Source organism: Thermococcus sp. MV11, assembly GCF_012027285.1.
Classification (GTDB): Archaea; Methanobacteriota_B; Thermococci; order Thermococcales; family Thermococcaceae; genus Thermococcus; species Thermococcus cleftensis.
Genome location: NZ_SNUD01000001.1, coordinates 326,998 through 546,782, shown reverse-complemented (window position 1 = coordinate 546,782; position 219,785 = coordinate 326,998). Strand labels below are relative to the sequence as shown.

Annotated in this window: 237 protein-coding genes, 4 tRNA genes, 1 pseudogene, 3 CRISPR repeat arrays and 1 riboswitch (2 of these 246 only partly in view); of the genes and pseudogenes, 105 read left to right on the top strand and 137 right to left on the bottom strand. The window is 56.9% G+C overall.

Features of this window, described 5'->3' with window-relative positions; all coding sequences use genetic code 11:
- Positions 1–412, top strand: partial view of a DEAD/DEAH box helicase gene (locus tag E3E27_RS02990; RefSeq protein ID WP_167773726.1) — the end only. 983 nt of this gene lie to the left of the window's left edge; the window shows 412 of its 1,395 coding nt (coding positions 984–1,395); its start codon lies beyond the left edge, outside the window; it ends in the stop codon at positions 410–412.
- On the opposite strand, the gene truA is transcribed toward E3E27_RS02990, so the two are convergent.
- The 6 genes from truA to tdh form a co-directional block, all read right to left on the bottom strand.
- On the bottom strand, positions 359–1,162 hold the full coding sequence (gene truA / locus E3E27_RS02985; RefSeq protein ID WP_167773390.1) for a tRNA pseudouridine(38-40) synthase TruA: 804 nt from the start codon (positions 1,160–1,162) through the stop codon (positions 359–361). The two genes, E3E27_RS02990 and truA, sit on opposite strands and share 54 nt — an antisense overlap.
- Before the next feature lie 240 nt (positions 1,163–1,402).
- Positions 1,403–3,109, bottom strand: a complete 1,707-nt coding sequence (pheT, locus tag E3E27_RS02980) for a phenylalanine--tRNA ligase subunit beta (protein WP_167773389.1) — start codon at positions 3,107–3,109, stop codon at positions 1,403–1,405.
- Between the two features lie 4 nt (positions 3,110–3,113).
- Positions 3,114–3,557 (bottom strand): PIN domain-containing protein, encoded by a 444-nt coding sequence (locus E3E27_RS02975; protein ID WP_167773388.1) that lies wholly within the window; start codon positions 3,555–3,557, stop codon positions 3,114–3,116.
- Complete coding sequence (locus tag E3E27_RS02970) at positions 3,521–3,733, bottom strand: hypothetical protein (protein WP_014788193.1); 213 nt, start codon at positions 3,731–3,733, stop codon at positions 3,521–3,523. Before E3E27_RS02970 ends, E3E27_RS02975 begins: the two co-directional genes overlap by 37 nt.
- 6 nt (positions 3,734–3,739) lie before the next feature.
- The gene (locus E3E27_RS02965) at positions 3,740–5,242 is read right to left on the bottom strand and encodes a phenylalanine--tRNA ligase subunit alpha (RefSeq protein ID WP_167773387.1); all 1,503 of its coding nucleotides are present in this window, start codon (positions 5,240–5,242) and stop codon (positions 3,740–3,742) included.
- Between the two features lie 69 nt (positions 5,243–5,311).
- Entirely contained in the window at positions 5,312–6,364 is a 1,053-nt protein-coding gene (gene tdh / locus E3E27_RS02960) for an L-threonine 3-dehydrogenase (protein ID WP_014788195.1), read from the bottom strand.
- A gap of 141 nt (positions 6,365–6,505) precedes the next feature.
- On the opposite strand from tdh, the gene E3E27_RS02955 reads away from it, so the two are divergent.
- Together E3E27_RS02955 and hmgA are read left to right on the top strand one after the other, a co-directional pair.
- Positions 6,506–7,249: a MinD/ParA family protein gene (locus tag E3E27_RS02955; RefSeq protein ID WP_014788196.1), complete on the top strand. Its 744-nt coding sequence runs from the start codon at positions 6,506–6,508 to the stop codon at positions 7,247–7,249.
- A 16-nt stretch (positions 7,250–7,265) separates the two neighbouring features.
- The gene (gene hmgA / locus E3E27_RS02950) at positions 7,266–8,486 is read left to right on the top strand and encodes a hydroxymethylglutaryl-CoA reductase (NADPH) (RefSeq protein WP_167773386.1); all 1,221 of its coding nucleotides are present in this window, start codon (positions 7,266–7,268) and stop codon (positions 8,484–8,486) included.
- Positions 8,487–8,943: 457 nt separating this feature from the next.
- On the opposite strand, the gene E3E27_RS02945 is transcribed toward hmgA, so the two are convergent.
- Positions 8,944–9,336 (bottom strand): 30S ribosomal protein S8e, encoded by a 393-nt coding sequence (locus E3E27_RS02945; protein ID WP_014788199.1) that lies wholly within the window; start codon positions 9,334–9,336, stop codon positions 8,944–8,946.
- Between the two features lie 122 nt (positions 9,337–9,458).
- On the opposite strand from E3E27_RS02945, the gene E3E27_RS02940 reads away from it, so the two are divergent.
- Positions 9,459–10,352, top strand: coding sequence for a hypothetical protein (locus E3E27_RS02940; protein ID WP_240910643.1), 894 nt, complete (start codon positions 9,459–9,461; stop codon positions 10,350–10,352).
- On the opposite strand, the gene pyrG is transcribed toward E3E27_RS02940, so the two are convergent.
- The 4 genes from pyrG to E3E27_RS02920 form a co-directional block, all read right to left on the bottom strand.
- On the bottom strand, positions 10,349–11,950 hold the full coding sequence (gene pyrG, locus E3E27_RS02935) for a glutamine hydrolyzing CTP synthase (RefSeq protein ID WP_167773385.1): 1,602 nt from the start codon (positions 11,948–11,950) through the stop codon (positions 10,349–10,351). The genes E3E27_RS02940 and pyrG overlap by 4 nt on opposite strands.
- A gap of 249 nt (positions 11,951–12,199) precedes the next feature.
- A complete protein-coding gene (locus E3E27_RS02930) occupies positions 12,200–12,580 on the bottom strand; it encodes a DUF555 domain-containing protein (RefSeq protein WP_014788202.1) in 381 nt (126 codons plus the stop codon).
- 10 nt (positions 12,581–12,590) lie between these two features.
- Entirely contained in the window at positions 12,591–12,878 is a 288-nt protein-coding gene (locus E3E27_RS02925) for a DUF357 domain-containing protein (protein WP_014788203.1), read from the bottom strand.
- A gap of 312 nt (positions 12,879–13,190) precedes the next feature.
- Positions 13,191–13,267, bottom strand: a tRNA-Val gene (locus E3E27_RS02920).
- Between the two features lie 62 nt (positions 13,268–13,329).
- On the opposite strand from E3E27_RS02920, the gene E3E27_RS02915 reads away from it, so the two are divergent.
- Entirely contained in the window at positions 13,330–14,079 is a 750-nt protein-coding gene (locus E3E27_RS02915; protein WP_167773384.1) for a hypothetical protein, read from the top strand.
- Here E3E27_RS02915 and tgtA read toward each other — a convergent pair.
- The 6 genes from tgtA to E3E27_RS02885 all read right to left on the bottom strand — a co-directional run bounded on the left by tgtA (position 14,076) and on the right by E3E27_RS02885 (position 20,982).
- A complete protein-coding gene (gene tgtA / locus E3E27_RS02910) occupies positions 14,076–15,815 on the bottom strand; it encodes a tRNA guanosine(15) transglycosylase TgtA (protein WP_167773383.1) in 1,740 nt (579 codons plus the stop codon). The genes E3E27_RS02915 and tgtA overlap by 4 nt on opposite strands.
- Before the next feature lie 41 nt (positions 15,816–15,856).
- Positions 15,857–16,765: an inorganic phosphate transporter gene (locus E3E27_RS02905; protein WP_167773724.1), complete on the bottom strand. Its 909-nt coding sequence runs from the start codon at positions 16,763–16,765 to the stop codon at positions 15,857–15,859.
- A 92-nt stretch (positions 16,766–16,857) separates the two neighbouring features.
- Positions 16,858–17,907, bottom strand: coding sequence for a glycosyltransferase family 2 protein (locus tag E3E27_RS02900; RefSeq protein ID WP_167773382.1), 1,050 nt, complete (start codon positions 17,905–17,907; stop codon positions 16,858–16,860).
- A 23-nt stretch (positions 17,908–17,930) separates the two neighbouring features.
- A complete protein-coding gene (locus tag E3E27_RS02895) occupies positions 17,931–18,239 on the bottom strand; it encodes a hypothetical protein (RefSeq protein ID WP_167773381.1) in 309 nt (102 codons plus the stop codon).
- Positions 18,240–18,322: 83 nt separating this feature from the next.
- Complete coding sequence (locus E3E27_RS02890; RefSeq protein ID WP_167773380.1) at positions 18,323–19,027, bottom strand: ATPase domain-containing protein; 705 nt, start codon at positions 19,025–19,027, stop codon at positions 18,323–18,325.
- Positions 19,028–19,131: 104 nt separating this feature from the next.
- On the bottom strand, positions 19,132–20,982 hold the full coding sequence (locus E3E27_RS02885) for a prolyl oligopeptidase family serine peptidase (RefSeq protein ID WP_167773723.1): 1,851 nt from the start codon (positions 20,980–20,982) through the stop codon (positions 19,132–19,134).
- Positions 20,983–21,080: 98 nt separating this feature from the next.
- On the opposite strand from E3E27_RS02885, the pseudogene ribD reads away from it, so the two are divergent.
- From ribD to ribH, 4 genes and pseudogenes are all read left to right on the top strand, one after another.
- A pseudogene (ribD, locus tag E3E27_RS02880) lies at positions 21,081–22,162 on the top strand (bifunctional diaminohydroxyphosphoribosylaminopyrimidine deaminase/5-amino-6-(5-phosphoribosylamino)uracil reductase RibD).
- Positions 22,143–22,700 (top strand): riboflavin synthase, encoded by a 558-nt coding sequence (locus E3E27_RS02875; RefSeq protein WP_167773722.1) that lies wholly within the window; start codon positions 22,143–22,145, stop codon positions 22,698–22,700. The pseudogene ribD and the gene E3E27_RS02875 overlap by 20 nt, the downstream one beginning before the upstream one ends.
- Positions 22,697–23,857, top strand: coding sequence for a bifunctional 3,4-dihydroxy-2-butanone-4-phosphate synthase/GTP cyclohydrolase II (locus tag E3E27_RS02870; RefSeq protein WP_167773379.1), 1,161 nt, complete (start codon positions 22,697–22,699; stop codon positions 23,855–23,857). The genes E3E27_RS02875 and E3E27_RS02870 overlap by 4 nt, the downstream gene beginning before the upstream one ends.
- Positions 23,858–23,868: 11 nt before the next feature.
- Positions 23,869–24,330: a 6,7-dimethyl-8-ribityllumazine synthase gene (ribH, locus tag E3E27_RS02865; protein WP_167773378.1), complete on the top strand. Its 462-nt coding sequence runs from the start codon at positions 23,869–23,871 to the stop codon at positions 24,328–24,330.
- On the opposite strand, the gene E3E27_RS02860 is transcribed toward ribH, so the two are convergent.
- From E3E27_RS02860 to thiC, 4 genes are read right to left on the bottom strand one after another with little or no spacing between them, the layout of a single operon-like run.
- Complete coding sequence (locus tag E3E27_RS02860) at positions 24,320–24,910, bottom strand: IMP cyclohydrolase (RefSeq protein WP_167773377.1); 591 nt, start codon at positions 24,908–24,910, stop codon at positions 24,320–24,322. The genes ribH and E3E27_RS02860 overlap by 11 nt on opposite strands.
- Positions 24,907–25,839: a formate--phosphoribosylaminoimidazolecarboxamide ligase gene (locus E3E27_RS02855; RefSeq protein ID WP_167773376.1), complete on the bottom strand. Its 933-nt coding sequence runs from the start codon at positions 25,837–25,839 to the stop codon at positions 24,907–24,909. Before E3E27_RS02855 ends, E3E27_RS02860 begins: the two co-directional genes overlap by 4 nt.
- Positions 25,836–26,495, bottom strand: a complete 660-nt coding sequence (locus E3E27_RS02850; RefSeq protein WP_167773375.1) for a phosphoribosylaminoimidazolesuccinocarboxamide synthase — start codon at positions 26,493–26,495, stop codon at positions 25,836–25,838. The genes E3E27_RS02855 and E3E27_RS02850 overlap by 4 nt, the downstream gene beginning before the upstream one ends.
- 4 nt (positions 26,496–26,499) lie before the next feature.
- Positions 26,500–27,780, bottom strand: a complete 1,281-nt coding sequence (gene thiC / locus E3E27_RS02845) for a phosphomethylpyrimidine synthase ThiC (protein WP_167773721.1) — start codon at positions 27,778–27,780, stop codon at positions 26,500–26,502.
- A 144-nt stretch (positions 27,781–27,924) separates the two neighbouring features.
- On the opposite strand from thiC, the gene E3E27_RS02840 reads away from it, so the two are divergent.
- The 3 genes from E3E27_RS02840 (at position 27,925) to thiD (ending at position 31,669) form a co-directional block, all read left to right on the top strand.
- Positions 27,925–29,505 (top strand): hypothetical protein, encoded by a 1,581-nt coding sequence (locus tag E3E27_RS02840; protein WP_167773374.1) that lies wholly within the window; start codon positions 27,925–27,927, stop codon positions 29,503–29,505.
- 114 nt (positions 29,506–29,619) lie between these two features.
- The gene (locus tag E3E27_RS02835) at positions 29,620–30,369 is read left to right on the top strand and encodes a sulfide-dependent adenosine diphosphate thiazole synthase (RefSeq protein WP_167773373.1); all 750 of its coding nucleotides are present in this window, start codon (positions 29,620–29,622) and stop codon (positions 30,367–30,369) included.
- A gap of 4 nt (positions 30,370–30,373) precedes the next feature.
- Positions 30,374–31,669 carry a bifunctional hydroxymethylpyrimidine kinase/phosphomethylpyrimidine kinase gene (gene thiD / locus E3E27_RS02830; protein ID WP_167773372.1) on the top strand — a complete coding sequence of 432 codons (1,296 nt, stop codon included), beginning with the start codon at positions 30,374–30,376 and terminating at the stop codon, positions 31,667–31,669.
- Here thiD and E3E27_RS02825 read toward each other — a convergent pair.
- Genes E3E27_RS02825 through E3E27_RS02805 form a run of 5 tightly spaced genes read right to left on the bottom strand, consistent with a single transcriptional unit; the run spans position 31,638 to position 35,881 of the window.
- Entirely contained in the window at positions 31,638–32,771 is a 1,134-nt protein-coding gene (locus E3E27_RS02825) for a hypothetical protein (protein WP_167773371.1), read from the bottom strand. The two genes, thiD and E3E27_RS02825, sit on opposite strands and share 32 nt — an antisense overlap.
- Positions 32,761–33,363 (bottom strand): hypothetical protein, encoded by a 603-nt coding sequence (locus tag E3E27_RS02820; RefSeq protein WP_167773370.1) that lies wholly within the window; start codon positions 33,361–33,363, stop codon positions 32,761–32,763. The genes E3E27_RS02825 and E3E27_RS02820 overlap by 11 nt, the downstream gene beginning before the upstream one ends.
- A gap of 38 nt (positions 33,364–33,401) precedes the next feature.
- On the bottom strand, positions 33,402–34,154 hold the full coding sequence (locus E3E27_RS02815) for a heparan-alpha-glucosaminide N-acetyltransferase (RefSeq protein ID WP_167773369.1): 753 nt from the start codon (positions 34,152–34,154) through the stop codon (positions 33,402–33,404).
- Between the two features lie 38 nt (positions 34,155–34,192).
- Positions 34,193–34,795 (bottom strand): CPBP family archaeomyxosortase MrtA, encoded by a 603-nt coding sequence (gene mrtA, locus E3E27_RS02810; protein WP_167773368.1) that lies wholly within the window; start codon positions 34,793–34,795, stop codon positions 34,193–34,195.
- Between the two features lie 33 nt (positions 34,796–34,828).
- A complete protein-coding gene (locus tag E3E27_RS02805; protein ID WP_167773367.1) occupies positions 34,829–35,881 on the bottom strand; it encodes a peptidylprolyl isomerase in 1,053 nt (350 codons plus the stop codon).
- 153 nt (positions 35,882–36,034) lie between these two features.
- On the opposite strand from E3E27_RS02805, the gene cysS reads away from it, so the two are divergent.
- From cysS to E3E27_RS02790, 3 genes are all read left to right on the top strand, one after another.
- Positions 36,035–37,465: a cysteine--tRNA ligase gene (cysS, locus tag E3E27_RS02800; RefSeq protein ID WP_167773366.1), complete on the top strand. Its 1,431-nt coding sequence runs from the start codon at positions 36,035–36,037 to the stop codon at positions 37,463–37,465.
- 849 nt (positions 37,466–38,314) lie between these two features.
- On the top strand, positions 38,315–38,962 hold the full coding sequence (locus tag E3E27_RS02795; RefSeq protein ID WP_167773365.1) for a phosphoribosyltransferase: 648 nt from the start codon (positions 38,315–38,317) through the stop codon (positions 38,960–38,962).
- A 12-nt stretch (positions 38,963–38,974) separates the two neighbouring features.
- Positions 38,975–39,286 (top strand): hypothetical protein, encoded by a 312-nt coding sequence (locus tag E3E27_RS02790; RefSeq protein ID WP_167773364.1) that lies wholly within the window; start codon positions 38,975–38,977, stop codon positions 39,284–39,286.
- Here E3E27_RS02790 and E3E27_RS02785 read toward each other — a convergent pair.
- The gene (locus E3E27_RS02785; protein ID WP_167773363.1) at positions 39,265–41,055 is read right to left on the bottom strand and encodes a DUF4932 domain-containing protein; all 1,791 of its coding nucleotides are present in this window, start codon (positions 41,053–41,055) and stop codon (positions 39,265–39,267) included. The two genes, E3E27_RS02790 and E3E27_RS02785, sit on opposite strands and share 22 nt — an antisense overlap.
- Before the next feature lie 91 nt (positions 41,056–41,146).
- On the opposite strand from E3E27_RS02785, the gene E3E27_RS02780 reads away from it, so the two are divergent.
- A complete protein-coding gene (locus tag E3E27_RS02780; RefSeq protein WP_167773362.1) occupies positions 41,147–42,142 on the top strand; it encodes a metal ABC transporter solute-binding protein, Zn/Mn family in 996 nt (331 codons plus the stop codon).
- Positions 42,143–42,187: 45 nt separating this feature from the next.
- Here the strand turns inward: E3E27_RS02780 and E3E27_RS02775 are convergent, their stop codons facing one another.
- Genes E3E27_RS02775 through E3E27_RS02760 form a run of 4 tightly spaced genes read right to left on the bottom strand, consistent with a single transcriptional unit; the run spans position 42,188 to position 46,919 of the window.
- A complete protein-coding gene (locus E3E27_RS02775; RefSeq protein WP_167773361.1) occupies positions 42,188–43,081 on the bottom strand; it encodes an ABC transporter permease in 894 nt (297 codons plus the stop codon).
- Positions 43,078–44,130 (bottom strand): ABC transporter permease, encoded by a 1,053-nt coding sequence (locus E3E27_RS02770; protein WP_014787879.1) that lies wholly within the window; start codon positions 44,128–44,130, stop codon positions 43,078–43,080. The genes E3E27_RS02775 and E3E27_RS02770 overlap by 4 nt, the downstream gene beginning before the upstream one ends.
- Entirely contained in the window at positions 44,111–45,649 is a 1,539-nt protein-coding gene (locus E3E27_RS02765; RefSeq protein WP_014787878.1) for an ABC transporter ATP-binding protein, read from the bottom strand. Before E3E27_RS02765 ends, E3E27_RS02770 begins: the two co-directional genes overlap by 20 nt.
- Before the next feature lie 40 nt (positions 45,650–45,689).
- Entirely contained in the window at positions 45,690–46,919 is a 1,230-nt protein-coding gene (locus tag E3E27_RS02760; RefSeq protein ID WP_167773360.1) for a BMP family protein, read from the bottom strand.
- A gap of 122 nt (positions 46,920–47,041) precedes the next feature.
- On the opposite strand from E3E27_RS02760, the gene E3E27_RS02755 reads away from it, so the two are divergent.
- Positions 47,042–47,491: a hypothetical protein gene (locus E3E27_RS02755; RefSeq protein ID WP_167773720.1), complete on the top strand. Its 450-nt coding sequence runs from the start codon at positions 47,042–47,044 to the stop codon at positions 47,489–47,491.
- Between the two features lie 137 nt (positions 47,492–47,628).
- Positions 47,629–48,534 carry a signal recognition particle-docking protein FtsY gene (gene ftsY / locus E3E27_RS02750; protein WP_014787875.1) on the top strand — a complete coding sequence of 302 codons (906 nt, stop codon included), beginning with the start codon at positions 47,629–47,631 and terminating at the stop codon, positions 48,532–48,534.
- Positions 48,535–48,662: 128 nt separating this feature from the next.
- On the opposite strand, the gene E3E27_RS02745 is transcribed toward ftsY, so the two are convergent.
- The 4 genes from E3E27_RS02745 to E3E27_RS02730 form a co-directional block, all read right to left on the bottom strand.
- Positions 48,663–49,130, bottom strand: coding sequence for a hypothetical protein (locus E3E27_RS02745; protein WP_167773359.1), 468 nt, complete (start codon positions 49,128–49,130; stop codon positions 48,663–48,665).
- Between the two features lie 238 nt (positions 49,131–49,368).
- Complete coding sequence (gene surE / locus E3E27_RS02740) at positions 49,369–50,142, bottom strand: 5'/3'-nucleotidase SurE (protein WP_167773358.1); 774 nt, start codon at positions 50,140–50,142, stop codon at positions 49,369–49,371.
- Between the two features lie 4 nt (positions 50,143–50,146).
- On the bottom strand, positions 50,147–50,608 hold the full coding sequence (locus E3E27_RS02735) for a type II toxin-antitoxin system VapC family toxin (RefSeq protein ID WP_167773357.1): 462 nt from the start codon (positions 50,606–50,608) through the stop codon (positions 50,147–50,149).
- Positions 50,589–50,783, bottom strand: coding sequence for a hypothetical protein (locus E3E27_RS02730; protein ID WP_167773356.1), 195 nt, complete (start codon positions 50,781–50,783; stop codon positions 50,589–50,591). The genes E3E27_RS02735 and E3E27_RS02730 overlap by 20 nt, the downstream gene beginning before the upstream one ends.
- Positions 50,784–50,873: 90 nt before the next feature.
- On the opposite strand from E3E27_RS02730, the gene E3E27_RS02725 reads away from it, so the two are divergent.
- From E3E27_RS02725 to E3E27_RS02685, 9 genes are all read left to right on the top strand, one after another.
- Positions 50,874–51,848, top strand: coding sequence for an archaeosine biosynthesis radical SAM protein RaSEA (locus tag E3E27_RS02725; RefSeq protein WP_167773355.1), 975 nt, complete (start codon positions 50,874–50,876; stop codon positions 51,846–51,848).
- Positions 51,849–51,997: 149 nt separating this feature from the next.
- On the top strand, positions 51,998–52,270 hold the full coding sequence (locus E3E27_RS02720; protein WP_014787869.1) for a 2-oxoglutarate ferredoxin oxidoreductase subunit delta: 273 nt from the start codon (positions 51,998–52,000) through the stop codon (positions 52,268–52,270).
- Positions 52,271–52,272: 2 nt separating this feature from the next.
- Positions 52,273–53,463, top strand: a complete 1,191-nt coding sequence (locus E3E27_RS02715; protein ID WP_167773719.1) for a 2-oxoacid:acceptor oxidoreductase subunit alpha — start codon at positions 52,273–52,275, stop codon at positions 53,461–53,463.
- Entirely contained in the window at positions 53,463–54,314 is an 852-nt protein-coding gene (locus E3E27_RS02710) for a 2-oxoacid:ferredoxin oxidoreductase subunit beta (RefSeq protein ID WP_167773354.1), read from the top strand. Before E3E27_RS02715 ends, E3E27_RS02710 begins: the two co-directional genes overlap by 1 nt.
- Positions 54,315–54,317: 3 nt before the next feature.
- A complete protein-coding gene (locus tag E3E27_RS02705) occupies positions 54,318–54,830 on the top strand; it encodes a 2-oxoacid:ferredoxin oxidoreductase subunit gamma (protein ID WP_014787866.1) in 513 nt (170 codons plus the stop codon).
- Entirely contained in the window at positions 54,827–55,975 is a 1,149-nt protein-coding gene (locus E3E27_RS02700; RefSeq protein WP_014787865.1) for a 2-oxoacid:acceptor oxidoreductase subunit alpha, read from the top strand. The genes E3E27_RS02705 and E3E27_RS02700 overlap by 4 nt, the downstream gene beginning before the upstream one ends.
- Complete coding sequence (locus E3E27_RS02695) at positions 55,976–56,821, top strand: 2-oxoacid:ferredoxin oxidoreductase subunit beta (protein WP_167773353.1); 846 nt, start codon at positions 55,976–55,978, stop codon at positions 56,819–56,821.
- On the top strand, positions 56,818–57,378 hold the full coding sequence (locus tag E3E27_RS02690) for a 2-oxoacid:ferredoxin oxidoreductase subunit gamma (protein ID WP_167773352.1): 561 nt from the start codon (positions 56,818–56,820) through the stop codon (positions 57,376–57,378). The genes E3E27_RS02695 and E3E27_RS02690 overlap by 4 nt, the downstream gene beginning before the upstream one ends.
- A gap of 49 nt (positions 57,379–57,427) precedes the next feature.
- Positions 57,428–57,901 (top strand): DUF192 domain-containing protein, encoded by a 474-nt coding sequence (locus E3E27_RS02685; protein ID WP_167773351.1) that lies wholly within the window; start codon positions 57,428–57,430, stop codon positions 57,899–57,901.
- 37 nt (positions 57,902–57,938) lie between these two features.
- Here E3E27_RS02685 and E3E27_RS02680 read toward each other — a convergent pair whose 3' ends face one another.
- Both E3E27_RS02680 and E3E27_RS02675 read right to left on the bottom strand, forming a co-directional pair.
- Entirely contained in the window at positions 57,939–58,286 is a 348-nt protein-coding gene (locus tag E3E27_RS02680; protein WP_014787858.1) for a 6-carboxytetrahydropterin synthase, read from the bottom strand.
- A gap of 137 nt (positions 58,287–58,423) precedes the next feature.
- Positions 58,424–59,192: direct repeats of the CRISPR family, unit length 30 nt; unit sequence GTTTCAATTCTCCCAGAGTCTTATTGCAAC.
- A gap of 474 nt (positions 59,193–59,666) precedes the next feature.
- Entirely contained in the window at positions 59,667–60,470 is an 804-nt protein-coding gene (locus tag E3E27_RS02675) for a diadenylate cyclase (protein ID WP_014789863.1), read from the bottom strand.
- Positions 60,471–60,598: 128 nt separating this feature from the next.
- On the opposite strand from E3E27_RS02675, the gene E3E27_RS02670 reads away from it, so the two are divergent.
- The 5 genes from E3E27_RS02670 (at position 60,599) to E3E27_RS02650 (ending at position 63,588) form a co-directional block, all read left to right on the top strand.
- On the top strand, positions 60,599–61,132 hold the full coding sequence (locus E3E27_RS02670) for a UbiX family flavin prenyltransferase (RefSeq protein WP_014789862.1): 534 nt from the start codon (positions 60,599–60,601) through the stop codon (positions 61,130–61,132).
- A 1-nt stretch (position 61,133) separates the two neighbouring features.
- Positions 61,134–61,616, top strand: a complete 483-nt coding sequence (locus E3E27_RS02665; protein WP_167773350.1) for an Lrp/AsnC family transcriptional regulator — start codon at positions 61,134–61,136, stop codon at positions 61,614–61,616.
- Positions 61,616–62,131 carry a class IV adenylate cyclase gene (gene cyaB / locus E3E27_RS02660; protein ID WP_167773349.1) on the top strand — a complete coding sequence of 172 codons (516 nt, stop codon included), beginning with the start codon at positions 61,616–61,618 and terminating at the stop codon, positions 62,129–62,131. The genes E3E27_RS02665 and cyaB overlap by 1 nt, the downstream gene beginning before the upstream one ends.
- A gap of 63 nt (positions 62,132–62,194) precedes the next feature.
- Positions 62,195–62,638, top strand: a complete 444-nt coding sequence (locus tag E3E27_RS10700; protein ID WP_240910642.1) for a class III signal peptide-containing protein — start codon at positions 62,195–62,197, stop codon at positions 62,636–62,638.
- Positions 62,635–63,588: an endo alpha-1,4 polygalactosaminidase gene (locus tag E3E27_RS02650; protein WP_371731547.1), complete on the top strand. Its 954-nt coding sequence runs from the start codon at positions 62,635–62,637 to the stop codon at positions 63,586–63,588. The genes E3E27_RS10700 and E3E27_RS02650 overlap by 4 nt, the downstream gene beginning before the upstream one ends.
- Here the strand turns inward: E3E27_RS02650 and E3E27_RS02645 are convergent.
- Entirely contained in the window at positions 63,575–64,768 is a 1,194-nt protein-coding gene (locus E3E27_RS02645; RefSeq protein ID WP_167773718.1) for a redox-regulated ATPase YchF, read from the bottom strand. The genes E3E27_RS02650 and E3E27_RS02645 overlap by 14 nt on opposite strands.
- 92 nt (positions 64,769–64,860) lie before the next feature.
- On the opposite strand from E3E27_RS02645, the gene E3E27_RS02640 reads away from it, so the two are divergent.
- Positions 64,861–64,989, top strand: a complete 129-nt coding sequence (locus E3E27_RS02640) for a hypothetical protein (RefSeq protein WP_305793604.1) — start codon at positions 64,861–64,863, stop codon at positions 64,987–64,989.
- Positions 64,990–65,054: 65 nt separating this feature from the next.
- On the opposite strand, the gene E3E27_RS02635 is transcribed toward E3E27_RS02640, so the two are convergent.
- The 4 genes from E3E27_RS02635 to E3E27_RS02620 all read right to left on the bottom strand — a co-directional run bounded on the left by E3E27_RS02635 (position 65,055) and on the right by E3E27_RS02620 (position 67,156).
- Positions 65,055–65,762, bottom strand: a complete 708-nt coding sequence (locus E3E27_RS02635; protein ID WP_167773347.1) for an aspartate racemase — start codon at positions 65,760–65,762, stop codon at positions 65,055–65,057.
- A gap of 2 nt (positions 65,763–65,764) precedes the next feature.
- Entirely contained in the window at positions 65,765–66,109 is a 345-nt protein-coding gene (locus tag E3E27_RS02630; protein WP_167773346.1) for a cupin domain-containing protein, read from the bottom strand.
- A gap of 120 nt (positions 66,110–66,229) precedes the next feature.
- Positions 66,230–66,457, bottom strand: a complete 228-nt coding sequence (locus E3E27_RS02625; RefSeq protein WP_167773345.1) for a hypothetical protein — start codon at positions 66,455–66,457, stop codon at positions 66,230–66,232.
- Between the two features lie 12 nt (positions 66,458–66,469).
- Positions 66,470–67,156: a hypothetical protein gene (locus E3E27_RS02620; protein ID WP_167773344.1), complete on the bottom strand. Its 687-nt coding sequence runs from the start codon at positions 67,154–67,156 to the stop codon at positions 66,470–66,472.
- A 214-nt stretch (positions 67,157–67,370) separates the two neighbouring features.
- Between E3E27_RS02620 and E3E27_RS02615 the strand changes: the two genes are divergently transcribed.
- Both E3E27_RS02615 and E3E27_RS02610 read left to right on the top strand, forming a co-directional pair.
- Positions 67,371–68,738, top strand: a complete 1,368-nt coding sequence (locus tag E3E27_RS02615; protein WP_167773343.1) for a TldD/PmbA family protein — start codon at positions 67,371–67,373, stop codon at positions 68,736–68,738.
- A gap of 10 nt (positions 68,739–68,748) precedes the next feature.
- The gene (locus E3E27_RS02610) at positions 68,749–70,074 is read left to right on the top strand and encodes a TldD/PmbA family protein (RefSeq protein WP_167773717.1); all 1,326 of its coding nucleotides are present in this window, start codon (positions 68,749–68,751) and stop codon (positions 70,072–70,074) included.
- 74 nt (positions 70,075–70,148) lie between these two features.
- Here the strand turns inward: E3E27_RS02610 and E3E27_RS02605 are convergent, their stop codons facing one another.
- Together E3E27_RS02605 and E3E27_RS02600 are read right to left on the bottom strand one after the other, a co-directional pair.
- Positions 70,149–71,144 (bottom strand): class I SAM-dependent methyltransferase family protein, encoded by a 996-nt coding sequence (locus tag E3E27_RS02605; protein WP_167773342.1) that lies wholly within the window; start codon positions 71,142–71,144, stop codon positions 70,149–70,151.
- Positions 71,145–71,516: 372 nt separating this feature from the next.
- Positions 71,517–71,594: transfer RNA gene (locus E3E27_RS02600), tRNA-Glu, on the bottom strand.
- Positions 71,595–71,687: 93 nt separating this feature from the next.
- Between E3E27_RS02600 and trm10 the strand changes: the two genes are divergently transcribed.
- Positions 71,688–72,800, top strand: coding sequence for a tRNA (guanine(9)-/adenine(9)-N1)-methyltransferase (gene trm10 / locus E3E27_RS02595; RefSeq protein WP_167773716.1), 1,113 nt, complete (start codon positions 71,688–71,690; stop codon positions 72,798–72,800).
- Positions 72,801–72,856: 56 nt separating this feature from the next.
- On the opposite strand, the gene E3E27_RS02590 is transcribed toward trm10, so the two are convergent.
- From E3E27_RS02590 to E3E27_RS02570, 5 genes are all read right to left on the bottom strand, one after another.
- Entirely contained in the window at positions 72,857–75,523 is a 2,667-nt protein-coding gene (locus E3E27_RS02590; RefSeq protein WP_167773715.1) for a valine--tRNA ligase, read from the bottom strand.
- 198 nt (positions 75,524–75,721) lie between these two features.
- Positions 75,722–76,468: a class I SAM-dependent methyltransferase gene (locus E3E27_RS02585; protein WP_167773341.1), complete on the bottom strand. Its 747-nt coding sequence runs from the start codon at positions 76,466–76,468 to the stop codon at positions 75,722–75,724.
- 31 nt (positions 76,469–76,499) lie between these two features.
- A complete protein-coding gene (locus tag E3E27_RS02580) occupies positions 76,500–77,468 on the bottom strand; it encodes an aminotransferase class I/II-fold pyridoxal phosphate-dependent enzyme (RefSeq protein ID WP_167773340.1) in 969 nt (322 codons plus the stop codon).
- Entirely contained in the window at positions 77,453–78,337 is an 885-nt protein-coding gene (cbiB, locus tag E3E27_RS02575; protein WP_167773339.1) for an adenosylcobinamide-phosphate synthase CbiB, read from the bottom strand. Before cbiB ends, E3E27_RS02580 begins: the two co-directional genes overlap by 16 nt.
- A complete protein-coding gene (locus E3E27_RS02570; RefSeq protein ID WP_167773338.1) occupies positions 78,325–79,071 on the bottom strand; it encodes a uracil-DNA glycosylase family protein in 747 nt (248 codons plus the stop codon). Before E3E27_RS02570 ends, cbiB begins: the two co-directional genes overlap by 13 nt.
- A 48-nt stretch (positions 79,072–79,119) precedes the next feature.
- Between E3E27_RS02570 and E3E27_RS02565 the strand changes: the two genes are divergently transcribed.
- The 5 genes from E3E27_RS02565 (at position 79,120) to E3E27_RS10695 (ending at position 81,473) form a co-directional block, all read left to right on the top strand.
- Positions 79,120–79,761 carry a diphthine--ammonia ligase gene (locus E3E27_RS02565; RefSeq protein WP_167773337.1) on the top strand — a complete coding sequence of 214 codons (642 nt, stop codon included), beginning with the start codon at positions 79,120–79,122 and terminating at the stop codon, positions 79,759–79,761.
- On the top strand, positions 79,758–80,168 hold the full coding sequence (gene cobZ, locus E3E27_RS02560; protein WP_167773336.1) for an alpha-ribazole phosphatase CobZ: 411 nt from the start codon (positions 79,758–79,760) through the stop codon (positions 80,166–80,168). Before E3E27_RS02565 ends, cobZ begins: the two co-directional genes overlap by 4 nt.
- Positions 80,169–80,170: 2 nt before the next feature.
- Positions 80,171–80,866 (top strand): adenosylcobinamide-GDP ribazoletransferase, encoded by a 696-nt coding sequence (cobS, locus tag E3E27_RS02555; RefSeq protein ID WP_167773335.1) that lies wholly within the window; start codon positions 80,171–80,173, stop codon positions 80,864–80,866.
- 31 nt (positions 80,867–80,897) lie between these two features.
- A complete protein-coding gene (locus E3E27_RS02550) occupies positions 80,898–81,107 on the top strand; it encodes a DUF2281 domain-containing protein (RefSeq protein WP_167773334.1) in 210 nt (69 codons plus the stop codon).
- Between the two features lie 153 nt (positions 81,108–81,260).
- Positions 81,261–81,473, top strand: a complete 213-nt coding sequence (locus tag E3E27_RS10695) for a PIN domain-containing protein (RefSeq protein WP_240910661.1) — start codon at positions 81,261–81,263, stop codon at positions 81,471–81,473.
- Here E3E27_RS10695 and E3E27_RS02540 read toward each other — a convergent pair.
- On the bottom strand, positions 81,460–82,314 hold the full coding sequence (locus E3E27_RS02540; RefSeq protein ID WP_240910660.1) for an MJ1477/TM1410 family putative glycoside hydrolase: 855 nt from the start codon (positions 82,312–82,314) through the stop codon (positions 81,460–81,462). The genes E3E27_RS10695 and E3E27_RS02540 overlap by 14 nt on opposite strands.
- 82 nt (positions 82,315–82,396) lie before the next feature.
- Here E3E27_RS02540 and E3E27_RS10690 point away from each other — a divergent pair, with 82 nt between their 5' ends.
- From E3E27_RS10690 to E3E27_RS02530, 3 genes are read left to right on the top strand one after another with little or no spacing between them, the layout of a single operon-like run.
- Positions 82,397–82,621, top strand: a complete 225-nt coding sequence (locus E3E27_RS10690) for a hypothetical protein (RefSeq protein WP_240910673.1) — start codon at positions 82,397–82,399, stop codon at positions 82,619–82,621.
- Entirely contained in the window at positions 82,618–83,193 is a 576-nt protein-coding gene (locus E3E27_RS02535; RefSeq protein ID WP_167773332.1) for an NTP transferase domain-containing protein, read from the top strand. Before E3E27_RS10690 ends, E3E27_RS02535 begins: the two co-directional genes overlap by 4 nt.
- Positions 83,194–83,412 carry a hypothetical protein gene (locus tag E3E27_RS02530; RefSeq protein WP_167773331.1) on the top strand — a complete coding sequence of 73 codons (219 nt, stop codon included), beginning with the start codon at positions 83,194–83,196 and terminating at the stop codon, positions 83,410–83,412.
- Here the strand turns inward: E3E27_RS02530 and E3E27_RS02525 are convergent.
- Positions 83,409–84,860 carry a cobyric acid synthase gene (locus E3E27_RS02525; RefSeq protein ID WP_167773330.1) on the bottom strand — a complete coding sequence of 484 codons (1,452 nt, stop codon included), beginning with the start codon at positions 84,858–84,860 and terminating at the stop codon, positions 83,409–83,411. The genes E3E27_RS02530 and E3E27_RS02525 overlap by 4 nt on opposite strands.
- Positions 84,861–84,928: 68 nt before the next feature.
- Here E3E27_RS02525 and cobT point away from each other — a divergent pair, with 68 nt between their 5' ends.
- On the top strand, positions 84,929–85,939 hold the full coding sequence (gene cobT, locus E3E27_RS02520) for a nicotinate mononucleotide-dependent phosphoribosyltransferase CobT (protein WP_167773714.1): 1,011 nt from the start codon (positions 84,929–84,931) through the stop codon (positions 85,937–85,939).
- Here the strand turns inward: cobT and E3E27_RS02515 are convergent.
- Genes E3E27_RS02515 through E3E27_RS02505 form a run of 3 tightly spaced genes read right to left on the bottom strand, consistent with a single transcriptional unit; the run spans position 85,914 to position 87,204 of the window.
- Entirely contained in the window at positions 85,914–86,384 is a 471-nt protein-coding gene (locus E3E27_RS02515; RefSeq protein ID WP_167773329.1) for a type II toxin-antitoxin system VapC family toxin, read from the bottom strand. The genes cobT and E3E27_RS02515 overlap by 26 nt on opposite strands.
- Positions 86,368–86,580 (bottom strand): hypothetical protein, encoded by a 213-nt coding sequence (locus tag E3E27_RS02510; RefSeq protein ID WP_167773328.1) that lies wholly within the window; start codon positions 86,578–86,580, stop codon positions 86,368–86,370. Before E3E27_RS02510 ends, E3E27_RS02515 begins: the two co-directional genes overlap by 17 nt.
- A 30-nt stretch (positions 86,581–86,610) precedes the next feature.
- Positions 86,611–87,204 carry an adenosylcobinamide amidohydrolase gene (locus E3E27_RS02505; protein ID WP_167773327.1) on the bottom strand — a complete coding sequence of 198 codons (594 nt, stop codon included), beginning with the start codon at positions 87,202–87,204 and terminating at the stop codon, positions 86,611–86,613.
- A gap of 99 nt (positions 87,205–87,303) precedes the next feature.
- Between E3E27_RS02505 and E3E27_RS02500 the strand changes: the two genes are divergently transcribed.
- From E3E27_RS02500 to glp, 4 genes are read left to right on the top strand one after another with little or no spacing between them, the layout of a single operon-like run.
- On the top strand, positions 87,304–87,819 hold the full coding sequence (locus E3E27_RS02500; protein ID WP_167773326.1) for a molybdenum cofactor biosynthesis protein B: 516 nt from the start codon (positions 87,304–87,306) through the stop codon (positions 87,817–87,819).
- A 30-nt stretch (positions 87,820–87,849) separates the two neighbouring features.
- Positions 87,850–88,002 carry a hypothetical protein gene (locus tag E3E27_RS02495; RefSeq protein ID WP_167773325.1) on the top strand — a complete coding sequence of 51 codons (153 nt, stop codon included), beginning with the start codon at positions 87,850–87,852 and terminating at the stop codon, positions 88,000–88,002.
- A 5-nt stretch (positions 88,003–88,007) separates the two neighbouring features.
- On the top strand, positions 88,008–88,457 hold the full coding sequence (locus tag E3E27_RS02490; protein ID WP_371731555.1) for a PIN domain-containing protein: 450 nt from the start codon (positions 88,008–88,010) through the stop codon (positions 88,455–88,457).
- Between the two features lie 2 nt (positions 88,458–88,459).
- A complete protein-coding gene (glp, locus tag E3E27_RS02485) occupies positions 88,460–89,650 on the top strand; it encodes a gephyrin-like molybdotransferase Glp (RefSeq protein WP_167773323.1) in 1,191 nt (396 codons plus the stop codon).
- Here glp and E3E27_RS02480 read toward each other — a convergent pair.
- The 3 genes from E3E27_RS02480 to E3E27_RS02470 all read right to left on the bottom strand — a co-directional run bounded on the left by E3E27_RS02480 (position 89,615) and on the right by E3E27_RS02470 (position 92,355).
- Positions 89,615–89,860 (bottom strand): hypothetical protein, encoded by a 246-nt coding sequence (locus E3E27_RS02480; protein WP_167773322.1) that lies wholly within the window; start codon positions 89,858–89,860, stop codon positions 89,615–89,617. The two genes, glp and E3E27_RS02480, sit on opposite strands and share 36 nt — an antisense overlap.
- Before the next feature lie 336 nt (positions 89,861–90,196).
- On the bottom strand, positions 90,197–91,300 hold the full coding sequence (locus tag E3E27_RS02475) for a DUF835 domain-containing protein (RefSeq protein WP_371731546.1): 1,104 nt from the start codon (positions 91,298–91,300) through the stop codon (positions 90,197–90,199).
- Complete coding sequence (locus E3E27_RS02470) at positions 91,297–92,355, bottom strand: hypothetical protein (protein WP_240910641.1); 1,059 nt, start codon at positions 92,353–92,355, stop codon at positions 91,297–91,299. Before E3E27_RS02470 ends, E3E27_RS02475 begins: the two co-directional genes overlap by 4 nt.
- 133 nt (positions 92,356–92,488) lie before the next feature.
- Between E3E27_RS02470 and E3E27_RS02465 the strand changes: the two genes are divergently transcribed.
- Both E3E27_RS02465 and E3E27_RS02460 read left to right on the top strand, forming a co-directional pair.
- Positions 92,489–93,772, top strand: a complete 1,284-nt coding sequence (locus tag E3E27_RS02465; RefSeq protein ID WP_167773321.1) for an AMP-binding protein — start codon at positions 92,489–92,491, stop codon at positions 93,770–93,772.
- A 92-nt stretch (positions 93,773–93,864) separates the two neighbouring features.
- Entirely contained in the window at positions 93,865–95,115 is a 1,251-nt protein-coding gene (locus E3E27_RS02460) for an HD domain-containing protein (protein WP_167773712.1), read from the top strand.
- Here the strand turns inward: E3E27_RS02460 and E3E27_RS02455 are convergent.
- Positions 95,108–96,064: a transcriptional regulator gene (locus E3E27_RS02455; protein ID WP_048152481.1), complete on the bottom strand. Its 957-nt coding sequence runs from the start codon at positions 96,062–96,064 to the stop codon at positions 95,108–95,110. The two genes, E3E27_RS02460 and E3E27_RS02455, sit on opposite strands and share 8 nt — an antisense overlap.
- A gap of 45 nt (positions 96,065–96,109) precedes the next feature.
- Between E3E27_RS02455 and E3E27_RS02450 the strand changes: the two genes are divergently transcribed.
- On the top strand, positions 96,110–96,640 hold the full coding sequence (locus E3E27_RS02450) for a GNAT family N-acetyltransferase (RefSeq protein ID WP_167773320.1): 531 nt from the start codon (positions 96,110–96,112) through the stop codon (positions 96,638–96,640).
- A gap of 44 nt (positions 96,641–96,684) precedes the next feature.
- Complete coding sequence (tiaS, locus tag E3E27_RS02445; protein ID WP_167773319.1) at positions 96,685–97,959, top strand: tRNA(Ile2) 2-agmatinylcytidine synthetase TiaS; 1,275 nt, start codon at positions 96,685–96,687, stop codon at positions 97,957–97,959.
- A gap of 105 nt (positions 97,960–98,064) precedes the next feature.
- Here tiaS and E3E27_RS02440 read toward each other — a convergent pair whose 3' ends face one another.
- Positions 98,065–99,072, bottom strand: coding sequence for a deoxyhypusine synthase (locus tag E3E27_RS02440; RefSeq protein WP_167773318.1), 1,008 nt, complete (start codon positions 99,070–99,072; stop codon positions 98,065–98,067).
- A gap of 71 nt (positions 99,073–99,143) precedes the next feature.
- Here E3E27_RS02440 and E3E27_RS02435 point away from each other — a divergent pair, with 71 nt between their 5' ends.
- The 6 genes from E3E27_RS02435 to E3E27_RS02410 are packed head-to-tail and all read left to right on the top strand — an operon-like array spanning position 99,144 to position 103,169.
- On the top strand, positions 99,144–99,950 hold the full coding sequence (locus E3E27_RS02435) for an SDR family oxidoreductase (RefSeq protein WP_167773317.1): 807 nt from the start codon (positions 99,144–99,146) through the stop codon (positions 99,948–99,950).
- A 23-nt stretch (positions 99,951–99,973) separates the two neighbouring features.
- The gene (locus E3E27_RS02430; RefSeq protein ID WP_167773316.1) at positions 99,974–100,606 is read left to right on the top strand and encodes an isochorismatase family protein; all 633 of its coding nucleotides are present in this window, start codon (positions 99,974–99,976) and stop codon (positions 100,604–100,606) included.
- The gene (locus E3E27_RS02425; protein ID WP_167773315.1) at positions 100,588–101,412 is read left to right on the top strand and encodes an NAD(P)/FAD-dependent oxidoreductase; all 825 of its coding nucleotides are present in this window, start codon (positions 100,588–100,590) and stop codon (positions 101,410–101,412) included. Before E3E27_RS02430 ends, E3E27_RS02425 begins: the two co-directional genes overlap by 19 nt.
- The gene (locus E3E27_RS02420; protein WP_167773314.1) at positions 101,396–102,343 is read left to right on the top strand and encodes a radical SAM protein; all 948 of its coding nucleotides are present in this window, start codon (positions 101,396–101,398) and stop codon (positions 102,341–102,343) included. Before E3E27_RS02425 ends, E3E27_RS02420 begins: the two co-directional genes overlap by 17 nt.
- 45 nt (positions 102,344–102,388) lie before the next feature.
- Entirely contained in the window at positions 102,389–102,802 is a 414-nt protein-coding gene (locus E3E27_RS02415) for a nucleotidyltransferase domain-containing protein (RefSeq protein ID WP_167773313.1), read from the top strand.
- The gene (locus E3E27_RS02410; RefSeq protein ID WP_167773312.1) at positions 102,771–103,169 is read left to right on the top strand and encodes a DUF86 domain-containing protein; all 399 of its coding nucleotides are present in this window, start codon (positions 102,771–102,773) and stop codon (positions 103,167–103,169) included. Before E3E27_RS02415 ends, E3E27_RS02410 begins: the two co-directional genes overlap by 32 nt.
- Here E3E27_RS02410 and E3E27_RS02405 read toward each other — a convergent pair.
- From E3E27_RS02405 to thsB, 4 genes are all read right to left on the bottom strand, one after another.
- Positions 103,166–104,308 carry an amidohydrolase gene (locus tag E3E27_RS02405; RefSeq protein WP_167773711.1) on the bottom strand — a complete coding sequence of 381 codons (1,143 nt, stop codon included), beginning with the start codon at positions 104,306–104,308 and terminating at the stop codon, positions 103,166–103,168. The two genes, E3E27_RS02410 and E3E27_RS02405, sit on opposite strands and share 4 nt — an antisense overlap.
- A 111-nt stretch (positions 104,309–104,419) precedes the next feature.
- Positions 104,420–105,325 (bottom strand): M48 family metalloprotease, encoded by a 906-nt coding sequence (locus tag E3E27_RS02400; protein WP_167773311.1) that lies wholly within the window; start codon positions 105,323–105,325, stop codon positions 104,420–104,422.
- Positions 105,326–105,400: 75 nt separating this feature from the next.
- Entirely contained in the window at positions 105,401–106,273 is an 873-nt protein-coding gene (locus tag E3E27_RS02395; RefSeq protein ID WP_167773310.1) for a zinc metalloprotease HtpX, read from the bottom strand.
- Between the two features lie 80 nt (positions 106,274–106,353).
- On the bottom strand, positions 106,354–108,015 hold the full coding sequence (gene thsB / locus E3E27_RS02390) for a thermosome subunit beta (RefSeq protein WP_167773309.1): 1,662 nt from the start codon (positions 108,013–108,015) through the stop codon (positions 106,354–106,356).
- A 177-nt stretch (positions 108,016–108,192) separates the two neighbouring features.
- Between thsB and E3E27_RS02385 the strand changes: the two genes are divergently transcribed.
- Both E3E27_RS02385 and E3E27_RS02380 read left to right on the top strand, forming a co-directional pair.
- Entirely contained in the window at positions 108,193–108,504 is a 312-nt protein-coding gene (locus tag E3E27_RS02385) for a hypothetical protein (RefSeq protein ID WP_167773710.1), read from the top strand.
- A 4-nt stretch (positions 108,505–108,508) separates the two neighbouring features.
- Positions 108,509–109,177, top strand: a complete 669-nt coding sequence (locus E3E27_RS02380; protein ID WP_167773308.1) for a Kae1-associated kinase Bud32 — start codon at positions 108,509–108,511, stop codon at positions 109,175–109,177.
- A 2-nt stretch (positions 109,178–109,179) separates the two neighbouring features.
- Here the strand turns inward: E3E27_RS02380 and E3E27_RS02375 are convergent, their stop codons facing one another.
- Both E3E27_RS02375 and E3E27_RS02370 read right to left on the bottom strand, forming a co-directional pair.
- Positions 109,180–110,355 carry an ATP-binding protein gene (locus E3E27_RS02375; RefSeq protein ID WP_014789811.1) on the bottom strand — a complete coding sequence of 392 codons (1,176 nt, stop codon included), beginning with the start codon at positions 110,353–110,355 and terminating at the stop codon, positions 109,180–109,182.
- Between the two features lie 93 nt (positions 110,356–110,448).
- Complete coding sequence (locus E3E27_RS02370; protein WP_167773307.1) at positions 110,449–112,179, bottom strand: endonuclease MutS2; 1,731 nt, start codon at positions 112,177–112,179, stop codon at positions 110,449–110,451.
- A gap of 91 nt (positions 112,180–112,270) precedes the next feature.
- Between E3E27_RS02370 and E3E27_RS02365 the strand changes: the two genes are divergently transcribed.
- Positions 112,271–112,777 carry a hypothetical protein gene (locus tag E3E27_RS02365; protein WP_167773306.1) on the top strand — a complete coding sequence of 169 codons (507 nt, stop codon included), beginning with the start codon at positions 112,271–112,273 and terminating at the stop codon, positions 112,775–112,777.
- Here E3E27_RS02365 and moaC read toward each other — a convergent pair.
- Positions 112,762–113,238 carry a cyclic pyranopterin monophosphate synthase MoaC gene (gene moaC / locus E3E27_RS02360; RefSeq protein WP_167773305.1) on the bottom strand — a complete coding sequence of 159 codons (477 nt, stop codon included), beginning with the start codon at positions 113,236–113,238 and terminating at the stop codon, positions 112,762–112,764. The two genes, E3E27_RS02365 and moaC, sit on opposite strands and share 16 nt — an antisense overlap.
- A 100-nt stretch (positions 113,239–113,338) precedes the next feature.
- Here moaC and E3E27_RS02355 point away from each other — a divergent pair, with 100 nt between their 5' ends.
- The 3 genes from E3E27_RS02355 to E3E27_RS02345 are packed head-to-tail and all read left to right on the top strand — an operon-like array spanning position 113,339 to position 117,314.
- Positions 113,339–114,268, top strand: a complete 930-nt coding sequence (locus E3E27_RS02355; protein WP_167773304.1) for an ABC transporter ATP-binding protein — start codon at positions 113,339–113,341, stop codon at positions 114,266–114,268.
- Positions 114,265–116,391 carry an NEW3 domain-containing protein gene (locus E3E27_RS02350; protein ID WP_167773303.1) on the top strand — a complete coding sequence of 709 codons (2,127 nt, stop codon included), beginning with the start codon at positions 114,265–114,267 and terminating at the stop codon, positions 116,389–116,391. The genes E3E27_RS02355 and E3E27_RS02350 overlap by 4 nt, the downstream gene beginning before the upstream one ends.
- Positions 116,388–117,314: an ABC transporter permease gene (locus E3E27_RS02345; RefSeq protein WP_167773302.1), complete on the top strand. Its 927-nt coding sequence runs from the start codon at positions 116,388–116,390 to the stop codon at positions 117,312–117,314. Before E3E27_RS02350 ends, E3E27_RS02345 begins: the two co-directional genes overlap by 4 nt.
- A 43-nt stretch (positions 117,315–117,357) precedes the next feature.
- Here E3E27_RS02345 and E3E27_RS02340 read toward each other — a convergent pair whose 3' ends face one another.
- The 6 genes from E3E27_RS02340 to E3E27_RS02315 all read right to left on the bottom strand — a co-directional run bounded on the left by E3E27_RS02340 (position 117,358) and on the right by E3E27_RS02315 (position 122,811).
- Positions 117,358–120,240 carry an intein-containing RctB family protein gene (locus tag E3E27_RS02340; protein WP_167773301.1) on the bottom strand — a complete coding sequence of 961 codons (2,883 nt, stop codon included), beginning with the start codon at positions 120,238–120,240 and terminating at the stop codon, positions 117,358–117,360.
- Between the two features lie 61 nt (positions 120,241–120,301).
- The gene (locus E3E27_RS02335; protein ID WP_167773300.1) at positions 120,302–120,748 is read right to left on the bottom strand and encodes a hypothetical protein; all 447 of its coding nucleotides are present in this window, start codon (positions 120,746–120,748) and stop codon (positions 120,302–120,304) included.
- The gene (locus E3E27_RS02330; protein WP_167773299.1) at positions 120,745–121,680 is read right to left on the bottom strand and encodes a tRNA (cytosine(49)-C(5))-methyltransferase; all 936 of its coding nucleotides are present in this window, start codon (positions 121,678–121,680) and stop codon (positions 120,745–120,747) included. Before E3E27_RS02330 ends, E3E27_RS02335 begins: the two co-directional genes overlap by 4 nt.
- 9 nt (positions 121,681–121,689) lie before the next feature.
- Positions 121,690–122,118 (bottom strand): archease, encoded by a 429-nt coding sequence (locus E3E27_RS02325; RefSeq protein WP_167773298.1) that lies wholly within the window; start codon positions 122,116–122,118, stop codon positions 121,690–121,692.
- A 5-nt stretch (positions 122,119–122,123) separates the two neighbouring features.
- On the bottom strand, positions 122,124–122,582 hold the full coding sequence (locus E3E27_RS02320; protein ID WP_167773297.1) for a type II toxin-antitoxin system VapC family toxin: 459 nt from the start codon (positions 122,580–122,582) through the stop codon (positions 122,124–122,126).
- Positions 122,551–122,811 carry a ribbon-helix-helix protein, CopG family gene (locus tag E3E27_RS02315; protein WP_167773296.1) on the bottom strand — a complete coding sequence of 87 codons (261 nt, stop codon included), beginning with the start codon at positions 122,809–122,811 and terminating at the stop codon, positions 122,551–122,553. Before E3E27_RS02315 ends, E3E27_RS02320 begins: the two co-directional genes overlap by 32 nt.
- A 91-nt stretch (positions 122,812–122,902) precedes the next feature.
- Between E3E27_RS02315 and panB the strand changes: the two genes are divergently transcribed.
- Both panB and E3E27_RS02305 read left to right on the top strand, forming a co-directional pair.
- Entirely contained in the window at positions 122,903–123,760 is an 858-nt protein-coding gene (gene panB / locus E3E27_RS02310; protein WP_014789797.1) for a 3-methyl-2-oxobutanoate hydroxymethyltransferase, read from the top strand.
- Complete coding sequence (locus E3E27_RS02305) at positions 123,761–124,429, top strand: glycosyltransferase family 2 protein (protein WP_167773295.1); 669 nt, start codon at positions 123,761–123,763, stop codon at positions 124,427–124,429.
- Here E3E27_RS02305 and E3E27_RS02300 read toward each other — a convergent pair.
- Positions 124,404–125,258, bottom strand: a complete 855-nt coding sequence (locus E3E27_RS02300; RefSeq protein ID WP_167773294.1) for a DMT family transporter — start codon at positions 125,256–125,258, stop codon at positions 124,404–124,406. The genes E3E27_RS02305 and E3E27_RS02300 overlap by 26 nt on opposite strands.
- Before the next feature lie 223 nt (positions 125,259–125,481).
- Between E3E27_RS02300 and E3E27_RS02295 the strand changes: the two genes are divergently transcribed.
- Positions 125,482–125,913 carry a hypothetical protein gene (locus E3E27_RS02295; protein WP_167773293.1) on the top strand — a complete coding sequence of 144 codons (432 nt, stop codon included), beginning with the start codon at positions 125,482–125,484 and terminating at the stop codon, positions 125,911–125,913.
- 8 nt (positions 125,914–125,921) lie between these two features.
- Here the strand turns inward: E3E27_RS02295 and E3E27_RS02290 are convergent, their stop codons facing one another.
- The 3 genes from E3E27_RS02290 to E3E27_RS02280 form a co-directional block, all read right to left on the bottom strand.
- Positions 125,922–126,323 carry a hypothetical protein gene (locus E3E27_RS02290; RefSeq protein ID WP_167773292.1) on the bottom strand — a complete coding sequence of 134 codons (402 nt, stop codon included), beginning with the start codon at positions 126,321–126,323 and terminating at the stop codon, positions 125,922–125,924.
- A gap of 143 nt (positions 126,324–126,466) precedes the next feature.
- A tRNA-Thr gene (locus tag E3E27_RS02285) sits at positions 126,467–126,543 on the bottom strand.
- 39 nt (positions 126,544–126,582) lie between these two features.
- On the bottom strand, positions 126,583–127,395 hold the full coding sequence (locus E3E27_RS02280; protein ID WP_167773291.1) for a phosphatase PAP2 family protein: 813 nt from the start codon (positions 127,393–127,395) through the stop codon (positions 126,583–126,585).
- Positions 127,396–127,502: 107 nt separating this feature from the next.
- On the opposite strand from E3E27_RS02280, the gene E3E27_RS02275 reads away from it, so the two are divergent.
- From E3E27_RS02275 to E3E27_RS02265, 3 genes are all read left to right on the top strand, one after another.
- Complete coding sequence (locus E3E27_RS02275; protein ID WP_167773709.1) at positions 127,503–127,949, top strand: HAD family hydrolase; 447 nt, start codon at positions 127,503–127,505, stop codon at positions 127,947–127,949.
- Between the two features lie 3 nt (positions 127,950–127,952).
- Positions 127,953–128,582, top strand: coding sequence for a YigZ family protein (locus tag E3E27_RS02270; protein WP_167773290.1), 630 nt, complete (start codon positions 127,953–127,955; stop codon positions 128,580–128,582).
- Positions 128,583–128,656: 74 nt separating this feature from the next.
- Positions 128,657–129,751 carry an ATP-binding protein gene (locus tag E3E27_RS02265; RefSeq protein WP_240910640.1) on the top strand — a complete coding sequence of 365 codons (1,095 nt, stop codon included), beginning with the start codon at positions 128,657–128,659 and terminating at the stop codon, positions 129,749–129,751.
- A 97-nt stretch (positions 129,752–129,848) separates the two neighbouring features.
- Here the strand turns inward: E3E27_RS02265 and E3E27_RS02260 are convergent, their stop codons facing one another.
- From E3E27_RS02260 to cas10, 11 genes are all read right to left on the bottom strand, one after another.
- On the bottom strand, positions 129,849–130,109 hold the full coding sequence (locus E3E27_RS02260; protein ID WP_167773288.1) for a hypothetical protein: 261 nt from the start codon (positions 130,107–130,109) through the stop codon (positions 129,849–129,851).
- A complete protein-coding gene (locus E3E27_RS02255) occupies positions 130,097–130,369 on the bottom strand; it encodes a hypothetical protein (protein ID WP_167773287.1) in 273 nt (90 codons plus the stop codon). Before E3E27_RS02255 ends, E3E27_RS02260 begins: the two co-directional genes overlap by 13 nt.
- 119 nt (positions 130,370–130,488) lie before the next feature.
- Positions 130,489–130,836 (bottom strand): CRISPR-associated endonuclease Cas1, encoded by a 348-nt coding sequence (cas1, locus tag E3E27_RS02250; RefSeq protein WP_371731544.1) that lies wholly within the window; start codon positions 130,834–130,836, stop codon positions 130,489–130,491.
- 47 nt (positions 130,837–130,883) lie between these two features.
- A CRISPR array of direct repeats spans positions 130,884–131,284; the repeat unit is 25 nt; unit sequence TCCAAACATTATGTGGTTCTGAAAC.
- Between the two features lie 726 nt (positions 131,285–132,010).
- Entirely contained in the window at positions 132,011–132,280 is a 270-nt protein-coding gene (gene cas2 / locus E3E27_RS02245) for a CRISPR-associated endonuclease Cas2 (RefSeq protein ID WP_014789785.1), read from the bottom strand.
- A gap of 18 nt (positions 132,281–132,298) precedes the next feature.
- Positions 132,299–132,604, bottom strand: coding sequence for a CRISPR-associated ring nuclease Crn3/Csx3 (gene crn3, locus E3E27_RS02240; RefSeq protein WP_167773286.1), 306 nt, complete (start codon positions 132,602–132,604; stop codon positions 132,299–132,301).
- Positions 132,598–133,587, bottom strand: a complete 990-nt coding sequence (locus E3E27_RS02235) for a hypothetical protein (protein ID WP_167773285.1) — start codon at positions 133,585–133,587, stop codon at positions 132,598–132,600. The genes crn3 and E3E27_RS02235 overlap by 7 nt, the downstream gene beginning before the upstream one ends.
- 21 nt (positions 133,588–133,608) lie before the next feature.
- Entirely contained in the window at positions 133,609–134,718 is a 1,110-nt protein-coding gene (gene csm5, locus E3E27_RS02230; protein ID WP_167773284.1) for a type III-A CRISPR-associated RAMP protein Csm5, read from the bottom strand.
- Between the two features lie 3 nt (positions 134,719–134,721).
- Positions 134,722–135,654 (bottom strand): type III-A CRISPR-associated RAMP protein Csm4, encoded by a 933-nt coding sequence (gene csm4, locus E3E27_RS02225; RefSeq protein WP_167773283.1) that lies wholly within the window; start codon positions 135,652–135,654, stop codon positions 134,722–134,724.
- The gene (csm3, locus tag E3E27_RS02220; protein WP_240910659.1) at positions 135,651–136,526 is read right to left on the bottom strand and encodes a type III-A CRISPR-associated RAMP protein Csm3; all 876 of its coding nucleotides are present in this window, start codon (positions 136,524–136,526) and stop codon (positions 135,651–135,653) included. Before csm3 ends, csm4 begins: the two co-directional genes overlap by 4 nt.
- Positions 136,527–136,531: 5 nt before the next feature.
- Positions 136,532–137,137 (bottom strand): type III-A CRISPR-associated protein Csm2, encoded by a 606-nt coding sequence (gene csm2 / locus E3E27_RS02215; protein ID WP_167773281.1) that lies wholly within the window; start codon positions 137,135–137,137, stop codon positions 136,532–136,534.
- 4 nt (positions 137,138–137,141) lie between these two features.
- Complete coding sequence (gene cas10 / locus E3E27_RS02210) at positions 137,142–139,556, bottom strand: type III-A CRISPR-associated protein Cas10/Csm1 (protein WP_167773280.1); 2,415 nt, start codon at positions 139,554–139,556, stop codon at positions 137,142–137,144.
- A 415-nt stretch (positions 139,557–139,971) separates the two neighbouring features.
- Positions 139,972–140,388: direct repeats of the CRISPR family, unit length 28 nt; unit sequence GTTTCCAAACATCATGTGGTTCTGAAAC.
- A 776-nt stretch (positions 140,389–141,164) separates the two neighbouring features.
- Between cas10 and cas6 the strand changes: the two genes are divergently transcribed.
- The 3 genes from cas6 to E3E27_RS02195 are packed head-to-tail and all read left to right on the top strand — an operon-like array spanning position 141,165 to position 144,597.
- Positions 141,165–141,911: a CRISPR-associated endoribonuclease Cas6 gene (cas6, locus tag E3E27_RS02205; RefSeq protein ID WP_371731543.1), complete on the top strand. Its 747-nt coding sequence runs from the start codon at positions 141,165–141,167 to the stop codon at positions 141,909–141,911.
- Between the two features lie 9 nt (positions 141,912–141,920).
- Positions 141,921–143,135, top strand: coding sequence for a hypothetical protein (locus E3E27_RS02200; protein ID WP_167773279.1), 1,215 nt, complete (start codon positions 141,921–141,923; stop codon positions 143,133–143,135).
- 4 nt (positions 143,136–143,139) lie between these two features.
- Positions 143,140–144,597, top strand: coding sequence for a hypothetical protein (locus E3E27_RS02195; RefSeq protein ID WP_167773278.1), 1,458 nt, complete (start codon positions 143,140–143,142; stop codon positions 144,595–144,597).
- Here the strand turns inward: E3E27_RS02195 and E3E27_RS02190 are convergent.
- Positions 144,594–145,841 carry a hypothetical protein gene (locus E3E27_RS02190; protein WP_167773277.1) on the bottom strand — a complete coding sequence of 416 codons (1,248 nt, stop codon included), beginning with the start codon at positions 145,839–145,841 and terminating at the stop codon, positions 144,594–144,596. The genes E3E27_RS02195 and E3E27_RS02190 overlap by 4 nt on opposite strands.
- Before the next feature lie 59 nt (positions 145,842–145,900).
- Between E3E27_RS02190 and E3E27_RS02185 the strand changes: the two genes are divergently transcribed.
- The 3 genes from E3E27_RS02185 (at position 145,901) to E3E27_RS02175 (ending at position 150,156) form a co-directional block, all read left to right on the top strand.
- Positions 145,901–147,676 (top strand): ribosome biogenesis/translation initiation ATPase RLI, encoded by a 1,776-nt coding sequence (locus tag E3E27_RS02185; RefSeq protein ID WP_167773707.1) that lies wholly within the window; start codon positions 145,901–145,903, stop codon positions 147,674–147,676.
- 217 nt (positions 147,677–147,893) lie between these two features.
- On the top strand, positions 147,894–149,072 hold the full coding sequence (locus E3E27_RS02180) for a cell wall-binding repeat-containing protein (RefSeq protein WP_167773276.1): 1,179 nt from the start codon (positions 147,894–147,896) through the stop codon (positions 149,070–149,072).
- A 91-nt stretch (positions 149,073–149,163) separates the two neighbouring features.
- Complete coding sequence (locus tag E3E27_RS02175) at positions 149,164–150,156, top strand: AIR synthase family protein (protein ID WP_167773275.1); 993 nt, start codon at positions 149,164–149,166, stop codon at positions 150,154–150,156.
- Here E3E27_RS02175 and E3E27_RS02170 read toward each other — a convergent pair.
- Positions 150,153–151,025, bottom strand: coding sequence for a type I restriction enzyme HsdR N-terminal domain-containing protein (locus E3E27_RS02170; RefSeq protein WP_167773706.1), 873 nt, complete (start codon positions 151,023–151,025; stop codon positions 150,153–150,155). The two genes, E3E27_RS02175 and E3E27_RS02170, sit on opposite strands and share 4 nt — an antisense overlap.
- A gap of 63 nt (positions 151,026–151,088) precedes the next feature.
- On the opposite strand from E3E27_RS02170, the gene E3E27_RS02165 reads away from it, so the two are divergent.
- The 3 genes from E3E27_RS02165 to E3E27_RS02155 are packed head-to-tail and all read left to right on the top strand — an operon-like array spanning position 151,089 to position 153,879.
- A complete protein-coding gene (locus E3E27_RS02165) occupies positions 151,089–151,898 on the top strand; it encodes a class II glutamine amidotransferase (RefSeq protein ID WP_167773274.1) in 810 nt (269 codons plus the stop codon).
- Positions 151,899–151,939: 41 nt separating this feature from the next.
- A complete protein-coding gene (locus E3E27_RS02160) occupies positions 151,940–152,347 on the top strand; it encodes a cyclic nucleotide-binding/CBS domain-containing protein (RefSeq protein WP_014789768.1) in 408 nt (135 codons plus the stop codon).
- Positions 152,348–152,352: 5 nt separating this feature from the next.
- Positions 152,353–153,879 carry a metallophosphoesterase gene (locus E3E27_RS02155; protein ID WP_206204797.1) on the top strand — a complete coding sequence of 509 codons (1,527 nt, stop codon included), beginning with the start codon at positions 152,353–152,355 and terminating at the stop codon, positions 153,877–153,879.
- On the opposite strand, the gene E3E27_RS02150 is transcribed toward E3E27_RS02155, so the two are convergent.
- Both E3E27_RS02150 and E3E27_RS02145 read right to left on the bottom strand, forming a co-directional pair.
- Complete coding sequence (locus E3E27_RS02150) at positions 153,854–154,735, bottom strand: 2-phosphoglycerate kinase (RefSeq protein WP_014789766.1); 882 nt, start codon at positions 154,733–154,735, stop codon at positions 153,854–153,856. The genes E3E27_RS02155 and E3E27_RS02150 overlap by 26 nt on opposite strands.
- On the bottom strand, positions 154,732–156,036 hold the full coding sequence (locus tag E3E27_RS02145; RefSeq protein WP_167773273.1) for a 2,3-diphosphoglycerate synthetase: 1,305 nt from the start codon (positions 156,034–156,036) through the stop codon (positions 154,732–154,734). Before E3E27_RS02145 ends, E3E27_RS02150 begins: the two co-directional genes overlap by 4 nt.
- Positions 156,037–156,176: 140 nt before the next feature.
- Between E3E27_RS02145 and E3E27_RS02140 the strand changes: the two genes are divergently transcribed.
- Positions 156,177–156,356: a hypothetical protein gene (locus E3E27_RS02140; protein ID WP_014789764.1), complete on the top strand. Its 180-nt coding sequence runs from the start codon at positions 156,177–156,179 to the stop codon at positions 156,354–156,356.
- A 71-nt stretch (positions 156,357–156,427) separates the two neighbouring features.
- Positions 156,428–157,303, top strand: a complete 876-nt coding sequence (locus tag E3E27_RS02135) for an MBL fold metallo-hydrolase (RefSeq protein ID WP_167773272.1) — start codon at positions 156,428–156,430, stop codon at positions 157,301–157,303.
- A 4-nt stretch (positions 157,304–157,307) separates the two neighbouring features.
- On the opposite strand, the gene cas4 is transcribed toward E3E27_RS02135, so the two are convergent.
- Positions 157,308–157,949 carry a CRISPR-associated protein Cas4 gene (cas4, locus tag E3E27_RS02130; RefSeq protein WP_014789762.1) on the bottom strand — a complete coding sequence of 214 codons (642 nt, stop codon included), beginning with the start codon at positions 157,947–157,949 and terminating at the stop codon, positions 157,308–157,310.
- 162 nt (positions 157,950–158,111) lie between these two features.
- Positions 158,112–158,447 (bottom strand): hypothetical protein, encoded by a 336-nt coding sequence (locus E3E27_RS02125; RefSeq protein ID WP_167773704.1) that lies wholly within the window; start codon positions 158,445–158,447, stop codon positions 158,112–158,114.
- Between the two features lie 127 nt (positions 158,448–158,574).
- Between E3E27_RS02125 and E3E27_RS02120 the strand changes: the two genes are divergently transcribed.
- On the top strand, positions 158,575–159,414 hold the full coding sequence (locus E3E27_RS02120) for a class I SAM-dependent methyltransferase family protein (protein WP_014789760.1): 840 nt from the start codon (positions 158,575–158,577) through the stop codon (positions 159,412–159,414).
- 21 nt (positions 159,415–159,435) lie between these two features.
- On the opposite strand, the gene E3E27_RS02115 is transcribed toward E3E27_RS02120, so the two are convergent.
- Complete coding sequence (locus E3E27_RS02115) at positions 159,436–159,612, bottom strand: hypothetical protein (RefSeq protein WP_167773019.1); 177 nt, start codon at positions 159,610–159,612, stop codon at positions 159,436–159,438.
- 163 nt (positions 159,613–159,775) lie between these two features.
- Here E3E27_RS02115 and E3E27_RS02110 point away from each other — a divergent pair, with 163 nt between their 5' ends.
- Positions 159,776–161,677, top strand: a complete 1,902-nt coding sequence (locus E3E27_RS02110) for an aldehyde ferredoxin oxidoreductase family protein (protein ID WP_167773271.1) — start codon at positions 159,776–159,778, stop codon at positions 161,675–161,677.
- 224 nt (positions 161,678–161,901) lie between these two features.
- Here the strand turns inward: E3E27_RS02110 and E3E27_RS02105 are convergent.
- From E3E27_RS02105 to eif1A, 21 genes are all read right to left on the bottom strand, one after another.
- Positions 161,902–161,988, bottom strand: a tRNA-Ser gene (locus tag E3E27_RS02105).
- 16 nt (positions 161,989–162,004) lie between these two features.
- On the bottom strand, positions 162,005–162,313 hold the full coding sequence (rpsJ, locus tag E3E27_RS02100) for a 30S ribosomal protein S10 (RefSeq protein ID WP_012571711.1): 309 nt from the start codon (positions 162,311–162,313) through the stop codon (positions 162,005–162,007).
- A 49-nt stretch (positions 162,314–162,362) separates the two neighbouring features.
- Positions 162,363–163,649 (bottom strand): translation elongation factor EF-1 subunit alpha, encoded by a 1,287-nt coding sequence (tuf, locus tag E3E27_RS02095; RefSeq protein ID WP_014789757.1) that lies wholly within the window; start codon positions 163,647–163,649, stop codon positions 162,363–162,365.
- A gap of 185 nt (positions 163,650–163,834) precedes the next feature.
- On the bottom strand, positions 163,835–164,356 hold the full coding sequence (locus tag E3E27_RS02090; protein ID WP_167773270.1) for a hypothetical protein: 522 nt from the start codon (positions 164,354–164,356) through the stop codon (positions 163,835–163,837).
- Positions 164,357–164,471: 115 nt separating this feature from the next.
- Positions 164,472–166,670 (bottom strand): elongation factor EF-2, encoded by a 2,199-nt coding sequence (locus E3E27_RS02085; protein WP_014789755.1) that lies wholly within the window; start codon positions 166,668–166,670, stop codon positions 164,472–164,474.
- Between the two features lie 121 nt (positions 166,671–166,791).
- Positions 166,792–167,868, bottom strand: coding sequence for an HD domain-containing protein (locus E3E27_RS02080; RefSeq protein ID WP_167773703.1), 1,077 nt, complete (start codon positions 167,866–167,868; stop codon positions 166,792–166,794).
- A 52-nt stretch (positions 167,869–167,920) separates the two neighbouring features.
- The gene (locus E3E27_RS02075; RefSeq protein ID WP_167773702.1) at positions 167,921–168,670 is read right to left on the bottom strand and encodes an ABC transporter ATP-binding protein; all 750 of its coding nucleotides are present in this window, start codon (positions 168,668–168,670) and stop codon (positions 167,921–167,923) included.
- Positions 168,670–169,131, bottom strand: coding sequence for a hypothetical protein (locus E3E27_RS02070; protein WP_167773269.1), 462 nt, complete (start codon positions 169,129–169,131; stop codon positions 168,670–168,672). The genes E3E27_RS02075 and E3E27_RS02070 overlap by 1 nt, the downstream gene beginning before the upstream one ends.
- The gene (locus E3E27_RS02065; RefSeq protein ID WP_167773268.1) at positions 169,128–169,895 is read right to left on the bottom strand and encodes a hypothetical protein; all 768 of its coding nucleotides are present in this window, start codon (positions 169,893–169,895) and stop codon (positions 169,128–169,130) included. Before E3E27_RS02065 ends, E3E27_RS02070 begins: the two co-directional genes overlap by 4 nt.
- Before the next feature lie 4 nt (positions 169,896–169,899).
- Complete coding sequence (locus tag E3E27_RS02060) at positions 169,900–170,985, bottom strand: hypothetical protein (protein WP_167773267.1); 1,086 nt, start codon at positions 170,983–170,985, stop codon at positions 169,900–169,902.
- Between the two features lie 51 nt (positions 170,986–171,036).
- Positions 171,037–171,360: a hypothetical protein gene (locus E3E27_RS02055; RefSeq protein WP_167773266.1), complete on the bottom strand. Its 324-nt coding sequence runs from the start codon at positions 171,358–171,360 to the stop codon at positions 171,037–171,039.
- A 231-nt stretch (positions 171,361–171,591) separates the two neighbouring features.
- Positions 171,592–172,395: a GTP cyclohydrolase IV gene (locus E3E27_RS02050; RefSeq protein ID WP_167773701.1), complete on the bottom strand. Its 804-nt coding sequence runs from the start codon at positions 172,393–172,395 to the stop codon at positions 171,592–171,594.
- Between the two features lie 152 nt (positions 172,396–172,547).
- Complete coding sequence (locus E3E27_RS02045; protein ID WP_167773265.1) at positions 172,548–173,939, bottom strand: restriction endonuclease; 1,392 nt, start codon at positions 173,937–173,939, stop codon at positions 172,548–172,550.
- Complete coding sequence (locus tag E3E27_RS02040; RefSeq protein ID WP_167773700.1) at positions 173,936–176,047, bottom strand: McrB family protein; 2,112 nt, start codon at positions 176,045–176,047, stop codon at positions 173,936–173,938. Before E3E27_RS02040 ends, E3E27_RS02045 begins: the two co-directional genes overlap by 4 nt.
- A gap of 72 nt (positions 176,048–176,119) precedes the next feature.
- Positions 176,120–176,536, bottom strand: a complete 417-nt coding sequence (locus E3E27_RS02035; protein WP_167773264.1) for a DUF1699 family protein — start codon at positions 176,534–176,536, stop codon at positions 176,120–176,122.
- 4 nt (positions 176,537–176,540) lie between these two features.
- Complete coding sequence (locus E3E27_RS02030) at positions 176,541–177,788, bottom strand: DUF530 family protein (protein ID WP_014789744.1); 1,248 nt, start codon at positions 177,786–177,788, stop codon at positions 176,541–176,543.
- A complete protein-coding gene (locus E3E27_RS02025; RefSeq protein WP_014789743.1) occupies positions 177,785–178,945 on the bottom strand; it encodes a DNA topoisomerase IV subunit A in 1,161 nt (386 codons plus the stop codon). Before E3E27_RS02025 ends, E3E27_RS02030 begins: the two co-directional genes overlap by 4 nt.
- Complete coding sequence (top6B, locus tag E3E27_RS02020) at positions 178,938–180,626, bottom strand: DNA topoisomerase VI subunit B (protein WP_167773699.1); 1,689 nt, start codon at positions 180,624–180,626, stop codon at positions 178,938–178,940. The genes E3E27_RS02025 and top6B overlap by 8 nt, the downstream gene beginning before the upstream one ends.
- A gap of 2 nt (positions 180,627–180,628) precedes the next feature.
- Entirely contained in the window at positions 180,629–181,345 is a 717-nt protein-coding gene (locus tag E3E27_RS02015; protein WP_014789741.1) for a KH domain-containing protein, read from the bottom strand.
- 11 nt (positions 181,346–181,356) lie between these two features.
- Complete coding sequence (locus tag E3E27_RS02010; protein ID WP_014789740.1) at positions 181,357–182,130, bottom strand: serine protein kinase RIO; 774 nt, start codon at positions 182,128–182,130, stop codon at positions 181,357–181,359.
- A gap of 37 nt (positions 182,131–182,167) precedes the next feature.
- Positions 182,168–182,530 (bottom strand): translation initiation factor eIF-1A, encoded by a 363-nt coding sequence (eif1A, locus tag E3E27_RS02005; RefSeq protein WP_014789739.1) that lies wholly within the window; start codon positions 182,528–182,530, stop codon positions 182,168–182,170.
- A gap of 205 nt (positions 182,531–182,735) precedes the next feature.
- Here eif1A and E3E27_RS02000 point away from each other — a divergent pair, with 205 nt between their 5' ends.
- From E3E27_RS02000 to rnhB, 3 genes are read left to right on the top strand one after another with little or no spacing between them, the layout of a single operon-like run.
- A complete protein-coding gene (locus E3E27_RS02000) occupies positions 182,736–183,530 on the top strand; it encodes a metal ABC transporter ATP-binding protein (protein ID WP_167773698.1) in 795 nt (264 codons plus the stop codon).
- A complete protein-coding gene (locus E3E27_RS01995; RefSeq protein WP_014789737.1) occupies positions 183,527–184,348 on the top strand; it encodes a metal ABC transporter permease in 822 nt (273 codons plus the stop codon). The genes E3E27_RS02000 and E3E27_RS01995 overlap by 4 nt, the downstream gene beginning before the upstream one ends.
- The gene (gene rnhB / locus E3E27_RS01990) at positions 184,323–185,051 is read left to right on the top strand and encodes a ribonuclease HII (protein ID WP_167773263.1); all 729 of its coding nucleotides are present in this window, start codon (positions 184,323–184,325) and stop codon (positions 185,049–185,051) included. The genes E3E27_RS01995 and rnhB overlap by 26 nt, the downstream gene beginning before the upstream one ends.
- Here the strand turns inward: rnhB and E3E27_RS01985 are convergent.
- Positions 185,026–186,405: an ATP-binding protein gene (locus tag E3E27_RS01985; protein ID WP_167773262.1), complete on the bottom strand. Its 1,380-nt coding sequence runs from the start codon at positions 186,403–186,405 to the stop codon at positions 185,026–185,028. The genes rnhB and E3E27_RS01985 overlap by 26 nt on opposite strands.
- Before the next feature lie 42 nt (positions 186,406–186,447).
- On the bottom strand, positions 186,448–187,836 hold the full coding sequence (locus tag E3E27_RS01980; protein ID WP_167773261.1) for a dolichyl-phosphate-mannose--protein mannosyltransferase: 1,389 nt from the start codon (positions 187,834–187,836) through the stop codon (positions 186,448–186,450).
- 59 nt (positions 187,837–187,895) lie between these two features.
- Between E3E27_RS01980 and E3E27_RS01975 the strand changes: the two genes are divergently transcribed.
- Positions 187,896–189,044 carry a methyltransferase domain-containing protein gene (locus tag E3E27_RS01975; protein WP_167773260.1) on the top strand — a complete coding sequence of 383 codons (1,149 nt, stop codon included), beginning with the start codon at positions 187,896–187,898 and terminating at the stop codon, positions 189,042–189,044.
- A 49-nt stretch (positions 189,045–189,093) separates the two neighbouring features.
- Here E3E27_RS01975 and E3E27_RS01970 read toward each other — a convergent pair whose 3' ends face one another.
- Positions 189,094–189,285, bottom strand: coding sequence for a PCNA-inhibitor (locus tag E3E27_RS01970; protein WP_014789732.1), 192 nt, complete (start codon positions 189,283–189,285; stop codon positions 189,094–189,096).
- Between the two features lie 154 nt (positions 189,286–189,439).
- Between E3E27_RS01970 and glmS the strand changes: the two genes are divergently transcribed.
- Positions 189,440–191,248 carry a glutamine--fructose-6-phosphate transaminase (isomerizing) gene (gene glmS, locus E3E27_RS01965; RefSeq protein ID WP_167773259.1) on the top strand — a complete coding sequence of 603 codons (1,809 nt, stop codon included), beginning with the start codon at positions 189,440–189,442 and terminating at the stop codon, positions 191,246–191,248.
- A gap of 10 nt (positions 191,249–191,258) precedes the next feature.
- Positions 191,259–194,126, top strand: a complete 2,868-nt coding sequence (locus E3E27_RS01960) for a peptide transporter (protein ID WP_167773258.1) — start codon at positions 191,259–191,261, stop codon at positions 194,124–194,126.
- Here the strand turns inward: E3E27_RS01960 and E3E27_RS01955 are convergent.
- Genes E3E27_RS01955 through E3E27_RS01945 form a run of 3 tightly spaced genes read right to left on the bottom strand, consistent with a single transcriptional unit; the run spans position 194,110 to position 195,364 of the window.
- Complete coding sequence (locus E3E27_RS01955) at positions 194,110–194,802, bottom strand: class I SAM-dependent methyltransferase (protein ID WP_167773257.1); 693 nt, start codon at positions 194,800–194,802, stop codon at positions 194,110–194,112. The genes E3E27_RS01960 and E3E27_RS01955 overlap by 17 nt on opposite strands.
- Complete coding sequence (locus tag E3E27_RS01950; protein ID WP_167773256.1) at positions 194,802–195,083, bottom strand: MTH1187 family thiamine-binding protein; 282 nt, start codon at positions 195,081–195,083, stop codon at positions 194,802–194,804. Before E3E27_RS01950 ends, E3E27_RS01955 begins: the two co-directional genes overlap by 1 nt.
- Entirely contained in the window at positions 195,083–195,364 is a 282-nt protein-coding gene (locus E3E27_RS01945) for a ubiquitin-like small modifier protein 1 (protein ID WP_014789727.1), read from the bottom strand. The genes E3E27_RS01950 and E3E27_RS01945 overlap by 1 nt, the downstream gene beginning before the upstream one ends.
- A gap of 71 nt (positions 195,365–195,435) precedes the next feature.
- On the opposite strand from E3E27_RS01945, the gene E3E27_RS01940 reads away from it, so the two are divergent.
- A complete protein-coding gene (locus tag E3E27_RS01940; protein ID WP_167773255.1) occupies positions 195,436–196,182 on the top strand; it encodes a hypothetical protein in 747 nt (248 codons plus the stop codon).
- Here the strand turns inward: E3E27_RS01940 and E3E27_RS01935 are convergent.
- From E3E27_RS01935 to pyk, 4 genes are all read right to left on the bottom strand, one after another.
- Complete coding sequence (locus E3E27_RS01935) at positions 196,148–196,819, bottom strand: adenylate kinase (RefSeq protein WP_014789725.1); 672 nt, start codon at positions 196,817–196,819, stop codon at positions 196,148–196,150. The two genes, E3E27_RS01940 and E3E27_RS01935, sit on opposite strands and share 35 nt — an antisense overlap.
- Positions 196,820–196,898: 79 nt before the next feature.
- Positions 196,899–199,130 carry an amino acid permease gene (locus E3E27_RS01930; RefSeq protein ID WP_167773254.1) on the bottom strand — a complete coding sequence of 744 codons (2,232 nt, stop codon included), beginning with the start codon at positions 199,128–199,130 and terminating at the stop codon, positions 196,899–196,901.
- A gap of 2 nt (positions 199,131–199,132) precedes the next feature.
- Positions 199,133–199,327 (bottom strand): hypothetical protein, encoded by a 195-nt coding sequence (locus tag E3E27_RS01925; protein WP_167773253.1) that lies wholly within the window; start codon positions 199,325–199,327, stop codon positions 199,133–199,135.
- Between the two features lie 31 nt (positions 199,328–199,358).
- Positions 199,359–200,795, bottom strand: coding sequence for a pyruvate kinase (gene pyk / locus E3E27_RS01920; protein WP_167773252.1), 1,437 nt, complete (start codon positions 200,793–200,795; stop codon positions 199,359–199,361).
- A 93-nt stretch (positions 200,796–200,888) separates the two neighbouring features.
- On the opposite strand from pyk, the gene E3E27_RS01915 reads away from it, so the two are divergent.
- Positions 200,889–201,350: a peroxiredoxin gene (locus E3E27_RS01915; protein ID WP_167773251.1), complete on the top strand. Its 462-nt coding sequence runs from the start codon at positions 200,889–200,891 to the stop codon at positions 201,348–201,350.
- Between the two features lie 46 nt (positions 201,351–201,396).
- Here the strand turns inward: E3E27_RS01915 and E3E27_RS01910 are convergent, their stop codons facing one another.
- Together E3E27_RS01910 and E3E27_RS01905 are read right to left on the bottom strand one after the other, a co-directional pair.
- Complete coding sequence (locus E3E27_RS01910) at positions 201,397–201,858, bottom strand: hypothetical protein (protein ID WP_167773250.1); 462 nt, start codon at positions 201,856–201,858, stop codon at positions 201,397–201,399.
- Positions 201,859–202,009: 151 nt separating this feature from the next.
- A complete protein-coding gene (locus tag E3E27_RS01905; RefSeq protein ID WP_167773249.1) occupies positions 202,010–202,714 on the bottom strand; it encodes a peptidase M54 in 705 nt (234 codons plus the stop codon).
- Between the two features lie 95 nt (positions 202,715–202,809).
- Positions 202,810–202,883, top strand: a riboswitch (Fluoride riboswitch).
- Positions 202,884–202,906: 23 nt separating this feature from the next.
- Here E3E27_RS01905 and E3E27_RS01900 point away from each other — a divergent pair.
- Genes E3E27_RS01900 through E3E27_RS01885 form a run of 4 tightly spaced genes read left to right on the top strand, consistent with a single transcriptional unit; the run spans position 202,907 to position 205,205 of the window.
- On the top strand, positions 202,907–203,773 hold the full coding sequence (locus E3E27_RS01900) for a hypothetical protein (RefSeq protein WP_167773248.1): 867 nt from the start codon (positions 202,907–202,909) through the stop codon (positions 203,771–203,773).
- Between the two features lie 9 nt (positions 203,774–203,782).
- Positions 203,783–204,472, top strand: a complete 690-nt coding sequence (locus E3E27_RS01895) for a DUF6062 family protein (RefSeq protein ID WP_167773247.1) — start codon at positions 203,783–203,785, stop codon at positions 204,470–204,472.
- A complete protein-coding gene (locus tag E3E27_RS01890; RefSeq protein WP_167773246.1) occupies positions 204,463–204,765 on the top strand; it encodes a hypothetical protein in 303 nt (100 codons plus the stop codon). Before E3E27_RS01895 ends, E3E27_RS01890 begins: the two co-directional genes overlap by 10 nt.
- A complete protein-coding gene (locus E3E27_RS01885; protein ID WP_167773245.1) occupies positions 204,762–205,205 on the top strand; it encodes a hypothetical protein in 444 nt (147 codons plus the stop codon). Before E3E27_RS01890 ends, E3E27_RS01885 begins: the two co-directional genes overlap by 4 nt.
- Here E3E27_RS01885 and E3E27_RS01880 read toward each other — a convergent pair.
- Positions 205,183–206,463, bottom strand: a complete 1,281-nt coding sequence (locus E3E27_RS01880) for a sodium:proton antiporter (RefSeq protein ID WP_167773697.1) — start codon at positions 206,461–206,463, stop codon at positions 205,183–205,185. The two genes, E3E27_RS01885 and E3E27_RS01880, sit on opposite strands and share 23 nt — an antisense overlap.
- Positions 206,464–206,571: 108 nt before the next feature.
- Between E3E27_RS01880 and crcB the strand changes: the two genes are divergently transcribed.
- The 6 genes from crcB to E3E27_RS01850 all read left to right on the top strand — a co-directional run bounded on the left by crcB (position 206,572) and on the right by E3E27_RS01850 (position 210,585).
- Positions 206,572–206,931 (top strand): fluoride efflux transporter CrcB, encoded by a 360-nt coding sequence (crcB, locus tag E3E27_RS01875; RefSeq protein WP_206204794.1) that lies wholly within the window; start codon positions 206,572–206,574, stop codon positions 206,929–206,931.
- A gap of 4 nt (positions 206,932–206,935) precedes the next feature.
- Positions 206,936–207,316 carry a DUF190 domain-containing protein gene (locus E3E27_RS01870; protein WP_167773243.1) on the top strand — a complete coding sequence of 127 codons (381 nt, stop codon included), beginning with the start codon at positions 206,936–206,938 and terminating at the stop codon, positions 207,314–207,316.
- 64 nt (positions 207,317–207,380) lie between these two features.
- The gene (coaBC, locus tag E3E27_RS01865; protein WP_167773242.1) at positions 207,381–208,595 is read left to right on the top strand and encodes a bifunctional phosphopantothenoylcysteine decarboxylase/phosphopantothenate--cysteine ligase CoaBC; all 1,215 of its coding nucleotides are present in this window, start codon (positions 207,381–207,383) and stop codon (positions 208,593–208,595) included.
- A gap of 57 nt (positions 208,596–208,652) precedes the next feature.
- Entirely contained in the window at positions 208,653–209,459 is an 807-nt protein-coding gene (locus E3E27_RS01860; RefSeq protein WP_167773241.1) for a mechanosensitive ion channel family protein, read from the top strand.
- A gap of 114 nt (positions 209,460–209,573) precedes the next feature.
- Positions 209,574–210,254 carry an aspartate/glutamate racemase family protein gene (locus E3E27_RS01855; RefSeq protein ID WP_167773696.1) on the top strand — a complete coding sequence of 227 codons (681 nt, stop codon included), beginning with the start codon at positions 209,574–209,576 and terminating at the stop codon, positions 210,252–210,254.
- A gap of 40 nt (positions 210,255–210,294) precedes the next feature.
- Complete coding sequence (locus E3E27_RS01850; RefSeq protein WP_048152258.1) at positions 210,295–210,585, top strand: MazG nucleotide pyrophosphohydrolase domain-containing protein; 291 nt, start codon at positions 210,295–210,297, stop codon at positions 210,583–210,585.
- 1 nt (position 210,586) lies between these two features.
- Here the strand turns inward: E3E27_RS01850 and E3E27_RS01845 are convergent, their stop codons facing one another.
- Together E3E27_RS01845 and E3E27_RS01840 are read right to left on the bottom strand one after the other, a co-directional pair.
- On the bottom strand, positions 210,587–210,853 hold the full coding sequence (locus E3E27_RS01845; RefSeq protein ID WP_014789707.1) for a type II toxin-antitoxin system RelE/ParE family toxin: 267 nt from the start codon (positions 210,851–210,853) through the stop codon (positions 210,587–210,589).
- Between the two features lie 10 nt (positions 210,854–210,863).
- The gene (locus tag E3E27_RS01840) at positions 210,864–211,082 is read right to left on the bottom strand and encodes a hypothetical protein (RefSeq protein WP_167715034.1); all 219 of its coding nucleotides are present in this window, start codon (positions 211,080–211,082) and stop codon (positions 210,864–210,866) included.
- A gap of 126 nt (positions 211,083–211,208) precedes the next feature.
- Between E3E27_RS01840 and E3E27_RS01835 the strand changes: the two genes are divergently transcribed.
- Together E3E27_RS01835 and E3E27_RS01830 are read left to right on the top strand one after the other, a co-directional pair.
- A complete protein-coding gene (locus tag E3E27_RS01835) occupies positions 211,209–212,627 on the top strand; it encodes a TldD/PmbA family protein (RefSeq protein ID WP_167773695.1) in 1,419 nt (472 codons plus the stop codon).
- Positions 212,628–212,637: 10 nt separating this feature from the next.
- On the top strand, positions 212,638–213,960 hold the full coding sequence (locus tag E3E27_RS01830; RefSeq protein WP_167773694.1) for a TldD/PmbA family protein: 1,323 nt from the start codon (positions 212,638–212,640) through the stop codon (positions 213,958–213,960).
- A gap of 41 nt (positions 213,961–214,001) precedes the next feature.
- Here the strand turns inward: E3E27_RS01830 and E3E27_RS01825 are convergent, their stop codons facing one another.
- A complete protein-coding gene (locus tag E3E27_RS01825) occupies positions 214,002–215,192 on the bottom strand; it encodes an MFS transporter (protein WP_167773240.1) in 1,191 nt (396 codons plus the stop codon).
- Between the two features lie 206 nt (positions 215,193–215,398).
- Between E3E27_RS01825 and E3E27_RS01820 the strand changes: the two genes are divergently transcribed.
- A complete protein-coding gene (locus E3E27_RS01820; RefSeq protein ID WP_167773239.1) occupies positions 215,399–216,679 on the top strand; it encodes an MFS transporter in 1,281 nt (426 codons plus the stop codon).
- 8 nt (positions 216,680–216,687) lie between these two features.
- On the opposite strand, the gene E3E27_RS01815 is transcribed toward E3E27_RS01820, so the two are convergent.
- The 6 genes in view from E3E27_RS01815 to cobB are tightly spaced (at most 48 nt apart) and all read right to left on the bottom strand, a layout consistent with a single transcriptional unit that may run on beyond the window.
- Positions 216,688–217,149: a COG2426 family protein gene (locus E3E27_RS01815; RefSeq protein ID WP_167773238.1), complete on the bottom strand. Its 462-nt coding sequence runs from the start codon at positions 217,147–217,149 to the stop codon at positions 216,688–216,690.
- The gene (locus tag E3E27_RS01810) at positions 217,146–217,721 is read right to left on the bottom strand and encodes a phosphatase PAP2 family protein (RefSeq protein ID WP_014789701.1); all 576 of its coding nucleotides are present in this window, start codon (positions 217,719–217,721) and stop codon (positions 217,146–217,148) included. Before E3E27_RS01810 ends, E3E27_RS01815 begins: the two co-directional genes overlap by 4 nt.
- Positions 217,722–217,769: 48 nt before the next feature.
- Entirely contained in the window at positions 217,770–218,351 is a 582-nt protein-coding gene (locus tag E3E27_RS01805) for an ASCH domain-containing protein (protein WP_014789700.1), read from the bottom strand.
- Positions 218,308–219,036, bottom strand: coding sequence for a TIGR02253 family HAD-type hydrolase (locus E3E27_RS01800; protein ID WP_014789699.1), 729 nt, complete (start codon positions 219,034–219,036; stop codon positions 218,308–218,310). The genes E3E27_RS01805 and E3E27_RS01800 overlap by 44 nt, the downstream gene beginning before the upstream one ends.
- Positions 219,037–219,070: 34 nt before the next feature.
- Positions 219,071–219,481, bottom strand: coding sequence for a DUF3783 domain-containing protein (locus tag E3E27_RS01795; RefSeq protein WP_167773237.1), 411 nt, complete (start codon positions 219,479–219,481; stop codon positions 219,071–219,073).
- Positions 219,478–219,785: the final stretch of an NAD-dependent protein deacetylase gene (gene cobB / locus E3E27_RS01790; RefSeq protein ID WP_167773236.1), read on the bottom strand. The gene runs 448 nt beyond the window's last position; only the last 308 of its 756 coding nucleotides appear in the window; its start codon lies beyond the right edge, outside the window; it ends in the stop codon at positions 219,478–219,480. The genes E3E27_RS01795 and cobB overlap by 4 nt, the downstream gene beginning before the upstream one ends.

Here is a 219,785-nt window from a genome sequence, read left to right as displayed (position 1 = left end):
GATACTGAAGAAGATGCTGGAAGAGAGGGGAATAAGGGCTGAGTTCCTCAGCTCAAAGAGTCAGAACCGCTGGGAAGTCCTGGAAGCCTTCAAGAACGGCGAAATCCCTGTCCTGATTTCGACGCTCCTCAAGGAAGGGGTGGACATACCTGAAATTTCGGCAATAATCCTCGCGGGCGGCGGAAAGAGTGACATAATGACGATTCAGACGATAGGCCGTGCTCTGAGGCCCAAGAGCGGAATGAAGGCAGTCATAGTCGATGTTCAGGACGACGATCCGCTGCTCTTCACCCACTTCATCGAGAGGCAGAAGGCGCTGAAGCAGTACTACGGCAGGTACTACGACAGGGAGATGGCCTCAAAGCTCGAGCAGAGCGTCGCCAAAAAGCGCCGCCCTCGTCAGAGCTCTTGAGTAGCGCTCGAAGAGATCCCTCCGCGCTTTTTTAATTCCCCTCCCATCTCCCGTGAACTCAATGCCAGGATAGTCTATATGCCACAGGACCAGACCTTCAGCCGGGGCGGGCGGGATTTTTTTCGTGTAGATTCCCTCCAGCATGCTCTTAACTTCTCCTACCTCAAGCAACCCCAAACCGCAGAAGCGGAGGGCGTTCACGATTCTACGCACCATCTCCCAGAGGAAGCTCTCGCCCGAGATTTCAACCACGTAATAACCCCCTCTCTGGGTCATGACGATTGAGCTTATCGTCCTTACAGGGTCCCTGCCGGGTTCGAGCTTCGCGAAGGCCGAGAAGTCGTGAGTCCCTTCGAACAGCTTGGCACACTCGAGCATCGTCTCCAGGTCAAAGCCCTCGTCCACCAGATAGTATCGGTACGTCTTTTCCTTCGCCCAGAAACGCGGGTGAAACTCATCTGGAACCTCCGCAACGCCGAGAACCCAGACGTCCCTCAAGTGGTGGTTGAGGATTTCAGGTCGGGCCAGGTCGCCCCGCTCACCGGGGACGAAAGAGATGACGTTGAAGAAGGCTGAGACACCCCTGTCCGTCCGCGAGGCACCCTTGAAGTCGTTCTCCTCGGGATTTTCAATTATCCGGAGCTTGGTCAAAGCCCTTATCAGCTCCCCCTCTACCGTTCTCACTCCCGGTTGCCTCTGAAAGCCGTAGAAAGCCGTCCCGTCGTAGGCTACCCTGAGGGCGAGCTTCATGGTTGCAATTTTGGCGGGGGGTATAAAAAGCCTTGCTCCTGAAAATCCTCCAATTTTCTTTACATTTGCAAGCCAAAAATTTGGAAGGAATACGAAAAAAAGTCCACAAGATTGATAAAGGGGCAAAGAGAACTGGAACCGAGGTGAGTATATGGAGAAAGTCTTTGACGTTGAGGTTATAATGAGTGTGATAAACTTCGAGCTGATGTTCATCGGGCTGGAGAAAAGGGCAAAAGAGGATTAAAGGTACGGCTCCGTGTAGAGGGGCCCCAGGAACAGCTCAAAGCCCGCCACCGGCATCTCGATTCCCCATTTTTCGAGGACCGCGGGGTGCACTTCGCCTATGACGCCGATGGTTTCTCCGTTGACGATTATCTTCCCGACCCTGCCAGGAATAAAGCTCGGGTGCTCGGCCTTTTCGAGCTCGTAGGCAAACCCAAGGTGGCGCATCACGCTGTCCAGGATCTCCTTCGCATCGGTGAAGGTCACCCTCGGCTGGGCCATAACAACGGCCAGCTTGCTCTCGCTGACGGTTTTGGTTTCTCTGCTCTCATCAATTAGCGTCGCCTTCCCGACCTCGAAGAGCCTCTGCGGGTACTCCTCGTGGGTGTTCTGGCTCAGGAAGTCGAGGAGGCTCGGCAGGAGCCAGTTCCTGAGGGCTGACCACTTGGGGCTTATCGGGTTCTCAATCTCCACAAGCTCCGCCGGCGGGTTGCTGAAGTAGTCCCTGCCGTATTCCAGGTTCATTTTGTCATACTGGGCCTCCCTGCTGGTCAGGTTGAAGGTCATGACCTCCTGCAGGCCGAAGCCGACCATCAGCTCCCTGACCGCGTCCTCGAACTCGACGAACTTGTCTCCCCTGCCCTGAACGGCCAGCTTTGGTTCCTCCGGCTCTATCTCGTTGTAGCCGTAGGCGATGAGGACATCTTCAAGAACGTCGCGAGCGTGCATTATGTCGTCGCGGAAGGCAGGATAGAGGAGCTTTGCCCTGCCGTCTTCAAGCTCCACCGAGTACATCATTCTCTCGAGGAGTTCCTTGATCTCCCCGTCGCTCAGCTCTATTCCGGTCAGCTTCCTTATGTAGTCCAGCTCGACCTCGAAAGGCTTGGGAGTCAAGTCAGGCGTCTCGATTTCAAAGTCCGGATAGACCACCTTCACGCTCTTTATCTTTCCTCCGCGCTCGGCCAAAGCTGTAACGACGACGTTGAGAGCCAGCATGACCTTGTTCAGGTTCCAGCCGGTAACGTCGACGAAGACGTTTCTGGTTTCGGTCGTCACCCTTCCGGTGGTTTCCGAGTTGATGATCGGCGGCATCGAGAGGACTTTTCCCTCGCTGTCCACGAGGAGCGGGTAGTAGGGCTTGTCCCTGATGAGGTGACCGTACTCTCTGCCTTTCTCGTGCTTTTCGAGGATTTCCTCAAGCGTAAGCTCTTCGTCGAAGCCAAGGGGGACGAACTTCTCTGTTCTCTCAGCGGCGCGGTAGTAGATAGGAGGTTTGACCTTGTCGAAGTCGAAGATGCCTATTGCCACTTCCCTCCTTCTCCTCCCGAAGGTGAGGGCGACCTTCTCTTGGAGGTTGATCATCTGCTTCAGCGCCTCCTCATCGAGGTGCAGGCCCTCAACTATTGCATAGACACCGTAGGGGCGGATATCCTTCAGTTTCTCGTCAACGTAAACGGTGACACCGCTTTTCCCGACTTCATATCTCGGCAGGCCTTTTTCAAGGCCGAGAGCCCAGCGTATCTGCCTCGCTATCCCCTCGGCGCTCCACAGGTCGGGCCTGTTGGTGTCCTTTGAGTCGGCCTTGAAGTAAACCTCACCGCCCTCCTCCCAGACGTCGTCCAGCTCGCATTTCGCGTAGAGGAATAGGTCCTCCCACTCCTCGACGGTGAAGCTCTTTCCGATGAGCCTCTCCAAATCCCGCTTTGACACGTCGAACTTCGGCATGCTATCACCTCAACAGGTCTTCAATTGGCAGGGCCTCGTATTGCCCCCTGTTATCGAGTATTCCACCATCGTTCGTCACAATTGGAAGTGACAGGGCCAGGGCGAGTGCAACGAACGGCGTGTCCTTTTCATCGAATCCTCTGCAGATCTCGTAGGCCCGTTTCAGGAAGGGTCGGTACTCGCTTAGGGGGTGAAAAATGATGCGTGATAGTATCTCCTCCCTGAAATGGGCCAGCTCGGCGCTGCTAACGCCCCTTTTCACGGCCTTCTTTTCGATTACCGGCCAGTACTTTTTAAGCTCCACTAGCAGGTAGTCGGGGGCATGGAGCGGAATCTCGGTCGTGAGCAGGAACTCCCTCAAACGGGAGCTCCTGGGTAGCAACGCCGATATGATCACGTTCGTATCAACGATTATCCCAGTCCCAGCTCTCTCTTGAATTCCCGCCATGCCTCTTCCCTCAGTGCCTCGATTTCCTCGAGGTCTTCCTCATCGAGGTTAAGCCTCTTTGCAACGTCTTCCACGAAGGCGAGCCTCGCAACCTCGGCCTCAATGGCCCTCCTAACCTGAAGCTCTATGAAGTCCCTCCTCACCCCAGGGGGGATTTCTATAACGACCTTTGGCATTTTGCATCACCACACCAGCTTAGCCTCCCTGAGCCACTTGAGGTCGTAGCTGAAGAGGTAGCGGATGTCGTCTATTCCGAGCTTGAACATCGCCAGCCTGTCTATTCCTATTCCCCACGCTATGACTGGAACGTCAACTCCTAGGGCCTTCGTCATCTCCTCGCGGAAGATTCCGGCGCCGCCAAACTCGACCCAGCCGAGCTGGGGGTGGTAGGCGCTCATCTGGACGCTCGGCTCGGTGAACGGATAGTAGTCGGGCAGGAACTTGACTTTTTTCGCTCCCGCTATCTCCACCGCAAAGCGCTTGAGGATCCCGAGAAGGTGCCTGAAGTTCAGCTCCTCGCCGACGACGAAGCCGTCTATCTGGTTGAACTCTATGAGGTGCGTCCTGTCGAGGACGTCCGGACGGAAAACGCGCTGGATCGTGAAGTACTTCCCGGGAATCTCGACGCCCTTTGCCAGCTGTCTCGCGTCCAGGGCAGTTCCATGAGCTCTCGGCATCAGGAGCATCGCCCTCTCTGGCGACCAGACGTAGCCCCAGCCACGCGAACCGGCCAAACCGCGCTCGTGGGCCGTCTTGACCATTTCGACGAGCTCTTTCTCAGGAAGGCTTCCGCTCTTCGGGTACCTTAGCTGGTAGGTGTCGGTCCACTCTCTAGCTGGGTGGTTCTGGGGCTGGAAAAGCGCATCGAAGTTCCAGAACTGGGTTTCTATGAGGCTCTCGACCGTCATCTCGATGAAGCCCATCTCGATGAGCCTTCTCCGGATCTTGTCGAGGAAGGCCCTGTAGGGCTGCTTCTTGCCGGGGTAGATCCTCCTGACAGGGGCCTTTATGTCGAACTTCCTGAACTCGACTTCCTTCCACTTGCCGGACTTGATGAGCTCGGGCGTTAGAACGGAAACTTCCCTCTTCAGCTCGATGCCCTTCTTCACGAGCTCCTCTCCAGCAGGAGTTATCTCGACTTCCCTCTCGGTAACCGTCTCCTCCTCGCCTATCTTCCGCCTCTTCAGCTCCTTAACCGAGACTAGCTTCTCAATCTCCTTAACTGGGAGGGCCTCTTTCTCAGCCAAGAGCTTCAATGCCCTGTCTATGGGCCTTTCCTCTGCATTAAGGCCTTTCTCCGTGATCTCGAGGACGAGCTTTCCGTCCTCTTTCCTAACGCTCGCCCAGCCCTCCTTCCTGAGGAGGCCGACTATAGGTTTGAGCTCGTCCTCGCTGAGGACTTCTTTAAGGTCGTCGAGCGTAACCTTTCCCCTCTCGCGGAGAATCCCCAACGCCCTCCACTCGGGAAGGCCTATCTTCCCGTATCTCCTTCCGGTCTCGGTAAGCCTAACGACCCTCTCGCTCCTCTCGTGGAGCTTTGCAAGGCCCTTCGCCTGCAGGCCGAGGACTGCCCTCATAACCGCTACCTGCTCGATGTTGGCTGCCTTGACGAGCTCCTCGAATCTGGTCTTTTTGAGTTCACCGAGCTTGATGAGCGTGAGCTTCTCCTGGTAGCTTAGCTCCATGGTGCCACCTCCCTGGTTGAGTCTGGGGCGAGTTACTTAAGAATTGCGGTGAAAATGGGAGAAGGGGAATCAGCCCTTGTGCGGGAAGAAGACGACCTTGCCGGTCTTTCCGGCACGCATCAGCTCGAAGGCTTCCTCGAACTTGTCGAAGCCCTTGTACTTGTGGGTGATTATCGGGTCGAGGTTGAGCTTTCCGCTCTGAATCAGGCTCGAAACGGTGTACCAGGTCTCCCAGAGGTGCCTTCCAGTTATGCCGTGTATTTCAAGGGCCTTGAAGATCATGAGGTTGTTGAAGTCGAGGGAGACGTCGCGCGGGAAGAGGCCGAGCAGTGAGACCCTTCCTCCGGGAGTTGTGGCTTTGAGGCCCTGCTCGAGGGCCTTCGGTGCCCCGCTGAACTCGAGGAAAACCTCAACACCGGCGCCGTCGGTTATGTCCATGACCGCCTTGACCGGGTCCTCCTCGAAGGGGTTGATGACGTAGTCCGCTCCAACCTTCTTCGCGAGCTTCCTCCTGAACTCGCTCGGCTCAGAGACTATGACCGGATAAGCGCCAGAGGCCTTGGCGACGGTGATTCCAAGGAGTCCGAGTGGGCCTGCACCGGTTATAAGCGTGCTCCTTCCGGCTATCGGGCCAGCTAAGACGGTATCGACTGCATTGCCGAGAGGCTCCTGGAGGGCCGCGTACTCCGGCGGCATGTCTTTCGGGTTCTTCCAGGCGTTCTGGGCAGGAACTATGGCGTACTCTGCGAAGACACCGTCCATGTCAACGCCGAAGATCTTGGTGTTCTGGCAGACGTGGTAGCGGTTGTGCTTGCAGGCGTAGCACTTGCCGCAGACGATGTGGGTCTCGACACTTATGTAGTCGCCCTCCTCCAGTGTATCGACGCCGGGGCCGACCTCGACCACCTCTCCCGCGACCTCGTGACCCATAATCTGGGGCGGCTTGATCCTGCTCTGCGCCCACTCGTTCCATTCGTAGATGTGCAAATCGGTTCCGCATATGCTCGTCGCGAGAACCTTGATGAGAACCTCGCCAGGACCGGGCTTGGGTACATCGACCTCAACGAGCTCGGCGCCGTAAGCGGGCTTGGTTTTCATGATGGCCGGCATCTTCTCGGTCATGGCAATCATCTCCTTAACTTTACAATGGATATCTGAACGGGGACGATATAAACCTTTTGCGGGGTTTCTGGGGTTTGGTTTTCCCCTTCACAATCGGAAACCTTATATCTTCCTTTGAGTATGTCTCTTGGGGGTCTGAAGATGGCGCTCGTGGTCGTAACGGGCAGGGGAGGCGCGGGGAAGACCACTACCACCGCGAACCTGAGCACCTTTCTTGCCATGCGGGAATACCGTGTTCTGGCCGTTGATGGTGATCTGTACCTCCCCAACCTCGGCTTTCACTTTGCCCTTGACACCGTCAAGTACACGCTTCACTCCCTCCTCAAAAACCCCGACCTGGACCCCGAGTGGGCGATTTACAGGCACCCGCAGACTGGCGTTCACGTGATGCCCGGGAGCACTCAGCTTCAGGACGTTCTTGGCATCTCCCCCCGAAAGCTCGTGGACATACTGGAGAGGGTTAAGTACAAGTTCGGGGTCGTTTTCGTGGATTCGCCCACGGGGATACCTTTTGACACCTTGCCGACGTTTGAAGTGGCGAACTATCAGATAATAGTCGTCGAGATTGAGCGCTCACCGATTTACTCCTTCGAGACTATGGTTAAGAACGAGATTGAAAAGCTTAAGGCACTGGGAGAGAGGTACAATCTCAACATCGGGGTTATTCTCAACAAGGTCCGCGAGTCCTCGGACGTGGTGGACAAAATCATCGAGGCTGTTGAGGAGGACCTTGATGTTCCCGTCCTTGGCTGGATCCCCTTCGACTACAACGTTCCCGAGTCCATCAACGTTGGAATTCCCGTCGTCAAGTACGCCCCCCGCAGCGATGCCGCCATAGCCTTTCAGGAGACGGGGGAGGTTATCGAGGAGTGGCTGTTCGGCTGATTTTGGAGGTGTTAAAATGGACGCGGAAAAGCTCGTTGAAAAAGTTGCAAGTGGGGAGATAAAGCTCCACCAGGTTGAGAAGTACACCGACAAGAGAACCGCAACGGAGGTAAGGAGGAAGGCCCTAGAGAAGAAGCTCGGCATTAAGCTGGAGCACATTGGACACTACAGCATAGACCCCGAGCAGGTTATAGGAAGGAACATCGAGAACATGATAGGCGTCGTCCAGATACCGATGGGGGTTGCCGGGCCGCTTAAAATCGACGGTGAGTACGCGAAGGGCGAGTTTTACATTCCCCTCGCCACCACCGAGGGGGCCCTCGTCGCGAGCGTGAACCGCGGCTGCTCCGCCTTGACAGAGGCGGGTGGGGTGAAGACAACCATAATCGACGACAAGATGACCCGTGCGCCGCTCCTCAAGTGCCCGGACGCGAGGAGGGCGAGGGAAGTTGCAGAGTGGGTTAAGTCCAACATCGACTACCTCCAGGAGAAGGCCGTCAGCAAGGTAACGAGGCACGGAAAGCTTAGGGACGTTAAACCCTTCATAGTCGGCAACAACCTCTACCTCCGCTTCGAGTTCGAGACCGGCGATGCGATGGGAATGAACATGGTGACCATCTCCAGCGAGGAGATAATGAAGGTTATCGAGGAGGAGTTCCCCGATGTTAAGTACCTCGCCCTCTCCGGAAACCTCTGCGTGGACAAGAAGCCCAACGCAATGAACTTCATCAACGGGCGCGGGAAGACGGTGATAGCCGAGGCGATAATCCCGCGCGAGATAGTCGAGAAGAAGCTGAAGACCACCCCGGAGCTCATTGCCGAGGTGAACTACCGCAAGAACCTCGTCGGCTCCGCCCAGGCAGGTTCCTACGGCTTCAACGCCCACTTCGCCAACATAGTCGGTGCCATCTTCCTCGCCACAGGTCAGGACGAGGCGCAGATTACAGAGGGCTCGCACGGCATAACCCTTGCTGAGGTGACTCCCGAGGGGAACCTTTACATAAGCATCACCATGCCGAGCCTTGAGATTGGAACGGTTGGCGGGGGAACGCGCGTCCCGACCCAGAGGGAGGCGCTAAGCATAATGGGCGTCGCCGGTGGTGGCGAACCGGCAGGAACGAACGCCAAAAAGTTCGCCGAGATCGTTGCGGGAGCCGTCCTGGCCGGGGAACTCTCGCTCCTTGCGGCTATAGCTGCCAAGCACCTCGCCAAGGCCCACAAGGAGCTGGGGCGCTAGAGGGAAGCCCTCCCCACGAACCCTTTCTTTTCCGATGCCCTTATCGTTTTCTCCACGAACTTTTCCTCGAGCTCCGCTATCGCCCCCTTCCCCGCTTTGGGCCGAGGAGGTACTCAACAGGTGCAAAGATCGCACCGAGGAGAAGGGACCCCAAAGGCCGAGATTGAAGTAGTCGCTTATTGAAACTACCGCAAAGGTGGCACCCCGCTGACCTCCTCCCCGCCGTGAGGGACGAGGATTCGACTTAACCCCTCGCTAAGGACGGGAAGGTTTGAGGGTTTCTCATCAGGATAACCCTTGAAACGGGTTCCTCGAACCCGCCCTTCATGGGGCTTCCGCAGACAGGCAAGTTTGAGACTTCAAAGTTCGTAAAGCTTCTCGACAGATCGGTATCTGCCCCCAAAGTCACCATTCAGAAAAGACGCCAGGAATCAAGTAAAGTTTAAGGGAAAAGAGTTCAGGCACTCTCCTCCTTGATAAGGACGGCGTTTACAACTCCGTCCTGGCCGGGCCTGCTGGTGACGATGGCCTTTCCTGCCTCGGTCTCGATGATGGCACCCTTGGTGATGATATTCCTCCTGACGTACTGCCTGTTGGCCGGGTTCTCGACGACGTTGAGTATCTTGACCTTCTTGCCCTTACCACCGTCGAAGACGTTGGCGTAGAGGGCCTCGATGAGGCGAACCTTCCTGTTTCCGCCGTAGGTCCTGATTATCTTCTTCTTTTCCCTGTCCTCGCCGACCTTGGTAAAGGCCGGCTCCCTTCCGAGCTCCCTCTTCCTCTTCTTCCTAGCGAGGATAATCCTTCCACCTGAAGGCTTCTTGAGTGACCTTCCCTGCCAGATAGCCATTCTTCTCACCTCATGAGATTGATATTCTCGTTTACAACCTATCGCCACTTTCGGAGGTTCGTTTATAAGCTTTTCTGGCTCGCGGGCTCAAAAAATTTAAAAGGCCTCCACCCATTACTCCAATGGGTGGTGGAATGGGGGCAATAGACGCGTTCGTAAGGACCTTTTCGCTCATGGTGGAGGCCAAGAAACTCTACATTCCCGCGCTGGTATTCTCACTCCTCCTGGCACCGGTGGCGGCTTACCTGCTGCCGAGTGAGCCGTCCTTTGAAATCACCCCGAACCAGACCACCAGCGGGGACGTGATAATAGAGCAGTACGGCGGGGACATGGAGGGGGAGATAATCGACTTCCTTGTCCAGCTTGGTAAAGCCCTCGCGATACTTATGGCCATCAGCGCCGTCCTCGGTTCGATCGTCCAGTACGCCATCACGAAGGGTGCCCTCCTCCACGAGTCTGGGGAGGAGTACGGCATCGGCGAGCTTCTCCTCGACGGCCTCAAGCACCTTCCGGGGGTAATTGTAATAGAACTCATATTCATGGCCGTGGCCATTGCACTCGCCTCGGTCGCGCTTATCCCGGCAGTTCTGGGGGTGCTCTTCCTTCCGTGGGGCGCGGTGCTGATACTAATCGGGGTTCTGCTCCTCCTGGCGATTCTGGCCATCACCACGAGCATGACGGCAATAGCCATACCCCTCTACGCCGACAAAAGAAGAATAGGCGCGGCATTCAGCGCCTTTGGAATGGTCTTCGGAAACGTCCTCTCGAGCATCGCCTTCGGCGTGCTCCTCTGGGTGGGGGTTATAGGAGTGAGCATGATCGCCGGTTCTGTGGGCTTTGCCGTGGATCTTGTGTTTCCAGAGGGGATTGCAAGTTACGCCTCCCAGCTCCTCCAGGCACCCTTCAACGCCCTGATGATGGAATTTCTAACTGTCGGAGGCGTGGCCTTTTACAGGGAGCTTCAGAAAATGGAAGAGCTGAAAAAGGTGGACGAGGAGCTCCTGGGTCTGGCTTAGCCCCCGTACTTTCTCCTCTTCGCAGCTTCCACGAGTCCATTGAAGACCGGGGCGGGCCTCATCGGCCTCGACTTGAACTCCGGGTGGAACTGGGTGGCTATGAAGTAGCCGTGGTCCGGTAGCTCGAGTATCTCCATTCTCCTCTCGTCGTCCCCGGCGATGCCGCTGAAGACGAGGCCGGCCTTCTCAAACTTCTCTATGTAGTCAGGATTGACCTCCCAGCGGTGGCGGTGGCGCTCGTAGACTATCTCCCTGCCGTAGAGCTTCCTGGCAAGAGTATTGGGCTTGATGTGGACTGGATATGCCCCGAGCCTCATCGTTCCGCCGAGCCTGTCCAGGTCCCTCTGCTCCGGCATCAAATCGACGACGGGGTAAGGTGTCTGCGGGTCTATCTCGGTTGAGTGGGCGCCTTCCAGGCCGAGGACGTTCCTGGCGAACTCCACAACGGTCAGCTGGAAGCCGAAGCAGATTCCCAGGAACGGGATATCGTTCTCCCTGGCGTAGCGTATTGCCATCATCTTGCCCTCGGTTCCCCTCGCGCCGAACCCACCAGGCACGATTATGCCGTCCACGCCCTCGAGGAGTTTAACCCCCTTCTTCTCGACGTCCTCCGCCTCAACCCACCTGATTTTCACCTTGACGTCGTTTGCCACGCTCGAGTGCTTCAGGGCTTCCTTTATGCTGAGGTAGGAGTCAGCCAGTTTAACGTACTTACCGACGATGGCTATCTCCACCGTGTCGGTCAGGGCCTTGTACTTCTCGACTATCCCACGCCACTCGTCGAGCTCCGGCTCTCTCTCCGGAAGGCCGAGCCTCCTAGTTAGATACCTCGCGAGGCCCTCCTTCTCGAGCATCAGCGGAACCTCGTAGGTGTCCTCGACGTCGTAGGCGCTGATTACAGCCTCGTCGGGGACGTTGGTGAAGAGGCTTATCTTCCTCCTCGCGCTCTCCTCGAGCGGTTCCTCCGAGCGGGCAACTATGGCATCTGGCTGGATCCCGAGGGAGCGCAGCTCCTTGACGCTGTGCTGGGTCGGCTTCGTCTTCTGCTCGCCGACAACGCGGAGCTTCGGCACATAGGTGACGTGAACGAAGGCGACGTTCTCCCTGCCCTCCTCGATCTGCATCTGCCTCGCCGCCTCGAGGAAGGGCATGCTCTCGATGTCTCCCACCGTTCCTCCTATCTCCACGACCACGACATCGTAGTCCCTCGCTATTCTCCTTATGCGCTCTTTTATCTCGTTGGTTATGTGGGGGATAACCTGGACGGTGGCGCCGAGGTATTCCCCCTTCCTCTCCTTCTCGATGACGGCGGAGTAAACTTTGCCCGTCGTTATGTTGTGGTCAAAGCTGAGGCTCGTGTTGAGGAACCGCTCGTAGTTGCCGAGGTCGAGGTCCACCTCTCCGCCGTCGTCGAGGACAAACACCTCTCCGTGCTGGTAGGGGTTCATCGTTCCCGCGTCGTAGTTTAGATAGGGGTCGATTTTGATGTTCGTCGTTCTGAAGCCCCTGGCCTTCATCAGCATTCCCAGTGAGGCGCTGGTTATGCCCTTCCCGAGACCGCTCACCACACCACCGGTGACGAATATGAACTTTGCCATGGCAAAACCTCCACGGGTTATGTTGCTGGTTGATTGATGAGTGCTTAAAAGCTTTGTCGAGGCTGAAAGGAATACTAGATAGGACCCACACACCACTTAATGATTAACTACGGGTAACCTGCATAAAGATGGATAGAACACCCTGGCCAAAACCTTGGAAGGCGCTGACACCAACCTCAATAGAACAGCTGGGCGCACTGTTGGTGTACCGGAGACTTTTCAAGAAGAAGAAACCGGAGGAGAATCTGATCACTCCTCCAGCTCCAGACCGTCCCCCTCTTCCTCCTCGGTCAGCTCGCGAATCTCGTAGACCTTGAGGGGAACCTTCTTGAGGGCCTTTCCGATGACGGCCTTGGCTATCCTCTCGGCGTGCTCGATGGTCTGGGCGTTGTAGACCTTGATAGTAAGGTACATTCCGACCAGGCCGACAGAGCCTATGACAAAGGCGCTCTCGAAGTGGGCGCCGCAGACGGGACACTGGGAGTAGCCTATCTCAACCCTCACGAAGTCGAGCTTCTCCTTATTGAGTGCCTTGGCGACCTTGCTCACCGCGACGTTTATCGCGTCCTCGCTCGTCTCAACGTCCCTCACGATTATCGGCGCTTCCAAAACGACAACGTAGTCTCCCATGGCTCCCACCTCAGCCGAAGGCAAAAAGCCTGTCGTCCTCTCCCTTGAAGACTCCAAGCCTCACACCAGCGTCTATGAAGCCGTGAGCGTAGTTCAAAGCGGCGAAGGCGGTAACGTAGTCACCTTTCTCGTAGTAGTATCGGGCATCGTTGAAATAGCTCCTCGCCATCGTCAGAAAATCCTCTGCAACGCTCCTCAGAAGACTCTTCTCGTGAACGGCTATTTCAAGGACCTTCAAGGCCTCTTCGGTGATTCTAAAGTACTTCTGGAGCTTTTCCTCCGTTATCTCCCGCCCCACCGGTCTCGCCTCAGCCATCGTTGGAGGGGTCGCTTATAAACCTTACCTCGGAAGCTTTTGGGAAAGCTTCACTGAGAAACTTTTCAAAGCAACGCTTTATCAGAGCTTGTGATTCTTCCCCATAATGTGCGGTTGATATGGCTTACCCTACCAGACTGCCGTTCCACAAGCCCTAAAACACGGTTCGAACTCTTAAAGCACTCCAATGGAGCAGTAGAGAAGCAAACCCCCTCGCTAAAAATCACCTGGAATTTAGCTGTGCAGGAAGAAGCTACAAACTTTGATGAATCTTTCCGCGAGAAAAGTTTCTTATGGTGGGCCCGCGGGGATTCGAACCCCGGACCTCCACCTTGTAAGGGTGGCGTCATAACCGTCTAGACCACGGGCCCGCCCACCTTCGGGAACGCTGGAAAATTTATAACGTTTTCGCATTATTATCTGGGGGATTGGCATGGATAGGATTAAACTCCTCGCGGGTCTCTCGGCGGTTCTCATTTTAATTGCAACGGGAGCAACTTGGGCCATCACGAGAGACATCAACACGACCATTGTAATCCTCACGCTTGCATCGACCCTCGCCACGGTGATGATGGCGGTGACAATCTACGAGCTTGACATAGCGCTGAAGGAACTTAACTTCGAAGCAGTCAGCGAGGTTTACGAAATGATGGACGAGAACCTCAAGGAAAACATAAGTAAAATCAAACGATGGCACGCGGAGGACCTCCAAGCGGGACGGATTTCTGGCGGAGTGCTTGTTGGTCCTGCAAGGGGCGATTTCCTAAAAGATGAAGAAAGGGTAAAAGCAGTAAGCGATGCAAGCAGAGTTCTCAACCGCGTCGGTTACTTCATCTACCGCGACTTCGTTGGAGATTGGTTCATTCAGGAGCAGTACGCGGGTTTAATCCTGGAATCCTTCTTAGCAATGAGACCGTATCTCAAGGCTCTACGGGACAGCAGGGAGTGCGAAGGCAACGAGGAGTGTGAAAACGGCCCCTGGTTCCTGAGGCGTTTTTATCTCCTTCTCGTCGTGATTAGCTACCAATACTTGTGCAAGAACTTCAATAAAAACTGTGAGAAGGTCTTTGAGAAGTACAAGGAGTCCGTAGGGAAACCAGTTCCTTCAAAATGGCTCGCCGATGACGTCAAAAGCTGGCTGAAAAAGAAAGGATACAAAGAGTATCTGAAGGAAAATGCTTAACCGACCCCCCTCCTAACCTTCACCGCCAAACCGCTCTGGAACACCTTCAGCTCCTCACCGTTCAGGAGCGTCTGTCCCGTCGCCAGGAGTTCGTCTTTTTCGTTCACCACGAGAACCTCGTCGTAGGGCCTGATTGAGGGGTCTGCATCGACCACGAACTTGGCGAAGACGTTCTTTCCGCGCCTCGCGAAGGGCTCTGCATCTGAGTTCACAACCACCCTCATTCTCGGGAACGGCAGAACCTCGTGGAGCCTTTTTGCTCCCTCGATGCCGAGGGTCAGCAAACCGTCCTCCGCTCTGAAAGTTGCGAGGTGCTTGCCCTTCGCCTTAATCTGCCTCGGCATGCCCGTCTTCCTTGAAAGCTCGACGAAGGCATCTTTGAAAGCCTCGCCGGCCCCTTCGCCGAACTGGTACTCCGCTATGGCCATGACGTACTTCCTCGCTTCACTTTTCCTCGGCTTCTCTATTGTGAAGTCCTCCTCGCCCTCGCTCTGGGCGAAGGGGTAGCTCAGGCTCAGATACCTGGGAATCTCGCCGAAGATAGGGTGGCTAACTTTCTCGGGAAACTTTCTGGCAACCCTTTCAGCCCTCTCTTTGGCGCGCTGGACTATCGGCCAGCCCATAGCTTCCTCACTCACCTTGAAGAAGGCGCTCGCCTTGGTCACCGGTTCGTTCTTTTCAAGATAATCTCTGTACTCCAGCAGCCGCTTGTAGGCCGCGAACATCTTCGGGTGGGAGCGAGCTCTCTCATCGACGAGCTCCCAGAGCGTTCCCTCCTTTATCGCCTGTTTCACCCGGTTCAGCTCCTCGCGGATTACCCAGAGGTTGTGAAGGGCCAAAAGCCTCGTTCTCTCTTCCTTCGGCATCTTGCGGAGCTCCTGGGGCGTGTAGCGAGAACAAACCGGACAGGAGCAGGGGAAGTACTCCAGCTCTTCAAGCCTCTTGGTGCCCTCTGGTGTTAAATAGCGGTCGTCCTTGGCGTAGAGGGCGTAGCTCGCTGAGTCGAAAAGGTCAACCCCCATCGCCACGGCTAGGGCAAAAATCATCGGGTGGCCGGCACCGAAAAGGTGAACCGGCCTGTCGGGCCTTAAACCGAGCTTTGAAGCTATCACCACGTCCACCAGGTCTCTGTATCGGTAGCTCTCCATCAGAGGGACGACGGCTCCCACCGGGTGAATCTCGAAGTTCATCTCGCTGAGCTTTTTAGCGGCGTAGGTTCTCAGGTCCGGATAGGTGGAGCCCTGCACGGCCGCGTTCATGGCAATGTTTTTAACCTCCTCAGCCTCCTTCGCCCTCTCAAGGGTTATCCTCAGGTCCTCCTCGGCCTTCTCCCTCGGTGCGTCGGGCGGGGTCGGAATGTCGAGGAACGTGCCTATGTCGACGCCTATCCTCTCCTGGAACTCGATTATCTCCCTGTTTGTAACGTCCACGCCGCCGTAGCGCATGAGCTGGAAGGAGCCGGAATCGACCTCGATGATGCCGTCGTAGTCGAGCAATCGGTGGATTCCAACTTCAAGCGCCTTCTCCCTAAGCTCGGGCGTCTTGTAGATGATGTATGAGTTCGTGATGACCATGCCGAAACCCATCTCTTTCAGTTCCTTCGGCGTCACTATGAGCTGTTTCGGATTGATGACCGGCATTATGGTGGGGGTCTCCACGGTTTTCCCGTTAACGGTCAGCTTCCCTATCCTTCCCGCGGCGTCTCTCACCTTTACCTCAAACTTAAACTCGACCATCTCGCAACACCTCAAGAACCTTCGGCGGTCGGTTTAAAAGCCTAAGCCAGAAGGGTGATGAGGACATAGGAGAAAGCGCCGGCAAAAACCGGGGCTACCACCCAGCCCTTCACGATTCCGGCGATGAGTTTGAGGTTTACGCGCTCCCCCTTGTAGATGCCGAGGCCGCTGATGGCCCCAACTATGGCCTGACCGGAGCTGACCGGTAAACCTATCAGATTTGCCGCGCTCACCGCCAGAGATGCACCGAACTGGCTTGAAAAGGCCGACGTCGGACCGAGGGGCGAGATATCCCTCCCGACGGTCATCATGACCTCGTAGCTGAAGGTTAGCGCCCCCAGGGCGAGGGTAATGGCCAGAACCAGTTTGAAGGGGCCGTTGATTCCCAGGCCCTCCATCAGTCCGGCGACGTTCGAAAGCTCGTTGGCACCGAGGTTGAAGGCGGAAAAAGCCGCCGCCGTGAAGACAAGCCACTTCTGGGTCAGTTCAAGGTTCCGCAGACACTTTATCCTTCTCAGCAGGGGCTTGTAGAGCCTGTAGACCGCCACCGCAAAGAGCGCGGCGACGATTGGTGAGAGGACCCACGCCGATGCTATCCTTCCAACCGTCCACCAGTCAACCGGCAGCCCGAGGGCGAGGGAAGCCCCCACGAGACCGCCTATTATGGACTGGGTCGTTGAGATAGGCCTTCCCCAGAGGCTCGCGAGGGTTACGGCAGAGGCCGCGCTGAAGAGGACGAGACCGACCTCGCCCGCGGACATACCCTCGGCGAGCCCAGAAACCGTTCCGGAAACGCCAGAACCTCCAAGAAAAACGCCCAGAGTTGTGAATACCCCTATGAGGAGCACGGCTCTTTTGAAGCCGAGCACGCCCGAGCCAACGGCGGTTCCAACGGCCTTCGCGCTGTCATTGGCCCCTATCGCCCACGCCATGAAGAGCGCCGTTATCATCGTCATCACTATATTCTATTTGTTGGCCCATAATCTATATAGTCTATGTAGCACGGAAGTGAGCATTTAAAAGTGTTTCGCCCCGTATTGCATCATGCCCTCTGCAGGAGCACCGAGAGATAGCCGTAGAGGTGGAGAGTCAGGTAAAATACCGCCCAGAACCAGACAATGAGCGGAAAGAGGAGTGCGTTTATCAATCTGCCGCCTTCGAAGAGGGTGGGTAAAAGCATCGTGAAGGTTTCGAAGAACCACCAGAGGGCGAAGAGCGCAAAGTTCCCGGTGATGAGGAGAAACGGCGGCACAATTACATCGAGGAGGGCCACGGCGTCCGAGGCGAGCAGAAAAGCCAGGTCCTTGGTGAACCCTCCGCCGAGATTCTTTAGGTCTCCAAGGAACCAGCGCTTCCTCTGGCGCCAGAGGGCGGATAGGCTCTTCGGCATTTTTGTCCATACCCTCGCGCGAGGGGCGTAGACTACTTTTCCAAACTCTTTAACGGCCTTCGTCGTTGCGTAGTCCTCAACGATGTCCTCGACGAAGCCGCCGATCCTCTCAAGGGCCTCCCTGCGGAAGGCGGCTATCGGACCCGGGGCGAGGCTCAGGTCGTCGAGCTCTTTGGCCCTGCGGAACATCGCTATCCTGAGGTGCTCCGTGTCCTGCGCCCTTTCTAGGAACGAATCCCCCATTACCCTGACCTGTCCGCCAACTCCCAAAACCTCGTCGGAATAAAAGCGCCTCACCAGCTCCCTCACCGCCTCCCGTTCGAGGTAGCTGTCGGCGTCGGTCGTGATTATTACCTCCCCTGAAGCCTTCAAGAGGCCGAAGTTCAGGGCCTTCGCCTTTCCGCCGTGTTCCTTCCGATATACCTTCAGCACGGGACTCTTGACCGAGGAGGCAACCTCAAAGGTGTTATCCTCGCTTCCATCGTCGATTACAATAACCTCGATGTCAGGGTAATCCTGCCCAAGCGCCGAGTTGATGGCCCGTAGAACCCGCTCCCCCTCGTTGTAGGCCGGGATTATTATGGAAACCTTCGGCTCCCACTCCCGAATTCTGTAATTGCGGAAAAGGCTAATTATGTAATTAAGGAAGAAGTATCCGTCCCAGAGGAAGATGAGCGCGAGTGCTACGGTTAGGGGGTTCATGGACAAAGATCTGGGGGAAGGTTTTAATCCTTACCGACGATGTCAAGGACTGGTTTCCCGCCGATCCGGTACTTCACCACGTAGCGGCCGTGCTCGAAGTCGTCCTCCTCAGCTTCCAAAACCTCGACGGGCTCGATTTCCAGGCCGAAGTCCATCGCCTCCCACCTGATGTCGTCGAAGTAGTCGTACAGCCCGCAGGTGGCGCAGAATGAGCCCTCGAACTCGATGATAACCTCGTCACCCTTCATCTCAACTATTCTCGCCCTCGCCTCCGCCCCGTGGAGCCTGTTGAACTCCCCGAGAACCCTCTCAAGCTTCTCGACTCCTTCCATTCTCCCACCGGATTCGGTTCATCATCGGCACTTAAAAAGTTTGCTAAAAGAACCTTTCGCGTTGGGTTTTTGAAAATCGTGAATCAGGGGAGGGTAAGGACCCTATCCTTATGAACCACTATGCCCCTTTCCGTTATCTCGTAGGGTCTTATGGCGTCGTCGAAGGCACTGCCGCGGAACTTCGTTATGCGTATCCCCCTCGAGAGCCGCCCATTCATGCTGAAGGTCTTCAGCTCAATGACCCCGTTCACGAGGTACTCCTCTATGTCGGTCCTTTCCATCTCGGAGGTGAGGAGAACGGTGGTTCTCAGGCGCATCATGGTCTTGATGAAGCTTAGAAAAGCCCTGCGGTAGTCCATCTCCTTCGTTGCCGTCAGCTTGAGCATCGTAATGGGGTCGATGACTATCCTGGTGTACCTCCTCTCCTGGAACTGTCTCTTGATCGCGTCGGCCATCTTCTCGATGTTCGAGGCGAACTCCTCAAAGAAATCGCTTATCAGAACGTAGCGCTCCGCGGTTGGAGTTGCGTCGATGAGCGTAAAATGCGGGTCGTTGAGATCAAAACCAAGGAGCCTCATATCCGTTTTCAGGTTCTCGGCCGGCTCCTCAAGGGTCACGTAGAGGGCGTTCTCACCGTTGGCGACGCCCGCCATGGCGAAGTGCACGGCGAGGGTCGTTTTCCCTGTTCCAGGCGCCCCCTTGACGAGATACACCCTACCTGGTATGAGGCCTCCTTTGAGCATAGCGTCGAGCCCCGGAATTCCGGTGGGGATCCGCGAGATGTCCATGACACTCCCCTAGTATAGAATAATCCGCCAACAAATATAAGAACCTTTCGAGACGCTGAAGTCCTGGCAGTGAGCCAATTGGAACTACAAAAAGGTGGAAAGAATCAGGTATGGAGAGTCTTGAGCACGAAGGCTAGCAAATCTGTCAGCTCCTTAGCCCTCGTCTCCGGCGATGCCCCCATGTGCCCGCTCTTGGTCTCGACGCGGAGGTAAACCGGCGCTCCGAGCTCCCTCAGCTTCATGAAGAACTTGAGCGCATGCGCTGGATGAACGCGGTCGTCGTGTAAACCCGTGTAGATGAGCGTCGGCGGGTAGTTCGCCGGCCTGACGTTGTGGTATGGGGAGTATTTAAGAAGGAACTCCCGGTCTTTCGGGTCGTCGGGGTTGCCGTACTCAGGGATCCAGACGCTCCCGATGTAAAGCTTGTGGAAGCGGAGCATGTCGATGACGGGGTAGCCTATCAGCGCCGCGTCCATCACGTCCGGCCTCTGGACGAGCGTAGCGGAAACCAGAAGCCCGCCGTTACTCCTTCCCCAGGCGGCAACGCGATAGCCCTCACCCTTGAGCTTTTCGAGCACGGCTATGAAGTCGTTGAAGACGTTCTGTTTATTCTCCCTCATTCCTGCCCTGTGCCACCCCTCACCGTACTCGCTCCCACCGCGCAGATTGGCCATTCCAAAGGTCCCACCGCGTCTGAGGAACGGAATTACCTGCGGGAAGAACCTCGGAGTCAGCGAGATGTTGAAGCCGCCGTAGCCGAAGACCCACGCTTTCCTCCCGTCCCCCTCGCCCTTCACGAGGAAGTAGTGAACCCTCGTCCCGTCCTTCGAGGTGGCAAAATCCTCCTCGACCCTGAAGTTCCCGTTGATTCCCTGCCCCTCTACAAGCTTAAGCCCACCGCTGAACTCGTAGAGCCTGTAGGGAACGGTGAAGCTCTCATACCTTATGAGCGCCCTCTTCCCATCGGTGTCGAGCGGGTAAACGCTCCCCGGGAGGTCGAAGGTTATCTCGTCGAGCTTCTCCCCGTCGGGCGAGTAAACCTCAACCCTGTGGCTCGCGTGGACGAGCCTGCCGGCGAGGATTTTGCCGTCAACCAGAACTGCCCACTCGAGCGGGAAGTCACCCTCGGGGATTACTTCTTCGACTTCGCCGTCCTTTATGGCTATAACCTTTCCAAGACCCTTCCCCTCCCTCGTGAGGAGGTAGAGCCTTCCGTTGATCACGTCGATTGGCTCGACCGGAACGTCCGCCGAGTAGACCTTCTTCCACTCCCCGGGCTTCTCAATCGGTCCGACGTAGATCTCGGCGCTGTTCCAGCCGAAGGTCACCGTGACCATCGCCGTCTTCCCGTCGGTGCCCTTCCTCAGCGAGATGAAGTAGCCAGAGCCAAGGCCCTTACCGAAGACGAGCCTCTCCCCATCTTCCCCCTTCCAGAAGAGCCTCACCGCTGGGGCTTTAACGCCGTCCGGGGTTTCGCCGTGCCTGTAGAAGCGGGAGAAGTAGTAGCCGTTTTCCAGGAAGGTAACGTTCCAGACGGAGGGCCTGAACTCGTCGATTACTTCCTTCGTTTCGAGGTCGATTACCCTCGTTATCCCCTCGTCCGCCCCGCCGATGGAGAAGCTGTAGGTGAGGAGCTTCCCCCTTTCATCGGCGGTGAAGCCCTGGAGGAGAACCTCGTCGCGAAGCTCCTCCTCAAGCTCCTTTGAATCAACTATGGCCTCTCCTCCGAGCCACCTGATGACCTGCCTGTCGCTCTCGCGGTACATCGCTATTACTCCCTTCTCTGTCAGCCTCGCGCTGGTCAGGACCGGAATCGAGTAGTACTCCCAGACCTCGGGGAAGAGCTCGTCGCTGAGGCTTCCTATGAACTCCCTAAAGCGAGCGTTCTCCTCCTCAACGAGACTGAGAACGCGCTTGTCCTTCAGGTTCTCCGCCCAGATGTAGGGATCCCCCATGAAAACCACCATCTTAACGTTCGGCAAAGGGCATAAAAAGGTTTTGTTGTTCCAAACAAGGAACAAAAAATTTAAAATTTTGGAACAAAGTCCCGACCATGAGCATGGAAGACGAGAGGTTCATGCGGCTCGCGCTCGAGCTCGCGAGGAAAGGCGAGGGCTGGGTCAATCCTAACCCGATGGTCGGGGCCGTCATCGTTAAGGACGGAAAGATAATCGGCCTCGGCTGGCATCAACGCTTCGGCGGGAAGCACGCGGAAGTGAACGCCATAGAAGACGCCAAGAGGAAGGGCCACGACGTCAGGGGCGCCACTATGTACGTAACGCTCGAACCCTGCTCCCACTGGGGGAAGCAGCCGCCGTGCGCCGACAGGATAATAGAGGAGGGATTCAAGCGGGTCGTCGTTGCCATGGAAGACCCCAACCCCCCGTGGCCGGCAGGGGAACCGAGAAGATGAGGAAGGCGGGCATAGAGGTCGAGGTAGGCCTTCTGGAGGAGGAGGCTAGGAAGCTCAACGAGATTTTCATCAAGTACATAACCACCGGAACCCCCTTCGTCTCGATAAAGCTCGCCCTGACCTTAGACGGCTTCATAGCAACCGAGAACGGTTCCTCGCAGTGGATTACCGGAGAAAAGGCGAGGCTGAAGGTCCAGGAGCTCAGGAGGAGGCACATGGCCGTAATGGTCGGCTCCGGGACGGTTCTAGCAGACAACCCGAGGCTCAACTGCCGGCTTGATAACTGCCCGGAGAAGATGAAGGTAGTCCTCGACCGCTCCGGAAGGGTTGCGGAGGCGATTAAGGCGGGGAGAAGGTTCAGACTCTTTGAGGACGGGAGGGTGATATTCTTCACCGAGAGGCCGGAGCTCTTCGAGGGCATAGCCGAGGCATACCCGATAACCGAGCCAGAGAAAATCCTGAGGAAGCTCGGCGAGCTCGGCATTGACAGCGTTCTGATAGAGGGCGGAAGGATTGCCTGCGAGTTCCTGGCTTTTGCGGACAAGTTCTACCTCTTCTACGGGCCGAAGCTCTTCGGCAACGGAATCAAGCCCTTCGAGTGCCTGAAGGTCGAAACGGCCAGCGACGCCCCAGTTCTTGAGATAGAATCGCTGGAGAGGCTCGGTGAGAGCTTCCTCGTGACGGCTTACCCCGGTGGTGGAGATGTTCAGCGGGATCGTTGAGGGAACGGGAAGAGCCCACTACTCCGCTGGAAGGCTCCACGTCGAGTTGCCCTTTGAGGTCAAACCCGGGGACAGCGTCGCCGTTAACGGGGCCTGCCTAACGGTGGTCGAGTTCGACGGGAGGATAGCGGCCTTCGACGTCGGCGAGGAGACGCTGAGGAGGACGAACCTGAGGGGGGCGAAGGTGGTGAACCTCGAAAGGGCCCTGAAGCTCGGCGAAAGGCTCGACGGGCACATAGTTACAGGCCACGTGGACGGGACGGTTCGCTTTCTGACGGCAAGGAGCTCAAGGAACACTACCTTGATGGCCTTCGAGATGCCGGCCGAGAGGTGGGGCGTTGCCGAGAAGGGCTCCATAGCCCTGAACGGCGTCTCCCTGACTGTTGCGAGGGTGGAATCAAACCGCTTTTGGGTCCAGGTAATCCCCTATACCCTCGAAAAGACCAACCTCGGCCTTCTGAGGCCCGGGAAGAAGGTGAACTACGAAATCGACGTTTTGGCCAGATACGTGAAGCGCATCATGGAGGCGGGAACATGAACTGGGGGGAGATCAGGAAAGCTGTGCTCGATGGGAAGCCGGTCGTTCTGATAGACGAGGGGAGGGAGTTCGAGGCCGATCTGGTTTACCCTGCCGAAATTGCCTCGCCCGAGGTCGTCAACTTCATGCTCTCGGCCAAAGGACTTCTCTGCCTCACGATGGACATGGACGAGGCTCTAAAGCGGGGCTTCTTTCCGCTCCCGAGCAAGGAAGGTGAGACGAACTTTCTGGTTCCAGTTGATTACAGCGAAACCTTCACCGGGATAACAGCGGAGGAGAGGGCCCTAACCGCCCGAAAAATCGCCGAGGGGCTGAGTGTTAAGGCCTTCCGCTACCCGGGCCATCTGCACCTCCTTGGAGGGGTGGGCCTCAACAGGCGGAGGGGGCACACCGAGAGCTCGCTGGAGCTTATGGAGTTCCTTGGTTTCAAACGCTACGCCCTGATAGTGGAGATCCTCGACGAGGAAGGCGACTCCCACAACAGGGACTACGCGCTCAACTTCGCGAGGGAGCACGGTTTGCCAGTCCTCACAACCGACGACGTCTGGAAGGAGTTCGTGAGGAGGAAGCAACTGATAAGGGTTTACGCCAACGCAAGGCTACCGACACGCTACGGCGAGTTCAGAATCATAGCCTTCGACAACGAGCTGGACTTCAGGGAGCACGTGGCGATAGTGAAGGAGCCCTACGGTGAGGTTCCGCTGGTAAGGATCCACTCGAAATGCCTGACCGGGGACACCCTGGCCTCTCTCAAGTGCGACTGCGGCAGTCAGCTGGCCCATGCCCTAATGATGATAGCCCAGGAGGGGGGCATACTCCTCTACATGGACCAGGAGGGCAGGGGAATAGGCCTGAAGGAGAAGATAAAGGCCTACGAGCTCCAGGATAAGGGCCTTGACACGGTTGAGGCAAACGATGCGCTCGGCCATAAGGCCGACGAGAGAACCTACGAAGCTGCGTTCCAGATGCTCCGCGCTTTGGGAGTCTCCAAGGTCAAGCTAATCACCAACAACCCGGCAAAAGCCAAAGCCCTCGAGGAGTTCGGAATCGAGGTCGTTGAGATCATTCCAGCTCCGGGCGAGGTTACGGAGCACAACAGACCTTACCTCAGGGTGAAGGCTGAGAAGCTCGGCCACAGGCTGCCCTTCGAGGTTTAGGAGGTGGTTTGATGGAGGTAAAAACAATCGAAGGGGCCTTTATAGGAAAGGGCCTGAGGATTGGCATCGTCGTTGCCCGCTTCAACGACCTCCTCACCGAAGAGCTCCTTAAGGGAGCACTCGACTGCTTCGAGAGGCATGGCGTGGAGAGGGTAGACGTCGTGAAGGTCCCGGGTTCCTTTGAGATACCGCTCGCCGCCAAAAAGCTCGCCGAAAGGGGCTACGACGCGGTTCTGGCCCTCGGTGCTGTTGTTAGAGGTGAAACCAAGCACTTCGATCTGGTTGCCAATGAGGTTGCCAAGGGCGTTGCCAAGGTTTCGCTCGACACGGGCGTTCCTGTTATCTTCGGCGTGATAACCGTGGAAGACGAGCTCCAGGGCTTCAACAGGGCAGGGGTGAAGAGCAACAAGGGCTTCGAGTACGCTATGGCAACGCTGGAGATGGCGAACCTCATGAAAAAACTCAGGGACTGAGCCAAGCCAGCCCCCACCCCTTCCTTTCTTTCACTATCCCGATTGCGAGCACCTTCTTCTCGAAGGGCAACTCCATAGCCTTCTTGGCAAGCTCCCCAGAGCTCTCAAAGGCCGGGAAATCCAGCTCGGTGAAGCCCAGGTTGTAGGTCGCTGTAACAAAGGCCTTCCCCTCCTTCAGCCCCAGCCTCTTCACCCAGAACTCGTCCCTGCCCGCGAAGCCGAGCCAGCCCTTCCCGCCGGTCCCGATTATTCCGGCTATCCTCGGCGTGCTGTAATCGTCCCTCTCGTAATCGAGGGCGTCCAAAACGTGAACCAGGGCCTTCTTGGGGCTCTCCCACTCGAGGGCCTGGGCAATGAAGTCCGTCTGGAGACCGTTGGTGACGACGGCGTACTCATCGAGGAGCCTCACGACGGGGTAGCTGACGTATGGGTTGTCGGTCTCGGTTAGGTTCTCGATGTAAACTGCCCTCCCTTTAACGATTGCCTTCCTCCTAGGGAAGGAGCGGGAGCAGAGGAGGTAGAAGGCGAAGGGCTTGCCTTCCATCAGACCGATCCCAAGGGTCCTTCCCGTGTAGGTCAAGTTACCACCTCCTCAAGCCTCTCCTCCCCGAGGGCGAGCCTTATCTCCCGCGCTATCCTCCTGCCCACGCTCATCGGCTCGTCCCAGTAGAGCCGTCCGTACCAGTGGAGCGCGTTGGAACCGCCGTCTATCCGCGAGGCGAAGCCTATCGCCTTGAAGTTTCCATCGTAGGCGAAGTGGAGGGCGAAGGGACCGATTACCCCAGGTGGCTCCAGCTTTTTCATCGCCTCAACGAAGGCCAGGCCGTAGTCGTAGAGCCTCGGCAGGAGCGACTCCCTCAAAGCGACGCCGACGTTCCCCGCTATGGTGTAGGGGAGCGGTTTTACCGGCCAGCGGGCGTTTCCATCGGCTATAAGCACTCGCTCATCGACTCCGAGGAGCTCAAGCCTTTCCAAAATCGGCGAGTAGAAGAAGTGGACGTAGAGGTAAACGCCAGGTATGAACTCCTCGATTCTGAACTTGGCCTCGATGTTCCCCAGTCTCTCCTCAAGCTCCCCGCCCTTGGCCAGAAAGTGCCCGCTCCCTCCCCTCGGGCCTTCGATGCGGACGAAGTAGAGCCTATCCTGCCTGACCTCCTCTGGTTCGATAACCTCAACCCTAGGAATTCCGGCCGCGTCCAGGGCCCTGTCCTGCAGTTCAAAGGTCGTCTCCCACTTCAGAAAGCGTTTGTTGCCGAAGAACCTTGCTTTAGCCTTCTCTATCCCCTCAAGCCCGAGGTAGGCGACGAAGGAGCCGTGGGGGATCACTATCCCATCGTCCTCAAGGATCGCGCCCATGTCTTCCGTGACGATGAGCTCGTCCGCGAGCCTCGTGGAGGCGTAGAAGGCCCTCCTTTCGGGCCTCACGTAGAGCCTCGTCCTAAACCCTTCGTCTTTGGCCCCAAGGAGAATCTGGAGGGAGGAATGAGAGGCTATCGTCGAGATAATCATTCAATCACCTCCGAGAGCTCCTCCCGAGTCAGAACCATTTCCTTTTTCGCGACGCGCATCGTGTCCCCGCTCAGCTCGTCTATAACGGTCAGCCGGCCATCGAGCCTGCCGAACTCGAGCTTGAAGTCAACGAGCTGGAGGCCCTTTGAGGAAAAGAACTCCCTCAAGATTCTTGCCACCTTCCTCGTCGTTTCCTTCATCTCCCCGACTTCTTCTTCGCTCGCGATTCCAAGGGCGACCACTGCCTCCTCGGCTATGGGCGGGTCATCGAGGGAGTCGTCCTTCAGGGTGAACTCAACTACCCCGAGCCTCTGGAATGGCTTTGCCCAGCCTTTATAGCGCCTCAGAAAGCTCCCGTAGGCGAGTTCCCGATAAATGACCTCCAGCGGAATCCTCTCCGCCTTCAGAAAGCGCGCCTTTCTCTCGTCAATCCGCCCGACGAAGTGTGTTCTTATCCCGTTCCTCTCAAGGAGGCGGAAGAAGAACTCCGTCTGCTCCAAAACGAGGCTCCCCTTTCCCGCCATCTCACCGATTACCTCGTTGCCCCCGCTGTCCTCCCGGCCGTTCCTGCCAAGGACGGTGTCCTTGAAGTGGAAGATTAGGTACGGGCCGTCCTCGTAGACGTCCTTCGTCTTGCCAGAGTAGACGAGCTCCAAGCTCTCACCCCTTCCGGAGCATCTCTTGAATGAGCTTTATCGCGCAGAGGTCGCCGCACATCGAGCAGGCCTCTGTTTTAGTCGGCCTTTCCTTCCTTATCTCGACGAACCTCTCCCTGTCCCCGCTCAGCTCGAACTGCTTCGCCCAGTCGAGCCTGCCCCTCGCGGCGCTCATGAGGTAGTCCTTCCTGAAGTCCGCCTCGAAGCGGGTCAGGTTTACGGCGTGGGCCGCTATTCTGGCAGCTATGACCCCCTCGCGGACATGCTCAACCGTCGGAAGTCCGAGGTGCTCAGCGGGCGTTACGTAGCAGAGGAAGTCAGCCCCGTTTAGAGCGGCTATCGCCCCGCCTATGGCCGCGGTAATGTGGTCGTAGCCCGGGAAGATGTCCGTGACTATTGGCCCAAGAACGTAGAAGGGCGCGTTGTCCGTGGCAACTTTCGCGAGCTTCACCTGCGCCGGTATCTGGTCTATGGGCACGTGGCCCGGCCCCTCGACCATTGTCTGAACGCCGGCTTCTCTGGCTTTTTTAACGAGCCTCCCGAGGGTGTAGAGTTCCGCCATCTGAAGCTCGTCGCCGGCATCGGGAAGTCCACCCGGCCTAAGCCCGTCGCCGAGGCTCAGGACGACGTCGTACTCCCTAGCGAGCTCTAGGAGGTAGTCGTAGTCCCTGTAAAACGGGTTCTCCTCGCCCCAGTGGAGTATCCACGCCGCCAGAAAAGTCCCGCCGCGCGAGACCATGCCGACGATCCTCTTAGTTCTCTTCATCTTCTCGACGACTTCCTTAGTAACGCCAACGTGTATCGTCGTGTAGTCAACGCCGTCCCGGAAGTGCTTCTCAACGGCCCTCCACATGTCGTCCTCGCTCATCTCGATGATCGCCTTTCCTTTAGCCAGCATCTCCTCGGCGGCCTGGTAGATTGGAACCGTCCCAATTGGAACATCAACGGCGTGCATTATGGCCTTCCTTATGGAGTCGAGGTCACCGCCAGTGGAGAGGTCCATTATCGTGTCGGCGCCGTACTTGACGGCGACCTTGGCCTTCTCTATCTCGGCCCTGACATCGACGATGTCGCGGGAGGTGCCTATGTTTGCGTTCACCTTGACGCGGACAACGCTTCCAACGGCGACCGGCTTCACCCAGTCGTGGCGGACGTTGCGAAAGATGACGGTGTGTCCTTTCGCCACGCTCCTCCTGAGCTTTTCGGGGCTTATCCCCTCCCTCTCGGCGATGAACTTCATCTCCTCCGTGATTACCCCGCGTTTGGCCTCCTCAAGCTGGGTCATTCCCATCACCCGGTTTTAAAACCCCTTTATAACAAAGTTTTTAAATTTCAAAACCTAGTTTTGAACGGGCCTTAAAAGGTTTTTGGATCGCTCGATCGAAAACTTTTTGAAGTTGTAAATAAAACAAACTACCGGGGTGACCAAGTGGGAAGAGTTCTGGCAGTCCTTCTCCTAATACTAACCATAGTATTGGGGGCGGTCTTTGCCGCCTCTCAGATTCCAGTGGAGTCCGCCGAGTACTATGGTGCACAGGTGGACTACTACAGGAGCTTTATCTTCGAGCCGTCTTTCGAGGTCAAACTCCCGACGGACGATTACGCATCGGTCTCCGTCTCGGCCCTCATGCCCAACGGCTCTCTGAAGTACCTGGGCACCTACTCCGGAAGGGGCAAAATTCAGATAGAGTACAGGACGATACTCGGCGTCATGCGCGATTGGAACCGCTATCTGGTCGCCAACAACCTCAGCCCCGACAGCGTGAAGCCATCCCTCCTTCTCCTCGGAACCGTTCAGGACGAGGAGGGCAACCTGGACTACTTCATGACGACCGTTCCAATAGGTGTTGAAAATCTGCTGAAAAACCTGTGGGTCAGGATTGACATCGACGAGGACGTCGTGGGGAGGCTCTACGGGAAAGACAGAGTCAAAGAGCTCCTAAAAGAGCCGGGAGAAGCTGGGACCTCAGCGGAGATAGAACCTAACACACCGCTGCCGGAGATTGGAAAACCGCAGTGTTCACCTGAGTTCTGGGTAGGCGGTGACCGCTCCAGGTACTGCTTCGAGTGGCTTCCCGAAAAAACCCTCGGAAGGGCAAGCATCATTCCCGTGGCGGCGTTCCAGGTAACCGGGGACACGAGCAAGATAAACGACATTGCCATCTCCCTAGATTACAGTGCGGTAACGACAAACCGGGCCGAGCTAGCGTTCTCGGCGGTGGGAGCGGTTGAAACCGAAAACGCCGGCGGTTCCGTGGAGGGAAGGATACTCGGTTACTCGTACACGATAAACAAAAACTCGCTCAGGATTCCTAAGTCTGAAGTGAGGATATGGGGACCCGAACTCGTATCGCCCTCCGTCATCGGGGCTGGGATTAAGGGCAGCGTAACGTTCGCCAAGTACCGGCTTTACAGGGTTGATTACATAAACGGAAGGCCCGAGCACTACCGTCCCTTTGACATTTACGCGTACGTTGTCCTCGGAAAGCCCGACGAGAAAAATATGGAACTAAGGAAATACGTCGAACCCGGCTGGCCCGACAGGGAGGGTGGACCGATGAGCAGGACAATGTGGTTCGTTCACCGGTACTGGAGAGAAGCGATAGAAAATAGTGGTCACGGTGGTCTCAGCATTTCCACGTTCACGGTTAGGCAAGAAGTCAGCACCCTACCATTGTTTTCCGCCTCGGCACCCGTGCTCGGTGTCATCGGAAAGGGCGATGTGAAAGTCTCACCATTTACCCTCGCCGTTGCCATTGGACTTACTAAAGAGACGAGCGTGTCATCACTCGTCAATGTGGACGTTGGCTTGAAGTATGAGCACCGTAATGACACGGTGAAGGTGAGTATCTACGCCAGCAAAGTGCTGTTCGACTACAGGGGTAACAAGTACCCCCTAACAGGAATGTTCGGAGACATCTTCATTCCTGGAAATTCTGGCTACAACCCGCCCTGCGACCCGCGTACAGGTTACTGCCCGGAAAACATCTCTCCAGATCATGAACACTGATTTCTCTTTTTTCACCACCCGTGTTTCCCGCGGTTTTAAAACCCCTTTATAACAAAGTTTTTAAATTTCAAAACTCAGTTTTTACCGCGGCTTAAAAGGTTTTGGGTGGTGGCGATGAAGGAGATGGAGATAAGCAGGGCGATAATCGAGGCCTACACGGCCGAGCTTCTCGAAAGCCTGAGCCTCGACGTCGCTATTGTGGGCGCGGGTCCTTCAGGAATGGTCGCCGGCTACTACCTCGCCAAAGGCGGTGCAAAGGTGGCAATCTTCGAGAAGAAGCTCTCCATCGGCGGCGGAATCTGGGGCGGCGCGATGGGCTTCAACAGGATAGTCGTCCAGGAGGAAGCCAGAGAAATCCTCGACGAGTTCGGGATAACTTACAGGCCCTTCAGGAACGGCCTCTACGTTGCCGATGCCATTGAGACGGCAACGACGATAGCGAGCAAGGCCGTAAAGGCAGGAGTAAAGTTCTTCAACATGATAGAGGTCGAGGATCTCGTCCTGAAAGAAAACCGCGTGGCGGGGATAGTCATCAACTGGACGCCGGTTCTCATGACGGGCCTCCACGTGGACCCGCTCACCGTCGAGGCGAAGTTCGTAATCGACTCAACCGGTCACGGGGCGCAGATAAGCCAGCACCTCGTTAAGAGGGGCCTGCTCAAGGTTCCTGGAGAGGGCCCGATGTGGGCCGAGAGGGGCGAGGAGCTCACGGTCAAGCACACAGGGGAAATCTTCCCCGGCCTCTACGTCACCGGAATGGCCGCGAACGCGATAAGCGGTGCCCCGAGAATGGGCCCGATATTCGGCGGAATGTTCCTCAGCGGGAGGAAAGCGGCCCTCGAAATCCTCGAAAAGCTGGGGTGATGGAATGGCCGTTTTGATTGTAGCCGGCCTCGACACCGGCGGGGGAGCGGGCCTTAAAGCGGACATCGAGACGGTCTCGGCTCTGGGTGAGCACCCGCTCCCGATTCTCACAGCGGTCACCTACCAGAACCCCGAGAGGGTTTCCGGCTATTTTTCCATACCAGTGGAGGCCTTGAGTGACCAGATACGGGCCGTTAGGGGGCACTTCGATATCAAGGCAGTCAAAGTGGGCATGCTCGGGAGCGGGGGAATAGCAAGGGTCGTTGCCAAGGAGACGGAGGACCTAACGAGGGTCTTCGACCCGGTGATGGCTTCGAGCACCGGTGAGAGGCTCATCGACGACCTCGGGTCGCTCAAGGTTCTCGTGAAGGGCTCAATAGTTACCCCAAATGTCCCGGAGGCCGAAGCTCTAAGCGGTATTGAAATCCGCTCGATCGAGGACATGAGGGAATCGGCGAGGGTCATAGCCCAAACTCTGAAGGCGGAGGCGGTAATCGTCAAAGGCGGCCACCTGAACCTAACCGACGTCCTCTACTGGAACGGGGAGTTCTTCGAGTTTCCTGGGGAAAGGGTTGATGGCTTCACCCACGGGACGGGCTGTGCCTTCTCGTCAGCCTTGGTCGCTTTTCTGGCGAAGGGGTTTGAGCCTCCCGAGGCAGTGGAAAGGGCCAAGCGCTTCGTTGAAGGTACGATAAGGTTCTCAAAGGCCGAAGCAAAGGCCGTCAATCCCCTCTGGAAGCTCCAGAGAGATGCCTACCGCTGGAGGGCCAGGGAAGAGCTTGAAAGGGCAGTTCAAGAACTCGTGAAGTTCGGCGAAAAACTCAACCCCCACGTTCCGGAGGTGGGCACTAACTTCGCGCTGGCGACTGCCCTTGGAGAGGTCTTCGCGGTGAAGGGCAGAATCGTCCGCTACGGGAAAACGGTTAAGCCCGTGGGCCCGATTGAGCTGAACGCCAGCGACCATCTGAGGAGGGCTTTGCTCAAGATGCGCGAGTTCTACCCCGAGGTAAGGGCCGTCCTGAACCTGCGCTACTCCAGGAAGCTGGTGGAGAGGGCTGAACGGCTTGGCTTTGTCGTTTCATTCTACGACAGAAGGGAGGAGCCCGAGGAGGTTAAGAGGGCCGAGAGGGGGACGATGGAATGGGGAATTGAGAGGGCAGTGAAGAGAGCAGGAAAAAGGCCAGACGTAATCTACCACCTCGGGGACTGGGGCAAGGAGCCGATGATCCTGATCTTCGGGCGGGACGCGCGGGAGGTGGTGGAGAGGGTCAGGGTTCTCCTTTCTCTCTCTCCTCGATGAAGACCCTCACGTGCTCCGGCGCTCTCTCCTTTATCTCCTCAGCCAGCTCCCGCCGGTCAAGATAGGTTCTGAGAAGGATTTTCCCCCTAAGCCAGGGGTTTTTGATTCTCTCCGCGGCCCTTAGGGCATCTCCGTAACTCCCGGTGTTCAAAAATCCAAGGGCGAGGTTCCACCAAGCGGCATCGCTCCCGACCTCGGCGGCTATTGCCTCTCCTCTCCCAGGCCTTCCATCGACGGCATATAGGTAGGCCAGATGAGACAACATCTCGGGGCGGTACGGCTTTTCAAGGAGGCGGTAGAGACTTTCAAGCCTCCCAGGTTTGTCGTGGATTCTGAAAAGGGCCTGCCTGTAGTGGTTGGGGTTTTCGAGCGAGTCGAGGACACACTTTGCCCCCTCCACACTCCCCCGGAACAGGAAGTTCGAGGCCGTTCTCAGGACTTCCTCCACCTCCCAGGGGGCGTAGGCTGGCGGAAGGGCGTCAATATCAATCGGGTGGGCGTCGAGGAGTCCCCTCAAAAGGGTCCTGTATCGCCCAATTTTTCGGGGAGCGTTCACGAGGCCGTACCTGAGGAGCGTCTCCCGCATTTTCTCGAAGTCCCTGACTATCATCGCGAAGAGTCTCACGGTTGAGTCGAGCCACTCCTCCATGGGAACCTCGAAGTAGAGCTCTTGGTGTGGCCCATACCACTCGAGGGAGAGAACCTTCAGGGTTTTCCCGTTCCTCACCAGGTGCAGGTCTATCCAGGGGTCGTAGGAGCCGAGGCTCACCACGGGGTGCTCCTCAAGGAACGCATCGAAGTTCTTCCCCGCGAGGGCCTTTCTGTACGGGTCGTCCTCGAGCTTTCCTCTCCTCAGCTCGCCGAGGTCGAGGGGCGGCTTGACTTCGAGAAGGTGGAAGTTCAGCAACGCAAGCTCCTCCAGCGCGCTCCCAAGAAAGACGTCCGCCCCGAAGACGAGGAGGTCGCCCCGCCAGAGGCTTAAAATTCCGTAGTCGTCCCACTCAAGGCGGAGGTACTCAAGGAAGTCCCCGGTCTTCGCCAGCTCCGCGAGACTCTCAAAGAGAATTTCCCTCGTGGACCCAACACTCCATTCAACCTCCATAAGCTACCACCTTCAGGAGAAGCCTCACCGGCCGGGTGTTCTCAAGGAACGCCCGCTCAAGCCCGTGCTTTGAGCAGACCTCAAAGAGCTCTTCGAGGTCAAAGGCGAGGGAGCTTAGGAAGCACTCCTCGGCGCTGAGAAAATCTCCAAGGGGAACCCGTACGGCCGAATCTTCCGTCGAGAAGGTTACCCCTCCAGGGGAAAGCCCCACCACGCCGTAGAAGCCCGCGAACGACAGTCGCATTCCTTCATCAACAGGGTCCGCCAGTAGGCGCGTTCCGGTCAGCTCCGCCAGCTGGAGGGCCCTCCCGAACCTGCCCCTTGCGAGGGCGCCGATGCTTAAAATTCCTTCCGCGAATTTCAGGTAGTCCTCCTCGCCCCGGGCGATGAAGAAACCCCCGGCCGAGAACTCGACACTCGCCCTTGGTCGGGTGCATTCCTTAAAACGCTCCCAGGGTCCTGGGTGGAAAAGTGCACTCGTGAAGCTCCCGGGAACGCGGACCGTCTCGTCCACGAGGGCCTCCAGTGCGGCCTTCTTTATGCACTCCTTTGGGTTGTTATCCTCCGGCACGGCTCTGATTTCCACCCTCATACGATCTGAAGTTGGAATAAGCCTTTTAAATTTTCCGGTTATATTGGAAGCCCCGGAATCGGGCCGTGGATAAGTCTAAGCAGGGCCACGAGAACAGGCTGATGGAGGAGGTAGATCGCCAAGGTGTGTCTCCCGGCGAAGGTTACGAGATGAACCAGCGGATTCTCCGGCGTGGGCAGGCGGACCTTCCTCTCGCCGGTGGGATAGAAAACGCTCCCCGCGGTCATTCCCAGGAGGTACACCCCGAACCAGGGGAAGATCGGGAAGTAGTCGGGAGCGAAGTAGTCCTCGGGCGTGATGCCCAGGGGAAGGAGGAACAGGCCGTCGTGGAGGTTCCTTACCAGGGAATAGCTAAGGAGGAAAAAGAAGGCCCAGAAAAGGTTCTTTCTCCCGAACCGGTGAAATGGGATAGCCAGGAGCGTCGCCACGCCGAGGAAGTGGAGGATTCCAAAGTGAATCGTCATTCTGCCCGGGAGGAGTGAGGTGATCAGGGTTATGAGCATGCCAAGGCCGAAGAGCTTGATAAAGCGCCGGAAATACTTCCTGTATGGTTGGGGGTTTCTCTTTATCGCTCGGGAATAGCTTATCCAGAATGAGAGACCCGATGTAAAGACGAATATCGAGGCGGTGGTGACTGCGAAGGCGAACCAGAACGTACGGTGCCCGGAGTAGTTGAGGAAGAGCCAGAGGTCTGTGACAAAGTTTGAGACCACCATCATCGTTATTCCGATACCGCGCAGGAGATCAACCTCCCAGTACCGGCCCTTCAGGTACACTTCGGCGCCGAGCATAAGGTCTCTTGGGACTGATCCCTAATATCCATTTCGCCTTATAGGAGGACACATAGGACGTCGAAGAGCACCGCCCCGAGCCAGTGGAGGAGAAAGCTGGGGAGAAAGCTCCCGGCCCGAAGGTCGAGTTTGGCGAAGACTATTCCCGCCACGAACGAATAGGGAACCTCTATGCCCGGCTTTCCGATGTGGACGAGGGCGTACGGGACGTCCTGGGCGAGTATGCCGAGCCACTCGTTTCTCCTGGCGAGAGGGAACAGAAGTATCCCCCTGTAAAATGCCTCGTGGGCGAACATTATCGCCCCTACCGCCAGCTCCTTGAGCAGGAAGTCCAGGGGGCCGGAGAAGTCGAATATCGGGTAGTAGGCTTTCATCTCCGGCAGCGTTGCCCCGTAAATGCTCAGGGGCAGGGAGGTGATGAAGAGGAGCAGGGCCCAGCGGTACTCTTTAAGGGCCCCCACTCGAACCCCCAGCTCCCCCCGTTCGAAGCCTAGGGCATACGCCAAGACTAGGGGAAGGGCGAAGTAGAAGAGGGCGTTGTAAACCGCCCAGCTAAAAAGGTCACCGCCGCTGTACCTGACGGCGAGGATAAAGGGGAGCGAGAGGAGGTAGAGAGCGTAGGGGTTGTTCTTAAGCCGCATGGAGAAAAGTTTGGGAAGGAGGATAAAAGCCTTTCACTCCTCCTTGGACTCCTTCTCCTCGGCCGCCTTGGTCTTCTTCTTGCTGGTGGTCTTCTTGGTGGTGGTTCTCCTGGTCTTCCTGCCCTTGGTGCTCTTTCTGGTGGTTTTCTTGGTCTTCTTGGGCTTTTCCTCGGCCTTCTCCTTGGACTCCTCTGGCTCCTCTGACTTCTCAGCCTTCTCCTCCTGCTCTTCAGCTTTCTCCTCGACCTCTATTTTATCCTCCTTGACTTCCTCGGTCTTCTCTTCGGTCTCTTCCTTCTCCTCGGCCTTCTCGACGAGCGGCTCGCTGACTTCCTCCTCGAGCTCTATGACCTCAGTTTCCTCCTCTGAGGTCTCCTCCGGCGGCTTGAGAAGCTCCTCAACGGAGGGCTTGAAGGTTACCTCCTCGTAGCCTATGAACTTGAGGTCGCTCTCGAGGAGTATCTCGCCGAGGACGAGGGTGTTCTTGTCCAGATCGGCGTTGCTGAAATCGACGGTGACGTCCTTCTCGCCGACCTCGATGACCACCTTCTCTGGGTCGACCATCGGCATGCGGAGCTCTATGAGGGCCTTCACCTTCTCTATCGGATCCTCAATCTTTTCAACGACCTCGACCTCGTAAACCAGGTGCTTGCCCGCGTAGGGGTGGTTGAAATCGACCCTAACCCTGCCCCCGCTGACCGTCAGAACCTTCCCCTTGAGCTTCCTGCCGCCCTCGGTTTCTATTTCAATCGGCATTCCCGGGAAGGGAAGTATGCCCTGCCTCCTGAACTGTCCGAGGGTGAAGGTCTTGATGAGCTTGGGGTCGCGCTTTCCGAAGCCCTTCTCGGGCGGGACGATTATCTCGTACTTCTTGCCCACCTCAAGGCCTTCCAGCTGCTCGTCGAGGCCCTTGAGGACGTGGCCAGCTCCGACGGCTATCGGAACCGGACCGTAGATGCCCTTCTCGCTGTATATCCCGGCCTCCTTGGCGACCTCCTCGTGAGTGGTGTCGAATATCTCACCGGTCTCCTTGACCCTTCCGGTGTAGTGAAGCCTTATGACGTCTCCCTTCTGAACCTTCATCATCGTAACCTCCCTTTACTGCTCTACCCCGGATTGAGGGGGTTGCTTTTTAAGCTTTTGCTGGCTGGGGGAACCCTCCAAGCCACGCAAACCTGGCCAAAGGGAGGGCGATAACCTAATAAAAGAACCCTCCAAAGTTCCTCCGGTGGTGAGAAGATGGCCATAAGAGTGTACAACACCCTCACGAGGCAGAAGGAGGAGTTCAAGCCGCTCCGCGAGGGCGAGGTCAGGATGTACGTCTGCGGGCCTACGGTTTACGATTACACCCACCTCGGCCACGCGAGGACCTACGTCGCCTTCGACGTCATCAGGCGCTATCTCGAGCACAGGGGCTACACCGTTCTCATGGTGATGAACTTCACGGACATAGACGACAAGATCATCAAGCGCGCGAATGAGACCGGCGAGGACCCGAAGGAGCTGGCCGAGAGGTTCCTGCGCTACTTCCTCGAGGACATGAGGGCTTTAAAGGTCAAGCCGGCCGACATATACCCGCGCGTCACCGAGCACATGGAGGACATCATAGAGTTCGTCAGGAAGCTCCAGGAGAAGGGCTACGCCTACGAGGGCTCTGACGGCGTTTACTTCGAGGTCAGGAAGTTCAAGGACTACGGCAAGCTGAGCAAGATAAAGCTGGAGGATCTCGTGAAGGGCGCACGCGTCGAACCCGGGGAGGGCAAGAGGAACCCCGAGGACTTTGCCCTCTGGAAGAAGGCAAAGCCCGGCGAGCCGAAGTGGTCCTCACCGTGGGGCGAGGGGAGGCCCGGCTGGCACATCGAGTGCTCCACGATGAGCACCAAGTACCTCGGCGAGAGCTTCGACATTCACGGCGGCGGCAACGACCTCATCTTCCCGCACCACGAGAACGAGATAGCCCAGAGCGAGGCCTGCACCGGCCACGAGTGGGTTCGCTACTGGCTCCACACGGGATTCCTGATGGTGAACGGCGAGAAGATGAGCAAGAGCCTCGGTAACTTCGTGACTATTAGAGAAATGCTCGAGCGCTACGACCCCGAGGTGATAAGGCTTTTCATTCTCCAGAGGCACTACCGCTCACCCCTCGACTACACGGAGGAGGGCATGGAGCACGCGAAGAACAACCTCGAGAGGCTCTACAACACCCTCGAGAACATTCGCGTGGCGATGGAGAGGGCAGAGATTTCCTTCCGCTGGGAAAAGCTGGAGTTCGAGGCCTACGAGGCCATAAGGGACGCGAGGAGGAAGTTCTACGAGGCGATGGACGACGATTTCAACACGGCCGAAGCTTTAAAGGCCGTCTTCGAGGCGAGCAACGCGGTGAACCGCTACCTCACAGAGGTCGAGACCCCGAAGGAGAGCGTGCTGAGGAAGGCATGGGAGTTCTTCAGAATCGTTAGCGAGGTCTTCGGCATCTTCGAGGACTACTTCAGGGAGCAGAGGGCGGGCGAGGAGGAAGAGCTGATAAGGCTCCTCATAGATGTCCGCGCCCAGCTGAGGAAGGAGAGGAACTTCGCCCTGGCGGACAGAATCAGGGACGAACTCAGGAACCTCGGAATCCAACTCGAGGACACACCACAGGGGACTGTCTGGAAGAGGATCCGGGTTTGATCTCTTTCCCTCTTTGGCCGGGCTTAGTTTACTCCCCTGGTTTTTTGAGCCACGACCGGTCACCACACTTTCGAGAGCGTATTAATCCCAGAAAATATTCTGTTCCGATTCTCCCAGGATCTTATTGCAACTCAAGGCGATCTTTATACTCTTGGAAGGCATCGTGACGTTTCAATTCTCCCAGAGTCTTATTGCAACTCAGAAGGGCCTTATGAGAAGATTGTCCACGTTCCGGGTTCAATTCTCCCAGAGTCTTATTGCAACAGGGCGGGGATTCCGCCCGTTCGCCTGGTAAAGCCCTATGCAGTCTCGAATATGTAGGCCTTTCCGGAAACCTAACCGAAACCGGCCGATAGAAAAGCCCGAATCCACGGACCGGTACGAGAGCTTAACCCCCAAACTCGCCTTTAACAGCCCAATTTTCCCAATGCACAAAAACACACACCCAATTTCCGTGGCTGTTAAAAGGGCTAAAAGAGCCAAAAAACCAAGAAAACCGATTAAATCTGGAAAGAAACAATCGCCACAAGGCAGCGTCAGCTTTCTGCCGTCTCCCTGCTCCTCCAGATCTCTGGGGAAAATCCGTTATAGAATTTCAGCCAAACTGTAACATAACGTAACGATTTCAAAACCTTCGAAACCAATTTCCCAGGGCTTCGGAGAGTAGATTTCCGGGATATCCGGGACGACAGCGCCCCCTATCCCTAGCGCGGGTGTCCGAGCGTGATGCTGGCGGGACGGGCTAATTAAGACGGGCCAATCACCCCCGTCTTTTGCCACTTTTACGTCAAAGTTCCTGCCGCAACGCTTAAATATAACCTTCCCCCTGCTCCGTTAAGGGAAATCCAAATGAAGAAGTTTCCGGCGTATCTCGCTTCTTGGGAGGACATAGAAAGATGGGCCAAGGAAGGTGCCTGGAAGGTTCTAGAGGACGGCTGGAGGCCAGACGTCATAGTGGGCCTCGCCCGCGGCGGCTGGGTTCCGGCGAGGCTCTACTGCGACTACCTCGGCGTCAAGGACCTGGTTAGCCTCAAGGTCGAGCACTGGGGGGTCACGGCTACCCCTGACGGCAAGGCAAAGCTCAGGTACGGCACCAGCTACGACCTTAGCGGCAAGAAGGTCCTCATCGTCGACGACATCAGTGACACGGGCGAGAGCCTGACGCTCGCCAAGAACTACATCGAGGGCAAGGGGCCCGCTGAGATAAGGGTCGCCACGCTCCTCACGATCAAGGGCTCCCGCTTCAAGCCGGACTACTACGGCGAGGAGATCGACTGGGCGTGGATAGTCTTCCCGTGGAACTTCGTCGAGGACATGATCAACCTCGTTGGCAACCTCCTTGAGGAGAAGGAAGCTTTGACCACTGATGAAATCATCGAACTGTTCAGGGAGCTTCATGGCATAGAGGTGCCGAAGGGCAGGCTGGAGGAAGCCCTCCGCATGGCGGAGCGCAGGAAGGTTTTTAAGTTCAGGGAAGGCAAGTGGCGCAAAGCCTGAGGAAGTGGTACCTTGGACCGGGAGAAGAAGGTTCGGGAGATCAAGAACCACAGCGTCTACGCAAGGGAGATCTACGAGATGCACAGCGAGAGCATCGACGAGGTCATAGACAACTACGAGAGCCTGAAGGAGAACTACCTGAACGACCACTCAAGGGCAAGGATCGTAAGGATAGTATTCAACGAGGACAACGGCCTCCCCCTGGCGATAGAGTTCAACAGGAAGGACGATTCCTTCAAGGGCTTCACAATAGCTATCGGCAAGCCCCACATAAGGAGCGACTCGGAAGAAAGGGAAGAAACTCAGGAAGCACAGGGAGACTGAACGTAGAATCCCATCTCTATTCCCTTTTCACTCCATATTTCGTAGCTGCTCAGGTAGTACGTCGGGTTCTGGAAAAGCGCTGTCAGGTTCCTGTTCTCCCCTGCCACCCAGACGATGTAGTTCGCCCGGTTGTAGGGGTTCCTCACGGCCATTATCACGGCGGTTCCCGTGATGCTGCCGAGATCCCCCGTGATAACGGGGTCTTCCTCGTCCCCAGTCAGGACGTAGGAGTGGACCTCCCAGTCAGGGCTCTTCTCCAGCACCCAGCGGTCGCTCCCGACAGGGACGAAGCGCAGCGGGAAGCGCTCGTCCAGCTCATCGACGAGCGAGTTTGAGTAAGGCCCTCCGACCAGCACCATGTTCGATCCCAGGTCATCGCCGGTGACGTTCACGTCAGCCTTGATCGAAACCTCCACCGTCCCGTCCCACTGGGAGTAAAAGACCCTGAGGTTCTCGGCTATGGCCTCGGCCGTCTCCCTGTCCCTCTCCACTCCAGAGGGATCCGGATTCTGGGTTCCGTAAACGACTATGACCTCTCCCTCAACCGCGCCCCTGTCGAAGGCCCTCAGCGGTGTAACCGGGACGCGCTCGCTGTAAAGCTCCCACGCCTTATCTGGAGGAATCATGGTTCTCAGGTCCACGAGCATCTCGTCCACGTACTCCCCCAGAGGGACGGAGTTCTGGACGCTCATTGCCGTGTACTTCCTGTAAAGCTGAAGCACCTCGTCTATCCAGAACTCGCCCCAGGCCCTCTGGAGCCACACTGCTAAAGCCGCGTAGTCGGGGTCCACGTTGGAGAGCGCGAAGTCCAGCCAGCCGTCGGCAAAGCCCTCGTATATCATTCCCGTCCTGTCCCAGAAGTGAATGTCGTAGCGCGCGAGGTAGGGCATGTCCTCCTCTATGGTGTCCTCCAGGTAGGCCAGCGAGTAGGTGTCGCCGTAGCTGGCGTAGAGACCCGGCAGGGTAATGTCGTGGCCAAGCTCGTGGTAGACGAAGCCCAGGTAGATAAGCTCGTCAAGGCCCGTGTTGTTCACGTAGTCCCTGTTGAGGGGCAGGCCGAACATCGTGTCCCTCGCCGTCTTGTAGCTCCAGGCAGTCCTCTGGGGGTCGCGTCTCACGAGCGGCACCATTCCCCCGGCCCCGTATATCTGGACGCCGTCCCTGACGGGGTTGAAGCTGTGGCCGTGTATCGCCACCAGGAACGGGTGCAGGAACTCGAAGCGAACGTTGGAAACGTCGGTGTAGCGGCCCATGAACCCGTCTGGTGGCAGGAGCGAGAGCGCGTTCGTGTATATCCCGAGGTCTTCCCAGTAGTAATCCTGGTGGGTTCTGTAAAAGGTCATGAAGTCGCTCTCCCTGGCGAAGTCCCTCAGGGCCTCGATGAAGTCAAGCGTCCAGGGGTCGTTGATGTTTCCCCAGGGCTGGAGCTCGGGCGGTTCCGTGCAGAGAAGGAGGTAGTATTCGGTGTAGAACAGCCTAAGGTCCCTCTCCGAGATGGAAGAGGTGTTTTCAAGGTGCTCCCGCAGCATCTGAACCGCGCGGTGGTTCCTGTAGGGGGCGAAGTAACGATCAACCTCATCGAGGTAGCCCCCGCGATCTATGACGAAGGGGTCGCTCCGGCCAAAGGCGAGGTAGTAAACGACGCTCAGCAGCTCCGAGTTGGGGCTTATCTCAACGCTCACCTTTCCGGGCACGTTGTAGCCAGCTGCCTGCGGTGCGGTGGTTGCAATGAGGAGTGCAAGGATTATTAAAACCCACAGTCGCTTCATCACGACACCCGGTGGTATTTTGGACGACGGGTATTTAAAGCTTCCGACAGCTTTTAAAGCACGTGAGCGAACCGGATTCGGGTGACCGAAAATGAGGGCGGGAAGGATTGCAGTGGTTATTCTCACCGCGATGATGCTGGTGGGCGCGCTCGTCCCCCTGTCCCGGGCATCACCCGAAAGGCCCCTGGTGGTGACGAGCATAGCCCCCCTCGCCGCGATAGTCGGGGACGCCTTCGGAGACTCCGTTGAGGTCGTCTACCTCATTCCTCCCGGGGCGGATCCGCACGAGTACCAGCTGACCGCGGGCCAGATAGAGCTCCTCGGAAAGGCCAGTGTTATAGTGACGACCGGCGGCCACCTGCCCGTGGAGAAGAAGATAGCCGAACTGATTGATGAGGGAACAATAACCGGGGAGGCGCTTTTCCTCGACGACTACAGGCGCGAGGGCTTCCGCTATCTTCCCGAATACTGGTATAACAACAAGGACAATCCCCACGGGGTCTGGCTTGACCCCACCAACGCGCTGGCCATAGCGCGGGCAACCGAGAAGGCGCTCGAGAAGGCTAACCCCTCCGGAGCCGAGCTTTACAGGGCAAGGTACCGGGACTTCGAGAGCAGGGTTAGGGCGATAGTGGAAGCCTACAGGGCGCTGGTTGAGGGCAACAAAACCGCGGTCATTCAGATGCCCCCTGACCAGTACGCCATCGAGTGGCTTGGAATAAAGGCAACCGCCGCCATAAAGCCCGAGGAGGAGGTTCCGGCGATAGGTGTGGACGACCTCGTGCCAGCGGCCGAGGGAGCGGATCTCATAGTCTACGCCAGGGACAGCCCGGACCAGATGAAGGACGCGGCGAGGGAGCTGGCGGCAAAGAGCGGGAAGCCACTGGCAGAGATAACGGTCTTCTGGAGCGACAGGCCCTACACGGAGGTGCTGGTTGAGAACAGCGCGGCTGTTCTTAAGGCGCTGGGCGGAGAAAAGCCCGAAACGGGGCCCGTCCAGAGGGAGGACGTTGGACGGTACGTGCTGGTCTCCATCGTGGTGGGGCTCGTCCTCGGGACGGCCCTGGGAGTGGTTCTGAAGAAGTGACTTCATTTTTTGTTTTCCTGGCCGGAAAAATGAAAAATGGAATAATCACTCGCGCTTGTAGGGCCTTCCGTCCCACTTCGGCGGCCTGGCCCTGCCTATAATCCCCGCCACTATGATGAGGGTCATTATGTAGGGCAGCATCAGGATAAACTGCCCTGGGATTATGTGCTTCGGTGCCAGCCAAGCCGCCAGCGCCTCGAAGAACCCAAAGAGCCAGCCACCGATGAGCGAGATGAGGGGGTTCCAGCCGCTGAAGACCATGTTGGCGAGGGCTATGAAACCTCTGCCGCCCGACATCGTCTTGTGCACCAGCCCGAGCCAGTCCACGCTCATAAAGGCCCCGCCGAGGCCAGCCAAAGCGTGTCCATAGACCGTGGACCAGAAGCGGTACCTTTCGACGTTTATTCCGAGAGCGTCCGCTGCCTCCGGGTTCTCACCCACCGCCCTGACACGCAGTCCGAGGGGGGTCTTGAAAAGCACCCACCAGGTCACCACGGCTATTACTATGGTCACCAGGACCATCGGGCTGAGCTCCCCATAGGGGGTCGCCAGGTGCCACATCGTGGCGTCCTCTGGGAGCTGGTGCTGACCGGCGGTTCCCCAGTAGGCGAGGATTCCGAAGGGGACTATACCAAGCGAGAGGAGGTTGATGCCTATGCCCGGTATGACGTGGTCGCCCTTGAGGTAAACCGTGAGTGCCCCGTGGAGCATTCCGAGGAGGATTCCCACTATGACGCCGCCGATGAGACCGACCACCGCGCTTCCGGCTAGCTCGGCAAAGATGGCCCCAAAGAACGCGCTTATGAGCAAGACGCCCTCGTAGCCTATGCTGACCACTCCAGCCCTTTCGCTCCATGCGGCGCCAACGCTCGTGAGCACTATCGGCACCATGGCCATCAGGGAGGTGAACAGTATGGTGAGGACATCACCTGCGCTCATTGGGCAGCCCCCCTGTGGAAGGCCTTCTTAACGAGATCATAAAGGCTCGGCACGGCGACGGTTATGACGATTATTCCCTGTATGACCTTGATTATCTCGAGCGGAACCTGGGCCTCGGCCTGCATCAGTGCCGTTCCCGCGCGGAGCATTCCGAAGAACAGCGCCGCGAGGATTATGCCAAGCGGGTGGTTCCTGCCGACGAGAGAAACGCCTATTCCGTCAAAGCCGAAGCCGTAGATGTTCGCTCCTCCCTGACTTATGGCGTAGGTCGGGCCCTCGCCCATTATCTTCATCGCGCCGCCGAGTCCACTGAGCAGACCGCCGATGAGGAAGGACCACATGACAGCTCTCTTGGGGTTCATTCCGGCATAGCGCGCTGCTCTCTCGTTCATTCCGCTGGCGCGCATTCCAAAGCCCGTTGTGGTGTGCCAGAGCAGGAAGTACGTCAGCACAGAGGCTAGGACCGCGAAGATTATGGCTATTGAAAGGCCGTAGCCTATTTCAGGCATTCTGGCCTCGACTGGAATCCTTATCGTCTTGTTGGGGTCATTGGGGTTAGCGTAGGGTCCGACTATGAGCCAGAGCACGAAGAACCAGCCGATCCAGTTGAGCATTATCGTGGATATGACCTCGTGAACTCCGCGGTAAACCTTGAGAACCGCTGCAGGAAGTGCCCAGAGCGCTCCGAGAAGCATTCCCATTGCCAGCCCGAACCACATGTTGGGCCAGATGTTGGTGAATATCACCGCCGCTATTGCGCCGAAGTAGAAGGAGCCCTCAGCACCGATGTTGAATATTCCCGTCCTGGTGCCTATGGCAAAGGTCAGCGCGGTGAGCATTATGGGCGTGGCGTACTTAAGGGTGGAGGCTATGCCCCTCGTCGAGCCGAGAGCACCCTGGAAGAGCCAGTAGTAGGCCTCGAAGGGGTTGTAGCCGAAGGCTAGGAGGACGATTCCTCCGATGAGGAAGCCGACGAATATCGCTATGAGGCTTTCGACGAAGGGACGGAGGTTTATCGACCCGATGAGCTCACTTCCTGATTTCCTCATAGCGGATACCTCCCATCATCATTCCTATCTCCTCAGTGGTAACCTCTTCGGGCTTCACGATTCCCATGAACTCACCCTCGTAGATGATCCCCATTCTGTCGCTGAGCTGGAGGATCTCATCAAGGTCAGCTGAGACGAGCAGAACGGCCTTGCCCTCGTTCCTCAGCCTGATTAGATAGTTCCTTATGTACTCGGTCGATGCGACATCTACTCCCCTAGTGGGCTGAGCGGCGATGATAAACACCGGTTCCTTGCTGACCTCCCTCGCGACGATCAGCTTCTGCTGGTTTCCGCCGCTCAGGCTCTTCACCGGCGCCTCCGTCCCGGGGGCCGAGATGTCGAACTGCTCTATCAGCGCCCTCGCGTGTTCCCTGACCTTGCCCCAGTGGATAACTCCCCTGAAGCGCTGGAACTTCTTCCTCCAGTGGAGCCCCAGAACCGAGTTCTCCGTGACGGTCATGTCGAGGATAAGGCCCATGTGCGTCCTGTCCTCGGGTATGTGGGCCATTCCAAGGTCGTAAAGCTCCTTCGGACCCTTGCCCGTGACGTCATTGCCCTGGAGATAGACCTTCCCCCCCTCGACCTTTCTGAGTCCGGAGATGGCCTCAATGAGCTCCGTCTGTCCGTTGCCCTCAACACCGGCTATGCCGAATATCTCCCCCGCACGAACCTCAAAGGACAGCCCCTTGACTGCCTCTTCTCCCCTGTCGCCCTTGACCCTAAGGTTCTCGACGCGGAGTATCGGCTCTCCCGGTTCTTTGGGGGGCTTCTCTATCCTGAGAACCACGTCTCTTCCGACCATCATCTTGGCCAAGAGCTGGGGGGTTGCATCTTTGGTTTCAACGGTACCTATGACCTCGCCCTTTCTTATGACGGTAACGCGATCCGTCAGCTCGATGACCTCGTTGAGCTTGTGGCTGATGAAGATTATCGTCTTGCCCTCCTCCTTGAGCTGTCTCAGAACCCTGAAGAGCTCCTCGACCTCTATCGGGGTGAGAACAGCGGTGGGCTCGTCCAGGATAAGGACATCGACGTCGCGGTAAAGCATCTTGAGTATCTCTATCCTCTGCTGGACTCCAACGGGAAGGTCCTCAACGGGGACGTCGAGGGGGACCTGGAAGTTAAGGTCGTCCATCAGGCGCTGGAGCTTCTGCCGGGCCTTATCTACATCTATCTTGGAAAACAGTCCGTGACCCTCCATTCCGAGGATTATGTTATGAAGCGCGTCGAAAACCTCAACGAGCGTGAAGTGCTGGTGAACCATACCAATGCCGTGGGCGATGGCATCGGAGGGGCTTCTGAAGCGAACCTCCTCGCCGTTGATAAGGATTTTACCAGAGGTGGGGTGGAGCATTCCAAAGAGGATCTTCATAAGGGTGGTCTTTCCGGCACCGTTCTCGCCGAGGAGACCCAGAATCTCGCCCTTGTAAACGGTCAAATCAACCCCCTTGAGGGCCTTCGTGCCGTCGGGATATACCTTGACGATTCCCTTCATCTCGATTATCGGTGTCCGTTCCATTGCCGCACCTCCCTAAAGGTGAGAAAAGAAAGGGGAAAACTCAGCTGGCTAGCTCCATCATTTCCTGCCAGGTCTTGGCTTCTCTGACCTTCTGGATGCCCTCCTGGTCCATCGGGGCGGGCACTTTAATGACGCCGGCGACTATCTTGTCCTGGAGCTCCTTGACGGCGTCCCATACCCAGTCGGGAACCTGGGCCCTGGTCTGCTCGAGGTACTGCTTGAGCTCGTCCCTGCTGTTGAAGCCGAGATCCTTGAGCTTCTGCTGCTGGGTGTCCTCAGGCAGGGAGTCGAACATCGCCATGACGTCATCGACGGTGCTTATCCCAACGCCGCCCTCCTTGAGGCCAAGCTCGACTATGCCACCCTTGAAGTTGCCCTCGACGGCGTCCTTGACGGCGGTGTAAACACCGACATCAACGCGCTTCATCATGCTGGCTATGATGACGCCCGGCTTTATCCAGTCCTGGGCGGAGTCAACGCCTATCGCGAAGGGCGGTCCCATCTTCTTGCCCTGCGAGTCGAGGACCTCCGCAACCGCATCGAAGACGCCGAGGCCGGTGCCTCCAGCCACCTGGTAGATGACCCAGGCACCCTGGGCGAGCTGGGCCCTGGCAGCGGCTTTACCCTTGGCGGCGTCGTTGAAGGTTCCGGTGTACTGGTAAAGGACGTCTATGGCAACGTCCTTGCCCTCCTTCTGCTTGTAGTAGTCCTCGGCCCACTTAACGCCGAAGCGGTAGCCAGCCTCGAACTTGTAGAGAACCGGTATCTCCATTCCGAGAACGATTCCCACCTTGTCCTTGCCGTCGTTGGCCGCTATGAGACCAGCGAGAGCACCGACGAGGGCGGAACCCTCGTTCTCCTTAAAGAGAATGCTCATAACGTTGTCCTTGTCGGGAATGTAGCCGTCGATGATTGCAAACTTCTGGTCGGGGTACTCGTCGGCGACCTGCTTGACAGCGTCGGTCATCATGAAGCCGACCGCGATTATGACGAGGTACTTCTTCTGGGCGGCGAGGGTCTCGAGGTTCTTCACGTAGTCGTCCTCGCTGTTGCTCTGCATCTCAACCAGGTCAAGGTTGAACTCCTCGGCCGCCCTCTTGGCACCGAGATAGGCCATGTCGTTGAAGCTCAGGTCACCCCTGCCACCGACGTCATAGACGATGGCGATGGCGCCCTTGGTGGATTCTTCTCCACTGGGGGAAATGCAGCCGCTGGCCACGACGCTTATGGCCAGAAGGCCGATTAAAAACAGACTCAACCACCTTTTCATGGTAACACCCCGCGAGTTTTCAAAGGTATAACTCCGTACGGAATATATAGTTTGCGGTCACGTAAAAACCGAAAATTCGAGAAAGAATTTTAACCATTGAGTAAAAGTTTTTTGTGATGACAATGCTGAAGAGAATAGCCGAACTGGACTCGGGAGCCGTTTTAATAACTGGAGACGGGAAGAGACTTGCGAGGATATACATCAATGCATGGGGCAGGTCAGGAAGGCGCGTGCTGGCGGAGTATCTTCCGTTCCAGGTGGGGGGTGATGCTTACATAGGCAGCCCCTTCGAGAGCGACGACTTCGACGTCTACCTCATGGTGGACCCTCTATCGCGGCCCAAGGCGGAGCGCGAGAGGCTCAATGAGTGGCTGGCGAAGCACCGGGACAAGCTGGTGCTCCTCTACGAGCACAAGTACGTGAAGGACTCGATAACGCGCTATGAAATCCGGAACCACATCGACTACCTCATCGCCTACAAGCGCGAAACGGTGGGCTTCGAGAGGGTCGATGTGATGAGGCTCGAAAACGGCAGGGTGGTGGAGAGCAAGACCTACGTGAGGAGGTACTAGCGCGCGGTTTATTAAGAGATATGGCATGAACAGTGGAGCGCCCGATGACGAGTGGCTTCGGGTCTGAGCGGTGATGACACCAGCTATCGCCGAGGGCTTTATATACCGCCTCCCCCTCTCCTCTCCCGGTGGGAGCAATGTTCGGAAAGCTGAAAGAGAAGTTAGGCTCATTCGTGGAGAAGGTTTCCCAGACCGAGATAAGCGAGAAGGACGTCGAGAACGCCCTCTGGGACCTGGAGATAGAGCTCCTCGAGGCGGACGTTGCACTTGAGACCGTCGAGGAACTGAAGGAGAGAATAAAGGAAAAGCTCGTCGGCCAGAAGGTCAAGATAGGAACCAACAAGAAGGCCATAGTGGAGGAGGCCGTCCGCGAGGCCGTCCTGGAGGTTCTCACGCCTGAAAAAAGGATTGACCTCCTGGAGATGATACGCTCCAAGGAGGAGAAGCCCTTCGTCATAGCCTTCGTCGGCTTCAACGGGAGCGGGAAAACAACAACCATAGCCAAGCTCGCCCACTGGCTCAAGAAGAACGGTCTGAGCGTCGTCATAGCGGCGAGCGACACCTTCCGTGCCGGGGCGATAGAGCAGGTCGAGGAGCATGCAAAGCGCGTCGGGGTGAAGGTCATAAAGCACTCCTACGGCGCCGACCCGGCGGCGGTGGCCTACGACGCGATCCAGCACGCGAAGGCCAGGGGTGTTGATGTCGTCCTCATAGACACCGCCGGGAGGAACGAGCTGAACAGGAACCTCATGGACGAGATGAAGAAGATAGTCCGCGTTACCAAACCGGACCTTGTCATCTTCGTGGGCGACAGTTTGGCGGGCAACGCGGTGGTGGAGCAGGCCAAGCAGTTCAACGAAGCCGTTAAGATAGACGGGGTGATCCTCACCAAGCTCGATGCGGACGCGAGGGGCGGTGCGGCGCTGAGCATAAGCCACGCGATAGGCGCGCCCATACTCTTCGTCGGCGTCGGCCAGGGCTACGACGACTTAAAGCCCTTCGACGAGAAGTGGTTCGTGGAGAGGATTTTTGGAGAGGGGTGAATCATATACTCACTGCTAGACCCATGTGCACCACAATCGAGACGGCGATGAAGCTCGGGACGGCTGGGACCGCCCAGAGGGCTTTATCCGTTCTCCTCGCCTGTATTTTCAAAACCCTCTCCCCTCCATCAGCAGCTGACCGCAAGCCCGCTGAGTATTATCGTAATCACAACAAAACCTGGCAAAAGGCCCTCGATAGCGAGCAACGCCTTCTCTCCTTTTTCTTCCCCGAGCACAGCACCAACGCCGACGGAGATGACGGGCAGGGTCAAGAGAGAACTATCGGGGTTTATGAGGGAGACGAGAACCACCAGCAGAACGGGCACTCCAATCGCGAGACCCGATTTCTTCAGGGGGGCTTTCTTGAAGAGGAGATACATGACGAGCAAGACGAGAGCGGGGAGGAGAACGAGAATGACAAAAGTTAATGATGGTGAGTACTCCCTCCAGCATTTGATGACTCCACTGCTCAGATGAATCATTCCGCCTTTGATGTAGTAGTCGTCCAGCAGGGGTGCGTTGTATGCGAGGAAAAGCTCCCACGCCGTTGCTGAGGCAAGGACAAAAATGTGAAGAAGGAATTCTCTAAGTTTCACTGGCTCACCTCCTCTTTGGGACTATCCTGACAAGGTGAGTCCCGGAGCCCCAGTTGCCCCATGCAAGATAGTGTTCGCGCATGTCCCGTCCATCATGAACCACCACTTCTTCAGGGGGAACACCATTGGACATATCCTCCAATCCCAAAATAAACCTTTTGTTTAACGAAGATGTTTAAAACGAAGCTGAGTCCTGTTCCCCACTTTGTGTAACACGGTGTGATATCAGAACGTAAATTCACAGGCTCAGAAGCCTTTGAAGGTTCTCAAAGTCAACCCTCGCAGTCATGTCGATGTTTATGGGCGTGACGCTGACCTTTCTCTCGACTTTCAGAGCGTAGGCGTCCGTGCCCGGCTCGAACTCCTGGACGAGCCTGCCGACGATCCAGTAGTAGGGGTTGCCCTTGGGGTCTATCCGCTCCTCTATCGTCGGAGAATAGCGCTTCCTCGCGAGGCGCGTTATCGCTATGCCTGTTTCCTCGCTGGCGTCGCTCGGGACGTTCACGTTGAGCATGTCCACTCCTTCAGGCAGGCCCTTCTCGAGGACAGCCGTCGCTATCCTCCTCAGGAAATAAGCCGATACCGAGAAGTCAATACCCTCCCCCTCGCCGAGGGTCTTCTTCCACTCGACCTCGAGGCTTATAGCTACACTTGGAATCCCGTGGGTGGAAGCCTCTATCGCCGCCGAGGCCGTTCCGGAGACGGTTATCTCCGTGCTGAGGTTCTCGCCGAGGTTTATCCCGCTGACCGCCAGATCAAAGTCGCCGAAGCGGGCGATGGCAAAAATCACGCAGTCGGTCGGCGTTCCGTCTATGCCATACGCTATCTTCGCGCCGGGGACGTCCACGCGTTTGGCCCTTATCGGCCTGTGGAGGGTCATCGCCCGACCGCTCGCGCTCCTCTGGAAGAGCGGGGCAACGACGTAGACCTCTCCCAGCTCGCTCAGGGCCTTCACCGCCGCGCGGAGGCCGTTGGAGTAGATGCCGTCGTCGTTGGTGAGGAGGATTCTCATGGAATCACCTCAGGTCATCAGCTCTTGAAATCGCCGAGAGGCCCTCGCGTGGTGCGACCTTGAGCAGATCGGAATCGAGGGTTACTATGCCATCGAGTCCATAGTATTTTGCAGTTGCAAGGATTAAAGCGTCGCTTGGGAGAAGGCCGTGGGTTGTTACAATCGTAAGTGCCTCCACAATTATTTCGTTCGTTGTGTCTAGAAACTTAGGAAACGCAAGAAGAGGCAATATGGAGTCCACGAATTCGTTACCTGCCTTTTTAACCAGCTCTAGGTGCTTTTTTAGATCCCAGTAGCTCTTGCCAGTTTTGTGTTTAAGGTACATAAACAGCACTTCGTTGTAAACAACGTCGTTTATGAAAAGGGAGTATCTCCCCGTAAACAGTTTCTCAACGAGTTGCTCCGCCCCTTGGTTCCCACGAAAGTACTCAACAAACACGTTGCTGTCAAGGAACAAGCTCATCATACATTTCCGCCTCCAGCTCCTGCCAGGGTTTTGCTCCCTTCATGGTTCCTCTGGCGCGTTTAAGTGCCTCCTCAACGTTCAACCTCCCCTGAAGCATCGCCAGTTCAATCTTGAGCCTCTCGGCGTTTTTCTGAGAAGTTTTAATCACAACGTGGACCTCCGTAACTTCCTCCATCTTCTCACCAAGATGGAACTCAACCTGGACCGATTTAAACCTTCCCTCACCTTTAAAAACCCTATTCACCACCCGCTCTTAGGTGGGAGAATGACCTACTGGACGAGCGAGGACAACGTCGCTGGAAAGCCGGGAACGGCGCTCTTCATAATCCTTCCGACCATCGGCTGCTACCGCTTCAGGATTAACCAGGCCTGCTACATGTGCGCATATCCAACGGCCGCTCCCAAGGTTAGGTGGAGCCAGGACGCGATAGTGGACTACGTTAAGGAGGCTTTGAAGAAAATCGAGGGCAAAAAGGGCCCCTTCGCCGTGAGAATGTTCACCTCGGGTTCATTCCTTGACAACGGCGAGCTGAAGCCCGAGACGAGGAGGAGAATCTTTGAAATCCTGGCGAAGATGGACAACGTCGAGGAGATAGTCATAGAGAGCAGGAGTGAGCTGGTTCGCTACGATGCAGTCAAGGAGCTGGCCGAGATAGTCCCCGACAAGCACTTTGAGGTCGCTATCGGCCTCGAAACGGCCAACAATGATATAGCAGACGTCTCCATCAACAAGGGCAACACCTTCGAGGACTTCGTTAGGGCGGCGGAGATAACACACGAGGCAGGGGCGAAGGTCAAAACCTACCTCCTCCTCAAGCCCATCTTCCTGAGCGAGAGAGACGGTATAGAGGACGTCAGGGAGAGCATAATCAAAGCCGAGCCATACACGGACACCTTCTCGATAAACATAACGGACATTCAGAAGGGGACCCTCTACGAGAGGCTCTGGGAAAAAGGTGAATACCGCCCGCCCTGGCTCTGGAGTGCGGTCGAGGTCATTATCTGGGCTAAGAAGCGCTTCCCGAACAAGAGGATCCTCAGCGACCCCGTTGGGGCCGGTTCCAAAAGGGGCCCCCACAACTGCCTGACCGACTACGATAGGGCCATAGGCAGGGCCATAAAGAAGTTCTCGGCGACGCAGGACATCAGCTACATCGAGAACCTCAAGCCCGAGTGTCGCGAAAAGTGGAGCTACATCGTCGAGAACGGACTCTTGGACTGGCAACTGATAACCTGGTGAAGCCGTTTCGTTTTTTGAGCCTTTAACCGTTCTCTTTTCGGCTCGTTTATAACGTCCCCCGTGACTCCCTGATGTACGTTCCTGTACGCCCACGAAACCTTTAAATTTTGACAAACGTAAACGGGGTTAGCAAATCGCGGGTGATGATTATGGCAGATGTCGAAGGAAAGACCGTGGTCGTGAAGGAAAACTACCTCGTTACCGGGAAGGCGGAAGGGGTTGTTGAAATCGACGTGGACACTTTTCTCTGCAAGGGCTGTGGAATCTGCGTCGAGATGTGCCCGAGGAAGGTCTTCGAGTGGAGCAAGGAGCTGAGCGAGAAGGGCGTCCACTACCCAGTTCCCGTTCACGCCGAGAAGTGCGTCAAGTGCAAGCTCTGCGAGCTCCTCTGCCCGGACTTCGCCATCGCGGTAAGGTGGTGAGCATGATAATCCGCGGTGACGAGCCGGAGCAGGTCAGGCTCCTTAGAAAGCTCTACAAGCCCGGCAACTACTTCATGCAGGGCAACGAGGCGGTCGCTTACGGCGCGCTCTTCGCCGGCTGTCGCTTCTACGCAGGCTACCCAATAACTCCGTCGAGCGAGATAGCGGAGACGATGGCAAGAGAGTTGCCCAAGCTCCACGGCTACTACCTCCAGATGGAGGACGAGATAGCGAGCATAGCCGCTATGATAGGCGCCTCCTGGACCGGATTCAAGGTCATGACGGCAACGGCCGGACCAGGGTTTAGCCTGATGCAGGAAAACCTTGGCTACGCTGTGATGACGGAGACGCCGCTCGTTCTCGTTGATGTCCAGAGGAGCGGACCGAGCACGGGACAGGCGACGAAGGGAGCCCAGGGCGACTTCTTCCAGGCCAGGTGGGGAACCCACGGCGACCACCCGATAGTCGCGCTCTCGCCGACCAGCGGACAGGACGCCTTCTGGGAGGCGATAAGGGCCTTCAACATCGCCGAAAGGCTTAGGACGCCTGTTGTGGTCCTCTTCGACGGGATTTTAGCTCACACGCGCGAGCTCGTCAAGATTCCCGACGTTGATGATGTGGAGATAACCTACCGGAAGCTTCCCGCCAACGAGGAGGAGGCTAAGCTTCCCTTCGGAGATCCCCACGGGGACGGCGTTCCCCCAATGCCCCTCTTCGGTCACGGCTACTTCACCCACGTCACCGGCTCAACCCACAAGGAGAACGGACTGAGGGACGTCTACACGCCAGAGGTCCACGACAGGCTCGTGAGGAGAATCCACCGGAAGATAGAGAAGAACCGCGAAGTTTACGAGAAGTACGAGGAGCACTTCACGGACGACGCCGAGATACTCGTCGTCAGCTGGGGAGTCACCGCAAGACCGGCCCTCGGAGCCGTTCTCAGGGCGAGGGAGGAAGGGATAAAGGCCGGCCTCTTCGTGCCGAAGACCGTCCACCCGTTCCCAGGTGAGAGAATGAGGGAACTCGGAAAGCGCGCCAGGGCAATTCTCGTCCCGGAGATGAACCTCGGCCAGATGATTCTCGAGGTCGAGCGCTACGTCAACGACGACGTCCTGCTGAGGGGGGTCAACAAGATCGGCGGTGTGCCCTTAACAGTTGAAGAGATTCTGCGCGAGATAAGGGGTGTTGCCTGATGCCTGAGATTTACTCCCGCTACCCGATGGTTAAATACCTCAGGAAGGAGGCCCTTCCCACCGCTCTTTGTCCCGGTTGCGGTGGTGGAACCGTTCTCAACGCCTTTGCAAACGCGATAGACCAGCTCAAGCTCGACCCAAGGGACCTGGTCGTCGTCAGCGGCATAGGCTGCTCCGCCTGGATAGCCTCGCCCTACTTCCTCGCTGATACCCTCCACACGACCCACGGGAGGGCGATAGCCTTCGCGACCGGCGTCAAGGTTGGCCTTCCTGACAAAAAGGTCGTCGTCATAAGCGGCGACGGCGATCTGGCGAGCATAGGCGGGAACCACCTCCTCCACGCGGCGAGGAGGAACATAGACATAACGGTAATCCTCGTCAACAACTTCATCTACGGAATGACCGGCGGACAGGTCGCGCCGACAACTCCCTTCGGTGCCAGAACCACCACCAGTCCATACCGCAACATCGAGCACCCGCTGAGGATTTCGGAGACGATAGCGGCAGCCGGGGCCAGCTACGTCGCCAGATGGACCACAGCCCACGTCTACCAGCTCATCGAGAGCATAAAGAAGGCTCTAACGGTTAAGGGCTTCTCGCTCGTCGAGGTCATCTCTCAGTGCCCCGTCCAGTTCGGAAGGAGGAACAAGATGAAAGAGCCAGCCGAGATGCTCCGCTGGTTCCTGAAGAACTCGGTTCCAGTTAGCAAGGCCAGAAACATGAGCGAAGAGGAGCTGGAGGGCAAGTTCATCATAGGAGAGCTAGTGAACAGAAAGAGGCCCGAGTTCACGGAGGAGCTCAACAAGCTGATAGACGAGGTGCAGGAGCACTTCGGGCTCAAGGAGGTGTGAGGCATGCAGATTAGGTTCGCTGGCATAGGAGGCCAGGGTGTTGTGCTCGCCGGCGTCATACTCGGTGAAGCTGCTGCGATAGAGGGCCTCAATGTCCTCCAGACCCAGGACTACAGCTCGGCCTCGCGCGGCGGCCACTCAATTGCCGACGTCATAATCTCGAAGGAGCCTATCTACGACGTCATGGTAACGAGGGCCGACGTCTTGGTTGCCCTCCACCAGCTCGGCTATGACACGGTTAAGGACTCTCTCAGGAAGGACGGCCTCCTGATCATCGAAACCGACCTCGTCAGGCCGGATAGGGACTACGTAGGTGCACCTTTCACGAGGCTCGCCGAGGAAACGACCGGGCTGGCCCTGACGGTCAACATGGTTGCCCTCGGCTACCTCGTTGCGAAAACAGGCGTCGTGAAGAAAGAGAGCGTTGAGGAAGCTATTAAGAGGCGCGTTCCGAAGGGGACGGAAGAGATAAACATCAAGGCCTTCAGGGTTGGTTATGAGGAGGGATCGAAATGAGATACCCGTTTCCTGTCGGTAAGAGCGATTTCATTCAGGGCGACGAGGCCATAGCCAGGGCGGCGATTCTTGCTGGTTGCCGCTTCTACGCAGGCTACCCGATTACACCCGCCAGCGAGATTTTCGAGGCGATGGCCCTCTACATGCCGCTGGTGGACGGCGTGAGCATACAGATGGAGGACGAGATAGCGAGCATAGCCGCGATAATAGGCGCCTCCTGGGCAGGGGCGAAGGCGATGACGGCAACGAGTGGCCCGGGGTTCTCGCTGATGCAGGAGAACATTGGCTACGCGGTAATGACCGAAACCCCGATAGTTGTAGTCGATGTCCAGCGCGGGGGGCCAAGCACGGGCCAGCCAACGCTTGCAGCCCAGGGAGACATAATGCAGGCCATATGGGGAACGCACGGCGACCACTCGCTCATCGTTCTGAGCCCATCGACCGTTCAGGAGGCCTTTGACCTAACGATAAGGGCCTTCAACCTGGCGGAGAAGTACAGAACGCCGGTCGTTCTGCTCACAGATGCGGAGATAGCCCACATGCGCGAGCGCGTTTACATCCCAAGACCGGAGGAGATAGAGCTGGTGGAGAGAAAGCTCCCCGCCAACGAGGAGGAGGCGAAGTTCCCGTTCGGTGACCTCCACGGCGATGGCGTTCCGCCTATGCCCATATTCGGGAAGGGTTACAAGACCTACGTCACCGGCTTGACCCACGACGAGCGCGGAAGGCCTAGGACTGTTGAGGCGGAGGTCCACGAGAGGCTCATAAGGAGGATCATCGGAAAGATAGAGAACAACAAGCACGATATCATAACCTACAACACTTTCGAGCTGGACGATGCAGAGATAGCGATAATAAGCACGGGCATCGTTTCCCGGTCCGGCGTGAGGGCGGTTAAGATTCTCCGCGAGAAGGGAATCAAGGCGGGCCTGCTGAAGCTCAACACGATATGGCCCTTCGACTTCGACATGATAGAGGAGCTTGCCGAGCGCGTGAGGAAGATATACGTCCCGGAGATGAACCTCGGACAGCTCTACCACCTCGTCAAAGAGGGCGCCAACGGGAAGGCGGAGGTTGAGCTCATACCCAAGATAGGCGGCGAGGTTCACACTCCGATGGAGATAGTCGAGAGGGTGGTGGGCTGAATGTACCTGAAATCCGCTTACGATATTCGAGACAAGTACCTGAGGAAGGACATGCTTCCTACAATATTCTGTCCGGGCTGTGGAATAGGCTCGGCACTCCAGTACACGCTCCGTGCGATAGACGACCTCGGCCTCAACCCGGACGAGATAGTCTGGGTCAGTGGAATCGGCTGTTCCTCCCGCGTGCCTGGATTCGTCAACTTCGACGGCCTCCACACGACACACGGGAGGGCTTTGGCCTTCGCGACCGGCATAAAGCTTGCCAATCCTGACCTCAAAATAATCGCCTTCATGGGCGACGGCGATGCCGCGGCAATAGGCGGGAACCACTTCATCCACTCAATCAGGAGGAACCTCGACGTCACGGTGATACTCATCAACAACTTCACCTACGGAATGACCGGCGGCCAGGTCGCGCCGACCGCCCTTAAGGGCCTGCGCGGCACAACAGCCCCCTACGGCCAGTTCGAGAACCCCTTCGACATAGCTGACCTCGCGGTTTCGGCTGGAGCCAACTACGTGGCAAGGTGGAGCGTCTTCAACTACCTCCAGGGAATCAACAGCATAAAGAAGGCCCTGAGCAAGGAGGGCTTCACGCTGGTAGAGTTCCTCTCTCCGTGCCCGATAAGCTTCGGAAGGAGGAACAGAATGAAGACCGCTCCGGAACTGCTCCGCTGGTACCAGAAGATAACCGTCCCGCTGGCGAAGGCGAAGAAGATGCCGCCGGAGGAACTTGAGGGCAAGATAGTCATCGGCGAGTTTGCCGACAGGGACAGGCCCGGTCTCGTGAGGGAGTACGAGGCGTACAAGAGGCGCGCCAAGAAGATGATGGGGTGGGAGGAATGAGGAAGGAGATACTCTTCAGCGGCTTCGGCGGCCAGGGAGTTATCCTGGCGAGCGTTATCCTCGGAAGGGCCGCGGCCGTCTACGAGAACCTCTACGCGGTGCAGACCCAGGCTTACGGCCCTGAGTCCAGGGGTGGAGCGAGCAAGGCGGAGGTCGTCATAAGCGACGAGCCCATAGACTACCCCAAGACCCTCAAGCCGGACTGTGCGGTTTTCTTCTCCCAGGAGGCCTACAACAAGTACCTTCACACCGTCAGGGAGGGGGCGAGAATCATTGTGGAGGAAGAGCTCGTCCCGCACCGCGATCTGGAGTTCGAGAAGAAGCTCAACGTCATAGCGCTTCCGCTCACCAAAATAGCCGAGGAAACGACCGGGCTGAGCCTCACGATGAACATCTTGACCCTCGGAATCCTAACCGCCTGGACAGGGGTCGTGAGCAGGGAGGCGATAGAGAAGGCCGTTCTCGACGCCGTTCCAAAGGGTACCGAGGAGATAAACTTAAGGGCGCTCCGCAAGGGCTTTGAACTGGGTGAGAAGGCCAGGAACGGAGAGCTCTGACCCCTTTCTTTTCCCAAAAACTTATCAACCCGCACCCCCATTCTTTAACATGCTCATCAACGAGACCAAAGGAAGGGCCTGGCATGGGAGGGTTAAGCTGGCAGACACGTTCTTCCGGAGGTTCAGGGGGTTAATGCTGGTAAGGGACATCAATTATGCCCTCGTTTTTGTTCTCCCAGCTGAAACAAAGGCCAACGCCTCGATCCACATGTTCTTCATGCTGAGCGATATAGACGTCATCTGGCTCGACTCCTCCAGGCGGGTGGTTGATTTCAAAACTGCCAAGAAGTGGCGCGTCTACACCCCGAAGAAAGCGGCCAGGTACGTGATAGAGGGGCCGGTTGGAGTTATCAAGGCCCTGGACGTTGGGGAAGGAGACCTGATAAGCTGGACCCCCAGTGACGAGGGCAGGAAGAGCGTGCCCGTGAAGGTGCCGCTTCCAGGCAAGATATCCTTCGATAAGGGGCCCAACGGAATGGCTCTGACGGAGGGCGTAAGGGAGATAGAGGTTAGGAGGAATTAATTTTCGACAGCCTCACCAATAGTTTATTAGAGAGTCCTCAGAACTCAAACTCCACCCCGTTCTCGTCGCCCTCCCAGAGGACTATGCGTTTTAGCCTTACGCCATTGGAAAGGCGCTTCTCAACCTCCCCGGCTATCCATAGCGCAACGTTCTCGGTTGTAGGATTCTCGAAGATGCCGTTGAGGTTCCGGTGGTCCAGCTCCTCAAGGATTTCCTCGACGAGCTTTCTCAGCTCCAGGAAGTCCATGACGTAGCCGTTCCTTAGCGGCCCCTCAACCGCGACCTCGAGCCTGAAGGTATGGCCGTGAAGCTCCTCGGGCTTTCCATCTATGACCACGGCGTGAGCCGCTTCAAATTTAAAGCGCTCGACGATTCTGGCCCTCATGCAACCACCAAAAAAAGTTCCGGCGGTTTGATAAAAGATTTCCGTACCTCAAAGGGGCTGGCTTTAAGCGGGGAATGCTTTGATTCTAGCCGGTCCTATTATAGCGCACATTGCCCGCAATAGTTGGCAGGGGAAGGCTTTCTCTTCTCCCAGAGTCTTATTGCAACAGTATCTCAAAGACTTGCTCGACTTTGCAAGAGAAAGCTTTCAATTCTCCCAGAGTCTTATTGCAACGCAAGGCCATTTAGGACCGCATCAACCAGGCTCTCATAGTTTCAATTCTCCCAGAGTCTTATTGCAACCGTCCCAACCTGCAAAGCTAACGTTAAAGTGTCCACGTTTCAATTCTCCCAGAGTCTTATTGCAACGTTTTAGCCCCTCACCCTCTGTTTCCCCTATTTCAGTGTTTCAATTCTCCCAGAGTCTTATTGCAACTCAACCCCTCCCCCCTTCATCGTCCCCACGACGCCCGTTTCAATTCTCCCAGAGTCTTATTGCAACAGGCTGAGGATATGCTCGAGGCGCAAGAGAAAGCTAGGGTTTCAATTCTCCCAGAGTCTTATTGCAACTGACCTTGTACACCTTGCCGTCAATGTATACACGCGTGTTTCAATTCTCCCAGAGTCTTATTGCAACAGAGAGTAGCGGAATGGAATGCCGAGACCTACACCCTGTTTCAATTCTCCCAGAGTCTTATTGCAACAGGAGCACGCGCCAGCCCGAGGTCAGGGGCTCAATGAGTTTCAATTCTCCCAGAGTCTTATTGCAACTTGTTCAGGTAGTGCGTCGCTCCCACGCGCTCGCTCGCGGTTTCAATTCTCCCAGAGTCTTATTGCAACAAACATCTCCACAGAAAATTATCCAGAAATCATAGTCGTTTCAATTCTCCCAGAGTCTTATTGCAACAGGGCGGGAATTCCGGCCGTTCACCCAGTAAAGGCCTATGCAGTCTCGAATATTTAAGCCTTTCTGAAAACCACCGGAAAAAGGGGCCTCAAACGTCCTGAATTCAAGGGGCTTGTGAACACGTTTGGACCAAAACACCGCTCCCCGGCCGTTTTCTTCCCAATGAACAGAAACCTTCACGGGATCTCCCATTAGTTCACAGCGTTTCAAAACGCCGGAAACTCTCTCGCAGGGCAGGAAGACAAAAATGAACCGGTTTGTGCACGGAAGGAGTGTATCCCGACAGCGTCCTTCCCCTGTTCAGAACTTCGAAGAAAATTCGTTACCAAGTGCTGACTAGAATGCAACAGAAAGTTACAGTCTGAAAGATGCTAAAATCGGTTTCCTAAGGCCGCTGAGAACTTTGTTTCGGCAGAAAACTGTGATTAAAGGTGGAGTGCTTAAAAGGGGGCGGAAAAACGTGATGGCACCCGATCAGTACCTTATTCTCGGGTTGTACTCGAGGAGCATGAGACCGTTCTTGAATATCCTTATCGTCCCGCTCTCGGAGAGGCTTATGGCCATTGCCTTTGTCAGCTTGGTTATTCCGGCCGCCGCGATGTGCCTGCTTCCAAGTCCAGGCGGGAGCATCAGGTCGATGACCTTCGGCTCTATCTCCAGATACCTCCCGGCTGCCACTATCCTGCCGTCCTCCCTGACGAGGAACGCACCGTCGAGCTGGGCGAACTCCTTTATTATCTCCTTGCTGTTCCTGTCGAGGACGTTCACCTTATGGCCTTTGAAGGGGTTGGGAATCAGCTGGTGTGAGTGCCTGAGGACCCTCCTGGTATCTCCGATGACGAATATCGTCCCGACGGGGGTTCCTTCCCTACCCTCAACGCTCAGCTCGATGGCTATTTCAAGGAGCCTCTGAAGAACGTTCTGGTTCTGGGCGAAGAAGCCCTTCATCGCCGAGATGCTCTTCTTGACGGTCTTTATCCCTATGATTCCACTGGTCACGTAGACGAAGGAGTCTCCTTCCCCGAGAATGTCGTGCTCTATGAGGAAGGCCGATATCAGGTTTAGAATGTTGTTTAGATCCAGGTTCTGCGGTATCGAGACCCTCTTCACCCTCTCGTCCTCGACGTCGAAGGAGGAGCCGACTATGACTATCGTGACGTTGGCGTCAAGGAGCTTCTCAGGCTCTATTTCTTCAAGAACGACGAGGGCCTTGCCTCCCAGTTCCTTGACGATATGAACTGCGCTCCTCAGTAGCACATCGGGAATCTTCTGTTCCATACCCATCAGCCACTATTGTGTACTTCACGCGATATAAAAACTTACCTTTCATTCTGGCAGGAAACGTCAGTGACGTGGTGCCCAGAAAACGTTAAAACTGGCCGGGCGTAGTTCGGGTGGTGTGAGGAATGAAAGTTGTGGTGGCAATAACCGGGGCCAGCGGGTCTATCTATGGTCTAAGGCTCGTTGAAATCCTAAGGGAGATGGACCACGAGGTCGTCACAGTCGCATCGAAGACTGGCCTGGCGGTGCTGAAGCACGAGACGGGCATCGATTTCAAGCCCGACTATCAAGAGGACGATCTCTTCGCCCCCATAGCTTCCGGTTCTCACCCCTTCGACGCGGTGGTTATAGCTCCCTGCTCAATGAAAACGCTGTCGGCCATAGCGAACGGCTATGCGGACAACCTCATCGCTAGGGTCGCGGACGTTGCCCTCAAGGAGAGGAGAAGGCTTATCCTTCTCATCAGGGAGACGCCTCTCAACTTGATACATCTCCAAAACATGATGAAAGTTACTCAAGCTGGCGGGATAATTATGCCAGCTTCCCCAGGATTTTACACGAAGCCCAAAACTTTGGACGATATGGTAAACTTTATAATTGGAAAAATCTTAGATCTTCTTGGTATCGAGAACAACGTATACCCCCGGTGGAGGAGTTAGCATGGTCCAGCTCGATGACCTTGACAGGGCAATCCTCCGCATTCTAAAGGAAGATGCCCGACTCACCATCTCGGAGATAGCGGAGAGACTTAACCGCCCTGAATCCACGATACACTTCAGGATCAAAAAGCTCCAGGAGAAGGGAATAATTGACCGGTACACAATAGTCCTTGGAAAGGATCTCCAGCCGAAAGCCCTGGCCGTGGTGTACATACAGGCCGAGACGCCCATAATCGAGGACTTCCTCGAGAGATACATACTTCACATAATGAAGACCCTGTCCCTCCTTCCGAACGTTTTGGCCGTTGCGAGAAGTGGCAGAGATGGTGTTATCGCGCTTATAGGTGAGGAATCTCAGGAAAAGCTCAACCGCTTCGTTGATGAGACCATCAAGGTTCTCCCCACTCTCAAGCGGGTTGAGGTTCTGCCGATAACCGATATCACTAAGGGCAATGGCATCGTGGGCTTTCTGGTGGGCGTCTGATGGAGATCGAGGTCAAGTTCCGCGTCGCGTTCGAGCAAGCAAGGGAGGCGATAGAGTCTCTTGGGGCCGAGCTTGCTGGGGAAGAACTCCAGGAAGACGTCTATTTTTCAATCTCCTTGCCCGAACTCCTCCGGGTGAGGAAGGTGGAGAACATCGGGAGGGCTTTTCTGACCTACAAGCGCATAGCCGATCCAGGCAGGAACGAGGAGTTCGACGAGATCGAGGTCGAGGTTTCCGACTTCGAAAGAACCGTTGAGATTCTCAGGCGGCTCGGCTTCCAGGAGGATATCGTGGTGAGAAAAAGGCGTCTTGTTTATCGTCTCGGCGAGGTTACCTTTGAGCTGAGCGACGTCGAGGGGCTTGGAGCCTTCCTCGACATAGAGGTCATCTCCGATGACGTGGATGAGGCGAAGCGCAAAATCTGGAAGGTTGCTAGAAGGCTTGGACTGGGCGAGGAGGACGTTGAGCCAAGGCTCTACCAGGAGCTTATCCGTGAGGGGCAATACAGGTCGTAACGTAAAGTGTAAATATTTTGGATTCTAAAATATTAGGAGGCTAATTATAAGGAGGGGGCGGCTATGAAGCGCTGGAACTACAGGGCCCAAGGCTCTCTGGAGTATCTTTTCATGATAGCCGTGGCCCTTGTTATCGTCCTAATAGTTTTCCGTGTGGCAACTGGGTTGTCCACACCACATACGATAATGCTAAATGTAGACCCCCAAGGCATGACGCATCCAGTCGATGACTCGGGAAAGTTCAAAGTTGAAGCATGGCTTGAGGACAATGGAGACGGTACGTATAAAGTTGAGTACCGCATATGGGCCCTAAAAGAACGTCTTAACGGTGCGAAAGTTGAGTTGGTGTGCTTTGGAGATCCGCAACACGTTGCTGGTCTTGGCCTAATTGAACACGAAGGTGTCCTTGAGCCGGTAAATTACTGGGCGAACTACTGGACACCGGTTCCGAGGGAAGCGTTTCCATGCCAGGTGCAGTTTATTGTCTGGACGGAGGGACTGGGGTGAAGTGGGCCAAGTTTTTCGTTTTGCTGGTTTTAATCTGCTTTTCGATCTTTACAACACGCGTCTCAGCAAGCTTCGCGGTCTACTACGGCCAGATAGGCCCCTCAGAGTTCCCTGAGCTTGATAGCTTCGACATAATAATCCTCTCACCTACCGTAAACTCGACCTACGTTTCGGAGCTATCGGCTAACCACACCGTTGTCGGCTACGTCAGCCTCGCGACAATCGGTGGCTGGGAACCATGGGCAAAGAACCTCCCGGAAGGCCTGCTAATAGGAGAAAACCAGAACTGGGATGAAGGAGTAGTGGACTTTTCGTCACCTGAATGGGAGCGCATAATTTTGGAAGAGGCGGTTCCATATATCCTTTCCCAGGGCTTTGACGGAGTTTTTCTTGACAACCTCGATTACGTGGACCTATATCCCGAGAAAAAGGACGCAATGGTCAATCTCGTGAGGGCCATTAGGGAGCGCTATCCCGACATCACAATAATCGCCAACAGAGGCTTCTCGATAGCCGAGGAAATAGCGCCCTACGTTGATTATGTCCTTCTTGAGGACTTCGTGACGTACTACAACTTCTCAATCGACCGCTACGAGGTTTTTGATGACAGCGAACTTCAATGGGAGTTCGACCAGATTCAAAAGCTTAAGTCCCTCAACATCTCAATACTCGCCCTGAGCTACGCTGACCTAACCAACGAATCGCAGGTGAGGGAGTTCTCCGCATTAATCTGCATGTACGCGGAAGAATACAATATCTCCGAGGTCTATCTCGCCGACCTGAGCCTCCAGAGGATAGGTTTTGACCCGTGTGAGCGTCAGAGGGTGGGCACAAGGACTATCCAAGAAGGCACACCTCAAGAAACGTCCAGTGAAGAAAATGAAGAGGCCGTCTGCGGGCCAGTGATTTTCCTCCCGCTGATTCTTCTCGGCCGCTTCATCTTGCGGTAGCGACAATCTTGATGATGTCGTTGAACTCCAGCTCGTAGTCCTCTCCAACACGCCTGTGGGTTCTGGCGTTGACGGCGTAGAGGAAGGTCTTTCCGAGGTCTGTGTGGACTTTGTAAGCCAAATCCCTCGGCGTCGAGCCCTTCGGAAGCAGGTGAACGTGGGGCAGGACGTTACCGAACCCGTCGGTCAGCTTGTGCTCGTCCTCCACGGGATAAACCGGGACGAGGTTGAGCAGCTCGAAGGTTGCCCTGTTTATGACCTCCTGCACGCCGGTGGAGCCAAACCTATCGAGAACTTTCTCCTTAATGAGCTGGAGAGCCTTTTCCTGCTTGGCGCTCATTGGCTTCAGGATCTTGAAGTCGCTCGAGCCGGGAACGTAGTCTATGAAGCCAGCCTTTGCGGCTTTTCTGAGGGTGAGCTCTGCCGCGGCACTCGTGGGAACGACTATGTAGCCCCTGCTCTTCCCCTTTCGTATCAGGCGCTCTATCTGGGCATCGGCGGCCGCGTCGGCCTTGTTGGCGGCTATGATTATCGGCTTGTTTACCTTCCTCAGCTCCCGGACGAAGGCCAGCAGGTCTTCATCGCTCCACTTTGTCGGGTCGCTGTCCAAGCCGAGCTTGTGGATGGCCTCGAAGGCGTCCTCCTCCGTAACCCCAATTCCCGTCAGCTGGTCCGCTATTGCCTGGGCGAGCTTGAGGTGCTGGAGCTTTATCCTCTTGGCGAACTTCTCCCAGTTCTTCCTGAGGATGCCGTATATCCAGTAGTCTATCTCCTTCTCAAGGAACTCTATGTCCTCGACCGGGTCGTGATGCTCCGTGGGCTGGCCCTCGGCGTCGGTCTTGCCGGTGGCGTCAACGACGTGGATTAGGGCAGAGGCCATCCTCAGGTCGTCGAGGAACTTGTTGCCCAGGCCACGTCCCTCGTGCGCCCCCGGAACGAGGCCGGCCACGTCTATCATCTTTATCGGAATGAGCGCGAGGCCATCTTTATACTCGTAGTTCTGGGGGTTCGGATTACAGCCGAGCTCCCTGCAGGGGTGCTCCGCTATCGCGTACGTTACACCAACGTTCGCATCGATGGTAGTGAAGGGATAATTGGCTATCTGAACGTCAACGAGAGTAGCCGCCGAGAAAAAGGTCGATTTCCCAACGTTTGGCTTTCCAACGACACCTATCTCCATGCTCACCACCGGGCTAACTTCGCGGGAGGGTTTTAAGGGGTTTCGGCCGAAAACTATAACTCCACCTTTCCCCAATTCCCCCGGTGAAACCCATGCTAATACACGTCCTCCTCGAGGACTATTCTGGCTACGAAAGCCCCTATCTTGCACAGCACGGGGTGAGTTTTCTTGTGGAAAAGGGCGGAAAGAGAATCCTCTTCGACACCGGTCAGAGCACCTGATTGAGGCTGGTATAGCCTTTCTGAAGACCTGCCGCGGGCGCTTCCACAAGCCCACTCCGGAATGGTCATCGAGCTCTGAGTTCCTCCAGGCCAAGGGCAAGCTTCACTACCCTCTCCGCTATCACGTCGAGCGGATCGATGAGAGGAACTTTGAGGTCTTCAGGCTTCAGGGCAACGCTGACCTCCGTGCAGCCGGCTATTATCCCGTCGACCCTGCGCTCGAGCCTTCTGGCCACGTCCAGGAGGAGTTTCCTCCCCAGCTCAACGTTCCCGGCCTTGACACCCTCGTAGATTCCCCTCATAACGAGCCCCTGGTCCTTCCTGTTAGGAACCGCCACCTGAATGCCCCTCCTGAGAAGTGCCCTGTGGTAGACGAGGCCCTTTATCGTGCCGTCCGTCGCGAGGAGACCGACCTTCCTGAGGCCCATTCTCTTGACCGCTTCCGCCGTCTCTTCAACCATGCTTACGAGCGGGATTCTTATCGCCCTCTGAATCGTCTCGGCGAAGAAATGGGCGGTGTTGCAGGGCATTATGATGAAGTCCGCGCCCCAGCTTTCGAGCTTTCGCGCGCTGTCTATGAGCTCGGGCCTCGGGTCCTCACCCTTCCCCAGTATGAAGGCCGTCCTGTCCGGTATCTTCGGGTTGTTGTAGATGATTATCCTCGGGTGCTCCTGGTCGCGCTTTGCAGGGGTCTTCTCGACTATTCTCCTGAAGAGCTCGGCCGTTGCGAGTGGCCCCATGCCCCCGAGGATTCCGATGACCTTCTCGGCCATCGTTACTCCTCCAGCCACACCGAGTCGTCGCCCCTGTAGTTCAGCTTCACCACGAAGAGCCTGAAGGGCTCGTCCCGCTCGTTGATAACCCAGTGGACGGTTCTCGGCTTGACGAGAAAGATGTCGCCGGGCTTTGCAGTGTATTCCGTTTCACCTATCCCCAGCTTGGCCTCACCGCTCATGATGTAAAACAGCTCGTACTGGTGGAGGTGGTAGTGCCTCCTAACCGTCTGCCCCGGCTTGACTTCAACTATCTGGGCATAGCTTCCCTCGGGCAGTTCTCCTTCAAAGAGCGGGAGCTTCCTGTAAGTCCCGCGGTCTATGAGGTTCTTGATCTCGGCCTTCATGGTTGTGGGTTTGTGGGGGGGAATAAAAATGTTACCTACTACTAATTGTGAACCAGTATTGTTTTTGGCAGACCTACATTTACTGTCGCACTTAGCCGTTCCTTACGATCATCAAATATTTCATAGTTTTAGGCCAAGGAGATTCAAACTCAACACAACGATACCTGCCACCACAATGGGAACAACTTTAACATTCCAGCCAAACTTCCACAGTATCAACGTAACAAGAATGTATGTTGCAAGGGCAATAGTACTGGCCTTTGTTTTGTCTTTAAAGATTTTGGCACCCACTATGTACCCCAAAAATGAAAATACAAAGAGCAGTGCCACGCCGGACCAGTCGTTCATGGGATCTCCTCCTCAAGGTGCAAGATCCATACACCAAGAGCCATATTCCACACATTCGTTGCAACCCTCATAACACCATGGGCAGATAGTAAGGACGCAGACAAACACACGTGCTGGATCTCCTGCAAATCCACAGGCCCCACAACATGAAATCATGCATGGTATATTATAGCTTCTCCTGCAACAGTATTGCATGCACATAAAACCACAGTCAGCATCACTGGAGCATTCATGAGTGCAATCTGACAGAGGTTTAATATCTCCATTTACACCAATGGCCCTCACAAATATTGTCTCATTGTGTACTAGGAATTCTTTTGAGGTAACTTTCACTCCCTGCACCGGCTTTGAGAACTCGTAAATTGCTATTACGTGCTTCTTGTCCTTCAGTGGAATTCCCATAGCGAGCATGGTTATCCTCTCACCATCGTACTCGATGGTATGCTTGACGATCTTAACGTGAGAGTAGTCAACGTCCCAGGGCTTTGCGAGCTTCCAGAAGTCCCGTGTAGTTGCGAGCTTGAAGAACATGTGCGCTTTAGACCAGTTCTCCTGAACCCTGCTAACGGGCTTTGTGATGGCGAAGGGGTTGACGCACCCTTTAACTTCAGGGTACTTGGGGTAGCTGACCACGTACGCTCCGTACGCCCCAACCAGCAGCAGGGCCACAAACACGGCCAGCAATGCACGCCTCCGCATCGACCCCCCCCAACGGGTTCTTGCATTAAGTTGTTTTCACTCATCATATATAACACTTTCGTTAGGAACAAATGTCTACAACCGATGTTGTTTGGCTTCTGTTCTATAACCGGGTAATAACCTGTATTCTCTTTCGACCTTCATCGAAAGGCTCAAAAGGCTTTTATATGAGACCCTCGATACCATAACTGGACAAACATCTACGGTGGTGACCATGGAGGCACTCGAAAGGGCCCTTAAGTGGGCTGAGGAGAATCTGAAGGCCGAGTACATAGAGCTCCGCTACGAGGATTTGAAGAAGACCACCCTTGGCCTCAAGGACGGCGTCTTCACCAGTTTTACAGGGAAGTTCCACAGGGGGGTCGCCATCAGAGTTCTGGCGGATGGAGCGTGGGGCTTCGCCTCGACCAGCGAGCTGGACAACCTTGAGAAGAAAATCGAAGAGGCCTACAAGTTAGCCAAAGCCGCGGCCCAGACGAAGAGGGAGAAAATCCAGCTGGCCGAGATTGAGCCGGTGCAGGACTTCGTGAAGAGCAGGATGAAGGTCAAACCGAGGGAAGTGGACATAGAGGAGAAAGTTGCCCACCTGAGGGAGCTGGAAAAGCTCCTCAAGGAAGACAGCGCCGTCAAGAGCGTCCAGGTTCGCTACGAGGACGGCGGCGGGCAAAAAATACTCCTCACCAGCGAGGGGACGAGGATAGAGTGGGATTATAACTACCTCTACCAGGGAACCTACGTCACCGGAAAGGCAGAGGGTAAGCTCGCTATGGCGAGGGACAGCATTGGAGCGGTGGACTACGGCTGGGAGCTCATGACCGAGATAGAGCCGAACGAAAAGGTTACCGAGAGGCTCCTCAGGAAGATGCACAGCCAGCTGAAAGGAGTAGCTCCTAAGCGCGGCGAGTGGCCGATCGTTGCTGGGCCAATCGTCGTTGGAATCATCGCCCACGAGGCTTTGGGCCACCTCGCGGAGGCGGACTTAACGATAAACTCGCCCTTCAAGGACCTCATAGGCAAGCAGATTGCTCCTGAATACGTCACGATGAGCGAGCGCTACGTTGAGGGCGGCTTCGGAAACGACAGGTACGACGACGAGGGAGTTCCGGTCAGGGACATACACATCATCGAGAACGGAATTCTCAAGGAGATAATGCTCAACCGCGAGTACGCCCACAAGTGGGGCATGGAACCCAACGGCCACGCGAGGGCTGAGAGCTACCGCTACCCGCCGATAATCAGGATGCGCAACACCGTCTTCGAGCCCGGTGATTACTCCTTCGAGGAGCTCATCGAGGACATCAAGTTCGGCTACTACGTGGTTGACTTCCGTGGCGGTCAGGCCCAGCTGAACAGCGCCTTCCAGGTAGGAATCCAGGAGGGCTACGTCATAAGGAACGGCGAGATAGCCGAGCCGATAAGGGACACCTCCATCACCGGCGTCGCCATCGAGGCGCTGAAGAAGATAAGTGCCGTTGGTAAGGACTTCGGCCTCGAGGTTGGCTTCTGCGGCAAGGGACAGACGGCCTTTGTAAGCTCGGGTGGACCGCACATGCGCTTCGACGGGGGAATACTAATCGGGTGAGGTGGTGGAGATGGAGAACCTCATACGCTACGCCGAGAAGTTTTTCGACGAGGTTGAGATCGCCCTTTACCGCTCCCGTGATGTCAGCGCGAACGTCGAGCTGAACGAGATTTCGATGGCCTCAACCAGGAGCGGTGCGGTAACGATAATCCGCGGAATCAAGGACAAGCGCCTCGGCCTGGCCATAGTGGACAGCGACGAGGAGAGCAGGGTTAAAGAGGCAATCGAGCAGGCCGTGAAGATGGCGAAGCTCAACAGCCCCGATGAGAAGTGGGTTTCCCTCCCGGAGCCTGGGAAGTACAGGGAGAGGCCAAAGCCCAACTACGAGCTGAAGGAGGCCTCGCCGGATAAGCTGGTGGAGATGCTCGGTAAAGCAATAAAGCTCGCCCGCGAGAAGGACGAGCACGTCGTCGTTGCGGGCGGTGAAGGAGGTGTTAGCTGGGAGGAGAGGCACATCATCAATTCCCACGGGATTGACGTCTTCCAGGAGGGCGGTGCCGCGTTCTTCTTCGTCGAGCTCGTTGGAAGGAAGGGCGACGTTGTAACGCCCGGAATCTTCGACTTCGACGCGAGGAGGGACTTAAACCTCGACGTCGAGGGTGTCGTCGAGAGGGCCGTCAGAAAGGTCAGCTGGGCCTACAGCGTCAAAGCCAGCAAAAACGAGGAAGTACCGGTTATCCTCGGCCCCTGGGCGATTGCCGGGCTATTCAGCTACGCCCTCCTGCCGGCCTTCAGCGGTGAGAGGCTCGTTAAGGAGACCACTCCCTTAGCGGGAAAGGTCGGGGAGAGGATAGCGAGCGACGTCATAACGCTCTACGACGACCCGTTCCACGAGCTGGCCATCGAGCAGACCATAGCGGACGGCGAGGGCGTTCCGACGAGGAAGAACGTCCTCATCGAGGAAGGAACCTTCAGGGGCTTCGTCTGGGACAACTACTGGGCGAAGGTTTACGGAACCGAGAGCACCGGGAACGGGAAGCGCGACCTGAGGAGCGGCGGGGTAAACATAGGCTTCCACAACGTTGTCATAGAGAGGGGCAAGCGCTCGCTTGAGGACATGATAGCCGAAATCGAGCGCGGCTACTTCGTGGACGGCTTCCAGGGTGCCCATTCAAGCAACCCCGACAACGGAAACTTTGCAGTTACCGCAAATCCAGCATTCCTCATCGAGGACGGCGAGGTAGTTGGCTCAAGCGTGTTCCTCATCGCTGGAAACGTCTACGAGCTTCTCAAGCAGGCGAGCGAAGTCTCAAGGGAGCAGACGGTCATGCCCTTCATGAACACGATGATAACGCCCTTCATAAAGTTCGAGAACGTAAAGATAGCGGGGAAGTGATCTCTTTTTCTAACTTTTTGGGTGTTTTATCCGGGAAACAACCCACTTTTAAAAGGCGTTCTCCATACAAAACATCACTTCAAAACCCTGAAGTCAATCGCTATGTTGAACTGCCGCGGCGCGTAGGGACGAACCTTTCTTTCCTCCAGAAACTCAACGGTAAAGCCGAGCTCCCGCGCAACAGCTTTAATCTTCGCTTCATGCTCGGAGTAGAGGTCCTCCTCCGGCCCGAAGCCGTAGTAGTGGATTACTCCACCGTCTTTAACGCTCAGCATCGCCTCCCTCAGAAAGCGGTCGGCGAACTTGGGGAGGTTCATTATCACGCGGTCGGCCTTGACTTTGCCCGCGACCTTCCTCACATCGCCGAGGATCGGAACCACGTTTCGGGCTTTATTCAGCCGTACGTTCTCCTCAAGGTACTTTATCGCCCAGGGGTTCAAATCAACGGCGAAGACGAGCTTCGCCTTTTTAGCCAGAAGTACCGCGTAGGGCCCGACTCCGGCGAACATGTCAAAGACGACCTCCCCCAGTTGGGTCTTCTCAAAGACCCTCATTCTCTCGGTGGCGAGGCGCGGGGAGAAGTAGACTTTAGCCACGTCGAGCCTGAGCCGTATTCCATTCTCGCGGTGGAGTGTCTCAGTTCTGTTCTCACCGGCAAGATGAATCAGCTCCCTCACGCGGTATTCTCCCTCAACTTTGCTCCCCTTGGCAAAGACGGCCTTTATGTGCCTATGGACTTTGAGAATAGCCTCGCCAATTGCCCTGCCGTAATCCATCAGCTCCTCGGGGAGCTCGATTATCGCTATGTCCCCGATTATGTCAAAGGAACTCGGGAGAAGCGGTTTAACCTCCTCGGGAACCTCAACGACCTCACGGTAGCTGTGGGGTCTTCTCTCAAGCTTCTTGAATTCAGCTTCGACGAGCTCGAAGCCCTCCACTGGCTCCGTGACTGGGAAGAGTATGAACTCCCCCTCCCGCTTGACGGCGTATCCTTTAGCCAGAACGCCGAGTTCTATGAGCCTTCTCCTAACTTTTTCCGCTTCCCGCTTGGGGACTCTAACGGCGAGCATCGGGTTCACCATGCGGATTCTATTATGGGCACAACGTAAACCTCAAAAACTTTCCGTCACCAACCGTAGAGATGACCGAATGAAAAGTTTGTTGCTCCTTGAAAACGGTGGGTAAACTGTGTTTTTATGACCTCCCCATTTGCCTGGGAGAATCGCTTCAGGAATACTTTTTCGGGAGTTTGATTTGAAAAACACCCGGAGGGTGTTGAAGAACAGAAAACCCCTACTAAAGTCGCGTTGAAGGGTATTTTCGTTGCAGAACGGCAATTGCGTATGAAAAACACTTAGCTTGGTGGTTTATAGAACAGAGCCACAAACTTTGATGAAACTTTTGCTTGGCAAAAGTTTCTTATGGTGCGCAAAAGTTTCTTATGGTGCCCCGGCCGGGATTTGAACCCGGGGCGCGGGCTCGAAAGGCCCGCATGTTTGACCGGGCTACACCACCGGGGCTCGATATTAGGGAAGGGGGAGCGTTTAAAAATCTTTCGTCCCGAAATAACAGGCAAACTTTTTAAACCCCCGCCCGAGCCCCAACCGATGGCCATGAAAACGCTCGCCGACGTTCTCAGGGAGGCATTGAAAGAGAAGGGAATCGAGAGCATAGGCGTCCTCTCAAAGCGCTTCAGGAAGTCAAGGAACAAGCTCCAGGACATCGCGGTGGAGATAGTCAACGGAAAGGGAGCAATATTCCGCGTCCCGGAGAAAACCGCAGTGGCCTGGGACCTGAACGGCAACCGTGTCGAGGGCTCGCATTACGCCTACGCCCCGCTGTGCATGGCGGACAAGTTCGAGATGGTTCTATCTCCCGAGAAACTCCGCTCAAAATTGCCCGAGTGGCCGTACTTCGTCATTGACCTCTACCACTGGGACAGGCACACCCAGAAGGAGAAGGGCAAGATATGCCTCCAGGTAAGCCAGAGCTACGGCCTGCTGAGGGACTACTTCACGGGGAGAGAGCTGGCCGTCACCTGGGCCAACGATGAGTTTAAATCAATGTTTCACGGCCCCCTCGGAAGGATAACGACCTACGATGGCCCAACAGCGGAATTTTTGAGGGAGAACGGCATAGACGAGGTCGTCCTCCTCGATCCGTGGGCCGAGAAGGTTCTGAGCGAGGAGGACTTCAGCGTTAAGGCATTCATAATCGGCGGCATCGTCGATACCGGAGGGAACAAAAAGAAAACTACCCCTAAAATCGGAGAGGAGCTTGAAGGGGCAGGAATAAAGGTCCGCCGGAGGAAGATAGTCCTAAGGGGCGACGTCATAGGCGTCCCCGACAGGATAAACCGCATTCTCGGCATAATCCTCAAGATGATGGTGGAAGGAAAGTCCATGGACGAGGCAGTTTACGAGTTCCAGGAGCCCCTCCATGCCCGCTGGCGCCTGAGGAAAGAACTTCCGAAGAGGGCCACCCGCTACATGGTGGACGGAAGGGTCTACAGGGTCGTTGAGAAGGAGCTCTTTGATGAGTACTCCAAGTGGCTCAAAATCCGCTGGGAGGACTTCGTGAAGGTCCTGAGGGAGCTCGACCTGATAGCGCTCGAGCGGAAGAGGATACACCACCTCAACAAGATATCCAATGCGAGGATAATAAACGGAAAGCTCTACCGCGTGATCCTGCTCAAAAAGGCGGCTATGGTGTGCTACAACTGTTGAAACTTTTTATCTGCGGCTTAGAAACCGGAAAGGGAAAGAAAGACTCAGAGAAAGACTCAGAAGAATACGACAACCGCGTCCCCAACGACGGCAGTCTCTACCTCTTCGCCCTCACTGAAGACCGCCTTCCTGAGCACTATGTCGTCCTTGCCGAGCTCGACCTTCTGGCCCTCAACCTCGAACTCGACCTTTCCAGTCTCTTTGAGTGCCTTGGCAACCTCCTCCGCGTTCTCCTTGAGGTAGGCGGTTATCTTCGGAACGAGCTTGCCATATTTGGGTCCGACGGTCCTGAAGTTGGGCTTTATCTCAACAATGCGCTCCTCCAGCTCTGGCTCGCCTCTGATTATCTCCAGCCTCTCGATGTTCATCGTTCCCGCGATGTCCCTCTCGATGGCCTTCAGCATGTCGTAGCTGTCCGTGGCGTAGATGACCACGTGCTTGAGCTTGGCGTTCAGAGCGAGGCCGTGGCTGTTCTTGTAGCGCCTCATGGCACCGACTATCTCCCTCGCGAGCTCTCCGAGCTTTTCGGCTTCCGTGTCAATCCTCTCGGGCTTGAACTTCGGCCACTCGAGGAGATGCACGCTCTTGGCTCCAACATGCCCCTTGAACATCTCCTGGTAAAGCTCCTCGGTTATGTGCGGCGCGAACGGGGCGAGGAGGAGCATTATGTTGTAGAGCAGCTCGTAGAGCGCCTTCTTAGCTTTCAGCTTGCTCTCCTCGTCGTCGCCGTAGAGGCGGTACTTGATCATCTCGATGTAGTCGTCGGCGACCTCGTGCCAGATGAAGGTCATGAGCTCCCTCGTGAGCAGGTTGAAGCGGTAGCGCTCCATCTCCTCGGTGGCGAACTTGATGAGCCTGTGGAGCCTGCTGAGGATCCAGCGGTCGAGGGGCTCGAGCTCCTCCGGAGCGCTGGCTGGGTCGAAGTCGGCGAGGTGCCTCTCGGCGAAGCGGTAGATGTTCCATACCTTCTGGAGGAAGCGGTAGTTGTAGTCGACGGTCTCCCACTTGAAGGGGTGGTCCTCTCCGGGCGGAGCGAGGGCGGTCCAGAGGCGGAGCGCGTCAGCGCCGTACTTAGGTATAACCTCGTCGGGAGCGACGACGTTGCCGTAGCTCTTGCTCATCTTCCTGCCGTCCGGGCCGGCAACCATTCCGTTGATGAGGACGTCGTCCCAGGGCTTCTTTCCTGTTAGCACGTACGTCCTGAATATCGTGTAGAAGGCCCACGTCCTTATGATGTCCGTTCCCTGCGGCCTTAGTGCGGTCGGGAAGTTGTGCTCGAACCAGCGCTTGGCCTCTTCGTCGCCCTTGATGGCCTCGTGCCACCTGCTTATGATGAGCGGGGTTATGCTGGAATCGACCCAGCAGTCGAGGACGTCGGTAACGGGCTTCGGCTCGCTTCCATCGGAGCACTTCCTCGGGGGTTTGTCAAAGCGCGGATCGACCGGCAGATCCTCCTCGTTTGGCAGGATAACCTCACCGCTGTCGCAGACCCAGAAGGGAATCGGCGTTCCGAAAACGCGCTGCCTGCTTATGACCCAGTCCCAGTCCATGCTCTCGGCCCAGTCCTTCAGGCGGAGGAACATGTCGCTCGGGTACCAGTTTATCTCCTCCGCCACCTTGACTATCTCGTCCGTGAAGTCCTTGACCTTGATGAACCACTGGGTCTTGGGGAGCAGTTCAATCGGGGCCATACAGCTGCTCCTCTCGGTGTGCCTCAGCACGCGGTGCCTTATCTTCTCCTTCCTGTAGAGCAGGCCCATCTTCTCAAGGTCTTCTGCTATCTTCTCCCTGGCCTCCTCGGTCTTCAGCCCCGCGTATGGTCCCGCCCTCTCGTTCATCGTTCCGTCTTCGTTGATGGCTATGATGACCGGCAGGTTGTAGCGCTTCTGCCAGACGACGTCCTGCTCGTCGCCGTAGGTACAGTTGTAGACCGCACCGGTTCCGAAGCTCGGGTCAACGTCCTCATCTGCTATAACCGGCACCTCGCGCTCGAATATCGGGAGCTTCACCTTCTTGCCGACGACGTCCTTGTAGCGCTCGTCGTCCGGGTGCACGAAGACAGCCACACAGGCAGGCATCAGCTCGGGCCTCGTCGTGGCTATCGGCACGTAGCCGGAGCCGTCAGCTAGTGGGAGCTTGATGTAGTAGAGGAAGCCGTCCTCTTCCACGTAGCCAACCTCAGCCTTGGCAAGGCTCGTCCTGCATCTCGGGCACCAGTAGACGGGGTGCTTGTCGCGGTAGAGCATACCCTTCTTGTAGAACTCGATGAGGGACTTTTGAACAGCGGCTTTATACCAGTCGTCCATCGTGTGGTACTCAAGGTCCCAGTCGGCGGAGTAGCCTATTCTGATAAACTGGTTGCGCATCGCCTCGATAGCCTGCCATGTCCACTCGACGCACTTCTGGAGGAACTTTTCGGGCTGATCCTTGCTTATTCCGAACTCCTTCTCCACCTTGAGCTCCGTTGGAAGCCCGTGGTTGTCGAAGCCCTGCGGGAAGAGCACGTTGTAGCCGGTCATTCTCTTGTAGCGCGCGATGATGTCGATCCAGGTGTGGCTGAGAACGTGGCCGAGGTGGAGCGTTCCGCTCGTGAACGGGGGAGGCGTGTCTATCGCGTAGCTCGGCCTCTTCTCGTCGAGCTCGTACTTGTAGATTTTCTCTTCCAGCCAGAACTTCTGCCATTTCGGCTCAATCTCGTTCGGGTCGTAGGTCTTAGGAAGCATGGACATCACCCTTTTGGATTTTTGAAGATGGGTTACCCTCAGAAGGGCGGCTTAAAAATCTTAGCAACGCCGGTGGTGCCGGAGTAGAGGCTAACCAAGAAGCGCGGAAGGCTTTACTAAAGGTCGAAATCGGCGTTACGGTGGACGATAGGCACCACCGGGGTATAGAAATGAGCTCGAGGTTTAAAAAGTTTGGGGTTACTTCACCGCCACCAGCCAGTACCTTCTGTCGTTTGGCCTAAGCTCGTGGAGGTCTCCATAGATTTTGACCTTCCTGAAGTGCCCCCCAGCCAAAAGCCTCAGCTCCCTCGGTGTGTAGATGTCCAGTTCATCGTCCACTATGAAGGCCCTAACGCTCCCGTCGGGCTTTATTATCTGCACGAGTCTCTTGAAGCGGAGCTTCTGGAAGGCAGGCTCGACCTTGCGCCAGTCGGTTATGACAAGCCTCTCATCGCCCTTCCGCTCGTCCCATACTATCGGGCCGTCCCTTCCGCCGTAGTACCAGCACGGGGAGTCTGCGATGAAAACGCCCCCCGGTTTCAGCGCCTGTTTTACAGAATTAAATAATTGTTGAATTGCAGAATCGTCGAAATACATAATGCTGGAGAAAAACATCGTCACGGCGTCGAACTCTTCCTCAAGATCAATCTCAAGCGCGTTTCCCTGAATGAACTCGACGCTAAGCCCTTCCCTTTCGGCCTTTCTTCTCGCAACGGCAAGCATCTCCTCATGGAGGTCGAGGCCGACCACCTCGTAACCGCGCCCCGCCAGTTCGAGCGTTGGGATTCCGGTTCCGCAGGCAAGGTCGAGAACCCGCGTTACTTCTCGTTCGGCTTCGTTCTGGAAGAGCTCCTCCACGAAGTCAATCTCCTTCCCAACGCGCTCGGCCCTTCTCCGGTAGATCGCGTCGTAGTACTCGGCAAGGGCCGTGTAGAGCTCGTGCATGCCATCACCAAAAATGAATGTCCCTTCAGATTTAAAACCCTTCTCCCAGCTCCCGAAAGGCCTCAATCAACCTCCCGTTCTCCTCCGGCCTTCTGACGGAGAAACGGACGTATTCCGGCAGGCTAAAGCTCTCACAGCTCCTCACAAGGATTCCGTACCTCTTGAGAGCCTCGGCGAATTCTTTCGCGTCTCCAACGCGCTTAATGAAGAAGTTAGCGTCACTTTTAACCCTGAGCTCCCTCTCCAGCCTCTCCTTTTCCCGCCAGATCAGGGGCATCATCCTCCTTAAATGCTCGAAGCCGTCCTTGAGCAGGAACTCAAGGAAAGCAACTCCGGTTGAGCCTATGCTCCAGGGCATTCTGACGCTCCTAAATGCCTCACTGAAGCCGAGAACGTAGCCAACCCTTATCCCGGGCAGGCCGTAGCTCTTGGTGAAGGTCCTGAGCTTTACGATGTTCTCCCCTTCGGGGCTGTCGGCATCTTTGACAAAGTCTATGAAGGCCTCGTCAAGGATTAGGAGGGCTTTTCTGTCCTCCACCGCATCGAGGAGGGGTTTCAGCTCCTTAACGCGGTAGAATCTCCCGTCCGGGTTGTTCGGGTTGCAGAAGAAAACCACTGAGTCCCTCTCAACCAGCTCCGCGAGCTTCTCAGGCTCGTTCGGACCTTTAATGACCTCCGCTCCAAAAATCCTCGCAGCCCTCTCGTATTCACCGTAGGTGTGGCGCGGGATTACCACCTTCCTCCCGCGGAGCGTGAGTATTCCAAGGAGGTAGAGGGCCTCCGTAATGCCCGCCGTAATCGTTACCTGCCCTCCCACAAGTTCTCCAAGCCCCTCCTCAAGCTCCTCGTAGTAGGGGTAGCGGGTGCTTATCTCCTTTGCCCTTTGGAACATCTCGTCGAGCCATTCCGGCGGATATGGGTTCAGCGAGGCCGAGAAGTCAAGGTAGCCTTCCTCCCTCGCCCCACCATGGTGGGTTTTGAAATTCACGGGCTCAAGCATGGAAACACCCCCGTTGCAAGGAGTAACGTAACTATAATCACCCATTCGGCAACAACCAGCCAGTAAACCCTCAGGGCGCGCCTTATGTCGTCGTTGACCGGCTCCCTTCCGGGAAAGCGGTAGAAGCCGGGCTTTTCGAGCATGACCCCAAGAACCGCTGACATGGCCGCAATTGGCTTGTCGGAGTTGAGCTTGAAGCGAGCGAGGCGGTAGTATTTTAAAACCCTCCGTCCGCCGAACGGGAGGTAGAGGAGAACGGTTAAGCGGGCCGGGACGAAGTTGAGGAGGTCGTCGAGCCTCGCCGGGAACTTGCCGAAGAACTCGTAGCGCTCGTTTCTGTAGCCCAGCATCGCGTCGAGTGTATTAGCGGCGCGGTAAACCAGTGCCCCTGGAAGGCCGAAGAGGAGGAAGTAGAAGAGTGGCGCAATCACCGAGTCGTTGAGGTTCTCGGCGAGGCTCTCTATCGCCGCAGAGTTAAGATGCGCCCCGTCGAGGGTCTCAGTGTTCCTGCTGACTATCATTGACACCGCCTTCCTCTTTTCCTCGATGTCAGCGGTTACCGCCCTCGAAACGTGCTCGTGGAGGCTCCTTATCGCGAAGGAGCTCTTGAGGAGGTAAACCGCGAGAGTGTAGTTAAGGGGAAAGGGAAGGTAGAACGGTAGGAGTGAGAGGGCAATGGCAAAGAGAAGAACGACCAGAGCTGTCAGCGTTCCGGCTAAGAAGTCAGGAAGAGGACCTTTTCGCCCCCAGCGTTCGTCAAAAAACTCCGCCAGCTTACCGAACCACACAACCGGGTGGACTAACGCCGGCGGCTCTCCAATGAGCAGGTCCCAGAGGAGGGCGAGTAGAAAAACCGTCAGAACTTCCATTCCCCGAAGGCCTCCTTTATCACTGAGTACTCCTCCAGCATCTCCTCCTTCGGTTCCCTCAGGCCCCGGCGCACGTACCAGGCGGGGTGCCGGAGGTAAACGGCCTCATAGCCGAGCCTTTTCAGGGCCTTCTCCGCCGTTCTGCCGACGGCAAATATGGCCTCTGGCTTCAGGATCTCAAGCTCCCGCTGGAGGAGGCTGAGATCACCCTCACCGAAGCCCCTCAACCTGTTCCCCGGCGGGTTGCACTTGAGGACGTTGGTGATGTAGACGAAGTCAGGGTTGACGCCGAGCTGGAAGAGCGTCTTCCTGAGCAACATTCCGGAGGCGTCGCGGTAGAAGCATATCCCTGTCTTCCCGCAGCCTTTCCTTCCCGGCGCCTCCCCCACGAGCACCACTCCCGAGCCGGGCCAGCCGTTGGCGAATGGCAGGCCATGAAACTCGCCCACCTCAAGCTGGTAGCGGTAGTACTCCTCGCGGCAGAACCGCAGGGGCCGACGGAGAAGCTCCCGGTAAAGGGCCTCAAGCTCCTTAGCGAGCTTTTCATCTTTTCTGTCCACGGCGAGAAAGCGCTCTCCGGGGTTGTAAATCGTCCGGGCGTAGGGGCCGTAAGTCCCCTCATCGAGGCCCAAAAAGTCTCTCCAGTCCCGGATAAAGAGAGGTGCAACCTTGAAGTTCCGGGGGTTTATGTAAACGTCGCCGACTTTTCTTAGCTCTTCAAACCTCAGGAGCATAATGGATAAAAGTGCCAACGTCTTTATAACCGTGACGGGGGCGATAGGTTGAAGGGGGTAGCGTTCTTTTCAGGTGGAAAGGACGGACTTTACGCACTTCATCTGGCCGAGAAAGGTGGAATCGAGGTTCTCTACCTACTCGCACTGAAGACAACCATCGGTCTCTCACCCCATTGGGAGAACCTTAAAGCGTTGAAAACTCTGGCTAAAGCTATGGGGCGGAAGTTACTCGCCTTCGATATGGCGGACGGGAGTGAAGTCCTAGCCGAGTTCATAGGTTCACTTGGCGTTGACTATTTAATAGCCGGAAACGTTCTCCTTGAAGATCACCTGAAGTGGGTTGAGTTGCTATCAGAAAAGGCGGGGGTTAAGCCCCTTGAGCCCCTCTGGGGGAGGGACACAAAGGAACTCGCGGAGGAAATCCTGAGGGCTGGCTTTGAGTACGCGATAATCGCAGTAAAGAAAGAGAAGCTCGGCAAGGAGTGGCTTGGCTACACCTTCCGTTCGGTTGATGACTTGGAGCGTTTTCGGAAGAACAATCCGGGAATAGATCCCATCGGGGAATTTGGGGAGTTCCACACGGTTGTTTTAGCATCTCCGCTCTTTGAGGAGCGCTTTGCTCTTGAGGTTCTCTCGACTGAGGAGAGCGAGAGGTACTACTGGATAAGGTTCAGGCTGGTGAGAGAATGAAACGAAAAGAACTCCTCCTTCAGCTCGAATCAAAGGGCATAACCCTCAACGCCATGCTCGATACGGCGATGGAGCTCTACATCGGCGAGGAGAGGGAGAAAGTCCGCGAGGAACTCAAAAGCCTCATGCTGAGATACCTCGACGACATCAACGTCCAAGCTTTGCTCACGGCCGCGCTCCTCCTTGAGGAGAACTTTGAAATTGAGGGCGACCCGGTGAACTTAGTTGCCGACGAGCTGATAGGGATAAGCATTGCCGAGCTGATAGGCGGCAAGATTGCGCTCTTCAACTTCTTCTACTACGACACGAGAAAGCCCGGGATTTTAAAGGAGCTCCCACCGTTCCTCGACGACGCGGTTGGCGGCTTCATAGCTGGCTGTATGACGAGGCTTTTCGAGAGGGACTAGCCATGAAGAACCTCCTGCCGTTCCTGACAAGGATTCCAGTAAAAGGAGACTTCGAGAAGGCCAGGGAAGAACTCTGGGCTTTTCCTTTCCTCTCCATGGTTACTTCAGCCCTCCCGACGGCCGTTCTTTACCTCAGACCCCCCCTCGCCAACGTTCTTGCACTCCTCGCGCTCTACCTCACCATAGGCCTCCTGCACCTTGACGGCCTCGCCGACTGGGCCGACGGGATAATGGTGAAGGGCGATCGCGAGAAGAAAATAAAGGCAATGAAGGATCTGAACACCGGAATAGCGGGCCTCTTCGCGGTGGTCATGGTTCTGCTCCTCCAGGTTTACTCGCTCCCGCTCCTTCCCTTCTACGCGCTCTTTCTGGCCGAACTCAACTCCAAGTTCGCCATGCTCCTCGCACTGGCAACCAGGAAACCGCTCGGCTCCGGTTTGGGGGCATACTTCATGGAGGGTATGAACCGAAAACAGATGGCCATCGGAACGGCCCTTTACCTCCTCCTGCTGATCCCCTTTGTCTTAATCGAACCCTCCTCGCTTGCATCTCTCCTCGGCCTTTTGGCAGGGGTTTATGTCATACACATCTCGCTGAAGAACTTCGGCGGCCTTAACGGCGACTGCATAGGGGCAGTGGCGGAGATAACGAGGACCGGGACGCTTTTGGTTATGGCGTTTGCATGGCAATGGATTTAAAGGATAACACGCAAAAAAAGGCGGTGGGAGAATGGAAGAGGTGGAGAGAATATTTGCCAAACTTCCACCCGAGGCCCGAAGGGAGCTTTTAGACTACGCGGAGTTCCTGCTCCAGAAATATGGAAAGCGGGAGGTTAGAGGATTCAGGTTTACATGGGAAGGAAAGCTGAAGGACGTTAAGATGACCTCCGTTGAGCTTCAGCACAAGGCCTTGGAGTGGCGGGAGAATGTATCTGATTGACACGAACGTTTTCCTTGAGATTCTTCTAGGTCAAGAAAAGAAAGAGGTAGCAAAGCGATTTTTGAATTCCCACCCATGAGAACTTGTCATGAGTGATTTCACTCTTCATTCGATAGGGGTTGTTCTTTTTAGGCTTGGACGAGCTGAGGTTTTCTGGATTTCCTCCAAGACACGCTTCCAAACGTCGAAATTGTAACGCTTTCCGATTCAGAGTACCAAACGGTCGTCGAGTTTCACCAGAAGTATGGATTGGACTTTGACGATGCTTATCAATGTGCCGTTGCAGTTTCGAAAGACCTAACTATTGTAACAATGGACAAAGATTTTAGAAAAGCCCCATATTCTCTCAAGGTCATTTTTCTGTAGGAGGCTGAACCCCTGGAATCACGTTAAGCTCGTCCAGCTCCCTGTCTTCGAGTGCCGCGTAGGGTATGTATCCCCTCTCCCTGGCCTTTTCAATGAAGTCAAGGATTCTCGCGAGGTCTTCCCCGCTCCTTGTCCTATCATCTACGTAGTCCACGACCAGAACAACTTTTCCCGCCTTAACAACCCTGTCCAGGAGGGGAACTTTCTCGTCCGTCCAAGGGCTTGGTTTGAGGCCGTCGTAGAAGACATCTTCACTCGCCCAGCCGGAGACGGCCTTAAGAAAGCTCCCGTTGTCGTAGTTGAGGAGCCACTCCCCGTTCTGAGGGATTACAATGAAATCCTCACCCGCCTTAGAGCGGGCATAGTTGGCTATCTGGAGTATGAACTCGATCATCTGCCCCGCAGTCCAGTTCTCATCGTAGCCGTTCTCAGCCCAGAACCAGTACTCATCAACCTTGTCGAGATAAACCCCTCTAAAGCCCTGAGCGATGATTCTGTCGAGGTACTCAAAGACTATCCTTCTCCAGCCCTCCTCCCAGTATTTGACGGCGTAGTTGCCCTCCCAGTCGGGGTTCTCCAGGCCGAGCCAATCCGGTGGCTCCGTCTTCCAGCTTTCGTTCCAGTAGAAGCGGTAGTCCTCAGCTTCGCCGATGCTGATGTAGGCTATGGGAATTACCCCGGCCCCCTTAATCTCGGCTATTTCCTCCCGCGTGTAGGCTGTCTCATCGCCCCCGTCCCTTGAGTAGTCCATGACGATTAAGTCGAAGCCGCTCTTCGCTATAACCTCCGGGCTGGCGTTCTGCAGCCAGTAGGCCCAGCTCCTCACCGAGGAGAGGTTCAGTGTTCTCTTATGTTGGATTTGGCTTGACTTTTCACGTTTTGGAATGGTCTGGGTCGTTGATGTTACGTTTTGCTGAGCTATTTTGGGAGAGGTTGCGTTCGATAGAGCTGGAGGGGAAGAAGGTGTCGTCTCAGGTGTATGGGGGGAAGGGACTGAAGTCGTGCTGGTTTTCTCCCCGGCTGGAGCGTTTGAGAGACAGGCAGATGCCAAAACTATGAGGAGCGAGAGGAACATCACACCGACAGACCGCATAGGTACTAACTGGACGGAAGGCCTTTTAACCGTTGCCCACTATTCCCTTCCATGATAATCATCATGGCCGGCGGGCGGTCGAGCAGAATGGGCCGGGAGAAGCCCGTCCTGAAGGTCGGAGGCAGGCCGATGCTCCTGCGCGTTTACGGGGAGGCGAAAAAAGTCGGGGAAGTGCTCGTTGCCGTCTCCAGAAACGCGCCGAAGACGAGGGAGCTCTGCCTCCGCGAGGGGATTCCCATCGTTGAAACGCCGGGCAGGGGCTACGTGGAGGACACCCTTTTCCTCCTCCGCGAGTTCGGGCCCTTCATAAGTGTCTCCGCTGATTTGCCCTTCCTGAAGGCGAGCGATGTAATGGCCATAGGGGAGGCCTTCGACGGGAGGACGAGTTTAACGGGCGTTCTCCCACTTGGCAGGATACCAAAGGACCTGCACCCCCTCACCTACAGGGGCTACGCAATAATCGGCCTCAACGCCGTTGGAACCGAGGGAGAAAAGTTCTTCGAGCTGAGCAACCCGCTATTGACTCTCAACGTGAACACTCCAGGGGAGTTAAAGCTCGCCGGGAGGATAGCGAGGCTGGTGGAAAAACCATTTAAGGCCTTCCGCGAACTCCATGGAGGTGGTTGAATGGAAGGCTCAGGGTCGTCCATCGGCGGTTTTTTGATGTTCATAGCCCTCGCGATAATCGGCGTGATAATAGGGCTGGGCCTTCTCCTCTTCGCGGCCGCGTTCCTGGTGGTTCTGGTCCCGCTGATAGTAATCCTGCTCGTTGTCGGAGCGGCCAAGGGGTGGTGGAAGAAGAGACACCCTCCCAAGGAGCTTGAGAGCCCCGAGGATTATTTCTAAACCCCCAGCTCCCCTAAAATCCTCTCCACGTCGAGGTGTCTCTCAACGACCCCTGCGAACCTCTCTATCTCCTCCTCTATGCTCCAGCCTTCGATGGAAACCGGTTCGAGACCCCTCTCCGCCCGGAGGGAGTTGAGGAACCGCTCGGTGAAGGCGAAGTTGTGGAAGATGCCGTGCAGGTAGGTGCCGAAGGCCCTATTACCTACGGCTCCTTCAGGCTCAAAGGTCTTCGCCCCGTTGATAGCAGTTATGACCGAAAAGGGCCTCTCTGAGGTGCTCCTGCCGAAGCGTATCTCGTAGCCCTCAACCGCCAGTCCCCTAGCCGGCCTCCATAGAACTTCTGCCCTCAGGTGGTTCGTCCTCTTGACCTTCTCGAAGACGGTCTTGGCAGGCAGAAGGCCGATGCCCCTGACCTCACCGCGCTTTGACTCAACTCTGTCTATTATCTTCTCGCCCAGCATCTGGAAGCCCCCACAGATTCCGACGACGAAAGAACCCTCCCTGTGGGCCTCCAAGATGGCCTCCTCAATTCCGTTCCCCCTCAGCCAGAGCAAATCCTCCACCGTGTTCTTGCTCCCGGGGATTATGATAACGTCGCCCTCGATTTCCTCCGCTTTGGTGACGTAATCAACACCGTTGGCCCAGTGGAGGGGTTCAAAATCTGTAAAGTTGCTTATGTGGGGAAGCTTTACTATCTGAATGTGAAGCTCGCCCTTCACCTTCGGGAACTCCGCCAAGGAGTCCTCTTCTGGTAAGCGGTGCTCGACGTAGGGGATAACGCCGAGGGTGGACTTCCCGTAGCGCTTCTCTAGGTACTCAAAGCCCGGTTGGAGGAGAGAAGCGTCTCCCCGGAACTTGTTGAAGACGAAGCCGATTATCGCTTCCCTCTCGCGTTCATTCAAAAGCTCCATCGTGCCCACTATGCTGGCGAAGCTCCCGCCCCTGTCTATATCCGTAACGAGGATTCCCTTGGCCTTTGCGTGGAGCATGACGCGGGTGTTGGCTATGTCGTAGTCTTTGAGGTTAATCTCGACCGGACTGCCTGCGCCCTCGATTATCACCAGGTCGTGCTCCTCCCTGAGCCCGTCTAGAACTTCCATCGCCTTCCTGAAGAGTTCCTCCTTCCGGGAGAGCATGTACTCTCTGGCCGAAACGCTACCTATTGGCTTCCCCATGAAGACGACCTGGCTCCTCATGTTGCCCTCTGGCTTGAGGAGGATCGGGTTGAACTTTACGCTCGGTCTCTTTCTGCATGCTATCGCCTGCAGATACTGTGCCCTGCTTATCTCGCCGCCCTCTATGCCCGGCGCCGAGTTCAGGCTCATGTTCTGGCTCTTGAAGGGAACGACGTCGTAACCGAGGTTCGAGAAAATCCGGCATAGTGCGGTAACGAGGAGCGACTTACCGGCTCCGGACGAGGTTCCGAGCACCATCAGGGCCCTTCCCATTCTCCCACCGTTCCCAGTTGGCCGAAGGGCATATAAACCCTTGGATAAAAACTCCAGCGGTGGTTGGAATGGAGAGCCTCTTCCTTCTCGTTTTGGGGAACACAGAGATAAGCACCGTACCCGGAATAAGCGTCGCCGGGGCAACCCCTGAGCTGACGAAGCTCACACCGGTGGCCGATGCGGAATACCTCTTCCACGAGAAGCCCCTGACCATAGACGTGATTCCCGTAACGCCCGAAGGGCATCCAACACCGGCGATAATAACCAAGGCCGCGAGGGAGCTCGCGAACTTCCCTGTTCTGGTCGTGAGGGGCGGAACTTATCTCGCTCCCCTCGTCCCGCACGTGCACGTCAGCGACGCCGTCGGCAGGGACTTCAGAAAGGGGCCGGCTTTACCCGAATTCGGGGAGATAATAAAGCGCGCCAAGCTGTTCGGCGAGGAGCTCAACAAACTGCCGATCAAAGAACTCGTCATCGGGGAATCAACGCCCGGAGGAACGACGACGGCCCAGGCGGTACTCTGGGCACTCGGCTACGACGCGAAGACGAGTTCGGCATCCCCGAACAACCCGCAGGGCCTCAAGGAGAGGGTAATCGGCGAGGCCTTCGAGAGGGCCGGAATCGGGAAAGGTCAACTGAAGGACAACCCGCTTGAGGCCCTGAGGCAGTTCGGCGACCCCATGATGGCAACGGTAGTGGGTATTTCCCTCGGCTTCAGGAAGAACGTCGTCTTGGCTGGAGGAACGCAGATGTTGGCTGTTTCAGCCCTGTTAAAGGCCCTCGGCGAGGATTTAAACAGGTTCATGATAGCCACCACCAAGTGGGTGGTCAATGACAGAAGCGCCACATTCCTCGAAACGGCGAAGGAAATCGGGATAATAACTTATTCCGCCGACCTTGACTTCTCCAAGAGCGAGTTCAGGGGCCTCAGGGACTACGAGAACGGCTACGTCAAGGAAGGCGTCGGCGCGGGGGGAGCGACGTGGCTGGCCGTTAAGGCGGGTTTCTCGCCGGAAGAGGTGAGCGAAAAGGTCGAGGAGCTTTACAGGAGGCTCATGGAGATGAAGGCGTCTCCCTGAGAAGTTCGGCTTCTATCCCGGATTCTAGGGCCTTCTCATACATTTTTCTGTCGTCGGTTATCAGTTTTGCACCCCTCCTTTTTGCACAGGCCAGGAAAAGGACGTCGAAGCCGCTGGCACCGGTTTTTCGCCCTATTTCCATCGCGTCCTCCAGGAGATAGACGTCGGAGTAAAAGACGGAATACGTTTCCAAGAACCTAATGCCAATATCAACGATTCTCTCACTTTTCGAGAGCCTCCACAGCACAGTTGAAGTTTCTACGAGCGCTATAACGGGTTCATGGAGTGTTAGCTCTCCGTTCTGAGCTTTCTTCAGCAGTTCTTTGGCTTTTAAGTGAAGGGAGAGCTGTCGGTGATAAACATCATCACGTTTCCTACGCAGTGGGGGCAAAATACCCTTAACAATGACGCTGGTGTCCAGAACCACGTCAGTACTCGAAGTCATAATCCTTCTCCCTCATCTGACGGATTACCTCGGTTATGTCCTCAACCTCCTCATCAACCGTTAGTTCCTCCCGGACAACTTTTTCCACGTCATCAAGGGTAGGTCTGCCCCCAGGAGGTTCTTTTAATCGTAGCTTCAGCAGAAGGTTCTGGGCGTCAAGGAACAGCCTCTCGACCTGAGTCTCAACGTCCTCCATGGTCTCACCAAAACCCAATAGGTGATGGAGTTATTTAACACTTCTCGTCCCCTCCCACTTCCTTATGCTCTCTTCAAGGGCTTTCCTGACGGCTTTCCCGATGCTTATCCCGAGCTCCGTCGCGGTTCCTGCCCACTCCTTTTCCCCTTCGAAAGCGAAGACGCCGATTCCATCGCTCGTCGTCCCCGTCGCGTTGTAGCCAAGGCTGAGGAGAGTGTAGGTTTTTGCCTCGGTTGCCGTCATTATCGCGTTGGTCATAGCACCAACGGTTAGTCCCTCGTTTATCACGAGCGCGATGTTTATCGTCCCCGGCTCCCAGGGAGGCGGCACATCGCCTGCTATCGCCGGGTTGGTGATTCCAGCGGTGATGTAGGCCGTAACGCTCCCGCTCCTTGCGACCGCTAAAACCTTCGCCACATCAGCGGCCGTCATGAAGCCAACGAAGTTCTCAAGGCCGTTCTCCCGCTCGAAGGCGAGGCAATCAGCCCTGTAGTCGCCGGAGTAGTTCTTAGGAACCCTCATGAAAAAGAAGCCGTTGGCCCTCGTAAGGCCTCCCCTGTGGGGCGCGTTGCTGAGGGCGAGCATCGGCTCGTCGAACGGGAGGATAAAGTGTTTGAACCCCATGACTTTCTCTTTGGCTTCCCGAAATATAACCCTAGTGTTAAACGCTTCCGTTTGCTGAAAGGTTATTAAGTTCCGGGACGAGCTTACTCCGGTGGTAGCATGGGAGCGGAGGAGCACAAGAGGAAGGCCCCAAAAAAGTTCCGCTTCGCGGTCATAACCGTTAGCGACACCGCGAGCAGGGGGGAGAAGGAGGACAAAAGCGGGAAGTTCCTCGTGGAGGAGCTTGAAAAGGCGGGGCACGAGAGGGTTCTCTACAGAATCGTGCCCGACGAGAAGATGGCGATAATCGGCGCGGTGATTGAGGCCTTCGAGAAAGGTGCCGATGTGGTTGTCACCTCGGGCGGAACTGGAATCGCGAGCAGGGATGTCACGATAGAGAGCCTAAGGCCCCTCTTCGACAAAGAGCTTACCGGCTTCGGTGAAGTATTCAGGCTCCTCAGCTACGAGGATATAGGAACGGCCGCGGTTATGACGAGGGCCACAGCTGGAGTAATCCGTAGCTCGGGGAGAGCAATGGCGGTCTTCTGCCTGCCAGGAAGCCTCGGGGCGGCTAAGACAGGAATAAAGATTATCCTCAACGAGGCCGGCCACGTGCTGAAGCACGGGAGGGAGTAACCTTAAATCATTTCCAGCCAATACGAAGTGGTGGTACCGATGGAGAACACCGGCGAGGTAAAAAAGGCCCCTGCTAACCAAAAGGAGGAGAAGCTTAGGGGTCTTCGGAAGTTCAGGGGAGTCCTTGGGACGTTCGATAAGGAAACAATCCAGTGGGCCATCGAGGAGGCTGGGGAGATTTGAGGGACGTGGTTTTCATCGATACGTCCATTCTTGTAGAGTATATCCTGAACGGTCCGAATGCAGATTTCGCGGAGATGGTTCTAAGCGGTTCCTCTACCAGCGTGACGTCCACGATAGTTTACAGGGAATCACTCGGAGCCCTCGCAATGGCTTTTGGACGGCAGAGGTTCGGGATAAAGGGGATACACAGCCTGCGGAAGTTTATAAGGAAAAACGGGTGGGCCCCGTTTAAGCCCGTCATCGATGCGCTGGACGGCTTAATAGATGAAAGCGGGATTGTGGTGCTCCAGGATTCCCCACAGACTAACGCTTTAAGGACGATCATGGAAAAATACCACCTGATGCCGTCTGACGCTCAAATAGTCCTGACCTGTCAGGCTTATGGAATTGAGAAGATAGCCACCTTTGACTCTGATTTCAAGAGGGTGGATTTCCTAAAAACACTGGGGGTGTGAAAATGAAGGAATTCAAGCGCCTCACTCCCTACCGCGAGGCCCTGAAGCTCCTCCTCGACGACCTGAGCGAGATTCCAGAGCTTGAGGAGGTTCCGCTCGACGAGGCGCTCGGCAGGATTCTGGCCGAGGACGTTGTTTCACCGATAGACAGCCCCCCCTTCGACCGCTCTGCCGTGGACGGCTATGCTTTGCGCGCGGAGGACACCTTCCAGGCGAGGGAGTACAGCCCCGTCGAGCTGAAGGTCATTGACGAGATAGTCGCCGGAGAGGAGAGCGGGGCGAAGGTGGAACCGGGCACGGCCGTGAAGCTCATGACCGGCTCGAAGATGCCGGAAGGGGCCAACGCGGTTCTCATGCAGGAGATGGCCGAGCGCGAAGGCGACACCTTAAGGGTTCTCCGCCCGGTTGCGCCGGGCCAGAACGTGGCCTTCGCGGGAGAGGACGTGAAGAAGGGCGAGGTGATCCTGCGGAAGGGGCAGGTTCTAAGACCACAGGATCTGGCCCTCCTCAAGAGCGTAGGGTTCAAAACGGTCAAGGTCAAGAGAAAGCCCCGCGTCGGGATAGTGGTTACGGGCGACGAGCTGCTCGGGGATTTCGACGAGGAAGCGCTAAAGGCGGGTAAAATCCTCGAGAGCAACTCGGTGATGCTGAAGGGTCTAGTCAGGCAGTACTTCGGCGAGCCGGTCTTCTACGGCGTCGTCCCCGACGACGAGGAAGCTATAAGGGGTGCGATAGAGAGAGCCAAGAAAGAGAACGACCTCGTTCTCGTCACCGGCGGTTCCGCCTTCGGCGATAAAGATTTCGCGCACCGCTTCGTTAAGCTCCTCTTCCACGGGACGACGATAAAGCCCGGCCGGCCAATAGGCTACGGCGAGAGGGTCTTCATAATGAGCGGTTATCCAGTGGCTGTCTTCGCTCAATTCCACCTCTACGTCAAGCACGCCCTGGCAAAGCTCGTCGGTGCTAAGAACTACGAGGTTCGTGTCAGGGCGACGCTCACCGAGCGCGTTCCCAGCCAGCTCGGAAGGCACGAGTTCGTCAAGGTCTGGTACGAGGACGGCAAGGCGAGACCGATTAAGAAGAAGGGAAGCGGGATAATAAGCTCGCTCGTGGAGAGCAACGGTTACATTGAGATACCAGAGGACAGTGAAGGCTACCTAGAGGGCGATGTCGTCATCGTCGTCCTCTATTAGCTCCTCCTTTTTCGGCTTCTTCACGAGGGGTTTGACGTCGTCGGGGAGCGAATCCGGGTCCACGAGGCTCTCGATTATCTCTATCGCCTCGCTCTTCTCCCTCTTTTTCTCCTCTATCGCCTGGAGCAGAAAGTCAGAACTGCCCCACGGAAGGACTTCTCTAATCTTCTTTTCCCCGTCGTCCCCGTACCGCTCGTTATCTGGAACCACCTGCAACCAACCTCCAGTAACACTGGTACTGGTTCCTAATAAACCTTACTTCCCTTATCGAACCTTTTTGGTCGGGGAAAGCTGGTGCTATGGCCCGCCCGTAACTCCCGTCCTCATCGATGCCTGACGGCGCGCTTGGACGGGCTAACCCAGGCGGGCCATCTGTGCCCGGCCTGGGTTTCCCGCGGTCATCGCGCTCCGGGACGCGGAAGGCCCTCCCGCGGGGACCTCGCTGAGGCCGGGCTGTGGCCCCCGCATCGCACTCTGGTTCATCCGTCCCCAGAGTCCTCGCGCGGGGGCATTCTAAGGTTGAGGACGGGGGTATATAAAGGTGCCTCACTCGAGTAGCTTCCTGAGCTGCGAGTACAGCCTTGGCTCGAGGCTCTCCTTCTCAACGACGACCACAAGGGTTCCTTTGTTCACTATGGCAAAGTCCCTCAGCTTGGAAAGGAACTTCATGAGGCTCTCCCAGGGGTTGTAAACCGTCAGGTACTCCAGGCAGTCTATGACTATGATTCCATGCTTTCCAGACTTGGAAAAGCTTTCCAGGTATTGGTACGAGAGCTCCGTTATCCTGGCCAGGTTCGTCGGGTTTATCGTGTTCTTGAACTTGCCCTGGAAGGGAATAGTGGTTACGAAGTAGTACTCCCACTCATCAGGAACGTCGGAAACGTCCCGAAGGAAAGCTAGAACCCTTGTTCCCCGGAGCTTCTCCTTGAGCTTCTTGTACTCCCCAATGTCGATGAGCAGGACTCCCGGCTTTAGATCTGGCTGGTTGTGAGTATTGTTCGTTGGAGGGCGGAACGTCTTGGAGGAGGTGAGCTTCACCATCGCCCCCACCATGAAAATAACGAGTAGGGACGACGCGGTGAATCCTATAACGCGGTACCATTCGTACTTGCCGAACAGGGCTGCTGGGACCAGGTGAACCCCGAAGAGGATTATGCTGACGTAGAGGTAGCGGATAGCACTCCTGTATATGCCCTCAACTTCCATCAGAAGCAGTCCACCGGTGGTGACGAATACCCCGCTTATGCCCAAGGCCGCCGCGCTGGTGGCCGTCCAGAATGGGTCGCCTGTGTAAAAGTACACCCCCAACATATACCCTATAAACATAACTGGCATTATCGAGAAAATGGCCAGAGTTCTGTGCCTGACGGCTATTGACTCCTCCTCTAGGAACTTTACTGAGCCGTAGAATATGAAGCCGGAAAAAGCGGGAAGGCATAGGAGACCGATGATCTGGGCCAGGGGGTTTTGGATTGACGTGAGGAAAATTGCAAGAAAATCAAATATCCATGCTATCGAGAAAGCTAGGGCGGACTTTCTACCGTTGCTCAGGTATATACGGAATATCCAGGCCGCGGCGCCCAAATCGACTCCCATCACAATCAGAGCTTCGGCCAGCAGTAGCGTGTTGATTTCCGCCAAATTCCTCACCCCAAGTTTCTGGTGGGATCGCCGAATCCGTCCCACCTAAACGGTCCCTCCGGTGGAACGCGAAGGGCCGTCTCGTCCTCGAATTTTACGACCAGCACTTCGGGGCGGGCGATTATGACTCCAACCCTCCCCCTCTCGCCGCGCTTCACCACGCGGTACTCACCGTCCACATGCTTCAGGGGAAAGATTATAGTAGTGGGGTAGTTTGGATAGTACCAGAACTGCCCGTGACGGTGAATCCCAACCAAGTCCCCAAAGAGGTAGTAACCGTAGAGCGGGATTAGCAAGGTTCCCTCAAACGTGTTGGATAGATACTTGAAGAACTCCATGTTTATGCCCACACCGCTTACAATGGCGGTCTCAATCGATTCGCTATAGGGTTCAAAGAGCGACATCAGCGGAGGAGCAGTGCGGACGGTGTTTATCCTGTCGGTTTCCATCACGCGCTTCGTGTACCTCACGAGAGGGTCCAAGATCTTCAAAACGGCCTCCAGCCCCTGTTCTCGAAGAACACGCTTGAGACCGTCTGTTTCCATGCCAATGAAGTACAGAACGCCGCCATAGCTCCAGATGAGCTGGCTTACCTCATCTTGATACCAGCCGTATGGGCCGTGGGCAATAGCGCGCATCTGATGGCCGTTCCCATAGATTCCATCGAGGCCGTAGACACTGTCCAGTGCGGCGCGGAGGTAGAGGTGAAGCACCTCAACGTAGCGGGCGTCCCAATGGCCAATCGCCCTTTCGCGGGTGGTTCCAGAGGATTGGTAGAACCGGATCTTGCCGTCATAAGAGACGGGAACGAAGTCCAACCAGTGACTGCGGAGGTAGTCCTCCTCCACCGTGAGGCCGAGGTTGAAGAGACCTTCAAAAACCTCCACCAGGCTTCCCTGAAAGAGCTCATCGAGATCTGGGTTCAGCAACTCGGCGATCCTTTTCCAGTACGGCGTTCTCTTGAAGTGGAACTCAAAAATCCTCTTTAAGTATTCCCGGGTCCAATATTCACTAATACCCAGGGAATGCTTATGTAGATTGTCCAAGAGATCTCCATACTCCATGTAGAATGTTTTAACCAAACAATATAAAAGCTTTTTTAAATTCGACAATTGTCCAAAGCCGTTAGATAAACACCATGATAAACACCAAACGTTAAATAGTAGAAACGCGGATAAGTAGTTTGGGTGGGTATTCGTGAGCATTATAGTGGGAAGGGCCGATAAAAACGGGGTGGAGGACCTCAGATACACCCTGAGAAAGGCCCTAGAAACAACGGAGTTCTGGAGGAAGCAGTTCTCAGGAGTAGATACCGCAGAGATAACCCCCAACGATCTTGCAAGACTACCTGGGAGGGTCAAGATAGCGCCCCACGATCTCTACCGTACAGGGGAGATATGGCCCAGCTACATAAGGAAGCCCGGGCTATTCTACACTGTTATGAGAACCAGCGGAACCACCGGCCGGCCAAAGAGGATCCCCTTTACACGGGACGACCGCGTGAGGATTGGACGCCAACTTGAACCATGGGTTATGGAGTACATGGACAGGGGAGACCGGATTGCGTCTTTCTTCCCACCATTGCCCTCGTCCTCGGGAATGTTCGCTTTCGGAGGATTCGAGGCTATCAACGCCAGAACCGCATATTACCAGATTCCCATACGGTATCTCCTGGACAGGGAGACTCTCCTTAGAGAGTTCCAGGACATCAAGCCGACCGCGCTGTTCTGCCTGACCGCTACCGCTTACAACCTCGGTCTAACCCTACCCGAGTCCATAAAGGGGGACATTCAGACCATCGTGGTCGGCGGCGAGACGCTGACGCCGGAGCTGGCAAAGGCGATACTCGAGCTCTTTGAAAACGCGGTGATAATCGACAACTTCGGCTCCACGGAGGACGGGGTTACGGGGTACAGAGTCATCACGCGGAGGAAGCAGGGAGATTTCAACTTCACCGAGTCCATAATCGTCCTCAAGGACGAGGGCGACGGCTACGACAGCTACAAGAGGATCTACATAACGAAGGTCATGAGGGAGGGTGAGCTTACGGGCCTGCCCCTCTTCAACTACGACATAGGTGACCTCGCCAGGGTGGAAGGAGGAAAGGTAAGGAACATAATCCGCGTTAAGGACGTTGTGAGCCTCGCGGGGGCGAAGCTCCACATAGACCAGGTGATGGAGATAGTCTACAACCACCCCGATCTCGTGGACTTCGTGATAATCTACCACCCGCTCTCTCCCGAGAACCCCAGGCCAAAGGCCACAATACGGGTGGCCTATGCAGATGTAAAGCCCGAAGGGATCGAGGACGAGGTCAAGGATCTCATCTACGAGGCCAACAACCCCGTCCGATACGAGGTGGAGGAATCCAAGCAGGCCGAACTCGAAGTCGTCGCGGTTCCACTCGAAAAGCTTAGGGAAGGCCTTCCGAGGAGCCTTGGCAAGACCAAGAGGATCTACATCGCCGGAAAGGACTTTTAACGTTTCTGTTACTTTCCACTATTTCCCACATTCATTGTCACAATGCCGAAAACTTATTTAAGACAGTTCTCAAATCTCCAGCGGTGGTCGAGATGAGTGGGAAGATCATTCACGACGGCATACATGGCAGCATGAAGCTCACCGGACTCGTGCTGGAGCTCGTGAAAACGCCGGAGTTCCAGAGGCTCAGGAACATAAGGCAGCTCGGCCTTGCTTACCTCGTTTATCCAGGGGCGAACCACAGCCGCTTTGAGCACTCCCTCGGAGCGTGGAACATAGCGAGAAGACTCGCCCAGGAGGTCGGTCTGAGCGAGGACGAGGGCATGCTCCTCCAGGTCGGGGCTCTCCTCCACGACATCGGCCACGGACCCTTCAGCCACACCTTCGAGAGCATCTACAAGCACTACGTTAAGGAGCGCGACCATATGCGCCTTGGCCAGGATATAGTCCTCGGTAAGATTAACATCACAGAGAGCGATAACGGGGGCAGGATTCCCGAGATAATTGAAAGCTACGGCTATGACTTCACGCCTAAGGACGTCGCGGACCTGATACTCGGGAAGGCGAAGAAGCGCTACCTCGGCCAGATGCTCCACGGCGACGTCGATGTGGACCAGCTCGACTACCTCATTCGTGATGCCCACTACACGGGAGTCGCCCACGGCATCATAGACCTCGAGAGACTGCTTAAGGTCCTTAGGATACATGAGGAAGAGCTGGTGGTGGACGAAAAGGGCGTCGAGGCTGTCGAGGGAATGATGGTGGCCCGCTCGCTGATGTACTCCAGGGTTTACTTCCACCACACGGTCAAGATCGCCGAGGGCATGCTGACCAGGGCTCTGGAATCCGCCCTGGAGGAAGGACACCTCTGGGACTTCTGGAAGATGATCGACTGCAGGGTTCTGGTTGAGCTGGAAGACCTTGAAGGCTTCCCTGCGGAGATGGTGAGGCGCATAAAGTACCGCGAGCTTTACAAGGCTGCCGTTTTGGCAAGCGCGGACGAGCTGACGGGAGAGGAGAAAAGAGAGCTCCTGAGCGCATACAGGAATGTGAAGAGAAGGCAGGAGATTGAAAGGGCTTTGGCAGATGCAGTCGGTGCAAGGGAAGGGGAGGTTATCCTCGAGTTCAGCATAGCTGATCTTATGCTCAGCGAGCCAAGGCTCAAGGCTACGGAGATAAACGTCCTCCTAGGGAACGGCGAGCTCCAGCCCCTGACGAGGGTGACGCCCCTCGCGAACGCGCTTAAGAGGAGACAGACCCCTCGGTGGGCGGTGTTGATAGCCTCCCCCGCGGAGTATGTAGCCAAGCTCAGGGAGGTCTGGAAGAGGGTAATATTTAGCTGAAGAGCTTCGCCCTTATCTCCTTTTTCAGCTCTTCAATCAGGTCTATCAGCTCGTCGGCGTCCCTAACTTCATCGAGACTTTCTTTGGGGATTAGGGGAACTTCCCCAACCACTTCAGTCCGGGTTTCTTCAAGGATAAAAACACCATCACTGTTGATTATTTTGCTCACCTCCGCCACCATCTCGGCCCTCCTGACTGTGGAGCGGGTCTTCCGCTCGTCTATGCCCGTGAGGATTCTAAAATCTTCCTCCCTGGATACCGCGTTGAATGGGGCCTTTTTCACCTTGACGACGCCGAGACCGAGGCTCTTCAGCCTGTCAAATATTTCCTTTTCCAGCGGTGTCTCTGGCGTGACGTCGAGATTGGCCTCAACCCTCGAATGAAGCACATCTATCGGCTCCGCCAGAGGCTCGTCAAACAGCTCCTCCAGTCTTATAGCCACTTCCAGCGAAACCGCCTGCTCGCCCCGCTCGTAGTTTAGGAGGCTCTTTCTCGAAACGCCGATGAGCTGGGCCAGCTCGTTCACGGAGTAACCGTGCTTCTCGCGGAGCCTCCTCAAAAGCTGGCCGTTTATCCTCACGTAGAAGCCGCCGCGTTCGGCAAATATCGCCGGCAACTCGTTCTCGACGAGGACGTCGTAGAGTGTCTCAGGCCTCAGGGCGTAGATGCCGAATCTCTCGTAAACGACACCCTCCTCAAGCTCGGCGTTCTTCGTCTTGAGCCCTACTATCAGCGGTGACGCCTTGAAGAACTTGGACAGGCGCTTAAGGTCCTCGGCCTGCTCCTCGGTAACGGTGTCTATGTTGGTGGCAACTTTAACGAAGAGCAACAGGAATAACCTGCTCGCCACTATGTCAAAGCACGAGCCCTTAAACTCAAGTCTGGCCGTTTTGTAGCCAGTACCCCTGAGTATCGCCTCTACGGTTCTTATGAGCCTCTCCCTGTCCATCATTTTTAAATACGCAGAAGGACTTAATAAAGTTAAGGGGTTCGCATGAGACCGATAATACTCCGAGGCAATCTTGTTTCCCTCAGCATGCTCCTCCGCGAGGATTTAAAACACGTGTGGCTATGGTACAACGACCGCGATGTGAGAAAATACCTCTCCTTCCCGGAGGAGATATTCTTCTACGAGGACGAGCTGGAATGGTACGAGGCTCTCCGGAGAGAGAAGAAGCACGAGAAGGTCTTCGCAATCCTGGAAAATTCCTCGCGCTCCCTCGTCGGACTCGTTGGCCTTCACAGGATAGACCACCACAACGGTCGTGCCGAGCTGGGCTACTTTCTGGCCAAGGAGCACTGGGGGCACGGCTACGCGAGCGAGGCGGTAAAGCTCGCCCTGGAATACGCCTTTGAGTGGCTCAACCTGCGCAAGGTCTACGCCCACGTCTTCGAGACAAACGTCGCATCGATAAGGGTTCTTGAGAAGAACGGCTTTCAGCTCGCCGGCCGCTGGAGAAAACACCAATACGTCCCCGGAGAAGGCTTCGTTGATGTGCTCTGCTACGAGAGGTTCAGGGAATGAACGTTGCCGTTTGCTTTTTAAACCCCCATCTCGTTTCTTCACCCATGCTCCTCCACATCGGAATCGACGACACCGACTCACCCAATGGAATGTGCACCACCTACCTCGGTGCCCTCCTCTACCGCGAGCTGTCCCGCTTAGCGGAGCCTATGGACCTGCCGAGGCTCATCAGGCTCAACCCGAACATACCCTACAAGACCCGCGGTAACGGGGCCGTTTCCATGACTTTCGAGGTCGAAGAGGGGCTGATTCCGGAGATCAAAAACACTGTCCTCTTCTACGTGAACCAGCTGGCTGACTTCACCCACGAGAACACCAACCCCGGCGTCGTTTTCCTCGAAGGGGCCATTCCGGAGGAACTCCGCGAGTTCTCGCTCAAGGTCCTGAGGGAGCACGTCACCATCGAGGAAGCCGAAAGGGTCGCGGGGGAAGTCGGGGCCGAGTACTTCAAGTTCAAGCTCGGAAGGGGCATAATCGGCGCGCTCGCTTCAATCGGCTATCCTCTCGAACGTTTCACCTACGAGCTGCTGGCCTACCGCGAGCCCGAGAACTGGGGAAGGCCGAGAAGGGTCGATTCGGAGAGCGTTTTCATGGCAGACCGCTGGAGCTACCCCTTCACCTACGACAACGTTGATCCATACAAAAAGACCGTCCTCATAACCCCGCACGGCAAGGACCCCGTCCTCGCTGGAATCCGCGGGATCGATGCGGGGAAGGTTCTCCAGACCTTCGAGATGGTTCGTTTTGAGGAGCCCGTCGCTTTCCACCAGCTCTACAAGACCAACCAGAACACCGACGACCACCTTGTACCGAAGAAGATCGGCGAGCTGAAGCTCTACGACAGCGCGGTCGTTAGGGGCAGAGTGGCCAAACCCTACTGGGAGCGCGGGAGGCACGTTTTCTTTGAGCTGGAGGACGAGACGGGAAGAATCCGCGTCGCTGCATTCGAACCGACGAAGAAGTTCAGGAACTACGTTAGAAAGCTCCTGCCGGGCGATGAGATTATCGCCGCTGGAGGAGTTAAGGAGCACGAAGAGGTGCTGACGCTCAACCTTGAAAAGTTCTACCCGGTGAAACTCGTCCCTAAAGTTGAATATCAGAAGCCGAAGTGTCCCAGATGCGGGGGAACGATGAAGAGCAAGGGCGACTACCTCAAGTGCAAGCGCTGTGGCTATAGAATGCCGAAAAAGCTCATTCCAGTTGAGGTCCCGCGCGGGCTGGAGAGGAAGATCTACGAGGTTCCTCCAGATGCCAGGAAGCACCTGTCGAGGCCCCTCGTCCTGCCGGGTGGAGAGGAGAAGATTCTGGGACTTTTGTGAAGTGGGAGAATTGATAATCACGATTATCATGACGGTGATTATCATTGGTTGATTTGCACTCCCACCGCAAAGGGATTTAAAAAAGTTTGGAGTGGCGGTGCAAACCTACTTCCTCATCACCTTCCACACGAGCAACGGGAAGACGAGCGTGGCATCTGCCCATATCTCGACGTAGTCAGCCTTAGCCCTTATCTTGCCCCAGCTCACTCCTTCGCTCGGAGGTGCGCCGCTAAGCGAGCCGTCCCAGGGGATAGCTGTGGTGATATAGATCGCGTAGTCCGTTCCTCCCCTGAAGAGGTTAGCGTTGATAATCGCGTGCTTCGGCAGGGAACCGCCCAGAATTATCGATGCCGTCTCCTTGGCTGTAACCGCGAGGTTGTTGAGCTTGACTATGTCGTTGGCAATGTCTATGACAAGCTCCCTGTCCCCGCGCTCCTCCTTGAAGAAGTACAGCATGTCCCCTATCGAGCCGTCGGTAATGGCCGGACAGAAAATCGGAACGTTTCTCTTGTAGGCCCAGTAGATAACCGAGCGCTCCTTCTCCTTCCCGAGCTTCTCGTCCATGTAGCGGCCCATCTCGTGGATGAACTCGCTCGCCGTCAGAACCCCGCGCTCCTTTTCCATCTCAAGAACCCGCTCGAAGAATGGAATCATGTACTTCTCGAACTCTATGTAGCGGTCGTTGGGCACGAAGATGTTGCCTATCCTGTTGATGCCCTTCTCGCGCATCAGGGCATCGTTCACCTGCCAGTCGCCGAGGACGAAGGGCTTGAGGGCCTTTATGAAGTCCTCCTCTATGCCGCCGGCGGTAGTGACTATTACATCAACCTTGCCCTCCTTGACGAGCCACGCGATCAGCTCCCTCAGCCCGGAGGAGATGATGTTGGAGGTGTAGCCGAGGAAAACTCTAACCTCCTCACCCTTAGCGCGCTTCTCCTCCACCCTCCGCCAGATCTCTATCGCCCTTCCGAGGTGGGTCGCCTGGAAGCCTATGCGCTCGTAATAATCCAAAACCTCCTCAAGGCTCGAAACCTCATCAAGCCAGGGCCCCTCGATTGGAAGGCCCTCGACCTCTTCGCTCTCCTTAAGCACTATGTCCTTCGGCTCGGTCATGGTTGGCACTTCGAGGGGGGACGTATAAAGTTTTGGGAAAGCGTTTTATCCTCCAGCCCCAACTCTCCCACATGCCGGTGGAGATAAATCTGGACGGCCTAGGGGTCATAGTTACGGCCTCATCGCGCGGCATAGGCTTCAACGTCGCGCGCGAGCTGTTGAAGAGGAACGCGCGCGTAGTAATAAGCTCTCAGAACGAGGAGAACCTGAAGAAGGCCCTTAACGAGCTTTCGAGCTACGGGGAGGTTCACGCGGTCCGGACGAACCTGTTCGACCAGCGCGATCTGGAGAAGCTTGTGAAAGAGGGCTGGGAGCTTTTGGGTGGAATCGACGCCCTCGTCTGGAACGCTCCCAACGTCCGCTGTGAACCCTGCCTCCTCCACGAGGCGACCTACATAGACTGGATTGAAGCTTCCGCACTTCACACGGCCGCTCCGGGCTATCTCACAACGCTTCTCGTCCAGGCGTGGCTTGAGAGGAAAAGAAAGGGCACGTTGATTTACCTCAACTCCGTCTCGATAAAGGAGCCAATGCCGCCGCTGGTTCTGGCGGACGTTACGAGGGCCGGCCTCCTCCAGCTGGCGAAGAGCGTTTCAAGAACCTATGGAAAGCACGGAATAAGAGCCTACAGCGTTCTGCTCGGCAGCTTCGATACACCCGGTGCACGGGAGAATCTAAAGCGAGTCGCCGAGGCGAGGGGAGAACCCTTCGAGGAGACCTGGGAGCGGGAAGTGCTCGGCAGAACCCCCCTCCACAGGACAGGGAGGTGGGAGGAACTCGGCTCGCTCGTGGCTTTCATCCTCAGCGATGAGGCCGAGTACATGCTCGGCTCGACCGTTGTCATGGACGGCGCGATGACGAGGGGGATAGACATTTAAGTCTCCTTTCCCTTCTCACGCCCATGAAGGAGGACTACTTCACCGAGGAATTCATAGTTGAGATGAGGGAGAGGTACTTCAGGCCGAGGAAATGGGAGAAGGTCAAACCGTTCCGAAATGCAGCCGTTCTGGCGATAGACCTTCAGGCGTACTTCCTCAGGCCGGAGAGCAGGGCGTTCCTGCCTTCCGCGCCGCGCTTCGTTCCCGGGCTTGTGGAGTTTTACAGAGAGGCGGAGAGGCTCGGCGTTCCGCTAATCTTCACCCGTCATTTCCACCAGAACGACATCATGACCCGGTGGTGGGGCGGCAATATGCCAAGAGACGATCCGCTGAACGAACTTCTTGAAGAGTTCAGGCCCTTCGCCGGAACCGTCATTGAGAAGAAGACCTACGACGCCTTCCACGGCACTGACCTGGAGAGGAGGCTCAGAAAGCTCGGCATCGAGACAGTCATCGTAACCGGCGTCATGACACACCTCTGTTGCGAGACCACCGCCAGAGAGGCCTTTGTGCGGGGCTTCAACGTGGTATTTCCGGTCGATGGGACGCTGACCCAGAACAGGTTTTTCCACGAGGCAACGCTCAGAAACCTCTCCCACGGCTTCGCGGTCACGCCCCTGCTAAAGGAGGTGCTGGAATGGCTCTCGTCGGGATAATCGGGGCCGGAATAGGGGGCATAGCGACGGCGGTGCAGCTGGCGCGCTACGGGATAGAGAGCGTGATTTTCGAGCGCGACCGAATAGGTGGGCTGATAAGGAACGCCTACTCCGTCGAGAACACTATGTTCTTTTCCGACGGAATCAAGGGAGCGAAAGTTGTTGAAATTCTTGAGGAATACGTGAAAAAGTACGACCTGAAAATCCTCTACGAGGAAGTCAGAGCCGTGAGAAAGGCCGGCGGACTCTTTGAAGTTGAAACCTCGGGCGGAGTTCACCGCTTCAAGTACCTCGTGGTAGCAACAGGAACGAGGCCGAGAAGGCTCCCCTTCGATGGGATAACCTACCACGTCGCCGAAGTTCCGGAGAGGCACTACGGGAGGGTTCTCATCATCGGCGGCGGCGATGTGGCCTTCGACTACGCGCTGACAATGAGCGAGAGGAGCGACGAGGTGATAATCCTCATGAGGAGCGAACCGAAGGCCCTGCCCTACCTGCAGGAACTCGTGAAGAAACGCTCAAACATCAGGACGCTGATGGGACAGGTATGGGAAATAAGGCCTATAAGCGGGAAGCAAAAGCTTTTAGCCAGAACGAGCGCCGGCAACTTTGAGGTTGACCTGGTGCTCGGGGCCATTGGGAGGGTCCCAAACATCGAGCTGGTGAAGGGCATCAAAGACGATAACCTTTTCCTGGTCGGGGACGTTAAGAACGGAATCTACCGCCAGACGGCCCTGGCGATAGCAGACGGAATAAAGACCGCGATGGTGATATGGAGGAGGGAGAGGTATGGAGATACTGAGTGAGGTTGGCGATCCGAACGTTGCGGTCGTTTACATCGGGAAAACCTCAAAGGGCAACATAGTGGAGTTTGTAGAGTCAGTTCCGACCTACAATCCGGCCGAGAAGTGGGTGCTCATAGTATCATCGCTCAACGGCTGTCCCGTGGGCTGCAAGATGTGCGACGCAGGCTTCTTCTACAAGGGAAGGTTGGACCTCGATGAACTGATGGAGCAGATAGAGTACCCGATAGCCAGGCGCTGGAACGGAAAGCCGAAAACCAGGAAGTTCAAGGTGCAGTTCGCGCGCATGGGCGAGCCGAGCTTCAACATGGCCGTCATAGAGGCGATGCGGCTTTTAGGCGAGCGCTACGAGAACTTCCACCCGTCGCTCTCAACTATTGCCCCGATAGGAACCGATAAGTTCTTCGATGCCCTCCTAGAGCTGAAGAAGGAGATGTTTCCGACCAACTTCCAGCTCCAGTTCTCGATACACTCCACCAGCCCGGAGCAGAGGGACGAGATAATCCCGGTCAGGAAGTGGGACTTCGAGAGGATAGCCGAGTACGGAAAGGCCTTCTACGACGAGGGCGGCAAGAAGATCACGCTCAACTTCGCCCTGGCGAGGGAGAACGAGGCCGACGCCAGCGTAATAGCCGAGCACTTCCCGAAGGAGTACTTCCTCATCAAGATAACGCCCCTCAACCCGACGGTGAGCGTGCTGAAGAACAAGCTCACCAACGATGTGGACCTTGAGACGGGCCTTCCGATGAAGCACAGGAAGTTCGTTGATGACCTCAGGAGGCTCGGCTACGACGTCATCATCTCCGTCGGCGACACGAGGGAGAACCTCATCGGCTCGAACTGCGGCCAGTACATTCTTAGATTCCTCAAGGAGAGGCCAGAGCTTAGGGAAGCCTACACCTTCGCGAGGGGATTTGAGTTCAGGGTGAGCTGACGAAAACCTTATCTTATTCTTCTCCTATTCTCCCACGGTGGTTCAATGAACCTCATGGAGCAACTCCACAGGGACTTTCGGGAGTTCAAAGACTCCTGCATGGGGATTCTCCTCTACGGCTCTCACGCGAGGGGGGAAGCAACGAGGAGAAGCGACGTTGATGTGTGCCTCGTCAAGCCAAAACCCGGAGTTTATGAGAGGGTTCTCCAGAAGCTCGGAGGGAAGTACGACGTTAAAGTCTTCGAGGAGCTTCCACTATACGTTCAGATTGATGTCATCAGGAATCATAGGGTTGTATACGGTGATGAGCTTGAGCTTTCGGAGTACTTCTACCGGTTCAGGAAGCTGTGGCGGGACATGGAACACCGGATAAGGGAGAATGAGTTTGAGAGCGTGAGGGAAAAGGCAAAGCTGAGGAGGCGTGCCCGTGAGAAGGCAAAGGTACTTAGAGAAGCTTGAGAGGTTCGAGGAGGAATACGAGTTCATAAAGAACCACGAAATGAGAGACGAGGTTACCCAGAGGGCACTGCTTTACTCCCTCCAGCTTTGCGTGGATATCGCGATGGACATCGTTGCGATGCTTGTTAAGGACCTTGGAATGACGGTCGAAGACGATTACACGAACATCGAACGGCTTAGTAGAGATGGAGTTATCTCAGAAACCGATGCAAGTCTTCTCAGGTCATATAACGGGCTGAGAAACGCCATAGTTCACAAGTACGACAGGTTGAACCTTGACATCGTGAAAGAGGCCCTCCAGAGGATTGACGAGCTATACGAGATAGTCCTGACTCTCATAGAAAAATATGAAAAGCTAGAAGGCTAATAGCCAGCCTCGTGAATCAGCTCGCCCTCCGCGAAGACGTGCGTCGGGTAGTTCTCCACGCAGAACGGGTCGCCGTTCCAGACGACGAGCGAGGCCCATTTGCCCTTCTCTACGCTTCCAAGCTTATCATCAACGCCGAGTATTTTCGCGTTGTTGTGGGTGATGACCTTTATCGCCTCCCCCTTGCTCATGCCGAGCCTTATGAAGTGCCTGAGCTGGAGGTATAGGTTGGCCTGGAGCGTGACCGGGTGGTCGCTCATCAGCCCGAAGAGGGGCCTGACCTCGAGCAGGTATCTGGCGTTCTTCCAGTCCTCGTGCTTCAGTTCAACCTTGTATGGGTGGGCATCGAAGGGGCCGTAGATGACCGGAACGCCCTCGGCCTTAATCTTCTCGAAGGTCTCCCTGCTGTGGACGTCGCCGGCGTGCTCGATGGTTATATTCAGCCAGAACTTCCGCTTTATCATGAGGAGAGCGGCAATGTCGTCCTCCTTGTGGACGTGGACGCGGAGGGGAACTTCGCCCTTCAGGACAGGAATCAGGGCTTCAACGGTGGGCTCGACCTCCTCCGGCTCCTTCTTGCCCTTCTCAAGGAGCGCTATCGTCTTCTGGGTCTTGATGAGCCAGCTTAGGAGGATTCCTATCGCGCCCATTCTCGTGCTCGGCCTCGTCCCCTTCCAGCTCGTTGTCGAGCGCGGGTTGTAGCCGAAGGCCGCTTTAACTCCCGCGTACTTGATGAAGGCCTCCTCAATGTCGCGCCCGTAGTTCTTGATGAAGACGGCCTTTCCACCGATGATGTTCCCGCTCCCTGGCAGAACCGACGAGTAGAGGACGCCGAACTCTATCGAGTGCTTGAAGGCCTTGTCGTCCATGTAAATCGAGTAGAGTGCATCGACGAGTGGGAGAACAGCGTCCATCTGCTCGTTGGCCTCGCCCTCCTGGTAGGGTTCGCCGTAGCGATCCATTCCGATGTGACTGTGGCCGTCTATGAAGGCAGGCGTTACGACGCCCTCGGCCATTATCTCGGCTTCCTTCGGCTTCTCCTTCGTCACGTCAACGATGTCTCTATCAAAAACGACGTAGACGTCCCTCAGAACGTTCCCCAAACCATCGTAGAGAAGACTAGCCTTCACGGCTTTCACGTTCACCACCGTTAAGAGATGTGCACTAACGCTTAAATGCTTATCGACTCCGGAATTAAGGGGTTACGCAATTCAATAATTATGCAACAAAAGATAATGGAAAGGAACGGCTCAGTAGGGGAACTCGACGCCCATCTCCTTCGCTATCTCGCGGAGGTGGGCTATCCTCTCCTCGGTGGGCGGGTGGGTGGCGAAGAGCCTCGAAACGCGGTCGCCCTCGAAGTGGTTCACGATGAAGAGGTGGGCCAGCCCAGGGTTGCCGAGGGGCTTTTTCTTCTTCGCCTCCGCCTCCTTCTGGAGCTTCTTTACCGCCTCGTCGAGCTTCAGCAGTGCGCTCGCGAGCGCCCAGGGCTTTCCGCTGAGCCTCGCGCCGCCCTCGTCGGCCGCGAACTCCCTGCGCCTGCTTATCGCCGAGCGGATTATTATCGCCGCTATCGGGGCGGTTATTGCTATAAGGATTGCGTAGATGAATCTGTCGAGGCTGAGGTCGCCGAATATGGCCTTGAAGAAGGCGAGGTACTTGGTGAAGTAGGCTATGTAGACGACCGCACCCGCCAGTGCGCCGGCGATGGTGCCGACGAGTATGTCGTGGTTCTTTATGTGGGTCAGCTCGTGGCCAAGGACGCCTTCAAGTTCGTCCTTGTCAAGGAGTTCGAGGATTCCTGTCGTCACAGTCACGAGAGCGTGCTTGGCGTTCCTTCCCGTTGCGAAGGCGTTCGGCGTCGGGTCGTCGATTATAGCTATCCTGGGCATCGGAAGGCCCGCCCTCTTGCTGAGCTTCTCAACTATCTCGTACAGCTCGGGCGCCTCCTCCCTACTGACGGGCTTTGCCTTCATCATCTTGATTACGAGCTTGTCGCTGTACCAGAAGGTGAGGAAGCTCATTATGACGGCGAACCAGAACATGTAGGTCATCCATCTCGCTCCACCGAGGAGGTAGCCCATGGCCATCAGAAGGCCCGTCAGGAGGGCTATCATGAACGTTGTCCTGATGAACAGCCAGATTTTCATTCCCATCACCCCTCCGGTTTACCTTTCAAACCGCCTTTACAAAGCTTTCGTTCGCTTCAAACGATGGACAGAAATGGGAAATCAGAAGTTGGGAACGTAGCCCATCTCCTCCGCTATCTTCCTGAGGCGCTCAATCCTCTTCTCGGTTGGCGGGTGCGTTGAGAAGAGGCTCGCCAGGCTGCTTCCTTTGAACGGGTTTACAATGAACATGTGGGCAGTTGCCGGGTTCCCCTCGCGCATCGGCCGGTAACTGACGGCGCGTTCTATCTTCAGCAGCGCGCTCGCGAGCGCCCAGGGCTTTCCGCTTATCTTTGCCCCTCCTTCATCTGCCAGGAATTCCCTTGAGCGACTTATAGCTGCTTGAACGAGCATTGCTGCTATTGGAGCCAGAACAGCTATAAGGATAGCTGCAAGGACGTTGTCGCCGTCCCTGTCGTCATAGCTACCGAAGATCGCAATCCAGCGCGCCCAATAGGCGAGCTGCATTATTGCCCCCGCCATCGCCGCCGCTATCGTTCCGATGAGAATATCCCTGTTCTTGACGTGGGTGAGCTCGTGGCCGAGGACACCCTCAAGCTCGTCCCTGTTGAGGATTCTGAGAAGGCCAGCCGTGACCGCGACGACAGCGTGCTTCGGGTCTCTCCCGGTCGCGAAGGCGTTTGGCGTCTCGCTGGGGATTATCGCTATCCTCGGCATCGGAAGCCCGGCCCTCTCGGCGAGGCCTCTCACTATGGCATACAGCTCGGGAGCCTCGGCCTCATCAACTATCCTCGCGTTGTACCAGCTTAGGACGATTCTATCGCTGTACCAGTAGGTGATGAAGTTGAAGAGCATGGCGAAGAGGAACATTAGGAAGGCAAGGTTGGGCCCGCCGAGGAGGTAGCCTATCCCCATCAATAGACCAGTCAATATGCCCATCAGCAGGCCCGTTCTGAGCCACAGCCCAAGCCCCATACTCTCACCTCCCTTGTCTCAGAAGAAGTGACGAAGTGGAGAATAAAAGTTTTTAGTGCAAAAGTGAATAAAAGATGGGCTCACATGCCCATTCCCATATCCATACCGCCCATTCCGCCCATGCCACCGGGCATTCCGCCGCCCTGGCCGCCCTCGGGCTTGCTTATCTTGGCGGCGATGACGTCGTCGATGCGGAGTATCATTATCGCAGCCTCGCTGGCGCTCTTGATGGCCTGCTTCTTGACACGGAGCGGCTCGATGATGCCCTTGGCGAGCATGTCCGCCGGCTCGCCCTCGAAGACGTCGATGCCGATGCTCTTGCCCCTGTTTTTGTGCTCGCTGATGACCCTCACGAGCATCTCGACTGTGTCAAGGCCGGCGTTCTCCGCGAGGGTCTTCGGGATTATCTTGAGGGCCTCTGCAAAGGCCTCGATGGCGAGGGCCTCCTTGCCGCCGACGGCCTTGGCGTACTCGTCGAGCCTTATGCTAAGCTCTATCTCGCCGGCGCCACCGGCCGGAAGGACGTAGCCGTCCTCCATGACGTCCTTGACGACCTTGATGGCATCTTCCAGGGCGCGCTCAACCTCGTCGATGACGTGCTCGGTGCCGCCGCGGATGAGTATGGTGACGGCCTTCGGGTTCTTGCAGCCCTCGACGAAGATCATGCTCTCGCCGGCGATCTTGCGCTCCTCAACGAGCTCGGCGTAGCCGAGGTCTTCCGGAGTGAGGTCCTTGACGTTGGTGACGATCTTGGCGCCGGTGGCCTTGGCGAGCTTCTCCATGTCGCTCTTCTTAACCCTCCTAACGGCCATTATGCCGTACTTGGCGAGGTAGTGCTGGGCGAGGTCGTCGATGCCCTTCTGGACGAAGAGAACATTCGCACCGGTCTCGGCTATCTTCTCCACCATTTCCTTGAGCATCTTCTCCTCCTGCTCAAGGAAGCTCATGAGCTGGTCCGGGCTGGTAATGTTTATCTTGGCATCGGTCTCGGTTTTCTTGACCTCGAGGGCCTCGTTGATGAGGGCTATCTTCGCGTTCTCAATTCTCTTCGGCATCCTGGGGTGGACGCGCTCCTTGTCGATGACGACGCCGCGAACGAGCTCGCTCTCCTCGACGCTCTCACCGGCCTTCTTCTCTATCTTGATGTTGTCTATGTCCACGACGTACTTCCCGTCCTTCTTCTCCGCCACCTGCTTAACCGCCTCGACGGCGAGCCTGGCAAAGAGCTCCTTGTGGCTCTCGGCGTTCTTGCCGGTGATCGAGGTCATGGCTATCTTCATAAGGGTCTCCTCGTCGTCCGGGGTGACCTCGATGGCTATCTCCTCGAGTATCTCCTGGGCCTTCTCGGCGGCCATGGTGTAGCCCTTGACGATGATGCTGGGGTGTATGTTCTGGTCGAGGAGCTCCTCGGCCTTCCTGAGGAGCTCGCCGGCGATGACAACGGCAGTGGTGGTTCCATCACCGGCCTCCTTGTCCTGGGTCTTGGCGACCTCAACCATCATCTTAGCAGCAGGGTGCTGGAGGTCGATCCTGTCGAGGATAGTGGCTCCATCGTTGGTGACAACGACGTCACCGAGGCTGTCAACGAGCATTTTGTCCATACCCTTTGGACCGAGGGTGGTTCTAACCGTCTCCGCGATTATCCTCGCGGCGAGAATGTTGAGCCTCTGGGCGTCCCTTCCAACGTACCTCTGGGTTCCCTCGGGCAGAATAACAACCGGCTGTCCGCTAAGCTGTGCCATTTAACATTCCTCCTACCAAATTGCTTTTTGCAGAAACGCTTCGTCAGCGCTCTATAAAAAGTTTTTGTTCAAAAATTTCAAAAAATCCTGATAAATTTGAACAATAGACAGGAACCGACCGAAGATGCGGAGGAAAGGGCTAAAACCTTGAGAACCAAGGCACCGCTGGTGGGAGCGATGGAACCCGTGATATACCCGTTGACCCCAGAGAAAGCCCTGAGCATTCTTGACGTCATAGAGGACTACGGCGTCGTGAGTGTAGACGTTGACAACGCCGCTTCCCTTCTCGATGATATGTTAGAACCTAACACCAAAAAGCTCCAATACGCGCGCAGAATTCTCGGCGAGGGAAACGTTGATAAGGCCGTTTTAGTTGTACGGGATAACGCGGGAATTCTGGTCATCAAAATGGAGAACGTCGTTGAGATGAGGGTTGTGGTTAGAGATTATCGCCGGCTGATCGAGGACCTTTCACTGAACGCGGGGTGATTTCATGGAGCTGATAAAGCAGGGGGCCGAGGCCAAGATATACCTGGCTGGATTCGGAGAGTACTTTGGAGCCGAGCTAATTCCCGGGGAGATGGTCATCGTCAAGCACAGGATTCCGAAGCGCTACCGGATAAGGGAGATAGATGAAAAGCTGAGGAAGGAGAGGACGGTGAGGGAAGCCAGGGTTCTCCACCGCGCCAAGGACTTCGGCGTGAACTGCCCCCACGTTTACGAGGTCAATCTGAGGGACATGGTAATCGCAATGGAGTACATCGACGGGAAGAGACTGAAGGAGCACCTCGAAGAGGTTCCCATGGAGGAGAGGCTCTCCCTCTGCCGTGAAATCGGGAGGCAGATTGGAATGCTCCACGAGGCGGGGATAGTCCACGGTGACTTAACGACGAGCAACATGATACTCCGCGGAGGAAGGATTTACCTGATAGACTTCGGCCTGGCCGACTTCGACCCCACCCTGGAGGCCCAGGGCGTCGATCTGCATCTCCTCAAGAGGGCCATGGAGAGCACGCACTACACGTGGTTCGAGGAGGGGTTTGAGGCGGTTCTAGAGGGTTATGCTGAGATCAGGGGCAGGGAGAAGGCAGAGGAAGTCAAAGCCAAGATAGAAGAAATCGAGAGCCGCGGCAGGTACAGGGAGAGGAGCTGGGTCGGGTAAGTTCAATATATCAAGCCAAAAAGGAAGAGCGGAATCCTGCCGTTTCCGGTCAGCAGTCCGTCCACGGCTATGTAATCCGGCCTCTGATATCTCCTCTTCTTCTCACCACCAACTTCTATTATCCAGTCTCCAACTTTAAAGTCCGCGGTTTTTTCACCCCGCTTTCCCTTTAGGTAGCACGGCTGGGAGATCCACCTCACGTGGTTCACGAAGAACTCCTCCCTCAAGGCACCCAGGTGAATGCTGAAGCCCTTTTTGGCAAAGAACATTCTGAGTGGAACTGTAAGGTAGAGCTTTGGCTCCTTTCTTACGCTACCGCAGGGCTGGAGGGTGTATAGCAAACCTGCCTTGGAGAGGTCCTCAACGAGCCTTATGGCCATGTTCTTTGAGACGCCCAGCCCCTTGGCTATTGAGGAATAATTCACCTCAAAGGGAGCAGATTTAGCCACGAGATAGAGCAGGCGGTATGCATCTGTCTCGTACTTCACGCTGATTTCCCTCAGCGCGGATAGGTCCTCGAGTATAACCTTTCTGATGGAGTTTTCGAGGGCATCGTAGAACCCGCTCTCCGGGTAGAGGACACCACCCCTCTCCATGTACTCCGTCCAGAGGGCGTGAAGTTCCATGTACATCTCTGTCATGTCAAACGGTCTGGAAATCACTTCTTCCATTGAGTGGACGGGGATATCCATACCCTTTCGAATGTTCAGCCACTCCCTAAACGATGCCGGCGGCAGTTCCTTCAGCACGACCCTACGGGACAGGTCCGCTCCGGAGTGAAGGATATCAACGGCAGATGACCCTGAAAAGAATATCCTGACTTCATGCTCGTCGTACAGAGTTTTTACGTCTTCCGCCCAATCGGGTTTTCTATGGATTTCGTCTATGAAGACGTTCCTGTATCCGAGGCTGGAGAGAGCCTTGACAACCTCGTAGAGGGAGAAGGGCTTTATAAGCGTGGAATCCGCAGAGAAATATATGCTCTTCTCCGTTTCCATGGCAAGCTGGAGCATTAGAACCGTTTTGCCAACGCCCCGAAGTCCCTTGATGCCGACGTAGTATTCCTCGTCTATCCTTTTTAGTTCCGGGTAAAGAAAGCGCTTCTTTGGAAATTTTTTCGCCCACGCCATCAACCGCCGGCTCGTTGCTACCAGGGAAGTTAATATTCTGTCCTCCATGATATCCCCTGCGCGTCGTTTCTTTATAAACCTTGTCCCCACGTGAGGACGATATGCGTGCATTCCGTCACCGCGCAGGGACGAGTGCAGAACTCACTCCTGCCTGAAAGCCCGTAGAACCCTCTCGAAAATCTCCCTCTCCTTCCCGCGCTTTTTCCTCGCGAGGCTCTCAACTATTAGCTCCGGCGTGCTCCTGCCGAGCTTTCCAAAGACAGGCTGCCTGTCGACGATGAGGTTGAGCCTCTCGTCCAAACCCCTCGCCTCTATTCCATCGACCCTCGCGAAGGGGAGCTCTTTCCTGAGGTCCTCGCCGAGGTGCGACACTATGACAACGTAGAAGCCCTTCTCGTGGGCTATTTTGAGGAGTTCGCCGATTATCTTGACAGCGGCACCCGGCTCGGTTATGGCCTCGAACTCGTCGATGAGTATCAGTTTTTTCCCTTCGCTTTTCAGGGCACGGACGAAGGAGCGTAAGGCAGTCTCAAACGCCCCGGCACCGTAGGCGCTCCTCTTCCGCTTGAAGAAAAACAGCTCATCGAGGGGCTCGACCCAGGCCCTCTCAGCAGGAACCGGGAGCCCCATGTGGAACAGAACTTCAATCTGGGTGATAAGCTCCAGAAGACTCGTCTTACCGCCGCTGTTGGCACCGGTGAGGATCACGATTCCCTCGTCGCGGACGTTCTCCGAGCCGGGCACGCTGAAACCCTCAGGCCTCTTCCCGACGACGTAGCTGACCGGCTGAGGGTTCTCGATGAAGAGGTGCCGGCCGTTGATGAAGGCCAATCCCCCCTCCCACGGTTCCGGGAAGGTGAATCCAGCGGTGAACTCCTTCACGGCCAGCAGGAAGTCCAGCTCGTGAACCCGCTCCAGCTCCTCCCTGAGTCTCGGTAGCAGGGGCCTAATCTCCTCAAGGACCTCCCTGCTCCTGAGGTAAAGCTCGACCTTGAGCTCCCTCTCCAGCTCCTCACGGAGCATCTCGACCCTCTCGGGAGGGACGGTTACCGGATAAAGCTCCTCGCGGGAGAAGAGCTCCACCGTGATACCGAGACTCTCACTGAGTTCTTTCTCGGCCTCGTTTATCAGATCGAGAATCTCGCCCTCGACCTCTCCGAAGTGGCGGAATATGGTCTCGTAGTTCCCGGCCTTCAACTGGCTGAGGAACTCGAGCAACTCCTTCCCGCTCAAGGTGAGGCTGAACTTCTCCAGCTTCTCCTCAATCTGCTCGTTCAGCTCGAGCTCCCTCTCGGCTATTAGCTCCTCAAGGCTATCGAGGAGCTTTCGCCTTTCCATGACTTCGCCAAGTTTCCGCAGTGCCTCAAGAATCCGGGGGGCGACGCTCTTCCGGCCGGTCAGTTCGCCTATCTCGGCCAGCGCTTCGAGAGTCTCCCTGTTCTCCCAGAGGGGCATGATGTACAGCTCCGGTGCAACCTGCGAGGGGACGGGCTCAACGTCAATGCCGTAGCCGACGGTGCTGAGCACGAGGGGATAGCCCTCCGAATCCTCAGGGTTCGCGGAGACCTCGCAGAGACCGAGTTCCCGGGCGCGAGTGAGCTCCTCCTCATCGACTATTAGAATCCTGTCGTGGAGGTAGTCGCGGCGGAACTTGATGGGCTTAATCCTCTTCAGGTGCCCCCTCAGTTCGGAGCCAACCCTGGGGAGGTTCTCGCGGAGATAAGCCTGCCTCTTGAGAATCTCGTCTAGGCTTGAGACCGGCTCAAAATCATCGAGGATTGGGGAGCTCCCAGGAAGGACTAGCCGTTTCTTTATCTCCTCGCGGATTGAGCGGTATATCACCTTAGCCTCGGGGTTGAGCTTGAGCGCCATCGCTTAAGTGAAGGCGGACCCGCTAAAAAAGTTACCTCAAAGAAAAACGTTTATAAGTGTTTAGCTCAATACTATCTATCGGGGTAAGGCGGTGTTCTTCGAGAGGCTCCTAGACCCCTGTTGCCGCGTCAAGGTGCTTGACCTCAGCAAGTTCGAGAGGGAGAGGATCATCGAGGGATTCCGAAGGAAGGGCTTCCACGTGTCGGAGCTATCAGAGGACGTGGACAGGGAGCTTGCCGTTGAGTCCTTTCTCGCGTCCAGCTACGGAGAGAACGTCTACGTCCTGAAGTTCGGAAGGAAAACGTACGTCGCGAGGGGAGAAAAAAGGGCAGTCGGACGGGGCTGGCAGAGTGGAAACCTCTACCTTATCCGGGACGAGAACGGACTCAAGAGGTTTCTTCTCCGCGAGATTTCCCTGGGCTTCCGTCTGCAGGTTGAACTTCCCGCCATTGCGATATGGCTGGGCATAGGAATCGGTGTGGCAAAGATGTTCGGGGACAACCCGCTGGCCAGCTTCCTGCTGTTATTCCTCGGGTTTCCCCTCGAAGGTGTGGTAAAGCTGATTCAGTATTTCGTGCTGGACTACTGCTCGAACTGACCCTTGACCTTTTCCACAACGCGGATATCCTCTATCCTCGTAAACGGGTACTGGCCGTTCTCGTCCTTCTCGACAGCCTTCACCATGTCCCAGATGGTCAGGAGCGCAACGGTGACGCCGGTGAGAGCCTCCATCTCGACGCCCGTCTTGTACGTCGCGCGGACCTCGCAGGTGGCTTCTATGTAGTCCTCGCCGAACTCGAAGGTTATGTCAACCCCTGTTAGAGGTATGGGGTGGCAGAGGGGAATCAGCTCGGGGGTTTTCTTCACGGCTAAGATGCCGGCTATCTGGGCCGCCGCTATGACGTTCCCTTTCCTCGTCTTTCCGGCCTTGATGAGCTCTATCGTCTCCGGCCTGAGCCTTATTCTGCCCTTGGCGACTGCCTTCCTGAAGACCTCCCCCTTATGGCCCACCTCGACCATCTTGACGCCTCTGTCGTCCACGTGAGTCAGCTCACCCATTCCTATCCCTCCACTATGGCTGGGGCAGTAAAGTTTAAAACCCTGACCCCCAACTACACTCGAAATTAGCAGGATTTTACTTTCATCAGGGGTGCCCGATATGCCCACTAGCGCGATACTGGTGGAGAACCTCAGAAAGTCGTACGGAAACTTCCGGGCCGTCGATGGGCTGAGCTTCGAGGTTCTCGAGGGTGAGGTCTTCGGATTCCTCGGGCCCAACGGCGCCGGGAAGACCACCACCATACTCAGCATGCTCGGCATAATAATTCCCGACTCCGGCAGAGTGGAGATACTCGGGAGGGATCTCTTAAAGGACCCCCTGGGAATAAAAGAGCGCATCGGCTATCTGCCAGAGAACGCCACCATCTACGGCGAGCTGACGGCATGGAAGAACCTCGAGTTCTTCGCGAACTTCTACCGCCTCAGCAACGCGGAGAAGGAGAAGAGAATAACCGAGCTACTCAAGATGGTCGGCCTCTGGGAGGTTCGCTACAGAAAGGCCAAGACCTTCTCGAAGGGAATGAAGCAGAGGCTTTTAATAGCCCAGACCCTCATCAACGACCCAGAACTGCTTATCCTGGACGAGCCGACGAGCGGTCTGGATCCGGAGGGGGCAATACTCGTCAAGAACATAATAAGGGAGTACAAGCGGGAGGGCAGGACGGTCTTCTTCTCCAGCCACGTTCTCAGCGAAGTGGAGGAGCTGAGCGACAGGGTGGGTATCATCGTTCGTGGAAGGCTCAAGGCCATTGGGCCAGTTTCGGAGATAAAGAAGCGCTTTATGGAGCTCGAAGGGTACGAGATAAAGATAGAAACCAAGGAGCCCCTTCCCGAACTGGAGCACGATTCAATAACCCGCGTGGAGCGCCTCGCACCCAACAGGGCCATCATCTTCGCGCGAACCGATGTTAGGGAATGGCTGTCAAGGCACCTCTCGTCAAGGGGCGTTACGATACTCAGCCTCGAGATGGAGGAGCCAAGCCTGGAGGACGTCTTCCTGAAGGCTATTTACAGGAGGGAGGAGGAGTGAAGAGGATTATCCCGGTTGTTCTTGCGCTTATGGTTCTGGTCTCCCCAGCGCTGGCACAGCCCTACGTCACCGTTTTCGAGGGCAGACTCTCGCCAGGCCAGGCGCTTGAGGTGGGAAACTACACCCTCACTGTCGTTCAGGCGGCAGATGGGAGCTACTACCTCATGCTCCGCAACGGGAGCAGGATAGTGGAGCTCAAGCCCTTCGCCTTCGGAACGGAGATAGGGCGCGACGGTCTAAGGGTCATACTGGGCAGCTACACCGCAGAGGGCGGGTTTGTGGTCGTCTCGGTGAAGCCCGACTTCGTGACGGCCCTGGAGCCAGAGGCCGGGGCTAGGGCAACTTTCAACGGCAACGTAGTTGAGGTAACCGCAGTTGGGGAAAGAACCGTGGACGTCTCGGTCAATGGCGTCTCCAGAACTCTGGAAATCAACGGCACCGCCGTCGTGGATTTGATAGCCCTCGAGTACGATGGAAAGGAGATTAAAGTCTACGCCGCGCAGCCGGCCTCAGAAGCCATCGCACCTGCGTACTCCCTCTTCTACCCATACCAGAAGGTCAGAACCACTGGTCCCGTGGACGTCCCGATAACCATAACCAGCTCCTCTATCTCCGACGTGACGCTGCCTCTAAAGGTTCTCTCGATTCCAGATGGCTGGAAGGCGGGCTTTCTGTACGGCGGGGTAGAGGTGAAGGAGATAACCCTCCCTGCTGGTGGATCAATAACGGTCACCCTCCACGTTGAACCATCGGGAAGCGGAACAATCACCTTCGCGGTTGGAAACGTCACCGGAAGCCTTGAAGTTGAGCTTTCGGGGGTGGAGGTTTCCCTCCCGTACACCGGGGTTGAGGCCGAGGCCGGGGAGAGTTTGACCGTTCCCCTAACCTTCACCGGCACCGGCACCGTGGAGTTCCGGCCCGGGGAGCTGGAGAGCGGCTGGAGCCTCTATCTCACCGACGGCCAGTACAGGCTCAGGAGCTTCGAGGTGGCGGGAAGCTTCACCGCTAGCCTCGTGGTGGAGATCCCGAGGAACGCGACCCTCGGAAACCACAGGGTGGAGTTCTTCATCAACGGAAAAAAGCACGGCCTTGATGTCTACGTCTACAAAACCTACCTTGGCCAGCCGGCCAGGCTGACCGTCCTCCTGGTGGACGACTCCGGCAACCCGCTGGAGGGCTGGGTCTCAATCGGGGGCAGGAACGTCACGGCCCCCGCTGGAAGGGGAGCCGTCTTCGAGCTGAAGCCCGGAACATACACCCTCACCGCAGGCGCGAATGGCTGCACTCCCGTGGAAGAGAGGATAAAGCTACTCGACGGCGAGGAGAAGAGCATCACCGTAACCCTGAACCGGGCCGATTACTACTTCGAGGCTGCCCTGGAGAGCGACGTTATAACCGCCGGACCGGGTTCTTCAGGGGACGTGGCAATCACCATCAGGAACCTCGGCTCCCGCGAGGACGAGTACGGGGTAAAGGTTACGGGCCTTCCCGACGGCTGGAGCTACGTTCTCAGCCAGGACCCGCAGGGGACGATCCCCGTTGGGAGTTTGAAAGCCCAGCCAGGCCAAAGCGTGAACGCGTACCTCGTCATAATACCGCCCTTCAACGTCGAGTCGGGGGAGCTGGAGGCGAAGGTCATCGTGTCTGGAAAGGGAACCAGCGTTGAACTCCCCCTGACGATCAGGGTCGAGAATCCTGCCACCCTGTCCCTCACCCCCGATTACCCCTCCCTGACGGTTAAGGCCGGCGGCTCCACCGCGACGACGATATGGGTGGAGGCGTCCGGAACCGTCACCAACGTCAAGTTCTCGGTCCAGGCTCCAAACGGCTGGGAGGTTGAGGTGGTCCCGGACACGATTCCAAGGCTCGGGGTCATGCAACAGGGCGGCAACGTCTGGGTCAGCGGGGGCCAGAGCGTTGAGTTACGGATAAGGGTTCCGAAATCCGCCCCTGCCGGGACGTACACCATCAGGGTCAGCGCCGCAGGTGACCAGGCGATGGCCGAGACCGTCGTCACCGTTAGGGTCACCCAAAGCTCAAGCAGTGCCTACATCGGCGTCCTGCTCCTCGTGGTCGCGTTCGGAATAGTGTTCTGGCTCATGAGGAGGGTCGGCAGGAGATGAACCCCGCCTGGAACATAGCCCTCAAGGAACTCTACACCGCCGTCAAGAGCAGGAGGTTCACGGTGATAGTGGCTACCTACCTAATCATCTTCGGCCTCGCCGTCTACGGGACCAAGGATTACCTGGTCCAACTGGGGGTTCCGACCGTCGAGAGCAACAGCTTCACCGTCTGGGGGGTCACGGGGGAGATATACACGACCCCCCTGGCCGTGCTCTTTACAGTGAACATGATGATAATCACCGTCCTCGGCGCGGTTCTGGGGGCGGCCCTCGGGGCAGACGCGGTGAACAGGGAAATCGAGAGCGGCACGATGAAGGTCCTCCTCGGCCACCCGGTTTACAGGGACGAGGTCATAAACGGCAAGTTCCTCGGAATGGCGACACTGGTGGCTGTAACGAACCTGGTGGCTTACGTGGCCATGGTGGCGGTAATGCTGATGCTAGGCCTCCCACTGGACGCAGATTCCCTGGTCAGGGGCTTTGCGGCCATGGCGGTCACCATACTCTACACCCTCGTCTTCCTCTCGGTGGGCCTACTCCTCTCCACCCTCTCCAAGAAGCCCGAAACCTCAATGCTGGCCGCGGTGGGGCTGGCGATATTCCTTACGGTCTTTTACGGGATAGTGGCCGGTGTAGTCGCGCAGAGAATAGTCGGCCCCGAACCTCCCTGGGGCACTACCGCTCACCAGCTCTGGCAGGAAGAGCTGGAGGTCTGGACGAGCAGGCTACACGCGATAAATCCAGCCCACCACTACGTCCAGCTCGTCCAGTACATCTTCGGGGGCGACAGGTTCGTGAACTACTACATACCGATGAGCGACGTCCTGCTCTACGGCTTCAACAGCCTGGCGATGCTCTTGGTTATGCTCCTCCTTCCCTTTGCCATCGCCTACGCCAGGTTCCTGACCGGTGACCTCAACTGAACCGTTTTATATTTTTATGCATGCTGAAAAAAGAGAGCGGGCATCAGCCCTTGGCGACGCCCATCGGGCGCATTCTCGCGACGAGCTTTGCTATTCCAGCCTGGTGGACCACATTGACGACGTTGTCCACGCTCTTGTAGGCACCGGGAGCCTCCTCCGCAACGACCCTGAGCGATGCAGCTCTGACGTAGATTCCCCGCCTTGCGAGCTCGTTCCTCAGCCTGTCGCCGCGGTACTGCCTGGTTGCAGCCTTCCTGCTGAGCAGCCTGCCGGCGCCGTGGCACGAGCTGCCGAACGTCTCCCTCATCGAGCCCTCAGCTCCAGCCAGGACGTAGCTTGCCGTCCCCATCGAGCCAGGAATCAGAACCGGCTGGCCGACGTCACGGTAGGCCCTCGGCACGTCGGGGTGGCCGGCCGGGAAGGCCCTCGTCGCTCCCTTTCTGTGGACGACGACTTTTACCTTCTTTCCGTCGACCTCGTGCTCCTCGACCTTGGCTATGTTGTGGGCCACGTCGTAGACAATATGCATCTCCATGTCCTCCGCTTTCCTCTTGAAGACCTCCTCAAAGCTCTCCCTGACCCAGTGGGTTATCATCTGCCTGTTGGCCCACGCGAAGTTGGCAGCGGCCTTCATTGCGCTGAAATAGCGCTGCCCCTCCTCGGTCTGGAAGGGAACGCTGACGAGCTCGCGGTCGGGCCACGGGACCCCGTACTTCCTGTTGGCCTTCTCCATTATCCTGAGGTAATCGCTCGCCACCTGGTGGCCGAGGCCCCTGCTTCCGGTGTGAACCATTACCACGACCTGCCCCTCGAAGAGGCCGTAGGCCTTCGCTATCTCCTCGTCGAAGATTTTGTCAACCACCTGAACCTCCAGGAAGTGGTTCCCCGAGCCGAGGGAACCGAGCTGTGGCGCTCCGCGCTGCTTTGCCTTCTGGCTGACCGCGTTCGGGTCTGCACCCTCCATTCTGCCGCCTTCTTCCAGGTGCTCCAGGTCCTCCTTCCAGCCGTAGCCGTTGTCGACGGCCCACTTGGCACCGTCCGCCAATACATCGTCGAGCTGGGTCCAGTGGAGCCTCACGCGTCCCTTGCTTCCAAGCCCGCTCGGCACGTTCTTGAAGAGCGTGTCCACGAGCTCCTTGATGCGGGGTCTTACTTCCTTCTCGGTGAGGTTGGTCCTGATTAAGCGGACGCCGCAGTTGTGAACCACGACGCCGTTGGCTATGAAGTTGTGGGCGTCGTGGTAAACGCCGATGTCGTAGAACCTGTCGTAGCCCGGCCTGACCCGTTCAACTTTGACGACTCTCTCCGCGACGAAGCCGCCTTCGTAGCCCCTCTCCCTCGCGAACTCCTCGAAGGTCGGGAAGTCCTTAGGAACGCGGGGCTCCTTTTCGCCCTCGTAGATGGCCCTCTCCACGAAGCGCCTGTTCACCACGTCCTTGACGGCCTCGTAGGCCTTTGAGACGCTTCCGGTCTCCCTGTAAACCTTTCTTGCCGTCTCGCCCGCTTTTCTCCTCTCCTCCTTAATGCGCTCCTTGAACTTCAGGTAAGCGTAAGCCACGAGCCCCTTTGCCTTCTTCTCGGGGTCGTACTCGTAGTTTATCCTTCCAAGGAAGTTCCTGATGCTCTCCTCCCCGACGAGAGCGAGCCTGTAGGTAACGCCCTTCCTCGACTTCACCGGGTAAACAGTTGTCTTAACGCCGAACTCGGCGAGGAGGCTGGCTATTTCTTCCATGAACTCCCTGAGGTTCTCCTCAAGCTCCCGGGCCTTCGACTGGGTGAGGTTTATTGGTAGGGGCGTGTTGCCCTTGAACTCCACGACGCTTCCGTCCGAAGCAAAGAGGCCGGCGAGGAAGTTCCTCTTGACCCAGAGCGGGGCTTCCTTGATCCACCCTGGAACGGAGTAGGCAGTTTCAGCCTTCCTTCCTCTCGGCATTCCGAGCCTCTCCATGAGGAGGGCAAAGCTCCTCGACGTCACCCTGAGCTCCGCGGAAACACTCCTCCCCTCGTACTTCCCGCTCACCGTCTCGATGCGGTAGTCCCTCTCGTGAACGTGGAGGTTGGCGTTGATGCCGAGCCTCTCAAGGTCCTTCTTGAGCTCCCTGAGGGTTTCCTCCTTCCCGTAGAAGCTCAGGTAGAGCCTGCCGTCCATCTCGCCGAGGTGGCCGTCGCCGAAGGCGAAGCCGAGTATTCTCGCGAGGGTTCCGATCTTCGGGTCCTCCCAGTGGAGCGGTAGGAGGTTTCTCTCATTCAGGAACCTGATCGTCTGCGCGTCCGCACCCTCAAGGTCACCCTCATCGAGGATTACCCCACTTTTCTCCTCGAACTCAACGCCCTCGAAGGGGTAAACGAGAACCTCGTCGCCCTCCCTGATGTTCCCGAGGTAGACGTAGCCCTCCGGGGTGAGGACCGGGTGGTCCTCGCTTCCCTCTATAACCTTCCCTGATTCCGTCACGATCCTGACGGCAAGTTCGTTCTTCTCAACTTCCCTCTCCGCCACGAAGGCAACGCCGGAGAAGTCGTTGTGGCCCTCATCTATGTCGTACACCCTGACCGCCTGGAGCCTGAACTTTTCAGGCATCTCCTCTACCCTAATCCAGTAACCATGCTCAGTCAGCACCTTTGAGCCAGGGGCAAGGCAGTTGACATCGTATCCCACTCCTCCGGGACTTATGACGCCCTCCTTCACGTCAAAGGCAGCCACTCCACCGATGGGGAAGCCGTAGCCCTGGTGACCGTCGGGCATGACGATTGAGTACTTGTAGATGCCGGGGAGCATGGCAACGTTGGCCGCCTGCTCGAGGGTTCTGTCACCGCGCATCTTCTCGATGAGCTGGTCGTCAGCGTAAACCCTGCCCGGAACGCGCATTCTCTTGTCGAACTTCGGTATCTCCCAGCGTATTTTATCTATCCTCTTCAGCGGCACCATCCTCCCACCTCCACCTTAGGTGACCCTAAGATTTATTTTAAGCTTTCGAGGGACGGAGTTGTTACTCAAGCCTCAGCCTCCTCTCCCCCGGCACGTAGTTTATCAGCCTCCCCTCCTTGGCCTTAGCAGAGCCAAGGTAGTAGGAGCGCCACCTGACGATGACCCAGCCGTGAAGGTCTTTGTCATCAATCTCGACGCTCTCACCGGCCAGGTAGCGCTTGGCCCTCTCATCGTCCAGCTCGACGACGTTCTTCGTCGCTTTGGGTCCAACGAGAAAGGCCCCCTCGATGCTGAGCCTTATCCCGTCGCTTTCTATCCTGCCGAAGTACACCCCGTTCCTGTCCGGCCCGCTGACGTCGAGGGCACAGGGCTTCCAGGCGTAGACCTTGTGATAGCGCCCCCTGATCTCGTACTCGAGGTCCGGGGCGTGGCCGTAACCTTCGATGAGAAGCCTCCTGACGAGTTCGGCATCGCTCACCTTACCAACCTCGTCCCTCGGGCTGCTCATTTCACATCACCCGGTTTAACGATTTTGGCTATGAAAAACGCCTCCGTGTCGTTGTCGTTCGGGTGTATTCTGAGGGCTTTCTTCAGCTCGTCTGAATAGACCCTCCCTTCCCACTCGAGAACCGGCTCACTCGTCTTAACTGGAAGCTTTATCGGCTCGAGCATCGCGTCCGTCTTCCTGAGGAGGTAATCGACGACCTCCTCGTTCTCGACCGGGTCTATAGTGCAGGTTGAGTAGACGAGCGTTCCGCCGGGCTTCAACGCCCTGTATGCGGCCAGGATAAGCCTCTTCTGAATGTTCATGTACTTGATGACGCCCCTGAGCCTCCACTCTTCCAGGAACTTCAGCCTCTTCCTTATCATTCCGATGGAGGAGCACGGCGCGTCGAGCAGAACCCTATCAAACGTGTTCTCGAAGCGGGCGAAGTAGGCGCCGTCCTTCGTGGTAACGCGAGTGTTGAGAACGCCCATCTTGTTCAAGTTGGCTATGAGGACGTTGGCCCTGCTTATCTTGGGGTCGTTGGCGATTATGCAACCCCTGTTCTCCATGTACTGGGCTATCTGGCCGGTTTTTGAGCCGGGTGCGGCGGCCATATCGAGGACCAGCTCACCGGGTTTGGGTTCAAGCACCACCGGCGGAATCATCGAGCTGGCCTCCTGGCCGAAGATTAGGCCGAGACCGTGCTCCGGAACCTTCGCGAGGTTATCCACGTTTATGAAGAAGCCCTCCCTCACCCAGGGAATCGGTTCGAGCTCGAACTCCTCGCTCAGCCTCTCAACGACCACATCAAGCGGAGCCTTCAGCGTGTTCACCCGTATGCTCTGCCTCAGCGGTTTGACCAAGAACTCCCAGAACTCGTCGGTGTCTTCGAGCTTTGAGTAGCGCTCGTAGAACTCGGGGTTGGTTTCCCTAACCATTTCCCTCGCGCTCATCTGACCACCTCACAGGTCGGGAACGAACTGGACAAGCCACCGTCCGTCCGGCAGTTTTTCGATCTTCATGTCGTGGTAGGTTACCGCCTTCACTTCCTCCTTCGGCCCGTGCTTCTCGTAGTCCAGAACCTCACCGCAGGCCTTGGCCTTGAGTTTGTAACCACCTTCGGTCTTCTCTATCTCGACCTTGACGTCGCCAAATACGAGGCCCTCCATGTCGTGAAGAACCAGGAGCTCCTCGAGGAAGGAGTAGAGGAGCGCCTCCAGGTCCTCTTCCTCGACCTCAACCTCACGGCACTCCCTAGGCTCGACCTTCCTGACATCTACCATTACATCGAAGAGGCCCAGCGCTACCGCCTCAAAGGCCTCCTCAAGGCTCTCCCCAAACCCGCGAACGCCTATGTCGGCGGTGTGCTCGTAGTGCTCCCATTTCCTCATTTCGCTCACCCCACGAGGAGTGTTGAGTTCAAACCCTCCTTAACCGCCGCTTCATGAAGCCTCCTATCTGCAGTGTAGAAGCTCTCAGCCTCCACGTACTTTGCGGACACTATCTGCAGGGCGTCGGCCTGGTACAGGTGATGCCTTTCAATCAACTCCCACGCATCGGCGAGGAGCAGGGAATGGACGGGAACGACCTCCAGGACACCCAACCTCGTGAACCGCTTTACCTCGGCCAGAAAGCCTTTTTTGAGGAAGTTGAAGTCTTCCTCACTGAGCTCTCCACGTCTGAGCTTTTTGTCGAACACACCGAGCACCTCCCCAACGTTCCAGAAGCTGAAGGCCAGCTTCACCTCGCCCCTGTAGGCGTCCCTGAAGGCTTTCCTCACGACGTCGCTTCCCTCTTCGTTCAGGTACCTCTTCAGGATTGCGCTACTGTCCAAGTAAACGCTTTTCCCTGTCATCTTTCATCTCCCTCAGGAGCTTTTCACTCCTCTCTCCCCCCACGTTGAGGGGCTCGAACCACAGCGGAACCTCGGAGTCGTCGATGTCCCTCAGAACCTCGTTTATGAGGTAGTTCATCAGCGCCTCCTCCAGCAACTTGCTGACCTCGCTCCCCTCCCTGAGGGCCAGCTCCTTGAACTCCCTCCACAGCTCCTCATCGACGTAAACGCTCGTTTTGACCTTGCCCATGCCACCACCTGTAGGTAATTACCGACGTTGGTATATAACCCTATCGAAACCGTTAATTAGACCGCCGTCTAAATGGGGAGAGGTGGGGAGAATGAGAGAGGTAACACCAAGGCGTATAATCGAGATGAAGGGAAGGGAAAAGATAACGATGGTGACCGCTTACGATTACCCCTCGGCCCTCCTGGCAGACAGGGCCGGCATCGACATCATCTTCGTGGGTGATTCCCTCGGAATGGTCGTCTACGGGGAAGAAAACACCCTCAACGTCTCGATGGACCAGATGGTCTTTCACACGCGGGCCGTCTCCAGGGCGGTGAAGAGGGCGCTCGTTCTCGCTGACATGCCCTTCGGGAGCTACGAGATAGACACCGGCGAGGCCCTTAGAAACGCCCTTCGGCTTATCAGGGCGGGGGCAGATGCCGTCAAGATCGAGGGCGGAGCTGACCACGAGAAACTCGTCAGAAAGCTCGTGAGAATGGGAATCCCTGTGATGGGGCACACCGGCCTGACCCCTCAGCGCTACCTCCGCCTCGGTGGCTACAGGCTGATGGGCGAGACCGAGGAGGAGATAGAGGAGATCCTGCGCGATGCAAAGTCCCTGGAGCGTGCCGGTGCTTTTGCTGTGGTCCTGGAGTTCACACTGGCCGACGTCGCCAGGCTGGTGACCGAGGAGGTCTCGATACCGACGATAGGCATAGGCTCCGGCCCCTGGGTCGATGGCCAGGTTCTGGTGTGGCACGACCTCCTTGGAATCTATGAGGAGGTTCCCCCGTTCGTCAAGAAGTACGCGGACATAGGCGGCATGATAAGACTCGCTCTCGAGAACTACCGCGAGGAGGTAAAGAACGGCGCGTTCCCGGGAAAGGAGCACTACTGGGAGTTCCTCGACAAGGAGGACTTTGAGAGGAAGGCCCGCAAGGCCCTCGAAAAACTAGACGAGGCTGATTGAATGCTCGGTGGAAAGAGGGTAAGCGTCGTGATTCCAGCATACAATGAAGAGGGACGAATAGCCGGAGTGCTCGAGAGAATCCCGGAGTTCGTGGACGAGGTAATAGTTGTGGACGATGGCTCGAGCGACGGTACGTACCGGGTGGCGAAAAGGCTCTCCGAGATGGACGGGCGAATAAGGGCGGTGCGGCTGGAGAGAAACTGCGGCAAGGGCTGCGCGATGAAACGGGGTGTCGAGGAGAGCACGGGAGAGATAGTGGTGTTCATGGACGCCGACGGCCAGCACAAGCCGGAGGACATAGCCAGGCTCGTCGAGCCGATAGTGAAGGGCGAGGCCGACATGGTGATAGGCGCGAGGAAGGTCGAGGAGAGGGGAAAGAGACCTCTCCACAGGCGGCTGAGCAACATACTGACGACGAGGCTGATAAGACTCAAGCTCAGGAGGCACGTCTACGATACTCAGAGCGGGTTCAGGGCGTTCCGGAGGGAGTTCCTGCCGGAGATAGAGAGCAACCGCTACGAGGTCGAGACCGAGATGCTCCTGAAGGCGGCCAAGATGGGGGCAAGGATAGCGGAGGTGCCAGTGAGCATGATATACGACCCGAACAGGGAGGGGCGCTTCGGGCCGAAGGACGTTCTGCGGTTCATAAGGGCCTACCTCCGCTTCTAGCGCTCTCAACTTTTATCACTCCGAGGGTCCCGGCTGTTATGAGGACAAAGCCGACCAGGTGGTATACCGTCAGAGGCTCGCCAAGTAGAACACCTGCGGCCATTGCCACCGCCGGGGCGGGTGTTATTATCGCGGTGGCCTTCGACAGGTTGATGAGTTTTATGGCTCTGTACCACACCAGCTGACCGAAAGCTATCACCAGTCCCTCCACCACTATGAATGGAGAAGGCTCCATTCCCGTTGCAGCGGCCAAGGGGAGAAGAAGGAGGAATCCGAAGGTGTTTCGGAGCGCGGCGATGATGGTGGGACGGTAGGGCAGTCCTTTGGCCATGACATGACCCATCTGCCAGAAGAGGGGCACGAGCAGGAGAAGCGCGTCCCCTGGCATTGGCTGAACCGGGCGACCCTGAGTAATGACGAGACTCAGGCCGACCAAGAGAAAGAGGGCGTAGCCAATCAGGCGGGCTGTTATCCTCTCCCCCAGAAAGAGCCAGGAGAGGAGGAACGACCACAGCACCTCACTCCTGGTAAGGAGGGCCGCGTTTATGGCGGTGCTCATTCTCGTGCCGAAAGAGTAGGCAAGGTACGCGAGAGCGGTCCCAAAGAGGCCGACGAGAAATGCACGCTTTATTCCAGAGGGATCGTCCCTCAACTCCCGGATTCCGCCGTCCCAGAGGGCCGCGGTCCACAAAACGAGCGAGGCTATGAGGGCTGAGAGGGCGGCGAAGCCAACTGGATTGGTCGGGTTGGACTTTATGACAACGGGCTCGATGCCGTAGATGAAGGTCCCAATCAGTGCCAGCACCGTGCCCTCCAGCTCGCGCCGCATGTGCATAAATTAAAGCCCCAGCTTATAAAGTTCGTCGGGAGGCCTTCAAAACTTCACCTCGATTCACCACAACATCTTGGATTTCTTCCAGGCTTATACCTATGGATTAACTACTTATCAAAATGGCAAACGCTGGAAACTTCAGTAACAAGGGTGCCAAAAAATGGAACGTCTAGTCACAATGTTTAAATAGAATTCTGATAATACATATCAGGGGGAACAGATGTCGACGATAATGTTGAGACCCCCAACGCTGAGAAAGCTTGAAGCCCTTGGCTTTTCTGCCGTGATAGTGGTAATAATACTCCTGGGGACTGCGGTGTGGGGGGCCTCGTACAGGTTTCACGAGGACCTGACTCTCAACCCCGGGGAGTACTACGTTTACAAGATAAAAGGTCACTCGTGGAGCACGGTATACCTTTCGATAGAGTCCACCAAGCCGGTGACGGTGTGCATCACAGATGGAACCGGCATCGCCATGCTGAAATCAGGTGAGGGTTCTCTCTGCTTTCTCAAAGCGGAGAGAATAAGAAACCTCGAGAGACTCTGGAGGTTTCCGAAAAACGGCCCACTGTACCTGGTCCTGCTTCCCGACTCGGACGACGGGCCGGTAAGGGTGTCCCTCACGGTGGAGAGCGGGTTGGTGCCGTGGTAATGACGAAATCATGACGGGGGCTTGAGGAATACAACGATACCGGCGACAATACCGATTATCAGCAGGAGACCGGAGATGACCTTCGTACCCTCAACGAACCTGTCCACAGGGACTGTCCTGAGCTGAACACCCCGATCGAATAAAATGCTCTCCAGCGTGAGGAGAAGGCACGATGTTAGGACCTTAAAATCCCTCGTCCCCAGTAGAACCCCTGCGATGACATAAATCGTGCAAGCAAAGGCCACAGTGGAGAGCACTGGATCACGCCGGTGTCCGGTTTCGGGAAATATCGACATTCCCGCAAAGACGACCAGAGAAATCGCAACCACCACAAGGGCCCATATGCCGAGCAGGTTCGAGAAAAAGCCCGGGTCATCAACACCGTCCATCTTGGCGATTACAAAGGCCACGATGAAAGACGTTATGGGAAGAGCAGTCTCAGCGTACGTTTTGTGAACAATCTCGTCTAAAAGCCGCAGGTATTTTATCAACGACGCTTTTTCCTCGAATATAAGTACCACCCCCAGCGTCAGAATCGGACTGGATAGAATTGTGGAGCCGGGACCGGGATTTGAACCCGGGACCTGCGGATTACGAGTCCGCCGCCCTGCCGAGCTAGGCTACCCCGGCACCGTTCTAAGGAACCGAACGGGGATTTATAAGCTTTTCTCAGGGGGCGGTGATGCCGCTGATCAGCTCGGCCCACCTGTCAGGATTCGCGGCCAGGATAAGGACTATCAGGGCGAGGAGGAAGTTAAAGACGGTCACCCGCTGGAGGGAGGAAACCTCCAGGCGGTATATCCAGTCCGAAAGCCGGGCGCTCCAGCCCCTGGAGATGCGAGAAACGAATATTCCAAGCGCAAAGCCAGATACAACGTCGTACACCCAGTGGTGGCCCAGGAAGATCGTAGCAAATGGAATGAGGGCGTTCACGAGGATTATGGCCCTCGCCCCGAGGCGCTTCCTGTACCTCCAGAGGGTGATTATGTTTATCATAATGAAGGTATTGTGAAGCGAGGGGAGGACGAACTCCTGTCTCGTGAGCAGGGTGTTTTCGGAGGTGTAGCCCGGTAGATCGTAAACTATGTGGGGGGCGTAGATGTGGAAAACAAGGTAGATGGCTCCGGCCACGGCGTAGGCCATCAGGTACCTGGCCAGCAGCCTGTCGGAGGACTCAAGGTCCCGGAGGTACAGGAGGAGGTACGCCACTATCAGCGCTATCGAACCTGCGAAGCCAAGGTAGTAAACCAGGGTGAAGAGGCCGTAGAGCGGAGGAATGCTCTTCGTGAAGTTCACGAGCCCCACGACGAAGTCCTTGGAGGTGAGGGGAAGTCTGAGAAACTCCCGCGTAACGTCCACACTCCAGCGTCCGATGATGCCGTAGAGAACGCCGAAGGCTATCCAGCCGAAATAGCTCAGGAAGAAGGCGTTGAGCCTGACGAGCACTTCCGGATCCCTAAGGCGCTGCTGGAGCAGGTTCATGACTTCTACCTCCAGGTAGTCAGGTCTTTAATTCACGACTCTTGGACGAAGGGGATATGACTCCAAGCCTTAAAAACCTTACACCCAAATTCGCGATGGTGAAGAACATGGAGATACCAAACTTTGGCAACGTTGAGGTGCGGGCCGTTCTCTTTGACCTGAACGGCACGCTGGGCGAGAACGGGAGGGTTCCCGACGAGGTTAAGGAGCTCCTCTCAAAGCTTGCCGACAAGTACACGGTCGTCGTTCTCAGCGCCGACACGTTCGGAACGCTGGAGGAGGAGCTCAAGGGACTTCCCGTGCGGATAGAAAGGGTTTCAAGCGGTGCCGAGAAGGCGGAGATAGCCCGGGGCTACGCCCCGTACGCGGCTGTGGGGAACGGAAACAACGACGTTGCCATGCTCGAGGGGGCAGAGCTGGCCTTCTGCGTTGTTGGGCCGGAGGGAGCAACGATTGATGCCCTCCTCGCCAGCGACATCGCTGTGAAGGACGTCAGGGACGCCATAGCCGTGCTCCTCGACGAGAGGAAGCTGATAGCGACGCTCAGAGGGTGAATTATGGGATACAGAACGCTAAAGGGAATCGGAACGGCGGAGCTGGTGGTCAGGAAGTCGGTCTTCATAGGCTACGCCTCGCCGGCAGATACCGAGGAAGACGCCAGGGCGTTCATAGCAAAGATAAAGGCCCACCACAGCGATGCAACCCACAACGTCTCCGCCTACCTCATCAACGATGGGAAGAACTTCGCGGTTCGCTACGATGACGACGGCGAGCCGAAGGGCTCGGCCGGAAAGCCGGTTCTCAAAGTCATCCAGAACAAAGGGCTGAGCAATGTTGTCATCGTCGTCACCCGCTACTTCGGCGGGATAAAGCTCGGCTACGGCGGCCTCGTCAAGGCCTACAGCGATGCGGCAAGTTTAGCCATCGAAAATGCTGGAATCATCGAGATCTATGAGATGGAGCGCTTCCAGGTCACCTTCCCATACGGCCTTTTTCACACGGTCAGGGAGACGGTTGAGGAGGCAGGAGGGAGGGTCGTCGGGGAGGACTACGGCGAGCTGGTGACGTTCACCGTCGAAACGAGGAAGGGCGAGGCCGAGGGACTTATGGAACTCCTGACCGAGAGGACGAGGGGCAAGGCGCGGCTGAGAAGGCTCTTCATGGCTCCCTTCGAGGGGAACCTTTAAATTTACATACCATGTAATTTACACCCCATGTAAATTACATGGTATGTAAAAAGTTCTTCCGGACGCGACCGGTGATGGAGGCGGACTGCCTCTGGGGAGAGGGACATAAAAGGGCAGTGGAAGACGTTCTCAATGCGGTTCTCCGGGGCAACGCCGCAATACTTCTTGGACCGAGGAGGGTTGGAAAGACGAGCGTGGTCAGTGTGCTGGCGGAAAAGCTGAAGAGGAAGCGCGGGCATCACTACATCTACTTCAACTTCTCCAGATTCCTGGGATCAAGGGCGATCTCAATATCTGATATAGAGCCAAAGAGAACGTCTTTGAAGATGATAACGGCTAGCAAGAGCTACACTGTATCGTTTAGAGGCATCAGCGTTGAGGTCAGGAAGACGAGCATCGAGGAGTTCAGCAGGGACTTTTCAACACTGGTCAGGGTTCTTTCCCAGAACTCCCGGCTGGGCGTCCTGATGTTCGATGAGGCCCAGGTTCTTGCGAGGCTGAAAAACCTTGACTTCAGGGGACTTCTGCAGGAGATAACGGACAGCTACCCCAACATCTCCCTCGTCTTCACGGGCTCAATGCCCGGAATGTTGATTGAGTACCTGAACCCAGGCCCCTCAAAGCCCAACTTCATGCGCTCCGCTGAGGTGTTCACCCTACCTAGATGGAACAGCGAAGAGGGGAAGGCCTATCTCATGGAGGGCTTCAGGAGCTACGGAATAAGGGTAACGAACGAACTGGAGCTGTCGAGGGCCGTCGAGGAGCTGGGGGGAGTTCCCGGCTTCATCTCCCACTACGGCCTCACCGTTGTAAATCTCGTGAGAAATGGAAAAGACCCGGAAGAGGCGCTTCCGATGGCCCTTGAGGAGAGCAGGAGGTACGCGCTCGATGAGTGGCGGAAGGACATAGAGGCCTTTCTAAACGTCTACAACAGTGAGGTATACCTGGGTGTCCTTGAAGTGCTGGCCAAAGCATACCCCAGCGCCCTCAGGGGAGCCGAGGTTTACAGGAAGCTCCAATCCCTTGGCGTTGCCCCTGCCAGGATACAACATGTCTATAAATACCTTGAAACACTGGAGAAAGCGGGCTTCGTCCGCTCCGCGGAGAAGAGGTACTGGATTGAAGACCCACTTCTTCGTGAGGTCGTTGAAAAATTCAGTTCCCGCTGAATTTTTCTCCTTTCTGCTTTCAAAATCTTCCCCCACACCGTCACGGCCGTCACCTGTCAAGGAACCCCACATAGAAGGCCTCCGGAAAAAGAAAAAATCACCGGAGGAGCCTCGCGCGCTCCTCCTCCAGCTTCACGCGCTCGGCAAATATCCTGAGGAACTCCACCAGCACCTTCGCGTTCTCCTTCGTGTAGGGTAGCCTCAGGGAGACGCCGGGGAGGTGGAAGTGGGCGTGGTCATCGTAGAGCGTCAGCTCCACCTCGACCGTGCTCTCCGAATTCCCGAAGAGGTCCAGAATGGCCGTCCCCTCCTCCTCGATGGCCACCTTGAACTTCCGGTACGTCCTCACTCCCGGCACTCAACCACCCCCTCGCCGGGGTTCCTGAGGAGGGCCCTTATCTCCTCGGGCGTGAGGACGCGCTCAACGTACTTGGATATTACGTAGGTGAGGGCGAGAAGGTTGTCGCGGTTCAGCTTCGGCGACAGAAGGAGGGAGTAGTGGTTCGCGTCCCTTATTCTCACGGAGGCGCTACCGGCCTCAAAGGCCATCTCTATAACGGCCTCGCCGTCCATGTCCTCAACCTCAAAAACGTAGTGCCAGAAATCCCTACCCCTCAAAAAACTACCTCCAAAACCCTTTATTTGAGCCGGTCTCACTGCCCTGCTAGAAGAGTCACTGTACGGGGCGAATCCTCAACGGAGGTTCTGAAACGCGGGAGATATGGTGAGTTTGGGGTTTATAAACTTTTCGGTCTATGCCCCTGGACGATGGCCCGGGCTATGAAGAGCCTCTTTTCGGGATCGAGGTGGTGCTCCGCCTGGGCCAGGTGGAGCCTGCCCCTCGGGGACGCGTCGTTTATCAGAGAGCCCCTGTAATCGCCCCGCGTGGAGTAGAAGTGAACTGGAATCCTCTTCTCGCTCAGCAGCTCAACGGCCCCGCTCGTCAGGGAAACCCTCGCGAGGCAGTGAACCTCGCTCACCTGGGCGAGGGGTATGGTCCTCTTCTCAAGCCTGCCGACGAAGACGAGGGAACCGGACTGCCTCTCAAGCCTCCCGTGGTCGGTTATGAAGAGAGGGCACTTCACAATGCTCCCCCCGGTCTAAAAAGGGTGCACAGCCTGGGATAAAAACCTTGCGGGTAAATGTGGTTCTGAAACCTCAAATTTGTAGGAAGGCCCAAAGAACCCCAGTATCCACCCATAGTCTCCAAACATTATGTGGTTCTGAAACGATCTGTGGCTCCACTATCTGACCCAGAAGTACAGCAGGCGTGAGTTTCCAAACATTATGTGGTTCTGAAACATCGTGTATGAACAAAGACAAGTTTTTGGAGGTGTATGAAAATGAATGTGGGGTTTCCAAACATTATGTGGTTCTGAAACACCCAGAAAATGGGGAAAAAGTAAAGATAATTTACCATATCTTAACCTGTTTCCAAACATTATGTGGTTCTGAAACCGTGCCCCTCCTGAAAAGCCAGGGTTTTGAAGTTATTAGAATCCCCAGTTTCCAAACATTATGTGGTTCTGAAACGGTTAACTTTTTTGCCCCTTCGGGCAAATAGAGTAACGCCAAACTCCTATATAAATTTTGCGGTTACGTAAGACCGCCAGCCAAAAGAGTGCAAAACACTCCTCCCGAACTATACACCATTGTAAAAACCATGTCTAAGAAATGGAAGAACCCGAAAAACTTATTAGAGGGTGCACAAGCGGGAAGACCATTGGCAGGGCAATCAAAACCGTCCGCTGAAAAAACAAGCACTTCTCGCTGGAAATCACTCCACCAAACTCCCGCGAGAAGCCTTCGAAAGCCAGACAAAGGTAGTAGGAAACCCCGTTTGAGGCCCGCCTGGAAAACAGTAGAAAATGCTCCTCACAGCTATAGGAGAATTTTTAGGGCTTCTTTTGAGTTGTGGAGGTGCTATAACGCCCCGTTTTCAAACGCGTGCATGGCTTTGCTTCTATGTAACGTAAAAAGGCGAAAAGCTGTTTTAGGACTCTTCTGGCCGAGAAAAGCGTTCAGGGGAGGAATCGCTCCACCCATCTCCGAGGAGAATTCTTAAAACGCCTGAATAAGCTTAGAGTATGCTTGTTTTGTCAGTACTTTCAAAGTTAGGGAAGCTATTTAATGGTTTTATTTGGGTTTTTAAAGTTTTCTCGGCGTTCATTTGCCTGGAACAAAAAAGTAAAGTCCCGAATTCAAAAAAGAAGGAAAAGACTCAAAAGACCCCGTGTAACAATATCCATAACTGTCCACTTAGATAACGTTGTCGAACTCGTCCGGGGGTCTGCCAAGGTGGAAGGTGACGAGGTTGGAGTCGCTCGGCAGGGAGTAGAAGAGGATCGAGTCCTCCTCCTCGTTTATCGCCCGCGAGAGCTTCCTCTTCAGCTCGGCGACCTCGTTCCCATCGAGCCAGCCCTCGAAGACGCTCCTCTGGCGCCACTGGAGGTAGGCCTTCAGTATTTTGTGCACCCTTACGACCCTCTTCTCGTTCACGTCGTAGACGACTATGTAGTAGCGCGCCATGGTCCCACCGGGCCCCGATTACCTCCCCAAAATCTCCTCGGGGTCTATGGCCACTACATCCCCCGGGCTTTTATCGGGGACGTGGGACTCGACCACCACCGCCCCGATGCGGGGGTCGTAGGTGGCCACCCAAACGGTCGGGTGGTAGAAGTGAACGAGAAAACCGTAGAGCCATACGGGGCCCCTCCCCGTGAGTATAACGCCCTTCCTGGGACTGACCCCCGGTGGCCTCAGGTCCCTGAGAACTTTCGGCTCGAGGATACCATCAATCTCGAAGCCCACCACCGTGAACTCGTCCACCTCCCTGACCCTGAACCTCAGCATTCGAACGGCACCTCCACGAGGCTGTCCCCCATCAGCTCCCTCCACTTTCCGATGCTGTCGATCCTGCTGTGCTCCAGGGCGGCTCCAAAGAGCCTCCAGCTCCTCTCTATGAATGGACCCATCGTGAACGTGTCCCCGTCCACAGGGGTTATGTAGCCAGCCTCTATGAGCTTCGGTATGAACTTTTCGGTGTAGCCCCGTTTCTCCAGTATATCAAGCACCTCGGACTTGCTTATGTAGGCACTCCCATTGGCCGTGTAGAACCTCTCGAGGAGGTTCCTGAGTATCGAGCCGACCCCCAGGTTGAGGGGTGGCAGGTCGTTCCACCTGTTGAGTATCTCGTCGGCGCATGTGAAGACCTCATGTTCGTCCCTGGGGCACTTCTCCAGCCACCCCGGCTCGAGGAGGGGCGCGTCCTGGAAGACGTAGTAGTACCTGCTCGGCACCATTGTGTAACTGCCGGCTATCATCAGGGCGAGGTTTATCTGGTTGCTGCCCCCAATGAGGTTGACCCAGACCTCCTTCCTCCTGATACCGTAAAAGAGCGTGGTGGCCCTGTCAAAGACCTCGTCGAAGTCCTGACGGTTCACCTTGACGAGGTAGAGGTGCTTGGGTCTCTTCAGCTCGACCCCGAGGCCCTCGAGGCAGTCCCAGAGCCTGCAGAGGTACTTCACGATAGGCCTGTGTATGGGCTCCTCCCTCTGACGCATGTTGGAAAGCCCCCTGAACCACCTGGAGTCGTAGGTGAGCCTGAGTTTTCCATCTATTGCCTCGGGGGTGTCGAAGACTATTACGACCTCGGGCATGCCGGGGTGTTTCTCCCTGCTCCCGCTCCTCTTCCCAGCCTCCCCGGAGAGCCTGAAGAAGTCTCTCGCCCCGTTGTGTCCCATCTGTGCCGCGGCCTGGAGTATGTAAACCGCGGTCAGGGGCATCGTCAGGGCGCCGGGGCTCAGCCCGAGTCCGGAGACGTGGTAGACGCCCAAGACTGGCACCTCCAACGGACCTCACTCTCGGAGGATCACCCAGCCCATCGGCCTGGAGTTCGCCACGCGGCGGGTCTTTGGAAAGTCCCCTGAGAGGGCATGGGTCCCAGGCTTCCTGCCGAGCTGGAATTTTCTCCGTATGTGTTTGAAGAAATCTGTTCCTAGTATCAGGGGACCGAGGGTCATCGAGTACCAGCCGCTTCCCCAGCCCACCCTGAGTTTGTGGCTCTCCATCCTCTCGAGCTGGGAGTAGAACCGCCCGACGCTCTCCCTGAACGCGCCGTACTTGCGGAGTTCCCTCCTCTCGAAGGAGATGACCTCCCTGGAGAAGCTGTCTATGGCCTTCCATATCAGGTCCTCGAAGTCCTCCTTCCCCTTTATCTGCTCCGCCAGGAACCCGTTCAGCTCCCCGGCCCTCATGGCGCGGGAGAGCAGCTCGTTATCTACCCTGATTTCGATCTCAACGTCGATGCCCTCAACGCCCTCCACGTACTGGGGTATCTCGCTTTTCCCTCCGACCGTCGAGACGGCGTACACCTTCAGGTTCCTGATGCTCAGGGGTTCGCTATCCCCGACCACCAGCGCCCTCATCGGGTCCCTCTTCGGTTCGTACCTTCTGCCCCTCCTCCCCCTGGCGTACCCGAATACAAGCATCTCCAGCTCATCGTCGGCACGTGTCGGGCTGACTTTCTTCTTTATCAGATTTAGCAGGAAATCGTCGAGTTCCTTTTGATGCTCCTGGGCAACATGGTAGAAGACGGCCGTCCGTATGGAACCCTTCACGCTCGAGCCGGGTATGTACGGCCTGCCGCTGGACTTTATGAACTCCCTTATCCTCATGCTCTTCGGCGCTATGCGGCCCACCACGGGGAGTGTGTATTTCTTAACCTTCTCCAGCCCAACGCCGTAGTCTGAGAGGTACCTCTTCCAGATGTACATGTCCTCCATCATGTCGGGGGCCTTTACCAGCGTCAGTATCTCCTCGACGTCTGCCCCCGCGCTCGTGAGCTCAAGCATCAGCCTTTCAAGGTCAAGCACCGCTATCCTGCCGTCATTGAGGGGGAGCACGTCTATAACCGTCAGCTCGTTGCCGTTCCCGATGTGGAGCGGAGACAGGACGGTTAGCTTCATGTATCAACCCCCCATGGGCACCGGGAACGCCCTGCCGTAGACGTGGACCCTGTGCCCTATTTCCTTTGAGAACTCCCCTATCTCGTCGAGATCCAGTATCCTTCCCGCGTTCTCCCTGACTATCGAGCCCTCAGCCGCGAAGAGCATGGTGGGCTTCCTCCTGGGCGTGCCGCCGGCGGTGTGCACCCAGCCGGAGCGCCTGACCGGCTCCCACTGGAGCACCTCCTCCCTGCTCTTCGGGAGCACAAGGGAGAGGGTTACGTAGCGTTCGCTTTTCTCCGGAAGTCCCGAGAAGCTGAAGTTCCTGTCGATCTCAACATCGAAGAGGCCGAGTCCCCAGCTCCTCTTGCCCCCCAGCCCCTCGTCGCCCAGGAACTTGACGGCGGGGAGGATGTACCTCCTGAAGGTCTCCTCGCTCCCCTCGTAGAGGAAGTACAAACCTGCGTCCTCCCTGAAGTGGACCTGGGTCATGTAAAATATGTTGGAGTTGGAGGCGAGCCTGTCGAGGGCGACCTTGGGGATATCCACGATCCGCGCGGGTAGGCCCTCTGGAAGCAGCTCCCCCAGCCTCTCAACCTCTATCCTTCCGCCCACCACCATCTCGAAGGCTTCCTTCGTCAGGAGGGGTGCCTTTCTGAACCTTTTCGAGAGGGCGTAGCCCTCGGGCGTGTCTGCGAAGGTCCCGAGCACGAGGGAGTTCGCGTTCACGGGCTTCGGCAGGTAGTAGTGCTCGGAGTCAAAGGGGAAGAGCGAGGAGATGCGCGCGTTCCGCATTGCCTCGACGAACTCGTAGGTGCTGATGCCGAGCCTCGGGAGCACCGAGCCTATGGCGCCGAATAGCGTATCCGAGTGAACCACGACGCCGGCGCTGTCGAGGGAGTGAAGCCCCACGTGGAGGGGCCCTCTGAACCTGAGCCTGACTGCTATCATCCTCATCCCCCGATGCTGAGGTTGAACAGCTTATCGAACGAACCCCTCACCCCCTCGATGGTGAGTGCCTCATTCGGCGCCTTCTTAACGAGCGTTTTCTCCTCGCCGTTCTCGGTGTAGTATTCAAGGGGCCTGAAGACGATTTCCGTGAGCCTGAACTCGACCTTTCCGTAGCCCCTGGAACCCGAACCGCCGAGGTAGGTGTCCTCAAGCATCTTCATTGCCGAGAACAGGTTCCTGAGGTCCTCCTTCCACTGGGCGGTGTCCTCGATGGTGTAGATGATCTCGAACTCAAACTCTGCCCCGGCAACGACGCGCTCATTCGTCCTCGGGTTCGCGGCGGAGGTGACCCTGTCGATGGCGACCTCTATCTTCGCCTCGGTTATCTCCTCGCCCGCCTTCCACTTGTCCACCCACTCCTCAGCCAGCCTGGCGTCCCTGACGATTACCCTCGAGGGGAAGTTGCTGTCCCCGCTCGAACCGAAGAGCCTGCAGACAGGGCAGACCCTGGCGGTCTCGTACTCGTCGCAGACGTGGATGACGACCTTCCCAACGGCCCTGTTGAAGAACTTGTTGCACTCTCCCTTCTTCCTGGCGACGTTGGGCGGGCAGTAGCCGGGCTTGTACTTCAACTTTATCTGGCTCGGAACGTTGCCTCCCTTCTCAAGCTCCGTGTTGACCATCAGCTCGAGGAGTCCCCTGAGCCTGCCCTTCAGTGAGGAGCCGGGTATGTAGGGCAGCCCCGTCGCGGGGTCCTTTATCACGGGGTTGTCAATGCCCCCTATCTCGGAGACCTCCCTCTGGGCCCCTATGTGCAGCCCGGTCACGGCCCTAATGCGCCCCCTGATTATGACCTTACCGTAAACGAGCCGGTTCATATCGGTCATTTCTCTCTCCCTCCGAGGAAGCGGTGGTAGGCTATAACGGCCTGAATAAAATCGTAAACGGCCTCAAAATTCTCCCTTGTGGGCGAAGCCGAGACCTTGAGCAGAATTGGATCAAGGGCCTTGTGCAAGGCCCCCAAGGCCTTGATATCATCCTTCTTGTCGGCCTTCCCGACCGAGTAGGCCAGGAGGAAACGCATCCTCATGAGCTTCGACTGTATCCTTTCTTCGCTGGAGTGGTCGCCCCTGAACTCGAAGTATATGTCCCTCGACAGGTCGAGCACTTTCCTGACCTGGTTGGTTTTGAGGTTCAGCACCCTGAGATAGGCCGCCACCACTATGGCCCAGTCCAGCCTCTCCCGCGGGGTGACCTCAAAGAACTTTTCCATGGCCTTTAGGGTCTCCCCGAAGGTCCTCCCTATGACGCCCTCCAGGGAGTTCAGCTGCTTGCAGCTGGATATGGCCTCCCCGAGCTGCACCACGTCGATGGGCTTGTTCTCGAGTATCGACGAGATCTTGTAGGTGTCGCAACCCCCTCCATCGCCGTGCTTCCTCTGGTGGGACTGGAGCCCACCCTTTGAGTAGTTTTTATAGCCGTGTCCCATACATTCACCCCCTAACCGCAAGGAGGAGGGGCTTCAGAACCCCGTCGATCCAGTATATCCTCTGGGGTTCCCCCCTCGAGAGGAGCTGGAGGTCGATTGAGACGAGATCCCTGAAGACCCCCTCCAGCTCCATGCGGGAGACGTAGTAAGCGAGAAGGTAGTTCCACCTTATCCCGTCCGGGTTGCGGACGTAAAGCTCCCTCAGCTCGAGGAGCTTCCAGAGCTGTGACTTGGGCACCCTTTCCCACCTTCCGCGCTCCCCGTTCCAGACCTGCAGTCCATCGGCGGTTACCCTGAATTTGCCGGCGTACCTGCGCCACAGCTCCCTGTACCCGTCCCAGCGGTAGGAGACGGGGAAGCCGATGCCCCCGCCATAATCCCTCGGGCTGGTGCGCTCGATTATGTAAACACGGTCCTTGCCCTCGTCCTTTGCCGTTTCGAGCCTCTCCTCGGCCACCTGGGCCATCCTCGACACTGGGAAGTCGTGGGCGAAGGTCGCTATCCCAGCGGACATCGTCACGTTCGGGTTCCTCCCGGTGTATGCCGAAAACGTCTCCCTGATGAGGAAGGCCAGGTTGAAGACCTCGTTCCACGCGCCAACGATGAAGAGGTCATCGCCACCGGCGTAGACGACGACCACGTTGGCAGGTGTCTGGCTCAGCCCCTGGTGCCGTTCCTTCCCCAGCTCCCTCGCGGTGGGAAGCCTCGGCACGTCGTCGGGCAGGGCCCCTTTCTCCAGTCTCCCCGAGATTATGGACACGAGGTAAGCCTTGAAGAAGTAGTCCATCAGCCTTGAGAGGCTCGCGACAAGGGCCGGGTTCCTGTCCTTAAGTCCCCTGCTGAATATGAGACCGAGGTTATCGACGTCGGCCTTGAAGACCGCTATCCTCTCGGCCCCCAGCGAGTTCTCGGCCAGCTTTTTGAATTCCATCACGGCCTTCCTGCCGTTCTCCAGCGTCAGCCTCGCGTAGTCGGCGACGACATATGGATAGGCGCGGTACTCTCCCGGAACCTTCCACAGGTCGAGGCTGTTCCTCAGCAGTACCTCCGAACCGGGCGGAACGTTCCACTCGGACAGCATCTTCACGTCGTCGAACCAGTAGATGCGGGAGAACGGCAACAGAACGGAGCTCTTCGGATCCTCACCGTACTCCTCGAGGTTTTCCCCGCCGATCCTGACGAAGAGGCCGGTCTTGGGCAGGGCCGTCCCGAGGTGCCACAGCTCGTAGCAGCGCCCGCAGAGCTTGAGCTCCTCCCCCTCCTCGTTCCGTATCGTGAACTTCTTGGCCTCGGCGGGCGTTATCTGCTTCCTGCAGACGGCGCACTCCTCCAGCTTGTGGAAGCCATCGGAATCGACGAACTCACCTATCACATCGAGGAACCGCCTGCTCTTCCTCTCCCCGACCTTGGCCTTCATGTCCCTCCAGAGGCTTCCGTTTCTGAAGGTCCTCATCTCCTCCCTGCCAACCTCGTCCCAGTCGAGTGCGAGGTAAAGGGAGCCGTCGAACTCCCCGAGTAGGAAGCGCTCCAGCCTTTCCCTGACGTGGCGGAGGGTTGAAATGGTGTCATCGGTGTTGGGGAGTATGAGAGTAAACGCACCCCCGCCGTTGTAGATGATGCAAGACCTCGGGAGGCCGAGCCTTCCGAGTACCTCCAGCACGACGTCCCAGGCCAGGAGGTCGAGGTATATCGACCTGGCCCTGAGCATCTTGAGCGCTCCCTTGGAGGTTATCGTGAAGACGAAGCGCTGGATGCCCGAGAGGTCACCTTCCACGAAGAGGAACGGCTTCTCTGCCTCCCCGGCAAGGTACAGCGACACCGCGAGGGCCGAGAGCATGCGGGAGTAGTCGTAGAGGGAAACCCTTGGGTCCGATGTGCAGGCGGGCACGAAGGTCAGGTATCTCTCGAGAACCGCCATGACCCTGCTTGAGTCCGGGTACTGGCCGGGTTGTGAGAGGGCGTAGCTTATCCGCCCCACCACGTCGGAGTACCAGGCGGGGGTCACCTCCACCTCCCTCTCTGGTGTCGGGAACTCCTTTCCGAGGTCCAGCTCCACCGGCCGGTAGTAGAGCATCTCGGGACTCCCTTTGCCGATGTCCACGAGCGTGAAGACGGAGACGAGGGGAGTGGAAGGGTCCTCCTCGCGGCACTCCCCGAGCAGTTCCATCGCCTCGAAGATAGCCCTCCCCAACTTTAGGGTTTCCTCATCGCTCACCGAGTCCGCGAAGGCCTCCCACCCGTCGAGGAGCAGCTGGAACGGTGCGACCCTCCTGTATTCTTCCCTCCCTGACCTCTCTGAAAACCCAACGAGAAACTCCAACCCCGCCTTTCCCGGGGAACCGCGGCCCGCCCTCGACAGCACCCTGCCCAGTGGCAGAAGGGCGGCGGCGAGGGCCAGCGTTTCGACGTCCTGCTTCAACCGTCATCACCCCCATAGCCGGGCGGCAGAAGTGCCCAACTGAACGGTGCATTGATCACCTGAATGGGACACGGATATTTCCTACGGTGCATCAGATAAAAAAGTTTTTCGGTCCGGGTTGGTGCGAAGAACCTAAGGAAAATCGTTCCCGACTTCAAAATTGCAGGGCTATGAGTTCAATTCAGCGGAGTTGTAATCCGTGAGAGAGGTTTTTAGGAAACATAGTCGGGGACAGGAAGTGGCTCTGAGGCTACCTGGCTCTGCCTTTTGCGGTGGCCGGAGCCCGGACTCGGCCCCGCCACCGCCAGAAGACGCCCTTTTGTTTCGAGGCCACGACGCACCTGGAAAGCTTCCAGAACACACCAAACCTCCCACGGGGGCGCTTGAGGCCCCATCTCCGATACCCCGGATTTTAGCGTCCAAACATTATGTGGTTCTGAAACTTCAAAGATCGTCAGCGTCGCTATCGAGGGTGACGAGGTTCTCTGGGTCAGGTTTCCAAACATTATGTGGTTCTGAAACAGGATGAGGAGGAGTGATCACTCCTCCGTGCCTTTGTTTTTCCCCCGTTTCCAAACATTATGTGGTTCTGAAACGTCACACCCCGGGCAAGAGCCCGGGGGACGTGATCCCTCTCGAGTGATTTTTCTATTTTTACTTCCCGTTTCCAAACATCATGTGGTTCTGAAACACGGGATCAAGAAAATCATAGAAGTCGAGTCTGTTAGATAGTTTCCAAACATCATGTGGTTCTGAAACCCCCGTGCTGATGGCTGGGATGGTGACGTGGGGGGTTTTGAAGTAGTTTCCAAACATCATGTGGTTCTGAAACGGTTAACTTTTTTGCCCCTTCGGGCGAATAGAGTAACGCCAAACTCCTATATAAATTTTGCGGTTACCAGAAGTTCAGAAAACAACCCTAGAAGGGAGACTCCAAACGCCCCCAACACAAACCATTCAAAATAGTAAGAAAACCGGAAAAGAAAGAAAAAGCCCCAACAAACCAGGGGAGGAGATAACGCCAGGGGGAGGACCAGCAGGACAGGCTAAACAATTCACGGGGAAAACAAACGCCGTTCATCGGAAATCGCTCCACCAGACTCCCGCGAAAAGCCTTCAAAAGCCAGACAAAGGTAATAGAGAGCCCCGTTTGAGGTCAGTCTGGAGAAAAGTAGAAAATGCTCCTCACAGTTGTAGGGGAATTTTTAAGGCTTCTTTTGAGTTATAGAGGTGTCATAACGCCCCGTTTTCAAACGTGTGCATGGATTTACTTCTATGTAACGTAAAAAGGTGAAAGGCTGTCTTACGGCTTTTTTGTCTGAAAAAAGCGTTCAGGGGAGAAATCACTCCACCCATCTCTCATTAAAAATCCCCAAACGGCCAAAAAACCATCGAACTGGCTGTTTTCTATCACCACCTAAAAACCAAATAAGGACGGATCGATCTCAGTTTGTGGAGCACGGAGTTTCTCACCGTTCATTGGCCCCGAGGAGATTTGTAATGCCCCAAACAGAGAAAAGGAGAAAACGCCTCAAAAACAAGTGTGCATCTTTACTCAACTATGTTACCTATCCTGACCGAAAGGCTTTTTTATCCCTCCGGCTTTTAGTGAGAAGGTGTTTCAGGATGAGGATAAAGCTCGACCTGGAGCCCGAGGAAAGCTTCCCCTTCTACGCCGTTGGAAAGCACACCGTCCAGGCGATGATATACACCCACCTCAACGGGACGGATTACTCCTACCTCCACGACAGGAAGGGCTTCAAGTTCTTCACCTTCTCCGACATCTACCCCAGCGGCCCCTTCGAGCCGGGCAAGAGGAAAAGCCTGATAATTAGCTCCCCGGACGAGGGGCTAATCGAGACGCTCTACGAGAAGCTCCTCCCCGATGAGAAGCTCTACCTCGGGAGGCACGCGCTTAGAATAGTCTCGCTGAAGAAGTTCAGGCTAAAGCCGAGAAAGGCCTTCATAACCGGCTCCCCCGTCGTCCTCTCCGCCCCGGGAGACGGTCGCTTCTTCACCTTCCACCACCACAACAGCCTCGCCTACTTCGTCGAGAGGCTCACCGAGCTGGCCGTGAGGAAGTACGAGGCCTTCACGGGCGAGAGCTTTGAGCTAGACGGCCCGCTCTTCACGAGGATGATCCCGAGGGTGAGGAGGAAGGGCTGGCTCGACATCTACGTCAGGGTTAATATCCGCGGGCGCTACTTCGACGTCCCTGGAACGACCTGGGAGTACCTCGAGGCCCCGCTGAACGAGTCAAACAGGGACTTCTACGCCTTCACGATGGACGCTGGAATCGGGGAGCTGAACAGCCTGGGGTTCGGCTTTCTGAATCCGCTCAGGAAAAAGCCGTGAGGGGTTGCCATGAAAAGCTGGGAGCTCAGGCGGAAGGTTGGCTTCCTCGTTCTCGCCGTGGCCACCTGGGCCTTCCTGGCACGGACAGACATAGAGAACGCCACCTTCGCCACGACCGTCGCGTTCATACTCCTGCTCTTCGCCTGGACCGACTACTTCAGCTTCGTAATCTACATCGCCCCGGCCTTCGGCGCCATAGCCGGCCTCTTCGCCGGGAACTTCGATGGAATCTACTACGGCATCCCGACGGGCCTCGCCTTCGTCCTCTTCGCCCTCCTCATGAGCAGGAACCGCGAAAAGCTTGCAACGCTCGTCTTTCTCCTCGCCCTTCCCCTCGCCGTCGTGAACGCCTACCTCTACCCGGTATCGAGCGCCATAGTCTGGACTTTCATCGGCCTGATGGTCGGCCTGATAGAGAACGCGGTCATAGAGGAGATGGCCGGGGGCGACGTCCTGATAATAGCCCTCTACTTCATGGCCCTAGGTCCCCTCGCCTTCATTCCCACTGCCCTACAAGCCTTCACCGGGCGGGCGCTCTTCGAGAAGGTCTTCGATGACGTCTCTGCCTACCCCGTCGGCCCGGCGATGTTCGTCATAGCCCTCCCCCTCTTCCTGGCTATCCCGGGGCTGGTGGAAAACCACTACCTCCCCGAGTGGCTCTTCTACGCCCACTTCCACGGTCTCCAGAGCCCGGGCTGGGCCTTCTTCGTGGGCCTCGGCGCGATGTTCCTCTCGGGTTACGCCATCTCCCTGGGGGGCGATGACCCGATTGCGGCCATTATGGGGCTGACCGCCGGCCTGGTCGTTGGAATGGTAGTCCTCGTCGGCCTTGTTCTCCTCGGAATGTACGTTGAGGGTCTGGGACACGAGGGTCTTTCAACCCTGCTGGCTCTCGGTGCCCTCGCGCTGAGTCTCTTCGCCTGGCTCTTCTCCGCGGTTTCCCTGGCTCCCCTCCACTACGAGGGGAAGAGCTCGATCCCGCCCCACCTCTGGTTCTGGGGGCTGAACGCGGTTGCCCTGCTCCTCTCCGTTCCCCTCCTCCCCAAACTCTGGCGCCCGGGGGAGGGGACCTTCATGACGGCCCTATTGGTTGCCCTGTTCTTCCTCGTTGCCCTGGGGGAGGAGAGGAAGGAGCTCGGCCCCCTCTGGACGGGCTTGCTGGCTCTAATGGCCCTGCTCGCGGGCCTTTGGACCGGTTTGGGCGTTCAATCCGTCCTGGGGTGATGGCATGAGGGCGTACGTGACGACCGTTGGAACCTCACCCGAGGCGGTCTTCAACCCCCTCTGGTACCTCGTCGAGGTTCACGGCTGGGTTCCCGATGCCGTTTACCTGCTCTGGAACGACGGCGTGAGGGAACAGCTTGAGGGGGTGAAGGGACTGATAGAACGCCTCTCCAGCGCCTACGGCGTGGGGATAAACGTCATAGCCAGCGAAGGCCTGAGGTTCAGCGAGGATAACCCGATGGAGTTCAGGGAGAGGGCCGCCTCGCTCATCGGCTCACTTGTCTCTGAGGGACATGAGGTCATCGTTGACATAACCCCCGGCAGGAAGTTCATGAGCGCCCTCCTCCTCGGCGCGGCGATGGCGAGGGGTGCGGGCGAGATAACCTACCTCCACCTGGAGGACTGGAGGCGCTACGCAGGGAAGCTGCTCTTCGAGGTCCCGATGGTGGAGCAGAGGCTCTTCAGGAAGGAGGAGCTGACGGGAAAACCCGGAAATGTCTCCCTGCCTGGAAGGAGGCGGGGGCCCGCGGAGAGCCTCACCGTGAACAGGGAGTCGCTGATGGCCCTCCTCGACTCCCTGTATCTCGATGGGTTGAGGAGGTTCAGGCTGGCCGTCAGGAGCGAGGAGATAGCGTCCGTGAAGCTGGGCAGGCGGGCGAGGATAAGGGTGAGGGAGTATTTGACCCTCGACCGGGAACTCCACGGCGGGCACACGATGGTGAAGGAGGCGGTGATAGCGGGAATGGGGAGCTTCAGGAACTGGAACGAGCTGAAGGAAGAGGTCAGGGCGTTACTCCGCTCCGGAAGGCCGCTCTACATCGGCTTTGACACTAACGCCCTCCTCTTCCGCGTTCCTTCAAGGGTCATCGCAGAGGGGGACTTCTACAGGAACGGCAATCTGATATTCGACTTCGCCTACTCCGACGAGGTTCAGGTCGAGATAGGGCGGCAGGTGAACGAGAAACTGCCCTTCGACCGGGAGCTCGGCCCCTACTCCAACCAGCCAACGCCGCGGGCAAGGCTGGCCTCCCTCGGCAGGGTCGAGCTGGTAAAGCTGAGGGAGATGGGGGCTGAAAGGGCCGACAGCAGGAGGAATGAACAGGGGGACACGAAGATAGCCCTCGACTACAAGGCCTTCGCCGAGGAGAAGGACGCGAACGTGATGGTCATCACCCTCGACGACAGGGCCTACGCGGAGATGGACGCGCTCCGCGGGAGCGGGCTGGTTCCCTTCAGGCTGGAATGGGAGTTCTCCTTCGGGGAGAACCTTGAGGGGAGCTGGGAGGCGCTGAGGGACACGCTCTACACGCTGGCGGTGACTCTGGGCGAGCTCAACGTCCACACCTACAAGCTCTACGGCCTCTGGCACGGCAAGAACTCGGAGGACTGGGAAAATGAGAGGGTGAGGCTGAACGGCTTCGAGTACGGCAGGATTTTCAGGGTTCTCTCGGGCGGGGATTAGTCCTTCTCCCCCTTCTCGTACTGCCTCTCGAAGTAGTCCCTCAGCTCCCTGACGAGGTCCTCGAGGTCAAAGACGTCCATGTCCACGGAGACTAGTAGATCATTGGGTTCAACGTCGAAGACCCTCTGCCTGGCGTACTCCGCGTGGGCGTCGCCCTTTATGGCGTGGAGCATCATGGCTATGCTCATCGGTGCAGTCCCACCCGTCAGATGGAAGGTTACGTCCCCGCTGTTCTCCTTTATCAGCTCCGCTATCCGGGAGCCGCGGATATCCTGAAATATCATTCTGACGTCGTTTGAATCCCTGATCGGGACGAAGTTCACCGTGATGGTTCTCCCCGGCCCGCTCCCAATCTTATCTTCGCACTCGCTCGGCCACCTCACCAGGAACCGCACGTCCAAGCATTTTGAAGCCTTCTCGAAAAAGAGCAGCAGGAGGCACTTCACCTCGGTCTTCAGCTTGGGCGGATCGAGACTCGCCAAGTGAGCCTCCTTCGTCACGAGGAGGTAAAGGGACTCAAGCGGGCCGTCTTTGAAGTGGTAGTGCATTGAGACGTAGAGGGGAAAGAGGGAAACGGGCGCTTCCTTTCCGTTCGCGTTTACCTTCCTGTTGCGCCTCATGTCCTCACAGCTCGCGTTCTTGATCAGGTCCCAGTTGCTAGGGAAACTCAGGCCGTAGACGAGGTATCGCGTCTTCGGGTGATCCATCTTCTCTTTTTTCTTCGGCGCCGGGTAGGCAAAGGCCGTGGCGAAGATTATCGAGAGGAAGTAGAAGACCGTGCCTAAGACGAACCAGGGGTTACCCATCTTGATTGCATCGGGGAGCCATGTCGTCAGGATCACGGCGAAGAGAACAAAGAGAAAGAGACCGTACGCTGAAACTGCCAGCTCGCCTATGAAGTACCTTGATAGGAAAGTGCTGAAGAAAACGCCCAACGAGTCCCTTCGGCTTCCCCCGAGCTTCCAGCCGGCGAAGAGGGCAAGCCCAAAGGAAATGAGGAACACAATCAGCGAGGCCATTAGAAAAACAACGTAATCCGTTGGCGAAGACGTTGCTGGCCTTATGTGATCAACCACCCAATACTCGACCTCTATGAGGCGCGTAGCGATATCATCTGGAAGCCATTTGAAGAAACTTCCCATCTCCATTAGGGCGGCGTTTTCCAGAAACATAGCGACGGCAGGTGTCAGCAGAAGTAGGGAAGAGACGAGCTTTCGGGCGGTCCTGCCTGGCATTCCCACCACCGCATTAAGTTCCCGCAACCCTTTAAAACCCTCTCCCTCAGCCTAACCCGGTGGTGGGAATGAGGATAGCGGTCATCGATTACGACAGGTGTAACCCTGACAAGTGCGGTAACTTCCTGTGCGAGCGGGTCTGTCCGGTCAATCGAATGGGTGGAGAGGCGATAATCATAGACGAGGAGAACTACCGGCCGGTGATTCAGGAGGCGAGCTGTACCGGCTGTGGGATATGTGTGCATAAGTGCCCCTTCAACGCGATAACCATAGTGAACCTCCCGGAGGAGCTTGAAGAAGGTTGCGTGCACCGCTACGGCGTGAACGCCTTCGTTCTCTACCGCCTCCCCGTGGTCAAGGACGGAATGGTCGTTGGCATACTCGGACCGAACGGAACCGGTAAGACAACGGCCGTTAAAATCCTCGCTGGCCAGCTCCTGCCTAACCTCTGCGGCGACAACGAGAGCTGGGACAACGTGATCAGGGCCTTCCGGGGCAACGAGCTCCAGACTTACTTCGAGAGGCTCAGGGACGGCGAGATCAGGCCGGTGGTGAAGCCCCAGTACGTTGATCTGATTCCAAAGGCCGTTAAGGGCAAGGTCAGGGATCTGCTCAGGAGGGCTGACGAGGTTGGCGCCTTCGACGATGTTGTCAGGGAACTCGAGCTTGAGAACGTCCTCGACAGGGACATAAAGCACCTCTCCGGCGGTGAGTTGCAGAGGGTTGCGATAGCCGCGGCGATACTGAGGAGGGCCCACTTCTACTTCTTCGACGAGCCCTCGAGCTATCTCGACATAAGGCAGCGCCTGAAGGTGGCGAGGATAATCAGGAAGCTGGCAGATTCCGGCAAGTCCGTCCTCACGGTGGAGCACGACCTGGCGGTGCTCGACTACCTGAGCGACGTGATTCACGTCGTCTACGGCAAGCCAGGAGCTTACGGTATATTCTCCCAGCCGAAGGGCACGCGCAACGGGATAAACGAGTTCCTGCGCGGCTACCTTAGGGACGAAAACGTCCGCTTCAGGCCCTACGAGATAAGGTTCACGAAATCCAGCGAGAGGCAGAGCCAGGCGAGTGACGTGCTCGTCCAGTACCCGCGCCTCGTGAAGGACTACGGGGGCTTCAAGCTCGAGGTCGAGCCGGGGGAGCTCTACATGGGAGAGGTGGTGAGCATAGTTGGGCCGAACGGTATCGGCAAGACAACCTTCGTGAAGATGCTGGCCGGCGTGGAGGAGCCGACAGAGGGAGAAGTGGACTGGGAGCTCAAGGTCTCCTACAAGCCCCAGTACATCAAGGCCGACTACGAGGGCACGGTTTACGAGCTTCTGAGCAGGATTGACGCGGCAAAGCTCCTCAACAGCTTCTACAAGACCGAACTGCTCAACCCCCTCGGGATCCCCGACCTCTACGACAAGCAGGTGAACGAGCTTTCGGGCGGTGAGCTCCAGCGCGTTGCCATAACGGCGGCCCTGATAAGGGACGCGGATCTTTACCTCCTCGACGAGCCCTCCGCTTACCTCGACGTCGAGCAGCGCTTGGCCGTTTCGAGGGCGATAAGGCACCTGATGGAGAAGGAGGGCAAGACCGCCCTGGTGGTCGAGCACGACGTGCTGATGATAGACTACATCAGCGACAGGCTGATGGTCTTCGAGGGCGAGCCGGGGAGGCACGGAAGGGCCCTTCCGCCGATGGGAATGAGAGAAGGCATGAACCGCTTCCTGGCGTCGGTGGGGATAACCTTCCGCCGCGACCCCGAGACGGGAAGGCCGAGGGCCAACAAAGAGGGGAGCGTGAAGGACAGGGAGCAGAAGGAGATGGGCGAGTACTACTACGTCTCGGCCTGAATAGGCCCACTGTTCCTTTTTTCATGTTATCTCTGTCAGAGCGGTTCGTCTTGTTCCGTGTAAACCAAAATAAACGGTGGCTAACGTTGTTTAACGATAATTCGAGGGAAAAGCGGCCAGCAGCCCGTTTGATGAACAAAAGCAAATCCACGACGACGATTTCCTGAAAAAAGCTTAAATAGATCCCGTTTCATAGAGAAGACTGAGGTGAGGAGCCATGGCGTGGAGAAAAGTTATCGCAGTGCTCTTCGGTTTGATGATGCTGGCGGCGACGGTGTCCCTCACCGGGGTGAGGGCCGGCGAGGCGGCCGTGACGGTGATCCTGGTCAGCGACAACGAGGCCGACTGCGCCCTGGCAGAGTACCTGGCCAATCTGACCGGGGCCGTGGTTGTCACGACGACGTGGGGAACCTACGACCCGAACGTCACCGCGGAGGTCATGGGCTACGGGCCTGACAGGGTGATAATCATAGGGGGCCCAGAGGCAGTCGTGGAGGAGTACGTGAGCGACCTCCAGGATCTGAACATAACGGTGGAGCGCTGGTGGGGCAAGAACAGGTACGAGACCAACCTGGCGGTCTTCGAGAACGCGAGCAGACTGGGCCTCAGGTTTGAGAACAGCGTGGTGATGGTTCCCGGAAACGACACGGGCGCGATCAGGGAGGCCCTCCGGGAGGCCCTGAGGACCAGGGGGATAATCGTGTTCGCCAACAACACCACCGATCCGGTTAGAATAATGGTCAGGTTGGGGGTTGGAAACGCCAATGTCACCATCATCAGGAGCCGCGTCACCGAGAGGATAGCGGAGAGGATAATGCTGAAGCTCGAGAGCAGAACGAAGGTGCGACAGGTGGAGGTGAACGTGACACCCGATATGGCCCTTGAGGCCATCAACGTCAGCGAGGCGAGGATAAGCACGGCTGAGGGACTCCTCGCCAACGTCACTCTGCCGGAGGAGAAGAAAATACTGGCGGAGAGGATGCTCAACCTGTCAAAGGCCGAGCTCGAGCGTGCGAAGGAAGCCTACGAGGCCGGGAACTACTGGAGGGCCTACGGACAGGCCATAGCCGCCAAGGCCCACGCCGAGGTGGTCATAAGGATCGCCTCCAAGGAGTGGGAGGTGAAGCTCAGGTTTGACCCGGCGATGCGGGCTGAGACCTTCATCTACCGCGTCGAGAGACAGCTGGCCGTGATGGAAAGGGCAGGGATTGACGTGACCGGGCTGAAGGCCCTGCTGGAGCAGCTGAAGGCCGCGGTTGAAAACGGCGACTACGACGTCGTCAATTCGCTGATGACGCAGATAAGGAGGGAGCTTATGGAGGCCTACACCCACGGGAAGGGCAAGTTCTGGGAGCAGATAAGGTTTCCGGACCATGGAAGATGGGCCGCACCGTGAACTCCCCTTTCTAGGCCTCTTTTTCTTCTCGAGGCAAAGAATTTAAGGCCGTCCACGTTATCGGGGACGGAAGGAAAAAGAGGGGATCACCATGCTTCCGCCAGGCAAGATACCACCGGAAAAGCTAGGGAAGTTCGTGTTCAACAGGCTGGGGGCAAGGGACGACGGGGTTCTGGTTTCTTCTGGCCCGGGAATAGATGCCGCCGCGATAGAATTCGGCGATAGGGTTCTCGTCGCCTCGACGGACCCGATAACCGGGGCGGAGAAGGGAATAGGATTCTACGCCGTCCACGTCAACGCCAACGACGTGGCCACGTTTGGAGCCAAGCCGAGGTGGTTCCTTGTTTCGATCCTCCTGCCAGAGAACTCGGACGAGGGGCTCTTGGAGAGGATAATGGAGGAGCTCCACGGGAGCGCCCTCAAGCTCGGCGTTGCCATAGTCGGAGGCCACACGGAGGTAACGCCGGGCCTCGACAGGCCGATAGTCGTTGGAACTATGCTCGGTGAGGTCGAGAGGGAAAAGCTCGTTACCTCGAACGGGGCCAGGGCGGGAGACGCGATAATCCTCACCAAGTGGGCCGGCCTGGAGGGGACGGCCATAATAGCGAGCGAGCGCGGTGAGGAACTGGAGGGGGTCCTGGGAAGGGAGATCGTGGAGAGGGCGCGCTCTTTCATCGAGATGATAAGCGTCGTTGAAGACGCCCTAACCGCCAACTCGGTTGGAGTCCACGCGATGCACGACCCGACGGAGGGAGGGGTCGCCAACGGCCTCCACGAGATGGCCGATGCTGCCGGCCTGGGCTTCCGGGTTTACAGGGAGAGGATACCCATCAGGGGGGAGACCCTCGAGATATGCCGGTTCTACAACCTCGATCCCTTGGCCCTGATAAGCTCGGGGGCGCTCCTCATAGCCGCCCCCAGGGAGAAGGCCGGGGAAATCCTCGCGGCCCTGGCGAAGAAGGGCATAAACGCCTCCGTCATCGGAGAGTTCCTTGACGACGCGGGGACGAGGGTCATCGTCGAGAACGGTACGGAAAGGCCCCTTGAAAGGCCCGAGAGCGACGAGCTGTGGAAGGTCGTCTAAAGCTCCACCGAGATCCTCAGGCCCTTCTCCTCCTCTATCCTCCTCAGCACCTCGAGGGCCGTTTCCTGGCTCACGGGGACCCTGAGGAGGTGCTCGTAGGCCTTCCTCACCTCCTCCCGCTCGTACCCCTGAGAGGTCTTCTCAAGGTAAAGCAGAACGGCGAGGAGGACACCCCTGAGACTGCGCTCGGGCAGGGGCAGGAGCTTCCAGCCGTTGTCGTGGACGTACGCGGCCCTTGGCCTTTCCTTTCCCGTCAGCTCTGTCAGGGGGACGGCGCCGGGGCTTTCTCCTGAGAGGAGGTACTCGACCAGCGCCTCGCCCGGGTAGCCCTCCCTTCTGAGGCCGGAGAAGCTCAGCTCGAGTGCACGGAGGAGTGAGGCCAGTCTCTCCAGATCACGTATCCTATCCTTCGAGAGGAGGGACAGCTTGAGGACGGCCTTCTCGAGCGGCTCGTTCTCCAGGTCGGCCGTGAAGAGTACCCTGTCCCTGAGTCTTGAGCCCTCCTCGAAGGCCTTCACCGCTATCCACACGGCGCCGTTGGTGAGGACGCCGTACCTGACGCCGGAGTTGAAGCAGTAGCGCGCCAGCTGGCGAAGCGGCTCATCGCGTTTGAGAACGTTCACGCCCAGGTTCTTGGCCTCGACGTAGGCGAAGACCTCCCCGTCCAGGATAAGCGCGTAGTCCGCCCTGCCGTCCTCGGTCCTCTCCTCCGGCCTTACCTCCTCGGGGTTGTTCCAGTCCCAGCCGAGAGCCTGGAAAATCTCGCCTATGAGGTGCTGCTTCACCGCCTCCTCGTTCTTGACGTAGAGGCCACGGTGGGACTTGATCTTCAGTTTGACCCGTGAAGCCGCTTTTCTCAGCCCCTCCATGAACCGCACCCAACAACTGAAATGCCTCCCCGTGACCTAAAAGCTTTTGGGAGGGTATCCCAAATGGGAACGGTGAACCAGATGTGCAGGATTCTCTTTGCAGTCGGTGAGGGAAGTGAGATACGGCCGCTCCTCCGGGCCCTCGTCAAATCCGCGCGGCACGACCCGTACCGCGAGAGGAGGAACGGGAAGAGGCAACACGCGGACGGCTGGGGCTACGTCCTTCTGAAGGACGGCTCGGTGAGGCACTACAGGTCCCTCAGGCCGGTCTTCGAGGACGACAGAGCCGTCGAGTCCCTGGAGGGGGAGCTTGAAGGTTTCGTGGCCCTGATGGTCCACGCGAGGGCTGCCTCCCAGGGGGACAGGAGCCTCTACAACGTCCAGCCCTTCGCCTTCTCGACGAGGAGGGGCTTTTCCTTCTGGCTGATGCACAACGGCGACCTGGACAAGGGGGCCATACTCGAGCTGGCCGAGCTTAACCCGAGAGAGCTGGAGAACGTTTCCGACACCTACGCCTTCGCCACCTACCTTTGCAGAAGGCTCCCGAGCGTTGGCCTGAGCGACCTCCTCGTCCACTACCGGACGATAGAGGGGCACACCAGGTCGATCTTCAACACCGTCACCCTGTTCCACGACTCGAGAAAAGGTTTCAGCGCCTTCGTCACGGCCAGAATGAGCGACGGGTACCTTAGCAATCCGGCGGACTACGACTACGCCAAGCTTCTCGTGCTCGAGGGGGAGAACCTCTTCGCCGTCGCCTCCTCCACGCTGGCGCTGTACCACGGGGCAGGTTACGAGGTGGTCCCCAACGAGACGGCCTTTCACGTTACCCTGGACGAGGGTTCCTTTGAGGTCAAGAGGATGCACCTGTGAAACGTTATATACCATGCTCCCCAAGTCAATCCGGTGATCCCATGGAAATGAAGGCCCCCGTGAAGGTCTACATGACCCGAAAGCTCATCGGGGTAGAGCCCGAGGACAGCGTGAAGAGGGCCTGCGAGGTGATGGTGGAGTTCGACATAGGCTCCCTCGTCGTCGTTGACTCCGGGAGGGTAGTGGGTTTCTTCACGAAGAGCGACGTGATAAGGCGCGTGGTAATCCCCGGGCTCCCGAACACCACGCCGGTGAGGGAGATAATGAGCGACGAGCTGATAACTGTGGACTCGAACACCCCCCTCCGGGAGGTCCTGGACCTGATGGCCAAGAAGGGCATCAAGCACGTGCTCGTGGAGGAGGGCGGGGAGATCGTGGGGATATTCAGCCTGAGCGATCTCCTCGCGGCGAGCCGGAGAAAGCTTGAGACGGCCATAGCGGCCGAGTGATGGCCATGATAAGGATAGCCCACATAAGTGACACCCACGTAACGGGGGAGAGCGCATACAAGGGTTACGCCTACGACCTCATAGTGAACGAGATAAACCGCGGCGACTTTGACTTCGTCATTCACACGGGGGACGTGACCAACAACGGCCTCCGCGAGGAGTACGAGAGGGCGAGCTACGAGCTGAGGAAGATCAGGAAGCCCCTCGTTGTCGTCCCGGGGAACCACGACGTCAGGAACGTCGGCTATGCCCTGTTCGAGCGCTTCATCGGTCCGCTGAACGGGGTCTTCGAGTTCGAGGGTGGCGTGGTGGTGTGGGTGGACTCCACGATCCCGGACCTCAGCGACGGGCGCGTCGGTGGCCACAAGTTCCGCTGGCTCAAGGAAAAGCTTGAGGAGTACTCCGACAGGAGGTTCAAGATAGTTGCCGCCCACCACCACCTGATCCCCCTCCCCGACACCGGCAGGGAGAGGAACGTCCTCTACAACGCCGGCGATGTTCTCGACCTCCTCCTGAGGCACGGGGTTACCCTCTACACCTGCGGCCACAAGCACGTGCCGAACGTTTACCGGGTGGAGGACCTGGTGGTGGACAACGCCGGCTGCGCCTCCTGCAGGAAAACGAGAAGGGGTGACGTGAACAGCTACAACGTCATAACCCTGCACGACGACGGAAGGGTGGAGGTAGAGGTGAGGCGCGTCACCCGGGAAGTGAAGCGCAGGGAGCACCGTCCGGTTAGGCCCAAGCTCTTCGTCCCAAGGGGGAAGAGACTCCTCAGGGTGGTGCAGGTCAGCGAGAGCAACGTCTCTGACAGGGCCTACTTCCGGCGCAAGGTCCTCGAGAACGCCATCAGAACCATCAACGAGAGGCTGAACCCGGACCTGGTCGTCCACTGCGGCGACGTCGTCGATATGGGCATAGAGCGCTACTACGAGAGGGCCGTGGAGTTCTACGAGAAAATCAGGGCCGAGAAGCTCATTGTCCCGGGCCACAACGACATAACCTACCTCGGCCACGACCTCTTCACCGAGTACTTCGGTGAGCCGGAGGTCAAGGAGATCGGGGACTTCACGTTTATCCCTGTAGTGAGCGCCCAGTACGAGACGCCGATAGGTGTCGTCGGACGGATAGGGCAGAGGGAGCTCGAGAAAGCGTTGCTGGAGAACTCCGAGAGGTTCACCGTGGTGGTGATGCACCACAACATAGTCCCGATACCGAGGAGCAGGGAGCTGGGCTTCCTCGAGGACGCCGGGGACGTCCTCAGGGTCCTCACACGCGCCGGGGCGAACCTCGTACTGACCGGCCACGGAGGGAACGCCTTCGGGGTCAAGGTGGAGAAAACCCCTATCATCAACGCCGGCTCCATAAGCTGGGAGCTCCACAGGAACCCCTTCGGGAACAGCTTCAACGTGATAGACGTCTACCGGGACATGGTGGTCGCCTTCGAGGTGCAGGCCACCTGGGGTTCGGGCAGGCTCGTGGGGATATGGAAGACAAAGGGGCCATTCACCCCCTCCCGATCCTCTCCCTGAGGCGCTCCATCAGGTCCTCCATTATCGCGTTCACGGTTTTCTCGAGCTCGACGTTCTCTATGACCCTCACGCCGTGCTCCCTCGCCCTCTCGACTATGAACTCCTGTATCTCCAGTATCTCCTCCAGGTGCTCCAGGTAGTAGTCGGCGGACCTCTTGCTGTAGCGCGCCCTCTCGTAGAACCTCGCCTCGAGGTCCCTCTCGCTCCCCACGGTTATCACGTACATAAAGCTGTTCTCCCTCAGCTCGACGTAGCCCGGGACGAGGTGTATGCCCTCGATTATGGCGTTCGAGCCCTCCTTGTAGGCCCTCTCGAGGACGGCCGAGACGCCGACGGAGACGTGCTTGACCTGGCTCTTGAATCCTTCAATGAGGGGTGAACCGCCACCGCCCTCCGCGTGGATCGTCCTCCAGGCCAGGAACGAGGAGGCGTGGATATCAGGGAGTAGCTCCGGCGCGATTATCTTTCTCATCACCTCCCTTATCGTGTCCGTTCCGATAACGCTCCTTATGCCGAGCCTGAAGGCCAGCTCCGTGGCTATCGTGGATTTTCCGACACCGGTGGCTCCTCCAAGGAGTATCGTTATGGGCACCTTGAGCCTCCTCAGCTGGCGCCAGAAGAGGTAGCGCCTCGCCGCCTCCTCCAGGCCGTGCTCAATGAGCTTCCTGTAGGTCAGCTCCCGTATCTCCTCGGTCGTCACGAGCCTGCGGCCCTTCTCGTTGAGCTCCTTCTGAACCTCCGTGGCGATTATGTACGCCACCCCCACGTCCACCCCGGCCAGGGTGATCGAGCGGGTCAGTATGCCCCTCGAGAAGGGCAGGCGCATCTTCCTCTCGGGATCGGTGACGATTATCATCTTCCTCCCCCCAGCACGGAGCGTCCCAGGGCGAGCACGGCCTCCCTCAGGCTTTTTCCGTCCACGTTAACCGGCTCGTTGTCGAAGTAGATTACCTCCAGGCCGTTTTCGAGGGCCCAGAGGGTTACCACGTCCACCGCCGCGGCCTTCAGCTCCACCACAACGGCATCAACACCCCTGAACGACGCCAGGTCCCTCCTCAGAAGGTTTCTCCTCGAAAGGTTCGGGGAGACGTGAAGAACCTCCGCACCCAGGGACTCGAGGTGCCTCCTGGCCGGTTCTATGCCCAGCCCGTTCGTCATGACCAGGGCAACCCTCTTCCCAGAGACGTCGCCGAGGGGCCTCGGCCTGAAGGTGACGAGGTGGACGTCGGCTATAGGATTCACCTCCCTGACAATTTTCGCGACCCTCTCGGCCCTCTCCCGTCCGGCAACCTCTGCCATCGTGACCACGACCAGGTCAGCCAGCGACAGCCTAAAGGGGCCGAAGTAACCCCTGAGATACTCCTCCCTCTGAAGGGCGCTGGTGACCGTGATGTACGCCCCGGCCCGATAGGCCGGGAAGCTGGCACCGCTCCCCTCGAAAATCAGGAGGTCGTGGGGCATCGTCTTTGCCATCTCCACCGCCTCGTCCACCACGTCGAAGAAGGAAAATCCCGCCATTCCTCCCCCGCATCTCCTGCAGCCTATCGTCGTCACCCTCGATGTGAGGGCGTCCTCGAAATGGTCCGAAGCAGCGTGCCGGCCCTGCCTCGCGAGTCCCGCGAGGAACTCGGGGGTCAGCTCGAAGCTCTCGCCATCGACCACCTCCGGTCTCTCCGGTCCCCCGCGCCCCATCGTGATTATGAGAGGCCGCGAAATCTCCTTCAGCGTCCTCGCCACGAAGCCGCCGACGGCGGTCTTCCCGACCCTCTTTCCAGTCCCTATGACCGCGATGCTGGGCTTTGGTGGCCTTTTCATCTCCCTCGGGGCGAACAGGAAGTCCGCCCCCCTGTAGGCCACGCCGAGCCTGAGGCACAGCGATGCTACTCTGAAGCGCATCTCGTAGTCCACAACGGGTTCGTCACTCAGGTCGATGACCTCCGTCACTCCGTTCTCCACAATTGCCTTCTCCAGCACGGAGATGTAATCGTCCCCACGGTACACGGGAATCTGGAGCCTCCTCTCCACCTCGCCAATGTCGCCGATCTTCTCCCCTCCCCCAAGGAAGACCGCACAGCACACGTCTCCAAGTCTCTCCACGGCCCAAGCTGTGACGTCTGGATAGTGCTCTCCATCGATCAGGACGAGCTTTCCGACCATGATACCACCATTGGACCTTGGGCGTGCGTGGATTTAACCTTTTGGAGCCCTTGACATGGGGGCTTAGGAAGGGTTATAAACCCCGGCGCGATAAAACCATTGGCAACCGCCTCGCGGTGCCACGAAAGGAGGTGTTCGAAATGGCCGAGATGATAGTTAAGAGCAAGGTTAAGGAGGCCGTCAAGGCCATCGACCCCGAGATGAGAATCAACCCCGAGTTCTACGAGGCCCTCGAGGCCGAGCTCAAGGTTCTCATCGAGAAGGCCGTCAAGAGGGCCAAGGACGAGGGCAAGAAGACCCTCTACCCGAGGCACGTCTGATGCCTCTTTCCCGCTTTTTCCTTCTATCGACGATCTTATATTCTCCCGCTCCAACTTTCTACGGTGATGTCATGGCCCTTCGGAAGCTCGGCGACTCGGTTTATCTTTATCCTGGCAGCCCCTCGACCCTTGTAAAGGTCTTCGAGGACTCTGCGGTCCTCATCGATCCCGGCCACGGGAGCGGGAGGCACAAGGACCTTAACAGGGAGATCAAAAAGCTCGGGCTTGGACTTAAGGCCCAGCTCGCGACACATGGTCACGCGGATCACGTCGCCGTCGCGCCCAGGCTGGACGCGCCGCTCTTCACCCACCGCTTCGAGTTCTCCATAGCCGAAAGCCCACTCAACCGTGAGATCCTCACCTTCGGCTCGAGGGCACCTGAGGGCTTCCTCGCCTACCACTTCCCCGGGGAGGTCAAGGTTCACGCCGTCTTCGAGTGGGGTGATGAGCTCTTCGACCTGAGGGCAGTCAAGCTTAACGGTCACTCCCCCGGAATGACGGGCTTCTTGGACGAGGAGAACGGCGTCCTCTACGCCGGTGATGCGTTCTTCGGCGAGAGGGTTCTCGAGGCCGTCGGCCTTCCGTACCTCGTGGACCCCGACTTATTTAAAACCTCAATTGAAGAATTACAGAATTATGCAGAGAAGGGCTTTCTCCTGATCCCCTCCCACGGGAAGGCGGTGAGGGGCGAGGAAGCGCTTGAACTCCTCAGCTTCAACGTGAAGCGCGTTGAAGAAATCGAGGGGCTGATCCTGGAGCTCCTCAAAGAGCCGATGAGCCCCGATGAACTTGCCTTCAGGATAATGGTTCACTACGGGGTCGATGTGACGCCCCAGAAGCTCGCCCTGAACCTCGTTCCGCTCAGGGCATTCATAGCAAAGCTCTACAACGAGGGGAACGTCGGGGCGAGGGTTGAGAGGGGGCTCAGATGGGTGAGGGCGGAATGAATGCCTATTCCTCGTCCGGGTAGCAGAGGTAGCGGTAGGGGCAGAAGCGGCAGGCGTAGGAGTACTCGCCCTTGGGGGGCTTTCCCTTTTCGTAGGCCTTCTTGACCACGTAGAAGTGCTTCAGGGTTTCCTTGAAGAGCTTACCGTCGTAGGGCACTTCAAAGGCCCTGAAGTTCGGCCCCTTGACGATGGGGAAGCGAGAGAAGTCTATCTTGCTTATAATCTTCATTGGCTCCTCGTGGAGCTTGACGTAGTAGAGGTAGCCGTAATCGGCCTCGGCCCAGCGCATGTAGATGTTGAGCTGTGCCAAGTGGTAGTCGTAGGGCCTGCTAGGCACGCTCGTCTTGCCTTTTATCTCGATGGGAAACTCGCCGATCGCATCTATCCTGCCGTGTATCTCGAAGCCGAGCTTCCGAGAGCGAAGAACGAGGTGCTTCTCCAGCTCGAAGCCGAAGCGCTTCTGAAGGATCTCGCCAAGGACGTTGTGCGTGTTTATCCCCTGGTTGAGCCTCACCTTAACGAACTCGGGCCACCTCTCGGGGTAGCCCTTGAGCCTGAAGTATATCCTTCGAGGACAGACTAAGGCCTCGCTCGCGTAGAACTCAACGAACCCGTCGTTTTCACCGTTCCCGTTGTTCTTGATCATCTCCTCCCCTCCGAGGACGGGGCGGGTCATTGGCCCGCGAACCTCTCCGCCCCCCGCGTCAGCTAATACCGACGTCATCACAGCTCAGGCTGGGCAAGGGTCGTCATCCGCTCTGAAGGTTAAGGCAGACCCAGCATTTAAACCTTTGGGAGAAGAGGGAAATCAAAGGATCATTCTCCTCTTCCTCTTGATCGAGTAGCTCAGCCCGTATGCAGGCCAGAGGCTTGGGGGTTGGTCGTAGTGGTGCAGGTTGCGGAGTATCTTTTCCGCGGTCTTCCGGTTTCGGGCCTTCACCCTTAGAACCCCGTCCTCAAGCTCGACCGTCCCGTCTGAAAGCCTTAGGGTGAGCTTGGAACCGTCCACCTCGGGCCTGGCGCGCATCAGAAGCCTCCGGTAATCCTCGTAGGCCTCCCTGCTGAGCTTCTGTTCAAGAAAGGCGGGCTTCTCACGTGGCTTGAACAGGCGAGAGAACCAACTATTCGAAGGTTCCTCTTCCATATCGGTCATCGACCTCCGAAGGATTTCTCGCCTTAAATTCGTTCTTTGGGTTTTTAAGGCTTTCTCATCGCTTTTTGCCGAAATGACGGGGGAAGGTTTTTTAAGGTTTCCGGGCTGAGTAAGGCCGATGGTAAGGACACAGGTGATAAAGCCCAGGATACGGGAAATCCTCTCCCGCGAGCTTCCCTATGAGTTAGTCGGCATGCTTCCAAAGCACTGGGTCCAGATAGGGGACGTCCTGATCCTCCCGCTTCGGCCGGAGCTCGAGCCCTACAAGCACAGGATAGCCGAGGTCTACGCCCAAGTTCTCGGCGTTAAAACAGTCCTCAGGAAGGGCAGAATAGGCGGCGAGTTCAGGGAGACCAACTACGAGGTTCTCTACGGTGGGGACACGGTGACGGTTCACGTGGAGAACGGGGTAAAGTACAAGCTCGACGCGGCCAGGGTAATGTTCTCCCCCGCCAACGTCAAGGAAAGGGTTAGAATGGCCAAGGTCGCGAGGCCTGGCGAGCTGGTCGTGGACATGTTCGCCGGAATCGGCCACCTCAGCCTTCCGATGGCCGTCCACGGAAGAGCCAGGGTGATCGCCATAGAAAAAAGTCCCTACACCTTCCGCTTCCTGGTGGAGAACATCGAGCTGAACGGCGTGTGGGACAGAATGACGGCCTACAACATCGACAACCGCGACTTTCCAGGGGAGGACATAGCTGACAGGGTTCTCATGGGCTACGTGGTGAAAACCCACGAGTTCATTCCCAAGGCCCTGCGCATAGCCAAGGACGGGGCCCTAATCCACTACCACAACACCGTGCCGGAGAGGCTGATGCCGGAGGAACCCTTCGGGACGTTCCAGAGGATCGCGAGGGAACACGGCTATGAGGTTGAAAAGCTCAACGAGCTTGTAATCAAACGCTACGCCCCCGGCGTCTGGCACGTCGTGATCGATGTGAAGGTGTTCAAGCGATAGACTCCAGATGATCCGATTAGTCTAACCGCCGTGGGGTTTACCGGTTAAGCCCCAAAGCGGCTCCCAGTCGTCGCAGACGAAGTTCATGTGGACGGTCTTCATGTGCCTCCTGCATATTCCCTGCGTTGGGAAATAGGAATCGATTGCACCGAACCAGCGGCAGTTCTTGCAGGCCTTCAGTCCCTCCATCGTGTCCACCGGTGATACCTTTGGTTCTTTAAAGATAAAACCTTGACCCTCCCGTCCCGAAGGGTTCCATAGCGTTTAACAGATGAACTTAACCTGACAGGTGGTGTGAAACGATTCCTTTTGCGAAGGCCTTATATTTTCCTCTCCGAAAATCTTTCGAGGTGATTCTGGTATGGAGGCGAAAGGCGGTTACTGGGGCAGGATTCTGAGGGTTAACTTAACGACCGGGGAAATAAAGGTGGAACCCCTCCCGGAGGAGTTCCCCAGGAAGTACCTCGGCGGCGTCGGCTTTGGAACGAGACTCCTCTACGACGAGGTTCCAGCTGGAGCTGATCCACTCGGGCCTGAGAACAAGATGATAATTACCCCAGGCCTGTTCGTTGGAACTGGCATTGGAACCGGCTCGAAGACGGCCTTCAACTTCAAGAGCCCGCTCACCGGTGCCTACGGCCGCTCGATGGCCGGGGCCAAGATGGGCGAGGAGCTGAAGAAGGCCGGCTACGACGTCCTCATCATCGAGGGGCAGAGTGAAGAGCCCGTCCTCCTCGTCATAGAGGACGACGAGGTTAAGCTCGTCCCGGCGAAGGAGTACTGGGGCCTCACCACCGGCGAGGCCAGAAAGAAGGCAAAGGAAGAGTACCCCGGCTTCGCAACGGCCTTCATCGGCCCGGCCGGCGAGAACCTCAGCAGGATAGCCACGATAGAGACCGACGACAGGCAGGCCGGTAGGGGCGGCCCCGGAGCAGTTCTCGGAAGCAAGAAGCTCAAGGGAATCCTCGTCAAGGGAACCAAGAAGGTACCGATAGCCCAGCCCGAGAAGCTCCGCGAGCTGATAAAGGAGTGGGCGATGGTCTTTAAGGACCACCCGGCCACCAAGGCCGACATGGAGTACGGGAGCGGCGAGTTCCTCGACTGGATGAACCGCGAGCGCGGAACCTTCCCGGTCAGGAACTGGCAGATGGGCTTCTTCAAGAAGGCCTACGAGAGGGCCAAGGAGGAGGGCAGGGAGCACATCGAGATAGACCCCTACTTCTGGGCGCCGAAGTACCGCGCCGGCAGGAGGCCGTGCCCGCTCTGTAACAAGCCCTGCAGCCAGTACATCAAGGTCGAGAGCGAGCGCTGGGGCACCTTCATGACGGACGGTCCCGAGTACGAGACCCTCTACTCCTTCGGCGGTGTCCTTGAGCTCGACGACTTCGAAACCGTTGCCTACCTCAACTACCTCGCGGACGAGCTCGGCCTCGACACGATTTCAGCGGGTGTCACTATCGCCTGGGCCATGGAGGCCTACGAGAGAGGCCTTCTCACCAAAGAGGAAGCTGACGGCCTTGAGCTGACCTTCGGGAACGGCGAGGCCGCAGTTGAGGCCCTCAAGAAGATGGCCTACCGCGAGGGCAACCTCGGAAAGCTCCTCGCCGATGGTGTCAAGAGGGCCAGCGAGAGGCTCGGAAGGGGAAGCGAGAAGTTCGCCCTCCACGTCAAGGGCATGGAGCCGCCTGCCTACGACGTCCGCGGCATAAAGGGAATGGCACTGGCATTTGCTGTGAATGTCCGCGGTGCCGACCACCTCACCAGCGGTGCCTACGGAACCGAGCTCGTTGGAAAGTGGTGGAAGTTCAACGGCGTGGACAGGACCAAGGGCGAGAACAAGGGCTTTGAGATAGCCTTCCACGAGAACCTCATGGCAATCTACGACGCCACCGGCGTCTGTAAGTTTTCAAGGCACATGTACTTCCTTGAGGGCTTCCCGCCGCTCGTTGAGGCCGTCACCGGCATGAACATCGGTGAAGCCGAGCTGATGGTCATCGGCGAGAGGATAATGAACATCGCCAGGGCCTTCAACGTCCGCGAGGGCTTCACCAGGAAGGACGACACGCTCCCCTACAGGATCATGTGGGAGCCGATTCCGGAGGGTGTCAGCAAGGGCCTCCACGTCCCGCCCTGGGAGCTCGACAGGATGCTCGACGAGTACTACCAGGCCCGCGGCTGGAGCAGGGACGGAATCCCCACAAAGGCCAAGCTCATCGCCCTCGACCTCCCGGACATCGCTGAGGACATCGGGGCGGGGATTTGATTCTTGCCCTTTTCTTTTGCCCCTTGTTGGAAGTTAGAGATGCGTGCAAGCTGAGTTTCATTGAAAAACAGGCTTTTTAACAGGTTTCCCATTTTTAGGCGCTCGAAGAGCGCCAAGTACAGTGAAACATTGAAAACAGCGATTTGGGCTAAACTACTTGGAAAATTACGAGTTTAAAAAGGACATACAAACTTTGATCAAACTTTGCGCAGGTAAAGTTTGTTTGGCGCCGGGGCAGGGATTTGAACCCTGGCGGGCTAACGCCCACGGACTCTCCAGGCCCGCGCCTTCCCAGGCTAGGCTACCCCGGCGCATAAAGGAGAGGAATCAGGAGATGAGCTCGATCTCGATGGTGACATCTTCCGGAACGCGAATGCGCATGATCTGGCGCATGGCCCTTTCGTCGGCCTCGATGTCAACGAGCCTCTTGTGGACGCGGAGCTCGAACCTGTCGAAGGTGGCAGTGCCCTCCCCGTCCGGGCTCTTCCTGGTGGTGATCCTTATCCTCTTGGTCGGGAGCGGTATCGGACCGCTCATTCTAACGCCGGTCCTCTCGGCGATCTGCTTGATCTGGTCGGTGACCTCGTTGAGGGCCTTAATGTTGGTGCTCGCGAGCTTAATCCTTGCCTTCTGCATTTCCGTCCCTCCTAAGATTCAGGAAGTAAAGGAAAGTCAGAGAAGGCCTTCACTCGGCCTTCTGAATGGAGATAACCATACCGGCAGCGACAGTCTGGCCCATGTCACGGATGGCGAACCTGCCCATCTGCGGGATCTCCTTGACCGGCTCGATGACCATCGGCTTGGTCGGCCTGAGGACGACGATGGCCGAGTCACCGGTCTTGATGAACTGCGGGTTCTCCTCGACGATGTTACCGGTCCTCGGGTCGAGCTTGGCCAGGAGCTGCTCGAACCTGACTGCCACCTGGAGGGTGTGCGCGTGGAGGACCGGGGTGTAGCCGACGGTGATGGCGGTCGGGTGGTTGAGGACGATGATCTGGGCCTTGAAGGTGTCCTTCGGCCTGACGACGGTCGGCGGGTTGGTGGTGTGTCCGGCAACGTCACCGCGCTTTATGTCGTTCTTACCAACGCCACGGACGTTGAATCCGATGTTGTCACCCGGAAGGGCCTCCTGCATGGGCTCGTGGTGCATCTCGATGGACTTGACCTCACCCTGGATCGGCTTGTGGAAGATGGTGCTGGCCGGCTCGAAGATGACGACGTCACCGACCTTGAGCCTGCCGGTCTCGACACGGCCGACCGGGACGGTACCGACACCCTTGATGGAGTAGACGTCCTGGATCGGTATCCTGAGCGGCTTGTCAACCGGCTTCGGCGGCTCCGGGATCTGGTCGAGGGCCTCGAAGAGGGTCGGGCCCTTGTACCAGGGCATCTTGTCGCTCTTGTGGACGATGTTGTCGCCCTCCCAGGCGCTGGTCGGAATGATCGGGAAGTCCTTGTAGCCGAGCATCATGAGGAGCTTCTTGACCTGGTTGGCGACGGCCTCGAACTTCTTCTGGTCGTAGTTCACCATGTCCATCTTGTTGACGCTGACGATGATGTGGTTGATACCGAGGGTCTTGGCAAGGAAGGCGTGCTCCTTGGTCTGCGGCATGACACCGTCGGTGGCAGCAACCACAAGAACGGCCGCGTCGGCCTGGCTGGCACCGGTGATCATGTTCTTAACGAAGTCCCTGTGGCCCGGGGCGTCGATGATGGTGATGTACCTGTGCGGGGTCTCGAACTTGGTGTGGGCGACGTCGATGGTGATACCCCTCTCGCGCTCCTCCTTGAGCCTGTCCATGACCCAGGCGAACTTGAAGGACTTACCCTTCTCACCCATCTGCTCGAACTTCTGGATAATGTTCTCCGGAATGTTCTGGCTGTCGAACAGGAGCCTTCCAACGGTGGTGCTCTTTCCGTGGTCGACGTGTCCGATAAAGACTATGTTAACGTGCGGCTTCTCCTTCGGCATTTTCATACACCTCCAAATTTTGGTCTAGCCTCATTGACTAGGATGGCTTTTTAAATCTTTCGAACCTCGGCCCCCTCGGGCGGGAAACCCGCCGTTTCTCGGGGAGGCCTCATGAGTTCCGTGCTTAACTTACGAAGCGGGTTTAAAAACTTAACTACGGGGGTTTGAACAGGAAAATGTAAACCTCAGCCCCCCTTCAGCCTGCATTTCCTGAGGTAGTCCCAGAGGGTGTAGTAGATGGTGAACCTCTCCTCCCTCCTGCCCTCGAGGTCATACACCGTGAGAACCAGCCCGCACTCCCTCGTGCCGTTTTCAAGGGTATGGCAGATTTCCCTGTAGGCATTCTCCGAGGGACCGGTGCTCGAGGTGTATCTGACCTCCACCAAGCGACCGTCCTTTCGCACCAGGACGAGCCGCTGGTAAGTCCTTCCGTATCCATCGTTCGAGAGGAAACTCCTCTCCGCCACCACCGTTTCTATCCCGTCAGACCTGTTCACGCTCACGTTCCAGCTTTCATAGCTGATATCCCTGACGAACTCGAAGGGTGCAGTTCCAGCTTTGCACTCCACCTTCTCCAGGGGTGTTGACGGCCCCCACCAGAAATAGGAGTAGTGCTCGTAGAACACCCTCCCTGGCCACGGGACGAACAGTAAAATCCCAATGACTATCAGAATTCCAACGGAGAGCACCTTCCTTCGTGTCCTCATGAAGCTGATATTATCGTTAGAAATTAAGAGGCTTTCGGGGGAGGCGTTGAATTAAGCGACACTGTATCAAGGCCGTAAAGCCCAGAAAGTAAGTAGAATGGAAGGGCAAAAGCCCTCACTGCTGCGGGCAGACGTCCTGCTCCTTCGGCGGGTTCGGGTCGAGGCCCTTCCTCTGGCGTATCTGCCTGATGATCTGCTGGGCGAGCTCGTTCGGGACGCGCTTGAAGCCGGCGTGCTCGGTGCTCCAGAGGGCCCTTCCGCTGGTCGCTCCACGGATCGCCCCGGCGAACCCGAACATTTCCGCAACCGGCGCCTCGGCGATGATTATCATGACCTCGCCCTCCTGGCGCATGTCTATGAGCTGGCCGCGCCTCTGGTTGATCTCCCTGCTGACGGCACCCATGTACTCGTAGGGCACGTTGATGATGACCTTCTGGTAGGGCTCGTAGAGCACCGGCTGGGCCTTCATCATGGCGCACTGTATCGCTCCCCTGATGGCCGGGTATATCTGGGCCGGACCGCGGTGGACGTTGTCCTCGTGGATCTTGGCGTCGTGCAGGCGAACCATTACCTTCATGACCGGCTCCTTGGCGAGCGGTCCCTCGTCCATGGCCTGGTGGAATCCGTCAACGAGCAGGTCCATGACCTCGTTGAGGTACTGGATACCCTTGGTGTTGTCGAGGAACAGGTTGCCGTTGTATATGTCCACTATACCCTTGGCGACCTCGTAGTCCATGCCGAGCTCGGCGAGCTTCTTGGCGACGGCCTTCGGGTCCTTCGGCCTGCCCTCCGGAATGAGTCCGTCCTTGATGGCCTGGTATATCTCGTCCGGAAGCGGCTCGACGGTGATGTAGAACCTGTTGTGCTTGTTCGGGGACTTTCCTTCGACTATCGGGCTCATCTTGCTGACGCTCTCGCGGTAGACGACGATCGGCGGGCTGACCTCAACGTCGAGCTTCCAGTCCTCCTTGAGCTTGACGAGCTTGACCTCGAGGTGGAGCTCACCCATACCGCTGAGGAGGTGCTGGCCGGTTTCTTCGTCGATCTTAACGTGCAGGGTCGGGTCCTCCTTGGCGAGCTGTCTCAAAGCCTCGATGAGCTTGGGCAGGTCCTTGACGTTCTTGGCCTCGATGGCGACGGTAACGACCGGCTCGCTGGCGTAGTGGAGGGCCTCGAAGGGCTCTATCTTCTCGGTGGAGACGGTCTCACCGGCCATGGCATCGCGCAGACCGGTGACGGCGACGATGTTCCCTGCCGGAACGGCCTCCATGTTGACCCTCTCGGGACCCATGTAGATGCCGACCTGCTGGATTCTCGCCTTCCTCTTGGCGTTTATGAGGTGGACCTCCTGGCCGGTCTTAACCGTACCGCTCCAGACACGGCCGGTGGCGACCTCTCCGGCGTGCTTGTCGAGGATTATCTTGGTGACGACCATGACCATGGTCCCCTTCGGGTCGCAACGGAGCATGGCCTGGCCGACCTCGCTGTTCACGTCACCCCTCCAGAGGTGCGGGATCCTGTACTTCTGGGCCTCGAGCGGGTTCGGCAGGTGCTTGACGACCATGTCCAGAACGACCACGTGGAGCGGGGCCTTCTGGCGGAGGGTCTTGAGGTCACCGGCGTTGGTGAGCTCGACGATGTCCTTGAAGGAAACGCCGGTCTTCTTCATGTACGGGACGCTGAGGGCCCAGTTGTAGTAGGCACTTCCGAAGGCGACACTACCGTCCTCGACCTTGACCATCCACTGGCTCTTGAACTCCTCGGGGGCGTACTTCTTGATGAGCCTGTTGACGTCGGTAATTATCTTGGCAAAGCGGTTGAGTATCTCGTTCGGGCCGAGCTTGAGCTCCTTGATGAGACGGTCAACCTTGTTGATGAAGAGAACGGGCTTGACGTACTCCCTCAGGGCCTGCCTGAGAACTGTTTCGGTCTGGGGCATGACGCCCTCGACGGCGTCTACAACTATAATGGCACCGTCTATGGCTCTCATTGCCCTGGTAACGTCACCACCGAAGTCAACGTGACCCGGGGTGTCGATGAGGTTGATGAGGTAGTCGTTGCCCTCGTAGTTGTGGACCATCGAGACGTTGGCGGCGTTGATGGTAATTCCTCTCGCCTGCTCCTGCTCGTCGAAATCGAGGACGAGCTGCTTTCCAGCTAACTCCTCGCTTATCATTCCAGCACCGGCGAGCAGGTTGTCGCTCAGCGTCGTCTTACCGTGGTCAATGTGAGCGGCGATACCCATGTTCCTGATCCTCTCGGGCTGGGTCATGAGCTCCTTAATCTTCGCAATCATCTCTTCCCTTCTTCCCATTTACACCACCTTCTAACCTGATGAGCTTGTTCACCACTCACTTAAGAAGGCCGGTTATAAATCTTTCCCAGAGGAGAAATGGAGAGGCGCTCCGGACGTTCAAACTACTTAAGGTTTTGGGTTATGGAACGAACAGTCCAATGAATTTCTCAACCCTCTCCACCACGTCCGCCCTCGCGTAAACGCCCCAGCGCCAGTGGGTGTCTTTCAGCTCCACCAGCGAGCGGACGAGGGGCGAGACCTCGCTGAGGCGCTTTAGCTCGCCGCCAACGAGGACGAAGGCGTTCCTCTCCTCGAACTTGGGCTTTGGGGGATAATCCACGAGAACCCGGTGGCCGAACTCGGCCTCGAGTTCCCTTTTCAGCTCATCGACCGCCTTCTCACCCGGGTCTTTATCCGTGTAGAGGACGCGCTTGTAGAGCCTTCTCGAATCGATGGCCTCTATCAGCTCGCGAACCTCCGCTCTCTCGCTCTGCCTGAGCCTCGCAACGAGGTCGACCTCGTCCATGGTGCGTATCTCCTTGAGGGGAATCCCTTCGAGCTTGACCGCTTCAACGAGCATTGCACCCGCTATCTTTGAGACGTGGTGCTGGTAAACTGTGGGATACATCATGCTCCTCGCCAGGAGGAGACTCTGAGCGGCCATTACTCCCTTTTCACCTATTACGAGCCTCTCCCCGTCCCAGGCAAGGTTCCTCACCAGCCGGTCCAGGTCAACGAGACCATAGGCCACCCCGGTGTAGTAAGCGTCTCTCACCAGGTAGTCCATTCTGTCGGCGTCAATGTCGCCGCTCACGAGAGGGTGCTTGAGGAGTTTGAGGAACTCCTCAATGGAATAGCGCTCCCTCACCACGTCGCCGATTTCGCCGTGCCTTATGAACCATTTCGTGTTCTCCTCGTGTCTGCCGTAGATGCCCTCAAGCGTGTGGCTGAAGGGGTAGTGACCGAGGTCGTGGAGTAGAGCCGCGTAAACGGCTCCCTCATCAACCTCTGGATTATATCCGGCGATTTTCCTGGCGAGGTGAAAGGTTCCGAGGGAGTGCTCGAAGCGGGTGTGCCGGGCGGAGGGATAGGCGAGAAAGGCCAGGCCGAGCTGGGTTATCCGCCTGAGGCGCTGAAACTCGGGGGTATCAACGAGCCTGACCGCGAAGTCGTCGAGCTCGATGTGGCCGTGTATGGGGTCGTGGACGAGCTTCATATTCATCACGCCAAAGTGGGAGGAAAAATTAATAAACGTAATCCCCGAGAACTTAACCGTTGGCAGGGGTTTGCCGACCCTCCTGCCCGGGGGAGGGGCCTTTCCCCGCCCCTTCCCTCTTCGAACGTCTAACCTTTGGCTTGAAGAGCCTCTCGACCTCTTCTTGAACCTCTTCCGCTTCTCCGCTCAGGACGAGCTTCCCGTTGCCTATGACCACGACCCAGTCCACGATTGGCATCAGCGGCTCCCAGATGTGGCTTATGACCACGAAGCTCTTCCTGCCCCTCATCCCGTCTATTATCCCTATCACCCGCTCCATGCTGTCGAAGTCTATGTTGGCCAGCGGTTCGTCCAAGAATATCAGCTCGGGGTCCCCTATGAATGCTTGAGCCAGCGAGAGCCTCTTCAGCATTCCGGAAGAGTAGCCGTTTATCCTCTTGTCGAGGAAACTCTTAACCTCGAACATCTCCGCCACGCGCTCGATCTCCTCCTCGCCGGCGCCCTTGCTCTCGGCGAAAAGGCTCAGCCACTCCCTGCCTGTCGCGAACTGGGGGAAAGCCGGCGGGTCGTAGGCGACGCCGAAGCGGGCCTTGATTCGCCAGTTGTTCCAGGGGGCTTCGCCGAACACCTTTATCTCCCCGGAGGTTGGCCTGTAAACGCCGGTCGCGAGCTTGAGGAACGTGCTCTTTCCGCCCCCGTTGGGGCCGAGAATGAGGGTCAGCCCCTCGGGAATCTCTACGGTGACGCCGTCGAGCGCACGTATGCTCCCGAAGTGTTTCTTCAGGTCCTTGGCCTCGATAATCACCTCACCCACCTCCAGACGATGAACGCCAGGAGCAGAGCGAAGGCCGAGCCGCTGAGGTAGAGGGCGTTCTGAACTGCCCTCGTGGGGTAGTTCTTGACGAAGCGGAATGAGCAGGTTAGCCGTTCGGTTCCGTTGTTGATTACCAGGTAGTCGCCCTCCTGGGGGAGAACGAACTGGTACCTGGCATGACCGTAAACGGTGTGTTTATCCACCATCTCGCCGGTTATGACGTCGTAGACCTCAACGACACCGTTGCCGCTGCACGACGCCTCCACGAGCGAGCTGGTGGGGGTGTGGGCGATGACGTAGTTTATGCTGGTGGTGTTTCCCTGATGCTCCACAGGGGGCAGGAAAAGGGGTCCTATTGAACCCACTTGGTCCTCGTAGGAGCTGTAAACCCAGAGTGAGCCCACGGTGAGAATGAGCATCGCCGAGAGGAGAGCCACCCAGAACCTCATACCACGTCCCTCCTCCTGATGAGAACCCACGAGAGAGCGAAGAGCACCAGCGGGACGAGCACCCCCCAGCCGAGGTATTCCGCGGTGAAGGGCGTAAAGCCCGTGCTCCCGCTACGGGTTATGGCGTTGATGAAAAGCTGGGGAGGTATCCCGGAGCTACCCGTCACCCTCGGTGCGTAGATTACTGCAAAGCCGACCATGAAGGCAAGGAAGGCGTTTGGAGATGCCAGCGAGACCAGCGTAGCGACTGCCACGAGGTATAGGAGGAGGAAGGCAACGAGGAGCAGTGCGTCCCCGAGGAAGCCGGAGGTTATCTCCGGAAGGTGGCCGGCTATGCTCGCGTACGTGGTCAGCGTCACGTAGGCGAAGGGCAAAAGCACCATTGCGAAGGCGTATATGATGAGCGATAGGAGCTTAACTCCGAAGATTTCCGTGTTGGAGTATGGGAGGGAGTAGATGGAACGGGCAACACCGCTGTCCCTGTCGTAGCGGAAGGTAAGGGCTCCAAGGAGCAGGATGAGGAAGCTCAGCAGGGTCCAGACGTCGTCGAGGGAGAGGAGTCCCTGGATTGAGGTTGATACTTTCCCGGCATTGGTGGCACCAAAGAGTTGAATCTCAGTCCCAGAGGTAAACACTGAATATTGGCCAGTACTCATCAGGAACTGCTTCATGGCCATGCCAGTCAGAACCAGGCCCAGCAGGAGGAGGACGTTCTTCACGATATCGTTCATCTCCCAGCGGAAGAGGGTGTAGAGGCGTCCCATACTATCACCTTCCTGAGTGACGATCTGCGGTTCTTCTCAGGACGTTTCGTCTGGTCAAGACGACGGTCAGCACTAGAACTACTAGGGAGGCATAAAAGACGTAAGAAGTTTCGGTTCCCCGCTTCTCGAAGGCGACGGTTTCGTGTTTTCCCTCTTTGAGCCTGAAGGCTTTAAGGACTAGGCCTACGGCGTACGAGTCATCGTGCTTGACCTCCACCTGATACAGAGCGTACTCGTCTGCAAACGACGCGTCCAGAATTCCAACGGCCCACAGGTCGGGTCCGCCGTTGGGGGTGAAGACGAGCTTTCCGTCCGATGCGTCGAAGGTGTAGATCAGGGTTGCCATCTGAACGTCCATAAGGGGATAGCCCCTCCCGAAGGGCTGGGTCAGGTTAAAGGAGTACTGGCCCGTGACTACCGTCTTCAGCGGGGGGTAATAGGTGACGTTTTTCCACCTCCTCGGTTTGTCGTTGTCGATCGTGACCCGGTCGATGGACGTGGCAAAGGGGTACTCTGAAAAGGAATCCCCCTTCTCGAGCGGGTTTCCGGGGTCGTCAAACAGCATCGTGTGGCCGTAAACTTTTCCGTCTTTTACCACCTGCAGGTCGCTTTTCCTGATGAGGTACGCCCCCCTTATCGTGACTTCCCCCAGTTTGAACACGTACCAGTTCCAGTCCTTGAAGTCCGGGTTGTGGCTTTTCTCAACTTTCTCTGAAAGAACCTCAGACTCGTTCCAGAAAACGGGTGGGGCCGTGCCCCTAGGAAGGAACGTCATCACCGTGACGTTATTAAGCAGGACGGTAACGTGTGAACTTATGTAATCCCCTTTCTGCGCGAGCTCGAACCTCATCACGGTGTCGTTGTGGGCCTTTATCACGTAAAGAACCCCTGAGTAGTTGTAGATAATGAGGGACGTGGTTATCCATTCAGGCTTGTCCCCCTGGGAGAGCCGATAGTGGACGTACGGGTCGTATCTTTCCGATGTGTATGTCAGGGAAGTATAACTACCAAGCTCAGAAGCACTAGCAAGGGATGACACTATAAGAACCGTAACCAGTAGGAGAAGATATGTCAATCTGTGCCTGGCCATTTTAGATCCTCCTTTTTATTTTCAAAAAGGGGAAGAAAGACGAGAAAGAGATCAAATATACGGCCACCCAGCCGATGAAATTATGTTGTGGTATCCATCGATTGTCACGATAGTCTCTGCTCCGTTAGGTTCTGCAATTACGCTGAGTCCCGTCACTTTATGGTCACCATAGGCGCCACCGCCACCGGTCCTATAGGTAATGTAGTAGTTTGTGTAGGGGTGCTGAACGTCGTACTTGACTCCTATCTCTGTCCAGGAGTAGCCATATGAGTCGCTGTTGTACCCTCTAACTGAGGTAACAGCCCAAGTCGTCGCTGCCGCGAACCCTGCCGCCACTACCAATAGACCGAACAACAGGGCAACCAGCTTTTTCATCAAGCCGACCCTCCTGCCCGGGGGGAGGAGTACCTCCGGACGGTGATAACTATTACTCCCCATTATTTAAGCCTTACTTCGAACGTGGGTTGTCATGAATGAAAAAAAAATCGTGATCGGATAAAATACCCCTAAAAACCTTCAACCAAAAGCGACGAAAAGTTGTCAAAAACTTCAAAACAAAACAATTTACCAGAAATTTCAACAAAAAAAGATAACGTTGGCCAAAGCTCAGCTCCACGTCTCGGCTATGACGTCGTGCTTGTGGATGCTCTCGTTGCTGATGACCTTCACGTGGATCCTGCCCTTGAACCTCTCCTTCGCCTTGGCGAATATCTCACGCGCGACGTCCTCGACGAACTTCGGGTTGGCGAACATTCCCTGCACGACCGCGTTCTCGTCCACCGTCTTCAGCAGAGTGTACGTCGGGTGGCTGAAGGAGCTCTCGACCACGTCAATCATGTCTTCTAGGGCTATCTCCTCGTCGAAGGGGGTCCTGACCTCAAGCTCGCCTATCGCCCTCTGTATGTGGGTCTTTCCTTTGTTGTTGGCCATCGCGTGGGGGCAGGCGGTGTTCCCGATGACCTTGACGCGGAGAACCTTCTCAAAGGTCCCGTCGTAGTGCTTTATGACCCCGACCTCGACGTCGTAGGGCTCGTAGGTGGTCTTTCCGCTGGCCGGGGTTTCCCTCGGAATGATGAGGTGGGTTCTTATCCACACCTCCGCCCTCCTGTGGGGGTGCTTCCCTTCCAGGCGGCTGATTATCGCTCTCCCCAGCTCTTCGAGCGAGGAATGGGCCTCCATGACCTCCTCCTCGACGGCCTCGCTCATGGCCTCGGTTATGCTCTCGACCAGCCTGCTCATGTGTATCCCCTTCTTCTCTGCGGGGACGTCGATGGTTACCTCGAAGAGCGGGAGGAACGTGTAGACCTTCCCCTTCCAGTTTATCTTGGCCACGCTCCTCAGGTTGGTGATACCGACGCGGTGAAGGCGCTCCCTTATCTCGGGCCTCTCCTCCTGGGTCTCAACGAACATGGACATCACCCTCACTTTTTAGTTAGGTGGTTCTAACCGTGGCCCCTTTTAAAGCTACCCTCATCTCAGAGAAACCCCGAGAAATTTTGGGTTATAGCGGGAAGTTTTCTCCATTCCCCATGGCCAATCTGACATCGCGTTTAAATGTTCTCTCAGCTTCCAACGCACACGGACTCAAGGAGGTTCCTAACGTTTCCCGCGATTTTTCCGTCGAGGACCACTCCCCTGCGCGCTATGAGCACGTCCCTGCCGATGTGCGACAGTTCGTACCCGACGATTCCAAGGGGTGTGCCGTCGAAGAAGCTGAAGGTCTCGACTCCCTCATCGAACATGTCGGGAAGCCACTCGTTGTACTGGCCCCTCAGCCTCGGGTAGACGATGAGCGCCCCGCCGCCGGAGATGCGGGAGTAGGAGTACACCTGGTAAAGCTCCCCACTGCTCCTGACGAGCTTGCGCCACCACGTGTCGCCCATCTTCACGCTCAGGTTCCTGTACTTCACCTCCAGAATGCACCTGCCACCGGGCATCTGAACGAAGATGTCGGGCCTTGGGGGGCCGAAGGTGAACACCGCGCCCATTTTGGCCTCTATCTCCGCGGCACCTCTGACGATCTGCGGCAGGGGGTGCTGCCTGTGGACCCTTCCCCTTCCGGAGAGGGCCGTCAGGATCGTGTGGTAAACGAGATCCTCGAACAGGCGATCCATCTCTATGAATATCCCCGGAGTCGTGAAGCCTCCACGGGAAAGCTTTCCAAAGCCAGCGAGTATCATGGTTGCCAGGTGGAAAGCCGGCCGGAACCTCTCATTCAGCGGGTTGAAGGCGACCCTCTCTATGTCCCCCTGCCTGAGAGAACCAACGTCTGCAAAGTATCGAATCAGAGCCTCCGCGGCCCTGGCCACGCCCTCCCACGCTGAAACCCCCACGACCACCTCCAGGGCCGCCTTCAGGACCCTGTTGAGGGCAGTATCAACGTCGAGGACCGCGTGTCTAACCGGAACGTCCCTGCCGAGGGGAGGCCTTCTGGCAAGGCGCGAGAGGAGAACCCTTCCCCGTATCGTCTGGAGTTCCTCCTCGACCTCGGAGTACTCCCGGTAGAGACCGTGGAAGAGCTCCCTGCCCAGGAGGTAAACGTAGAGATACAGGAAGAGTTCGTGAACGCTCCCATCTCCCCGCGTGTACGTCGACACAGCATCTTCTATCTCCCGCCTTCCCAGCCCCAGTCCGCCGCTGAGGTTCATCAGGCTGAGGAAAAAGCGCAGGGAGCGCGCCTCGTCGGGGTCGCGTTTGTAGGGCCTCGGGAGAACCTGGATCATAAACCTCGGCTCCCCCAGGTGGTAGGCGAAGCCCACGCTGCCGTGGGCCTTGATGTAGTACTCCCCCCTCCGGGTGTCGTACTTGAGGCTCAAAACCTCGTGCTCCCTGCCGTAAAGCCCGTTTATGACCTCGAAAAACCTCTGAAGGCTCTCCGGAGTTACGTCCACCCCCTCTGTTCGGATCGTGCTGAGGTACTTCCTCTGGAACTCGTAGAGGGTTATTCTCTTCATTCCGCCCTCACCAGCCGACGAAGGGCCTCCATGAAGGACTCCCTGTCCATCATCACTATCCTGCCCCTGTCGTCTATGAACTCGAATCCAGGATAGAACGACCCCAGCTGCTCCCAGCTTCCGTAGAAGTACTCCTGGAAGAGGGGCAGTATCTTGTGGTAGAACACCAGGTAGAGGTCCTCCTCGGGGTTCTCGGACGAGGCTATATCAAGGAAGTAGCCGTGGCCGATGGTGTAGTCCTTGCCCTTCTCCCTCTCGATTATGGAGTTCAGCCTCGAGAGAAGGTGTTCGAGGTTCACCCCGCCGACTTCCATTCCGGCCAGCAGCTCCGGCCTCGGAAGGACCTCGTAGAACGCGAACCTGCGCCTCAGGGCTATGTCGAGGAGGGCTATGCTCCTGTCCGCCGAGTTCATCGTGCCGATGATGTAAAGGTTGGGCGGAACGGCGAAAAGTTCACCCGAGTAGGGAAGCCTGACTATCGTCTCGTTCGGGCCGCCGAGTCTCTTGTCGGGGTCGAGAAGGGTTATCAGCTCCCCAAAGATCCTGCTGATGTTTCCGCGGTTTATCTCGTCTATGACCAGGTAGAACTCCCTCCGTGGTGTGAGCTTTAGGTTTTCCCCGGCCCTTCTCCGTTCAAGGAACTCGAGAACAGCCTTTTTCATTTCCCCATACGTGGCGTTCTTTTTCCTGAACTTCTCTGGCAGGGAGTCGTAGATCGCCTCTATCGTGATCCTCTTGAAGACGCCATCGACGACGTCGTAAACCACCCCGCCGCTTCCCTTCGTCGGCCGGAATCCCTCAACGAAGTCCTCGTAGCTGAAGGACTGGTGGAAGGAGACGAACTCCGGCTTAACAGCCACCTTCCTGGCCAGGTACGTCTTTCCGGTGCCGGGGGGACCGTACAGTATGACCTGCCTGAACTTTCTGAGGAGGACCCTTATTGACTCCACCTCAGCTTCCGTTTCCTCGGGCTCTGCGGGGGCTCTTTCTTCCACGGGGGCCCTGTTGGTGTCCCAGTGTATCCTGTAGAGGTAGTCCACGTCCCTGCGCAGGTAGTAGTAGAACCTCTGTCCCGCGGCCCGGTATGCCGTTCTTCCGAAGTAGAGAACCCTGCAGTCGTCGGACACGCCGGCGTACTTGGGGTCCACGACGCTCGGAACGTACCTTCCAAGCGAGAAAACGCCCTCAAAATCGCCCCTGCCTATCTCTCTGGCCTCGAAAAGGCGCTCAAGGGGCACGATCCCGGCGCTTATACTGCTCCCATAGATTCCGGTTATCATGAACAGGCCCCTAGATGTGAAGCGGAGGTAGATAAGCTCCCCAGGGATAAGCACAACTCTGCTCCCTCCGGGAGTAAGGAGGTAGATCTCCCTGCCGCCCTTGGTTCCGAGGGCCGCCACGAAGGAGCCGTCTTCCTCAAGGTGTACGTCACCCACGGTCTTGCCCCCGGGTACCATTGAGGTCCTGGATAACCTCTCAACGCCGTCCCAGAACTCAAGCGGAGAGTAGTAGGGAAAGACGGGAACGCTTATCCTACCAACCCGAAGCTCCTGCTTGCCCTCGTTCTTCCAGGTGTACAGCAGGTAAAGGGAGTTTTCATCGTCCGCCACCGCGTGAATGTACGAGTATCCGTTGGGAGGGGTCGGGATCTTGACTATCTCAAGGCCTTCAGGAGCCATATACTCGATGTGGTAATCACCAAAGACCAGCACCCTTCCCTCAGGGGTGAAGTTCACGTAAAGGGGGAGCTTTGAGAAGGTGACCGACAGCGCCTCGCCCTCTGGATCTGGTGAGGTCACGGGATACACAACGAACCTACCGGGACTGCACTTCGTGAAGACCGCCAGTTTGTCCCCGCCGGCAAAGAGAACGGCTTCGTCGGCACACGGAACGGAGATCCCCCTCTCCCAGCCGGGAAGAACGGAGCCATTTATGTCAAAAACGTGCAGGAACCTGGAGTCGTCCTCCAGCCTTACCATAACGGCCAGGTATTCCCCCGACGGGAAGAGGACCGCCTCCTCGATGACGAAGCCGAACTCCTCGTACTCGGCCTTCAGAAAGGTGTTGATGGAGTAAACGGAATTTCTTAGTGGTTCTATGTTCACCATTACAATCACCCAAAGGAACTAGGGATCCTGATATATAAACCTTTGGCAGAAAAAAGTGCCAGTGGGGGAGGTTTAGGTACCCTTGGGACCGGATTTCCTCTCGGTCTGCTCCACGAGGTAGTAAACGGTCCTCAGGGGAATGCCCATGCGGGCGCTGATTTCCTTCGCGGGAACACCTACCTTTACCAGCTCCCTCACCCGCCTGATGGTTTCCTCGTCATACTTCCTGGGCCTTCCCCGGGGGTAGCCCTCGGGGACAAGTTCTATTCCCATCTGGGAGAGGGCGGAGATGATCTTCCTGGACACCTTGGGGTAGAGGCTCGGGGGGCAGGATATCTTGCGGACGTTGGGGGCGCGCTCGAGGATTCTGACGAGTATCTCCTTGGTGGGACGGAGGTTAATGTAGACCTCGGTAACCTCCTCGTTGAGGGCCTCGTTGAGCTTCCTTATGAGCTCGGCGTTGTTTCTGGCCTTTATCTCCACCCTCATGGGCTCACCCCTGGAGCAGGGCCAGGAACTGCTTTGCCTTGTCACTCTTGGGCATGAACTTCTCGAACTTCTTCGCCTCCGCAAAGAGGGTCCTGTGAAGGCCCGAGATGACGAACTTCTTTATGGCCTCGACCAGCTCGTCCTTGGGAATCCCGAGGATCTCGGCAACCTTCTCCTCGCTGTACTCGCTCATTCCGTAGAGCAGAACGCCGCCGAGTAAGTGGTTGGGAACGTTGGCGATGTCCTTTCTCCTACCCACGAGGGCCTTCTCCATCTCGCACTTCCTGATGAGGAGCATGCTCCCGTGGCCCGTCCGGAACCCGGGCTCGTCGGCAAAGGGAAGGTCGAATATCGAGTAGTGGCAGTCTATGCAGAGCCTCATGTCCGGGTAGAGGCCCAGGCTTTCCCTCTCGTTCTCCGAGGTGAGGAAGTAGTAGCGGAAGAGGTCGAGGCCGAGCTTCTTCGCCCCCTCCTCCGGGTCGAGTATCGCGTAGGCGAGGGCGAGGTTATCAACTGTGTAGTGGTTGTTTATGAGCACTCCCCGGGTCTTGACGAAGCTCAGCACGCGCCAGCGGAAGCGCCTTCCATAGCGCTTTCTCAGTTCCATTTCGATGTCAGCATCTGCCGGGAGGTCGAGTCTTGCTTTCTTCAGACGGTTGTTCTCCCAGTACTCCACCTCTATCCTCAATCCGCGCGTTCTGACGGTTCCCTTCTCGCGGAGCTTGCCTTTTATGAGCTTGAACGCCTCCCTAACCGCTATGCTCTCCCTGGCGAGGAGCCTGAGAACGTCGCCCGAGTATGCGAGGTAGGGAAGGATCTCCACCCTGCCGAGCTGGATCGGATTCTGAACCGCCCTCACCTTCTCGACGTTCTCCCTGGTTAGTTCCTTGACGCCCAGGAGCTTCTTGCCAAGGAAAAAGGTATAGTTGGCCGAGATCAACGCCAGGGCCATCTTGTGGGCCGTTATTGCCGCGCGGAGCCTTTCCAGGGCCAGGACGCGGTTGTGCTTCTTCCTGTAAATCCACTGGAGGTGGGGATCCTTGCTCTTCCTGTCAGAGAAGCCGGCCGATGGCGTTGCCTCACCCACACGTCTCGAAAGGTCGTCCTCCAGCTCCTGAAGGAGGGAGAGGTTTTCCCGGAGGCGGAGGGAGATGGACGGGACGTCGAAGGTCTCGAATAACCCGTCCATGTCTATGCCTATATCGTCCAGTATCTTGTTCACCTGGGCAACGAGCTCTTCCGTCGTCGTCATGGCAACAGCTCCCCGTTGTTTATCTTCTCGGGGAGGTACTTCTTGGCAACAAACTCGAGGGACTTGTTGGCCAGGGCCTGCTGCTCGATCCTGACGCCCATCTTGAGGGCCATCTTGAGCTGTCTCTGCCACTCCTTGTTCTGGAACCACGGGTACTCCATCTCCTCCAGGATTCTCTTGTAATCCCCCGTCGGACCGCCCTTCTTGTTCGGCGGAATCCCCTTGAGCTTTTCAGTGACGTTCTTGAGCCCGTAGCGCTCTATGTCGTCCATCGTCATTCCCACGAACTTCGCTTCCGGCGTCGCCAGCTTGTCGCTGAGGTAAGCAAGGTTGATGGAGCCCTGCTTTATGGTGGAGTAGATGTACCAACCGTAGGGGTCACCGTCGGTGAAGACTATTATCGGCAGTCCCTCCTCGTAGTGGAGCCTGTGGATCAGCCTTCTGACTCCACGGGAGGCCTGTCCCTGCGTCGCTATGATTAGGGCGTTCTCCTTCCTGGGGAACTTTTCCTCGATGAGACGGTCGGCCATGGCCGCGGTCTCGACGACGAGTGCGTAATCGACGTTCACCTCAACGAACTGGAGGTGCTCGACCGTTCCCGGAACGGCCCAGCCACCCATGCCGAGCTTGCTCGTGTTGAACTCGTCCTCGCCGTCCCTTATCACGATGTCACCGTAGATGTAGCCGCGCCTGTCCGCAGTGAGGTGCATCTCCTCACGCAGGACGCCCATCATTCTCTCGAGGTCCTCGATGATGGGGTCGCTCTCGCGCTGGTCCTCAAAGGTGTTTTCCTTCGTCCCTGGAATGGTGTGCTTGTTGGCGTAGTAGGCTTCACGAAGGCTCGCGTGCTTGTTTTCGCTCACGAGGCGCTTCACGTAGGCCATTATCAGGAGCGTCTGCATGAACTTCCTGGCGTGAGCAACGTTGAGGAAGTACCTCCTGGAGAGCTTGTCGCCCATTCGGATAACCCTTCTTCTCTCGTCGAAGTAGACGTTGCCAAGCCCGCGCATCGGAATGTCGAAGTAGGGGTTCCTGCCCTGCTTGATGTCCTCGAGAACGCGCCTGCCGTACTCCTCCAGCTTGCTGAGCACCTTGTTGGGGTCGTAGGAGAAGCGCTCCCTGGGCTTCTCCCTCTTGACGGCCTTGGATTTAGGCATTCTCGCTCACCTCCTGAGCCTCCTTCGCCGCGAAGTGGCTTTCTATGTATGATATGAAATACTCCCTAATCTTCTCCTCCGGCTCGCCGGTGAGTACGCTAAGGGCCTTCGCTATCTCAGGCACGTACTTCTCGAAGGTCTTCCTCCTCTTTACCTGGTAGAGCCTCCTGTGCTTGCCGCTGAGGTAGGTCTGGAGCTTTCTCGCCGCGTCCATTATTGCCAGCCTTATCTCGTTCTGAATCTCCTCGACGTTGGCTATGCTCTGCTTCCCGGTGCCGGTGTAGGGGACGTGGACGCTGATGACGTTTATCATGAGCACCAACGGCGCGCGGTCGAGGTCGTCCACCTTGTACCTCTTCCAGTCTATCGAGCGGGCCGCAAGAGTCGTCACACACGAGCCGGCGTCGAAGAGAAGGGGAACGCGGTTCGCGTAGCGGAGGAGCTCGAAGCCACTCGGGATTTCACCGCCGTAAGCCAGGCCAACCTCGACCTGGAAGGGAATGCCTCCGGAATAGACCTTCGGCGGCCTCGTCACTGCGGTAACGAACTCCGGCTTGAGGATTCCTTTGAGGCCCTTCTCGATGTTCTCCTCGCCTATCGGCCTGAGGCCATGGGTTGGGGGAGCGAGGAACTTCATGTACTTGAAGGCCTCGACTATCTCCTCCGCCTCCTGCCAGGTGAGCTTCTCCGGCGGCTTCTCCATGAGCTTTGCCACCTGCTTGACGACCTTGGTGTAACCCCTGAAGGAGCGGAGGACCGCTTTAACCTCCCCCTTGGCGAGCCTCTCGTAGAGCTGCTCCTGGACTTTTTTGTCCTTCTCGGTCTTTATGAGCCTCAGCGCCGCTATGTATTCCACCAGCTCGTCCACCTTCTTGTCGCTTATGCGCGAGAACTCGCCGACGAGGAAGCGCCTGACAGTGCTCCTCCTGGTCTTCCTGGCCATTCTGTAAACGTCGTCCGTGAGAACACCGCGCGGGTGGGGTTTCATCTCGGTCGGCGGCTTCGGAACCTCCTCGCTGGAGCGCGGGAAGACGATGAGCTTTCCGTCGGGCTCGATGAGCTCTATGTGGGCGTGGGGATTGGCTATGGCGGTGAGCTTGAGGTACCAGTAGACGCCCTGCTTGGAGCGGACGTAGCGGACGTTCTTCACCTCCAGCTCTATCCTCGTCCCGCGCCAGCCCTTGGGGTTGGGGTGCCGCTCTTTCTTCACGATTTTACCCTCGTTCCTGTCCACGTCTATCTTGACCCAGGCCTCGATTATCTCGTCGTTTCCCGTGGAGGTTATGACGCGCGTCGCCTTTCCACTGGTTATCTGGGCGAACATCACCGCACCGCTTATACCGATACCCTGCTGTCCCCTGCTCTGTATGTTCCTGTGGGCCTTGGTTCCGGCGAGCATCTTTCCGAAGACGTGGGTGATGTACTTCTCCGGTATTCCCGGGCCGTTGTCCTCGATTATGACCTTGTAGTGCTCCTTCCCAAGCTCCTCTATCTCGACGCGGACGTAGGGCAGTATCCCGGCCTCTTCACAGGCGTCCAGCGAGTTGGTGACCGCCTCGTGGACGACGGTGGTGAGGGAGCGTATCTTGCCCGTGTAGCCGAGCATTGCCGCGTTCCGCCTGAAGAACTCGCTGACGCTTTGAATCTTGAACTCCTTAAACAGCTGACTTGCCTCGGCCATCTTCAGTCCTCCCAAAAGTCCTCCTCCAGGTCAGTAATCCCAGGCTCCCCCTCCAGGGCCTCGTAGTATGCCGTGCTCTCGAGCTCAAGGTCCTTCTTCCTGCGCTCGAGGTACTTGTAGACAACTCCGTGAGGGGAGCCTCTGGCGAGCTTCTCTATCGCCGTTTTGGCGACTTCAACCTGAATCGGGTTTCCAATTATCGCAACCGTCTTGCCGTAAACGCTGACGTCTGCCCCGCTCATCTCCTCTATTATCTCCCTCGTCCTGCCCTTCCTTCCGATTATCCTTCCCCTAACCCTCGGCAGGGCATTCTTGTCGTTGCCGACGATTATGTCTGTGAGGTTTATGACCTCCAACATTTCGCCCTCGTTGAAGAGCCTGAAGGCCCTCTCCGGGGAGAAGCCCCTTCCTATGGCCATGACGACATCTCTCGCCTTCCACACGGCGAGGGGGTCGTCGGTGTCCTTCGTGGCGGTGATGAAGACCTCGCCCGTCTCGCTGTCCACCTCTATCCTGGTCTTCGTTCTCCTCTCGATTTCCCTCTTTGTCTGTCCCTTTTTCCCTATGACGACCGCCACCCTGTCCTTCGGAATCCTCACGAACTCCTCCTGCTCCCCGACGGAGGCGTAGGTAACTTCCTCCCCACCTTCCTCCTTCAGGGGCCTTCCGTCCTTATCAACGCGCTCATACTTCCTCAGCAGTCTCTCAAACTCGTCCATGCTCTCACCCTCTAATCCAAAAGCTCGCGGAGCTTATCGTTGAAATCATCAACATCAACGCCCTTCCTACCGAAGTAGTTTATTACGTTCCTCAGATCCCTCTTTAACAGCTCGACGCTCATTCTGTTCCTCCTAACGGTGGCCTGCGACCAGTCTATCACCACCGGCCCGTCCCAGAGGAGAACGTTGTACTCACTCAAATCCCCGTGGACCATGTCTCCCCTCTTCCAGAGCCTCTCGATGACGCCGATCAGGTAATCGTAAAGCTCCTCGAAATCGGCCCTTTCCAGCTCCCTCTCGACGTCCTTCAGCCTCGGGGCGGGGCTTTCGTCGCCTATGAACTCCATGACCAGAACGTTGTTGCGGAAGATCACTGGCTCCGGGACGCGGACCGCGTACTTGATCGCCCTCTGGAGGTTCTTAAATTCTCTCCTCGTCCAGACGAAGACGAGCTTGCGCATGTCCTTGGGGAGATAGCCAACCCTCGGGTCGGCAGCCAGGTACTCCCATATGCGCCTGAACTCGGTTGTGTAGGTTCTGTAAATCTTGACCGCTATCCTGTTGCCGTCGGAGTCCACTCCAGCGAAGACGTTGGCCTCTTTTCCAGTGCTTATGATGCCGTAGAGCTCCTCGATTTTCCCGCGCCTGTGGAGGTAGGCTAGGGTTTCCTTGGTGGTTCTATCGAAGACCTCGTTGGCTATCTTGTAGAGCTCGCTGTCCTTCTCGCGCCTCTCCCTGAGACCCAGCATCTCCTCGACTTCCCGTTCAATGACCTCCTCGCGCATCTCTACCCCTCTGGAACCGGAATTTAGAAAAGCGGGCTCAGAACAGGAGCTCGCCGCCGCTTATGAAGTCCTGGCTTATCTTGCCTTTCCTGAGGAGCCAGTCCACCTGCGTTCTCGTGTAGCGGTAGACTATGTCCCCGCGCTCGTCGCTCTGGACCGGCCAGGGCTGGACTATAACCACGTCTCCGACGCGCATCCACATTCTCCTCTTGAGCTTGCCCGGGATCCTGCATCTCCTTATCTTGCCGTCCTCGCAGCGGACGTCCATCCAGCCCGAACCGAGGGCCTGCTCGATTATTCCGAAGAGCTGCCCTTCCTTCGGCAGGGGGACGCGAATGACCTCGTCGCCCTGGACCTGCCTGTTCTTCTTTTTACCTTTCCCACCTCTGTGGTACGCCATGATCATCACCTCCAGCGGATAGGATTGAACCCTTATAAACCTGAGCCTTGCAAAAATTTTCCAATGGTAGTACAGGTCTGTGCTTTTAAAATTTTTGCACCACCCAATGATGGGGGCAAACCAGACTTCCTATTACACACCCATGCCCAGTAGGGATACATCAAAGTTTAAAAACGCACCGCCCAACTGGAGTCCGGAGATGAAGATGACGGCTCTGAGGGCGGAGAATCTAACGATACTCTACGATGGAAAGCCCGCCGTGGAGGGGGTAGACTTCACAATAGATGAGGGCGAGACGCTGCTCCTCCTCGGCCCCAACGGGGCAGGGAAGACGACCCTCCTCAGAACCATAGCCTGCTTTCACAGGGAGTACCTGGGGAGGCTGGAGGTCTTCGGCAGGGAGCCCTGCGGGGCAAGGGAGCTGATAGGCTACGTCCCCCAGAGCAGCAATCTCAACGAGAGGGTCCCGCTGACGGCCCTCGAGGTAGTTGCGATGGGTGGCGTGTACAGAAGGGGCTTCGTCCACTTCAAGCTCCCGCCCGAGATCCTCGACAAGGCCAGGAAGGTCCTGAGCTTCGTCGGGCTGGAGCAAGTTGCCGACAGGCTGTTCCGCGAGCTTTCCGGCGGCCAGAAGCAGAGGGTTCTCCTCGCGAGGGCACTGATGAGCGATCCCAGGCTTCTCCTCCTCGACGAGCCGCTCTCGGCCCTTGATCCAAGCGCCAGGGTCGAGGTGGCCAACGTCCTGGACAAGATAAAGCGCGAGAGGGGCATAACGATGGTCATCACCACCCACGACATCAATCCCCTCCTCGAGGTCGGGGACAAGGTGATGCTCCTGAACAGGAAACTCATAGCCTTCGGGCGGCCGGAGGAGGTTCTTCAGGACAGGGTAATAAAGTCCGTCTACGGCCCGCTGGCAAGGGTGATACCTGTCGAGGGCAAGCTCTTCTGTATAACCGGGGACACCCACATTCACCGCCACGGGGGTGGGGGACGGTGATACCGGAGTACCTCGTAAGGGCCCTCCTGGCGAGCGTGATGGTCAGCGTTCTCCTGGGCCTCCTCAGCCCGCTCATCAACGCGAAGGGGCTGGCATTCCTCACCCACGCGCTCTTTCACTCCCTCCTCTTCGGCGCCGTCCTGGGAATGATACTCGGCCTCGTCTTCGAAAACCTGTCCCTGGTTACCCTGGTCGCCCTCATCGTGACCGTGGCCCTAGTCCTGCTAATCGCCCACCTGGAGAAGCTCGGCTTTTCCCCCGATTCCGCGGTTGGAATAGTGGCGAGCTTCGTGGCAGGCCTTACGGTTCTCGGCTTCGGCGTCCTCTACAAGGTGATGGCGAGCAGGCCTTACTTCCCGCTCGGCGAGAGCATAGTGTCCTACTTAACGGGCGACATATTTCTCATAACCCTCAACGACTTAACCGCCCTCGTCCTCGGCGGTGCGTTCCTGTTCTTCGTGATTCTCTTCCTTTACCGCGACTTTCTCTACCTAAGCTTCGACCCGGAGGGAATGGAAAGCTATGGCGGCAACGTGAGGGCGTACCTGATGATACTCTACGTTCTCGTCGGCGCGATTGGAGCTTTAATCGTCCAGACCGTCGGGCTGATAACCCTCCAGGTGGTGGCGATTCTGCCGGGGGCGATAGCGCTGATGGTGAGCAGCGACATGAGGAAAGTCATCGCGGTCAGCCTCTTCCTAACTCTTGGCGTCCAGCTCTCCTCGGTCCTGCTGGCATACTTCACTGACATTCCCCCGAGCGGTATAGCCACGATAATGCTGGGCGTCATCTATGGCGCTCTGCTCTTCAGGAGGTGAAATCTTGGGCAGGAAGCTGGCTGGAATAGACGAGGCCGGCAGGGGGCCGGTGATAGGGCCGATGGTCATAGCGGCGGTCGTCCTCGATGAGGTGAACGTCCCGAGGCTCGAGGAGCTCGGGGTTAAGGACTCGAAGAAGCTCACTCCGAAGAGGAGAGAAAGGCTGTTCGATGAGATAGTGCAGCTTTTAGATGATTATGTAATTCTTGAATTATGGCCTGGGGAGATTGACTCCCGCGGGGGCACGCTCAACGAGTTCGAGGTCGAGAACTTCGTTAAGGCCCTCAATTCACTCAAGGTCAAGCCCGATGTGGTTTACATCGACGCCGCAGACGTGAAGGAGGCCCGCTTTGGTGAAGACATCAGGAAGGGGCTGGACTTCGAGGCGGAGATAATCGCGGAGCACAAGGCGGACGACAAGTTCGTGCCGGTTTCTGCTGCATCAATCCTCGCAAAGGTCACCCGCGATAGGGCGATAGAGAAGCTGAAGGAGGAGTACGGAGAGGTAGGCTCGGGCTATCCCAGCGACCCGAGGACGAGGGCGTTCCTCGAGAACTACTACCGCGAACACGGCACGTTCCCTCCGATAGTCAGGCGGAGCTGGAAAACGTTAAAGAAGATCGAGGAGAAGCTGAGGGTCGAGATGGAGGCCAAGAAATCGAAGAAAAAAGGACAGGTCAGTCTGGACGAGTTCCTGAAATGAGTTCGAAGTCCTCCAGATCCCAGACCAGCCAGCCTTCAGCCCTTAACGTCTCTTTTCCTTCTATGTTCTTCGCAACTATGCCGTAACTTTTATCCCAATGCCCCAGACCAACCAGCTCTGCCTTCCTCTTCACGTCCTTCAAAATCCCCCGGGCTTCCCTCTCACTCAGGTCTTTCCACTTGACCTCGACGAACAGAGCCTTCTTCTCCCTTTCATTCAAAGCCGCCAAGTCAATCTCCTCCCCTTTGTGCCACCACCTTCCAATCTTGGTGAAGCGGAAGGGAAGTCCCCCGACATGATTTAGTTCTATAAGAAACTCCTTTGAGACTTCTTCAAACCGCCTTGAAAAGACCTTCTGGAGGCTCTCCTCGACGTCCTCACGGCTGAGAATTCCAAGTTCTATCTCCGTCCTGTTGGAGTGGACCAGCGAGAACCAGGTGAGGAGCATTGGGTCTTTAATCCTGTAACGTCCTCTCTTTTCTTTTCTCGCAACTGGGAGCTGGCGCTCAACGAAGCCAAGGCGTATCAGCGTCTCCAGGTAGGGATATATCCTCCTTCCCTCGACACCCACGTATGTGGCTATCTCGCCCGGCCTCTCCCGGCCCTCGGCTATGGCAGCGAGTATTGAGAAGTAGAACTTCAGTTCCCTGAGTTCCTGGGAGAGAATGATGTAGGGTTCATCGTAGAAAAAGCCGTCGGGGGATAAAAACTCGTTCTCAACGAGCCGGTGGACATCGGAATAACGGGCCGCTATCGAAAGATACGCCGGGACTCCACCAACGAGCATGTAGCTCTCAAGGCCGTTCCGGAAGTCATCAAAGAACCTTACAGAGTTGAACAGGTTTAACGGCCTGAGCATGAATCCAGCGGTCCGTCTGCCGTACAGGGGCGAAGAGTAGCTGAGCACGTCATCAACCATCATGCCCATCAGAGAACCTGAGAGAACGAGCATGATGGGTTTCTTGCTGAGTTCGTGGTCCCAGGCCCTCTGGAGGGCACTCAAAATACCCCTGTCACTTTTAACGGCGTACGTGAACTCGTCGAGCACCACGAGGGTTTTTTCCTCGACCCTGGAGGAGAGGTATTTGAAGAGAGGATACCAGTCATTGAAGCTCAAGAAGATATCGTCCCCATAAAACTCGGCGAGCTCTTCCCGAATACCCTTTATCTGGTTTTCCTTCGTGCCCTCGGTAAAGGTGTGGAAGAAAACCTTTCTTCCACGGGAAAACTCCACCAGTAGTCTCGTCTTTCCAACCCTTCTCCTGCCGTAGACCACAACGAACGAGGGGACCCTCTCCCATTCCCTCCCGAGTATTTCCAGCTCCCTCTCCCGGTCAATGAATAGACTAATCATGATTAGTACTAAACAGCCTTAGTATTTAAGCCTTTCGAGTCCTCACCTCCCCAGCCTCAGCCTTACCCTATCCTTCGCCTCGAGGAGCCACTCCAGGTAGAGCCGGAGGGATTCGGTAAAGGCCTCCCAGCGGAGGAGCTCCCTCAGCGCCACGCCCATCGCCACAGCCGCAGGGGGAACCAGGACGGTGGCGTAGAAGCTGAACTGCGTTGTCCCACCGAGTAGGTACTGGAGGAGGAAAAAGCCCGTGGTGCTCCAGAAGACGCCCATGACGGTAAGGATTCCCCTCCTTCTCCTGTAAAGCCAGGGAAGGGCCAGAAGGAAGAGAACCATCGCGAGGAGGAGGAACGGGTCCGTCTGGGCGAAGACGTTGGGGTCGTAGTGGAGCGGGAATGCCTTGGCATTGACGAACCACTGCCAGACCGGTGAAGCGGCAGGGTGGCCGCCCTTGCTGGAGAGGTGCCAGCGGAAGCTCCCTAGGAACTGCTTGAACCACTCCTCCGGACCAACCGCGACCATTGCCGGAAGGTTCGGTACCAGGAAGCCCAGGGCGGGGAGGAGGGCTATCGTGCCCAAAAAGCCCAGGACACTTCTCTCCCTCCGAAACGCCCTGGCCAGAAGAACCGGCCAGCCGAAGGCACCGCTCAGCTTGGCCGCCCCCGCCAGGCCGACAGCGACCGCGGCCAGACGGTCCCTGTTGAGGGCGAGGAGGGCTATGAAGAGCGCAACGAAGAGGGCCACGTGAATATCGAGCATAGCCACCACAGACATCGCCTGGAGCGTTGGGTCGCCGGCGGTGAAGGCCAGAGCTATAAGCGCCGCGAGGTAGCTGCGGCTGATTTTATAGGTGGCTATGACCACCAGGAGCTCTATCAGGACGAAGGCAAGGACTCCGGGAAGGCGCCAGTTTATCGGGCTGTCGCCGAGGAGAAGCATTCCGAGCATTATCATGTCTTTTCCAAGGAAGGGGTGTTCCAGATTCAGGTAGTTCTGTATGTTGTCCTTGTCGGGGTACCAGAAGCCGGGAACGATGCTGTATGCACCGTCGGGAAGCATTGCCCGGACATCTTCAATGAAAGGACCGTATTCCTCCGGCGGAATCTCGAAGTAAACGCCCGGAAACTTGCGGTACTCCCTCTCGTAAGTCGCCCCGTGCTTCAGCGCGAGCTTCTCCACCTCGTACTGGTACTCTATCCTCACGCTCTGGTTGGCGAAGATTACGTTCACTCCCCTCGAGCCGGTCGTCCCGTTGATGTAGGTCAGCTCGATGCCGAGCCTGTGGAGCACGTTCCTGCTGGCCGGGACGTACCACACCTCATCGCTCACGTAGTCGTGGAACACCGGCTGGGAGGCGAAGCGGTAGAGGTACCAAAAAGAACCGGCGAGCGTGATGACGACGATTAGAAGGAACACCGCTTTCCTCCATTCCATCTTACCACCGCTCAAACTAAGCGGGCAACGTTTTTAAGCCTCTCCCCTTAGGCGGAAACATGCTGGAGGGAATCACCGAGGAGAAAATCGGGGAGGCAATGGAGCTCATAAGGCGAGGTTTTGACGAGAAGAAGCTCCGCGCGAGGCTCGGCGAGAACTGGGAGCTTATAGCGGAGATAGCGAGGGCGAGGATAAGGGCAAAGGACAAGTTCTCGCGCGACGACCTCTGGATGGACCTGGAGGGCCTGCGCTACGCGACCCACGAAATCGTTGCCAGATACCGCGCCGAAAGGCTTGAGGAGTTTGGAATAAGGAGCATCGCCGACGTCTCCTGCGGGATAGGGATACAGCTCATCTTCTACGCGATGAAGGTCGAGAGGGCCTACGGGATAGACATAGACCCCCTAAAGATAGAGTTCGCGAGGAGGAACGCAGAGAAATACGGCGTTGAGATAGAGTTCATAAACGCCGACTCCCTCGCTCCAGAGACTGTCGAGAGGGTCGATGCGGAGGTGATCTTTTCAGACCCCGCCCGGCCGCCGGAGATGCCCGAGAGGAGGCTCGAGGATCTGCTCCCAAGCCCGCTCAAGGTCTACGAGGCCTATAAATCGAAGACTGACTCCTTCATCTTCGACCTGCCGCCGCAGATGAGGCGTGAAAGGGTGCCCTGGAGGGGCGAGTTCGAGTACATCGACCTACACGGCCACCTCAACAGGCTGACCTTCTACACGGAACCGCTCGCAAAGGCCGAGAGGAGCGCCGTGATCCTTCCGGCAGGGGTCAGGCTCGAGAGCGACCCCAACCTTGAGAACATTGTCGAGTGGGCTGAGGAGCCCGGCCAGTACCTCTACGAGATACCGCAGGCCGTTGACTACGCTGGTTTACTCAACGAGCTCTTCCACGAGCTGAAGGCCGACGCCAAGATGCTACTCCGCGAGAAGAGGCGCGTTTTAGCGACTGGAGACGAGCCGGTGAAGAGTCCCTACCTCAAGAGGACCTACTCCGTCGTCGCGGTTCTGCCGTTCCACCCGGTCAGGATTAACGACCTCCTCCGGAGGGAGGGCTTTGGAAGGGCGACCCTCAAGATCAGCGTCCCGCAGGAGGACTACTGGAGGCTCAGGAAGAGAATAGAGGCGAACCTCAGGGGCGAGCGGAGGGCCTTCGTCTTCAAAGTTGGAGACAGAGCGGTTATAGCGGAGTCGCTGTAGCTCTTACATTTTTCTTTTGAAAGCCCCGCCCTTTAGGGCGGGGAGGAGGTCAGAGCTCCTCTATCCTGGCGTTCCGTATCTTTTTGGAACCTATCCTTAGCTGTTTGAAGTAGTCCACGTGTTCCTCCGGCAGAAAAGAGTCGAGGCTCGTCGATTTGAGGCGTTTCTTCTTCCTCTTCACCCCGGCCGTTTTGGTAGCTCTCGGCGCTCCAGCCAGGAACTCGTCGAGCTTTCTGTCCATCGGTCCACCCCACTGGGATAGTCAGTGGGATATAAAGGCTTTTCCCAATCGACGGTTGAACCAAAGGTTATATTAACGCCGGAACCGCGTCTGAGAAAGGCTTTTAACTCCCGGCGGTTTATCAGGGAAGAGAGTAAAGCAGCGGGTGGTTGCCGTGTGTGGAATAATAGGCTACGTTGGTGACAGGCCAGCGTGCGAGGTAATAGTCAAGGGGCTGAAGAGGCTGGAGTACAGGGGCTACGACTCGGCCGGAATCGTGACCGAGGACGGAGGAAAGCTGTTCATAAGGAAGGGCGCCGGGAAGATCGACGAGCTTACCGGGAAGTTAGGATTCCTCGAAATGCCCGGCAGGAGGGGTATCGGCCACACCCGCTGGGCGACGCACGGCGTTCCCAATGACATTAACGCTCACCCCCATACGGACTGCACCAGGAAGATAGCGCTCGTTCACAACGGTATCATCGAGAACTTCTCCGAGATAAGGGACTACCTCCTCGAGAGGGGCCACTCCTTCAGGAGCGACACCGACACCGAAACAATAGCCCACCTCATAGAGGAGGAGCTCAAATCCAGCGAGACATTTGAAGAGGCCATGCGGAAGGCTCTCCTCAGGCTCAAGGGTTCCTTCGCCCTGGGAATAATATACGCCGATGAGCCGGACAGGCTGTACTTCGTCAGGAACGAGAGTCCGCTCGTGCTGGGGATAGGGAAGGGGGAGACCTTCGCGGCCAGCGACGTTCCGGCCTTCCTCGAGTACACAAACAAAGTCGTTTTCCTCGACGACATGGAGTACGCGGTCATAACCCGGGACTCCTGGGTGGTTAAGAAGCTCGAAACGGGCGAACCCGTTGAGAAGGAAGTCCAGGAGGTAGAATGGACCCTTGAAATGGCTGAGAAGGCCGGCTATCCGCACTTCATGCTCAAGGAGATATACGAGCAGCCGAGGGCAGTTAGGGACGCGATGCACGGCAACGTCGATGCTGTAAGAAAGGCCGCCGAGGAGATAGCGAGGTACGAGAAGGTCTTCATCGTCGCCATGGGCACCTCCTACCACGCTGGCTTGGTTGGCAAGTACCTCTTCCAGAGGCTGGCAAACAGGGTTCCGATAGTCGAGGACGCCAGCGAGTTCCGCTATGAGTTCGAGAACGTCATAGACGAGGACACCTTGGTGATAGCAATAACCCAGAGCGGGGAAACCGCTGATACGCTCGCGGCGATGAAGCTGGCCAAGAGAAAGGGCGCCAAGGTGCTCGCGATAGTTAACGTCGTCGGAAGCATGGCGACGAGGATAGCTGACTTAACGCTCTACACCCACGCGGGGCCTGAAATAGGCGTCGCCGCGACCAAGACCTACACTACCCAGCTGGCTGTTCTGACGATGCTCGCGATAGAGCTCGCGAGGGTTCTTGGAACCGCGGACGATGGATACCTCAGCTCCCTTGTAGATGGCCTGAGCAGGGTCCCGGAGCTTATGGAGGAAGTTCTGAAGCACGACGCCTCCCTAAGGGAGCTGGCCGAGGGTCTGGCCGGAAAGAGCGACTTCTTCTACATAGGCAGAGGAGTGAGCGTGCCGACCGCCCTCGAGGGGGCGCTGAAGCTCAAGGAGATAAGCTACATTCACGCGGAAGGGCTGAGCGCCGGCGAGCTGAAGCACGGCCCCCTCGCGCTCCTCGAGGAGGGCGTTCCGGTCGTCGCGATAGCCCCGAGCGGGAAAACCTTCGAGAAGATGCTCGGCAACATAGAGGAGTCAAGGGCCAGGGGAGCCTTCATAATAGGCCTCGGGGACAGGGAAGAACTGGGCAGGGTCTCAGACGTTCTCGTCCAGATGCCCCCGATGGACGAGCTGCTGACCCCGATAGTTTACGCTGTTCCACTCCAGCTTTTAGCTTATCACCTGGCGGTGTTGAGGGGCAACGACCCCGACAAGCCGAGGAACCTGGCGAAATCCGTTACCGTTGAATGAGGTGATTCCAATGGTGAAGACCGACGTTAAGGAGAAGCGCAAGAAAAAGAAGGGAGAGGAAACTTCCCTCTCCAGGTACTACTCCCTTTTTAAGGCCTACGGCCTCCCGCTCCTGGCGCTCCTGCTTGCCTACCTCGGCTTCAAGCTGAGGAACATAACCTCCAACTACAAGACCTTCCTCGACCCGGACACCTTCTACCACTACGAACTCTACCGCCTCGCCATTCAGGAGTGGCTTCCCAAGTACTTCCCCCTGGCCAACCCGCCGACGGGCCTCAAGATAAGTGAGTCCCTCGGACTCTACACTGTGCAGGCTGCGTTCTACAAGCTCGTCAGTCCGCTTGGATACGACGTCATGGGAGCTTTCAAGCTCTGGCCGCCCTTCGTTGGGGCGATGACCATAATAGCGGCCTACTTCCTCGGCAAGAAGCTCCACTCTGACTGGGCCGGAATCTGGGCATCGGCCTTCATGATGTTCTCCTACGCCAACTTCACCAAGACGATGTCCGGCAACAACCGTGGTGAAGGGCCTTTCATGATGTTCTTCCTCTACGCGGTGCTCTTCCTGCTTGTCTACCTAGACGAGAAGGAGTGGAACTGGAAGAAGATCCTGGGTGGAGCGCTGTTCCTCGTGACGAGCGTCCTCTACATGGGTGTCTGGCTCGGAAGCCAGTTCGGTGTCGGAATACTCCTCCTGTTCGCGGCCATTCACACCGTCGTGCTCTTCATATTCGGAAAGACCGAGGAGCTGAAGACATTCGTCAGGGAGTTCTACCCGCTCTATGGACTCTCCCTGCTTCTCGGCCTAGCCATTACCGGCACCGGTTTCGTCAAGATAAAGGGCTTTCTGGTGTTCTCCATTGAGGCCTTCATAGGTCTGGCCATACTGGCGGCCATAATGCTCTACGGCCAAAGGGCGGGCCTCAACTACTCCGACAAGAAGCACCGCTTTGGAGTGGTCGCAGTAGTAGGAGTCCTCGGCTTCGTCGCGGCCTACTTCTACCTCGGACCGGATCTGCTCAAGTTCCTCGGAAGCGCCTCCCAGTCCAACCCGCTCTACCAGACGGTGGCCGAGCTCGCCAGGACGGACTGGAAGACTATAGCGAGTTACTATAGCGTCAAGTCGAACGACGGGTTCATATTCCTCCTCTCGCTTGTTGGCTTCGTGATAGTCCTAGCCCGCTTTGTGCTCAAGCTCTTCCGGGGAGATCTAACGGGCTACAAGGAGGTCTTCATCGTTTCCTACTACTTCGGCTCCCTCTACCTGCTCCTCACGGCCGTCCGTTTCGTCTTCCAGGCTTCGGGAGCCATACTCCTGCTGGCGGGTATAGCGATAGGCGAGGTCTTCCTCTTCGTGGAGAACATGAAGGAGAGCCTGACCACCAAAGCACTATACGCCGTCCTGCTGATACTACTCTTCCTCCCACTCCCAGTGATGGGCGCCCAGTACAGCAAGACCCTGGCCACCAACACCGCCAAGGCCCAGGGTTCCGTCCCGGCTGACTGGGTGAACACCCTCACCTGGCTTAAGGAGAACAGCCACCCCCTCGACAGCGCCACCAGCTGGTGGGACTACGGCTACTGGATTGAGTCGAGTCTCCTCAGCAACCGCCGCTCCTCGACCGACGGTGGTCACGCCTACGACAGGCGCTACCTGCTGGCAGATTTCTTCTCCCACTACGGCAACGAGAGCGAGCAGGACTTCGAGGCATGGGAGCTTAACTACCTCATCGTCTGGCAGCAGGACATCTACAAGTTCAACGCCATAAGCTACCTCGGCGGTGCGATAGACTACTACGAGTACGGCCACGTCCCGATGTTCCAGCTCGTGCCGATGCAGTACGTCAAGTACGCCAACGAGAGCGGGAAGACGGTCGTCTACCTCAAGACGGCCGAGGGCGACAGGCAGCCGGTAATGACCGTGGACCTTGCCAGAGGACAGGTTATCCAGGGCAGGGGGGACATTCCGTACGTCCTCTACCTCTTCGGCAACTACGGCCTTCTGGCGTACCACAAGATAGCCTTCAGCAACTTCGTCAGGCTGGCGTTCCACATTCCCTACTCCTTCGAGCCGTGGGACGCGCAAAAGCTCTTCGCCAACTTCAAGCCGGTCCACAACGACGGGGGCGTCTCGACCTACGAGTTCAGACCATTCGCGGTCTACAGGATTGACAGGTTTGAGAACGGCACCTGGAAGGCCTTCTACAGCACGATGGGAGGAGGAAAGCTCCCGCTCGGAGAGCAGAGGCTCAGACTCTGGATTTCAGCCTTCGGCAGGGACGTCAAGGACGCGACCCTGGTGTTCGAGGCCTACAACGGCACCGAGCTCATCAAGAGGGAGGTGCTGGCCGAGAACCTCAACATAAACCACCTCAACGAGACCCCCGTGGAGGTCAGCCTCTTCGTGCCGAACGCCACCAGCTACCGCTTCGTCCTCATTCAGGACGGCCCCGTTGGAGTGCTCAACGGCGAGCCGAGGGTGGACGGCAGAACCGCGAACCCGAGCTACATACTCGAGGAAGGCCAGAGCGGCCAGCTCGAGCTTAAGGCGGCATTCAGAAAGGACTACGACGACGTAACGCTTACCTTAAGGGCGAGCATCGTCTACTACGTCGCCCCCAACGGCAAGGACATCGAGAGCGACAACTTCTACCTCGTGCCCCACCAGGACATCATCACCTACGTTCCGGTCAAGGAGCTAAGCGTCAAGGAAGGGGACAACGTGATAACCGCACAGGCATCGATGCCGTCCGATGTTTTCGACGCGTACATCGAGAAGCTCTACCAGGAGTACGGGAAGGACAAGGTCGTCATAGTCAAGAAGCGCGTGGAGCCAATATTCATAGCAAAGAAGGAGTACGTCATCTGGGAGGGCTGATGGCTTCAGCCCCCTTTCTCCCCTTTACAGCCACGAACGCTCCCAAACTCTTGCATTTTTTGTAACATTTTCTATCGATCCCCTCTGCCAGACCAGGTAAGGGCCAGAAGGAGGGGAAGAAAATAATTCCGGCGCTCTCGACGTTCTCGAAGCCGGCTTTTCTGAGAAGGCCTTCAAGCTCGCCCGGCGTGTAGAAGCGGGCGTAGCGATAGGCGGTCTCGGTAAAGATGCTCTTGAGGCGCTTGAGGAGGAACCACAGGCTCCTCCCGTTCATCGTCCCGATGATGACCTCCCCTCCGGGCTTGAGGACGCGGTGGATTTCAGCCAGAACCCTCTCGGGCTCGTGAATGAACTCGAACATCGTAACGCTCAGCACGAGGTCGAAGCTCTCGTCGGGGAAGGGGAGGGAGTAGGCATCTCCCATGATACAGTTTAGCCCCTTGGAGCGGGCTATTCTGAGCATTCCCTCGCTTGCATCGAGGCCTATGACGTCGAAGCCCCTCTTCTTCAACTCAAGCGTGTAGTTGCCCGTCCCACAGCCGAGGTCGAGGGCTTTGCCTCCTCTGGTTTCCATCATGGAGAAAATCAGCCACTTCTCAGTTCTGTCCACGTATCTGCCGGTTTTCGTTCTGTACCATTCGTCGTACCTGGCCGCGATTTTATCGAAGTACTCCATCAGATGCTCACCTTGCCCTCGATGGTGAGCTCCTTGTCCGTCCTGTCGTCTATCCTGAGGCTTATGACGACGCGTTTCGCGCCCGCTTTAAGTATGGCCACGTGGCAGAGCCTCACCAGCTCGAGTATCTCCTCCACCGGCCCCTCGACGACCGTTCCCATCGGGCAAAGCCGGTACTTGAGGCCGCTCTCCTCGATCACCTTCAGGACGGGCTTGAGGTACTCACCGACGCTCGGGCTCCCCGTGCCAAGGGGAAAGATGCAGAGCTCCGCCACCGCCATCAGCCACCACCGGCGGGCGGGAATATGTGGACCTCGTCTTCCTCCTTAAGCTCGGTGTCGAGCCCCTTCAGGTGGAGCACGTTGTGGCCGTTCACGAGTATCATTCCATCGATGGGCTTGTTTGGGCCGACGCGGGGAGTTTCCAGGAGTTCCCTCTTGATGTCGGGGCTGTAGTGCTCGGCGAGGTAGTCTATTAGCTCCCCGACCGTTTTGACGCCGTGAACCTCAACCTCTTTCCTCCCGACCATCTCCCGGAAGGTCGCGTAAAACTTCACTTTCATTAGGTTCACCGAAGGGATCTTGATGGAAACCCTTAAAGTGATTTCGCCGTAGTGGTGGTAGAGATGATCCCATGGTCACCCTGACGGTTGAACCTCCCGAGTACTACCCCGTGATCGACAAGCTCTTCGCCGGCCCCATAAGGGACGCCCTGGAAGCGCTGGGCGTGGAGCTGGTTGATATGAAGGCCGGCGTGAAGCCCGTGGACAGGACGATACGGGTAGCCTTCATCTTCGAGGTCCGGAAGCCCGAAACTTTTCTGCCGGCGGAGCTGGACTCAATCCTCTCCGGCCTCCTTGAAAAGCTGGCTGAGGACGCCACGAAAACCTTTGGAAGGCTCTACGAGGCGAGGTTTCAGGTGGTCGGGTTCAGAGTTGTCGAGGCTGCCGCGGAGACGAAGAAGGAAGGAGGGAGGCTCATCATCAACTGCCCCGATGACATCAGGAGAACCATAGAGCGCCTCGGAAAGGGGCTTACGATATACCTGAAGGACAAGAGGGTGAAGTTCCAGACGCTGGTGCTCAGCATGCCCTCCGACGGGAGGCCGAAGCTCACAGTTACCCTCCTGCTCCCTGAGCAGACCTCCCAGGCGGACAAGGAAGCCCTCGCCCGGGAGCTGGAGTACAAGGCCTCCTCCTACCTGAGAACCCTGAACGCCGACTACATAAGGGTAGAAGCTAGAGTTCTCGATCCCGAGGACAGGGCCGTCGGAACCGTGATGGGGCGAATAGACAAGATTGAGAGGGAGGCCGAAGAACTGGCCGAGATGGAGGAAGTAAGGGAACTTATGAGCGCCCTCGGAAAGACTCGCGGGAGCTGATGTAGTCGAGGAGGGGCCTTATGCGCTCCCACACCTGGGGAATGCCGTCGTGGCCGTCGATTCTGACGTATATCCCCTGCCTTTTGTAGAACTTGATTATCGGTTCCATGTTCTTCAAGTAAAGGTCGTACCTTCTCTCCACTACCTCGGGCCGGTCGTCTTCGCGCCGAACCAGTTCCGCACCGCAGAGGTCGCACTTTCCCGGCACCCTTGGAGGGTTGTACTTCACGTGGTAAACCGCACCGCACCGCGGGCATACCCTCCTCCCTGCTATGCGCTCCACGCTCTCCTCCTTCGTTATGAATATCTCCATCGCAACGTCCAAGGTCATTCCGTGGTCGTAAAGGTACTCCTCGAGGGCGAGCACCTGGGCGGGCGTCCTGGGGTAGCCGTCTATGAGGAAGTTCCTCCTGTGCCTCCTGAGCCTTGAGATTATCAGGGTATTGATGACCGTGTCGGGTATGAGTTCTCCCCTTGCCAGGTACTCCTCAAGCTCCCTCCCCAGCTCGCTTCCCCTCTCTATCTCTGCCCTTATCAAGTCCCCGGAGGAGACGTAGGTAAGACCGTAGCGCTCCGTTATCGTCCTCGAGTGGGTAGACTTGCCGCTTCCGGGCGGACCGAAGATCAGGACGTTCATGGCAACCCCCGGAGGAACTACGGCAGGCGGCTATAAAGTGTTGTGGTTCAAACGGCTATAGGGTAGAAAAGGAGAGGGGCTACTCCCTTTTTCCAACGAGCCTGTTTATCCTCGCCCTTATGCCCCTGTTTATCTTCACGAGGAGAACCGTCTTCCGGCACTTCGACGCGACCTTTTCGGGAACCTCCCCGAAGATGAGCCTCCGGAACAGCGGTTCCCGTGTGGCTCCCATTATTAGGAGGTCGTGTTTTTGGCATTCCCTGAGGATCTCCTCAATGACGTTCCCGCCGCGCACCTCAAGCCGGGCGTTGGGAATCCTCTGAAGTACCGCGTCGAGATTCATCTTTGCCTCACTCACCGTCAGCACCGTAACATTAGCACCGTACGATTCAGCCAGCAGGCCAACGAGTTCGGCCGCCTTTGAGGCGTTCCTGCCTCCACGTGTTGGGAAGAGAATCCTCTCAACTTTCTCCTTCCGCTCCGTTTCTCCCGGCTTTATCACGATGACGTTGCACGGGGCGTCGCGGACGATTCTGTCCAGGTTGCTTCCAAGGACGTACTTGCTCCACCTCGACCTGCCCTCCCAGCCGAGTATTAGCAGGTCCGCCCTCTTGTCCCGGACGGCGCTCATTATACCTCTGTACACGCTGTGGGAGTAGTAGATTATTCCCTCGACCCTCACGTCGCCGGAAACGCTCTCTCTGGCCACCCTGAGGACTTTTCTAGCCCCGTCCGCGAACTGCCTGGCTTCCTCCAGCGGCGTCTGCTCTGGAACGGTCACGACGCTGATCACGAAAAGCTCTCCGTTCACCTGTTTGGCTATCCTCTCTGCGTAGCGCACCAGCACCGGGGCGGTCCTCTCGTTTGAGACGGCTACAACGATTCTATACCTCGCTCCCGCCTCGACCTCCTCCTCGAAAACCTTTTCGCGCTCGGACTTGAAACGCTCCACCCTCGCGCCCCTGTAAGACTTGTAAACGATCAGACCTATGGCCACCCAGGTGAGGGTTATTGCCCAAGCGGTCGGGCTGACGTTGAAGACCCAGAGCGAGAGCACCGCCTGGAAGAGTATCGCCAGCAGGGGTATGTAGGGGAAGTAGGGCATCTGGAAACCGTAGTCAAGCTCGTCCCCGCGCTCGTTCCTTATCCTTATCACCGCTGCGTTCACGAGCAGGAAGATGAGGAGGAACACTATGTCGGCGCTCGCGGCGACGTCCTCTATCGGGAAGATGAGAGCCACGCTGAGAATTATGAGTGACGAGGCAAAGAGGGCGTAGTGAGGAACCCTCCTGACGGGGTGTATGCGGGAGAAGAGAGACGGCAGTCTTCCGTCCCTGCTTATCGCGAAGAGGACCCTCGTGGAGGAGTATATGGTGGCGTTAAGTGCCGAGGTTGAGGAGAATATCGCCGCGAGGGTTATGAGCAGGCCGCCGTAGGGCATAAGGTCCTTTATGGCCTCACCCATTCCGACGGGGCCAAGCTCGGCAAACCACTCGGTTAGGGGCACGTTTCCGGGTTCGGCGCCGACTATGGCCGCGAAGGCGAAGAGTATGTACGTGGCAGTTACCGCAACGACGGAGTAGAGTATGGCCTTCGGGACGGTCTCCTTTGGGTTAACTGCCTCCTCTCCAGCGTGGGCTATCACCTCGTAGCCCTCAAAGCCGACGTAGGTGAAGCCCATCGCCATAAGCACCTTGTCCCAGCCGTTGGGGACGAAGTCGTTGAAGTGGGCCAGCTTCTCCGGGTGGACGAAGATGTAGTATATCGAGAACAGCCCTATGAAGGCCAGCGTTCCCATCTGGCCAAGGGTTATGAGGTTCTCTATGCTCCCCGTCTCGGAGACGCCTATGTAGTTTATTGCCACGAAAACCAGTGCTATGGCCAGTGCGAGGAGCTTTATCACCAGCTCGTGCTCCAGGTTGAGGTTGGTGAACCAGCTCGTCCCCTCAAGAAGGAAGACAGTGTAGGTGGCGAAGGTTATCGCATACAAACTGCCGGCCACGGTCAGGGCGAACCAGTTCATCCAGCCGGAGATGAAGCCGATTAGACCTTTGAAAGCCTCGTCTATGTAGGTGTAAGCCCCTCCAGCTGTGGGAAGTGCGGAGGCAAGTTCCGCGAATGACATAGCCGAGAAGAAAGCGATGAGACCGTTGAGAGCGAATGCAACGAGTATTCCGCCGGGACCGGCGAAGCCTATCGCTATTCCAGTGGCAACGAAGACACCGGCCCCGATCATCATGCCCATTCCCATCATCATGAGGTGGGTTAATGACAGACCCCTCGACAGCTCAACACGTTCTCCATTTTCCATTTTTACTGCCTCCTGTGCCTTGTTGCCCTATGGACCTCAAGAACATGGGCTATCTTCTTCTTTGCATACCTACGCTTCTCCACGAGCCTCCTTCTTTTCATCTCGGCTATGATTTTGTTCGACCTGTAGAGGAGGTAGAGCATCAGGCTGTAAGCGCCAAAGATCACAGCCATACCCGCTACCTGGTTGGGATCCATCTTTATGCACCCCTGAACAAGAGAGGGAAAGTCAAACACTAAAAATCCTTATGGTGTTGGTTCCGGCTGTCTTTCCTATCGGCGTCCCCTTGGTGAGCAGGACTATGTCGTTCTCCTTGACCAAGCCAAGGCCGCTTATCAGGCGGAGTATTTCCTCCTCGCTGGTCTCCTCGACGACGAAGGGATAGACGCCGTAGGAGAACATCAGATTCCTTGCAACGTGCTCGTCGGTGGCAAAGGCCAGGACCCACTGCTTCGGCTTGAAGCGCGAGATGAGCCTGGCGGTCTCCCCTGTCCTGGTGGGTGTGAGAATGTACTTTATGTCGATGGAGTTAAGGGCCTCTATTATGCTCCTCGCTATTGTATCCTTGATGGTTCCCTTCTTCGGCACCCTTCCCTTCCACTCGTTCATCTTCCAGTCCACTATCCTCGAGGCCCACTGGGAGTCGCGGTAGGCCTCGGTCGTCTTGGCTATTCTGGCCATCATTCTGACAGCGTCTACCGGGTACTTACCGACGGCGGTCTCCTCGGACAGCATCACCGCATCGGTACCATCAAGGATCGCGTTGGCCACGTCGGTGACCTCTGCCCTCGTCGGCAGCTTCTCTTCCGTCATGCTCTCCAGCATCTGGGTGGCTGTTATGACCGGCTTTCCGGCGACGTTGGCCTTGTGAATGAGCTTCTTCTGAAGGACCGGCAGCTTTTCTATCGGCATTTCCACCCCCAAATCTCCCCTGGCTATCATTATCCCGTCCGCCGCGCACAGGATATCATCGAAGTTCCTCACCGCGTCGGGTCGCTCTATCTTGGCGATTATGAAGAGCCTGCCGTTGTTCTCCTCAACGAAGCGCCTCACCTTGAGGACATCGTAAGCCGATCCGACGAAGCTTATCCCGATGGCGTCTATGCCGTGCTCCAGCGCGAACTTGATGAACTCGAGATCCTTCTCGGTCACGGCGTCAATCGCCATTCTAGCCCTGGGAACGTTTATCCCTTTGTGGGAGAAAAGCGGCCCGCCAACCAGAACCTTGCAGACGACGTCCTGCCCCCTGACTTCCTCAACCCTCAGCGCTATGAAACCGTCGCTCAGGTAGATAACGTCGCCCTTGGACACCATCTTCGGAAAATCCTTGAACTGGACCGGTATCACGCCCTCGTTTCCAACCACGTCCCTCGTCGTCAGCGTCACCGTCTGCCAGCGGCGAAGGGTAACCGAACCCCCAGCGATTTCCCCGACGCGTATTTTAACACCTGGCAGGTCGCCAAGAATGGCAACGGGCCGGTTGAGCTTCTCGGAGACCTCCCTGATAAGCTCAACGGTCTTCGCGTGCTGCTCAAGGTCACCGTGGGCGAAGTTTATGCGCGCCACGCTCATTCCGGACTTTATCATGGCCTCAAGCGTGCTCCTCTTCAGCGAAGCAGGCCCTATCGTTGCTATGATCTTCGTCTTGTGGGAGGGTAGCCTCATGTCCTTTCACCTAAATTCGAAATTTCCGGCCTCCCTAATAACCTTTGCCAAAAGGTTTAAGAGTTAGGGCGCCCTAATTACTCTGGTGATGGTATGAACCCTCTCGAGAGCAAGGTTCTTGACGAGGACGGGAGCGAGGTAGTCCTCAAAGACGTCCTGGCCGGAAAATGGACTGTCCTCTACGTCTACCCGCGCGACAACACTCCAGGCTGCACGACCGAGGCCAAGGAGTTCACAGAACTCCTCCCGGAGTTCGAGAAGCTGGGCTTTCAGGTGATAGGCGTCTCGAAGGATTCCGTCGAGAGCCACCGAAAGTTCAAGGAGAAGCACGGACTAAAGGTCAAGCTCCTGAGCGACCCTGGTGCGGAGCTCATCAGGGCCCTGGGCGCGTGGGGAAAGAAGAAGCGCTACGGGAAGGAGTACGAGGGCGTGATAAGGAGCACGTTCATATTCGACCCGAATGGAGAAATAGTCTGGAAGAAAATCAACGTCAGGGCGAAGGGCCACGCGGCAAAGGTTCTTGAGGAGGCCAAAAAGCTCGTGGGAAGCCCTTAGAAATGACCTGAAGGGGCCAAAAAATCAAAAAGGAGAGGGCACTGGCTCACTTGATAAGGACGAAGCCCACTATGCTCCCCTCGTAGGCCAAGAAGACCTTGACACCGTTGAGGGTTTCATAGGCGGCGTAAACGTCCAGCTCGCTCAGGTCGTAGTCGCCGACGATCTTGCCAACGTAGTCGTCCCCGTAAACGAGCTTCTGGACGGTTACTCCGCGGGGGTTGGTGAACTCCTCAACGCTGAGCTGGGCCAGGTAATCCTGAACCTCTGCCAGGTCGATGCTCGTCTCGGTGAGGTTTGATGCTCTAACTCCAAGCCCCATGTAGGGAGTCCCTTCTCCCGCCATCATGCCACCCTGTCCCTGCCCGTAGCCCTTGGCATACGCCATTGGGGTGGTAGTCCTCTCAACCTCCGGGTTCGGCCCCGGAACGCCCTGATAAGCCGCAACAGCCCCGAACACGAGGCCGAACACGGCCAAAGCCATCAATCCGGCCAGCAACTTCTTCATGTCACATCACCCCTGCATGTGTAATTGCAATATTACATATGTGTGATTCTTTATAAACTTTGCGGTCGTGACATTGCCGGAGCCGCGGCATTCCCTGGAGTGAAGTAATGACCAGAATGGCCGAACAGCCTTCCGTCAGTTCAGAAGAGCTTCATTCCTGCTGGGGATCAAAGCCGGACCACTCCACGGCTCGTTTGAGCCTGATGAAGCAGGAATCACAGTACCCTGGGAGGCGGGAGTCCCACTCCTCGATGCTGGAGGGAGAGTTCATAACGCAGTCGTTGTTGCAGTGCTCCAGACCGAAACCGTGGCCGATCTCGTGGAGGACCCCCTTGAGAAGCCTCGCCTTAAACAGCTCCAGCGAAGCCCTCAGGCGTTCCTTAGAGCCATTGGCAGGGTTTTCTCCAGCCAGCTCCCTCAGCAACACCGAAAGCTCGGGGGGTTCGAATGGCTTCATCGAAAGCACCATTATTCGAAGGCCCAGCCTCGTCTCGTGGATACCAAGGAACCTCTCGTAGAAGTCGAAATACGGATTGCGGGAAACCAGGGGAAACGTGGTAAGGGCAAATATCTTGTCCATCTTGATGTCCGGTCTCTCTTCTATTTCATGGAGGAGCTTGGCGTGGAGCACATCAACGAGGGCCTCCAAGGGATAGGCGCGGATCTTCCCCTCCTGGGTGTATATGTCAATTAGATAACCCGGCTCGAGCCTGAGCTTTCCCACGTAGAGGAACCTCAGAGGGACGTCGTTCTCGTCGAAGAACCTGTTGGCCTCGTCGAAGACCTCGAAGACGACCTCCCTTATCAGCTTTTCGCTTATGAAGTTCCCCACGTAGGTGAAGGCTATGAACTCCATGATTTCATCACGGGTTAAAAAATCCCGCTCCAGCTTATTAAGTTTTTAGGTGATTAGCCGATTGCACCACAAAAGTTTTTAATCACCCTCTGGAGGGTCTTACGGGCGATGGCGTCCGCCCGGGCTTCGAGCCGAACCGCCCGAGAGGGCTGATGACGCCTGTTCTCAGTCAAAACTTCAGGAGGCGGTGGAATGGGCTCGAAGCTTTATGAAATTGGACGATTCATTAACGCTGATTCGCTCATCAGGTACATAGAGGAAAGACGCCATGAGGACGGTGGCTACTGCTTCGTCAGCGTTCTGGACGATACCAACGTCAATGACACGTACTATGCCATCAAAATTTACGACCTCCTCGGCCTTGAGATTCCCGAGAAAGAAAGGACGGTGGAGTTCCTGGAAAGGGCAATACAGCCCCAGACCGCTGTGGTGGCGATAGCAATGGCCTTTGAAGGGCTGGCCATGTTGGGGGCGGCGGACGTTGCGATGGAGCACATTGACATCGTTTTTACCAAGTACAACCCGCTGGAAGGCAAATTTGCCGTCGGTCTCGGCGGAAGTGAGGAGTTCGGAACGGCAACACCGCTGGAGGCAACCTACTGGGTGGTCAAGGCGTTTAAGGCCATAGGCTACGGGTTCAGCGCCGATGAGAGAGACGCCATAAGAACCTTCGTCATGAGGTTCAGAAACGGCAACGGGTACGGCGTTAAGGGGCCAACGACGACGATGACCTACCAGGCAATCCACACACTCCGGGCCCTCGGCTACAGGCCACCCAAGAGTCCTCACTTCAGGAACTGCGAGCTCTGCGGTGACTGGGGCGGTTTCACCGAGGTCCCCTACAGCCTGCCCCCGTACCTGGAGCCGACCTTCTACGCGGCCAGGGGGCTGGAACTTCAGGGTGAAACCCCAGTCTGCCCGAGGAGGCACATCTGGTTCATACGTCAGCTGCAGAATCCCAACGGCGGCTTCAGACGCTCTCTGGAACTGGGTATTTCGAACTTCCAGAACACGTACCGGGCCCTGGCCGTGCTGGATTTCATGAAGCGCTACCTCTGAGTGGTGTGAATGGACCTCATTGGCATGTATCTCCGAGATGCGATGGGAGACGGCTGTCCTGTCTGTAGAATACTTCGCAAATACGAGGAGTCTGAGATAGAGACGATCCTCTACGAACACGTGAACGATCCGGGGGTGCGGGAGAAGTTCAGGGAGAGCCTAGGCCTCTGCACCCATCACGCATGGAAGACCCTCAGGGAGGCCTACTCCGACCCCCTCCTCGGGCCGCTGGGAGTGGCCATCATCTACCTAAGCATTCTCTCCGAGTACGTGGCATCGCTGGAAAGGGGCCGTACCCCCGAGGAGGGGGAATGTTTCCTCTGCCGGCTGGTGGAGGAGAAAGAGACCAGCACTGTGGAAGCTTTTGCGGAGAGGATTGAGGAGCTTCTCCCGGAGTACCGGAACTCCGAGTCCATACTGTGCAGGAGACACTATGAGATGCTGGTGTCAATCCTCCAGCGGACGAACCCCCAGGCGGCCAGGAGGCTTGAAAGCCTCCAGCTGGAAAAGCTACGGGTTCTGGAGAAGCGTCTCGGGTCATTCATAGATAAATTCGACTACCGTGCCAGGGAGAAACCCACGAAAGAGGAGATATCATCACTGCCCCTTGCGATAGAAGCTCTGAAGGGTCTCGAAACTGGAGTAACGGTTAGAAAGAGGGGGAAAGAAAAAGGTCGGAGGGGCTTCCCGTGGAGATAGAGGTCACGGACGACGAGCTAAAGGAGATAAGGAAGAACCGGAGGGAGATAGAGGCCAGGTTTCGGGACCTGGAGGGCCTTGAGAGAACCCTGAGGGTTCTAAAGCTACGTTTTCTCATCGAGCAGAGGGAAAGGATCAAGAGGAGGCTCATCGAGATGAAGGCAAACTACGAAGAGCTGATCGAGTTTGAAGAAATGGCCAAGCTGGACAAGAGGTTCCTGATGGCGTTTCGGAAGGAGCTCAGTGAGGAAAATAGACAGCTCAGGGCAGGGCTGGAGGGCAGAAAAAGATGAAACTCACGGTACGGCCAAAGAAGGGCTGGCGAAGGGTAACGTTCAGGATTCCGGACGAAATCATGGAGCGAATCAAGGAGCTCTGTGAACGCTATGGATTCCGGGTTGAAGAGGCGATCAGGATAGTGCTTATTCACGGCTACCTGGAGGACGACCCCAACGCCAACGAGGAAACGTTTGAAAGGCTCAAAGAGGAAATATCCCGGCTTGAAAAAGAACTCTACGAACTGGAGGGCAAATGGTCCCCTCTGAAGTTCCGCTCATACTACATCGCACTGGACAACCAGAACCTTGCGATACAGCTCTCAGCCATGATTGCCGAGAACAGGAGACTCCGTGAGCGGCTGGGACTTCCGGAGAGGGACTACGGTGAGGTCGAAAAGAAGATACACTACTACCTCAACTTTGGGGAAAAGACTAACCCAGCAGTTTCTCCCTGAGGGGAGAAACCCACGCGGATTCCAGCAACATTGAGAGCAGAACCGTCATCAGCCCGGCGCTCAGTATCAGCTCCCCCCACTCAACAAGCTCATGGCTGCCGTAGACCCTCCCGAGGACGACGGGCAGTATGGCCATGCTCGCGGCAACGGCACCCTTCGGGCCCTCCAGGGATACGAAGAGGTACCTCCTGAGGCCGGTGAAGGGCAGGATGACGAGGGAAGCCAGCGGCCTGGCGACGAAGATGACGAAGAGGGCCACGAGGAGCGATACCACTATCGTTTTCCACTCCAGGCCGGTGAGGTCGAGGCTTGCACCGAGGAGCACGAAGATGAATATGACCGAGAATGTCGAGAGGACGTCGTTGAACTCCATGTTCCTCTCCACCGCATCGTCCACCCTGCTGTTTTCCTTCCTGAAGAACTCGCGGGGGTTTCCAAGGATGAGACCTATGACGGTAACGACGAGGAAGCCCGATGCCCCCAGGAACTCCCCGACAACGTAGCCCCCGAAGGCCATCGCCAGACCGAGTATCTGGGTGTAGGGGCTTCTGTAGAGGCCAAGCCTCGCTATGGCCTGGTACGCCATGTAGGCTATGGCCGCTCCAATGGCCGCCGAGACGAATATCTGGTAAAGGAAGTAGGCCACGGCCGCCCAGTACAGCCCCGCACCCTCCAGAACGGGCCCGATGGGAGCGTAGCCCGGAACCTCTGGAACAACCAGGAAGAGCGCCACCATCGTGAGGATTATCGCAAGGGGGCCGTTGAATATCGACTCGGAGATTATTATCGTCTCGACGTCCTCGGGAACCTCGTGCTCCCTGAAGAGGGGTATAAGGGTCGCGGGGTCCGTTCCAGAGACGATGGCCCCGAAGAGAAAGCCGACCGAGAGGGGGACGTGGAAAGCCCAGGAAAAGAACCAGCCGGCGAGGAGTGCAGTTCCGAGAAGGCCGGCCGTATCGAGGAGTGTTATGACGAGCTTGTGCCGCCTGAGAACGTGGAGCTTGAGGTCAAACCCCGCCGCGAAGAGAACCAGAAAGAGACCGAAGGCGCGGACGTAGTAGAAGAGCACCCTGGCGGTGTGGGGGAGAATGAGACTGAGGACGGGCCCCACGAGAACGCCGAGGAGGACGAGAAGGGGAGTGTAGGGAAACTTCGTCTTCCTGCTGATGAGCATCGCCAGTATGCCCGAGAGAAGAACCACGAGTGACGCCAGCGCTATCGCCTCTATCCCCAGCCCGAAGCCCGGAACCACCGGCATATCCAACACACGAATAAAGGGGCTTCCATCTATTTAAGGGTATTGAAAACCCAAAACCTTAAGTAGCGCTCCCGCTAGGGAGAAGAGGGATACACAGTGAACCCTCGAATGATCACTGCAATAATGCTGGGCGGCGCCCTCGGTGCGCTGGCGAGGTTCTACATCTCCGGTCTGTTGCCAGTTTACAGGGACTTCCCGGTCGGAACCCTCATGGTGAACAGCATAGCCAGCCTGATCCTTGGCTACCTCTACGGACTGCTCTTCTGGGGCATTGACGTCACCCCGGGGTGGAGGCTCTTCCTCGGGACGGGCTTCTGTGGTGCCCTGAGCACGTTTTCAACCTTCTCCTACGAGACCTTCTCTCTCCTCCGCGAGAAGGAGTACCTCCTGGCCGGCCTGAACGTGGCGGCAAACGTTATAATCACTATCACCCTAGTCTTCGCGGGCTTCCTGCTGGCCCGGAGGTGATTGAATGGTCGAAGTCGAGCACTGGAACACCCTCCGCCTTCGCATCTACATAGGCGAGAACGACCGCTTTGAGGGAAAGCCACTCTACAAGGCGATAGTGGAAAAACTCCACGACATGGGAATAGCCGGGGCCACGGTATACCGGGGCATCTATGGGTTTGGTAAAAAGAGTCGCGTTCACTCCGCAGACGTCATGAGGCTCTCAACCGACCTCCCCATAATAATAGAGGTTGTGGACAGGGGCTACAAGATAGAGAACGCGATAGGCGAGATAAAGCCTATGATAAAGGACGGCATGATAACCGTCGAGCCCACCATAGTCTTGTGGGTCGGAACCAAGGAGGAAGTGAAGCGGTTCGAGGAAGACGCCGTAAGGGAGCTATGAGTTCCTCCGCGCTTCCCAATAAATATATATGACCATAGCCAGATCCTCTTCTGGGGGTGTTGAAATGCTCCATCACGTTAAGCTTATCTATGCCACGAAAAGCAGAAAGCTCGTTGGCAAAAAAATCGTTCTTGCAATCCCAGGCAGCATAGCAGCGGTTGAATGTGTAAAACTCGCCAGGGAGCTTATTCGACATGGGGCAGAGGTCCACGCGGTCATGAGCGAGAACGCGACCAAAATAGTTCACCCCTATGCGATGGAGTTCGCCACCGGCAATCCAGTCGTTACCGAAATTACAGGCTTCATAGAGCACGTTGAACTCGCTGGAGAGCATGAGAACAAGGCCGACCTGATACTTGTGTGCCCTGCAACCGCTAACACCATCGGCAAGATCGCCTGCGGCATAGACGATACACCCGTTACAACCGTTGTAACCACCGCCTTTGCCCACACGCCGATAATGATAGCCCCTGCCATGCACTCCACGATGTACGAGCACCCGATAGTCGTGGAGAACATCGAGAAGCTCAAGAGGCTCGGCATCGAGTTCATAGGGCCCCGCTTCGAGGAGGGCAAGGCAAAGGTAGCTTCGATAGACGAGATAGTTTACCGCGTCATCAGAAAGCTCCACCCCAAGAGTCTCGAGGGGAAGCGCGTTCTCGTTACAGCGGGAGCGACGAGGGAGTACATAGACCCGATCCGCTACATAACCAACGCGAGCAGTGGAAAGATGGGCGTGGCCATAGCTGAAGAGGCCGACTTCAGGGGGGCGGAGGTAACGCTGATAAGGACAAAGGGGAGCGTCCCCAGCTTCGTGGAAAACCAGATCGAGGTGGAAACGGTAGAGGAGATGCTCCGGGCGATAGAGCGTGAGCTGAAAGCAAAGAAATATGACATCGTCGTCCTGGCGGCGGCTGTCAGTGACTTTAGGGTCAAAAATAAGGCGGAGACCAAGATAAAGAGTGACAAAGAGTTAACCCTTGAACTCGAGCCGACGCCGAAGATAATAGACCGCGTTAAGAAACTCCAGCCCGACGTCTTTCTCGTCGGCTTCAAGGCCGAGACGGGCCTCAGCGAGGAGGAGCTCATCAGCGCCGCAAGGAAGCAGATTGAGAGGGCCGGGAGCGACCTTGTGGTGGCCAACACCCTCAAAGCCTTCGGGAGCGACGAGAACGAGGTTCTGCTGGTCACCCGCGATTCCGTGAGGAAACTCCCCCAGATGAGCAAGAGGGAGCTCGCGGAGAGGATCTGGGACGAGGTAGTCCGCGAACTGGGCTGAGGGGAAAGCCTTTTTACCCCCAGCCACAACTCCCCAAAAAGGATCAGGGGTGATAGCATGGTGGCCTTCGATGAGCCACTTCCGTACATAGGGGTGACGCCGTTCCAGCTGGTGTCGGCGCTGATAATACTCGTCGTCGGCTATCTGGTGGCAAAAATATTGGTATCGCTCCTCAAGAGGAGCCTGAGAAAGACCAAGCTCCCGCCGCTCGTCGTCGAGTTCCTCGGCAGGTTCCTGGCCATACTGCTCTACGTGGTCGTTATAATAGTGGCCCTTGGGGCCGTTGGCATCTCGGTTTCCCCGCTGATACTCGGCCTGTCGGCTGTGATAGGCCTGATACTGGGCTTCGGCCTGCAGGATACCCTCACCAACCTCGCAGCGGGCGTATGGATAGCGGCCCTCAGGCCGATAGACCTCGATGAGGTCGTCGAGGTCTCGGGCCAGGTCGGGAAGGTTAATGGCATAGGCCTGATGAGCACCGAGCTGATGACCCCGGACAACAGGGTCATAACCATACCCAACAAGCTGGTCTGGGGAAGCATAATAGTGAACTACACGAGGATGCCGACGAGGAGGGTCGATGTGGACATAGGCGTTGCCTACGGCACGGACCTCGACAGGGCAATAAAGCTGGCCATGGATCTGATGAAGGGCCACCCCAAGGTCCTCGACGACCCCGAGCCGAGCGTCGTGATAACCGCCCTCGCGGACTCATCGATAAACCTCCAGCTGAGGGCCTGGGCGAAGACGGACGACTACTGGGACGTCAAGGGAGACCTCACCAAGGGTATCTACGAACTCTACACGAAGGAGGGCATCGAAATTCCGTTCCCGCAGCTCGACGTTCACATGAAGAACGAATGATTTTCGAAATCGCCGGAGATTTTCGATTTTTTGTAAACTCCGGCCCTCTTTAACCTTTCGTTTTAAACCAAAAGGTTCATATTCTTTCCGGCGCTATGTTCTCCGGTGATTCTCGTGAAGAAAATAGGAATAATAGGCGGAACCAGCCCGGAGGCGACGTGTTATTACTACAAAAAATACCTGGAGATAAGCAGGGAAAAGTTCGAGCCCTACGTCTTTCCCGAGCTGATAATCTACTCGATAAACTTTAAGGAGTTCATTCACAACCCGAACGGCTGGGAGGGGAGAAAGGAGATACTCATCAACGCGGCGAAGGCTCTTGAGAGGGCGGGGGCGGAGATAATATCGCTCTCGGCCAACACTCCCCACATAGTCTTTCCCGACGTTCAGAGAGCGATCAACGTCCCGATGGTGAGCATAATAGATGCCTTCATCGAGGAGATGAAGCGGAGGGGCGTTAGAAGGGTCCTCCTCCTTGGAACCAAGACGACGATGACTGCCGACTTCTACAAGAACGCCCTCCGCGAGGCCGGTTTCGAGGTCGTGACGCCGAGTGAAGAGGAGATGGACGAGCTGAACAGGATAATCACCGAGGAGCTGATGTTCGAGAACTTCACCAGCAGGGACTGGGTGATCGACCTCATCAACCGTTACATAGAAAAGGAGGGCATCGAAGGCGTCATCCTCGGCTGCACCGAGCTCCCGTTGATAGTGAAGCGGGGCGATGTAAAGGCCGAGGTCTTCGACACCGTCGAGATCCACATGAGGAAGCTCATCGAAGTGGCGAGCGAGTGATTTTTAAGCCCTTTTCTTCCCCTTCCTCTCGGTGGGGAAAGTGGAGATACGGGAATTCCAAGAGATGATCAGGGAGATTTACTTCCACAAGGATTCAAAGAGGGGAGTGGAGAGAACATTCCTCTGGTTCGTTGAGGAGGTCGGCGAGCTGAGCGAGGCGATAAGGAAGAAGGACAGGGAGGCGATGGAGGAGGAGTTCGCCGACGTTCTGGCCTGGCTCGCGAGTTTAGCTAATCTGCTCGGTGTTGATTTGGAGGAAGCGGCCAAGAAGAAGTATCCGGGAGTCTGCCCCTACTGCGGAAAGAAGCCGTGCGAGTGCGAGGAGAAGTGAACTACCTGTATACGTTTTCCCGCTTTCCAAATTTAACGATAAGAATAAGAAGCTCCTTTCGTCGAAGTTCATAAATTACTCTGTATTCACCCAAACGGACTCTAAATGTGTTCTTTCTCCCCTTAATCTTCTTGATGTCAAACTTCTCGGAGGGTATTGGGTTGAACCTAAGCTCTTCAATCAGCTCACCAAACTTTTTCTTTACGCCCTCGGGGGCATCTTTTAAATTTTTCACGACATTTCTGTGAAGAAGAACTTGGTATGTCATTCAACGCACCTCAGAGGCCGAGCTCTTTCTTTGCCTCTTCCCAGGGTATTCCCTTTTCCAGGGTCTCCCTGGAGAGATTTTCAAGCTCCTCAAGCTCTTCATCGCCGAGCTCCTCCTCGTCCAGCTCTTCCATTTTCAGCTTGAGGAGCTCCTTCTCTATCTCGTCCAGTTTTCTGCGCATGAGCTGAATGTCCCGAAGTATCAGGGAAATGTTCACACTCTCACCCATAATCCCACCGGACTTATCTAAGCTCCCACAAACTTAAACCTTACGTGCTTTTCGACCGCCATCTTAACGAAAAGACTTTTATACTTTCGAACGCACTATTCTATGCAGTAAACCGAGGTGATGTGCATGGATGTTTTAGAGTTCGCGGTTGAGAAGGCCCTCGAACTCGGCGCTTCCTACGCGGAGGCGAGGTTCGAGGAGAAGAACGGCACTTCTCTGGCGATGAAGAACGGCAACCCCGAAGGCCTTCAAGTACTCGCGGACAGGGGAATCGGTGTAAGGGTTCTCGTCGATGGGGGAATGGGCTTCGCCAGTACAAACGTCCTCACGAGGGAGAGCGTGGGCGAGGCCGTCAAAAAGGCCGTCAAGCTGGCCAGGGCGGCATCGAAGGTGAGGAACGAGCCGATTCGTTTTTCCGATGAGGACTTCCACCGCGTTTCCTACAAGGTCAAGATGAAGAAGGACTTCCGCGACGTTTCGCCGGAGGAGAAGCTCGAACTCCTCAAGAAAATCGAGGAGGAAGTCAAAGCCACCGGCGTGAACGTACCAATGCGCTACATCATGTACTCTGACCAGCTCTGGAAAAAGGAGGTACTGACCAGCGAAGGGGCCCACGTGAAGAGCAAAATCCCGCGCGTTTCGGTAACCTACAACCTCGTCGTCTTCGAGAACGGCCAGATGGAGCAGGCCCCCTTCGTCCAGAGGGCATTCTCCGGGGGATTGGAGCTCATCGAGAGGGACGAGCCCTGGAAGTGGGCTGTCAAGGACGTTCAGGCACTAGAGAGGCTCATTTACGAGGGGAAGAGGCCCCCAGAGGGGAAGATCGACCTGGTCATAAGCCCTGAAGTGGCGGGCATAGCCGTCCACGAGAGCGTCGGGCACCCCTACGAGGCCGACAGGATATTCGGAAGGGAAGCCGCTCAGGCCGGGGAGAGCTTCGTCAAGCCCGACATGCTCGGCGAGAGGATTGGAAGCGAGGTCGTTACGGTCATAGACGACCCGACGATACCGAACAGCTGGGGCTTCTACCTCTACGACGACGAGGGCGTCAAGGCGAGGCCAAGATATCTCATCAGGGAGGGAATCATCACCGAGTTCCTCACCAACAGGGAATATGCCTACAAGCTCGGCCAGCGCTCCAACGCCTCCGCGAGGGCGATAAACTACAACCGCGAGCCGATTGTGAGAATGGCCAACACCTACCTCGCGCCCGGTGATTACTCCTTCGAAGAGCTGATCGAGGACGTCAAGCTCGGCGTCTACATGGTCTCGTTCAACGAGTGGAACATCGACGACAGGCGTTACCAGCAGAGGTACATCGGAAGGGAGGCCTACCTAATCGAGAACGGCGAGCTGAAGCACCCGGTCAGGAGGCCGATCCTTGAGATAACCACCAGAGCTTTGTGGAGCAGCGTCGATGCCGTTGGCAAGGAGGTCGAGTTCTACCCCGGAACCTGTGGAAAGGGTGAACCCGGCCAAGGCGTCCCGGTCTGGATGGGTGGAGCGCACGCGAGGCTTCGCGAGGTACCGCTCAGGAGGCCGTGAGGTGGTGGAGATGTTTGAGCTTAACGAGTTCATACTGAAGAAGGCGGAGGAGCTGGGCTTCGGTGACGTCGTGGTTCTGGGTTATGAGACCGACCGCAGGCAGGTGCGCTTCGCCAACAACGAGATAACCGTCGCCAAGAACTGGCACGAGAGGAAGGTGGAGCTCTTCGTTGAGCTTGAGAAGAGAATAGCGAGCACCACCATAACCGAGCTGAGCGAAGAGAACATAGAGCGGACTTTGAAAACCCTGCTGGCAAACATGAAGGGAATGGCCCCGAAGGAGGACTACTACGGCATCGCCGAGGGCCCCTTTGAGTACAGGAACATCCCTGAGACCTTCGATAGGGCCATAGTCGAGCTGGACGAGCCGAACGACTACGTTGAAACCGCCATAAACACCGCCCTGAGCGAAGGGGCCAAACGCGTCGCCGGTGTTCTCTACACCGACCATGACAGGGTTTACCTGACCACGAGCAACGGAGTGGAAGCTTTCGACGAGGGCACGGGGATAGAGATAAGCGTTAGGGCTTTCGTGGGCGATCTTGAGAGCGGCCACGGGACGAACTCGGCTCGCGTCCTCAAGAGATTTGATCCCGAGAGCGCGGGCAGAAAGGCGGGGGAGATAGCTCACATGGCCAGAGACCCCGTCCAGGGACCGGAGGGAAGGTTCGACGTCATCTTTGACCCGCTGGCCTTTGCAAACCTCCTGAGCTACATGAGCTTCATGACCTCGGCTTACGCCGCAGAGGCCGGCTTCTCCTTCCTCGTGAACAAGCTCGGCCAGAGGGTGGCGAGCGAAATAGTCACCATTAAAGACGTCGGAAACCTGCCCAACGGCTACGGAACCAGGAAGTTCGACGACGAAGGAGTGCCTACGAGGGAAACGACGATAATCGAGAACGGAACCTTCAAGACTTTCCTGCTCAACACGAGCCTGGCGAGGAAGTACGGAACGGAAACTACTGCCAACGCAGGCTTGATAATGCCCCACGCCTGGAACATCGTCCTTGAGCCGGGGGACTACTCGAAGGCCGAACTCTTCAGCGAGGTTAAAAGGGGCATATACATCACCAACGTCTGGTACACCCGCTTCCAGAACTACGTAACCGGGGACTTTTCCACTATCCCGAGGGACGGCATCTTCCTCATTGAGAACGGCGAGCTGAGGCCGATAAGGAACATCCGCGTGAGCGACAACCTCCAGAGGATCCTTGAAGGAATCAAGGCCCTCGGAAAGGAGAGCCACCACGTCCACTGGTGGGAGGTCAGGACGCCGGTTTCGACGCCCTACGTTCTCGTTGAAGACGTCGGCATAACGAGGGCGACGAAGTGAGTCTTTCTTTCTATGCCTCTTTTTTACCTGTTAAGCTTGAGTCATACCTCAAACCTCAGGTAACCCCTGAGGGGGCCAGCGCTCAGAAACTTGAACAAACCTCCAACAACGAGAAAACCCAGCGCGAAGAGAAGTCTCGCCCTTGAAAGGCCGAGGGAGTCCGTTGCAAAGCCATAAACCACATAGAACGCAGAAGTTGCAAGGGCGAGAACCATGTTCCTCAGTGATATCACCGTCGCCCTCTTCTCGCTCGAAACCCTCTTCTGGAATTCGACCGAGAAGTTGAAGGTAAACGCAGAGGCTAGGAGCGATGCGGCAACTCCAAGGAGGACTATAATCAGGGGATTGGGGTAAAGAACCGAGAGAACGGTCGCCAGGGGTATGCCAACGGGGGCAAGTCCGTGAAGGAGGCGGCCGGCCCTCCCGCGGAGGGCGACCCCCATGTACCGGGGGACTGTTCTAACGAGCACCTCGACGAGTCCGAGTATTCCGAGAGTCCCCATTATCGTCGTGCCAAGGTAAGCTGCCAAGATGTCTCCCAGGTAGGGCTCGAAGAACTTCCTGAACTGCCCGAGGGCGAGCGTGACCGAGAGGAGGTAGGCGATGAGCCACGCGATTTCCGGCTTCCTGAGTTCACGCCACGAGCTCAGAAGGTGGAGGGTGTAGGAAAGTTCGGGTTTGGAAAAGCCCATCTCGGGTATGCTAAAGGCGAGGGGAATCAGGAACACCTGAAGGACGGCCGTAAGGGCTATGGCCACCTCGAAGCCAAAGAACTGGGCGATGAAGCCCCCGGCAACGGTTGTGGCAGAGCTGACTATCAGGGCAAGCTTTTGGATTGAGCGCCATATCTCCCTGAACTGCCCTTCCACGCCCTCAGCCCTGAGGTTGTCAAAGAGCCACGCCTGAATGCTCCCGCTGACAAAGGACGCCCCGAGGGTTCCTAGGAGTTCATGGAGCAGGAGAACCCAGAAGCTTCTCAGAAAGAGAAGAAGGGACGTTGAAAGCGGCATTATAATGAAACCAATCAGCACGCTGGTTTTTCTGCTCACCTTGTCCCCGATAACCCCCGTTGGAACCTCAAACAGAAAGAAACCCAGCCCGGCAACGGCCGTCGCGAGACCTATCTCGCCGTAGCTCAGGCCCCGTGAAAGGTAGTATATAACGGCTATGTTGCCCAGAAATCCGGCGTAGGTCAGGGCGAAGAGGAGCTTAAAGCGTCCAAGCCATTCCATTTCACCACCCGGGGATGGAAAGTTGGTCGTTGGAAAGATTTAAGGTTTTTGAATGACGCAACGGGCATAACACCCGGCGTCGGAGAACACAGAGTCACGTTACTTTCCAGAACCTCCGGGAGATTGCCCAAATCTGCGTAACAAGACGGAATGGCCGAGAAAACGCTTAAAAACTTCTTCATTCAAATGAAAGCGGGTGGTGAGGAGTGGAGGTCATCGAGAACTCCAGGTTGAATAAGTTCCACTACACGCTTTTGGCTATCCTCGGGACGGTTTGGGCGTTCATAGCGGTGAACACAATCTCAGCAGGCTTCGTCATAGCACTCCTCAAGAACGACCCGGCCTTTCAGGGCAGTTTGGCAAAGCTCGGCTCTCTCGGCTCGGCGGCCCTCTTCGGCATGCTCTTCGGCGCGTGGCTCTTCGGCTACCTCGCGGACAGGATTGGACGGAAGAAGACGCTTACCCTTGCAGTTGCCACTTTCTCTATCGGCTCGATAGTCAGCTCCTTCTCAGGAAACCTGGATCAGCTCATAGCCCTGCGCTTCATCGTCGGCCTCGGTCTCGGCGGCTCCCTGCCGGTTGCAAGCTCGTACTTCGCCGAGTTCATGCCGAAGTCGGTAAGGGGTGCCATGATCTCCATCTTGGAGAGCTTCTGGGCGATAGGCACGATAATAATCGGCGTCGTGGCCATTCTCGTCGGGGCCGACTGGAGGAGCATACTGCTCTTCGGCGGCGCGGTAATACTGCTCTTGCCCCTGCTCTTCACCCTCCCGGAGTCGCCCCGCTACCTGCTCATCAAGGGAAGGGTTAAAGAGGCCGAGGATACCATCAGGGAGATATTCGGGGTGAAGGTTAAACTTGAGAGGCCAGAGGAAGGAAAGAGAATCTCGGTCGGAAACCTCTGGAGGAAGTACGGAAGAACAACCCTCATGCTTACGATAGCCTGGTTCAGCATAGCGTTCGCCTACTACGGCTTCTTCATCTGGCTCCCGAGGTTCCTCTCCGCTACGCTTGGAATCACAGTCTTCAAGAGCTTCCAGTACTTCATCATCACGGCGATAGCTCAGCTGCCCGGCTACTGGAGTGCCGCTTACCTTCTCGAACGGATTGGGAGGAAGAAAACCCTATCCTACTACCTGCTGCTTTCAGGAATAGCCGGCGTCGGCTTCTACTTCGCGGCGAACTCCGGCAATGAAACAGCGATAATCGCGAGCGCTATAGCCTTCAGCTTCTTCAACCTCGGCGCTTGGGGTGCGATATACGCCTACACGCCGGAGCTTTACCCAACAGCCGTCAGGGGCACCGGAACAGGCTGGGCCGGGGCGATGGCGAGGATAGGCGGCGGAATAGCCCCGATACTGGCAGGGAAGGTGATGGAAGCCAGTGGGGCGGCGATGGCGGTTCTCATCATTGCGGCCATGGCAATAGCAGGGGCGCTCGACGTTCTGGCACTGGGAGAGGAAACCATGGGGAAGGAGCTTTCATGACTTTCCTTTTACCCAAATAGCCCCAGCGCTGGGAGGAGCGTTATCGCCATGCTCAAAAGCCCGCCGAGGATCAACGCCGGAACCGTCTGTCTCTTCTCTATCCCGAGCAGGTAAGCGGCCAAAGCCCCCGTCCATATGCCCGTCCCCGGGAGGGGTATCGCGACGAAGAGAGTCAGCCCGATGAAGCCCCACTTCTCCACGTAGGGGTGGGCCTTCTTCCTGACCCGCTCGACGTAGTAGAGGTAGAGGTGGGCTATTTTCCGGAGAAATGTTCCTTCAAGCCAGAGCATCAGCCTGTCTATGTAGGGGAGCAGAGCGGGGAGGACGAGCGAGAGGAGCAGAACGCCGAGGGAAGCGGCCAAAAGCGTTTCCCAGGGGGGATAGCCCATGCCGATGCCATAGACTATGGCATAGCGCCCCTCAAAGGTTGGAATCAGCGAGAGCAGGAAGACCTCAAGGAAACCGTTCATTCAAACCTCCCTCCGAGGAGTGATTTCAGCAGGAGGTAGAGCCAGGGGGCGAAAAGCAGGCTGAAGAGAACGTCGCCCAACCAGTGGACGTGGAGGAGGAGCCTGGTGAGGGCTATCCCGACAGCATAGGCCCAGAACAGGGGGGCGTACTTCCTCCAGCGATCCGAGCCGTAGGCCGCTATGATCGCGGCTCTAAAGGTGTGGCCGGAGGGAAAGGCGTAGCTTCCCACGCCAGAGCCGTAGGCGATGGGCCTCGGCTCGGCGAAGACGAGCTTGAGAGCGCCAACGGCGGCGAGGCCAACAACGATGGACAAGAGAAACGAGGCCGTTTTCAGGGAGGGCCTCCCTTTCTCCCTCCAGTCGAGATAGAGCACGAGGGCGGCGAAGGAGAAGAGAAAGAGGTCCCCTCCGAAGGCGGTTAGAAAGTTCATCAGGGGGGTGTCGATGAGGGGAAGACTTGAGTTGACCCGTTCGTTGATTCCGTAGAGTAAACCGGCCGCCTGGAGAACCAGAACGACAAGGACCCCTACCGTGAGCGCGGTGAATCTGGCGTCGAACTTAACCCCCTTCATAGCGTTTAAAGAAAGATGAAGCCGTAAAAAAGCTTTTCTCTCACTGACTCAGATTACCCCCGCCGCGTAGAGCGCGTGGTAGGTCTTGAGGAGCGCTCCCTGAACCCTCTTCGGCCCGAACGTTCTAACGGCCCTCCCGAGGCCCTCGTTGTAAATCCTGCGCATTATGAAGTCGGTCTCGCGGTTGAGGTTGAGCTTTTCCCTGTTTTCGAGGTAAAGGCGCGCTATCTCAGCCGGCTCGCGGTAGTTGAGACCCTTGAGCCACTTCAGAGGAATCCCGTCATCAAAGCGCTTGACCACCTCGAAGCCTATCACAGTGACCTCGTCGTCGCCGTGGAGCTCGCCGTAGATTTTGTTCAGCTCCCTGACGAGTTCCCTGACATCGGAGAAGCCGTCGAGCTTGGCATCTTCGTTGGTGAGTTCCTTAACTTTCTTTTTCTCGACCTTCGTTATCCTCACCTTGGCTATGGCGGTGTCGCTCGGCGTTATCACGAGGTAGATCTCGCTCCCCGGCTTCGCCTCGTAGTCGCCGTAGCGTATCGTGGTCACCTTGTCGCCGCGGAGGATCCTCGACTTGTATGAGCTGTCAATCAGCATGAACTTCCGAATCTGAACGCTCTTCCCCCTCATCGCTCAGTCCCCTCACTATTCTGGGCACTTCCTCGAGGCTGTCGATGGTAAAGTCCGCGTAGTCGATGTACTCAAGCTCCTTATCAGCGCGCTTCCCGTAGCGGAACCAAACTGTGTTCATTCCCACCTGCTTCGCCCCGTAGATGTCGGAGTAGAGCCTGTCGCCGACCATCACGGCCTCATCGGGTTCGACTCCCATCTTCTTCAGGGCCTTCTCGAATATCTTTCTGTGGGGCTTCTTGACGCCGAGGTAGTCGGATATGAACACCTCGTCGAAGTAGGCATCGAGCTCGAGGCGGAGGATCTTTTCCCACTGCTTTATGGGGTCGCCGTCGGTTATTATGCCCAGCCTGTAGCCAGACTTCTGAAGCTCCAGCAGAACCCTCCTGACGCCCTTCACAGTCCGCAGGTAGGCGAACTTGGTGTTGTGGTAGGCTATTACTCCAGCGGCTACCCACTTGGGGTTGCTGGGAAGGTCGAGGCGCCTGAGGAGGTAGTCGAAGTGCCTGTTAAAGTTGCTCCCGTACTCGCTTATCAGCTCGAGGAGCTCGCCGTAAGCCGTGTCGAAATCAACGGGAAGACCGTGGCGTATCATGTTCTCTATCGCGTTCCGCCTCGCCATCTCCGCCAGTCTGCTCGTGTCCACGAGCGTGTCGTCCAGGTCGAAGAACACGACCCTTATCATTCCCTCACCCCCCTGTGATTGGAGGGGGCACTATTTAACCCTTCTCCAAGTCGAGGAAAGGCCCTTTCCTCCCCCTGGCCTCCCTTCTGGCCCACCTCATGGCCCTGAAGTACTCGTCCTCAGCCAAAAGCTCGTTGAGCAGGTCCTCCAGCTTCCAGGTGAGCGAAGTTTCCGTCGTGGTGGCGAAGATGACCCTCCCGAGGTTGAGGGACTTAACGGATCGGATTACCTCCTTCAGCGTTTCGTTGTCGAGGCCGTGCATTATGAGGAACCTCATGAGGTGCCAGTAGCAGGAGCCGCTCAGCTTCTCGGCCTTTTCAACTATCTCACCCACCACCCAGTCGCGGCAGTACTCGGGAACCTCAAAGACCGGAACCGGAAGGGAATCTCTCAGCAGGCCGACTTCATCAGGGCCGAAGCCCACCAAAAGTACCTTCCCCTTCATCTTACCAGCTCCTTTATCCTTGGCATGAGCTTTTCCATAGCCTGTCCGGCAGGACAGCGCAGGAAGACGTCTGCAATCGGCGTTATCCCGCTCTCCTCGGGGTTGATTTCGATGACCTTCCCCCCTGTCTCCTTGACTATCTGAGGAACGTAGGCGGCAGGGTAAACCACCCCGCTCGTCCCTATGACGAGAACAAGATCAGCCCTCTCCGCGAGCTTGAAAGCTTCGTCAAGCGCCTTTCTTGGGAGCGGCTCGCCGAACCACACGACGTCGGGCCTCAGGAGAGAGCCGCAGCGCGGGCATC

Bases quoted from the DNA above. Each gene is read 5' to 3' on its own strand.
- E3E27_RS02295 (WP_167773293.1), top strand. From the start codon at position 125,482: ATGTCGACGATAATGTTGAGACCCCCAACGCTGAGAAAGCTTGAAGCC.
- E3E27_RS02915 (WP_167773384.1), top strand. From the start codon at position 13,330: ATGGATAGGATTAAACTCCTCGCGGGTCTCTCGGCGGTTCTCATTTTA.
- surE (WP_167773358.1), bottom strand. From the start codon at position 50,142: ATGAGAATCCTCCTCACCAACGACGACGGCATCTACTCCAACGGCCTC.
- E3E27_RS02760 (WP_167773360.1), bottom strand. From the start codon at position 46,919: ATGAAAAGGTGGTTGAGTCTGTTTTTAATCGGCCTTCTGGCCATAAGC.
- E3E27_RS02710 (WP_167773354.1), top strand. From the start codon at position 53,463: ATGCCTGAGATTTACTCCCGCTACCCGATGGTTAAATACCTCAGGAAG.
- E3E27_RS02195 (WP_167773278.1), top strand. From the start codon at position 143,140: ATGAGGGCGTACGTGACGACCGTTGGAACCTCACCCGAGGCGGTCTTC.
- E3E27_RS02615 (WP_167773343.1), top strand. From the start codon at position 67,371: ATGGAGGCACTCGAAAGGGCCCTTAAGTGGGCTGAGGAGAATCTGAAG.
- E3E27_RS02450 (WP_167773320.1), top strand. From the start codon at position 96,110: ATGAGACCGATAATACTCCGAGGCAATCTTGTTTCCCTCAGCATGCTC.
- E3E27_RS02010 (WP_014789740.1), bottom strand. From the start codon at position 182,130: ATGCGCGAGGAGGTCATTGAACGGGAAGTCGAGGAGATGCTGGGTCTC.
- E3E27_RS02460 (WP_167773712.1), top strand. From the start codon at position 93,865: ATGAGTGGGAAGATCATTCACGACGGCATACATGGCAGCATGAAGCTC.
- E3E27_RS01910 (WP_167773250.1), bottom strand. From the start codon at position 201,858: ATGAAGAAGTTGCTGGCCGGATTGATGGCTTTGGCCGTGTTCGGCCTC.
- E3E27_RS02070 (WP_167773269.1), bottom strand. From the start codon at position 169,131: ATGAGGTTCTGGGTGGCTCTCCTCTCGGCGATGCTCATTCTCACCGTG.
- E3E27_RS02700 (WP_014787865.1), top strand. From the start codon at position 54,827: ATGAGATACCCGTTTCCTGTCGGTAAGAGCGATTTCATTCAGGGCGAC.
- E3E27_RS02570 (WP_167773338.1), bottom strand. From the start codon at position 79,071: ATGCTCCTGAGGTTTGAAGAGCTAAGAAAAGTCGGCGACGTTTACATA.
- E3E27_RS02735 (WP_167773357.1), bottom strand. From the start codon at position 50,608: ATGATGAGCTTGTTCCTTGACAGCAACGTGTTTGTTGAGTACTTTCGT.
- E3E27_RS02435 (WP_167773317.1), top strand. From the start codon at position 99,144: ATGCCGGTGGAGATAAATCTGGACGGCCTAGGGGTCATAGTTACGGCC.
- E3E27_RS01885 (WP_167773245.1), top strand. From the start codon at position 204,762: ATGAAACTCACGGTACGGCCAAAGAAGGGCTGGCGAAGGGTAACGTTC.
- E3E27_RS02620 (WP_167773344.1), bottom strand. From the start codon at position 67,156: ATGCGGAGGCGTGCATTGCTGGCCGTGTTTGTGGCCCTGCTGCTGGTT.
- E3E27_RS01835 (WP_167773695.1), top strand. From the start codon at position 211,209: ATGGATGTTTTAGAGTTCGCGGTTGAGAAGGCCCTCGAACTCGGCGCT.
- E3E27_RS02690 (WP_167773352.1), top strand. From the start codon at position 56,818: ATGAGGAAGGAGATACTCTTCAGCGGCTTCGGCGGCCAGGGAGTTATC.
- csm3 (WP_240910659.1), bottom strand. From the start codon at position 136,526: ATGAACCGGCTCGTTTACGGTAAGGTCATAATCAGGGGGCGCATTAGG.
- E3E27_RS02640 (WP_305793604.1), top strand. From the start codon at position 64,861: ATGCTAATACACGTCCTCCTCGAGGACTATTCTGGCTACGAAAGCCCC.
- thsB (WP_167773309.1), bottom strand. From the start codon at position 108,015: ATGGCACAGCTTAGCGGACAGCCGGTTGTTATTCTGCCCGAGGGAACC.
- E3E27_RS01905 (WP_167773249.1), bottom strand. From the start codon at position 202,714: ATGGAGTTCATAGCCTTCACCTACGTGGGGAACTTCATAAGCGAAAAG.
- rnhB (WP_167773263.1), top strand. From the start codon at position 184,323: ATGGCGCTCTGCTCTTCAGGAGGTGAAATCTTGGGCAGGAAGCTGGCT.
- E3E27_RS01800 (WP_014789699.1), bottom strand. From the start codon at position 219,036: ATGATAAGGGTCGTGTTCTTCGACCTGGACGACACGCTCGTGGACACG.
- E3E27_RS02630 (WP_167773346.1), bottom strand. From the start codon at position 66,109: ATGAAGGCCGAGATCAAGAACCTCATAGACCGCGGGACTTACAGGAAG.
- E3E27_RS02110 (WP_167773271.1), top strand. From the start codon at position 159,776: ATGGAGGCGAAAGGCGGTTACTGGGGCAGGATTCTGAGGGTTAACTTA.
- E3E27_RS02900 (WP_167773382.1), bottom strand. From the start codon at position 17,907: ATGAACCCCCTAACCGTAGCACTCGCGCTCATCTTCCTCTGGGACGGA.
- E3E27_RS02045 (WP_167773265.1), bottom strand. From the start codon at position 173,939: ATGAAGAGAATAACCCTCTACGAGTTCCAGAGGAAGTACCTCAGCACG.
- E3E27_RS02795 (WP_167773365.1), top strand. From the start codon at position 38,315: ATGAAGAAGTTTCCGGCGTATCTCGCTTCTTGGGAGGACATAGAAAGA.
- pheT (WP_167773389.1), bottom strand. From the start codon at position 3,109: ATGCCGAAGTTCGACGTGTCAAAGCGGGATTTGGAGAGGCTCATCGGA.
- E3E27_RS02625 (WP_167773345.1), bottom strand. From the start codon at position 66,457: ATGAACGACTGGTCCGGCGTGGCACTGCTCTTTGTATTTTCATTTTTG.
- E3E27_RS02300 (WP_167773294.1), bottom strand. From the start codon at position 125,258: ATGCGGCGCGAGCTGGAGGGCACGGTGCTGGCACTGATTGGGACCTTC.
- tuf (WP_014789757.1), bottom strand. From the start codon at position 163,649: ATGCCGAAGGAGAAGCCGCACGTTAACATAGTCTTTATCGGACACGTC.
- E3E27_RS01950 (WP_167773256.1), bottom strand. From the start codon at position 195,083: ATGGCGGTGGCGGAGCTCTGCATCTTTCCCCTTGGCACGGGGAGCCCG.
- rpsJ (WP_012571711.1), bottom strand. From the start codon at position 162,313: ATGCAGAAGGCAAGGATTAAGCTCGCGAGCACCAACATTAAGGCCCTC.
- E3E27_RS02275 (WP_167773709.1), top strand. From the start codon at position 127,503: ATGGAGATACCAAACTTTGGCAACGTTGAGGTGCGGGCCGTTCTCTTT.
- E3E27_RS02675 (WP_014789863.1), bottom strand. From the start codon at position 60,470: ATGGAACAGAAGATTCCCGATGTGCTACTGAGGAGCGCAGTTCATATC.
- E3E27_RS01930 (WP_167773254.1), bottom strand. From the start codon at position 199,130: ATGGAAAATGGAGAACGTGTTGAGCTGTCGAGGGGTCTGTCATTAACC.
- E3E27_RS02180 (WP_167773276.1), top strand. From the start codon at position 147,894: ATGGCGTGGAGAAAAGTTATCGCAGTGCTCTTCGGTTTGATGATGCTG.
- E3E27_RS02930 (WP_014788202.1), bottom strand. From the start codon at position 12,580: ATGGGAGACTACGTTGTCGTTTTGGAAGCGCCGATAATCGTGAGGGAC.
- E3E27_RS02090 (WP_167773270.1), bottom strand. From the start codon at position 164,356: ATGAGGACACGAAGGAAGGTGCTCTCCGTTGGAATTCTGATAGTCATT.
- E3E27_RS01810 (WP_014789701.1), bottom strand. From the start codon at position 217,721: ATGAAGGGGGTTAAGTTCGACGCCAGATTCACCGCGCTCACGGTAGGG.
- thiD (WP_167773372.1), top strand. From the start codon at position 30,374: ATGGCCGTTTTGATTGTAGCCGGCCTCGACACCGGCGGGGGAGCGGGC.
- E3E27_RS02440 (WP_167773318.1), bottom strand. From the start codon at position 99,072: ATGACCGAGCCGAAGGACATAGTGCTTAAGGAGAGCGAAGAGGTCGAG.
- E3E27_RS02610 (WP_167773717.1), top strand. From the start codon at position 68,749: ATGGAGAACCTCATACGCTACGCCGAGAAGTTTTTCGACGAGGTTGAG.
- csm4 (WP_167773283.1), bottom strand. From the start codon at position 135,654: ATGAGGATGATAGCAGTCAGGCTCAGGTTCAGAGGGCCCCTCCACGTG.
- E3E27_RS02200 (WP_167773279.1), top strand. From the start codon at position 141,921: ATGAAAAGCTGGGAGCTCAGGCGGAAGGTTGGCTTCCTCGTTCTCGCC.
- E3E27_RS02775 (WP_167773361.1), bottom strand. From the start codon at position 43,081: ATGAGCGCAGGTGATGTCCTCACCATACTGTTCACCTCCCTGATGGCC.
- E3E27_RS02805 (WP_167773367.1), bottom strand. From the start codon at position 35,881: ATGATGAAGGTTCAGAAGGGAGACGTCATAAGGCTTCACTACACCGGA.
- E3E27_RS02380 (WP_167773308.1), top strand. From the start codon at position 108,509: ATGGAGCTGATAAAGCAGGGGGCCGAGGCCAAGATATACCTGGCTGGA.
- panB (WP_014789797.1), top strand. From the start codon at position 122,903: ATGAGAGAGGTAACACCAAGGCGTATAATCGAGATGAAGGGAAGGGAA.
- E3E27_RS02050 (WP_167773701.1), bottom strand. From the start codon at position 172,395: ATGTTCGTTGAGACCCAGGAGGAGAGGCCCGAGATAAGGGAGCGCCTT.
- E3E27_RS02825 (WP_167773371.1), bottom strand. From the start codon at position 32,771: ATGGAGGTTGAATGGAGTGTTGGGTCCACGAGGGAAATTCTCTTTGAG.
- E3E27_RS01935 (WP_014789725.1), bottom strand. From the start codon at position 196,819: ATGAACGTCCTGATCTTCGGTCCGCCCGGAAGCGGCAAGTCTACCCAC.
- E3E27_RS01860 (WP_167773241.1), top strand. From the start codon at position 208,653: ATGGTGGCCTTCGATGAGCCACTTCCGTACATAGGGGTGACGCCGTTC.
- E3E27_RS02725 (WP_167773355.1), top strand. From the start codon at position 50,874: ATGACCTACTGGACGAGCGAGGACAACGTCGCTGGAAAGCCGGGAACG.
- E3E27_RS02680 (WP_014787858.1), bottom strand. From the start codon at position 58,286: ATGAGGGCCAGAATCGTCGAGCGCTTTAAATTTGAAGCGGCTCACGCC.
- E3E27_RS02150 (WP_014789766.1), bottom strand. From the start codon at position 154,735: ATGATAATCGTCACCGATCCCGAGAGGAAGATGCGCCTGCCCTTCTCG.
- E3E27_RS02720 (WP_014787869.1), top strand. From the start codon at position 51,998: ATGGCAGATGTCGAAGGAAAGACCGTGGTCGTGAAGGAAAACTACCTC.
- E3E27_RS02955 (WP_014788196.1), top strand. From the start codon at position 6,506: ATGGCGCTCGTGGTCGTAACGGGCAGGGGAGGCGCGGGGAAGACCACT.
- E3E27_RS01895 (WP_167773247.1), top strand. From the start codon at position 203,783: ATGGACCTCATTGGCATGTATCTCCGAGATGCGATGGGAGACGGCTGT.
- E3E27_RS01840 (WP_167715034.1), bottom strand. From the start codon at position 211,082: ATGGGTGAGAGTGTGAACATTTCCCTGATACTTCGGGACATTCAGCTC.
- E3E27_RS02085 (WP_014789755.1), bottom strand. From the start codon at position 166,670: ATGGGAAGAAGGGAAGAGATGATTGCGAAGATTAAGGAGCTCATGACC.
- E3E27_RS01815 (WP_167773238.1), bottom strand. From the start codon at position 217,149: ATGAACGGTTTCCTTGAGGTCTTCCTGCTCTCGCTGATTCCAACCTTT.
- E3E27_RS01980 (WP_167773261.1), bottom strand. From the start codon at position 187,836: ATGGAATGGAGGAAAGCGGTGTTCCTTCTAATCGTCGTCATCACGCTC.
- E3E27_RS02780 (WP_167773362.1), top strand. From the start codon at position 41,147: ATGAGGGCGGGAAGGATTGCAGTGGTTATTCTCACCGCGATGATGCTG.
- cysS (WP_167773366.1), top strand. From the start codon at position 36,035: ATGGCCATAAGAGTGTACAACACCCTCACGAGGCAGAAGGAGGAGTTC.
- E3E27_RS01795 (WP_167773237.1), bottom strand. From the start codon at position 219,481: ATGAAGGGGAAGGTACTTTTGGTGGGCTTCGGCCCTGATGAAGTCGGC.
- moaC (WP_167773305.1), bottom strand. From the start codon at position 113,238: ATGGGTGAGCTGACTCACGTGGACGACAGAGGCGTCAAGATGGTCGAG.
- E3E27_RS02345 (WP_167773302.1), top strand. From the start codon at position 116,388: ATGAACCCCGCCTGGAACATAGCCCTCAAGGAACTCTACACCGCCGTC.
- E3E27_RS02970 (WP_014788193.1), bottom strand. From the start codon at position 3,733: ATGCCAAAGGTCGTTATAGAAATCCCCCCTGGGGTGAGGAGGGACTTC.
- E3E27_RS02705 (WP_014787866.1), top strand. From the start codon at position 54,318: ATGCAGATTAGGTTCGCTGGCATAGGAGGCCAGGGTGTTGTGCTCGCC.
- E3E27_RS02590 (WP_167773715.1), bottom strand. From the start codon at position 75,523: ATGCTTCCTAAGACCTACGACCCGAACGAGATTGAGCCGAAATGGCAG.
- E3E27_RS02030 (WP_014789744.1), bottom strand. From the start codon at position 177,788: ATGACGACGACGGAAGAGCTCGTTGCCCAGGTGAACAAGATACTGGAC.
- E3E27_RS02265 (WP_240910640.1), top strand. From the start codon at position 128,657: ATGGAGGCGGACTGCCTCTGGGGAGAGGGACATAAAAGGGCAGTGGAA.
- E3E27_RS02185 (WP_167773707.1), top strand. From the start codon at position 145,901: ATGAGGATAGCGGTCATCGATTACGACAGGTGTAACCCTGACAAGTGC.
- E3E27_RS02065 (WP_167773268.1), bottom strand. From the start codon at position 169,895: ATGGGACGCCTCTACACCCTCTTCCGCTGGGAGATGAACGATATCGTG.
- E3E27_RS02835 (WP_167773373.1), top strand. From the start codon at position 29,620: ATGAAGGAGATGGAGATAAGCAGGGCGATAATCGAGGCCTACACGGCC.
- E3E27_RS02420 (WP_167773314.1), top strand. From the start codon at position 101,396: ATGGAGATACTGAGTGAGGTTGGCGATCCGAACGTTGCGGTCGTTTAC.
- ribH (WP_167773378.1), top strand. From the start codon at position 23,869: ATGGAGGTAAAAACAATCGAAGGGGCCTTTATAGGAAAGGGCCTGAGG.
- E3E27_RS02280 (WP_167773291.1), bottom strand. From the start codon at position 127,395: ATGAACCTGCTCCAGCAGCGCCTTAGGGATCCGGAAGTGCTCGTCAGG.
- eif1A (WP_014789739.1), bottom strand. From the start codon at position 182,530: ATGGCGTACCACAGAGGTGGGAAAGGTAAAAAGAAGAACAGGCAGGTC.
- E3E27_RS02695 (WP_167773353.1), top strand. From the start codon at position 55,976: ATGTACCTGAAATCCGCTTACGATATTCGAGACAAGTACCTGAGGAAG.
- E3E27_RS02035 (WP_167773264.1), bottom strand. From the start codon at position 176,536: ATGAGGGTGGAGATAAAGGCCAGAAACAACGCCGAGCTCATAAGGAAG.
- E3E27_RS02965 (WP_167773387.1), bottom strand. From the start codon at position 5,242: ATGGAGCTAAGCTACCAGGAGAAGCTCACGCTCATCAAGCTCGGTGAA.
- csm2 (WP_167773281.1), bottom strand. From the start codon at position 137,137: ATGGGACACGGCTATAAAAACTACTCAAAGGGTGGGCTCCAGTCCCAC.
- crcB (WP_206204794.1), top strand. From the start codon at position 206,572: ATGATCACTGCAATAATGCTGGGCGGCGCCCTCGGTGCGCTGGCGAGG.
- E3E27_RS02885 (WP_167773723.1), bottom strand. From the start codon at position 20,982: ATGGGGGATCCCTACATCTGGGCGGAGAACCTGAAGGACAAGCGCGTT.
- E3E27_RS02665 (WP_167773350.1), top strand. From the start codon at position 61,134: ATGGTCCAGCTCGATGACCTTGACAGGGCAATCCTCCGCATTCTAAAG.
- E3E27_RS02730 (WP_167773356.1), bottom strand. From the start codon at position 50,783: ATGGAGGAAGTTACGGAGGTCCACGTTGTGATTAAAACTTCTCAGAAA.
- E3E27_RS02670 (WP_014789862.1), top strand. From the start codon at position 60,599: ATGAAAGTTGTGGTGGCAATAACCGGGGCCAGCGGGTCTATCTATGGT.
- E3E27_RS02870 (WP_167773379.1), top strand. From the start codon at position 22,697: ATGAACTGGGGGGAGATCAGGAAAGCTGTGCTCGATGGGAAGCCGGTC.
- E3E27_RS01940 (WP_167773255.1), top strand. From the start codon at position 195,436: ATGGTCACCCTGACGGTTGAACCTCCCGAGTACTACCCCGTGATCGAC.
- E3E27_RS02785 (WP_167773363.1), bottom strand. From the start codon at position 41,055: ATGAAGCGACTGTGGGTTTTAATAATCCTTGCACTCCTCATTGCAACC.
- E3E27_RS02340 (WP_167773301.1), bottom strand. From the start codon at position 120,240: ATGGTGCCGCTGAAGAGGATAGATAAAATACGCTGGGAGATACCGAAG.
- mrtA (WP_167773368.1), bottom strand. From the start codon at position 34,795: ATGCGGCTTAAGAACAACCCCTACGCTCTCTACCTCCTCTCGCTCCCC.
- E3E27_RS02815 (WP_167773369.1), bottom strand. From the start codon at position 34,154: ATGCTCGGCGCCGAAGTGTACCTGAAGGGCCGGTACTGGGAGGTTGAT.
- csm5 (WP_167773284.1), bottom strand. From the start codon at position 134,718: ATGAAGCTAACCGTCCTGTCTCCGCTCCACATCGGGAACGGCAACGAG.
- E3E27_RS02715 (WP_167773719.1), top strand. From the start codon at position 52,273: ATGATAATCCGCGGTGACGAGCCGGAGCAGGTCAGGCTCCTTAGAAAG.
- E3E27_RS02945 (WP_014788199.1), bottom strand. From the start codon at position 9,336: ATGGCTATCTGGCAGGGAAGGTCACTCAAGAAGCCTTCAGGTGGAAGG.
- trm10 (WP_167773716.1), top strand. From the start codon at position 71,688: ATGAAAACGCTCGCCGACGTTCTCAGGGAGGCATTGAAAGAGAAGGGA.
- E3E27_RS01900 (WP_167773248.1), top strand. From the start codon at position 202,907: ATGGGCTCGAAGCTTTATGAAATTGGACGATTCATTAACGCTGATTCG.
- E3E27_RS02890 (WP_167773380.1), bottom strand. From the start codon at position 19,027: ATGGACATCTCGCGGATCCCCACCGGAATTCCGGGGCTCGACGCTATG.
- E3E27_RS02580 (WP_167773340.1), bottom strand. From the start codon at position 77,468: ATGCTTGAGCCCGTGAATTTCAAAACCCACCATGGTGGGGCGAGGGAG.
- cobS (WP_167773335.1), top strand. From the start codon at position 80,171: ATGAAGAACCTCCTGCCGTTCCTGACAAGGATTCCAGTAAAAGGAGAC.
- E3E27_RS02430 (WP_167773316.1), top strand. From the start codon at position 99,974: ATGAAGGAGGACTACTTCACCGAGGAATTCATAGTTGAGATGAGGGAG.
- pyrG (WP_167773385.1), bottom strand. From the start codon at position 11,950: ATGGCAAAGTTCATATTCGTCACCGGTGGTGTGGTGAGCGGTCTCGGG.
- E3E27_RS02165 (WP_167773274.1), top strand. From the start codon at position 151,089: ATGGGAACGGTGAACCAGATGTGCAGGATTCTCTTTGCAGTCGGTGAG.
- top6B (WP_167773699.1), bottom strand. From the start codon at position 180,626: ATGGCCGAGGCAAGTCAGCTGTTTAAGGAGTTCAAGATTCAAAGCGTC.
- E3E27_RS02395 (WP_167773310.1), bottom strand. From the start codon at position 106,273: ATGGGGCTTGGGCTGTGGCTCAGAACGGGCCTGCTGATGGGCATATTG.
- E3E27_RS02530 (WP_167773331.1), top strand. From the start codon at position 83,194: ATGGAAGGCTCAGGGTCGTCCATCGGCGGTTTTTTGATGTTCATAGCC.
- glp (WP_167773323.1), top strand. From the start codon at position 88,460: ATGAAGGAATTCAAGCGCCTCACTCCCTACCGCGAGGCCCTGAAGCTC.
- E3E27_RS02135 (WP_167773272.1), top strand. From the start codon at position 156,428: ATGGCCCTTCGGAAGCTCGGCGACTCGGTTTATCTTTATCCTGGCAGC.
- E3E27_RS02160 (WP_014789768.1), top strand. From the start codon at position 151,940: ATGGAAATGAAGGCCCCCGTGAAGGTCTACATGACCCGAAAGCTCATC.
- E3E27_RS02305 (WP_167773295.1), top strand. From the start codon at position 123,761: ATGCTCGGTGGAAAGAGGGTAAGCGTCGTGATTCCAGCATACAATGAA.
- E3E27_RS02400 (WP_167773311.1), bottom strand. From the start codon at position 105,325: ATGGGAATGAAAATCTGGCTGTTCATCAGGACAACGTTCATGATAGCC.
- pyk (WP_167773252.1), bottom strand. From the start codon at position 200,795: ATGAGGCTACCCTCCCACAAGACGAAGATCATAGCAACGATAGGGCCT.
- E3E27_RS02765 (WP_014787878.1), bottom strand. From the start codon at position 45,649: ATGGAACGGACACCGATAATCGAGATGAAGGGAATCGTCAAGGTATAT.
- E3E27_RS02855 (WP_167773376.1), bottom strand. From the start codon at position 25,839: ATGATTATCTCGACGATAGCCTCTCATTCCTCCCTCCAGATTCTCCTT.
- E3E27_RS02525 (WP_167773330.1), bottom strand. From the start codon at position 84,860: ATGGGAAGGGCCCTGATGGTGCTCGGAACCTCGTCCGGAGCCGGTAAG.
- E3E27_RS02755 (WP_167773720.1), top strand. From the start codon at position 47,042: ATGCTGAAGAGAATAGCCGAACTGGACTCGGGAGCCGTTTTAATAACT.
- E3E27_RS02155 (WP_206204797.1), top strand. From the start codon at position 152,353: ATGATAAGGATAGCCCACATAAGTGACACCCACGTAACGGGGGAGAGC.
- E3E27_RS02325 (WP_167773298.1), bottom strand. From the start codon at position 122,118: ATGAGGAAATGGGAGCACTACGAGCACACCGCCGACATAGGCGTTCGC.
- coaBC (WP_167773242.1), top strand. From the start codon at position 207,381: ATGCTCCATCACGTTAAGCTTATCTATGCCACGAAAAGCAGAAAGCTC.
- E3E27_RS02125 (WP_167773704.1), bottom strand. From the start codon at position 158,447: ATGGAAGAGGAACCTTCGAATAGTTGGTTCTCTCGCCTGTTCAAGCCA.
- cyaB (WP_167773349.1), top strand. From the start codon at position 61,616: ATGGAGATCGAGGTCAAGTTCCGCGTCGCGTTCGAGCAAGCAAGGGAG.
- E3E27_RS01975 (WP_167773260.1), top strand. From the start codon at position 187,896: ATGCTGGAGGGAATCACCGAGGAGAAAATCGGGGAGGCAATGGAGCTC.
- E3E27_RS02425 (WP_167773315.1), top strand. From the start codon at position 100,588: ATGGCTCTCGTCGGGATAATCGGGGCCGGAATAGGGGGCATAGCGACG.
- E3E27_RS02385 (WP_167773710.1), top strand. From the start codon at position 108,193: ATGGAACCCGTGATATACCCGTTGACCCCAGAGAAAGCCCTGAGCATT.
- E3E27_RS01825 (WP_167773240.1), bottom strand. From the start codon at position 215,192: ATGGAATGGCTTGGACGCTTTAAGCTCCTCTTCGCCCTGACCTACGCC.
- ftsY (WP_014787875.1), top strand. From the start codon at position 47,629: ATGTTCGGAAAGCTGAAAGAGAAGTTAGGCTCATTCGTGGAGAAGGTT.
- E3E27_RS02330 (WP_167773299.1), bottom strand. From the start codon at position 121,680: ATGAGCGCGAGGGAAATGGTTAGGGAAACCAACCCCGAGTTCTACGAG.
- E3E27_RS01880 (WP_167773697.1), bottom strand. From the start codon at position 206,463: ATGCCGGTGGTTCCGGGCTTCGGGCTGGGGATAGAGGCGATAGCGCTG.
- E3E27_RS02500 (WP_167773326.1), top strand. From the start codon at position 87,304: ATGGGAGCGGAGGAGCACAAGAGGAAGGCCCCAAAAAAGTTCCGCTTC.
- E3E27_RS02535 (WP_167773332.1), top strand. From the start codon at position 82,618: ATGATAATCATCATGGCCGGCGGGCGGTCGAGCAGAATGGGCCGGGAG.
- tiaS (WP_167773319.1), top strand. From the start codon at position 96,685: ATGCTCCTCCACATCGGAATCGACGACACCGACTCACCCAATGGAATG.
- E3E27_RS02770 (WP_014787879.1), bottom strand. From the start codon at position 44,130: ATGAGGAAATCAGGAAGTGAGCTCATCGGGTCGATAAACCTCCGTCCC.
- E3E27_RS02335 (WP_167773300.1), bottom strand. From the start codon at position 120,748: ATGAGCAGCCCGAGGGACGAGGTTGGTAAGGTGAGCGATGCCGAACTC.
- thiC (WP_167773721.1), bottom strand. From the start codon at position 27,780: ATGACCCAGCTTGAGGAGGCCAAACGCGGGGTAATCACGGAGGAGATG.
- tdh (WP_014788195.1), bottom strand. From the start codon at position 6,364: ATGACCGAGAAGATGCCGGCCATCATGAAAACCAAGCCCGCTTACGGC.
- E3E27_RS02025 (WP_014789743.1), bottom strand. From the start codon at position 178,945: ATGCCTAAATCCAAGGCCGTCAAGAGGGAGAAGCCCAGGGAGCGCTTC.
- E3E27_RS02145 (WP_167773273.1), bottom strand. From the start codon at position 156,036: ATGGTCGGAAAGCTCGTCCTGATCGATGGAGAGCACTATCCAGACGTC.
- E3E27_RS02645 (WP_167773718.1), bottom strand. From the start codon at position 64,768: ATGGAGATAGGTGTCGTTGGAAAGCCAAACGTTGGGAAATCGACCTTT.
- E3E27_RS02905 (WP_167773724.1), bottom strand. From the start codon at position 16,765: ATGATAACGGCGCTCTTCATGGCGTGGGCGATAGGGGCCAATGACAGC.
- E3E27_RS02585 (WP_167773341.1), bottom strand. From the start codon at position 76,468: ATGCACGAGCTCTACACGGCCCTTGCCGAGTACTACGACGCGATCTAC.
- E3E27_RS02975 (WP_167773388.1), bottom strand. From the start codon at position 3,557: ATGGCGGGAATTCAAGAGAGAGCTGGGACTGGGATAATCGTTGATACG.
- E3E27_RS02895 (WP_167773381.1), bottom strand. From the start codon at position 18,239: ATGGAAGGAGTCGAGAAGCTTGAGAGGGTTCTCGGGGAGTTCAACAGG.
- E3E27_RS01915 (WP_167773251.1), top strand. From the start codon at position 200,889: ATGAACCCTCTCGAGAGCAAGGTTCTTGACGAGGACGGGAGCGAGGTA.
- E3E27_RS01830 (WP_167773694.1), top strand. From the start codon at position 212,638: ATGTTTGAGCTTAACGAGTTCATACTGAAGAAGGCGGAGGAGCTGGGC.
- E3E27_RS02685 (WP_167773351.1), top strand. From the start codon at position 57,428: ATGCTCATCAACGAGACCAAAGGAAGGGCCTGGCATGGGAGGGTTAAG.
- E3E27_RS01970 (WP_014789732.1), bottom strand. From the start codon at position 189,285: ATGGACAGAAAGCTCGACGAGTTCCTGGCTGGAGCGCCGAGAGCTACC.
- E3E27_RS02315 (WP_167773296.1), bottom strand. From the start codon at position 122,811: ATGGGCAAGGTCAAAACGAGCGTTTACGTCGATGAGGAGCTGTGGAGG.
- E3E27_RS02940 (WP_240910643.1), top strand. From the start codon at position 9,459: ATGGGTGGTGGAATGGGGGCAATAGACGCGTTCGTAAGGACCTTTTCG.
- E3E27_RS02605 (WP_167773342.1), bottom strand. From the start codon at position 71,144: ATGCTCGCCGTTAGAGTCCCCAAGCGGGAAGCGGAAAAAGTTAGGAGA.
- truA (WP_167773390.1), bottom strand. From the start codon at position 1,162: ATGAAGCTCGCCCTCAGGGTAGCCTACGACGGGACGGCTTTCTACGGC.
- E3E27_RS02875 (WP_167773722.1), top strand. From the start codon at position 22,143: ATGTTCAGCGGGATCGTTGAGGGAACGGGAAGAGCCCACTACTCCGCT.
- E3E27_RS01955 (WP_167773257.1), bottom strand. From the start codon at position 194,802: ATGGAGTACTTCGATAAAATCGCGGCCAGGTACGACGAATGGTACAGA.
- hmgA (WP_167773386.1), top strand. From the start codon at position 7,266: ATGGACGCGGAAAAGCTCGTTGAAAAAGTTGCAAGTGGGGAGATAAAG.
- E3E27_RS01805 (WP_014789700.1), bottom strand. From the start codon at position 218,351: ATGAGGGGGAAGAGCGTTCAGATTCGGAAGTTCATGCTGATTGACAGC.
- E3E27_RS02320 (WP_167773297.1), bottom strand. From the start codon at position 122,582: ATGACAGGGAAAAGCGTTTACTTGGACAGTAGCGCAATCCTGAAGAGG.
- E3E27_RS02415 (WP_167773313.1), top strand. From the start codon at position 102,389: ATGAACCTCATGGAGCAACTCCACAGGGACTTTCGGGAGTTCAAAGAC.
- E3E27_RS02175 (WP_167773275.1), top strand. From the start codon at position 149,164: ATGCTTCCGCCAGGCAAGATACCACCGGAAAAGCTAGGGAAGTTCGTG.
- E3E27_RS02355 (WP_167773304.1), top strand. From the start codon at position 113,339: ATGCCCACTAGCGCGATACTGGTGGAGAACCTCAGAAAGTCGTACGGA.
- tgtA (WP_167773383.1), bottom strand. From the start codon at position 15,815: ATGGTCGAGTTTAAGTTTGAGGTAAAGGTGAGAGACGCCGCGGGAAGG.
- E3E27_RS02060 (WP_167773267.1), bottom strand. From the start codon at position 170,985: ATGGCCAGGCACAGATTGACATATCTTCTCCTACTGGTTACGGTTCTT.
- E3E27_RS01985 (WP_167773262.1), bottom strand. From the start codon at position 186,405: ATGATTAGTCTATTCATTGACCGGGAGAGGGAGCTGGAAATACTCGGG.
- E3E27_RS02140 (WP_014789764.1), top strand. From the start codon at position 156,177: ATGGCCGAGATGATAGTTAAGAGCAAGGTTAAGGAGGCCGTCAAGGCC.
- cobT (WP_167773714.1), top strand. From the start codon at position 84,929: ATGGAGAGCCTCTTCCTTCTCGTTTTGGGGAACACAGAGATAAGCACC.
- E3E27_RS02080 (WP_167773703.1), bottom strand. From the start codon at position 167,868: ATGAAGCTCGTCCACGACCCCATACACGGCCACATCGAGCTCGACGAC.
- E3E27_RS02055 (WP_167773266.1), bottom strand. From the start codon at position 171,360: ATGAAAAAGCTGGTTGCCCTGTTGTTCGGTCTATTGGTAGTGGCGGCA.
- cas2 (WP_014789785.1), bottom strand. From the start codon at position 132,280: ATGGCGCGCTACTACATAGTCGTCTACGACGTGAACGAGAAGAGGGTC.
- E3E27_RS01960 (WP_167773258.1), top strand. From the start codon at position 191,259: ATGGTGAAGACCGACGTTAAGGAGAAGCGCAAGAAAAAGAAGGGAGAG.
- crn3 (WP_167773286.1), bottom strand. From the start codon at position 132,604: ATGCTGAGGTTCAGGGTCAGGGAGGTGGACGAGTTCACGGTGGTGGGC.
- E3E27_RS02270 (WP_167773290.1), top strand. From the start codon at position 127,953: ATGGGATACAGAACGCTAAAGGGAATCGGAACGGCGGAGCTGGTGGTC.
- E3E27_RS02170 (WP_167773706.1), bottom strand. From the start codon at position 151,025: ATGGAGGGGCTGAGAAAAGCGGCTTCACGGGTCAAACTGAAGATCAAG.
- E3E27_RS02635 (WP_167773347.1), bottom strand. From the start codon at position 65,762: ATGGCCGAGAAGGTCATCGGAATCCTCGGGGGCATGGGGCCACTCGCA.
- E3E27_RS02515 (WP_167773329.1), bottom strand. From the start codon at position 86,384: ATGACTTCGAGTACTGACGTGGTTCTGGACACCAGCGTCATTGTTAAG.
- E3E27_RS01945 (WP_014789727.1), bottom strand. From the start codon at position 195,364: ATGAAAGTGAAGTTTTACGCGACCTTCCGGGAGATGGTCGGGAGGAAA.
- E3E27_RS10700 (WP_240910642.1), top strand. From the start codon at position 62,195: ATGAAGCGCTGGAACTACAGGGCCCAAGGCTCTCTGGAGTATCTTTTC.
- E3E27_RS02370 (WP_167773307.1), bottom strand. From the start codon at position 112,179: ATGGCGCTCAAGCTCAACCCCGAGGCTAAGGTGATATACCGCTCAATC.
- E3E27_RS01845 (WP_014789707.1), bottom strand. From the start codon at position 210,853: ATGACATACCAAGTTCTTCTTCACAGAAATGTCGTGAAAAATTTAAAA.
- E3E27_RS01925 (WP_167773253.1), bottom strand. From the start codon at position 199,327: ATGGATCCCAACCAGGTAGCGGGTATGGCTGTGATCTTTGGCGCTTAC.
- E3E27_RS02505 (WP_167773327.1), bottom strand. From the start codon at position 87,204: ATGGGGTTCAAACACTTTATCCTCCCGTTCGACGAGCCGATGCTCGCC.
- E3E27_RS02820 (WP_167773370.1), bottom strand. From the start codon at position 33,363: ATGAGGGTGGAAATCAGAGCCGTGCCGGAGGATAACAACCCAAAGGAG.
- E3E27_RS02455 (WP_048152481.1), bottom strand. From the start codon at position 96,064: ATGGACAGGGAGAGGCTCATAAGAACCGTAGAGGCGATACTCAGGGGT.
- E3E27_RS02040 (WP_167773700.1), bottom strand. From the start codon at position 176,047: ATGGTGAACATAGAACCACTAAGAAATTCCGTTTACTCCATCAACACC.
- cbiB (WP_167773339.1), bottom strand. From the start codon at position 78,337: ATGGAAGTTCTGACGGTTTTTCTACTCGCCCTCCTCTGGGACCTGCTC.
- E3E27_RS02375 (WP_014789811.1), bottom strand. From the start codon at position 110,355: ATGGAGGACAGAATATTAACTTCCCTGGTAGCAACGAGCCGGCGGTTG.
- E3E27_RS01870 (WP_167773243.1), top strand. From the start codon at position 206,936: ATGGTCGAAGTCGAGCACTGGAACACCCTCCGCCTTCGCATCTACATA.
- E3E27_RS02470 (WP_240910641.1), bottom strand. From the start codon at position 92,355: ATGGAGTATGGAGATCTCTTGGACAATCTACATAAGCATTCCCTGGGT.
- E3E27_RS02120 (WP_014789760.1), top strand. From the start codon at position 158,575: ATGGTAAGGACACAGGTGATAAAGCCCAGGATACGGGAAATCCTCTCC.
- cas4 (WP_014789762.1), bottom strand. From the start codon at position 157,949: ATGATCAAGAACAACGGGAACGGTGAAAACGACGGGTTCGTTGAGTTC.
- E3E27_RS02000 (WP_167773698.1), top strand. From the start codon at position 182,736: ATGACGGCTCTGAGGGCGGAGAATCTAACGATACTCTACGATGGAAAG.
- E3E27_RS02015 (WP_014789741.1), bottom strand. From the start codon at position 181,345: ATGGACGAGTTTGAGAGACTGCTGAGGAAGTATGAGCGCGTTGATAAG.
- E3E27_RS02510 (WP_167773328.1), bottom strand. From the start codon at position 86,580: ATGGAGGACGTTGAGACTCAGGTCGAGAGGCTGTTCCTTGACGCCCAG.
- E3E27_RS02550 (WP_167773334.1), top strand. From the start codon at position 80,898: ATGGAAGAGGTGGAGAGAATATTTGCCAAACTTCCACCCGAGGCCCGA.
- cobZ (WP_167773336.1), top strand. From the start codon at position 79,758: ATGAAACGAAAAGAACTCCTCCTTCAGCTCGAATCAAAGGGCATAACC.